This window comes from Carnobacterium maltaromaticum DSM 20342, from assembly GCF_000744945.1.
GTDB lineage: Bacteria > Bacillota > Bacilli > Lactobacillales > Carnobacteriaceae > Carnobacterium > Carnobacterium maltaromaticum.
The window spans coordinates 2,941,244-3,171,929 of record NZ_JQMX01000001.1 but is presented as its reverse complement, the minus strand read 5'-3'; the positions used below and the strand labels follow the sequence as shown (position 1 = coordinate 3,171,929).

General features: G+C 34.8%; 218 protein-coding genes, 2 pseudogenes, 1 riboswitch and 3 other annotated features (2 of these 224 cut by a window edge). Of the genes and pseudogenes, 54 read left to right on the top strand and 166 right to left on the bottom strand.

Going from position 1 to position 230,686, the window contains the following annotated elements; translation table 11 throughout:
* From BR77_RS14770 to BR77_RS14740, 7 genes are all read right to left on the bottom strand, one after another.
* A protein-coding gene (locus BR77_RS14770; protein WP_035065463.1) for a WxLIP family cell surface protein crosses the window boundary here: on the bottom strand, positions 1 to 666 show its 5' portion. 423 nt of this gene lie to the left of the window's left edge; only the first 666 of its 1,089 coding nucleotides appear in the window; the start codon lies at positions 664 to 666; its stop codon lies beyond the left edge, outside the window.
* Between the two features lie 136 nt (positions 667 to 802).
* Positions 803 to 1,540 (bottom strand): WxL domain-containing protein, encoded by a 738-nt coding sequence (locus tag BR77_RS14765; RefSeq protein WP_010051459.1) that lies wholly within the window; start codon positions 1,538 to 1,540, stop codon positions 803 to 805.
* Positions 1,541 to 1,598: 58 nt separating this feature from the next.
* Positions 1,599 to 2,351 carry a WxL domain-containing protein gene (locus BR77_RS14760; protein ID WP_015077257.1) on the bottom strand — a complete coding sequence of 251 codons (753 nt, stop codon included), beginning with the start codon at positions 2,349 to 2,351 and terminating at the stop codon, positions 1,599 to 1,601.
* On the bottom strand, positions 2,348 to 2,707 hold the full coding sequence (locus BR77_RS14755) for an EF2685/EF0750 family sortase-dependent surface protein (protein WP_016356592.1): 360 nt from the start codon (positions 2,705 to 2,707) through the stop codon (positions 2,348 to 2,350). Before BR77_RS14755 ends, BR77_RS14760 begins: the two co-directional genes overlap by 4 nt.
* Positions 2,708 to 2,718: 11 nt before the next feature.
* A complete protein-coding gene (locus BR77_RS14750; RefSeq protein WP_015077259.1) occupies positions 2,719 to 6,822 on the bottom strand; it encodes a pectate lyase-like adhesive domain-containing protein in 4,104 nt (1,367 codons plus the stop codon).
* 393 nt (positions 6,823 to 7,215) lie between these two features.
* Positions 7,216 to 11,148, bottom strand: coding sequence for a pectate lyase-like adhesive domain-containing protein (locus BR77_RS14745; RefSeq protein ID WP_035065460.1), 3,933 nt, complete (start codon positions 11,146 to 11,148; stop codon positions 7,216 to 7,218).
* 431 nt (positions 11,149 to 11,579) lie between these two features.
* Positions 11,580 to 11,906 (bottom strand): PTS sugar transporter subunit IIA, encoded by a 327-nt coding sequence (locus BR77_RS14740; protein WP_015077261.1) that lies wholly within the window; start codon positions 11,904 to 11,906, stop codon positions 11,580 to 11,582.
* Positions 11,907 to 12,313: 407 nt separating this feature from the next.
* Here BR77_RS14740 and BR77_RS14735 point away from each other — a divergent pair, with 407 nt between their 5' ends.
* The gene (locus BR77_RS14735; RefSeq protein WP_015077262.1) at positions 12,314 to 12,685 is read left to right on the top strand and encodes a helix-turn-helix domain-containing protein; all 372 of its coding nucleotides are present in this window, start codon (positions 12,314 to 12,316) and stop codon (positions 12,683 to 12,685) included.
* A 234-nt stretch (positions 12,686 to 12,919) separates the two neighbouring features.
* Here the strand turns inward: BR77_RS14735 and BR77_RS14730 are convergent, their stop codons facing one another.
* The 3 genes from BR77_RS14730 to nox all read right to left on the bottom strand — a co-directional run bounded on the left by BR77_RS14730 (position 12,920) and on the right by nox (position 17,868).
* Positions 12,920 to 15,859, bottom strand: coding sequence for a DEAD/DEAH box helicase (locus BR77_RS14730; RefSeq protein ID WP_035065457.1), 2,940 nt, complete (start codon positions 15,857 to 15,859; stop codon positions 12,920 to 12,922).
* An 11-nt stretch (positions 15,860 to 15,870) separates the two neighbouring features.
* On the bottom strand, positions 15,871 to 16,263 hold the full coding sequence (locus BR77_RS14725) for a (deoxy)nucleoside triphosphate pyrophosphohydrolase (protein WP_015077265.1): 393 nt from the start codon (positions 16,261 to 16,263) through the stop codon (positions 15,871 to 15,873).
* A 273-nt stretch (positions 16,264 to 16,536) separates the two neighbouring features.
* Positions 16,537 to 17,868, bottom strand: coding sequence for a H2O-forming NADH oxidase (gene nox / locus BR77_RS14720; protein ID WP_015077266.1), 1,332 nt, complete (start codon positions 17,866 to 17,868; stop codon positions 16,537 to 16,539).
* A 328-nt stretch (positions 17,869 to 18,196) separates the two neighbouring features.
* Here nox and BR77_RS14715 point away from each other — a divergent pair, with 328 nt between their 5' ends.
* Positions 18,197 to 18,577 (top strand): DUF1761 domain-containing protein, encoded by a 381-nt coding sequence (locus tag BR77_RS14715; protein WP_015077268.1) that lies wholly within the window; start codon positions 18,197 to 18,199, stop codon positions 18,575 to 18,577.
* Between the two features lie 20 nt (positions 18,578 to 18,597).
* Here the strand turns inward: BR77_RS14715 and BR77_RS14710 are convergent, their stop codons facing one another.
* Positions 18,598 to 19,491: an Rgg/GadR/MutR family transcriptional regulator gene (locus BR77_RS14710; RefSeq protein ID WP_015077269.1), complete on the bottom strand. Its 894-nt coding sequence runs from the start codon at positions 19,489 to 19,491 to the stop codon at positions 18,598 to 18,600.
* A gap of 245 nt (positions 19,492 to 19,736) precedes the next feature.
* On the opposite strand from BR77_RS14710, the gene BR77_RS14705 reads away from it, so the two are divergent.
* Positions 19,737 to 20,441, top strand: coding sequence for a CPBP family intramembrane glutamic endopeptidase (locus tag BR77_RS14705; RefSeq protein WP_051926739.1), 705 nt, complete (start codon positions 19,737 to 19,739; stop codon positions 20,439 to 20,441).
* Between the two features lie 69 nt (positions 20,442 to 20,510).
* Here BR77_RS14705 and BR77_RS14700 read toward each other — a convergent pair whose 3' ends face one another.
* The 3 genes from BR77_RS14700 to BR77_RS14690 all read right to left on the bottom strand — a co-directional run bounded on the left by BR77_RS14700 (position 20,511) and on the right by BR77_RS14690 (position 23,235).
* Complete coding sequence (locus tag BR77_RS14700) at positions 20,511 to 21,437, bottom strand: osmoprotectant ABC transporter substrate-binding protein (RefSeq protein WP_035066253.1); 927 nt, start codon at positions 21,435 to 21,437, stop codon at positions 20,511 to 20,513.
* A gap of 199 nt (positions 21,438 to 21,636) precedes the next feature.
* Complete coding sequence (locus BR77_RS14695) at positions 21,637 to 22,101, bottom strand: GNAT family N-acetyltransferase (protein WP_015077272.1); 465 nt, start codon at positions 22,099 to 22,101, stop codon at positions 21,637 to 21,639.
* Positions 22,102 to 22,353: 252 nt separating this feature from the next.
* Entirely contained in the window at positions 22,354 to 23,235 is an 882-nt protein-coding gene (locus BR77_RS14690; RefSeq protein ID WP_015077273.1) for a helix-turn-helix transcriptional regulator, read from the bottom strand.
* 348 nt (positions 23,236 to 23,583) lie between these two features.
* On the opposite strand from BR77_RS14690, the gene BR77_RS14685 reads away from it, so the two are divergent.
* Positions 23,584 to 23,985: a hypothetical protein gene (locus BR77_RS14685; RefSeq protein ID WP_015077274.1), complete on the top strand. Its 402-nt coding sequence runs from the start codon at positions 23,584 to 23,586 to the stop codon at positions 23,983 to 23,985.
* A gap of 111 nt (positions 23,986 to 24,096) precedes the next feature.
* Here the strand turns inward: BR77_RS14685 and BR77_RS14680 are convergent, their stop codons facing one another.
* The gene (locus BR77_RS14680; RefSeq protein ID WP_015077275.1) at positions 24,097 to 24,933 is read right to left on the bottom strand and encodes a YwqG family protein; all 837 of its coding nucleotides are present in this window, start codon (positions 24,931 to 24,933) and stop codon (positions 24,097 to 24,099) included.
* Positions 24,934 to 25,020: 87 nt separating this feature from the next.
* Positions 25,021 to 25,503, bottom strand: coding sequence for a hypothetical protein (locus tag BR77_RS14675; RefSeq protein WP_015077276.1), 483 nt, complete (start codon positions 25,501 to 25,503; stop codon positions 25,021 to 25,023).
* A gap of 435 nt (positions 25,504 to 25,938) precedes the next feature.
* On the opposite strand from BR77_RS14675, the gene BR77_RS14670 reads away from it, so the two are divergent.
* A complete protein-coding gene (locus BR77_RS14670; protein WP_015077277.1) occupies positions 25,939 to 26,556 on the top strand; it encodes an MBL fold metallo-hydrolase in 618 nt (205 codons plus the stop codon).
* A 72-nt stretch (positions 26,557 to 26,628) separates the two neighbouring features.
* Here the strand turns inward: BR77_RS14670 and BR77_RS14665 are convergent, their stop codons facing one another.
* The 16 genes from BR77_RS14665 to BR77_RS14590 all read right to left on the bottom strand — a co-directional run bounded on the left by BR77_RS14665 (position 26,629) and on the right by BR77_RS14590 (position 43,569).
* A complete protein-coding gene (locus BR77_RS14665) occupies positions 26,629 to 27,522 on the bottom strand; it encodes a helix-turn-helix domain-containing protein (RefSeq protein ID WP_015077278.1) in 894 nt (297 codons plus the stop codon).
* A gap of 476 nt (positions 27,523 to 27,998) precedes the next feature.
* Positions 27,999 to 28,817, bottom strand: a complete 819-nt coding sequence (locus BR77_RS14660; protein ID WP_015077279.1) for a purine-nucleoside phosphorylase — start codon at positions 28,815 to 28,817, stop codon at positions 27,999 to 28,001.
* A 24-nt stretch (positions 28,818 to 28,841) separates the two neighbouring features.
* Complete coding sequence (gene deoB / locus BR77_RS14655) at positions 28,842 to 30,005, bottom strand: phosphopentomutase (RefSeq protein ID WP_015077280.1); 1,164 nt, start codon at positions 30,003 to 30,005, stop codon at positions 28,842 to 28,844.
* An 18-nt stretch (positions 30,006 to 30,023) separates the two neighbouring features.
* Positions 30,024 to 30,986 (bottom strand): ABC transporter permease, encoded by a 963-nt coding sequence (locus BR77_RS14650; RefSeq protein WP_010051446.1) that lies wholly within the window; start codon positions 30,984 to 30,986, stop codon positions 30,024 to 30,026.
* A gap of 1 nt (position 30,987) precedes the next feature.
* A complete protein-coding gene (locus BR77_RS14645; RefSeq protein ID WP_010051445.1) occupies positions 30,988 to 32,082 on the bottom strand; it encodes an ABC transporter permease in 1,095 nt (364 codons plus the stop codon).
* Entirely contained in the window at positions 32,072 to 33,655 is a 1,584-nt protein-coding gene (locus tag BR77_RS14640; RefSeq protein ID WP_010051443.1) for an ABC transporter ATP-binding protein, read from the bottom strand. The genes BR77_RS14645 and BR77_RS14640 overlap by 11 nt, the downstream gene beginning before the upstream one ends.
* A 15-nt stretch (positions 33,656 to 33,670) precedes the next feature.
* Positions 33,671 to 34,735 (bottom strand): BMP family lipoprotein, encoded by a 1,065-nt coding sequence (locus BR77_RS14635; RefSeq protein WP_015077281.1) that lies wholly within the window; start codon positions 34,733 to 34,735, stop codon positions 33,671 to 33,673.
* Positions 34,736 to 35,005: 270 nt separating this feature from the next.
* The gene (locus BR77_RS14630; RefSeq protein ID WP_010051438.1) at positions 35,006 to 35,398 is read right to left on the bottom strand and encodes a cytidine deaminase; all 393 of its coding nucleotides are present in this window, start codon (positions 35,396 to 35,398) and stop codon (positions 35,006 to 35,008) included.
* 18 nt (positions 35,399 to 35,416) lie between these two features.
* A complete protein-coding gene (locus tag BR77_RS14625) occupies positions 35,417 to 36,700 on the bottom strand; it encodes an NCS2 family permease (RefSeq protein ID WP_015077282.1) in 1,284 nt (427 codons plus the stop codon).
* Between the two features lie 27 nt (positions 36,701 to 36,727).
* Positions 36,728 to 37,378 (bottom strand): deoxyribose-phosphate aldolase, encoded by a 651-nt coding sequence (deoC, locus tag BR77_RS14620; protein ID WP_015077283.1) that lies wholly within the window; start codon positions 37,376 to 37,378, stop codon positions 36,728 to 36,730.
* A gap of 35 nt (positions 37,379 to 37,413) precedes the next feature.
* Positions 37,414 to 38,715 carry a pyrimidine-nucleoside phosphorylase gene (locus BR77_RS14615; protein ID WP_015077284.1) on the bottom strand — a complete coding sequence of 434 codons (1,302 nt, stop codon included), beginning with the start codon at positions 38,713 to 38,715 and terminating at the stop codon, positions 37,414 to 37,416.
* Positions 38,716 to 38,977: 262 nt separating this feature from the next.
* On the bottom strand, positions 38,978 to 39,985 hold the full coding sequence (locus BR77_RS14610) for a LacI family DNA-binding transcriptional regulator (RefSeq protein ID WP_010051432.1): 1,008 nt from the start codon (positions 39,983 to 39,985) through the stop codon (positions 38,978 to 38,980).
* A gap of 657 nt (positions 39,986 to 40,642) precedes the next feature.
* Positions 40,643 to 41,011: a DUF1304 domain-containing protein gene (locus tag BR77_RS14605; protein WP_010051431.1), complete on the bottom strand. Its 369-nt coding sequence runs from the start codon at positions 41,009 to 41,011 to the stop codon at positions 40,643 to 40,645.
* A gap of 18 nt (positions 41,012 to 41,029) precedes the next feature.
* Positions 41,030 to 41,968: an NADP-dependent oxidoreductase gene (locus BR77_RS14600; protein ID WP_010051429.1), complete on the bottom strand. Its 939-nt coding sequence runs from the start codon at positions 41,966 to 41,968 to the stop codon at positions 41,030 to 41,032.
* Positions 41,969 to 42,007: 39 nt separating this feature from the next.
* Positions 42,008 to 42,439 carry a MarR family winged helix-turn-helix transcriptional regulator gene (locus BR77_RS14595; RefSeq protein ID WP_010051427.1) on the bottom strand — a complete coding sequence of 144 codons (432 nt, stop codon included), beginning with the start codon at positions 42,437 to 42,439 and terminating at the stop codon, positions 42,008 to 42,010.
* A 158-nt stretch (positions 42,440 to 42,597) separates the two neighbouring features.
* Positions 42,598 to 43,569: an NAD-dependent epimerase/dehydratase family protein gene (locus BR77_RS14590; RefSeq protein ID WP_015077288.1), complete on the bottom strand. Its 972-nt coding sequence runs from the start codon at positions 43,567 to 43,569 to the stop codon at positions 42,598 to 42,600.
* Positions 43,570 to 43,697: 128 nt separating this feature from the next.
* Between BR77_RS14590 and BR77_RS14585 the strand changes: the two genes are divergently transcribed.
* Both BR77_RS14585 and BR77_RS14575 read left to right on the top strand, forming a co-directional pair.
* Complete coding sequence (locus tag BR77_RS14585; protein ID WP_010051424.1) at positions 43,698 to 44,870, top strand: AraC family transcriptional regulator; 1,173 nt, start codon at positions 43,698 to 43,700, stop codon at positions 44,868 to 44,870.
* Positions 44,871 to 45,223: 353 nt separating this feature from the next.
* Entirely contained in the window at positions 45,224 to 45,787 is a 564-nt protein-coding gene (locus BR77_RS14575) for an LOG family protein (protein WP_015077290.1), read from the top strand.
* Between the two features lie 65 nt (positions 45,788 to 45,852).
* On the opposite strand, the gene gorA is transcribed toward BR77_RS14575, so the two are convergent.
* From gorA to BR77_RS14550, 5 genes are all read right to left on the bottom strand, one after another.
* Positions 45,853 to 47,205: a glutathione-disulfide reductase gene (gene gorA, locus BR77_RS14570; protein WP_015077291.1), complete on the bottom strand. Its 1,353-nt coding sequence runs from the start codon at positions 47,203 to 47,205 to the stop codon at positions 45,853 to 45,855.
* A gap of 154 nt (positions 47,206 to 47,359) precedes the next feature.
* Complete coding sequence (locus BR77_RS14565) at positions 47,360 to 47,740, bottom strand: VOC family protein (RefSeq protein ID WP_010051418.1); 381 nt, start codon at positions 47,738 to 47,740, stop codon at positions 47,360 to 47,362.
* Positions 47,741 to 47,880: 140 nt separating this feature from the next.
* A complete protein-coding gene (locus tag BR77_RS14560; RefSeq protein WP_015077292.1) occupies positions 47,881 to 48,252 on the bottom strand; it encodes an MmcQ/YjbR family DNA-binding protein in 372 nt (123 codons plus the stop codon).
* 217 nt (positions 48,253 to 48,469) lie between these two features.
* Complete coding sequence (locus BR77_RS14555) at positions 48,470 to 48,856, bottom strand: GyrI-like domain-containing protein (protein WP_015077293.1); 387 nt, start codon at positions 48,854 to 48,856, stop codon at positions 48,470 to 48,472.
* Positions 48,857 to 48,913: 57 nt separating this feature from the next.
* On the bottom strand, positions 48,914 to 49,825 hold the full coding sequence (locus BR77_RS14550) for a helix-turn-helix transcriptional regulator (RefSeq protein ID WP_015077294.1): 912 nt from the start codon (positions 49,823 to 49,825) through the stop codon (positions 48,914 to 48,916).
* A 194-nt stretch (positions 49,826 to 50,019) separates the two neighbouring features.
* On the opposite strand from BR77_RS14550, the gene BR77_RS14545 reads away from it, so the two are divergent.
* Entirely contained in the window at positions 50,020 to 50,502 is a 483-nt protein-coding gene (locus tag BR77_RS14545) for a siphovirus Gp157 family protein (protein ID WP_010051414.1), read from the top strand.
* A 91-nt stretch (positions 50,503 to 50,593) separates the two neighbouring features.
* Here BR77_RS14545 and BR77_RS14540 read toward each other — a convergent pair whose 3' ends face one another.
* Positions 50,594 to 51,076, bottom strand: a complete 483-nt coding sequence (locus BR77_RS14540; protein WP_015077295.1) for a tetratricopeptide repeat protein — start codon at positions 51,074 to 51,076, stop codon at positions 50,594 to 50,596.
* Positions 51,077 to 52,168, bottom strand: coding sequence for a D-alanine--D-alanine ligase family protein (locus tag BR77_RS14535; RefSeq protein WP_016356595.1), 1,092 nt, complete (start codon positions 52,166 to 52,168; stop codon positions 51,077 to 51,079).
* 175 nt (positions 52,169 to 52,343) lie between these two features.
* On the opposite strand from BR77_RS14535, the gene BR77_RS14530 reads away from it, so the two are divergent.
* Both BR77_RS14530 and BR77_RS14525 read left to right on the top strand, forming a co-directional pair.
* A complete protein-coding gene (locus tag BR77_RS14530; RefSeq protein WP_035065447.1) occupies positions 52,344 to 53,750 on the top strand; it encodes a polysaccharide deacetylase family protein in 1,407 nt (468 codons plus the stop codon).
* 120 nt (positions 53,751 to 53,870) lie between these two features.
* Positions 53,871 to 54,188 carry a hypothetical protein gene (locus tag BR77_RS14525; protein WP_016356596.1) on the top strand — a complete coding sequence of 106 codons (318 nt, stop codon included), beginning with the start codon at positions 53,871 to 53,873 and terminating at the stop codon, positions 54,186 to 54,188.
* Positions 54,189 to 54,351: 163 nt separating this feature from the next.
* Here BR77_RS14525 and BR77_RS14520 read toward each other — a convergent pair whose 3' ends face one another.
* Positions 54,352 to 54,651, bottom strand: a complete 300-nt coding sequence (locus BR77_RS14520; protein WP_015077300.1) for a hypothetical protein — start codon at positions 54,649 to 54,651, stop codon at positions 54,352 to 54,354.
* Between the two features lie 155 nt (positions 54,652 to 54,806).
* On the opposite strand from BR77_RS14520, the gene BR77_RS14515 reads away from it, so the two are divergent.
* Positions 54,807 to 55,769, top strand: a complete 963-nt coding sequence (locus BR77_RS14515; protein WP_015077301.1) for an exonuclease domain-containing protein — start codon at positions 54,807 to 54,809, stop codon at positions 55,767 to 55,769.
* Between the two features lie 104 nt (positions 55,770 to 55,873).
* Here BR77_RS14515 and BR77_RS14510 read toward each other — a convergent pair whose 3' ends face one another.
* The 9 genes from BR77_RS14510 to BR77_RS14470 form a co-directional block, all read right to left on the bottom strand.
* Positions 55,874 to 56,137 carry a type B 50S ribosomal protein L31 gene (locus tag BR77_RS14510; RefSeq protein ID WP_010051403.1) on the bottom strand — a complete coding sequence of 88 codons (264 nt, stop codon included), beginning with the start codon at positions 56,135 to 56,137 and terminating at the stop codon, positions 55,874 to 55,876.
* A gap of 138 nt (positions 56,138 to 56,275) precedes the next feature.
* Positions 56,276 to 57,571: a transcription termination factor Rho gene (rho, locus tag BR77_RS14505; RefSeq protein WP_015077302.1), complete on the bottom strand. Its 1,296-nt coding sequence runs from the start codon at positions 57,569 to 57,571 to the stop codon at positions 56,276 to 56,278.
* A 15-nt stretch (positions 57,572 to 57,586) separates the two neighbouring features.
* Complete coding sequence (locus tag BR77_RS14500; protein WP_015077303.1) at positions 57,587 to 58,855, bottom strand: UDP-N-acetylglucosamine 1-carboxyvinyltransferase; 1,269 nt, start codon at positions 58,853 to 58,855, stop codon at positions 57,587 to 57,589.
* 258 nt (positions 58,856 to 59,113) lie between these two features.
* On the bottom strand, positions 59,114 to 60,709 hold the full coding sequence (locus BR77_RS14495; RefSeq protein WP_016356597.1) for a CTP synthase: 1,596 nt from the start codon (positions 60,707 to 60,709) through the stop codon (positions 59,114 to 59,116).
* A 347-nt stretch (positions 60,710 to 61,056) separates the two neighbouring features.
* Positions 61,057 to 61,671 carry a DNA-directed RNA polymerase subunit delta gene (gene rpoE / locus BR77_RS14490; RefSeq protein WP_010051396.1) on the bottom strand — a complete coding sequence of 205 codons (615 nt, stop codon included), beginning with the start codon at positions 61,669 to 61,671 and terminating at the stop codon, positions 61,057 to 61,059.
* Between the two features lie 44 nt (positions 61,672 to 61,715).
* Complete coding sequence (locus BR77_RS14485; RefSeq protein ID WP_010051394.1) at positions 61,716 to 62,147, bottom strand: YwiB family protein; 432 nt, start codon at positions 62,145 to 62,147, stop codon at positions 61,716 to 61,718.
* Positions 62,148 to 63,122: a sugar-binding transcriptional regulator gene (locus BR77_RS14480; protein WP_015077306.1), complete on the bottom strand. Its 975-nt coding sequence runs from the start codon at positions 63,120 to 63,122 to the stop codon at positions 62,148 to 62,150. It lies immediately after the preceding gene.
* A 228-nt stretch (positions 63,123 to 63,350) separates the two neighbouring features.
* Positions 63,351 to 64,349, bottom strand: a complete 999-nt coding sequence (locus tag BR77_RS14475) for an alpha-ketoacid dehydrogenase subunit beta (RefSeq protein ID WP_015077308.1) — start codon at positions 64,347 to 64,349, stop codon at positions 63,351 to 63,353.
* Positions 64,350 to 64,361: 12 nt separating this feature from the next.
* The gene (locus BR77_RS14470) at positions 64,362 to 65,351 is read right to left on the bottom strand and encodes a thiamine pyrophosphate-dependent dehydrogenase E1 component subunit alpha (protein WP_015077309.1); all 990 of its coding nucleotides are present in this window, start codon (positions 65,349 to 65,351) and stop codon (positions 64,362 to 64,364) included.
* Positions 65,352 to 65,615: 264 nt separating this feature from the next.
* On the opposite strand from BR77_RS14470, the gene BR77_RS14465 reads away from it, so the two are divergent.
* The 3 genes from BR77_RS14465 to yidA are packed head-to-tail and all read left to right on the top strand — an operon-like array spanning position 65,616 to position 68,687.
* Positions 65,616 to 66,488, top strand: a complete 873-nt coding sequence (locus tag BR77_RS14465; RefSeq protein ID WP_015077310.1) for a lipoate--protein ligase family protein — start codon at positions 65,616 to 65,618, stop codon at positions 66,486 to 66,488.
* Complete coding sequence (locus BR77_RS14460; RefSeq protein ID WP_015077311.1) at positions 66,485 to 67,870, top strand: HD domain-containing protein; 1,386 nt, start codon at positions 66,485 to 66,487, stop codon at positions 67,868 to 67,870. The genes BR77_RS14465 and BR77_RS14460 overlap by 4 nt, the downstream gene beginning before the upstream one ends.
* Positions 67,871 to 67,877: 7 nt before the next feature.
* A complete protein-coding gene (gene yidA, locus BR77_RS14455) occupies positions 67,878 to 68,687 on the top strand; it encodes a sugar-phosphatase (RefSeq protein ID WP_010051386.1) in 810 nt (269 codons plus the stop codon).
* Between the two features lie 114 nt (positions 68,688 to 68,801).
* Here yidA and BR77_RS14450 read toward each other — a convergent pair whose 3' ends face one another.
* A complete protein-coding gene (locus BR77_RS14450; RefSeq protein ID WP_010051384.1) occupies positions 68,802 to 68,981 on the bottom strand; it encodes a 2-hydroxymuconate tautomerase in 180 nt (59 codons plus the stop codon).
* A 269-nt stretch (positions 68,982 to 69,250) separates the two neighbouring features.
* Between BR77_RS14450 and BR77_RS14445 the strand changes: the two genes are divergently transcribed.
* Entirely contained in the window at positions 69,251 to 69,688 is a 438-nt protein-coding gene (locus tag BR77_RS14445) for an organic hydroperoxide resistance protein (RefSeq protein WP_010051383.1), read from the top strand.
* Positions 69,689 to 69,726: 38 nt separating this feature from the next.
* Here the strand turns inward: BR77_RS14445 and BR77_RS14440 are convergent, their stop codons facing one another.
* Positions 69,727 to 70,173, bottom strand: coding sequence for an NUDIX hydrolase (locus tag BR77_RS14440; protein WP_015077312.1), 447 nt, complete (start codon positions 70,171 to 70,173; stop codon positions 69,727 to 69,729).
* Between the two features lie 157 nt (positions 70,174 to 70,330).
* On the opposite strand from BR77_RS14440, the gene BR77_RS14435 reads away from it, so the two are divergent.
* Positions 70,331 to 71,374, top strand: coding sequence for a YdcF family protein (locus BR77_RS14435; protein ID WP_016356598.1), 1,044 nt, complete (start codon positions 70,331 to 70,333; stop codon positions 71,372 to 71,374).
* 50 nt (positions 71,375 to 71,424) lie between these two features.
* On the opposite strand, the gene BR77_RS14430 is transcribed toward BR77_RS14435, so the two are convergent.
* The 15 genes from BR77_RS14430 to BR77_RS14360 all read right to left on the bottom strand — a co-directional run bounded on the left by BR77_RS14430 (position 71,425) and on the right by BR77_RS14360 (position 87,233).
* A complete protein-coding gene (locus BR77_RS14430; protein WP_015077314.1) occupies positions 71,425 to 72,732 on the bottom strand; it encodes a Sapep family Mn(2+)-dependent dipeptidase in 1,308 nt (435 codons plus the stop codon).
* A gap of 27 nt (positions 72,733 to 72,759) precedes the next feature.
* Positions 72,760 to 73,278 (bottom strand): GrdB-related putative oxidoreductase, encoded by a 519-nt coding sequence (locus BR77_RS14425; protein ID WP_010051379.1) that lies wholly within the window; start codon positions 73,276 to 73,278, stop codon positions 72,760 to 72,762.
* 12 nt (positions 73,279 to 73,290) lie between these two features.
* On the bottom strand, positions 73,291 to 74,649 hold the full coding sequence (celB, locus tag BR77_RS14420) for a PTS cellobiose transporter subunit IIC (RefSeq protein WP_010051377.1): 1,359 nt from the start codon (positions 74,647 to 74,649) through the stop codon (positions 73,291 to 73,293).
* A 22-nt stretch (positions 74,650 to 74,671) separates the two neighbouring features.
* Positions 74,672 to 75,001, bottom strand: a complete 330-nt coding sequence (locus tag BR77_RS14415) for a PTS sugar transporter subunit IIB (protein ID WP_010051373.1) — start codon at positions 74,999 to 75,001, stop codon at positions 74,672 to 74,674.
* Positions 75,002 to 75,086: 85 nt separating this feature from the next.
* Positions 75,087 to 75,812, bottom strand: coding sequence for a GntR family transcriptional regulator, LSA1692 subfamily (locus BR77_RS14410; protein WP_015077316.1), 726 nt, complete (start codon positions 75,810 to 75,812; stop codon positions 75,087 to 75,089).
* Positions 75,813 to 75,850: 38 nt separating this feature from the next.
* A complete protein-coding gene (locus tag BR77_RS14405; protein ID WP_015077317.1) occupies positions 75,851 to 76,804 on the bottom strand; it encodes a glycosylasparaginase in 954 nt (317 codons plus the stop codon).
* A gap of 189 nt (positions 76,805 to 76,993) precedes the next feature.
* Complete coding sequence (locus BR77_RS14400) at positions 76,994 to 77,182, bottom strand: hypothetical protein (protein ID WP_010051370.1); 189 nt, start codon at positions 77,180 to 77,182, stop codon at positions 76,994 to 76,996.
* Between the two features lie 132 nt (positions 77,183 to 77,314).
* Positions 77,315 to 77,893, bottom strand: a complete 579-nt coding sequence (locus BR77_RS14395; protein WP_010051367.1) for a YdeI/OmpD-associated family protein — start codon at positions 77,891 to 77,893, stop codon at positions 77,315 to 77,317.
* A 130-nt stretch (positions 77,894 to 78,023) separates the two neighbouring features.
* The gene (locus BR77_RS14390; RefSeq protein WP_010051364.1) at positions 78,024 to 79,127 is read right to left on the bottom strand and encodes a TcaA second domain-containing protein; all 1,104 of its coding nucleotides are present in this window, start codon (positions 79,125 to 79,127) and stop codon (positions 78,024 to 78,026) included.
* A 74-nt stretch (positions 79,128 to 79,201) separates the two neighbouring features.
* Complete coding sequence (locus BR77_RS14385) at positions 79,202 to 80,266, bottom strand: DUF5105 domain-containing protein (RefSeq protein ID WP_010051363.1); 1,065 nt, start codon at positions 80,264 to 80,266, stop codon at positions 79,202 to 79,204.
* Between the two features lie 264 nt (positions 80,267 to 80,530).
* Complete coding sequence (gene nhaC, locus BR77_RS14380) at positions 80,531 to 81,928, bottom strand: Na+/H+ antiporter NhaC (RefSeq protein WP_015077318.1); 1,398 nt, start codon at positions 81,926 to 81,928, stop codon at positions 80,531 to 80,533.
* Positions 81,929 to 82,015: 87 nt separating this feature from the next.
* The gene (tdc, locus tag BR77_RS14375) at positions 82,016 to 83,872 is read right to left on the bottom strand and encodes a tyrosine decarboxylase (RefSeq protein WP_035065437.1); all 1,857 of its coding nucleotides are present in this window, start codon (positions 83,870 to 83,872) and stop codon (positions 82,016 to 82,018) included.
* A 67-nt stretch (positions 83,873 to 83,939) separates the two neighbouring features.
* Positions 83,940 to 85,361, bottom strand: a complete 1,422-nt coding sequence (gene tyrP, locus BR77_RS14370; protein WP_015077320.1) for a tyrosine-tyramine antiporter — start codon at positions 85,359 to 85,361, stop codon at positions 83,940 to 83,942.
* Between the two features lie 828 nt (positions 85,362 to 86,189).
* Positions 86,190 to 86,510, bottom strand: coding sequence for a YerC/YecD family TrpR-related protein (locus tag BR77_RS14365; protein ID WP_010051357.1), 321 nt, complete (start codon positions 86,508 to 86,510; stop codon positions 86,190 to 86,192).
* Between the two features lie 204 nt (positions 86,511 to 86,714).
* Positions 86,715 to 87,233 (bottom strand): folate family ECF transporter S component, encoded by a 519-nt coding sequence (locus tag BR77_RS14360; protein WP_035065434.1) that lies wholly within the window; start codon positions 87,231 to 87,233, stop codon positions 86,715 to 86,717.
* Between the two features lie 43 nt (positions 87,234 to 87,276).
* A riboswitch (THF riboswitch) is annotated at positions 87,277 to 87,382 on the bottom strand.
* 191 nt (positions 87,383 to 87,573) lie between these two features.
* Positions 87,574 to 87,837: a binding site (T-box leader), on the top strand.
* 78 nt (positions 87,838 to 87,915) lie between these two features.
* Positions 87,916 to 88,177: a binding site (T-box leader), on the top strand.
* Positions 88,178 to 88,245: 68 nt separating this feature from the next.
* Between BR77_RS14360 and BR77_RS14355 the strand changes: the two genes are divergently transcribed.
* The 3 genes from BR77_RS14355 to BR77_RS14345 all read left to right on the top strand — a co-directional run bounded on the left by BR77_RS14355 (position 88,246) and on the right by BR77_RS14345 (position 90,929).
* Positions 88,246 to 89,322: a methionine ABC transporter ATP-binding protein gene (locus BR77_RS14355; RefSeq protein WP_010051353.1), complete on the top strand. Its 1,077-nt coding sequence runs from the start codon at positions 88,246 to 88,248 to the stop codon at positions 89,320 to 89,322.
* A gap of 22 nt (positions 89,323 to 89,344) precedes the next feature.
* On the top strand, positions 89,345 to 90,025 hold the full coding sequence (locus BR77_RS14350) for a methionine ABC transporter permease (RefSeq protein ID WP_010051351.1): 681 nt from the start codon (positions 89,345 to 89,347) through the stop codon (positions 90,023 to 90,025).
* A 61-nt stretch (positions 90,026 to 90,086) separates the two neighbouring features.
* Positions 90,087 to 90,929, top strand: coding sequence for a MetQ/NlpA family ABC transporter substrate-binding protein (locus tag BR77_RS14345; protein WP_010051349.1), 843 nt, complete (start codon positions 90,087 to 90,089; stop codon positions 90,927 to 90,929).
* 48 nt (positions 90,930 to 90,977) lie between these two features.
* On the opposite strand, the gene BR77_RS14340 is transcribed toward BR77_RS14345, so the two are convergent.
* The 6 genes from BR77_RS14340 to BR77_RS14315 all read right to left on the bottom strand — a co-directional run bounded on the left by BR77_RS14340 (position 90,978) and on the right by BR77_RS14315 (position 98,451).
* Positions 90,978 to 91,400 (bottom strand): methylglyoxal synthase, encoded by a 423-nt coding sequence (locus tag BR77_RS14340; protein ID WP_010051348.1) that lies wholly within the window; start codon positions 91,398 to 91,400, stop codon positions 90,978 to 90,980.
* A 635-nt stretch (positions 91,401 to 92,035) separates the two neighbouring features.
* Entirely contained in the window at positions 92,036 to 93,265 is a 1,230-nt protein-coding gene (locus BR77_RS14335; RefSeq protein ID WP_010051347.1) for an MFS transporter, read from the bottom strand.
* Between the two features lie 55 nt (positions 93,266 to 93,320).
* Positions 93,321 to 94,082 (bottom strand): type I 3-dehydroquinate dehydratase, encoded by a 762-nt coding sequence (gene aroD, locus BR77_RS14330; protein WP_015077325.1) that lies wholly within the window; start codon positions 94,080 to 94,082, stop codon positions 93,321 to 93,323.
* 32 nt (positions 94,083 to 94,114) lie between these two features.
* Positions 94,115 to 95,320: an MFS transporter gene (locus tag BR77_RS14325; protein WP_015077326.1), complete on the bottom strand. Its 1,206-nt coding sequence runs from the start codon at positions 95,318 to 95,320 to the stop codon at positions 94,115 to 94,117.
* Between the two features lie 81 nt (positions 95,321 to 95,401).
* A complete protein-coding gene (locus BR77_RS14320; protein ID WP_015077327.1) occupies positions 95,402 to 96,271 on the bottom strand; it encodes a shikimate dehydrogenase in 870 nt (289 codons plus the stop codon).
* Positions 96,272 to 96,414: 143 nt separating this feature from the next.
* Positions 96,415 to 98,451, bottom strand: a complete 2,037-nt coding sequence (locus tag BR77_RS14315) for an oxidoreductase (protein WP_016356602.1) — start codon at positions 98,449 to 98,451, stop codon at positions 96,415 to 96,417.
* Positions 98,452 to 98,616: 165 nt separating this feature from the next.
* Here BR77_RS14315 and BR77_RS14310 point away from each other — a divergent pair, with 165 nt between their 5' ends.
* A complete protein-coding gene (locus BR77_RS14310; protein WP_035065431.1) occupies positions 98,617 to 99,528 on the top strand; it encodes a LysR family transcriptional regulator in 912 nt (303 codons plus the stop codon).
* A gap of 52 nt (positions 99,529 to 99,580) precedes the next feature.
* Here BR77_RS14310 and BR77_RS14305 read toward each other — a convergent pair whose 3' ends face one another.
* Both BR77_RS14305 and BR77_RS14300 read right to left on the bottom strand, forming a co-directional pair.
* Entirely contained in the window at positions 99,581 to 100,027 is a 447-nt protein-coding gene (locus BR77_RS14305) for a GNAT family N-acetyltransferase (protein WP_015077331.1), read from the bottom strand.
* Entirely contained in the window at positions 100,014 to 100,328 is a 315-nt protein-coding gene (locus tag BR77_RS14300) for a MerR family transcriptional regulator (RefSeq protein ID WP_016356603.1), read from the bottom strand. Before BR77_RS14300 ends, BR77_RS14305 begins: the two co-directional genes overlap by 14 nt.
* A 352-nt stretch (positions 100,329 to 100,680) precedes the next feature.
* On the opposite strand from BR77_RS14300, the gene BR77_RS14295 reads away from it, so the two are divergent.
* A complete protein-coding gene (locus BR77_RS14295) occupies positions 100,681 to 101,268 on the top strand; it encodes a hypothetical protein (RefSeq protein WP_015077333.1) in 588 nt (195 codons plus the stop codon).
* An 84-nt stretch (positions 101,269 to 101,352) separates the two neighbouring features.
* Here BR77_RS14295 and BR77_RS14290 read toward each other — a convergent pair whose 3' ends face one another.
* The 9 genes from BR77_RS14290 to BR77_RS14250 all read right to left on the bottom strand — a co-directional run bounded on the left by BR77_RS14290 (position 101,353) and on the right by BR77_RS14250 (position 109,578).
* The gene (locus BR77_RS14290) at positions 101,353 to 102,282 is read right to left on the bottom strand and encodes a D-ribose ABC transporter substrate-binding protein (RefSeq protein WP_010051340.1); all 930 of its coding nucleotides are present in this window, start codon (positions 102,280 to 102,282) and stop codon (positions 101,353 to 101,355) included.
* Between the two features lie 22 nt (positions 102,283 to 102,304).
* A complete protein-coding gene (locus BR77_RS14285) occupies positions 102,305 to 103,273 on the bottom strand; it encodes an ABC transporter permease (RefSeq protein ID WP_015077334.1) in 969 nt (322 codons plus the stop codon).
* A 2-nt stretch (positions 103,274 to 103,275) separates the two neighbouring features.
* Positions 103,276 to 104,757 (bottom strand): sugar ABC transporter ATP-binding protein, encoded by a 1,482-nt coding sequence (locus BR77_RS14280; RefSeq protein WP_015077335.1) that lies wholly within the window; start codon positions 104,755 to 104,757, stop codon positions 103,276 to 103,278.
* 107 nt (positions 104,758 to 104,864) lie between these two features.
* Positions 104,865 to 105,260 (bottom strand): D-ribose pyranase, encoded by a 396-nt coding sequence (rbsD, locus tag BR77_RS14275; RefSeq protein WP_010051336.1) that lies wholly within the window; start codon positions 105,258 to 105,260, stop codon positions 104,865 to 104,867.
* Positions 105,235 to 106,140 carry a ribokinase gene (gene rbsK / locus BR77_RS14270; RefSeq protein ID WP_015077336.1) on the bottom strand — a complete coding sequence of 302 codons (906 nt, stop codon included), beginning with the start codon at positions 106,138 to 106,140 and terminating at the stop codon, positions 105,235 to 105,237. Before rbsK ends, rbsD begins: the two co-directional genes overlap by 26 nt.
* A complete protein-coding gene (locus tag BR77_RS14265; protein ID WP_016356604.1) occupies positions 106,137 to 107,117 on the bottom strand; it encodes a LacI family DNA-binding transcriptional regulator in 981 nt (326 codons plus the stop codon). Before BR77_RS14265 ends, rbsK begins: the two co-directional genes overlap by 4 nt.
* 186 nt (positions 107,118 to 107,303) lie before the next feature.
* The gene (locus BR77_RS14260; protein WP_015077339.1) at positions 107,304 to 107,918 is read right to left on the bottom strand and encodes a hypothetical protein; all 615 of its coding nucleotides are present in this window, start codon (positions 107,916 to 107,918) and stop codon (positions 107,304 to 107,306) included.
* 67 nt (positions 107,919 to 107,985) lie between these two features.
* Positions 107,986 to 108,975 carry an alpha/beta hydrolase gene (locus BR77_RS14255; RefSeq protein ID WP_015077340.1) on the bottom strand — a complete coding sequence of 330 codons (990 nt, stop codon included), beginning with the start codon at positions 108,973 to 108,975 and terminating at the stop codon, positions 107,986 to 107,988.
* A 24-nt stretch (positions 108,976 to 108,999) separates the two neighbouring features.
* Complete coding sequence (locus tag BR77_RS14250) at positions 109,000 to 109,578, bottom strand: alpha/beta hydrolase (protein ID WP_015077341.1); 579 nt, start codon at positions 109,576 to 109,578, stop codon at positions 109,000 to 109,002.
* Between the two features lie 42 nt (positions 109,579 to 109,620).
* Between BR77_RS14250 and BR77_RS14245 the strand changes: the two genes are divergently transcribed.
* The 3 genes and pseudogenes from BR77_RS14245 (at position 109,621) to BR77_RS14235 (ending at position 112,532) form a co-directional block, all read left to right on the top strand.
* The gene (locus BR77_RS14245; RefSeq protein ID WP_015077342.1) at positions 109,621 to 110,595 is read left to right on the top strand and encodes a glyoxalase/bleomycin resistance/extradiol dioxygenase family protein; all 975 of its coding nucleotides are present in this window, start codon (positions 109,621 to 109,623) and stop codon (positions 110,593 to 110,595) included.
* Positions 110,596 to 110,600: 5 nt separating this feature from the next.
* A complete protein-coding gene (locus BR77_RS14240) occupies positions 110,601 to 111,140 on the top strand; it encodes a DUF924 family protein (RefSeq protein ID WP_035065428.1) in 540 nt (179 codons plus the stop codon).
* Positions 111,141 to 111,264: 124 nt separating this feature from the next.
* Positions 111,265 to 112,532: pseudogene (locus BR77_RS14235) on the top strand (MFS transporter).
* 82 nt (positions 112,533 to 112,614) lie between these two features.
* On the opposite strand, the gene BR77_RS19555 reads toward BR77_RS14235, so the two are convergent.
* Entirely contained in the window at positions 112,615 to 112,746 is a 132-nt protein-coding gene (locus tag BR77_RS19555; RefSeq protein ID WP_015077345.1) for a hypothetical protein, read from the bottom strand.
* A gap of 219 nt (positions 112,747 to 112,965) precedes the next feature.
* Here BR77_RS19555 and BR77_RS14230 point away from each other — a divergent pair, with 219 nt between their 5' ends.
* On the top strand, positions 112,966 to 113,703 hold the full coding sequence (locus BR77_RS14230; protein ID WP_010051320.1) for a helix-turn-helix domain-containing protein: 738 nt from the start codon (positions 112,966 to 112,968) through the stop codon (positions 113,701 to 113,703).
* A gap of 464 nt (positions 113,704 to 114,167) precedes the next feature.
* Positions 114,168 to 115,382, top strand: a complete 1,215-nt coding sequence (locus BR77_RS14225; RefSeq protein WP_015077346.1) for a chloride channel protein — start codon at positions 114,168 to 114,170, stop codon at positions 115,380 to 115,382.
* 126 nt (positions 115,383 to 115,508) lie between these two features.
* Here BR77_RS14225 and BR77_RS14220 read toward each other — a convergent pair whose 3' ends face one another.
* The 5 genes and pseudogenes from BR77_RS14220 to bsh form a co-directional block, all read right to left on the bottom strand.
* The gene (locus tag BR77_RS14220) at positions 115,509 to 115,871 is read right to left on the bottom strand and encodes a hypothetical protein (protein WP_016356606.1); all 363 of its coding nucleotides are present in this window, start codon (positions 115,869 to 115,871) and stop codon (positions 115,509 to 115,511) included.
* Between the two features lies 1 nt (position 115,872).
* Positions 115,873 to 116,310, bottom strand: a complete 438-nt coding sequence (locus tag BR77_RS14215; protein ID WP_015077348.1) for a helix-turn-helix domain-containing protein — start codon at positions 116,308 to 116,310, stop codon at positions 115,873 to 115,875.
* A gap of 180 nt (positions 116,311 to 116,490) precedes the next feature.
* Positions 116,491 to 118,095 (bottom strand): IS1634 family transposase, encoded by a 1,605-nt coding sequence (locus tag BR77_RS14210; protein ID WP_034558278.1) that lies wholly within the window; start codon positions 118,093 to 118,095, stop codon positions 116,491 to 116,493.
* 270 nt (positions 118,096 to 118,365) lie between these two features.
* Positions 118,366 to 118,991, bottom strand: a pseudogene (locus tag BR77_RS14205) (DNA alkylation repair protein).
* A gap of 28 nt (positions 118,992 to 119,019) precedes the next feature.
* A complete protein-coding gene (bsh, locus tag BR77_RS14200) occupies positions 119,020 to 119,994 on the bottom strand; it encodes a choloylglycine hydrolase (RefSeq protein ID WP_015077350.1) in 975 nt (324 codons plus the stop codon).
* 322 nt (positions 119,995 to 120,316) lie between these two features.
* Here bsh and asnA point away from each other — a divergent pair, with 322 nt between their 5' ends.
* Positions 120,317 to 121,321 (top strand): aspartate--ammonia ligase, encoded by a 1,005-nt coding sequence (asnA, locus tag BR77_RS14195; protein ID WP_035065425.1) that lies wholly within the window; start codon positions 120,317 to 120,319, stop codon positions 121,319 to 121,321.
* A 175-nt stretch (positions 121,322 to 121,496) separates the two neighbouring features.
* On the opposite strand, the gene BR77_RS14190 is transcribed toward asnA, so the two are convergent.
* The 3 genes from BR77_RS14190 to BR77_RS14180 all read right to left on the bottom strand — a co-directional run bounded on the left by BR77_RS14190 (position 121,497) and on the right by BR77_RS14180 (position 123,291).
* The gene (locus BR77_RS14190) at positions 121,497 to 122,084 is read right to left on the bottom strand and encodes an NAD(P)H-dependent oxidoreductase (protein WP_015077353.1); all 588 of its coding nucleotides are present in this window, start codon (positions 122,082 to 122,084) and stop codon (positions 121,497 to 121,499) included.
* Positions 122,085 to 122,147: 63 nt separating this feature from the next.
* Positions 122,148 to 122,714, bottom strand: a complete 567-nt coding sequence (locus tag BR77_RS14185) for a Crp/Fnr family transcriptional regulator (RefSeq protein WP_015077354.1) — start codon at positions 122,712 to 122,714, stop codon at positions 122,148 to 122,150.
* A 22-nt stretch (positions 122,715 to 122,736) separates the two neighbouring features.
* On the bottom strand, positions 122,737 to 123,291 hold the full coding sequence (locus BR77_RS14180) for a TetR/AcrR family transcriptional regulator (RefSeq protein ID WP_035065422.1): 555 nt from the start codon (positions 123,289 to 123,291) through the stop codon (positions 122,737 to 122,739).
* Positions 123,292 to 123,420: 129 nt separating this feature from the next.
* Here BR77_RS14180 and BR77_RS14175 point away from each other — a divergent pair, with 129 nt between their 5' ends.
* Positions 123,421 to 124,053: a transmembrane-type terpene cyclase gene (locus BR77_RS14175; protein ID WP_035065419.1), complete on the top strand. Its 633-nt coding sequence runs from the start codon at positions 123,421 to 123,423 to the stop codon at positions 124,051 to 124,053.
* A gap of 111 nt (positions 124,054 to 124,164) precedes the next feature.
* On the opposite strand, the gene BR77_RS14170 is transcribed toward BR77_RS14175, so the two are convergent.
* Complete coding sequence (locus tag BR77_RS14170) at positions 124,165 to 124,698, bottom strand: dihydrofolate reductase family protein (RefSeq protein WP_015077358.1); 534 nt, start codon at positions 124,696 to 124,698, stop codon at positions 124,165 to 124,167.
* Positions 124,699 to 124,823: 125 nt separating this feature from the next.
* On the opposite strand from BR77_RS14170, the gene BR77_RS14165 reads away from it, so the two are divergent.
* Positions 124,824 to 125,369, top strand: coding sequence for a helix-turn-helix domain-containing protein (locus BR77_RS14165; protein ID WP_015077359.1), 546 nt, complete (start codon positions 124,824 to 124,826; stop codon positions 125,367 to 125,369).
* Positions 125,370 to 125,508: 139 nt separating this feature from the next.
* Here BR77_RS14165 and BR77_RS14160 read toward each other — a convergent pair whose 3' ends face one another.
* The 5 genes from BR77_RS14160 to coaA form a co-directional block, all read right to left on the bottom strand.
* Entirely contained in the window at positions 125,509 to 125,865 is a 357-nt protein-coding gene (locus BR77_RS14160; RefSeq protein ID WP_016356608.1) for a hypothetical protein, read from the bottom strand.
* A 557-nt stretch (positions 125,866 to 126,422) separates the two neighbouring features.
* Positions 126,423 to 126,779 carry a VOC family protein gene (locus BR77_RS14155; protein WP_015077361.1) on the bottom strand — a complete coding sequence of 119 codons (357 nt, stop codon included), beginning with the start codon at positions 126,777 to 126,779 and terminating at the stop codon, positions 126,423 to 126,425.
* Between the two features lie 64 nt (positions 126,780 to 126,843).
* Positions 126,844 to 127,617 carry a helix-turn-helix domain-containing protein gene (locus tag BR77_RS14150; protein WP_015077362.1) on the bottom strand — a complete coding sequence of 258 codons (774 nt, stop codon included), beginning with the start codon at positions 127,615 to 127,617 and terminating at the stop codon, positions 126,844 to 126,846.
* A 66-nt stretch (positions 127,618 to 127,683) separates the two neighbouring features.
* Positions 127,684 to 129,222 carry a glutamine-hydrolyzing GMP synthase gene (guaA, locus tag BR77_RS14145; protein WP_179206359.1) on the bottom strand — a complete coding sequence of 513 codons (1,539 nt, stop codon included), beginning with the start codon at positions 129,220 to 129,222 and terminating at the stop codon, positions 127,684 to 127,686.
* 132 nt (positions 129,223 to 129,354) lie between these two features.
* A complete protein-coding gene (gene coaA / locus BR77_RS14140) occupies positions 129,355 to 130,278 on the bottom strand; it encodes a type I pantothenate kinase (protein WP_015077363.1) in 924 nt (307 codons plus the stop codon).
* Positions 130,279 to 130,661: 383 nt separating this feature from the next.
* Here coaA and mvk point away from each other — a divergent pair, with 383 nt between their 5' ends.
* From mvk to BR77_RS14115, 5 genes are all read left to right on the top strand, one after another.
* Positions 130,662 to 131,609, top strand: coding sequence for a mevalonate kinase (gene mvk, locus BR77_RS14135; protein ID WP_010051296.1), 948 nt, complete (start codon positions 130,662 to 130,664; stop codon positions 131,607 to 131,609).
* A gap of 1 nt (position 131,610) precedes the next feature.
* On the top strand, positions 131,611 to 132,600 hold the full coding sequence (mvaD, locus tag BR77_RS14130; RefSeq protein ID WP_035065415.1) for a diphosphomevalonate decarboxylase: 990 nt from the start codon (positions 131,611 to 131,613) through the stop codon (positions 132,598 to 132,600).
* Positions 132,600 to 133,688: a phosphomevalonate kinase gene (locus BR77_RS14125; RefSeq protein ID WP_010051294.1), complete on the top strand. Its 1,089-nt coding sequence runs from the start codon at positions 132,600 to 132,602 to the stop codon at positions 133,686 to 133,688. The genes mvaD and BR77_RS14125 overlap by 1 nt, the downstream gene beginning before the upstream one ends.
* A 6-nt stretch (positions 133,689 to 133,694) precedes the next feature.
* Positions 133,695 to 134,759, top strand: a complete 1,065-nt coding sequence (gene fni, locus BR77_RS14120; RefSeq protein WP_015077365.1) for a type 2 isopentenyl-diphosphate Delta-isomerase — start codon at positions 133,695 to 133,697, stop codon at positions 134,757 to 134,759.
* A 263-nt stretch (positions 134,760 to 135,022) separates the two neighbouring features.
* Entirely contained in the window at positions 135,023 to 136,018 is a 996-nt protein-coding gene (locus tag BR77_RS14115) for an oxidoreductase (RefSeq protein WP_015077366.1), read from the top strand.
* Positions 136,019 to 136,041: 23 nt separating this feature from the next.
* Here the strand turns inward: BR77_RS14115 and BR77_RS14110 are convergent, their stop codons facing one another.
* The 3 genes from BR77_RS14110 to BR77_RS14100 are packed head-to-tail and all read right to left on the bottom strand — an operon-like array spanning position 136,042 to position 138,085.
* The gene (locus BR77_RS14110) at positions 136,042 to 136,701 is read right to left on the bottom strand and encodes a Type 1 glutamine amidotransferase-like domain-containing protein (RefSeq protein WP_051926737.1); all 660 of its coding nucleotides are present in this window, start codon (positions 136,699 to 136,701) and stop codon (positions 136,042 to 136,044) included.
* Between the two features lie 21 nt (positions 136,702 to 136,722).
* Positions 136,723 to 137,505 carry a GNAT family N-acetyltransferase gene (locus tag BR77_RS18370; protein WP_015077368.1) on the bottom strand — a complete coding sequence of 261 codons (783 nt, stop codon included), beginning with the start codon at positions 137,503 to 137,505 and terminating at the stop codon, positions 136,723 to 136,725.
* A 19-nt stretch (positions 137,506 to 137,524) separates the two neighbouring features.
* Positions 137,525 to 138,085, bottom strand: coding sequence for an acyl-CoA thioesterase (locus BR77_RS14100; protein ID WP_010051282.1), 561 nt, complete (start codon positions 138,083 to 138,085; stop codon positions 137,525 to 137,527).
* 168 nt (positions 138,086 to 138,253) lie between these two features.
* Between BR77_RS14100 and BR77_RS14095 the strand changes: the two genes are divergently transcribed.
* Positions 138,254 to 138,811, top strand: coding sequence for an SGNH/GDSL hydrolase family protein (locus tag BR77_RS14095; RefSeq protein ID WP_015077369.1), 558 nt, complete (start codon positions 138,254 to 138,256; stop codon positions 138,809 to 138,811).
* A gap of 140 nt (positions 138,812 to 138,951) precedes the next feature.
* Here the strand turns inward: BR77_RS14095 and BR77_RS14090 are convergent, their stop codons facing one another.
* The 11 genes from BR77_RS14090 to gpmA all read right to left on the bottom strand — a co-directional run bounded on the left by BR77_RS14090 (position 138,952) and on the right by gpmA (position 149,237).
* Positions 138,952 to 139,179 (bottom strand): hypothetical protein, encoded by a 228-nt coding sequence (locus BR77_RS14090; protein WP_010051280.1) that lies wholly within the window; start codon positions 139,177 to 139,179, stop codon positions 138,952 to 138,954.
* A 26-nt stretch (positions 139,180 to 139,205) separates the two neighbouring features.
* Complete coding sequence (locus tag BR77_RS14085) at positions 139,206 to 139,673, bottom strand: hypothetical protein (protein ID WP_257613362.1); 468 nt, start codon at positions 139,671 to 139,673, stop codon at positions 139,206 to 139,208.
* Positions 139,657 to 141,126, bottom strand: a complete 1,470-nt coding sequence (locus BR77_RS14080; protein ID WP_015077371.1) for a helix-turn-helix domain-containing protein — start codon at positions 141,124 to 141,126, stop codon at positions 139,657 to 139,659. The genes BR77_RS14085 and BR77_RS14080 overlap by 17 nt, the downstream gene beginning before the upstream one ends.
* 98 nt (positions 141,127 to 141,224) lie before the next feature.
* The gene (locus BR77_RS14075; protein ID WP_015077372.1) at positions 141,225 to 142,325 is read right to left on the bottom strand and encodes a WxLIP family cell surface protein; all 1,101 of its coding nucleotides are present in this window, start codon (positions 142,323 to 142,325) and stop codon (positions 141,225 to 141,227) included.
* A gap of 75 nt (positions 142,326 to 142,400) precedes the next feature.
* Positions 142,401 to 143,141: a WxL domain-containing protein gene (locus BR77_RS14070; RefSeq protein WP_015077373.1), complete on the bottom strand. Its 741-nt coding sequence runs from the start codon at positions 143,139 to 143,141 to the stop codon at positions 142,401 to 142,403.
* A gap of 57 nt (positions 143,142 to 143,198) precedes the next feature.
* Positions 143,199 to 143,978, bottom strand: a complete 780-nt coding sequence (locus tag BR77_RS14065) for a WxL domain-containing protein (protein ID WP_035065411.1) — start codon at positions 143,976 to 143,978, stop codon at positions 143,199 to 143,201.
* Positions 143,975 to 144,334: an EF2685/EF0750 family sortase-dependent surface protein gene (locus tag BR77_RS14060; RefSeq protein ID WP_015077375.1), complete on the bottom strand. Its 360-nt coding sequence runs from the start codon at positions 144,332 to 144,334 to the stop codon at positions 143,975 to 143,977. Before BR77_RS14060 ends, BR77_RS14065 begins: the two co-directional genes overlap by 4 nt.
* Positions 144,335 to 144,616: 282 nt before the next feature.
* Positions 144,617 to 147,013, bottom strand: a complete 2,397-nt coding sequence (locus tag BR77_RS14055; protein WP_035066233.1) for a lectin-like domain-containing protein — start codon at positions 147,011 to 147,013, stop codon at positions 144,617 to 144,619.
* A gap of 334 nt (positions 147,014 to 147,347) precedes the next feature.
* Positions 147,348 to 147,677 (bottom strand): AzlD domain-containing protein, encoded by a 330-nt coding sequence (locus BR77_RS14050; RefSeq protein WP_010051269.1) that lies wholly within the window; start codon positions 147,675 to 147,677, stop codon positions 147,348 to 147,350.
* Positions 147,674 to 148,384: an AzlC family ABC transporter permease gene (locus BR77_RS14045; protein ID WP_010051267.1), complete on the bottom strand. Its 711-nt coding sequence runs from the start codon at positions 148,382 to 148,384 to the stop codon at positions 147,674 to 147,676. Before BR77_RS14045 ends, BR77_RS14050 begins: the two co-directional genes overlap by 4 nt.
* Positions 148,385 to 148,553: 169 nt before the next feature.
* Positions 148,554 to 149,237 carry a 2,3-diphosphoglycerate-dependent phosphoglycerate mutase gene (gpmA, locus tag BR77_RS14040; RefSeq protein WP_015077378.1) on the bottom strand — a complete coding sequence of 228 codons (684 nt, stop codon included), beginning with the start codon at positions 149,235 to 149,237 and terminating at the stop codon, positions 148,554 to 148,556.
* Positions 149,238 to 149,406: 169 nt separating this feature from the next.
* Between gpmA and BR77_RS14035 the strand changes: the two genes are divergently transcribed.
* Positions 149,407 to 149,613 carry a hypothetical protein gene (locus BR77_RS14035; protein WP_010051263.1) on the top strand — a complete coding sequence of 69 codons (207 nt, stop codon included), beginning with the start codon at positions 149,407 to 149,409 and terminating at the stop codon, positions 149,611 to 149,613.
* Between the two features lie 51 nt (positions 149,614 to 149,664).
* Here the strand turns inward: BR77_RS14035 and BR77_RS14030 are convergent, their stop codons facing one another.
* The 6 genes from BR77_RS14030 to BR77_RS14005 form a co-directional block, all read right to left on the bottom strand.
* Positions 149,665 to 150,423: a formate/nitrite transporter family protein gene (locus tag BR77_RS14030; RefSeq protein ID WP_010051262.1), complete on the bottom strand. Its 759-nt coding sequence runs from the start codon at positions 150,421 to 150,423 to the stop codon at positions 149,665 to 149,667.
* A 444-nt stretch (positions 150,424 to 150,867) separates the two neighbouring features.
* Positions 150,868 to 151,287, bottom strand: coding sequence for an acyl-CoA thioesterase (locus BR77_RS14025; RefSeq protein ID WP_010054595.1), 420 nt, complete (start codon positions 151,285 to 151,287; stop codon positions 150,868 to 150,870).
* A gap of 99 nt (positions 151,288 to 151,386) precedes the next feature.
* The gene (locus tag BR77_RS14020; protein ID WP_015077380.1) at positions 151,387 to 151,812 is read right to left on the bottom strand and encodes a DUF3887 domain-containing protein; all 426 of its coding nucleotides are present in this window, start codon (positions 151,810 to 151,812) and stop codon (positions 151,387 to 151,389) included.
* A 94-nt stretch (positions 151,813 to 151,906) separates the two neighbouring features.
* Positions 151,907 to 152,554, bottom strand: a complete 648-nt coding sequence (locus BR77_RS14015) for a permease prefix domain 1-containing protein (protein ID WP_035065405.1) — start codon at positions 152,552 to 152,554, stop codon at positions 151,907 to 151,909.
* A 130-nt stretch (positions 152,555 to 152,684) separates the two neighbouring features.
* Positions 152,685 to 153,008 (bottom strand): PadR family transcriptional regulator, encoded by a 324-nt coding sequence (locus BR77_RS14010; protein ID WP_010054592.1) that lies wholly within the window; start codon positions 153,006 to 153,008, stop codon positions 152,685 to 152,687.
* 110 nt (positions 153,009 to 153,118) lie between these two features.
* Positions 153,119 to 153,943 carry an LssY C-terminal domain-containing protein gene (locus tag BR77_RS14005; protein WP_010054591.1) on the bottom strand — a complete coding sequence of 275 codons (825 nt, stop codon included), beginning with the start codon at positions 153,941 to 153,943 and terminating at the stop codon, positions 153,119 to 153,121.
* 147 nt (positions 153,944 to 154,090) lie between these two features.
* On the opposite strand from BR77_RS14005, the gene BR77_RS14000 reads away from it, so the two are divergent.
* Positions 154,091 to 154,918 carry a helix-turn-helix domain-containing protein gene (locus BR77_RS14000; protein ID WP_010054590.1) on the top strand — a complete coding sequence of 276 codons (828 nt, stop codon included), beginning with the start codon at positions 154,091 to 154,093 and terminating at the stop codon, positions 154,916 to 154,918.
* Between the two features lie 12 nt (positions 154,919 to 154,930).
* The gene (locus tag BR77_RS13995) at positions 154,931 to 155,344 is read left to right on the top strand and encodes a DUF2000 domain-containing protein (RefSeq protein WP_015077387.1); all 414 of its coding nucleotides are present in this window, start codon (positions 154,931 to 154,933) and stop codon (positions 155,342 to 155,344) included.
* A 79-nt stretch (positions 155,345 to 155,423) separates the two neighbouring features.
* Here BR77_RS13995 and BR77_RS13990 read toward each other — a convergent pair whose 3' ends face one another.
* The 4 genes from BR77_RS13990 to BR77_RS13975 form a co-directional block, all read right to left on the bottom strand.
* A complete protein-coding gene (locus tag BR77_RS13990) occupies positions 155,424 to 156,554 on the bottom strand; it encodes a 5-methyltetrahydropteroyltriglutamate--homocysteine S-methyltransferase (RefSeq protein ID WP_015077388.1) in 1,131 nt (376 codons plus the stop codon).
* 74 nt (positions 156,555 to 156,628) lie between these two features.
* Positions 156,629 to 156,898, bottom strand: a binding site (T-box leader).
* An 87-nt stretch (positions 156,899 to 156,985) separates the two neighbouring features.
* Complete coding sequence (locus BR77_RS13985; protein ID WP_015077389.1) at positions 156,986 to 158,104, bottom strand: AI-2E family transporter; 1,119 nt, start codon at positions 158,102 to 158,104, stop codon at positions 156,986 to 156,988.
* Positions 158,105 to 158,373: 269 nt separating this feature from the next.
* Positions 158,374 to 158,616 (bottom strand): hypothetical protein, encoded by a 243-nt coding sequence (locus BR77_RS13980; RefSeq protein ID WP_015077390.1) that lies wholly within the window; start codon positions 158,614 to 158,616, stop codon positions 158,374 to 158,376.
* A 23-nt stretch (positions 158,617 to 158,639) separates the two neighbouring features.
* Complete coding sequence (locus tag BR77_RS13975; RefSeq protein WP_035065402.1) at positions 158,640 to 158,876, bottom strand: hypothetical protein; 237 nt, start codon at positions 158,874 to 158,876, stop codon at positions 158,640 to 158,642.
* A gap of 413 nt (positions 158,877 to 159,289) precedes the next feature.
* On the opposite strand from BR77_RS13975, the gene BR77_RS13970 reads away from it, so the two are divergent.
* Positions 159,290 to 160,750 carry an AcpB/EbpR/MafR family transcriptional regulator gene (locus BR77_RS13970; RefSeq protein ID WP_015077392.1) on the top strand — a complete coding sequence of 487 codons (1,461 nt, stop codon included), beginning with the start codon at positions 159,290 to 159,292 and terminating at the stop codon, positions 160,748 to 160,750.
* Between the two features lie 59 nt (positions 160,751 to 160,809).
* Here BR77_RS13970 and BR77_RS13965 read toward each other — a convergent pair whose 3' ends face one another.
* From BR77_RS13965 to BR77_RS13940, 6 genes are all read right to left on the bottom strand, one after another.
* Positions 160,810 to 163,788 (bottom strand): WxL domain-containing protein, encoded by a 2,979-nt coding sequence (locus BR77_RS13965; RefSeq protein WP_015077393.1) that lies wholly within the window; start codon positions 163,786 to 163,788, stop codon positions 160,810 to 160,812.
* A 36-nt stretch (positions 163,789 to 163,824) separates the two neighbouring features.
* Entirely contained in the window at positions 163,825 to 164,868 is a 1,044-nt protein-coding gene (locus BR77_RS13960; protein WP_035066229.1) for a WxLIP family cell surface protein, read from the bottom strand.
* Positions 164,869 to 164,951: 83 nt separating this feature from the next.
* A complete protein-coding gene (locus tag BR77_RS13955; RefSeq protein ID WP_015077395.1) occupies positions 164,952 to 165,704 on the bottom strand; it encodes a WxL domain-containing protein in 753 nt (250 codons plus the stop codon).
* A 35-nt stretch (positions 165,705 to 165,739) separates the two neighbouring features.
* Complete coding sequence (locus BR77_RS13950) at positions 165,740 to 166,099, bottom strand: EF2685/EF0750 family sortase-dependent surface protein (protein WP_015077396.1); 360 nt, start codon at positions 166,097 to 166,099, stop codon at positions 165,740 to 165,742.
* A gap of 93 nt (positions 166,100 to 166,192) precedes the next feature.
* Complete coding sequence (locus tag BR77_RS13945; protein ID WP_015077397.1) at positions 166,193 to 166,426, bottom strand: hypothetical protein; 234 nt, start codon at positions 166,424 to 166,426, stop codon at positions 166,193 to 166,195.
* A gap of 753 nt (positions 166,427 to 167,179) precedes the next feature.
* Entirely contained in the window at positions 167,180 to 169,846 is a 2,667-nt protein-coding gene (locus BR77_RS13940) for a cation-translocating P-type ATPase (protein ID WP_015077398.1), read from the bottom strand.
* A gap of 434 nt (positions 169,847 to 170,280) precedes the next feature.
* On the opposite strand from BR77_RS13940, the gene BR77_RS19705 reads away from it, so the two are divergent.
* Entirely contained in the window at positions 170,281 to 170,691 is a 411-nt protein-coding gene (locus BR77_RS19705; RefSeq protein ID WP_422678741.1) for a DUF6884 domain-containing protein, read from the top strand.
* Between the two features lie 123 nt (positions 170,692 to 170,814).
* Here the strand turns inward: BR77_RS19705 and BR77_RS13935 are convergent, their stop codons facing one another.
* The gene (locus BR77_RS13935) at positions 170,815 to 171,255 is read right to left on the bottom strand and encodes a DUF3955 domain-containing protein (protein WP_010054581.1); all 441 of its coding nucleotides are present in this window, start codon (positions 171,253 to 171,255) and stop codon (positions 170,815 to 170,817) included.
* A gap of 545 nt (positions 171,256 to 171,800) precedes the next feature.
* On the opposite strand from BR77_RS13935, the gene BR77_RS13930 reads away from it, so the two are divergent.
* Positions 171,801 to 172,742: a binding--dependent transport system inner membrane component family protein gene (locus BR77_RS13930; RefSeq protein WP_015077400.1), complete on the top strand. Its 942-nt coding sequence runs from the start codon at positions 171,801 to 171,803 to the stop codon at positions 172,740 to 172,742.
* Entirely contained in the window at positions 172,729 to 173,577 is an 849-nt protein-coding gene (locus tag BR77_RS13925; protein WP_015077401.1) for an ABC transporter permease subunit, read from the top strand. The genes BR77_RS13930 and BR77_RS13925 overlap by 14 nt, the downstream gene beginning before the upstream one ends.
* 187 nt (positions 173,578 to 173,764) lie before the next feature.
* Here BR77_RS13925 and BR77_RS13920 read toward each other — a convergent pair whose 3' ends face one another.
* The 3 genes from BR77_RS13920 to licT all read right to left on the bottom strand — a co-directional run bounded on the left by BR77_RS13920 (position 173,765) and on the right by licT (position 177,453).
* On the bottom strand, positions 173,765 to 174,451 hold the full coding sequence (locus BR77_RS13920; RefSeq protein WP_015077402.1) for a histidine phosphatase family protein: 687 nt from the start codon (positions 174,449 to 174,451) through the stop codon (positions 173,765 to 173,767).
* Between the two features lie 90 nt (positions 174,452 to 174,541).
* Positions 174,542 to 176,425: a beta-glucoside-specific PTS transporter subunit IIABC gene (locus BR77_RS13915; RefSeq protein WP_010054576.1), complete on the bottom strand. Its 1,884-nt coding sequence runs from the start codon at positions 176,423 to 176,425 to the stop codon at positions 174,542 to 174,544.
* Positions 176,426 to 176,619: 194 nt separating this feature from the next.
* Positions 176,620 to 177,453: a BglG family transcription antiterminator LicT gene (licT, locus tag BR77_RS13910; protein WP_010054573.1), complete on the bottom strand. Its 834-nt coding sequence runs from the start codon at positions 177,451 to 177,453 to the stop codon at positions 176,620 to 176,622.
* A 456-nt stretch (positions 177,454 to 177,909) separates the two neighbouring features.
* Here licT and BR77_RS13905 point away from each other — a divergent pair, with 456 nt between their 5' ends.
* Positions 177,910 to 178,509 (top strand): type 1 glutamine amidotransferase family protein, encoded by a 600-nt coding sequence (locus BR77_RS13905; RefSeq protein ID WP_035065397.1) that lies wholly within the window; start codon positions 177,910 to 177,912, stop codon positions 178,507 to 178,509.
* Between the two features lie 53 nt (positions 178,510 to 178,562).
* Here BR77_RS13905 and abc-f read toward each other — a convergent pair whose 3' ends face one another.
* The 3 genes from abc-f to rlmN form a co-directional block, all read right to left on the bottom strand.
* Entirely contained in the window at positions 178,563 to 180,134 is a 1,572-nt protein-coding gene (gene abc-f / locus BR77_RS13900; protein WP_015077405.1) for a ribosomal protection-like ABC-F family protein, read from the bottom strand.
* 357 nt (positions 180,135 to 180,491) lie between these two features.
* Positions 180,492 to 181,622 carry an alpha/beta hydrolase gene (locus tag BR77_RS13895; protein ID WP_015077406.1) on the bottom strand — a complete coding sequence of 377 codons (1,131 nt, stop codon included), beginning with the start codon at positions 181,620 to 181,622 and terminating at the stop codon, positions 180,492 to 180,494.
* A gap of 117 nt (positions 181,623 to 181,739) precedes the next feature.
* Positions 181,740 to 182,810, bottom strand: a complete 1,071-nt coding sequence (gene rlmN / locus BR77_RS13890; protein ID WP_029452047.1) for a dual-specificity RNA methyltransferase RlmN — start codon at positions 182,808 to 182,810, stop codon at positions 181,740 to 181,742.
* Between the two features lie 292 nt (positions 182,811 to 183,102).
* Between rlmN and BR77_RS13885 the strand changes: the two genes are divergently transcribed.
* Entirely contained in the window at positions 183,103 to 185,736 is a 2,634-nt protein-coding gene (locus tag BR77_RS13885) for a cation-translocating P-type ATPase (RefSeq protein ID WP_016356611.1), read from the top strand.
* Positions 185,737 to 186,354: 618 nt separating this feature from the next.
* Here BR77_RS13885 and BR77_RS13880 read toward each other — a convergent pair.
* The 5 genes from BR77_RS13880 to BR77_RS18365 all read right to left on the bottom strand — a co-directional run bounded on the left by BR77_RS13880 (position 186,355) and on the right by BR77_RS18365 (position 190,897).
* Complete coding sequence (locus BR77_RS13880; protein WP_162261919.1) at positions 186,355 to 187,725, bottom strand: hypothetical protein; 1,371 nt, start codon at positions 187,723 to 187,725, stop codon at positions 186,355 to 186,357.
* Complete coding sequence (locus tag BR77_RS13875) at positions 187,685 to 188,269, bottom strand: FtsX-like permease family protein (protein WP_035065391.1); 585 nt, start codon at positions 188,267 to 188,269, stop codon at positions 187,685 to 187,687. Before BR77_RS13875 ends, BR77_RS13880 begins: the two co-directional genes overlap by 41 nt.
* Positions 188,266 to 189,039: an ABC transporter ATP-binding protein gene (locus tag BR77_RS13870; protein ID WP_015077410.1), complete on the bottom strand. Its 774-nt coding sequence runs from the start codon at positions 189,037 to 189,039 to the stop codon at positions 188,266 to 188,268. The genes BR77_RS13875 and BR77_RS13870 overlap by 4 nt, the downstream gene beginning before the upstream one ends.
* A 130-nt stretch (positions 189,040 to 189,169) precedes the next feature.
* Positions 189,170 to 189,376 carry a hypothetical protein gene (locus BR77_RS13865; protein WP_035065389.1) on the bottom strand — a complete coding sequence of 69 codons (207 nt, stop codon included), beginning with the start codon at positions 189,374 to 189,376 and terminating at the stop codon, positions 189,170 to 189,172.
* 198 nt (positions 189,377 to 189,574) lie between these two features.
* A complete protein-coding gene (locus tag BR77_RS18365; protein ID WP_051926735.1) occupies positions 189,575 to 190,897 on the bottom strand; it encodes a MucBP domain-containing protein in 1,323 nt (440 codons plus the stop codon).
* A 443-nt stretch (positions 190,898 to 191,340) separates the two neighbouring features.
* Between BR77_RS18365 and BR77_RS13855 the strand changes: the two genes are divergently transcribed.
* Entirely contained in the window at positions 191,341 to 192,852 is a 1,512-nt protein-coding gene (locus tag BR77_RS13855) for an AcpB/EbpR/MafR family transcriptional regulator (RefSeq protein ID WP_015077414.1), read from the top strand.
* A gap of 358 nt (positions 192,853 to 193,210) precedes the next feature.
* Here the strand turns inward: BR77_RS13855 and BR77_RS13850 are convergent, their stop codons facing one another.
* Positions 193,211 to 194,161, bottom strand: coding sequence for an EndoS/ChiA family endoglycosidase (locus BR77_RS13850; protein ID WP_015077415.1), 951 nt, complete (start codon positions 194,159 to 194,161; stop codon positions 193,211 to 193,213).
* Positions 194,162 to 194,504: 343 nt separating this feature from the next.
* Here BR77_RS13850 and BR77_RS13845 point away from each other — a divergent pair, with 343 nt between their 5' ends.
* Genes BR77_RS13845 through BR77_RS13835 form a run of 3 tightly spaced genes read left to right on the top strand, consistent with a single transcriptional unit; the run spans position 194,505 to position 197,862 of the window.
* Entirely contained in the window at positions 194,505 to 195,725 is a 1,221-nt protein-coding gene (locus BR77_RS13845; protein ID WP_010054560.1) for a GNAT family N-acetyltransferase, read from the top strand.
* Between the two features lie 26 nt (positions 195,726 to 195,751).
* A complete protein-coding gene (proB, locus tag BR77_RS13840) occupies positions 195,752 to 196,570 on the top strand; it encodes a glutamate 5-kinase (protein WP_010054559.1) in 819 nt (272 codons plus the stop codon).
* A gap of 47 nt (positions 196,571 to 196,617) precedes the next feature.
* Positions 196,618 to 197,862, top strand: coding sequence for a glutamate-5-semialdehyde dehydrogenase (locus tag BR77_RS13835; protein ID WP_015077416.1), 1,245 nt, complete (start codon positions 196,618 to 196,620; stop codon positions 197,860 to 197,862).
* 41 nt (positions 197,863 to 197,903) lie between these two features.
* Here the strand turns inward: BR77_RS13835 and BR77_RS13830 are convergent, their stop codons facing one another.
* The 20 genes from BR77_RS13830 to BR77_RS13740 form a co-directional block, all read right to left on the bottom strand.
* Positions 197,904 to 199,523 carry a hypothetical protein gene (locus BR77_RS13830; protein ID WP_035065386.1) on the bottom strand — a complete coding sequence of 540 codons (1,620 nt, stop codon included), beginning with the start codon at positions 199,521 to 199,523 and terminating at the stop codon, positions 197,904 to 197,906.
* A 174-nt stretch (positions 199,524 to 199,697) separates the two neighbouring features.
* Positions 199,698 to 199,979, bottom strand: a complete 282-nt coding sequence (locus BR77_RS13825; protein WP_015077418.1) for a hypothetical protein — start codon at positions 199,977 to 199,979, stop codon at positions 199,698 to 199,700.
* A 21-nt stretch (positions 199,980 to 200,000) separates the two neighbouring features.
* Positions 200,001 to 200,942, bottom strand: a complete 942-nt coding sequence (locus BR77_RS13820; RefSeq protein WP_016356613.1) for an MBL fold metallo-hydrolase — start codon at positions 200,940 to 200,942, stop codon at positions 200,001 to 200,003.
* A 302-nt stretch (positions 200,943 to 201,244) separates the two neighbouring features.
* The gene (locus BR77_RS13815) at positions 201,245 to 202,540 is read right to left on the bottom strand and encodes a sensor histidine kinase (RefSeq protein WP_015077421.1); all 1,296 of its coding nucleotides are present in this window, start codon (positions 202,538 to 202,540) and stop codon (positions 201,245 to 201,247) included.
* On the bottom strand, positions 202,537 to 203,220 hold the full coding sequence (locus BR77_RS13810) for a response regulator transcription factor (RefSeq protein ID WP_015077422.1): 684 nt from the start codon (positions 203,218 to 203,220) through the stop codon (positions 202,537 to 202,539). The genes BR77_RS13815 and BR77_RS13810 overlap by 4 nt, the downstream gene beginning before the upstream one ends.
* A gap of 158 nt (positions 203,221 to 203,378) precedes the next feature.
* Positions 203,379 to 204,392, bottom strand: a complete 1,014-nt coding sequence (locus tag BR77_RS13805; RefSeq protein WP_015077423.1) for a sugar kinase — start codon at positions 204,390 to 204,392, stop codon at positions 203,379 to 203,381.
* Positions 204,393 to 204,494: 102 nt separating this feature from the next.
* Positions 204,495 to 205,235, bottom strand: coding sequence for a 2-dehydro-3-deoxy-phosphogluconate aldolase (dagF, locus tag BR77_RS13800; protein ID WP_010054550.1), 741 nt, complete (start codon positions 205,233 to 205,235; stop codon positions 204,495 to 204,497).
* Positions 205,236 to 205,303: 68 nt separating this feature from the next.
* The gene (locus BR77_RS13795) at positions 205,304 to 206,401 is read right to left on the bottom strand and encodes a DgaE family pyridoxal phosphate-dependent ammonia lyase (protein WP_015077424.1); all 1,098 of its coding nucleotides are present in this window, start codon (positions 206,399 to 206,401) and stop codon (positions 205,304 to 205,306) included.
* 44 nt (positions 206,402 to 206,445) lie between these two features.
* Positions 206,446 to 207,552 (bottom strand): amidohydrolase/deacetylase family metallohydrolase, encoded by a 1,107-nt coding sequence (locus tag BR77_RS13790; RefSeq protein ID WP_015077425.1) that lies wholly within the window; start codon positions 207,550 to 207,552, stop codon positions 206,446 to 206,448.
* Between the two features lie 10 nt (positions 207,553 to 207,562).
* Positions 207,563 to 208,651: a DUF871 domain-containing protein gene (locus BR77_RS13785; protein WP_015077426.1), complete on the bottom strand. Its 1,089-nt coding sequence runs from the start codon at positions 208,649 to 208,651 to the stop codon at positions 207,563 to 207,565.
* Positions 208,648 to 208,923 (bottom strand): hypothetical protein, encoded by a 276-nt coding sequence (locus BR77_RS19155; protein WP_135027798.1) that lies wholly within the window; start codon positions 208,921 to 208,923, stop codon positions 208,648 to 208,650. Before BR77_RS19155 ends, BR77_RS13785 begins: the two co-directional genes overlap by 4 nt.
* A 78-nt stretch (positions 208,924 to 209,001) precedes the next feature.
* Entirely contained in the window at positions 209,002 to 210,309 is a 1,308-nt protein-coding gene (locus tag BR77_RS13780) for a PTS sugar transporter subunit IIC (RefSeq protein ID WP_016356614.1), read from the bottom strand.
* A gap of 146 nt (positions 210,310 to 210,455) precedes the next feature.
* Complete coding sequence (locus BR77_RS13775) at positions 210,456 to 211,109, bottom strand: DUF4310 family protein (RefSeq protein WP_015077430.1); 654 nt, start codon at positions 211,107 to 211,109, stop codon at positions 210,456 to 210,458.
* A gap of 20 nt (positions 211,110 to 211,129) precedes the next feature.
* Positions 211,130 to 211,912, bottom strand: a complete 783-nt coding sequence (locus BR77_RS13770) for a DUF4311 domain-containing protein (RefSeq protein ID WP_016356615.1) — start codon at positions 211,910 to 211,912, stop codon at positions 211,130 to 211,132.
* Positions 211,913 to 212,287, bottom strand: a complete 375-nt coding sequence (locus BR77_RS13765; RefSeq protein WP_015077433.1) for a DUF4312 family protein — start codon at positions 212,285 to 212,287, stop codon at positions 211,913 to 211,915.
* A 39-nt stretch (positions 212,288 to 212,326) separates the two neighbouring features.
* Positions 212,327 to 212,680 (bottom strand): glycine-rich SFCGS family protein, encoded by a 354-nt coding sequence (locus tag BR77_RS13760; RefSeq protein ID WP_010054539.1) that lies wholly within the window; start codon positions 212,678 to 212,680, stop codon positions 212,327 to 212,329.
* A 19-nt stretch (positions 212,681 to 212,699) separates the two neighbouring features.
* The gene (locus tag BR77_RS13755; protein WP_015077434.1) at positions 212,700 to 213,044 is read right to left on the bottom strand and encodes a hypothetical protein; all 345 of its coding nucleotides are present in this window, start codon (positions 213,042 to 213,044) and stop codon (positions 212,700 to 212,702) included.
* 377 nt (positions 213,045 to 213,421) lie between these two features.
* Complete coding sequence (locus BR77_RS13750; RefSeq protein ID WP_015077436.1) at positions 213,422 to 215,293, bottom strand: BglG family transcription antiterminator; 1,872 nt, start codon at positions 215,291 to 215,293, stop codon at positions 213,422 to 213,424.
* Positions 215,294 to 215,687: 394 nt separating this feature from the next.
* Positions 215,688 to 216,392 (bottom strand): GntR family transcriptional regulator, encoded by a 705-nt coding sequence (locus tag BR77_RS13745; RefSeq protein WP_015077437.1) that lies wholly within the window; start codon positions 216,390 to 216,392, stop codon positions 215,688 to 215,690.
* Positions 216,393 to 216,459: 67 nt separating this feature from the next.
* The gene (locus BR77_RS13740) at positions 216,460 to 217,230 is read right to left on the bottom strand and encodes a MurR/RpiR family transcriptional regulator (protein WP_010054669.1); all 771 of its coding nucleotides are present in this window, start codon (positions 217,228 to 217,230) and stop codon (positions 216,460 to 216,462) included.
* Between the two features lie 205 nt (positions 217,231 to 217,435).
* Between BR77_RS13740 and BR77_RS13735 the strand changes: the two genes are divergently transcribed.
* From BR77_RS13735 to BR77_RS13725, 3 genes are read left to right on the top strand one after another with little or no spacing between them, the layout of a single operon-like run.
* Entirely contained in the window at positions 217,436 to 218,821 is a 1,386-nt protein-coding gene (locus tag BR77_RS13735; protein WP_015077438.1) for a glycoside hydrolase family 1 protein, read from the top strand.
* Between the two features lie 53 nt (positions 218,822 to 218,874).
* Complete coding sequence (locus BR77_RS13730) at positions 218,875 to 220,194, top strand: PTS sugar transporter subunit IIC (protein WP_015077439.1); 1,320 nt, start codon at positions 218,875 to 218,877, stop codon at positions 220,192 to 220,194.
* 6 nt (positions 220,195 to 220,200) lie between these two features.
* Positions 220,201 to 220,461 (top strand): hypothetical protein, encoded by a 261-nt coding sequence (locus BR77_RS13725; RefSeq protein WP_010054666.1) that lies wholly within the window; start codon positions 220,201 to 220,203, stop codon positions 220,459 to 220,461.
* A gap of 153 nt (positions 220,462 to 220,614) precedes the next feature.
* Here the strand turns inward: BR77_RS13725 and BR77_RS13720 are convergent, their stop codons facing one another.
* Complete coding sequence (locus BR77_RS13720) at positions 220,615 to 221,973, bottom strand: FAD-dependent oxidoreductase (protein ID WP_035065379.1); 1,359 nt, start codon at positions 221,971 to 221,973, stop codon at positions 220,615 to 220,617.
* Between the two features lie 490 nt (positions 221,974 to 222,463).
* On the opposite strand from BR77_RS13720, the gene BR77_RS13715 reads away from it, so the two are divergent.
* Together BR77_RS13715 and BR77_RS13710 are read left to right on the top strand one after the other, a co-directional pair.
* Positions 222,464 to 223,783 (top strand): IS1380-like element IS1678 family transposase, encoded by a 1,320-nt coding sequence (locus BR77_RS13715; RefSeq protein ID WP_015075518.1) that lies wholly within the window; start codon positions 222,464 to 222,466, stop codon positions 223,781 to 223,783.
* A 351-nt stretch (positions 223,784 to 224,134) separates the two neighbouring features.
* Positions 224,135 to 225,055, top strand: a complete 921-nt coding sequence (locus BR77_RS13710; protein WP_010054656.1) for an Rgg/GadR/MutR family transcriptional regulator — start codon at positions 224,135 to 224,137, stop codon at positions 225,053 to 225,055.
* A gap of 112 nt (positions 225,056 to 225,167) precedes the next feature.
* Here the strand turns inward: BR77_RS13710 and BR77_RS13705 are convergent, their stop codons facing one another.
* The 4 genes from BR77_RS13705 to BR77_RS13690 all read right to left on the bottom strand — a co-directional run bounded on the left by BR77_RS13705 (position 225,168) and on the right by BR77_RS13690 (position 228,696).
* A complete protein-coding gene (locus tag BR77_RS13705; RefSeq protein ID WP_015077442.1) occupies positions 225,168 to 225,440 on the bottom strand; it encodes a hypothetical protein in 273 nt (90 codons plus the stop codon).
* Between the two features lie 195 nt (positions 225,441 to 225,635).
* Positions 225,636 to 225,881, bottom strand: coding sequence for a hypothetical protein (locus BR77_RS13700; RefSeq protein ID WP_010054654.1), 246 nt, complete (start codon positions 225,879 to 225,881; stop codon positions 225,636 to 225,638).
* 347 nt (positions 225,882 to 226,228) lie between these two features.
* Positions 226,229 to 226,498, bottom strand: coding sequence for a zinc ribbon domain-containing protein (locus BR77_RS13695; protein WP_015077443.1), 270 nt, complete (start codon positions 226,496 to 226,498; stop codon positions 226,229 to 226,231).
* A gap of 188 nt (positions 226,499 to 226,686) precedes the next feature.
* Entirely contained in the window at positions 226,687 to 228,696 is a 2,010-nt protein-coding gene (locus BR77_RS13690; protein WP_010054651.1) for a KUP/HAK/KT family potassium transporter, read from the bottom strand.
* Positions 228,697 to 229,109: 413 nt separating this feature from the next.
* On the opposite strand from BR77_RS13690, the gene BR77_RS13685 reads away from it, so the two are divergent.
* A protein-coding gene (locus tag BR77_RS13685; protein WP_035065376.1) for a GH92 family glycosyl hydrolase crosses the window boundary here: on the top strand, positions 229,110 to 230,686 show its 5' portion. Its footprint extends 613 nt past the window's final position; the window shows 1,577 of its 2,190 coding nt (coding positions 1–1,577); its start codon is at positions 229,110 to 229,112; the stop codon falls past the right edge of the window.

The following is a 230,686-nucleotide window of genomic DNA, read 5'->3' as shown; positions in this document are numbered from 1 at the left end:
TAATTGATTAATAAACATCGCTGTTGGATTTTGAAGATTAGCATTAACCACATTTCGTGCATTAACTTGTGCAGGCGCGACTTTTGTTAACAACATATCTGGTTGAATTTCAGCTGGATCAACACGTAAAACAATCCCTACAATGTATGCATATTTATTTTGGATAGCAATACCTTCGCCATCAGCCTCTTGTTTTTCACCTGTATCTTTTTCTTTAAAACTAATTCCACCTGCTAAAATTCCCGAAAAGCTTTCTTTTGGCATTTTTATTTTTAAAGGTAACGTCACTCCATCTTGTGCTGGAATCGTTACTTCAGAATCAACTTCTACTAAATCAGCTAAATTATATTTTAAGGTACTATCTTGCTTCGCTTTTGTTTTACCATATTCGACTACACCGTTTAAGTTTGTCTTAGCTGAATTTACTTGTGTTTCAACTATTACATCCTTATCCGTATCATTTCGTAATTGGACTTCCACCGTTTGTTCCTTTTCAGGTTCCATTAATAAATCAAAAAACGTTTTGGTTTTATCGACTTGATTCTCTGGAATTGTTGGTGTAACGGCAAAGTTTAATTCTGCAGCATTTGCTGTAATTCCGCCCAGACTAAAAAAGCTCATTGTAACAACTGTCAGAATGGCTACTAGATTTAGATATTTTTTCATAATGACCTCCTATATGGTTATGCTAAAATTAAGAGACTGGGAATTTACCCTTAGTCTCTTAATCTGAATTCTATTTTTTTAACACAGACAGATTGAGAACGAATTCCCAATCTGTTGCTTCGTTCGTTTATTGTTTTTACTCTGCGCCTGGTACGTCAGTTAATGTCCAAGTTAGAGAAGTTGTATAAGTGTCTTGATACTTAATTGTTTTACCTGGTACAGATAAGCTGATACTACTTGCTTTAGTTGCGTCATCTCCAGCACGATAGATTTGAGTACCGGCACCTTCACCAGCTTTAGCTGCCATAACAACTTGTGCAGCACCTGTTCCATCTGGAACTAAGCTAAAACCAGTTGTTAAGATTGATGGAATTGCAGAGGCAGAACCTGTAATAGCTTCACCATTTGCAAAAGTAATTGAAGCACCAACTAATTCGTTGTCATCAGCTGTTGCAAATTGACCATCTTGTTTGACTTGTAAAGTCCATCCTTGTTCACCACCACGTTTATCTGTTACTTGCACGTAGTTAGGACGAGTTGTTGAATCTGATAATGGTTGAGCATCTGCTGTATAAACTTTATCAACAGTTGAGATTTTTTGTTCGCCAAAGTATAACGGTGAAGCAAAATCAATACTTAATGGTCCGGCAGTACCTGGATCAACTGGTTTTTCTGGATCAACTGGGTCAACTGGAGTAACTGGTTTTTCTGGATCTAATGGATCAACTGGATTTGTGATATCTGTATCTGTAATAAATTTAACTGTTCCGTTTGTTGCTTTTGTTCCTGCAGTTGCTGCTGAAACTGTTGCACTTCCTAAAGCGATTACGCTAATTAATACTGCTCCTGATGTTACTAATTTTGTCATTTTCATTTTTAATTTCCTCTTTTCATTTTTTATGTTTTTATTTTTTTGTTGCCTTAACCCTTAATTAAACGTTACCTGGTGTATCTGATAAAGTCCAAGTTAATTCAGTTTTGTATTGGACTGCATCCTTAGGTGTGCTACCTGGTACATCTAAGGTAATAGCTTTATTTTTTTGGACAACTTCGTCTTCAGCAATCGTTTCTTCGGTTACATCACCAAAGTAGTTTAACCATGTTCCCCAACCTGAACCTGCTGTTGCGCTCATTACTGTTGATGATGCTCCTGATGGATCTAATGTAATTGTTGGCGCTGCAACTGCTGCTGGTGAAGTTGAGCTACTAGAAACCGCACCGTTAGCTAATTTAATTACTGAACCTGTTAATACTTTATTAGCAGCTGTAGCATTAGTAAATTGTCCTTCTTGTTGAACCGTTAATGTCCAACCTAAGTTACCTGAACGTGTATCTGTAACTTGAACATAGTTAGGTACAAAACGGCCATCTTTTAATTCTTGAGCATCTGCAAAGTACGTTTGGTTTGCATTTGAAATTTTATTTTTACCAAAAACAACGCTTGAAGCAAAATCAATACTTAGAGGACCAGCTGTTCCTGGGTTTGGACCTTCTGGATCTGTTGGGTCAATTGGGTCAACCGGTACTGTTGGGTCTGTTGGATCAACTGGATTTGTTGGATCAGTGTTTTCAATAAATTCAACAGATCCATTTGATTTGTATTCTGCAGCTAATGCTGCTGATGAGCTTCCTACCAATGTTGCTAAAACAATTGCTGATGTTGTTACTAATTTAGTTAATTTCATGTTATTTTTCCTCCGTGTGCTATGTTATTTTTTTTAGTTAAATAATAAACGACTTGTCCTGCTAATCCTATCAAGCAAATACCCAGAACAAGATTGAAAACTTCAAAGCGATCTCCAGCTTGTGGAAGTGTCTGCTGAGGTGTTTTCCCTGTATCGGGTAGATTGCTAGTTCCATTCCCACTAATTGGTGGTTTTTCTTTATCCGGTTCTGAAGGATAAATATATTCACCATAGAATGAAACTTCTCCATTTGACTTATATTGATTCTCACTTTCAGCTCCAAACACCTGTGTAACAGGTACGAGGGTTAAGAGAAAAACAAGTATCATCCCGAAAGTCATTACTCTTTTTTTCATTTTTTCCCCTCCTACTCGTTTTCTGGTGTGTCTTGTAAAGCCCATTCGATTTGTCCTTGATAATTTTCTGGATAAACTTTACCAACTTGAGTTCGTAAACTTAGCCCTTCTTGTGTATTCCAACTATCTGAAATTGTTAAGGGGTCTTCGTTTGTACTTGTGTGCTGATAAACTAGAATTGAATCTGTTCCTAAAACATTATCCGTTCCTTTATAAGTGTAATAAACCGCATTTGGTAATGTTTTTCCAGATGGACTTTCTAATACAGCAGACATTCTAGCTGTAACTGTCCAACTTGATTTCACTGCCCGTGAGTCTTGAACGGTTAGTCCACCACTCATATCCGCAACTGGATAAATTTCATTTTTTGCTGATACCTTCAAATTTTCTCCAAAAGAAATATCAGTTGGAGCTGAGACTAGTTCTAATACTCCAAAGACGTTTCCGCCTGGATTAGGAATTTCATTTGAAACTGCTTGATACGTTTGTTTTTCAGCTGTTGGATTTTCTGGTCCTAGTTCAAATGGTTCTACTTCTCTTGGTGAATTTCCAATCGCTGTAGCTTTATTTAAAATAGTTCGGTCAATCCCAGCAGAGTTTACTCGTGCATCAAAAGTAAGTCGAGCATCTTCTTGTGTCGTTAAATTTCCAACTTTCACTTTCAATCGTCGTGTTGCTTCATCAAATTGAATGTCACTTGCTGGAATCGACGTGCCATTTAAAGTAAATGAATTTAAATCTGGATCTAATCCTTCATCAAGCTGATCTTCAATCGTAACAGCTGCCCAATTTGTTGAAATTGCTGCAGCTTTATTATTTGCGACATCAATTGTATACGTTAAGATGGAACCAACTTGTGTAACGTTTTTATCATTGTCAACAACGACCGATTTAACGGCAGTATTGGTATCTGGTAAAATATCTGCCACCGTCACACTAGGTGCTGCCAAGAAAATAGTGTCGTGGAAAGGTAAATCAGTCGTTGGATTGATATTTCCCACTTCATTATTGGTACTAGGCGGATTATCTACACCCGCTGCGCTCGCTGAACCTGCATGATCACGTAACTTAACTTGAACAACATCTCCTTTTTCAAGGTAATGAGGCAAGTTGAAAGTAAAGGTTCCATCAGCTGCTACGATTGCTGTTGCGTTTAATGCTACACCGTTGACAGAGATTTCAACTTCACTACCAGGTTCATCTGAGGTTCCCATAATTTGTTTTGTGGCATTATCTACCACTCGACTATTGGTAATCACAGCTGGAGTTGGTGGTGTAATCTTAAAGGTTGTTCGATTTGGTGCAATCAAATCTTCTGGTAAACTGACATGAACTCGATTCGAGTTAGGATCTGCGCTACCACGCCAAGCTTTGACGACTTCTAGCTTATCGCCAGTCTCTAGGAAAACATTATTCGGTACTGGAATTTTGAACATTCCGGCACGAGATTCTTCTCCATAGACACTTAAACCTGGACTATTGTTGTTTTTACCAACTGTACTTCCGGTTAATTCTTGCGAACTTCCATCTGCTTTTGTTAATTTAACGACAACATAAGCTTCATCTGTCCAAGCGTCACGACCATCTTCTCCACCAACTGGAATCGTTACATGGCCAAAGATTGATTTATCCGCATTCGTTGGAACACGAAGTTCATCAACAACGGCACGCGCATTATTCCCACTCATACGAGCATAGGCAGATGCACCTGTTGTACCGTACGAATCAGCACCAGTATTAAACTCTGCTGGTACGTTAGTTGAATCAATACGAACGAAATTGGCTCCACTTAGTTGATAATCAAATAGTGACCAGTTTTTAACAGGATCTCCATCTAAATTATCTCCACGAGCCCAAACACTTAAATCAGATTGAATCGATTTAAAGGTTGATCCATTATTTACATTAAAGACGTATCCACCAGCTGGTCGATCATTTCTAAAATCAAAGAATAATGGACGATCTACGGTAATTGTCGTTACAGCAGTATTAAAAATACCACCAGTTTGACTACTAGTATTGCCGCGCATTTTAAAAATAGTGCCTTCACCAGAAGTAATTTCTGAGCTACCTGTTGAGCGTAAAGCCGGACCAAAATCAGCACGTACATCTACGCTACTGCCAGCATCTTCTAAATTAAAGACCGCACGATTTCCGTTAGTATAAAGTAAACCTTGGTTTCCGTTATCTCCACCACCATCATTTCGCGTACCATCTCCATAGTTGCGGACATTAACGTGTCCACCAGTATTTACATTGATGACGTTGTCGTCTCCATACATCCGTACAGCTGGAGTTCTTCCGCTAAATTTTGTGATGTTAACTTCAGCTTCTCCTGTTACATTGAAGGTTTGAATGCCACGAATTCTAAAACGTAAGGTTGCTCCTAATGAATAACCATTATCACCATCTTGAGTTAGATTCAATTTAGCTTTATTTTTAACATTAAATTGCGAACCTTGGGATTGAATTTGTAAAGCTGAACCGTTTTTAGCATGACCACTAAATTCTGCACCGTCTGAAATATTAAAAATACTTCCATCGCCTTGCACACGCATCGCTGCACCATAATTGGCTCTTTGGGTACTATTTGTCGATACCTTAAAACTGGTTCCGGCTCCACTAATATTAATCGTAGCTGGAACTCCGACTCCATCACCGAAATCTTGGGCTAAAACAACAGTTGAAGACGTATTTCCGATGGCTTCAAATTTAGCTCCACCAGTCATAGTGAAATTATTTTGGATTGTTGTACGATAGCCATAAACATTGGCTGTCGTTAAAACTTCAGAATTGGGTTCCATTGTAAAGTCTGAAATACTACCCGCAATCGCACTTGAGCTTGAAATTGACTGTGCTGCATTTCCAGCAGTATCACCTGATGTTCCAACGTTGTCAATTTTTACTTTCGCATTTTCCTTAACTAAAACTGTTCCATTTGTAATTCCAATGGCACTTGATGAGTTTGTTGCTCTTGAGCGACTTGTAAAAATTGAATTTTCTTCAAAAACAATATTTCGAACGTTAAAATGTGATGCTGATGCGTTTAAGCTTAAATTATTGGTTCCTTGTAGATTAACCGTTGCATTAACTGCTCCAACAAGCCCCGATGCATTGGCATCAGTTGTCGTTGTGTTAGAAACATTAATAACCCAATTGGTACCTAAACCTGTTGCCCCAGTAACCGCATTAAAAATCGGTGTTGTTGGCGTCTGGGTTTTAACAAGCTGAACATTATCTAAAGTTAATTGCGTCCCTACCGGAGCAATTCCTAATAGAATTCCGTTGCTTGTTGTTCCACCACTTCCAAAATTAATTGTGAAATTATTTCCGTGAATGGTTAAGCTTCGGGTTAATGTTCCTGGATTATTCGCCGCAGTAGTTGCTGTCCGAGTAATATCACTGGTTAAGTTAATCTCACTAACACTAGTATCTGCGATAGCTGCGATAAACTCTGCCCAAGTTCCGACATCAGTGCCTGCTGCTCTTGCACTCATTTTTGGAAGAACTGGTTCAACTACATCTGCTTCAGAAGCTGCTGCAATTGGTTTTTCTAGTTCAGCACTCGTTTCTACAACTGGTTTTTCGGACGTTTCTGCTACGTCAAAGCTCAATTGATTAGAAGATAATGGATCTTCTTGATAAACTGTTTTAGCTTCTAATAAAAACTCTCCAGCTTTTTCCACCTGTAGCGCGATCGGAATTGTTAATTGTTCCGTTTCATCGGTTACTTCAGGTTCTATAGCTGAATCACTTTCTGCTAATTTTGCTTCAATTAGAGTCGGCTGAATGGTAATTATGCTACTAGCTGAGTCATAGCTGATTTGATAATCTGGACTCTCAATCTGTTCTGGATTGAATGTAAGGCCAGCAGGCAATGGTAACTCAATTGCTTTAGTCACATTTGGACTAACAAAAACATTCAAGTTAAATTCACTGCCGACTTCTAAATTTTCTGAATCAGTAGCTAATTCAATTAAGCTGTTTTTACTGTTGCTTTCTAAGGCTTTCAATTTTTGATTTGTTGAAATCCCTGATAGTTGCAAAGCAAACACAAACATCCCAATACAAATTAGTGCAAAACTAGTTAACCAAATCCCTTTCTTTTTCTTCACATTTTCATCTCCTTTCTCTCGTACTGTACCTAAATATTATCACGCGAAATTTTTCGATTTATTTTTTTTTTTTTTATTCTGAAGCACAAAAAAAAAATAGAAACCCCTTTATTCCTTATAACACAAAGAATTGGCGCCTATTTTTTTATTTTAAAAATTACTTAATTATCACAATCATTGGATTAAATCCTCTTCTGTATCCTCAGTTTTTACTGCGAATAAAAAAGGTTTTCCTAAATGGTATGGAATTGCATACCTAGGAAAACCTTTTATTTAGATGATAATCTGACTATTTTCTTCTTTAATGAAGCAATTAGTTCATTTGCAAATAAATCGTAGTCATTCTCAGCACCAGTTAACACTTTCCACATCAACTAAGACTGCCTTGGCTCCTTACTTAGTTTCTGGAGTATCTTGTAAAGTCCATTCAATGGTTCCTCGATAACGTCCTGGATAGACTCTTCCAGCTGGGATTTGTAAATTCAATCCTTCTTGCACATTCCAACTATCTGAAATTGATAAAGGGTCCTCATTTGTACTTGTATGCTGATAAACTACTATTGAATCTGTTCCTAAAATTTGATCTATGCCATTGTAAGTATAGTGCATTGCATTAGGTAATTTTTTGCCTTCCGCACTTTCTAATATGCTTGTCATTCTAGCTGTAATACTCCAACTGGCCTTAACCGCTCGTGAATCTTGAACTGTTAACCCACCGCTCATTTCCGTAACTGGATAGCGTTGCTTCGTTGGAGCGATTTTCAAATCCTCTCCAAAAGAAATAGTCGTCGGTGTTGAAACTAATTCTAGAACGCCAAAAACCGGGCCACCTGGATTGGCAATTTTATTTGAGATAGTTTGAATTTTCTGTTTGGCTGCTGTTGGATTTTCTGGACCAACTTTAAAAGGCTCGACTTCTCTTGGTGAATTTCCTATGATAGTTGCTTTATTGAAAATAGTACGATTAATCCCCGTTTTATTTACTCGAGTATTAAATGTTAATTTTACTTTCTTGTTTGAGCCTAAATCTCCGACTTTAACCTTCAATAGTCTGGTTTCTTCATTAAATTCAACCTTAGTTTCTGGAATGAGGATACCATTTAAAGCAAATGAGTTTAAATCTGGATCTAAGGCTTTATCAAGCTGATCTTCAATTGTAACAGCTTTCCAATTTGTTGCAATGGCTGCAGGTTTATTATTTTCTACATCAATAGTATAAGTTAAGATTGAACCAATTTGTGTGGCATTTTTACTATTGTCAACCACCACTGATTTTACTGCCTTGTTTGTATCTGGTAAAACATCCTTTACTATTACGCTTGGAGCGCCCATAAAAACCTGATCATGGAAAGTTAAATTTGTTGTTGGATTACCATTACCAACAGCGTTATTTGTACTAGGTGGGTGATCCACACCAACGGTACTAGCTAATCCCGCATGGTCACGTAGCTTCACTTGAACCAGATCGTCTTTTTCAAGGTAATGAGGCAAGTTAAAAACAAAAGTTCCATTTGGTTGAACCGTTGTAGTTGTTGCTAAGTCGACACCATTTACGCTAATTTCCACTTCACTACCAGGTTCATTGGCTTTTCCGCTAATTTGTTTCGTCGCGTTGTCTACTACTCTACTATTAGTAATAACCGCTGGATTAGGTGGTGTAATATCAAAAGTTGTTCGATTTGGTGCGACTAAATCCTCTGGTAAACTATGATGAACTCTATTTGAGTTTGAATCAGCTCCACCACGCCAAGCCCTGACTACTTCAATTTTATCACCTGTCTCTAAAAAGACATCATTCGGGACTGGAATTTTGAACATTCCACCCCGACTAGCTTCGCCATAAACACTTAATCCTAGATTATTATTATTTTTCCCAATCGTCCGACCTGTTAGCTCTTGTGATTTGCCGTTGACTTTCGTTAACTTCACCACAACAAAAGCTTCATCGGTAAAAGCATCCCGACCATTTTCACCATCTAGCGGAATTGTCACATGACCAAAAATGGATTTATCCGCATTTGTTGGAGCACGAAGCTCATCTACAACCGCACGCACCTTACCTCCAGTCATTCGACTATAAGCTGATGCACCTGTTGAACCAAAAGAATTGGCACCTGTATTAAATTCATTCGGTACGTTGGTTGAATCAATTTTAGTAAAATTAGCTCCACTTAATTTGTAATCAAATAATGACCAGTTTTTAGCTGGACTTGCATTTAAATTAGTCTCATGTGGCCAAACACTTAAGTCCGATTGAATTGAGGTGAACGTTGATCCAGCCGTTGCATTAAAAATAGTTCCTTTTGCACCGTCATATTGATCATTTCTAAAGTCAAAAAACAATGGACGATCAACAGTAATTTCAGATGTAGCGGTATTAAAAAGAGCACCAGCTTTACTCTTTGTCCTACCGCGCATTTTAAAAATAGTCCCTTCTCCAGCTATAATTTTAGAACTCCCAGTTGAAACTAGTGCTGGACCATAGTTAGCTCGTATCTCAGCACTGCTACCAGCATCTTTTAAATTAAAGACCGCTCCATTTCCACCAGTAAAAAGCAATCCTTGATTTCCAGAACTACCAAGTCCATCATTTGGTCCATCACTCCCAGTATTATGTAGAATAAATTTTCCACCAGTATTTATATTGATATGATTATCCTTTCCATCCATCCTGACTACTGGAGCACTTCCTTTTAATTTAGAGTAACTTATTCTTTTAGTAACATTTACTTCTGCATCATCTGTGACATTAAAAACACTTCCATCACCTTGTATACGTATCACTGCCCCATCCTCCGAAGAGCCTATTCTATGTGATGATAGTATAAAACTCGTTCTGGCTCCACTAATATTAATCGTAGCTGGAACTCCGGCTCCCTTGCCAACATTTTCAGCTGAGACAAATATTGAATTAGCAGTTCCGATTGCTTCAAATTTAGCTCCACCAGTCATAGTGAACGTATTTTTAATTGTTGTGCGATAGCTATAAATATTAGCTTCCGTTAAAACTTCTGAATCAGGTTCCATTGTAAAATTTGAAATACTACCAGCAATAGCACTTGAGCTTGACTGAACTGGCTTCCCAGCCTTCTCTTTAGACTTTCCATCGTTGATAATCGAGACTTTAGCATTTTTTTTGACTAAAATTGTGCCATTTGTAATTGCAATGGCACTTAAAGTAGTAGGCTGGATTCCATTAGCCAATCTTGAACGACTTTTGAAAATTGAATTTTCTTCAAAAATAAGCTTTTGAACATTTAATTGGGATGTTGCTGCCCTTAAATGCAAGTTATTTGTTTCTCTTAAAATAACAGTTGCATTAACTGCTCCAATAAGCCCCGATTCATTTTCCTCATCTGTCAGTACATTTGAGATATTAATGACCCAATTAGTACCTGAACCTGATGCTCCAGTAACTGCATTAAAAATTGGAATATGCGCACTTACAGTTTTATTAATCTTAACATTATCTACAGTTAATTGCGTCTCTACAGGAACAATGCCTAACTGAATTCCTTTAGATTCCAAGTCAAGCCTAAAATTATTCCCGTTAATTGTTAGGCTACGAGTTAAAATATTCAACTTAGTCAAGTTCCAGGATTGCTGATAAATATTAGCAGTTAAGTTGATTTCATTAACACTAGGATCATTAATTGCTGCACCAAATTCATCCCATGTCCCAACGTTTGCAACAGCTGACTTTGGACTTCTTAAAAGTGTCGGTGCATTCTCATCAACTGTTGGTGCGTCTATAATTGGTTCTTCTAATTCCTCATCGGTTTCCAACTCTAACTTTTCTTGGGTCTCTGTTACAGAAAAAGTTACTTGGTTAGAGGATAAAGAATTTTCTTGGTAAATGGTTTTCGCTTCTAATGTATATTCCCCGGTATTTTCAACCTTAAATGCTAAGGGAATCACTAATGGTTTCCTTTCAGCTTTATTTTGCACAAGAGCTTCTGTAGCAGAATTATTTTCTGATTCTACCTCTTCAATAGGACTAAGTTCAATCGTCATTAACCGACTAGTAGAGTCATAAGTCACTTGGTAATCTTCGCTTTCCATTTGTTCCGTCATAAAAGTAAGATCTTCAGGTATGGGCAATACAATGTCTTTAGTTACATCTGGACTAACCAAAACAGTCAAATTAAACTCATTATCTTTTAGCAACTCTTCTGAATCCATCACTAACTCAATTAAGGGATTTTTATCCTCGTTGGTTTCAAGCGCTTTAAGCCTTTGATTCGCTGAAAATTGTACTGCTAGAACGAACAATCCTATACAAATAAGTACAAAACTACTAAACCCAATTTTTTTCTTTTTGCTCACGTTATCCTCTCCTTCTTTGGTACTTTCACAAAGCTATCTAGCCGGAAAGATTCAATTTCACATTCCTCTTAATAAGTATATTTTTGGTTTTATTTCTATGTTACTAGCATAAAAGGGCATATGAATGAATAGCCTGATTCTTTATAACAATTACGTTCATTTTCTTCCTGATCGCCTAATTTTCACGAAATAATTCCCTTTACCCTTAATAAGAGTAACATACGTTTTAAAAATATGTCAATATTCCATAAAATCAAATTAAATATAATAATATTGATCAAAACTAGAGAAATTCATTTGATTAACAACCGATTGCTACGAACCTTACTATTTATTTACAACTAACGAATTCAACTCTTCTCTTTAAAAGCCAACAAAAAAAGCTTCAAAAGATTAATAACCTCTTGAATTCTCAAATTTAATCCCATATCCTATGTATCCTCTTTATTAACTAGAACAGCTATGTGGGTTGCCATAGTCCATTCACTAGTTGCCGTCATTAGAATATCTTGGGCATGGGCAAATAAATGTAGATGAGGTACTTTTTGACCGTTAGTTTCCATTTGAATGACATCCATCTGAGTCCCTCTAGCAATTCTCAAACTTTCCTGGGCTTGATCCAACTTTTTTTCGGCCTGCATACTTTCACCATTTTCTAGATGTTTTAATGCTTCTGTGGTTAATAGTTTGCCATCACCTGCGTGTAAAATGATCTTTAATGCTTGTTCTGTTAAATTTAAGGTTCGCTCATCTCTCATCTTATTTTCCACCTTTCAACACTGACTTTTAGTGACTCCTTTCCAAACTAAATTACCTCCATCATAAACAAATTCAAGCGCTACCAATTAGCCCTAGCAAAGCCAATAGCGCTTGAACTATCTAGTAAAAACAAAGCAAGCTTTAGTAATCCGCCGATACTAATCCTTCACTTGTCTATGTTTCCAGCCAAAACTGTCCTTTAACCCGATATCATCAGTTTAAATGATTTAACTAAACAATTAATCGTTTTAAATGATACTAAAGATAATATATCATATTTCCCTATTTTATACAATAAACAATCGCAGTTAATGCTATTATTTATTTGAATAGTATTAGATAGACTTAAGGTAGCCCTATTCTGAGGTTACCCTGTAATAGGATAAATTGAAGGAGTGACCAAACCATGACTCTTGGAGAAAAAATTAAGATGTTACGCCAAAAGAAAGGCTTAACTCAAGCACAGTTGGCAGATTTATTATTTTTAAAGCAGAATGCAATTAGTGCTTATGAAAAAGATGTCAATCAACCGTCCTTAGAGATGATTAAGAAAATGGCTACAATCTTTAACGTTTCTGCAGATTACTTACTTGGTATTGATGAAGCCAATAAAAACTCTTCGTTGGAAAAGACTTTCCAACATATTTTAGAGGAAGTTATCTATGAAGAAAGTTACGCGTATATTAAAGATGGCGATGTGACAGACGAAACCGCTGAAATCTTGAAATTGATGATAAAAAAAGATTTTAAATTACTGGACGATATTTATAAAAATTAGACCCTTTGGGGAAATAAGTGCCTCGCTGATTTTGCGAGGTACTTTTTTGGTTTGGGATTAGGCTGACTAAAATAAAAATAGAAATTAACTAAGAATAAACTAACTATAATTTTGTTATTGAACAAACTACTGTCATTTAATATGGAAATGATTTAGGTATCATAGAAGACATTTTGAGGACGTAAAAAAGAAAGCCTCTCAAACTAAATACTTTGAAAGGCTTTCTCTTAATTCTTATTCTGTCTTTAAATAACTATATATTTTGGCATCTAACGTATTTTCCATAACCATATCCATATGGACTACGCTTAATAATTCGCCTTCTTTTCCCTTCATTTGACCTTCTTCAACCGAGTCATTATTAACTTTAGCTTCACCTAAATAATAGAAGTCAGTTCCTTCATCATTATCTTTTTTCACAAAAATATGAATTTTAACTCTATTTTTTTCTGCATTAATAATTTTTTTAACATCTTTTGACTCTAATGTTCTTCTACTTTTAGTAAACCACCTTAATACATCCGGATTTAAAAATTCATCCCCATAATTAATGCTTGATTCAACCTCATCTGATTTATGATAGGTAATAAAAATAGGGCAAGTATCATGTTTAACGAGATAGCCATACATTGTTGACTGTTCATCTTTCTCCCAATTTAATAATCTACATACATCTTTTCGAGTATATTTTTTATACAATGTCAGAGGACTATTAGCTACATAATCTTCATTTTTCTTAAAACCTACCGATAATATATCTTTGAAAAGATTTCTAAAATAGTTATTATTTTCAAGTGATTTTTCCACTTGATCTGTAAATACTAATGTATTTCCATCAGTTAACCTAATTAGCGGTTGGCTGCCATACTTAGATTTTGTTCCATCTTTAAAAAATGAAAGATTCAAAATATTAACTGCTGACTGAATTGTTGCTTCATCAGAGATATACTCTTTATTATCTAGTAATTCTTTATATTCGAGCATAGAAATTTTCTTATTTTGCTCCAACTTATTTAATAATATGAGTTCATGCACTCTTTTTCCATTTAATATTTCTATTGAAAGCATTGTTAAAACTTGATTCTCATATTCTGTAAGAGTTGACGGATTTTCTTTTAATTTACTTAGAAATAAATGATAATTAGTATGACTGCTATTTATTAATACTAATGGATCAACGGAAAAATTCTTTATATAATCAATTAAATATGGAACTCTACCAATTCTATTTTTTAAAGCTTCATAAGAATCCTTCAATTTTTTTAAATTAGTTAAATTACTATCACTAATAGAATCAAATATGCGTTTTTTAGCAACTGTTTCAAAGTTGATTGTTGAAATTCCTTTAATGTAGTTCATATCAAGCATATCACGTCTAATATTATCTTTATTAAATGAATTATCACCAGATAAAGCAATTGGAATTAAGTAGTTAGTTTTATAATTTCCAATAAAATCTATAATTGTTACAAATTCTTTACTTTCATCTTTACGTAATCCCCGACCAAGCTGTTGAATAAATATAATACTAGATTTAGTTTGTCGCAACATTATAACTTGATTAACGCTTGGTATGTCAATGCCTTCGTTAAAAATATCTACAGTAATAATATAGTCTAATTGACCACTCTCTAATTCTGTAATTTTTTCTTCCCTATGTTCTGGCAAGTCAGCCCCAATTAATGATGTTGTCCTAAAACCACGCTCATTCAACAAACTAGAAAGCTCTACAGCTTCACTTGTCCTACTACAAAAAATTAGTCCGCGAACTTTATCTCCGGAGAAACCATAATAAGCTATTTTTTCAATAATGTGATTTACATGTTCTTCCGGTGCAATTTTAGACAATACACTAGTATCATCATCCTTTTTCCCTTCGTAAACATAATCTGTTACTCCAAAATAATGAAAAGGGCACAGCATATCCTCTTCTAATGCTTCTTGTAATCTAATCTCATAAGCAATATTATAGTTAAACAGATCATAAATATTAAAATTATCTGTTCTTTCTGGCGTTGCGGTCATACCCAATAAAAAATTTGGTGTAAAATAGTCTAAAACTTTCAAATAAGAGTTAGCACCAGCTTTATGCACTTCATCAATCAATATATAATCAAATGTTTCCGCAGAAAATTCTTTTAATGTAGAATCTTTTGAAATAGTATGAATTGTTGCAAATAAATACTTTGCACTGGTATTTTTAGAGTTCCCAGACAATATCCCGAAATCTTCTTCCGATCCACCAATAATTTTCTGAAAGTCTGACTTGGCTTTTCTTAAAATTTGCTCTCTATGAACTATAAAAAGCATGCGCTTTGGCTTAAAATCACGAACATCAAAAGCCGACAAATAAGTTTTTCCAGTACCAGTTGCTGAAATAACTAAGGCTTTATTTTCACCATTATTCCGAACCTCTTCTATTGATTTTAAAGCTTTTTTTTGCATTTTATTTGGTTTTATAAAGTATTCTTTATCTGAAATCGAATATTCACTACACTCTTCTTCTTCCAATTCAGCTAATTCTTTATAAGTTATTTTCTTTGGTTGATAATTTAATTGGTCAACTTTTTTAGTATTTACAATTGGTGTATACATTAATTCATACTTGCTTATCCACTCTTCTGTTAGCTCAATAGACTCTTCCCATAATGTACTTATTTGTTGATTCAAACTTTTTACAATCTCTCCATTTTCATGAGAAGTTAACTTTATATTCCATTCGTAATTTACTTTTAGTGCATTCATGGTCAAATTTGAACTTCCTATGATAACTGAAGAGTACTCTCCATTATCAAAAAGATAGCCTTTTGCGTGGAATCCTGGAGAATCTGTCAGCCGTACTTCGACATTATCAAGTTTCATCAGTTCTTTAAATACTCTAGGATTATTGAAACTTAAATAATAAGAGGTTAAAATGCGTCCTGATATACCTTTACTTTTAAGATTTAATAAATGGGCCTTTAAAGATGCTAATCCACTTTCTGTAATAAAAGCCACAGAAAATATAAATGTGTTACAGTTTTCTAATTCATCTAACAATGTTGCTAAAACCGTTTCATTTTTTTCTCTATTATTTATAAGTAATTCAGGTTTGTATGTTTCTAACATAGTAGCACTACTATCTATAAAACCTTTGTGGAGTGATTCTTTTAACTGTCCAATAAAATTATCCATTATTTTTCTCCTTAAAAGTCCTTCATAATTTTATTTACTGCTGGAATATCAGCAGGTGCCCATTCTAACTTTTCTAACTCATTAGGCTTTAGCCACTCGATAGCAATATGTTCAGTTAAAGTTGGTCGTCCTTTTAACAACTTACAATAAAATGTAGTTAAGTGGACAACTCCAAAATCATACTCATAAACAGTTTCTTCTATCAAGTCACCAATTTCAACTGTACAAAGCATTTCCTCTTCAATTTCTCGCCTTAATGCCCCTTGTGGAGTTTCACCTTCTTCAATTTTCCCGCCTGGAAACTCCCACATATTACCAAGTGATTTAGTCATTCCTCTTTGAGCACAAAGTATTTTTCCATTTTCTAGTATAACTGCACCAACTACATAAATATCTTTCTTCATAAATCCTCCAAGTACTGTATTTTCTTCTTCCTATTATACCCTAAATTGGTGTTTAATAATAAGGAAAAATAAATAGCTTAATTCAACCGTTGTTAAATTAAGCCAATAAGATTCAGATTCTATTCATAAAAAGTAATCCTCTTATAAAGGTGGATTACATGCTATTTCTTATTCATAATTCTTAAACGTAGTCTATTAAATTCTTTTCCTATATATTTTTATATTCAGTTCAATGGCAGTTATTTTTTGATTTTATTTCTTTATCAATTTCAGTTATTTCGCTCCCAAAGCTGCCATCGTAATATAGTTATACGGTTGGTTGAAGTGCGGTAAAAAGAATATATCGGTGAGTTTCAATTTATCAATCGTCACTTTTTCTTCAATTGCTAAGGAAAAGAAATGAATCCCCATGGAAATATCGTGATACGAAGCCAATTGAGCTCCTAAAATACGTCTTGTGTTTTTGTCATAAACAATCCGGACTTTAACGGAATGGTTTTCCTCCATAAAAATAGGTTTCTGTAAGTCTTCAAATTCCGTATATAAAACGTCAAACCGCGCTTTTTTTGCTTCGCTTAAATTTAAACCAGTCGCAACCATATTATAACCAAAAATCGAAATCCCAGTTGTTCCTTGAGTACCTGTTGATTCCAAATCAATACCTGAAATAGTTGAACCGGCGATCATTCCACTTCGAACCGCATTTGTTGCTCGTGGAATGTAAGTATCTTTTTCTAGTGCATTGCTATAAATGGTCGCGCAATCCCCAATTGCATACACGCCTGGTAGATTGGTTTCCTGTTTCAAATTGACTTTAAATGCACCCTGTTCAGATAGTCGAATTTTATTCTTTCCTAATCCAGTATTTGGTTGAAATCCTATCGCAATTAAAACTAAATCGGCTTGATAAACAGCTTTATTCGTGACAACTTGTTCAACAAACTCTTCCCCTTGAAATGCTAAAACCTCTTCCGAATAGTGTAAATGAATGTCATTATCCATTAAGCAAGCATCCATGTCTTCACTAAACCAGGGATCAAAATAATTGCTCATACAAGTCGCTTTTTTCTCAATTAAATCAACGCTTTTCCCTCTGCGCTTAACAGCTTCTGCCATCTCAATTCCAATTGCTCCAGCCCCAATAACCACAATATTTTGAATGGCTTCGTCTTCTAAAAGTTGATCTACAACTTGGCAATCTTGAAATATTTTTACAGTGTGAATATTTTTCAAGTCTCTACCTTCAAGATTTAATTCAATCGGGTTCGCCCCAGTTGCTAAAATTAATTCATCGTATTCAGTTTTAATTTCAACCTTTTCTTGATTTTCAGCGTAAACGACTTTCTCTATAAAATCTATTTTATTTATTTCAGTATTTATGTGAATTTTTGAACTTTTAGTTTCATACGCATCCTTTGAGGTATAGAATAGATTATTAATGGATTCTACTTGTTTTCCAACAAATAATGACGTTCCACAACCTAAATAACTTAAATTTGAGTTTTTATCAAAAACGACTAACTCCGCTTCTATGCCCGAATTCACAATAACATTGATTGCTGCCAGGCCAGCGTGGTTAGACCCTATGATAACTATTTTTTTCATTTATTATTTCCCTCCTAATTTTACCTTTCTTTTATTATATACTAATTACCTCAAAAACTAAATCTAATTTATTCAAATAATTACCAAATAAAATGACCAAACAAGACTTTTAATCATTGAAAAAACAGCATTAACAAGAATAATCAACATAATACAAATATATATCATTTAATTATATAGACAATTAAATAAAATGAAATAATAGTTGTACATTTTATTTTCTTTTCAAATTTAGCTGTTTAAGTGAGCTTTTTTCATAAAAATAACATATACTATCAGCACGGGTCGCTAATTTTTTTACTCAAAAAAAATAAAGGAGAAAAATGTAATGAATTTACTACTAACACTTGGTGCCAGTATTCTTGCCTTTTTTATTGGAGCACTTTGGTACACTGTCTTTTTTGGAAAAAGCTGGATAATTGAATCTGGTATGACCGAGGAAAAAATTAAGGAGCAAGGCGGAGCTGGAATTTCAATGGTTTCTACTTTAGTTATGGAAATTCTAGTTGCTTTCTTAGTAACCTATTTAATTAGACAAACAAATCTGCCAATTATGACCAGTGGACTTTTAATTACGGGTATTGCTATTTTATCTTCTTTAAAGAATTATGTTTTTGAAAAGAAATCGATTAAACTTATTTTGATTAATGAAAGTTATAAGGCTGTTTGCATCTTAATCATGTCTGCTAGCGTCTTCTTTTTTAATTAAAAATAGAATAAAAGCACTCACTAACATTCGTGAGCTGCTTTTATTTTTTCACTAAAATCCGTTGCGATTACTTCAAATAATTTGGCTTGATGATTTTGATCCAGCGCTAAGAGAATTCCAATAGCTTCTTGAGTCATAGCTTGGCCTTTTTCCTTATTTAATTGTCCGATAAAAATTAATCCTTGATAAAATTTAGCTACTATCTTAAAGAAAATTTCAGTAAGTTGTGTACTAAGGGAATGAAGTTCGTTTACTAAATGTTCAGCTAATAAAAGTTCATTGTCTTGGATTAGTTCATAAATGACGTTTGTTAAGAATCCGCATAAAATCTGTTTTCCACGATCATAGTTCCGGTATTTCTCAAATGATGGAGTTAACGCTTTAAAATAGGCGGCTTTTTGTTGATAGTCAATAAAATCTAGGGTATTAGCAAAGAGCTGAATTTCATGCAGTGTCCATGATTCTAAATTTGATAAATACTGCTGAATTATCAACTGATCTTCAGCTAAAATCGCACTTTTTTTATAATGTCTCTCTTGGTTGAATTCATTTAATTGCCTAATACGAGAGCGAATTTCTGCGGATCGTATCTCACTTAACGAATCTTTTCGATGTTCGTATTCTTTAAGTAAAGAGTATAGACCAGTTAGATTATTGGAGTTGCCATACTCTGCATATCGTGCACTAAACCATTCCTTTTCGGACAAAGAGTACCCTCGATAAATAAATAAAAATTCATCTAATGGGACGATTAATTGGTCTAAAATCTGTTCAATCCGTTTTAAAGAAATTTCATGCTTCCCTTTTTCAAATTCAATTGCATATGATTTAGATAAAATTCCAGTATAAAGTGCTTTCTGACTAATCCCTTTATCTAAACGAATCTTACGAATTGTTTCCCCATATGATGACATCCCTTCACTTCCTATCTATGATGATAAACTGTTTTCTGAAACCAATCTAGCTTTAATATTGGTCTTAAATATCAGACTTTCTGAACTATTTTTATCTTTTTATACTATACTAACAAATGAAAAAAGACAATAATTTAGTTATTTAATTCGTATTTCTACCTTATTTCTTTATTTTATTGTATACTTTTTTTAAATAGATTTTTTTATTGGAAGGATGTTAATTATGACAACGAAAAAAAAACTTTTTGGAACGAGGAAACGATGATTTCCCCTTTTACCAAGATGCTTCATCTCCGCTAAATTTTAAAGGTATGTTGATTATTATTCTGTCATCATTAATTGGTTTCATGCTTTTTACAACAACTAACATCCCTTTTATTGCACCATTTTTAAATGTTATTTTTCCGCTAGGTGCATTCATTTTTGTTACTAAAAATCAATGGACGAAAATTTTCCGAAAACTAGTTCCAAATGATGGTTTAGTTATCATTGGAACACTAGTTGCAAATATCGTCATTACTTTTATGATTGGCCTACTTGTGACAACTATAACGGGAACTGGTGATGCTAATCCAGCATCTACACAATTTGATGGGAATTTCTCTCATGCTGTACCTTTTTTCTTGAAAACAATCCCGATGCTCTTCGGTGAAGAATTACTGACAATCCTGCCATTTTTAATTATCTTAAAGTTAGGTGTTCAACAATTTAATCTTAGTCGAAAATCTAGTCTACTTTTAGCTTGGTTATTAACCTCTCTAATATTTGCATCTTTACATTTTCCAACTTATAATTGGAACATTCTTCAAACTGTATTGACTATTGGAACAGCTCGCTTAATTTTAACTTTCTCTTATATCAAAACAAAAAATATTTGGGTTTCGTTTATTGTTCATCTTTTAAATGATTGGGTTCTATTTGGGTTAGCTTTTCTAGCCAGCACTCGTTAATGATTATCGTTTAATTCTAAAAAAGCAAGCCCCACAATTAACTAATAGTTGTGGGGCTTGCTTTTTTTATTACTCTTCAAAATAATTTTGCTCTTCTAAATATTTTTTTGCTACAATGCTTGGTTCTAACAAATTGTTATCGACTTGATAATTTAATTTCTGCATCGTTTCAGTAGTAATTTTGCCATCTAATCGTTCTAATACGGGTGTTAATTTTGGATATTTTTCTAGTATTTCTTTGGTTGCAACTAAGCTCGCATCATAGGGTGGGAAAAATTGACGATCATCTTCTAAGATTTGCAAATTGTAACTTCCAATCCGACCATCTGTTGAATAACCTAGAACTACATCCATTTTCCCAGCAGCTAAGGCATCATATACAAGTCCAATCTGCATTGGATAAACTCGTTTGAAATCAAATCCATAGGCTTTAACAAAGTCTGGATACCCATCGCCTTCTCTTTTGGCCCAAGTTGTATCGACACCAGCTTCAAGTTTATTGGCAACAGCAGCTAGATCACTAATGGTTTTCAACTTGTATTTTTCAGCAGTTTCCTTGGTCACCATGAAAGCAAACGTATTTGCAAAACCGTAAGAGGGAAAATACACATGGTTGTAGCGTTTTGCGAACTCTTTTTTGACGATATCATAAGCTTTTTTAGGATCTTTTTCAGCAGGGAGTTGCAATAATGTTGTCAGATCTGTACCACTATATCGAGCAGCAGCTATATCGGCATCGCCTCCTAATAAAGCTTGGTGATTAATGTTTGCGGAAGCAAGGTTATTAATAATCTCAACAGGTTGATTTAAATCATGTTCGATCATTCCACCAACTAGACTGGCTAAAATTTGCGATTCTGAAGTTACTCCACCTGTGACGCGAATCACTCCCTCACTGCTTTTTCCATTGCCAAGCCCTGGTAATGTACAGGAACTTGTAAGTAACAAAACAAAAAATAGTGACAAAATTAATTTCAATTTTTTATTTACCTTCACTTGTTTATCTACTCCTTTCTTTACGACTTTTTCTATTTTTTCTAACAAAAAATAATCCTTTATCAACTTTTTTCAGCAAGATAAACGATTATAAAATTGCTATTTAATTGTTGCCTCAATCTATTTATTTCTACGACATGAGGATTGCCCTACTTAGTGTACATCATCTACCACGATTAATCTAGCAAACAGCTAAATACTAACGGCTAAACTCTTTTTTCATGCAGACACACACTTCATCATTGACAAATTCGCCATAATTAGGAATTAAACGGTACCCTTGTTTTTCATAAAATTTAATCGTACCTAGCATATCTGCGCCTGTCTCTAAAACAGCTTCATGATATCCTTCATCCGCAATTGATTCTTCCAATTTTTGTAATAAATTAGCCGCTATGCCTAAACCACGAGATTCTTCTTTGACATACATCCGTTTAATTTCACCAGTTAAAGAATCTTCTGTTAATAATTTCCAACAGCCGCATCCAACTGGTTTTCCGTCAACATATGCCACAATCGCTTGCTTCATTTTAGCTAAATTATGATGCTCTTGATAGTTTGCTGCAATGTCTCCCCATTGTTGATCAAAAAAAGCATTTAATTCAGTCACTAATTCTTCAAAATCAGGATTTGTTACTTCCACAATCTTTAATTCTATTTTCATAAAATCCCCCTCTTACACACAATGCCTTTCAGTTAACTAACTAAAACTGGCCCTGTTGCTCTCCATTTAGTCTAACACATTTTTGCTTTTTCAGTAAAATAAAATGTATTGTAGACAAAATTAACGCAACAAGAATTTAGTCTACAGAAACTATTCTTGTTGCGCTCTGGCGAATACAATGACTTTTTTGTTCACCTTATGGATATGAGCTTGCCTGAGTTAGATTAACCCTAACTATAGAAATTTTTTAAGTTAAAAGAATTGAGTTGCCTGAATCCCATAATTCTTTGCATCTTGTTCAATTGTTTCAAGTAAGAGAGCATTAGAATTAATTAAACTGAATGAATAAGCAAGTGTATAAAGTTTTCTGACTTCTTCTGAGACTTTATTTTCTAGTAGATACAAATTAACGCCTTTTTCATATAAAATGAATTCCAGTAAATAATAGTTTGAATAGGTTCTAGATAATTGAATTCCTTTTTCTAAAAACTCAATAGCTGTTGAGTAACGTTGATAATTTTTATAAAATTTAGCCGTATTAAAATATAAAGAAATCAGCTCCACTAAAATCGTATCTACTGGAACTTTAAGTTTGGAAATATCCAGTATCGATTTATCAAAGTAAATACGAGCTTTTTCATATTCTTTTTTGATTTCATAGACCCTTCCAATTCCATTTGTTAGTAATAAATCGATTACCGTTAACTCCTTCGACTGCAATGTCAAACCTAAATTAAAATAAAAAAGAGCCTCATCATCGTTGGCTAAACCAAAAAGATACGTAAGGCCTAAAAAGTAATAATATTTCTTTTTGTTACTATTACTTTTTAATTCGTGAATCTTTATTGATTTAGTTAAACGCTCATGGGCTTCAATAAATTTATATTGTTTACATAGCAGAGAAACTTCTAAAAAAATAGTGTGATTTATTTCAGAATCATCATCAGAAGTAATTTCTGCTTGCGAAATTTCTAATCGTTTACAAATATCAACAAAAATACTCATTGTTGGTACCTTATTATGATTTTCCATCTGACTAATTGTTGCTTGTGTACATATACCTTCAGCTAGTTCTTTTTGTGACAATCCTTTGGCTATCCTTGCATTTTTCAGCTTAGCACCTAAAATTATCATTTTGCAACCACTCCTTGATCTCTTATTCAACTAAATTTTTCAAATGTTAAACTCTGTTATCTGTTACGCTTAACTAATTTTCATTAAAAAAATAAAAACAATTTAATCATTGAGAAAATAATCGTCCTAATCGCCAGTAGTTAAAATTAATCTATCATCAGTACTAATATCACAAGGGTCAAGCTACTGAGTAAAATGTCTCAGTTCTATTATTATATACTCTTTAATAGTAAAAATACATCTATTTCGGGGTAATAGTTGTTTCCTATTCTCCATATTAGTGATATAATGGATTTGCATTACAAATAAAAAATATCATATTACGAAAATTGTATAGGAGTGAGTAATTTGCAACTATCCGCTAAAAAAATTGCAAATCTATTGTATGACAATTGTTCAACATTTTTGATTAATACCATTGACTCTGCCGGATTCCCTTACACTGAAATTATCGATAAGCCAATCTATCGAGATGAAACTATGAATTTCTATCTCTTCACAAAAGCAAACTCCCTAACCCTAGAGAATTTATCCACTAGCTCTAATTCAAATTTTAGTTTTTTTAGTACAAATCTTTATAAAAAAGTTGTCCTGAAAGGTCATTTAAAGACAATTCCTGATAATTTAATTTCTTTGGCATCTGGTGAAACGATCTGTATTCCTAACGAACATCAAGTCCTCTATTTTTCTGGAGTTGAAGGGATTCTATATTCTGACTATCAAACACATTTATTTTATAACTTAGATTAATTTCAACTAGCATAAAATAAAGCTTCATTATGCCAGTAATACATTGCTTTACTTTAACTTATTAAAACAAAAAAAGAACTTGAAAATTTTCAAGTTCTTTTTGTTTAGCGCTTAATAGCAATCCCAATTGTACCAAGTTTTTGAAAAATCTTGATTTACTAAATCAATAGGATGGATAAAGAAATTGCCAATCCCCGAGTCTCCCCAAATTACTTGAACATCATTCCCGTAATCTGTACTACTTAATTGAAATAAGAGCTGATCATCTTTAAATTCTGGCATTCTAATTCGGGGATCCGTTTGTGTAAAACTCGGATAACCTCCAATTGAGTTAGGAGAACTGATATCGATATCAAAAAGTTCCTCCATTTTCGATTCCGCTTCATCTGGGTCTGGGTAAGCTTTTTCAAAAAAGTTATAAAACTCTGATTTATAAGTCGCTTCAAACTCAACAGAGTCACCTGTTACATATTGGTTTTCCAGTGTGCCTATTAGTTGATATTCCTCATTGACAACTGGGTAACGTTCTATTTCCGAAAAACGTCTAAATAAATCTTCCAACTCACCTTTAGAATAAGCGAGTTCTTCATCACATTCAGGAAAATAAAGCACCTTATACCCCACTCGATTTAGCGGGTTTTCAAAATCACATCCAAGCAAGTCATCAAACTCATCTATATAAAAAGCGAGTAATCCTTTGGTTGGATAATCCTTTAATGGTGGCAATTCAGAAAAATTTAATTGAGCTAACAAACGTAGCGGCTGACCATCACTATTCACAGGATAGGTTTCATCCTTTGGAAAATAGCCAAACCCACCAACTTTTGAAATTAGTAATCCCAGCTCACCATTATTTTCTAAACTTAATGCGATAGCCTCTTTTCGACTATTTTCTAACGCTTGATGCTGAGAATTCGGAAAAATAGTTAACAATTCAGAATGAAACATCTAACTCCCTCCTTATATAAAAAGCTCGATTCACACCTACATATTAGGGCAAGTATAGCATACATAACTTATTTTTCCTCTTTTACACTACTTAAAAATTTCACTTCTCTTAAGTTTTTCAACTGCTTCTTGAGAATACATTTTTGCACATTTTACACATTTATAATAGTTTCCTTTTTGACCTAAATTATATTTACCATCATTATAAAGTCGGGTCAATTTACCATCACAATTTTTGCAAAATTGAATTTCTTCTAGTTTAAATAAATATCCTAGGTTTTCTTTGGACCACGTTCCACAACTATAGAATATGTCTCTTTCTTGCAACGTAAAAGTATCCCCAGTTAAAACAAAGTCTTGATTCATACTATGTAGTGCTCTTAGCTGTCTCAAAACCTGACTTAGCAACTCTTTAAATAGAGAGGCATAATGTTCACTAAAATTGACTGCCTTTCTTTTTACAACTAAAGGTTTTACCTGAATACCTTTAATTATTCCAATCAAGTTTGCTAGTTTTTGCTTAATTTTAAAATAGACCAACTCAGTTTTTTTATTTTCCATTCTATCCATCAGCTTCCCCCTTTTCCAACACTGATTTTTAGCTCCTTAACAAGAGAAAACATTCTCTCTTATAATTAATGTTATACTTTATTGGGTAAAAATACAAAATATTTCAGATATTTTTTTTATCAAAAACGAGAATAAAAAAATTTAATCTACAAAAACGAGTTATAAATTAGAACATTGTAAATTATTTGTCTATTTAATTTACAGCATATCCCTATTTTATCAGCATTTATCCTTCATTAAATTCATTTTTTTATTGACTTAAATAAGGGCTACTTTAGTTTAACTACTTGAGATATTTGTTCACATTTAGTTCGAATTTAAAAAAAGAGATCTCTTAAATGATTACTTTTATTTCACTTTCTTCTTTTCCATTCACAATTTATTGAAAATCGGGTATACTTTAGCTATCTTAAATAAAGAAGGTGCTACTATTTTATGCTAGAAATTAAACGTATTTTAACTGGAGCCATTCAAGAAAACTGTTACCTTATCTATAATGAAAAAGAGTGCTTAATTGTTGATCCTGGAGCAGATGCTGATAAAATTATTGCTGCCATCCAAGACTTAGATATCAAACCTATCGCTATTCTGTTGACTCATTGTCATTATGATCATATTGGTGCTTTAGAAGAAGTTCGAAATTATTTTACGATTCCAGTCTATGTTGACCCTCTTGAGCAATCTTGGTTGACCGATCCTGAGCTAAACTTATCAAGTGCACTAGGACAACCTCCTGTTAGTGCACAACCAGCTGAATTTGAATTTTCATACCGAAACTATACTTTGGGTGATTTCAATTTCAAGGTGGTGCCAACACCTGGTCATTCTGTTGGAAGCGTCAGCTTTATCTTTGATGATTTTGTCGTTTCTGGTGATGCTTTATTTAAAGGTAGCATTGGTCGGACAGATTTACCTAATGGGAATTTTGAACAACTCATTGCCAGTATCACTACACAGCTTTTCACATTACCTGATTCCTTAGCTGTGTATGCTGGTCACGGAGAGGTCACTACGATTGGAAATGAAAAAGCCACGAATCCTTTCTTTAATTAAACAAAATTACTTGAGAAAAAGAAGCTAAGACATTTATTGTCTTTAGCTTCTTTTGTATGTTACCCGTTTAATTTAAACCCAATAATTGTAGCCTTCGATTTTAAATTCTGCCATATCTTTTTTTATGGTACCGTATAACTCTGTATTCTTACTTATTTTAGCTAGTGCTGCTGCATAAAAATAATTTTCAGTTGCTTTTTCTTGTTGGCCTAACTTAGATAAATTCAAGCTTTTTTCATAAAATAGATGATCTAAATAAAATACAGCTTTTTCTTCTTCGAGTAAACGAATGCCTAAATCACTTAAATCAATCGCTTGCTGATAGTCTTCAATGCTTGAATAAAATTTGGCTATATTAAAATAAATTTTAACAATCTCAAAACGATTTTGACTAGATTTTACAGTAAATAAAACTTCATCTAGTAATACAAGCGTTTTCTCAAAATAAGTTTGAGCTTTTTCTTTATCTGATATCAGATCATAAGCGATTCCAATTCCATTTGTTGCCATGACATCAAAAAAATCTAAATTTCGACCTGAATCTGAAGATAAGGCTAAATTAAGGTTGTAATGAGCATCAGAAAAACGCTGGTACCCGAGTAAGCTTGTGATTCCTACGTAATAATAGTATTGCTTTAATTCATAGACGCTCTCTAATTTGCTGAAATCAATTTGCTCCTTAAGGATTTTATAGGCTTCTTTATAGTCTTCTGTTTCACAATATTTTTGAACTTGTTTAAAGATATCACTATAACTTGTACTATTTGCAGAGACAAATTCATAAATGTCACTAAAATCTATATTTAAGCGATCTCCGACTGCTAATAAAATTGAGAGCGAAGGCAAACTTGTTTCATTTTCTAAATTGCTAATAGTGGCTTGCGTACAAATATCTTCTGCTAGTTCAATTTGCGTAAGTCCTTTTTTAAGTCTTTGCTCTTTAACTCTTTTACCTAAATGCGACATATTATGTCTTCCCCTTATTTCTATTCACCTTAAAAACCGAAATAATTAAATAGATTCGTTTGAAATCCACTTCTAGCTACGCGTTAATTTCTCGCAAAAAGGCAGTATCAGTTGATACTGCCTTTTTGCAAGAAATTAAACTATTCTAGCTTTTATTTAAGCGTATTAGTTTTTTAACAGTTATATTGTTGTTATTTTTAATACGTATAATTAAATTATGATTAAAGTTTATCTGTAACGAACTAAAGAGTCAAGCTTTGATTCCCTTGAATTTACTAATTTTATAAATTAATGTCACATTTTTTTCATATTTACATTAATTTATTGTGTGTGTATCCGAAAGAAAATGATATTATTTTAATCATTTCCCTACATTTTTATTACTTTTAATAAAAATACGACAAAAAACAGTTAAATTAAGTATCTAACTTACTTAATTTAACTGTTTCTTATTTGGTAGCAATTTACTCTTATTTTTAAATAGAGGCTAAAATATTTTTAACTAATGTTTTAAATGATTCTTTTACTCGTTCAGTTGTTTCTACAACCTCAGCGTGATTTAAGCTCGCTTGCATGCCAGCTGCTAGGTTTGTAATACAAGAGACTCCAATGACTCTTAAACCACTGTGACGCGCTACGATTACCTCTGGGACTGTTGACATCCCAACCGCATCGGCTCCAATGACACGAGCCATTTTAATTTCAGCTGGTGTTTCGTAAGTTGGACCAGTAAAGCCCATATAAACGCCCTCTTTTAAATCTAAATTCATCTCTTTAGCTACGTTACGAACGATTTCCTGATACTCTTTATCGTAGGCTTGACTCATATCTGTGAAACGCACACCCATCTCATTGTCATTCGGTCCAATTAATGGATTCACGCCTGTAAAGTTAATTTGATCAGTAATCAACATCAATTCACCTGGAGTAAAATCAAGATTTAAGCCACCAGCAGCATTGGTTACAATGACTGAGTGGATGCCTAAAGCTTTCATGACTCTAACTGGAAATGTCACCATTTCAAGAGAGTAGCCTTCGTAATAGTGGAAGCGTCCTTGCATCGCCAACACTTTTTTTCCACCTAATGTTCCATAAACAAGTTGACCAGCATGTCCCTCAACTGTTGATGTTGGGAAATTAGGGATTGTTTCATAAGGAATTTGAATCGCATTTTCAACTTCATCGCCTAATTCACCTAGACCTGAGCCTAAAATCAAGCCAATTTCAATTTCGCCAACACCTTTTTCTCTAATAAAACTTGCTGCTTGTTTAATTTTTTCTTGCAATTTTTCCATTTTTTATGAACTCCTCCAATTAATTTACTTTAATTCAGCTAAAAAGCTTGTGCCATTTTCAGTTGCAGGAACAGCAAAGTTTTCAGCAATTGTCGCTGAAATATCTGCGAAATACCCTTGTTTTAGGTTACCATGGTTTTTCATACTTGGTGAATAAGCCAATAATGGAACATATTCTCTCGTATGGTCTGTACCTGGGAAACTTGGATCATTTCCGTGATCTGCAGTAATGAGCAACAAATCATCCTCTTTTAGGTTTGCTAAAATTTCTGGTAAACGTGCATCAAATTCTTCAATTGCTTGCGCATATCCTGGAACATCACGACGATGACCAAATAGTGCATCAAAATCAACTAGATTTAAAAAGCTAATTCCAGTGAATTCTTGCTTCATGACAGTTAGTAGTTGATCAACTCCATCCATATTACTTTTCGTACGGATTGAGTCAGTTACGCCTGCTCCATTAAAAATATCATTGATTTTCCCAATTGCAATCACATCTTTGCCATTTTCTTTTAAGGAATCTAAGACAGTTTTTCCAAATGGACTGAGTGCATAGTCATGACGATTACTTGTGCGTTTAAAGTTCCCTGGTGTACCTAAATAGGGACGAGCAATAATACGCCCAATCATATAAGGATCGTTTAAAGTAATATCACGGACATACTGACAAATTTTATATAGCTCTTCTAACGGAATAATTTCTTCGTGAGCCGCAATTTGTAACACAGGATCTGCTGAAGTATAAACAATTAACGCGCCTGTTTCCATTTGCTCTGGACCAAAGTCATCAATGACAGCCGTACCGCTGTAAGGTTGATTACAAATCACTTTACGACCTGAGAAGGCCTCAATTTTTTCTAATAATTCAGCTGGAAAACCGTTTGGAAAAACACGGAATGGCGTTTTAATATCCAATCCCATAATTTCCCAATGGCCAGTCATCGTATCTTTACCAACCGAAACTTCTTCTAATTTTGTAGCATAGCCACTTGTTGCTTGATCTGAAACACCTTTTAAAGGGCGAATCGTGCCTAAACCTAATTTTTCTAAATTAGGAATAGTTAAGCCGGCTATTTCAGCAATATGTCCCAGTGTATCACTGCCAACATCTCCAAAAGCTGCCGCATCTGGTGCTTCACCGATTCCAACTGAATCCATTACAATTAAATGTACACGTTTAAACATATTTTTTCATCCTTCCTCTTATTTTGATTTGATATACGTTTCACCATTGGCTGCAGGGCCTTGTGATTTTCCAATAAAGGCAACTAACACAATAATCGTTAAGATATAAGGTGAAATCTGTAACGCAACTGGTGGAACGTCTTTAATAATTGGAATGTAACTACCAATTACACTTAAACTTTGGGCAAATCCGAAGAAAATGGCTGCGCCCATTGCGCCTAGTGGATTCCATTTACCGAAAATCATTGCTGCTAAGGCGATAAATCCTTGTCCAGCAATCGTTGAGACTGAAAAGTTTAATGAAATCGATTGAGCTGCAACAGCACCACCAATCCCACCTAAAAATCCTGAAATCATAACACCAGCATAACGCATCAAGTAAACATTAATTCCTAATGTATCTGCTGCTTGTGGATGCTCTCCTACAGAACGTAAGCGTAAACCAAAGCGTGATTTAAATAATATATACCAAGCTAAAACAGCAATTAAAATAGCCACAAAAGCTGCTGCTGAGGTACCTTTGAAGAAGATATCTCCTAAGATTGGAATATGCTCTAGTAAAGGAATATTGCTTTTACCAAAATTGAATTTGATGAAATCTGTTTGACCGCGTCCTTCATATAATACGCGCGTTAAAAAGATTGCCAAAGCTGGCGCTAGCATATTAATTACTGTACCACTAACAATATGATTCGCTCGAAGATTAACGGTTGCAACAGCATGAATTAGGGAGAATATCAGCCCAATTCCGCCACCAACAAGTAATCCTACCCAAGGTGTCCAATTCCCAAACACATCACCCATCGATAAGTTGAAGACAATTGAACTAAAGGCACCCATCACCATGATTCCTTCTAGCCCTACGTTAACAATACCACTTCGCTCTGAAAATGTCCCACCCAATGCTGTAAAAATTAACGGAGCTGCATAAATTAACGCTGAAGAGACAACAATTGATAAAGTTGAGATAAAGTTTTCCACGTTAATTCACCTCTTTCTTAGCTGTAACAGCCGGCGTAATTTTTATTTTAGGTTGATTAAATTTATTCATAAAATAACGAATCAAGTAGTTTGCTCCAACGAAGAAAATAATCGCTGCAATCACAATATCCACTACTTCTGTTGGCACATCTGATCCCATTGGCATGCTGATTCCACCAATTTTCAAAGCACCAAATAATAACGCTGAAACGAGAATACCAAATGGATTTCCTGCTCCTAATAAGGATACGGCCATACCATCAAAACCAATACTTGGCATACTACTCATAACAAAGATATTTTGGAAATTTCCAATCCCTTCCATACTTCCACCTAAACCGGCTAATGCTCCAGAAATAACCATCGCCATCACGATATTTTTCTTGGCACTCATACCTGCGTATTCTGCAGCAAAAGAATTTAAGCCAACTGCTCGTAATTCATATCCTGCAGTTGTTTTATTCATAAAGATCCACATGACAATACACATAATAATCGCAATAAATAATCCGTAATGAAGCGTGGAATTATCCGTTATATTCGCCAAAAAGCCTGAACGTAAGGTTGCATTATCTGAAATACGTGGCGTTGCGTCATCTGCATTCGTTAAGACATTGCGTACCATATGGTTACTAATATACAAAGCTGTATAATTCAGCATAATCGTCACAATAACTTCACTAGTTCCAAAATAAGCTCTTAGATAGCCAGCAATTCCAGCCCAGATAGCACCTGCTACTGCTCCGCCAATTAAACAAAGAGGAATTAAAAGCATACGTGGCAAGTCTGGGAACATAATAGCTAAAGTAACTGAGCCTAACCAACCAAAGAGCGCTTGACCAGCAACCCCAATATTGAAGAAACCTGCTGTATTGGCTACCGCAAAACCTAACGCTGTTAAAATCAAAGGTGTTGCTTGACGTAAGGTTTCACCAATGTAAAAAGAAGAACCTACCGAACCTTCAATCAATGATTTATAACCTAAAATCGGATCATAGCCGAAAATTAACATAATAATGGCACCTAAGATTAATCCTAGTAGAACGGATAAGACAGGTACACTAATATTTCTAAGGGTTTCATTCTTATGATTCAATGAGTTCAGCCTCCTTTTTTTCCTCTTCTTCCGCTTGTAGCGCTGCTCGTGCTTTTTCTAATGATGAACCTGCCATCAAGAGACCTAATTCTTGCTCGGTTGTTTGTTTAGGATCAACAATTGCCGCAATTTTCCCATCGTACATAACTGCAATTCGATCTGAACAGTTTAAGATTTCATCTAATTCAAAACTCATTAACAATACGGCTTTTTTATGATCTCGTTGTTCAATTAAACGTTTATGAATGTATTCAATCGCCCCTACATCTAGCCCACGCGTTGGTTGAGCTGCAATCAATAATGATGGATTTCGATCTAATTCACGGGCAATAATCGCCTTTTGTTGATTCCCACCAGATAAAGCACTAGCTGGAACTAACTCATTTGGTGTACGAACATCAAACTCTTCGATTAGCTTACGCGCATATTCTTTAATCGCTGGGTAATCAAGAAAACCATGATTGCTTAAAGGTTTTTGATAGTACGTTTGTAAGGCAATATTTTCTGCTAAACTCATTTTTAAGACAAGCCCATATTTATGACGATCTTCCGGGATATGTCCTAATCCAGTTTCGGTAATTTTTCTAGGAGGCAGATTGCCAATCGCTTTACCTTCTAGTTCGATTGATCCACTTTCAATTTTACGTAAACCTGTGATGGCTTGGATCAATTCACTTTGTCCATTGCCATCGATCCCAGCAATTCCTAAAATTTCCCCTGCTCTGACTTCTAGACTTAAATTCTTAACAGCCTCTAAACCGCGGCTTTCTTTTACAACTAAGTTCTCAACTTTTAAGACCACATTTTCTGGATGCGATGGACCTTTCTTCGTTTTAAAAGAGACAGAGCGCCCAACCATTAAATCGGCTAATTCTTGTTGTGAAGTTGATTTAACATCCACAGTTTCAATACTTTTACCACGACGAATTACGGTACAACGATCTGCAACAGCTTTAATTTCGTCTAATTTATGGGTAATTAAGATAATTGATTTTCCTTCTTTAACCAGTTCACGCATAATTAAAATCAGCTCATCAATTTCTTGCGGAGTTAGAACCGCTGTTGGCTCATCAAATATTAAAATATCAGCTCCACGGTACAAGGTTTTTAAAATCTCAACCCGCTGTTCCATTCCGACAGAAATATCTTCGACAACTTTTGATGGATTTACTTTTAGTCCATAGCGTTCAGAAAGATCTTTGATTGTTTTTATGGCAACTTTTTTATCAATAAAACCAGCTTTACTAGGTTCATTTCCTAAAATAATATTTTCAGTCACCGTAAACTTTTTAACAAGCATAAAATGCTGATGAACCATTCCAATTCCTAATTTATTGGCCACAGTTGGTCCATTAATGACAACCGGTTTGCCGTGGATTTTAATTTCACCAGAAGTTGGTTCTAGCAATCCTGATAAAATATTCATCAACGTTGACTTTCCTGCACCATTTTCACCTAAAAGAGCATGAATCTCACCTTTTTTAACTTTTAAGTTAATGTTATCATTTGCTTTAAATGTTCCAAATGCTTTTGTGATGTTTAACATCTCAATGACATAATTTTCATCAACCATACTATGCTCACACTCCTATTTTAATTGACTTGGTTTTTCAACAACAACGATTTCTTCTTTAATGATTTTGTCTTTGTAGTCTTTAATAGCTGTTTTCACTTCAGGAGTTAGGTTTCCATCGGTTAAATCAATTGCGCCATCTTTTAAACCATAAGCTAACGTTTCTCCACCAGGAAATTTCCCTTCAATCGATAAATTCGCTATATCTTGCACTGCGGCTCCAACACCTTTTAGAGTCGATGTTAAGGTTAAATTGCCACCTGAATATTCGCCTTCTTCTGTTTGGTCACGATCGACACCAATTACCCAAACTTTACGTTTATCTTCTTCTTTCATGATGTCTTTTGCTTCTGAGAAAACACCGTTACCAGAATCGCCACCAGCGACGTAAATAATATCTGCCTCATTATTATACATAGCTGCAGCTTGTGATTTGGCTTTAGCTGGATCGCCAAATGAACCGACATATTGAACATCGACTTTAATTTCTGGATCAACTTCGGCAACCCCTTGACGGAAACCAGCTTCAAATCGACCAATAACTTCCCCTTCTTGGCCACCGATAAAACCGACATGTTTTGTTTCAGTTGTCATAGCGGCAGCAACACCGGCTAGAAAAGCAGCTTCGTGATCTTTAAATACAACAGAAACAACGTTGTCTTGTCCTTCGATAACTGTATCAATAATTCCAAATTGTGTGTCTGGGTTTTGTTTAGCTACATCTTCTAAAGCTGGTTGGAGCTTATACCCAATGCCAAAAATAGTTTTAAATTTATTGTTAACAGCTGTATTTAAGTTGGTCACGTAATCAGAATCTGAATTCGATTGTAAATAATTATAGCCATCTTTGCCTTTTTTAACCTTGTGTTCTTTGCCCCAAGCTTGCAATCCTTCCCAAGCCGATTGGTTAAAAGATTTATCGTCAATTCCACCAACATCCGTTACTAAAGCAACAGTATTCCCTTTAATATCACCTGCTCCATCTGCGGAACTAGCCTTGTCTTTCCCACCACATGCAGCTAAAGTTAACGTTAGACCTAAACCCACTGTTAAAGTTGCTAATAATTTACGTTTTCTCATCAGATATTCCTCCATACTTTCATTTTGTTTGCTTGCGCTTACATTTTTTTCTAAAGGTTACTTGCTTCTCACTATAAGCAAGTCCTTTCAATAGAATTGATTCAATTTCCCTCCAGTATAAACGGAGCAGAACAGCCTTTTTCGCACTTTATTTAATCTGGCTCAATAGGCTTGCTCCTCGTATACTTCAAAGAATTCCCTCAATCGAAAGTTCACGATTGATTCAATTCTCTTCCAGTATAAACGGAGCAGAGCAGCCTTTTTCGCACTTTATAAATCTTTATTTGTAAAGGCATAGGGTAATAGTTCAGCGACTGTAGTGATTTTGATGTCCCCTTTTAAATTACAAAGAGTGACTGGCATTTCTGGGGAGCAAAATTCAGCAATGACTTGGCGACAGGCTCCACATGGGGCAATAGGTCCGTCTGTGTCTCCTGTGATAACTAAATGTTTAAATGTTCTTTCTCCTGTTGAGACTGCCTTGAAAATCGCTGTTCTCTCAGCGCAATTGGATAATCCATAGGAAGCATTTTCAATATTACAACCTGTATACATTTGATCGTCTGTCGTCACTAAACATGCTCCAACTTTAAATTTGGAATAGGGTACGTAGGCTGTGTCACGAGCTAGTATTGCTTGCTGAATCCATTTTTCATTTTCCATTTCACACAACGTCCTTTCTTATCCCATCACAGTATTCATAATTAGATAGGCTAAAAATAAACCTGAAATTAGATACATCGCGGGGTGCACTGCTTGACGTTTGCCAGCAACTATTTTAACAAGTGGATAAAATACGAAACCGACGGCTAATCCATCTGCAATGCTTGATGTTAAGGGGATAATGACAAAAATCAAGAAAGCTGGAAACCATTCAGTAAAGTCTTCAAATTGAATATGTTGTAAGTTTTTCATCATTAAAGCGCCCGTAATCAAAATGACAGGGGCTATGGCTGCTTGTGGAACATAGGATAGCAAGGGAATAAAGAACAAGCTGACAGCAAATAATGCTCCTGCAACTACAGCTGTTAAGCCAGTTTTCCCGCCTTCTTCAATACCTGATGCACTTTCAGCTGCCGCAATGGTTGGGCTTGTTCCAAAAAATCCTGAGATAAAAGTCGTCACTGCACTAGCCTTAAAGGCTTTCTTGAAGTCTTTTTCTTTAGCATCTGGTAATAATCCTTGCAATAGACCCATGGATTCAAAAACTAAAATCATGGTTAAGGAAAATACTGCCATTAAAAATTTTGCTGAAAAGAGACTTGAAAAATCACCTTGAGCAAAAATACTTGGATAGTCAGCTAAATGACTTAAAGCAAAGCTGGCTTCACTGGCATCTCTAATTTGAAGAATATTTCCAAGAATGGTCGTTACAAGAATTCCAATGAAGAGTCCTCCTTGAACATTCCGAATGAGTAAAATGACCGTTAGAACTAAACCAAATATGGCTAACAATGCATGAGGGCTGGCTAAATCACCTAAAACGATAAACGTATCTTTGCCTGCTTCAATTAAATGTCCTTTCTCTAAGCCAATCACAACTAAAAATAAACCAATCCCGCAAGTAATCCCATGTTTTAATGTTTCAGGTACCGCTCGACTTAACAGTTCGCTTAGTTTTGAAAAAGCAACAAGGCAATACACACCACTTGAAATGATGACGACAGCAACCGCTGCCTGCCAACTCAAACCTAATGTTCCAACTAATGTATAGGTGAAAAAAGCATTCACTCCCATACCTGGTGTTAAGACAATTGGGGCATTAGCGAAAAATCCCATTAGTAAACAGCCGATGATTGAAACAAATATGGTTGCAAAAACACTTAATTCAGGCGGTATACCGGCATCTTTTAAAATGATTGAGTTGACAATAATAATGTAAGATATTGCAAAGAAGGAGGTTAGCCCCGCGATAATTTCGGTTTTAACAGAAGTCCCCTTCTCATTTAATTTAAACACGTCCATGAAACACTCCTTTGCTAGCTTAAATTTTTAGATTGTTTCAGCTAAAATGGCAACACTTGCGCTAGTTCCAATTCTGGATGCGCCACTTTCAATTAAAAGGCGAACTTCTTTAGCAGTTTTGATACCGCCAGAAGCTTTAACACCCATTGTTTCACCGACAACCTTGCGCATTAATCGAACGTCGCTTGGCGTCGCTCCTGTTGCAGCGAAGCCAGTTGAAGTTTTAACAAAGTTGGCGCCAGCTTCTTTTGCTAACTGGCATGCGACTATCTTTTCTTCCTCGGTTAGTAAAGCTGCTTCAATAATAACTTTAACTAACGCTCGATTCTTAGCGACTAAAATAACTGCTTTAAGATCCTCTAGTACAGCTTCATGCTCACCGTTTTTTAGAGCACCAATATTTAAAACAACATCTAATTCATCTGCACCATTTTGGAGTGCATTTTTAGCTTCAAAAACCTTTGTTTCCGTTGTATTGGCACCTAATGGAAAACCAATCACGGTACAAATAGAAACTGGATCTTCTTTCAAAGATTGGCTGGCTAATCCCACCCAAATTGGTTGAACACAAACTGAATAAAAACGCGCTTTTTTAGCTTCAGCAATCAATTGTAAAATATCTGCTTTTGTCGCTTCTGGCTTTAAGCAAGTGTGATCGATACGACGATTTAACTCCATACTAGATGAAACCTCCATTTCTAACAGAAATTAGTTTATTCAGTAATAATTTGATGAATCAAGACAGGTTCGTCTGCGGTTTCAGCTATCGTAATGCTTTCGTAAATCTTCGCTTTTACGTCTTCAACATCAGGACTATTTGCATAAATAGTTACTAATGTTTCTCCTTCAACAACTGAATCAGCTACTTTTTTTCGTAACATTAAACCTACTGAAAAATCAATTTGATCTTCTTTTGTGCGACGGCCTGCACCTAAAATCATAGCTGCTATGCCTAATTGATCCGCAACCATCTCTGAAACAACGCCAGATTTTTTCGCTGGCAAATCAATAACATATTTAGCTAGTGGTAATTTTTCTGGATGATCGATGACAGAAGCATCGCCACCTTGATTGCGAACCATCACTTTAAATTTCTCAATCGCTGCTCCAGATTGAATCGCTTCTTCTAACATTTTACGTGCTTCCTCTAAGGTTTCAGCTTTCTTAGCTAAAACAACCATTTGGCTCCCTAACACATAAACCATTTCCATTAAATCCTCTGGTCCTTGACCATTTAAGGCATCAATTGCTTCTTTAATTTCTAATGAATTTCCAATAGCTAAGCCTAATGGTTGTGACATATCAGAAATGATTGCCATTGTTTGACGATTAGCTAATTTGCCAATTTGAACCATCGTGCGTGCCAAACGTTCTGCATCTTTTTCATTTTTCATAAAGGCACCATCACCTGTAGTCACATCAAGTACAATCGCATCAGCACCTGCGGCAATTTTTTTACTCATAATCGAGCTAGCAATTAAAGGAATCGAATCAACTGTACCTGTTACATCTCGAAGTGCATATAGTTTTTTATCTGCTGGAGCTAAATCACCCGATTGTCCAATAACGGCAACTTGATCGCGGTTGACAAATTCAATGAAATCTTCATTTGATATTTCAACATTGAAACCTGGAATGGCTTCTAATTTATCAATTGTTCCACCTGTATGACCTAAGCCACGTCCAGACATCTTAGCAACTGGAACTCCCACTGCTGCAACTAAAGGCGCTAACACGATTGTTGTTGTATCACCAACACCGCCGGTTGAATGTTTATCAACCTTAATGCCTTTAATTGCCGACAAATCAATCATTTCGCCAGATTCAGCCATTGCCAAGGTTAAGTTTGCTATCTCTTCATTGGTCATGTCGTTAAAGAAAATCGACATTGCTAAAGCACTAACTTGATAATCAGGTATTTCATCCTTTGTATAGCCAGTAACAACAAAGTTAATTTCAGCTTTTGTAAGTTCTTTTCCGTCACGTTTTTTCTCAATAATGTCAACCATTCTCATTTTATATTCTCTCCTTTTTCCTATTTATCTTGCTCTTCTATAGTATACTAGTAAAACGTTTTACTTAAAAATAAAAAGACCTTTTTTACTAGATAATTCCCTTATCTTACAATTTAAGACTTAGTAAAACGCTTTACTAGCTGTGTAAAAAAAATGAATCTTGGGATTTGATTCATCTCTGTTGGGAATTTCTTTACCAGAAGTAAAACGTTTTACATTTATGGAAAACGCTAACAAAGTGATATTAGCATTATTTAGAAAATTAATCAAGCTTTTTGGTACTATTTTTTTTCATCAATTTTGTATCAAAATATTTGTTGGGAATTTTCTCTTTTGGATTATTAATGTTATCTACTAAGAACTTTGCAGCAAAGTAGCCAATTTCAAATATCGGCTGTCTTACTGTTGTTAAGGCAGGTACCATATAATCGGTTAATTCTAGACCATCATAGCCAATCACTGAAATATCCTCAGGAATTTTTTTCCCGACTTCATTAATTGCTCGATAAGCACCAACTGCCATCTGATCATTTCCACAAAATAGCGCTGTTACATCTTGTTTTAAGATTTTTTGTGCGCCTTCATAGCCACCTTTAATGGTTAAAGGTTCATTTGTCACAAATCTTTCTTGGTAGTCTATCCCATGGTTCATTAAGCATTTTTGGTACCCTAGGAAACGATCTGTAATTTCATAAAAACTCGTTTCATTTCCCAACATACCAATTTTAGTGTGACCTTGGTTGATTAACAATTCAACTGCCTCATAGGCTCCTTGAAATTCATTCGTGATTAATTTCCCCTCATCACGTTCATTTAACCCACGATCAATTAAAATATAAGGGATTTTTTTTCGTCCACGATCATCAATTAACTTAGGAACATGAATCGGATTAGGACTGGCTAAAATAATCCCTTCCACAGAACGGTGCAACAACTCATCAATATAGATATTTTCTTTTTCTGAACTATGATTTGAGTTGCACAATAATATCATAAAACCTAGCTCGTTTAAGTAGTTTTCCACACCTTCAATGACCTTAGAAAAAAATAGATCTGTTACATCTGGCACAACCATGCCAATCGTTTTTGTTCGTTTACTAATCATATTTTGGGCAAAATAATCGGCTTTATAATCATATTCGGCGACAACGTCTAAGACTTTTTTTTTCGTTTCTGCACTAAAACGTTCGCCTTTATGATTTAAGATTTGCGAAACTGTTGTAATCGAAACACCTGATAATCTCGCTACATCCTTAATCGTTATTTTCATTAAACTAATTCTCCATTCATCTACTAATTTAACTAAGTTAATCAGAAACAATTTCACCGTAATTATAGCACACTCTTTTTAGATTGACTTTAAATTCTATTTAGACCCTCTAAAAGAATTTAAAGTCAATTTAAAAAGTTTATTGAGCCGTTTAACCCTGGCAAGAAAATAGGGAAATTTGATAGGACGCTTCCTATCCTCTCGAAATTTCAACTTTTTCTCGAAGGACTGGCTCATAAAAACTAATCTAAAAAAAAAGTTTACGAATTAAATTCGTAAACTTTTACAACTGATATTGCTTACCTGAAAAATGACGAATTTCCCCTTAAAAAATACGTAATTTATTGAAATAGGTAAGAGCATGTTAGTTAAGTCATTCTTTGACTAACTAGTATAATTCTATTATACTCTTATTTTCATTTTTTTCTTTTCTATTTTTCTATTAATAAAAGAGAAAATTGAAAAATTAGAAACTATTCAGCGATTAGAGATGTTATTTATAGTACAAAAGGCTTAGTAACAACAACCTTTTAACCAGATCATTCACTAGTTAGATTTAGCTTCAATCATCAGTTTATTTTTTCCTAATTTAATGCAATTTTTAATTCAAACTATTAAGCATAATAATTGACAAGTAAAAAGGAAGACACTCACCTATTAACTAATTAAAACGAAAATAAAAGCTAGAATCGCTGGTAGTCCTTGTTTAATTAAGATTCCTTTATTTGCTGTTAATGAACCGTATACGGCTGCAACAATAACACAGCCTAAGAAAAATAACTGAACACTTAAAGCAAATTCAGCAGGTACAAAGAAAAGTCCCCAAAATAATCCTGCTGCTAAAAAGCCATTATATAACCCTTGATTAGCCATTAAGGTTTTGACATTTTTTTGTTGTAAAAATTCTTTTTTTAAGCCAAATGTTTTTTGGGCATTTTCACTTGTCGAAAAAAACATTTCTAAAGCCATGATATAGACGTGCTCTAAAGCGACAATGAGTACCAAGATAAACGCTACAGTTTCCATATTTTTCTCCACACTCTCTTATTTAAATTCAATGACAATTTTACCAACAGCATGATGTGTTTCACTTAGTGCATGTGCATCATATAGGCCTTCTTGTGAGAACGGGAAGGTTGCTCCAATAATCGATTTGACTTTACCAGCTTCCATTAATTCCGCAATTTTACTTAGCTGTTCGCCATTCGGTTTTAACCAAATGCTATCAAAATAAACATCATATTTTTCAGCTAAACCTTCTTCAGCAGCTCCAACAATTGAAATCATCCGGCCTGTTTTAGGTTTCAAGACTTTAAAACTGTCGATTTGACTAGCACCACCCATTGTATCAAATACAACATCTACATCTTTTAATAGCTCAACAAAGTTTTCAGTTCGATAATCAATCACTTGATCAGCACCTAAAGATTTAACTAAGTCATGATTTTTTTGACTAGCTGTTGTAATTACTTTAGCACCTGCTTGTTTAGCTAATTGAATAGCGTACGTTCCAACACCACCAGCTCCAGCATGAATTAAGACAGTTTCTCCAGCTTTAAGTTTGCCGTGGTCAAATAATGCTTGCCATGCTGTCAAACCAGCCAATGGAACTGCTGCCGCTTCTGAGGAAGTAACATTCTCAGGAATTTTGGCAAGTAAATTTTCGTCAACTGCTGTGTATTCTGCGTATGTTCCAAAACGAGTTGTTTCAGGACGTGCAAAGACACGATCGCCAACTTTCCAGTCCGTTATATTTGCTCCAACTTCACTAATTGTTCCGGCAACATCCCATCCTAAAATAATTGGAAACTCCCAAGGCATCATTTGTTTTAAATACCCTTCACGTAATTTCCAATCAATTGGATTAATCGAGGTTGCTTCTTCTTTTATAATTACTTGGTTTGCTTCAGCTTTTGGTGTTGGCACCTCTGCTAATTTCAACTCTTCTTTTCCACCATAATTTTCAATAATAACTGCTTTCATATACGCTCTTCCTTTCGTCTTTAAATGTTTTTTAATTCTTTAGTTTTTATTCGTTATATTACGAGATATTTGATGAAACGTACCTTCTAAGACTTCGATTTGTTCTAGCGATAGATTTGCAAAAATCTGTTCTTCATATTGATTTTTTTCAGCAATTAACTTTTTTAGTTGATTTTGGCCATCTTGTGTTAAAGCAATTCGTAAAAAGCGTTTATTTTCTTGATCTTTAATGCGCGTAATCAATTTTTCTTCTTCAAGCTTTTTTAAATGTCTAGTAATACTAGCTGCATCAATGCCGAGTTTTTGTTGAATATCTTGTTGACACATATTAGCTGTTTGAGAAATCTGATAAAGAATTTCTAACTTCGTATAACTAATACCTGTTTCTTCTTCAAAGGCACCATTCATTTCTTTATAAAGCAAATTCATTTTATAAAAAAGACGCGAATAGCGACCACATTCAATCGTCATATGCTACTTCCTTTCATCTTGTATAGTTGACCCATCAACTATACTACTCTCATTTATCTTTTTTGGCAAGATAGGTGCTCAAAATAATTTTTTATTCGTTTAATCAAAAAAATTTTAACAAAAAGAACTCGTTCTCTTTGTTAAAATTTTGGATTTATTTAGTCTTCAACACAGCGTTTTAAAGTTTCTTGAATTGAAGCAATGACATCATAGCGTTTAACATTTAAAATTGGAAACGTATCTTCTGGATTTAAATATAAATCGTATTCTTGCATTTTAGCTGATTTTGTTGAATGAATACCGTGTTCAAGTCCAGCTTTATCAGCTTCTAGATCAATGCCTTCATAAATTGCTTTTACGTCTTCATATGACACAACTGGTACTTGAGTATCTTGCCCTAAAGCATCCACCATCATTTGATAAAATTCTTGATACTTCATGTTTGTATCACCGATTGCATAAGTTGTTCTGTGAACACCATTTTCCAGCGCACCAACGGCTGCTTCTGCAACTTGTTCAACTGTTACCATGGCTGTTCCACCTTTTAGTGCTGGGAAAACGGCTTGACCTTTAATTTGATCAGTAAACATTTTCCAAAGTGGCATTCTACCAGGCATAGTTCCGAAAATATAAGGCAATCGTAACGAGGTGACAACCATACTTCCATCTCCTTCAGCGAAAGCAATTTGTTCTTGAAGCAGGCGTGTATTTGGATAAGCTTCAGCTTTTAACTTTTCTTCAGGTAATCGTTCAGCGAATTCAGCAAAATATGAACCAAAAACGACAAACTTTTTGACGCCAGCTTTTTTTGCTAGATTGGCTAATCGTTGTGTTGGTAAGACATTTGCTTCGTAAAAGAATTTTGAAGCTGGTTTTTTTGGAACCATTCTTTCATCTGCTCCGGCACCATATATAAATCCTTCACAACCTTTTAATAATGCTAGAACTTCATCATCTGACATCTCATTTATATTTCCTAATGTGATTTCCACTTCAGCAGGCAATAAGCCTTCTTCTGGTAATGGAGGTAATGCTGCTGTTACAACCTGATAGCCTCTTTTTAATAATTCTTTTGTTGTATAATACCCTAAAAATCCAGTCCCACCTAATACAAAAACTTTTTTACTCATACTACTGACCTCCCATTTATATTTGAACAAACATTCACAATATATTTATAGTATAATCTATTTAGAACTAATTTATCGGACAGATATCCCTTATTACTTATCCTAAATCAACAAAAGGAGTTAGAACCATGAATCAACTACCAGAATTTTCTATGAGTGATTTTATCGTTACTAAAGAAATTTATCGACAACCTACGACTAAAGCGAGCCAAATGTACATCCAATTTATTTTTGTTACCCAAGGTCAAGGTTCTATGCAAGTAAATGACCAGGAATACCCTTTAAAAAAAGGCAGTTTATTGTGGCTCTTTTCTTATCATGTTTACCACTTACAGGAAGTTGAGGAGGAGTTGCATTTTATTACCTTTCAGCTGTCCTTAAATTTAATTTTATTTTCAACATTTACAACTCAAACAACTGAAAAGCACCTGCGCTTTTTTGAATATTGGGATACACCTGCTCTTACTAGCCACGGAGAAGATTTTCTGTACTTAAATCAAGTTTTTTCCCATGCTTTAACTGAATATCAACAGCAACAAAATTTTTATGAGCTCTCCCTTGTTTCTGATTTGTATCAAGTAATTGTTTGGTTTGAGCGAAGCGTTCGTCAGCAAAGAGAAGCCGAAAAAGAATTACGCAAGACAAGTTCTGATATTCTTCTATATTTAAGTCTTCATTTTAGTGAGGAACTGACTTTAACCAAAATTGCCAATCAATTTAAAACAACACCTCAAACAATTAATCGAAGGCTTAAGCTACTAACTGGAAAAACCTTTACTGAAAATCTAGCGAGCATTCGTATGAATAACGCGGTTGCTTTACTAAAATTCGATGAGTTAACGATTGCGTATGTTGCAAACTATGTTGGATACAGCTCGATTCCTAGTTTTAATAAACAATTTAAAGCCTTGATTGGTTGCTCACCTAGTAAGTTAAAACAAAGGGCCTTTACTCATGAATCAAATTCTTTTCGCTTTCAAAATACAATGTCGTATGAGATTTATACATATATTACGACAAATTATATGAAAGATATTTCAGTTAAAAGTGCGGCTAAATATTTTTATGCAAGCCCAACATCTATTAATCAAATCTTATTGAATGAGTTTTCGATGACTTTTAACTCCTTATTAGAATTTACCAGAATGTTATTTGCCCGCTCTCTCTTACTTTGTTCAACGAAAAAAATAGAAGCTATTTCAGAAGCTTGTGGGTATCTTTCAATCCGAACTTTTAATCGCAGTTTTTTAGCTTTTTGGGGCAACTCACCTAAAAAATATAAAGAATCTCTGACTAAATAATTCTACCAAAAAGTACCTATTTTTTTTAAGTGGTATTTGATATACTGGATAGAATGAATTGAGAGTATTGGCTGGTGGCTCAACAAACTTTTTATCAGGCCAGTTCTTATGAACCAGTCCTTCGGAAAAAAGATGAATTCCCAAAAAAGTAAAAAGACACTTTTATTGGAATTCCCTATTTTTCTGACAGGCCTTAACGGCTCAACAAACTTTTTATCAAGGCCAGTTCTTATGAGCCAACTCCTCGAGAAAAAGATAAAAATTCGAGAGGACAAAAAACGTCCTATCAATTTTTCCTATTTTCTTGCCGGAGCTAAACGGCTCAACAAACTTTTTAGTTAGGAAGTGTTTTTATGAAGCGTATTGCTGTGTATTGTGGGTCCAAGCTTGGGAATCAAGCTGTTATTGCTGAGGATGCTAAAAAATTAGGGGTATTGCTTGCAGAAGAAAATATTGAACTCATCTATGGTGGATCAAATGTTGGATTAATGGGTATTGTTGCCGATGCTGTTCTGGAAAATGGAGGCTCTGTTATTGGTGTATTGCCGACCTTTCTTAAGGATAGAGAAATTGCTCATGAACATTTAAGCCAATTAATTATTGTCGATAATATGCACCAACGGAAGGAAAAAATGTTGGAATTAGCCGATGGTTTTATTGCTTTGCCTGGTGGTCCTGGAACTTTGGAAGAACTTTTTGAAGCTTTTACTTGGGGACAAATTGGCTTGCATCAAAAACCTTGTGGTATTCTAAATAGTGCTGGTTTTTATACACATTTGGAAGGACATTTTAAACAAATGGTGGAAACTGGTTTTATGACTGCTGAAAGTCGAAAAGGTATCTCAATTGCTACATCACCTGCCGAATTATTAGAACATTTTACCGCTTATCAAGCTCCTCCTGTTAAAACTTATTAACTAAAATACCCGCTAACTTAGAGAAATTTCTTTCTAAGCTAGCGGGTATTTTTCATTTTTATGGATTAACGCATTGTTACAAATTCTTCTGCTCCGGTTGGGTGGATAGCAACAGTATCATCAAAATCAGCTTTTGTTGCGCCCATTTTAATTGCTACTGCAAAGCCTTGAATCATTTCGTCCACTCCGTACCCAATTCCATGGAGACCGACAACTTTCTCATTCGGTCCAGCGCAAACTAATTTCATACGACATAATTGGCGATGTTCAGTCACAGCTGTATACATCGAAGTAAAGCTTGATTCGTAGACTTTCACTTGGTTTTCACCATATTTTTCAATTGCTGCTGGTTCGGTTAAACCAACTGTTCCAATTGGAGGATGGCTAAACACGACTGTGGCAACATTGCGGTAATCTAGGTGTTCATTGGGTTTATTATTAAATAAACGTTCAGATAATCGACGTCCTGCTGCTACAGCGACAGGGGTTAGTTCTAAATGTCCTGTAATATCACCGACTGCATATATTCCTGCAACAGAGGTATTTTGAAATTTATCAACTTTAATGTAACCTTTTTCAGTTAGGATCACAGCTGTATTTTCTAATTTCAAGGTTTCTGTTACTGGAGTCCGCCCAATTGCCCATATGACTTGGTCAACAACGTAACTTTCACCATTTTTCAAGTGTAACGTCAGGCTTTTATCCTTATTCTTAGTAACTTCTTTAATTAATGAATGAGGATGCAATGTTGGTCCTTCTTTAGCCATGGATTCAACTAAGCCATCCACAACATAGGGATCAAAACTACGCAATGGTTTGTCATGTCTAATAAATAAATGTGTGTCGCTACCTAATCCATGTAACACACCCGCTACTTCAACGGCTATATAACCTGCTCCTACAACAGCTACTCGTTTTGGCAACTCTTCTAAAGCGAAAAATCCATCTGAATCAATTCCCAGTTCAGCACCTGGAATCGTTGGCCAAGTTGGTTTGCCTCCTGTTGCAATTAAAATATGCTCTGCTGTCAATAATTCACCATTGACTTCGATTGTGTGTTCGTCAACAAAGGTCGCATAACCTTTAATGACATCAACTTTATTATTAGCTAAACCACGATCGTAAGATTGATGAATACGGTCAATATAAGCTTCACGACTAGCAATTAATTTTTTAAAATCAAAATTGTCCACAGTAACATCGTAACCGTAGTCTGGTGCATAAAGTTTCATAGCCTCGGCGATTTGTGAGCCATACCACATCACTTTTTTAGGTACACACCCCACATTGACACAGGTGCCGCCTAATTCTTTCGCTTCAATTAATGCACATTTCATTCCGTAACTAGCAGCTCTATTGATTGAAGCGATCCCGCCGCTTCCTCCGCCAATTGCAATATAATCATATTTTTTTGTCATTTGTGACCCTCCAACTTTTATTCTCTTACTTAGTATAAAGAACTTTTTTGAAAAAGTAAATTTTCCAGATTTATCTCTGTCTAAAATCATAAAAAAGCTTCTCTGATAAATTTTAACGCGTAAAATTTTTACAGAAAGCTTTTTTATAGTTTGATTAACTTAATGGGAAAAATAAACTAATTAAATTTCCATCACAATCTTCCAGGATGCAGTAACGTTGTCCCCAAAAGGCATCCCAAGGTGCTTTTACACTTTTATAGCCTTTAGCAATAGCTTTTTCATGGAGTTGATTGAGTTCGTCGCTACTTTCGCATAAAAAGGCCAATTCAACCCGTTGTCCTTTAGGCTCTTCTTGTTCGCCAAAAATTGGTGTCACCATTTTTTCCGTGTTAAAAGAAAGGCGGATGCCTCCTTGATTAATCTCGACGTAGTCTTCTTGATTCGCCGTAACTGGGAATTCAAATCCTAATGTTCGATAAAAATCCAATGATTTCTCCATATCTTTCACAATAATACCAATCATATCTAATTTCATTTTTAGTTCCTCCTTGTTAGTATGTTGAACTCGCAGTTTTAGCCACGCCTGAAAAATAGGAAATTCCAAGAAAAGTGTCTCTTTACTTTTTTGGGAATTTATCTTTTTTCTCTAGTGGCTTGCGAGTGAAACTACCCTCGTTAGTCTTTTTCAGTTTCAAATTGCGCTCTGACTTTCTTTGGTAACTTACCTAAAACTAAAAAATAAGCGGCTTCTAAACTATTCTCTAGCAAAGCTTGGGGTATTTCTGGACTAGCTAACTTCGCTGAAATCCAATGGGTTTTATTGACATGGTAACCTGGAATAATATCTGAATACAGTTCTTTCAATTCTTCATTTCTGGCAGGATCGCCTTTAATTGTTAAAAGATTTTCTCCGGTACTCGTTCCTAAAATAGCAAATATTTTCCCACCAATAAGGAAGGTAAAGGCTTGCCATGCATCTTTATAAACGATTTCTGCTCCTGGTAATGTTGCTATAAGTTTCTCGATCCATTGATATTCAGGTTTCATCTTTTGACCTCCAAATCACTTATTTAGTGTAGTATAACAAATTCATAAGCAAAAGGATTGTAAAAAGGCGACATTTTTTCAAATAGTTGTTGGCGAATAATTTTTTAACTTTACTAGAATGGTTCTTTTGTTGAAAAATAAAAAAGCACTAAAAGTAAATAATAACAAACACATTATTCATTCCTTTCAGTGCTTTAATTCGATAAATGTCTCTCAGCTACATTTTTAACGCAATATAAATTTTAACTTTTCCATCATTTTGATAATGTTCAAAATCAGTTGTATAGGCGCGGTTTATATCCATGCTCCAGATTTTCTCCCACATTTTGGCTACACCTGCTTGGCCTTCTAACACTTCAAATTCCAAGTAGTCTCCTGCAACTAAAACAACTGGTTCTGCTGTTTCAAATTGAACTGGACTAGCTAGGATAAAATCGTAATCGCCTTGGTAGTCACTTGCATAATTCGTATAGATTCCATAACATTCGCCTGCTGGTTTTATTTTCATAAATTTTTGCCATGCGATACCAATTGGCGCTGGATTGCTATTGTTCGCACGACCCGTAATTCCATATACTTTTTTTTCTGTTAATTTTCTTTGCATAGTAACAACCTCCTTGTTGTTCCTTAACTATAACAGCCTTACCTTGACAGCAGTCTGTCAACTTTCAAGCATAGCTTTAATTTCAACTTGGCGTTGCTCTCTGAGCCATTCTGGTTGGATAATTTGAAGATGTTTGCCAAATGTAAGCAGAAAAGGAATATAATTTTGGCTAGGGCTGATTAGGGTCGTGACTTGAATCCGACCGTCAGGTAATTCGGTCAATTCTTCTTCAACATAAAAATCGACTAATTTACCTAGTTGATTCCCAGCAAATATAAATATAGCTTGCTCTTTGGCTGTTTCTTCTTGCCTATTCGTTTCGCGACTTTTAGGCTGAAAACGATCTACTCCACTAACTTCTTCTAATTCCATTATGCGCGTTAATTTAAATTGACGTTCGCCCTCACGTAAGTAACAGTAGGCATCTAAATACCAACTTCCATTAATAAAACGAATTTCTAATGGTTGAATCTTACGTTTTGAGGTCTCGGCTGTTCCTGAAATATAATCAATCATAAGTTCTTTTTCCTCTGTCAAGGCGCGCAATATTTGCTCTAAACGCTCTTTAACAAAAGCATCAATTTCAGGTCGGTGCTGTGTCGCGCTGGCTAATGAAATTGGCGAAGAATCTGCGGCTTTTTCGGTTGTCAATAAAGCTACTTTTTGAATTAAATCTCCTAAGTGTGGGAATTGTAGTAGCTCTTCTTGCATTTTCAAGCCAGCTAGTAGACTTAATTTTTCTGTCTCAGTAAATGTAAAATGCGAAATCTGATAATTCTCCATTAATGTAAAGCCACCATTTTTACCGGGTAATGAAACGACAGGAATTCCTGCAAATGATAAGGAATCCATATCTCGATAAATGGTGCGTTTACTGACGTTAAATTCTAGGGCTAATTCTTCAGCCGGGATTATTTTTTTATGTAATAATCGGATTAAAATAGCAAACATCCGCTCAATTTTTAACATACTCCACCTAACTTTCATATATTCTAAAGGTCTGACTGACACAATTTTCTAATCGTTATTTTATTATAACAGATTTAAATTAAATTCACCTATTCAAATCGATGACTCATTTTCCAACCTACTTATTTCGATTTTTCTGCTCGCTTTATGCCTAAAATAAGCTATACTAAGAAGAAGAAAAGGAGGTGAACATTTTGCGCCTTTACGAATTAACAAGACAGTATGAGCAGCTATTGGGTTTGGCTGAGGAGGAAGAGATTGCTACACAAGTACTGGAAGATACTTTAGAAGCATTAGAGGAAACCATTTATTTAAAAGTTGAAAACACAGCCAAAGTCATCAAAAATTTAGAAGCTGAATTAATTGGTTTTCAAACTGAAATTAGACGGTTAACAAAACGAAAGCAAACACTGGAAAAAATGATTAAACGCTTAAAACTTTATTTACAAGAGGAAATGGAGCGTATGACACTAGATAAAGTCAATGGTGAATTATTTAACGTTCGAATTCAAAACAATCCCCCTAGCGTCGTTGTCATGGATATTGACAAACTATCGGCTTATTATTTACCACAAGAACCAAAGTTAGACAAAGAAACACTTTTAAAAGACTTATCTGCTGGTAAAGAAATTTTAGGTGCTAAGCGCCAACAAACAAGATCCATCCGTATCACTTAATTTGAAAACAACCAATTTGGTTTATATAAAATAGAAAAAGACGGCCCTAGCTATCAGAAAGCTAATGGTACGTCTTTTTTCACTATCTACTCTACCAGATTTGATCTAACTTATCCGCATAAAAAGCAATTGCTTTTTGGTAGGTTTTAATTTCAGAATCTGTTTCTATCTCACTAATAGTTCGCAATAAAAGCTCCATTGCTTGGCTGTATTCTGCTAAATTGTAATAAGTCATCGCTAGAAAAATTGGATAAACTTTATTTTCTGGAAATTTTTTTAAGGCTTCGAGATAGAGTTGTTTTGATTTTTGGTACGCACCAATTGTTCGGTAGGTACTGCCTAATCCTAAATAGGCCTCGCTTAAATCAGACTCTTCTAAGCCCAACTGGATAGCCTTTTCATAATACGGAACAGCCTCGACTTCTAAGCCCGCCGTATCATGACTCCAAGCACATTGATATAAAAGTTCAGCATTATCTGGATTTTGAGCAATTAATTCTTTTAATAGTTGACAAGACGCAGCATAGTCTCCATTTTGTCTAAATTCAATTGCTTGTAGACGTTTTATTTTCATTTAGTTCACCTGATTTAGGTCAATTTTTCGTTGGATTTTTGCTTCTTTAGCAAATTCTTCCAGCGCCAATTGAATTAATCTTTCCACTAAGCCACCATATGAGATGCCGGAAGCTTGCCATAATTGAGGATACATACTAATATTTGTAAATCCTGGTAATGTGTTCACCTCGTTTATATAAATTTCTTCTTGATTCGTCAAAAAGAAATCAATGCGAGCCAAGCCTTTACATTCTAATAATTTATAAGCAGCAAGGGCTAATTTTTTTATTTTAAGTGTACTTTCTTCAGATATTTTAGCTGGGATTTCTAACACAGCTCCACTTTCATCTAAATATTTCTCTTCATAAGAATAGAAATTGGATTCATCAGTTGAAATACTTCCTAGATTAGAAGCTAGTGGATTTTCATTGCCTAGCACGGCACATTCAACTTCCTTACCAATTAGCTCTTCTTCAATGATAATTTTAGAATCATATTTAAAGGCTTCTATCAGCCCATTCTTGAAACTAATTTGATCGACTGCACGGCTAACACCAACTGATGAACCTTGGTTAGCAGGCTTAATAAAAACTGGAAAACCTAGTTCATTTTCTACTTGAGAGACTAGATTTGGAGCTGTTTCACCAGTTTTGACAGTGATACTTTTAGCTGTTTTAAAGCCATTATAGTTTAAAACTTGTTTACTAAAATCTTTATCCATACACAGAGCAGAGCTTAGTACACTACTCCCAACAAACGGTTTGTTTAATAATCTAAAAAAGCCTTGAATGCTTCCATCCTCACCTAAGTTACCATGTAATATAGGGAAATAAACATCAATTTCATTGGCTTGATTGTCAAAAGGTTGACTAATTAAATGGCTTAAAGTCGTTTCATTTCCATGATTTCTAGCCGTTTCGCCGTCTCCAATCAATAATTGCTCTGATTCGTCAAAGTTTAGTAATTTCCCCTCATTTGAAAAAGCAAAAAGATGTACAGAATATTTATCACGGTCCAGCGATTCTAAAATATTTTTAGCAGATTGTAAAGAAACATGATACTCTGTTGACTTTCCACCAAAAACAACACCGACATTTATTTTCTTATTCATTTATCATTCACTCCTCAGCTCTTTATCTGTTTCTATTTTAGCCCAAACTCTAGTTTTTAGCTATTTAAGAAAGAGTTAAAATCTGCCACCAAAATAAATTATCTTGCATAATAGTGTCTACATTGAGATAATAAAAACATAAGAATTACGTTATTTTATATTGGAGGGTTTAATATTGATTAAAGGCCGTACAAAGATTATATCTATTAGCATTTTAGGATTAGTGTTATTTTTAGGAACTAGCTTGCTTTTTAAAAATCATTTAACTACTAAAAAAATACACGCAGAAAAAATAAAAACCTTCAAACAAATAAAACAAGCTGAAAGCAAAACCGGTAACCCCTTCACCTATCAAAAGAAACAAGTAAAAGAAAGCACACTCCATTTCTTTATTCCAACTGATGCAAAACAGCAACCTAATGAATTGATTGAAAAAGAAATGATTAAGCTGAGTCAGCAATTGCTAAAAGAAAGCCGTAAAAAAAATGAGCTTACTGATTCAGAAGTTTATTTAACGTTTCAAACAAAAAAAACACAAGAACCTACGCAAAATTTTACCGTTTCGGGATGTTTATTTGCAAAAAAAGAGGGCTCTTTTCGTAAAATGAACCAGAAAAAAAATGCACCGATTGTGTTAACGAATAAAACCGGTAAACAATTCGTTTTAGGCGATATTTTCAAATCAAATGACTCCTTAGCAGATGAATTGAAACAACGTGGTGAGGAAATAATTATGTCTAATCAGACTATTTCACTTGAAAAAATAGAAGAGATTGGCAACTTAGACTACCCAAATGATTGGACAGATTCTAATTTTACTTACGATGCTGATAATCTAACTATCCCACTTAAAAAAAATTCATTGGGTCTTGAAAAAATTAGTTACCCAATTGAAGCTATTGCCAATTTAGTGAATCCTGAATTTCTACCACTAAACAAAACGTTACCACCCACTACTAATTCACACTTTAGACCCGGTAAAAAAATTGCATTAACTTTTGATGATGGTCCAAAAGCTGAGGTAACACTAGCTATTTTAAATAGTCTAAAAAAATATAATGCTCATGCAACTTTTTTTGTCTTGGGACAAGAAGCTGCTAACCATCCGGATTTATTAAATCAAATTTTAGCTGACGGACATGAACTTGGCAATCATTCTTGGAACCACTCTCTGCTAACTGGACTCAATCCAAACAACCTTGATGAGGAACTATTAAAAACGCAATTTGCTGTTTATCAAGCAACTAAACAATTTCCAAAATACTTTCGTCCCCCGTATGGAGGAATTAACTCATCTGTTGCTAAATCTCTTTATAAACCGATTATTCAATGGTCTGTAGATACGGAGGATTGGAAAATAAAAAATCCAAAACGAATTACGAATCGGGCATTAAGTGGAGCCTATGATGGAGCAATTATTTTGATGCATGATATTTATCCGACTACTCAACAAAGTCTAGATAATACGCTAAAAGGACTGCAACAGAAAGGCTATCAGTTTGTTACAATTAGTGAGTTACTAGAAAATCCTGCTAAGCCTTTGCATCAGTATTTTGGATCAGAAGACGAGCGGAAAATTTAACTATTTTAGTTTTCCGCTTATTTGACTACTAAGCCAAACCATAGTAAGATTTAACGAGATGTATAAACCGCTTTCTTATTGATTTATACAATAGTTTAGTCATGGAGGAGAAGATAAACTATGTTTGAAGTACACAACTCAACGGATTTATTAACAGCTTTTGATAACAAGGAAGAAGAGTTTGTTATTAAGGGTGACTATTGTAAGGATATTCGCGAGTATGCAAAAAGCCAGTTAAGTGAAACTGAGTTATTGGGGATAGAACTTGGTGGTGCTGGTATTACTTCTCTTTTTGGATATCTTATTGAAGCAGTCATGGACTTATTTAGTCATGAGTCTAAAGAAAAATTAAAAATCGAAAAAAAATTAAGATTGTATAAAATAGAATCTATTGATAAAACAGCCATAAAATTGCGTTTAAGACAACTAGATTATTGAGAATAACGAAGAGACCGAGAAAAATTTTCTCAGTCTCTTTTTGAATTCAACTATACCTGACACCTATTATTTCCTGGGAAATAATAGGTGTCAGGTATAGTTTATCGCCAAAGTAATCTAAACTTCTAATTACTCTTTAATTATTTATTTTATCTATTTTTTACTAAAAACCCATATTGGATAATGCATCAATTGCCGTCATTGTCGTTTCACTAGTCTTCCGTGCCGCCGCCGTTTTATCTTTCGTTTCAATGCTTACTAAATGTTGCTTATACACTTTGTAGGTTGTTTCTTTACTCGCAACGTAAATAATAAAGCTTTCCCGATCTTGTTCGCAGGCTTCTTGCCAAGCTTCATTTTGATTTTCAGCTTCCACATCATCTACAACAATTGCTTTCCCATCAATAGTATGAAATGTCACTTTGTAAGTCATTTTCATTCCTTCTTTCTTTTTCTTAATCATACCAAATTCTTAAATTGATTCCTACTAATATGGGTTCCACCAGCTATTTTTTAATTTTGTAAACTATGTTATCATAAAAGTAATATGTTCATCAAAAAAATAATTGGTTGAGTTGGCTAGAGCTAAAAACTCATCTAAATTGAAGGAGCGATACAATGTCCGATTTTATGACAAAAAAATATGATGTGTTAGCAATTGATTTTGAAACTGCCACTAATAATAACTACTCTGCTTGTTCTGTAGCTGTGGCTCTAATTAGAGATCTTGAAATTATTGATTCTCATTATTGGTTAATCCAACCGCCTCATAACCGTTATTCCGCAGCTAATACTGCTATTCATGGGCTAAGCAGCTCTGATACGCGTGACGCCTTGCAATTTCCAGATATTTGGCCTGAATTGCAAACCTTAATTCGTTCGAGTGCTTTTGTCAGTGCTCATAATGCTCAGTTTGATATGTCCGTTCTTCATGAAGTCTTACACTATTATCAACTTCCAATTGACGATTTTTCTTATTTTGATTCCATTAATTATAGTACTAAAGCTTGTGCTGGCGAAAGAATCCCAAGTGGTTTAAAAGAACGTTGCCAACGATTTAATATCATTATTGAGGAACATCACAATGCACTTTCTGATGCGCTTGCTTGTGGAAAATTAATTATTGCTGCAACTAAAGAAAAAAACAAAGCTTCTAGCCTTGAGTATCTTAATGCTTATTCTACCGTTACATCAAAAAAATTCTCTGAATTGAAAGCAAGTAAATTTTTTAAGAAACCTAGTACATCGACTGCTAACTTTAATCGTGTCGATTTAAATCAAATCAATGCTATTCAAGAAAATAGTCAATTAAGCCATCCGGATTTTTCAGAAAAATCCTTTGTTTTTACTGGTGAATTTAAGAATGCCAAAGATGAATTGATGCAAGCTGTCGTTGAAAGAGGTGGCATCATTAAATCCGCAGTTTCTGGTAAGACTGATTATGTAGTTGAAGGAGTCCAAGACTTATCGATTGTAGGTGCAGATGGCTTTAGTAGCAAACAGCGCAAGGCTAGAGAACTGATTGCTAAAGGTTCTAGTTTAACCCTTCTAACTGAAAAACAGCTAGAGGAGCTTTTGTAATTCCCTAGGCTTTCTAATTTATTTTAGAAAGCCTTTTTCAATAAAAAAAAGCCCTTAAATCGTTGTCGAAACAACGTTTTAAGAACTTCTCTAAGCTATCAGAATTACTCTGCAGCGTTTTTGTCTTTGATACCGTATTTTTTGTTGAAACGATCGACACGACCATCTGCTTGGGTGAATTTTTGACGCCCAGTGTAGAATGGATGTGAATCAGATGTAATTTCGACACGGATTAATGGGTATGTTTGACCATCTTCCCATTCAACAGTTTCTTGTGAGTGCTTAGTAGAACCCGACTTGAATTTAAAACCTGTTGTTGTATCCATGAAAACTACTTGATGGTAATCTGGATGAATTCCTTGTTTCATAGTTTGTACGCTCCCTTTGCCCTGATTCATTTGCTGGATCAGAGTTATTTTTGTCTCTACGACAACATTAAAATAATACCACGCTTTGGTGATGATTGCAATGCAATTTCCATATTATCGTGATTTTTATTTCAAGCTTTATTTTCGGATTGTTCGATTGGTTCGCCCTTTACCGAAGGCTTCTTCGCTAAAACTAGCAAAAAAATCAGCATTCGTTTTGGTTTTACGTAAAATCTTAATAAATTTGTCTGTAAACTCTAATGAATCGCCTGTCATTAAACGACGTAACTTCCAAATCTCTTCTAATCGTTCACCTGGCATTAGCAATTCTTCTTTACGTGTACTTGATTTTTTAATATCAATAGCAGGGAAAATACGGCGCTCAGAAAGTTCTCGTGAAAGATGCAACTCGGAGTTCCCAGTCCCCTTAAATTCTTCATAAATAATGTCATCCATACGGCTACCTGTATCGACTAAGGCCGTTGCTAAAATGGTTAAACTACCGCCTTCTTCAATATTACGAGCTGCACCGAAAAAGCGTTTTGGTCGATAAAAGGCTGCTGGATCAATCCCACCACTTAACGTTCGTCCACTTGGCGGAACAACTAAATTATAGGCCCGAGCTAAGCGGGTGATACTGTCCATTAAAATAATAACATCCCGTTTGTCTTCGACTAAGCGCATAGCACGCTCTAAAACAAGTTCTGTTACACGAACATGGTTTTCGGGTTGCTGATCAAAAGTCGATGAAACTACATCGCCTTTGACACTTCGCTCAATATCCGTTACTTCTTCTGGGCGTTCATCAATTAATAAAATAATTAATTCTGCATCTGGATAGTTTTTTGTGATGCCATTCGCAATTTCTTTTAATAAAATTGTTTTCCCAGCTTTTGGTGGAGCCACAATTAAACCACGTTGTCCAAAACCAACTGGTGCTAAAATATCAATCATTCGATTCGAAATTTTAACCTGTTCTGTTTCTAATTTCATTTGACGTTCTGGGTAAAGTGCCGTTAAGGCTGGAAAATGTGAGCGCTCTTTGGCTTCTTCAGGATTTTTCCCGTTGACCTCATTGACATGCATCAACCCGTAATAACGTTCGGAAGGCTTAGGTGGTCTAGCTTTACCGGTAATTTTATCCCCATTTCTTAGACCAAAACGTCTAATTTGTGACACTGAGATATAAATATCTTCCTGACTCGGAGTATAATTAATTGGGCGTAAAAAGCCAAACCCTTCTTGAGAAACAATATCTAATACACCTTCAGCAACAAAGAAACCTTGCTTCTCTTCTTGGGCACGGAGAACGGCTAAAGACAATTCTTTTTTATTCATTTGGCTATAATAAGGAATTTTAAAGTCTTTAGCAAATGTATAAAGTTCTTTTAATGTCTTTTTTTCTAGTTCTGCTAGCGTTAGTAAATCACCCATTCGTGCAACTCCTTCTTATTTGTCTTCTACTTCTATCATTTTAATATCTGCACCAAGGGCAGTTAATTTTTCTACAATATGGTCATAGCCACGTAAAATATTTTCAACACCTGTAATGGTTGTCGTACCTTCTGCCATCAAACCAGCTGTCACTAAACAAGCTCCGGCACGTAAATCACTCGCTTCAACCTCGACGCCTTTTAGCTTAGTTGGACCTTCTAATAGAATCATATCCGTTTCCACTCTGGCTTTAGCACCCATTCTAACAAGTTCTGGGATGTGTTTCACTCGTTTTGGATAGATGGTATCAACAATCATCCCTTCGCCATGAGCCTTTAATAATAGTGGCGTTAATGGTTGTTGTAAATCTGTGGCAAATCCAGGGTAAGGTAAGGTCTTAATGCTAACCATCTTCAGATTTTTCGCTTCTAATACTCGAATACTGTCTTCCCCAATTTCCATGGGTACACCCATTTCTTCCATCTTTGCAATTAAACCTTCTAGATGCTCAAATATAACATTTTTCACAACAACATCGGTTCCCATTGCAGCTGCCATTGATAAATAAGTACCCGCTTCAATTCTATCTGGGATAATGGTATGACGACAGCCTTTTAATTCCGTTACGCCTTCAATACGGATAATATCTGTTCCAGCCCCACGGACTTTAGCTCCCATATTATTCAATAGTGTGGCAACATCAATAATTTCTGGTTCGCGAGCTGCATTTTCAATAATAGTTTTGCCTTTTGCTCGAACTGCTGCCAGCATTAAATTAATTGTTGCACCAATTGAAACAACATCCAAATAAACTCGAGCTCCAGTTAATCCCTCGTCTCCAGAACGTAAGTACATCGCGCCTAGTTCATTGTCTACTGTAGCGCCTAAAGCTTCAAACCCTTTTAAATGTTGGTCAATAGGACGAGGGCCTAAAAAACAGCCACCAGGTAGTCCAACGACACCTTGACCAAATTTACTTAATAAAGCACCCATAAAATAATAGGAAGCTCTCAAACTTTTTATTTTGCCACTAGGCATCGGGATTGAGACTATTTTTGTAGGATCAATCACAAGTGTTGAGCCATCAAAGTCAACTTTAACATTCATTATTTCCAATATCTCAATTAATGAATGGACATCTTGAATATCTGGTACGCCTTCCAATGTTACTGGGGAATCGGCTAGAATCGCTGCTGGAATTAAAGCTACCGTGCTATTTTTAGCACCACTAATAGTTATTTCGCCTGACAATGGACGTCCGCCATTGACGATTAGTTTTTTCATTTAGTTGCCCTCACTTTTAGTTATCGTCTATTTTTTATTCGTTTTATTTTTAATTTAGGTAAATGATTGAACACCTATTACCATAATAGAAAATAAAATCTAAAAATACAATAGGACATCTCTAATCTTATAGAATCTTTCTGGGATTTATGGCAAAATAAGGAACAATTTTGCTGCTACTTTTTTAGCTTTAAACTTATTTAACCACTTAAAAATCCTCCTTAAACCTACAATTGTCAGTTTAAGGAGGAGAAATTTTTATTTTACAGAAGCACCAATGAACGCTTTAAATAGTTTTTGCGGACGAGTTGGTCTAGAGATCAATTCTGGATGGAACTGACACGCAACATAAAATGGGTGATCTGACAATTCAACAATTTCAACTAAACGGCCATCAGGTGATAAACCTGAAAAGACTAATCCGGCTTCTGCCAAGGTTTCACGATAGTCATTATTAAATTCATAGCGATGACGATGGCGCTCTTCAACTACAGCTACATTGTCATAAGCTTTAGCAGCAACTGTTCCTGGTTCCAACGTACAAGGATACAATCCTAAACGCAATGTTCCGCCAAGATTTTCAACATTTTCTTGATCACTCATTAAATCAATAATATTGTTTTCACACGTTGGATTAGTTTCTGCTGAATCAGCATCTTTCAAACCAACTACATTCCGAGCAAACTCAACACAGGCTAGTTGCATACCTAAACAAATACCTAAAAATGGCACTTTATTTTCACGCGCATATTGAATTGCCGCAATTTTACCTTCTAAGCCACGGTCACCAAATCCACCAGGAACAAGAATTCCATCAGCATCTGCCAAGAGACTTGCAACATTTTCAGTCGTAACTTGCTCTGCATAAACCCAATCAATCTCGATATCTGTATCATAATCAAAGCCAGCATGTTTCAAAGCTTCAACAACAGATAAATAAGCATCTGGTAGTTCAACATATTTCCCAACTAACGCAATTTTTGTTTTTTTCTTTAAGTTTAACACTTTTTCTTCTAACTGAATCCATTCTGTCATATCTGCAACAGGAGCATCTATTTTTAAATGGTCACAGACAATTTGATCCATCCCTTGCGCTTGTAACGCTAATGGAATCGAATAAAGAGTTTCAACATCGCGAGACTCAATCACAGCTTCTGGTTCAACATCACAAAATGAAGCTAATTTATCTTTCAAATTTTGTGGAACAGGTTTTTCAGTTCTGACAACTAAAATATTAGGTTGGATGCCTAAACTACGTAATTCTTTGACACTATGTTGCGTTGGTTTTGTTTTCATTTCACCTGCAGCATTTAAATAAGGAATCAAAGTTGTATGAATGTACATGACATTTTCTGATCCAACATCAGCTTTCATTTGACGCAAAGCTTCTAGGAAAGGCAAAGACTCGATATCTCCAACGGTTCCCCCAACTTCTGTAATCACAATATCCGCTTCTGTTGTTTGAGCAGCACGCATAATTTTTTCTTTAATTTCATTGGTAATATGAGGAATAACTTGTACTGTAGCACCTAAGTACTCACCCTTGCGCTCTTTTCTTAGCACTTCTGAATAGACTTTACCTGTTGTTACATTTGAATATTGATTAAGATTAATATCGATAAAACGTTCATAATGACCTAAATCTAAATCCGTTTCTGCTCCATCATCAGTTACAAAAACTTCTCCATGTTGGTAAGGACTCATGGTTCCTGGATCAACGTTGATGTACGGATCGAATTTTTGAATCGTCACTTCTAAGCCACGATTTTTTAGCAATCGGCCTAACGAAGCCGCTACAATCCCTTTTCCTATTGAAGATACAACGCCACCTGTTACAAAAATATACTTGGTCATTAAATCGAACTCCTTCTTTTTTTATTTGAAATTTTGAATTCTTCGTTACTTTAACGAACTAAACTCAATTTTTCTGAATGCACCTATCTAGATGACTAACTTTTTAAAATCAAATAAACGAAAATCGTTATTTAATTTTACTTATTCTAGGGTTCGTTTATAAAAAATAAAAGAAAGCCCCCCATTCATAATGAACAGGGAGCTTGATTATCATTTTATCTCATTGGTCCTGCAAGATTTCTCTTTAGGGAGCCCAATAAAGATAATACAATCTAAAGAGCCAATCGTCAAGAAAATTATGCTTTTTCTCATAATTTTATTCAATAACATATCGTTCTTTATTATTCTTATATTTTATCTTCTTCTTCGTCAGCAAATTCATCTTCGTCTTCATCATCTTCTTCAATTAAAGTCAATGAACCTTCAATACCATCTGGCAACTCGTCTTCTTCGTCTTCATCCGCACCAATCTCAGTTAAATCTGATTTGTAAGCGACTAAATCGTTTTCTGACTCTTCTTCATCATCAATAACGACACCTTCTTCGTCAACTAAAACAACGTCTTCGTCTTCTGGATCATCATCGTTATAATCAATTACATCATCATCATCTGTATTTGGAACAAAAGCACTGACTTTCTTACGTTTTTTACGACGTGGAACTTCATCTTCTTCCTCATTCGAATGAGACACTTCTTCATCAATTGAATCAATCGGGAACCATGAACGTAAGCCCCAACGATTTTCACCTAAAGAAATAAAACTTCCATCAATGTTTAAATCTGTATAAAATTGAGGGGTATTTTTCTTCATTTTACCAACAGTAATGCCTAAATATTTCTGAATAGCCGTTACTAATTCAGAGAATTCTAAGACATCTCCTTTTTCATCTAAAATGGCATGAGCTACTTCAATCATCGACAATTCTTCTTTTTTCATACCGTCAAATTGTTTTAATTCCACATTCGCCACGTCCTTTCAACAGTCTACTCTTTATCATACAATAATTAGGCAGTAAAAAGCAATTGTAATTTGTATTCTCCTAATTTTTCTTCACCTAAATACAAATCATAGTGGATTTCTATTTCACCAGAAAAGGGTTGATCTCTTAAGCTGACTTGCATTTTATTTGTCATAGTCTCTAAAGCTACGACTCCTTGAGGGGTATTATAATTTGTAACATAACGTTCACCTTTACCAAAACGCAATCGTGTTCGCGTCTCACCAGCACGAATTAATGTAATTGTGCCATCGGCTTCAACTTTAATAGTAACTGGAATTTCGATGTCACCTTCTACTTCTATATAACGTAAATAAAGACCAGAACCCATTTGTACCATTTGTCCCATTACATCGAAAACATGTTTTTCTGGTTCTGCATATTGGGTAACTTGTGTCTCCAGATGAATTTTTACATCTGTACCTGCTTTTAAATCCATTTATTCTACTCCTTTATTTTCTATTTCAGTTGACTGACTTAATTCTTCTGCCATTCTTTGATCAATTACTATAGTATCTAATATACCAGCCATTAGCAAAGCTTTAATACTTAAAATTTTATCCAAGCCTGATGCAACAGCGATGACATTCTTAACTTTGCGTAAATCTTCAATTGTCACGCCCATCAAACGCTGAGTTAAATCTGTGCTTAATTCTTTTCCTGTAGCATCAAAAAATGAAGCCACTGCATCACCTACTACACCTAGTTCTTTTAGTTTTTTTAATTCAGCACTATGAATATAAGCAAGTTCTTCCCAGGTACTTGATGTAACTGGGTTTCCAACGCCAATAATTGCCATGTCGACTTGCTTGGCTTTTTTCAACGCCTCCAATGCAAGACTTGATGTTTCTAATATGTGCTTCAACTCTTTACTTTCAGCCAAAGCTGGTGCATAAAAATAGGTACATTTAGCTGAACATTTTTGCGAAAATAAAAAAGCTAAATGATTGGCATCTAAAAACAAATGATGACTAGCAACCCCTCCTACCAAAGGATGAATCGTTACATTTGGATAGCTAAGAAAAGGCATTTCATCAATAACTTCAGCCACAGTTGTTCCCCAACTAACGCCAACACTGCTAACTTGATCTAATTTATTTGCAACATATAAGGCTGCCGCTCTAGCAACATTTTTCTTTAAAGTTGCTGGAGAATTATCTTGTCCATCTGGCACGACAATAACATCCTTAAGTTGAAATTTCTTTTCGATTTCTAAGGCTAAAGAGATTGAATAAGCATTTTCATCCTTGATATAAATTTCCACAATACCAAGATCACGCGCTTCTCGTAACAACTTTGAAATAACTGGACGAGAAATTCCAATTTTTCGGGCAATTTCAGCTTGGGTTAAACCTTCTGAATAATACATCGTTGCTACTTTTAAAATTTTCCGTCGATCCTCAGTGTATTTCATTGTCTGTCTGTTCTCCTTAATAAAAAGTTTGTTGAGCCGGTTAGGCCTGGCAGAAAAATAGGAAATTCCAAGAAAAGTGGCTCTTTACTTTTTTGGGAATTTATCTTTTTTCCGAAGGACTGGCTCAAAAGAACTAGCCTTGAATAAAAAGCTCGTTGAGTCGGGTAGCTCCGGCAAGAAAATAGGAAGAATGGCTATTTTCACCATTTCGCTTTTTAGTCAAACACTCTACTTCTCTTTAACTAAGCTTGCTTCCATCACTTCTAAGGCTGCTTGATAAATATCCTCGACTTGAGGAATCGCATTTTTTTCTAAGTCTTTCTGATAAGGCATAGGTACTGCAGCTCCACCTAGTCGCTTAATTGGGGCTTTTAGTTGGTAAAAAGCCGAGCTTTCTGCCACGACACTAGCTACCTCACCACCAAAACCACTGCGTTTAACCGCTTCATGAACCACTAATAAACGTCCAGTCTTTTTCACAGAATTAATAATCGTTTCAGTATCTAATGGTACCAATGTTCTTGGGTCAATAACTTCCAAAGAAAGGCCTTTTTTAGCCAATTCTTCTGCAACGTCTAATGTTTTGTGTACCATAATCCCTGTTGCAACTACGGTAATATCACTCCCTGCTCGTTTGATATCAGCCACGCCTAAGGGAATAATGTATTTTTCATTTGGAACATCTGAAACTGTTTTGTAGCAAAGTTTATGTTCATAAAACATCACGGGATTATTGTCAGCAATCGCTGCATGCAGCAAACCTTTTGCATCATATGCAGTCGCTGGTTGTACAACTTTTAAGCCAGGGATGTGAGCCGTCCAATTTTCTAGACTTTGGGAATGCTGAGCAGCCGCACCTGTTCCCGAACCGCCTGCTGTGCGCATCACTAAGGGAACTTGAGCTTTTCCCCCATACATATAATGGATTTTTGCCGCCTGATTTACAAGTTGATCCATTGCAATCGTAATAAAGTCGGAGAATTGCAATTCAATAATTGGGCGTAAGCCAGTAATCGCTGCGCCAACTGCTGCTCCAGCAATCGCACTTTCTGATATTGGTGTACAACGAATCCGTTGACTCCCGTATTTTTCGATTAAGCCTTTCGTTGCTCCAAAGCCACCACCATATACACCAATATCTTCGCCTAATAAAAAGACTGTTTGATCTTCAGCCAGCGCTTCATCTAGCGCTTCGTTAATGGCTTCAATATAAGTTAATTCTCTCAAAACTAGTCCCTCCTATTCTGCGTACACATCCGTATATAAATCAGCTAGCGTTGGATTTTCACCCAGTCGAGCTTCTGCTACGGCTTCTGCCACTTTTGCTTGCGCTTTGTGCTTAATTTCAGCTAGTTCTATTTCACTAGCAACTCCTTCTTGTTCAAAGAGTGTCGCCGTCAATTTTAGGGGATCTCGTTCGATCTGCCATTGCTCTTCTTCTTCTTTCGTTCGATAAACACGCTTATCTGACTTAGAATGACCCTTGAAACGATAAGTTAGAGCTTCTATCAAAGTCGGGCCATGCCCGTCCTGCGCCCTTTTAATAGCTGTTTGAGTCGCATCTAAAACAGCAATGATGTCATTCCCATCAATTGTGACTCCTGGGAAACCATAACTATCTGCGCGCATAGCCAGCCTAGGAATGTTAACCATCTGATCAATCTTACTGCTCATACCATACTGATTATTTTCAATGAAGAAAATCACTGGTAAATTCCAAATGGAAGCCATATTTAAGGCTTCATGAAAACTACCTTCGTTTGTTGAACCATCTCCAGCGTAACAAATAGTCACAGCTCCTGTTCCTTGCATTTGAGCACTCAAAGCGGCTCCAACTGCAATTGGATAACCAGCTCCAACAATTCCATTGGATCCGATGTTTCCAGTTGCCAATTCAGCAATATGCATGCTGCCGCCTTTGCCGTGATTCGTGCCATTTTTCTTACCAAATAGTTCCGCCATCATAGCTGTCATACTGGTTCCTTTTGCGATTGTATGTCCGTGACCGCGATGGGTTGAGGTAATCCAATCGCTTGTCTTTAATAAATATCCTGAAGCTGCTGCTGTTGCTTCTTGCCCAATCGATAAATGCGTTGTTCCATGAATTTCTCCAGCACGAAATAGAGCTTCAACTTGTTCGTCAAAAAAACGGATTTCCCACATGACTTGATAGATTTCTTTTAACTGATTATCTGTTAGACCTGCCAAATTTTGAATGTGGCTCGTCATCCTCTCACCTACCTTTACAAATGTTCTCACTTTGATCAATTGTAAACAGTATAGCCTTTTTAGCAAATTCAGGTCAAGAAATCTGCCAAACTCTTAGCATTTTTTTAAAATTCGGCAGAATATCGGCTATCTTGTCTTATTTTTGTTATAATAGCTAGGTAGAAGGAGTTCAGAGCAAAAATAAGTTCGTTTGCTTTGATATCCGATTAGATTAATGAATAAAGAATCCATGCTAATTTTTAGCTTATAAAGGAAGAGGATTACATGTCTGAAGTAAAACAGATTGATTATTTAAAAGAACAAAGCTATACCTTGTACGACTCTGATACTATGCCTTTTTCTAATCGTTTTTTATCTCATTTCGCATTAGGCGATAGTTTAATTAAACGTGTTGGAGAAGCCCAAAAAGAACCAGTTTTGCATTTTTGGACGGCGGACGAGCTTGTTATTTTAGGTATGATGGATACAAAATTGCCCCACTTTTCAACTGGATTAGACAGTTTAGCCCGTTACAATAAAAATTATATCGTTCGCAACGCTGGCGGTTTAGGTGTTGTAGCAGATGCTGGTGTGTTAAATCTTTCAATGATTTTTCCTGACAATCCAACTCATAAAATCAGTATTGATGAAGGCTACCATTATATGTTTCGCTTGATTCACAACACCTTCAAAGCTTATGGGAAATCAATTGAAGCATACGAAATTACGGAATCTTATTGTCCGGGCGATTTTGATTTAAGTATTGATGGCAAGAAATTTGCTGGGATTGCCCAACGTCGCTTACGGAATGGAATTGGTGTTATGATTTATTTGAGTGTCAACGGCAATCAAGAAAAACGTGCTGAAATGTTACATGATTTTTACCATGAAGGGCTGCAAGGTGAAGAAACTAAATGGAAATTTCCACATGTAAACCCTGCGGTTATGGCTACACTAGAAGAACTATTAGATACGTCATTTTCAGTTTCCGATGTCAAAAAAATGATTTTAAAAACCTTGTCTGATAATAATAATACCTTAATTAAAGGACAGTATGATTCTGATTTAGTTGCTGATTACCAAGTAGCATTCGGAAAAATGGTGCAACGCAATGAACAAATGTTGCAAGAAAATTTGAATAAGGAGTTGTTGTTATGAATTTTGTCCCGTATAAAGATCAACTACTGCCTGTTGAAAAAGTTTTTCGTGATCCAGTCCATGACTACATCCATGTCCAATATCAAGTCATTTTAGATTTAATTGATAGCCGTGAGTTTCAAAGATTACGCAGAATCAAGCAACTAGGCACGTCTTCTTATACGTTTCATGGTGCAGAACATACGCGTTTTACTCATTCACTAGGTGTCTATGAAATTGCTAGACGAATCTGTGATAAGTTTTCTAGAAACTTTCCAATGGTTGTCCCTGGCGACGGAGGGTGGGATGATTCAGAACGCTTAGTGGTCCTTTGTGCCGCTTTGTTACATGATATTGGTCACGGCCCTTATTCTCATACTTTTGAACGGATTTTTGAGACGGATCATGAAGCTATTACGGTGGCAATCATTACTTCGGAAGAAACGGAAGTCAATCGAATTTTGAAACAAGTTAGTTTTGATTTTCCTGAAAAAGTTGCGAGTGTCATTCAAAAAACGTATCCAAATCCGCAAGTTGTTCAATTAATTTCTAGTCAAATTGATGCCGATCGTATGGACTATTTATTGCGTGATGCCTATTATACTGGGGTTAATTATGGTACATTTGATTTAACTCGAATTTTGAGAGTCATCCGCCCTTATAACGAGGGAATTTCTTTCCAAATTTCGGGGATGCATGCGGTTGAAGATTACATTGTTAGTCGCTATCAAATGTATATGCAAGTTTATTTTCACCCTGTTTCAAGAAGTATGGAGGTCATCTTAAACCATCTATTGAAACGAGCAAAAGAACTTTATTTGAGCCCTGATTATGAATTCCAATCACCGGTTCAGTTACTTGCTCCTTTTTTTGAAAAGAACTTTTCACTAACGGATTATCTTAATCTTGACGACGGCGTTCTAAACACTTATTTTACCCAATGGCGGACTGAAAAGGATTCGGTTTTAAGTGATTTGGCACATCGTTTTCTTGATCGACATGTATTTAAATCTGTTTCATTTGATTTAGCAACTGATTTAGATATCATCGAAAAAATGAAGATGTTGATTACCGAAGCTGGCTATGATACTGATTACTACACGGCATTAAATAATAGTTTTGATTTGCCGTATGATTTTTATCGTCCTGAAACGGTGAATACACGAACCCAAATTGAGTTAGTCCAAGCAGATGGCAGTTTTATTGAGTTGTCGAAAGCTAGTGATATTGTTGCGGCAATCACAGGAAAAACTCGTGGAGATGAGCGCTTTTATTTTCCAAAAGAACTTTTAACACCTAAAGTGACGACTGAAATCAATCTTTTCGAAGCTATTTTTGAAGAATTTACACACTATATAAAAAATGGTGCTATTGTGCACCCTAAAAATGAATTGGAGGAATGAATAAAAAATGAGTATTGAATTAATTGCAATTGATTTAGATGGAACGTTATTAACCCCAGAGCGTGTTGTCAGTCCTAGAGTAAAAGCAACGATTGCTGAAGCGAAGGAAAAAGGTATTAAAGTGGTTATCTGTACAGGGCGCCCATTACCTGGCGTGACTCATTTATTAAAAGAGCTTAATTTAGAAGAAGAAGGCGATTATGTCATTACTTACAATGGTGCCTTGGTTCAAACAGCCCATGATGGTGAAGCGATTGCTCATCATACTTTGGACTTTGATAACTTTTTAGAAATCGAGGGATTAAGCCAAGAACTTGGTGTTCATTGTCATGCCATTGACCGTGATAGTATTTATACAACAAATAAAGATATTGGCTACTACAGTGTTTATGAAGCGATGTTGACGAATATGTCTTTAAAATATCGTAGTGTTGAAGAGATGGATCCTAACATTGAAATTAGCAAAATGATGATGATTGATCCACCTGAAATTTTAGATCCGGCTATTGCTAAGTTTCCAGCTGGTTTTACAGAAAAATATACGACTTTAAAAAGTGAACCTTTCTATTTAGAAGTGTTGAATAAAGATGCTAGCAAAGGTCAAGCAGTTCGTGATTTAGCAGGAATTTTAAATATTCCTCGTGAAAACATCATGGCTATTGGAGACAACGAAAACGACAGTGACATGCTAGTTTACGCAGGAATAGGCGTAGCGATGGGCAATGCTGTTCCAACTGTTAAAGCGATTAGTGATTATGTAACTGAAACAAACGTAAACGATGGCGTGGCAGTAGCTATTGAAAAATTTGCCTTTTAATACCAAGGTTCCAAATGACTAACAAATAGCAGTATTTAGATAGTAACAAAACTCCCAGCAGATTAGATTTTTTCAATCTAATCTGCTGGGAGTTTATTTGTATTTTCTATCCTACTACCCTTTTAATTGACCATTTTGAGCATAATCAGAAGGTTCCATGTCACGTAAAATAACATGGATATTTTCTCCTGGAGCTCCAGTATTTTTCATTACTGCTTCGGTTACATCTTTAACAAGTTGTGCTTTTTGTTCAGCTGTTCTGCCAGCTAACATTTCAATATGGACAAATGGCATTCCAATCACTCCTATTTTTTCATTTATATTTGATTATTTGATTATTTGATTTAAGAATAGCATTACACTCTACAGTCGTCAATCTAAAAGCTGTCTGCCTCAACTCCTAAAAACCCTGTCTAACTACTTTAACTTTTTTAAGTATGAGTAACTAAAATAAGACCTATATTTGATAGGCAAATAGTCTTTGAGCAGATGATTCGATTTATTTATTTTTAAAGAGTAAAATAAGTAAGTAAGATTAAAAAGATACGAGGGGAGTTTTTATTATGCCAGATTCTAAACAGTTGTACCAAACAAAAGCGATTAATACAGGTGGTCGTAATGGTGAAAGTCATTTACCAGATGGATCTTTCTCAGTTAAAATTTCTACACCTAAAGATATGGGTGGCAAAGGGCAAGGAAGCAATCCTGAGCAATTATTTGCTTTAGGATATAGCGCATGCTTTAATTCTGCCTTAGAGCTTGTTATGGGCCAAGAAAAAGTTAGCGGAAAATCTCAAGTTACAGCTACAGTTGAGCTACTTTCTGATCCAAGTGATAATGGTTTTAAATTAGCTGTTGAATTGGATGTTGCTATTGAAGGTAAAGAGTTAGATCAAGTTCAAGAACTTGCTGATAAAGCACACCACGTTTGTCCATATTCTAAAGCAACTAGCGGTAATATTGATGTGACTGTCAAAGCTGTTGCTTTCCAAGAAATTTAATACTAAAAAAGAGGATGGAATTTTTCCAACCTCTTTTTTTATTTTTCTAATGCTAGATATTGTTCAACTGCCCATTTATGGCTACCGCGTTTTAATTTTTCTATTGCTGTGGGAATATCCATCCACTCTAACCCATTAAAATCTTCTAAAGGCGCACATTTTTTATGCCAACTTTTGGCTACATAAAAATAGCCCGGATTATGATAATACTTTTTTCTGAATGTAGAATAGTAGAAGTCTTCAGCTTCACCTAGATATGTTCCAATTTCAATTTCACAGCCTAATTCTTCCATAACTTCTCGATGAAGCGTTTCTTCATTTGTCTCGTTTCCTTCTATTTCGCCCCCTGGCAATAGATAGGCCCCATTTGGTGGTGAAACTAACAAAAGTTGATCTTTCGCTTGATTCAAGATCAATATATAGACCCCAATTCGGATATGATAGTCTTGTTCGTCAATTTTAGTTCCAAAACGTTTTACGTCCATAGTCTTTCTCCTAATCTCTTTTTATTTATTTTACCAGATTTTTTCTCATTTTACTCTAATATTTCACTTAATTTATTAAAAACAACCTCATTTATTCTATCATTGCTCTTTTTTTGTTATACTGTCCTTAAGTATTATGATTATTTAGGAGGAAATTATGGTTTTATATTATCTAACGTTGTTTTTCTTTATTATTTTTGCTGTCTCTTACATTCAAGATCGACGTAAAATTATCAATGGTTTTTTATTAAATCTGTTCTTATTTTCAGGCTGTATGTTACTTGCCTTTCAAGCTTATGAGACACAAAACCCCATTTTAATGACTATTTTTATTATTCTTGTTGCAATTTTTTCTTTCTTTGCTCTATTCGGAGCGGTCTTATTAATGGGTTTCTCATTTTGGAATGCACGAACTGTAATAAAAAAAGAAGGACGTAACTTTTCGAATCTACTCACACTCTTCTTGGGCTTTGGTATTTTGTTTATGATTATACTTTCTTTTTTCGATTTAAATGCCCTGTTTCCTAGTTACGTTGTTTCGATTATCAGCTTTATTTATCTAGTTATCTTTTATTTCTTTTTTATCTTCGTCAATTTCTTAGTTGCTTCGCTCGTTTATCAACTTTATCGTCCTCGCTTAAATAAACATTTTGTCATTGTTTTAGGAAGTGGCTTAATTGATGGACATATCGTCCCACCTTTATTAGCAAATCGTATCAAAAAAGCCCTGGCATTTTACGATCGGCAAGCAGCTAAAACCTCACCACCAAAAATTATTTTTTCAGGTGGGCGTGGGGATGACGAAAAACTAGCCGAGTCTGTTGCTATGCGAGCCTACGCTATTGAACATGGTTTGCCGGCAGACGATGCTTTAATTGAGGACCGTTCTGTAAATACTTTACAAAATATGCTCTATTCGAAAGAAATTATGGATACTAGAATGAAGGGACAAAAATACAAAGTTATCTTTTCAACAAATAATTTTCATTTGTTCCGTGCTGGAATTTATGCGAAAAAAGCTGGCCTAAATGCTCAAGGTATTGGCGCAAAAACAGCCTTTTACTTTTGGCCAAATGCAATGATTCGTGAGTTTATCGCTATTATCGTGATGCATAAAAAATTCCATCTTTTATTGATTGGCTCGATGGCTTTAGTTGGGATTTTGCTACAATTAGCCCTCTGGTATTCTAATACCCATTAATCCCAAATAGGGAAGAACACATCTCAATATGAGCGTGTTCTTCCCTATTTTTATTTAGCTAATTCAGCCATAGTCACTGCGTAAATCTCCATATTCTTCATTAAATCAGTCAAATCCATATATTCATCCTTATTATGAGCAATCCCTTTTTGACCTGGGAAAGACGGACCAAAAGCAACAATATTTGGCATAGTTCTCGCATACGTTGCACCTGTTGTAGTCACTGGTGTACCATCCATTCCTGTACATTCTTCATAGACTTCCTGCATTATTTTTAACATAGGATGGTCTAACGGAAACGAAGTTGCAGGCATTTTCCGAATAATTTGAAGTTGACTATCCATTGGTAAATGCTGTTTCAATTCCACTAGAATGTTTTCTTCAGTGACAGAGACCGGATAGCGAATTGAAAGTGTTAAATGAACTTTGTTTTTCTCTATTTTAAACGCATAGGGTGTTAGCATTAATTTTCCTGAAGCTTGATCTGAGAAATCAATACCTAAACCAGACCCATCATGTTTAAGGTGGAGTGCTGTTGCCAACCAGCTAAAATAATCAGCTAATTCCCCTGTAAAAAAGTGTTCATTCGTTGCTATTTCAGCAAATTTAGTCAGAACATTCTCTCCCATTTCAGGTGCATTACTTGGAGCTCGTTTGCCCTCAATCAGAATTTCTTCCCCGTTTTTCAAGGTAACTTCTAAATGATCGGGTACGGAACTACGAGTAAAAGTCCCTTTAAAGTTAGAGATCTGTTTTAACTCTTTTTCAGGCATTACTGTTACGATTTCAATCCCAACTAAGCCACGCTCCCCATATACAGCTGGATACTTACAATCTGGCGTAAATCCATAGATTGGCGGTTTTTCGGTGGCTAAATAAAGAGGGATATCGGCTGAACCACTTTCCTCATCTGTACCAAATAAAATCCGAATGGTTTTACTCAAAGGGATATTTAACTCCTTTAACACAGCTAAAGCATATAAGGTACTGATGGCTGGTCCTTTATTATCTAAGACACCACGGCCATATAAAACTCCGTTTTCTAAGGTTAAATCAAATGGCGGATAAGACCAACCACTACCGGCCTCAACAACATCCAAATGCCCAACAACGCCAATATACTCGTCATTATTCGTTCCATATTGAGCATACCCCACAGCATCACTAACTATCTTTGTTTCAAACCCCAGTGCGCTAGCTAAATCTAAAGCTGTTTCTAAAGCCTTTTTCGGACCGTTCCCGAAAGGAGCTCCAGTTTCAGCAAGACCTTTAACACTATCCACTTTCATGACTTTTTTCAATCCAGCCAAAAATTCGGCTTCTTTTCCCTTAACAGCTGCTTTTATTTGTTCATGCATCCGTTTTTCACCTCGCCCTGTTCTTTCTTAAAAACAAAATTCCGCTTCTAAACGCGCTGTATCTTCCAACTTTCCTTTTGCCACAACTAACTGCGCCATATGTTTAAAGGAATCATTTAAACCGATTCCGCCTTTTTTAGGCATTTTTACAATAGGAATATCATGTTGATAGTTTGCAGTAGCTGGATTTTCAGCTGACATGGCAGCAATTGCTGGGATCCCATTTTCATTCATAGCTTTGGCTAGCGAACCACACATTTCTCCAAAGTTTGGATAGTGCATGGCAGGACCACATAAAACAGCATCTGCTTCAAATTTTTTAGAAAAACCAATAAATTTCTTTTTGACCTCAGCTTCATTTTCTAAAAAATAACGATCGCCACAATACAGAGTTGCTACGATAGTACCACCAAAAGATTCAATTAATGGTTCTAAAGTCATCCCAGGTCCAATCGGGCTTTTCTTTCCACCTGGAGCTAATAGTGCATTTTCATCACTCCCCATGCCGGCTTGGACATGATTTAAAATTAAAACTACTTTAATCATTTTTTTCACCTCTTATAAATCTTCAAAATCAAAATCGTCAAAGGAAATATCATCCTCTTCTTCAGCAACCGTAGCTACTTGCTCATCAATTAAATATTGGTCATCTAGCACTTTAATAAATGGATAATAAATAAACATTCCCAAAATAAATAGCAGGCCTTGTAATACAGCCCCTTGCCAACCACTAACTAAAAACCCAGAAATAATAATTGGCATCGTCCAAGGCAACTGAATTCCATTTGTAAAAGGTACCCAGCCCCAAGACATAGCAAAGTAAGCAATCACGATATTAATCGTTGGAACTAATGCAAACGGAATCAATAAAATTGGATTTAAAACAATGGGTAAGCCAAAAATAATTGGTTCATTAATTCCAAAAATTCCAGGAACAAGGGACAGTTGTGATAATTTTTTAATTCGTTGGCTTTTACAAACAAAAATCATGACGACAATTAAAGAAAGAGTTGAACCTGCCCCACCAAACGTCGCAAACATATCTTGAAATTGACCTGTGATAATATTCGGAATTGGCAAGCCATTTTTATAGGCATCTAGATTTTCAACTGATAAAGCTCTCAGCACCGGATTAAAAACAGCTCCAACAACACTTGAACCATTGATTCCAAAAAACCAGAAGAAATGTAAGAATAAATAGGCAATCACCATTGCACCTAGTGTATTTCCTAAGCTTAATAACGGTGTTTGTAAAAATTGGAAAATAAATAATTGCAAGCTACCATAGGATGTTAACGTAAATACCCAACTGATAACAAAGAAAATAAAGATAACAATAAATCCTGGAATTAGCGCTTCAAATGATTTCACAACTGTTGGTGGAACACCCGGTGGCATTTTAATCACCCACCCTTTTTTAATCACAGCCGCAAAGATTCTGGTCCCCAATAAGGCAACAATAATGCCTAGGAATAAACCTTTTGAACCCATCCACTCTAATGGTAAACTTGTAACTTGAACAACCTCTTCGGTCCCTTCAAGGGTATAATTTGTAAAAAATGGGGTTACCATAAAAAAAGTGACCAGTGATAAAACTGCTGCTGCAATGGCATCAATATCAAATTGCTTCCCTAAACTGTACCCAATACCTACGACTGCTAAAATCGCCATGACATCAAAGCTAGCTGAAGCTGGAACAGACATTTTAGAAGCCCAATCGGCTCCTAAAAAACTAGCCATAAAATCACCAAATGGCGTCCAAGGAAAGTTGGCAATTAAAAGAAATAATGAACCAATAATTAGCATCGGTGTCGAAATCAAAAAGCCATCTCGAATCGCAATCAAATACTTATTCTCTCCAATAATCTTCGCAAGTGGCATCAATACACGTTCCATACCGTCTAAAACTTTTTTCATTTCTTATGCTCCTCTCCAATTTTTATTTTTTCTGACTTTTAATCAACTTCAAGGCTTCCTTTAACGCTTTTTCGCCATCCATCATGCCATAAATTTCGGGATCAATCCCTCCAACAGGAATCCCTAATGGTTCAAATTTATCTTTTGTTTTTTGTAATAAAAAGCGAACTTGTGGACCTAGCAGAATACAAATCGGTTTTTCAGTTTCTACTACTTCAGCGGCCCTAGCAACTGGATAGGCTGAAATTTCTAAAGGCATCCCATGTTCATTTGCTACCGCTTGCATTTTATTAACCATAATACTTGTTGACATCCCTGCATCACAAAATAAATAAATCTTTTTCTTACTCATCATTTTTCCTCCTATCTAATCTAATACTATTTTTTAACTCGCAGTTCCAATGAATGTAAAACTGCGAGGAAATACTTTGACTAACTTACTTAAAACGATGCAATGTATTTTTAAATGTGTATTTATCCGCTCGGTAATAGGATGTATCATGTAATAATGGTTTACCTGTTACGGAATAGGTCACCGAATGAACTAGCAGCATCGGATCTCCAATTGAAACATCTAACAGCTGACTCATTTCTTCATTAACTAAAACGGCTTCTACTTCTTGATGAGAATAGGCAATATCGGCTTCTTTTTCAATTAAGCCAAATAAAGACTGACTAGCTAACTCCTGATTAATAGTTGGCAAATATTTTTCATCAATATACATATCTTCCACTGTCATTGGCTCATCATTGGCTAATCTTAAACGTTTGACATGGTACAATTTATCTCCTTCTGATAATTCTAACGCTTTTAAAATTGAATCTGGTGCTGATTCAACCAACTCAAATTCAATGACATGAGTCTTCGAACTTAACCCATAAGCTTCTGCAGCTTCAGTAAATCCTTGCAACCCACCACGACCACTTTGAATTTTTTGCTGTTGGGTCATAATGTAGGTACCCTTACCTTTATACTTAATTAAAATATCCTTTTTAATTAACTCATCTACTGCTTTACGGATTGTTAACCGACTAACCTTAAATTCCTTGGCTAGTTCATATTCGGAAGGCAATTTTTGCGCTGCACTGTACGTTTCATTTTGAATTCGTTCATGTAATTGTTCTGCTACCTCTATATAAATACCTTGCTTGTTGGTTTCCATTTTGTTGCACCATTCCTTTGCTTAATCCTTACTTTACTTTAGTCTACAGGCTTTTTAATTCGCGCTTCATAGGCATCTAACCAGGCTTTATCTGCAACTTCGATTCTCGTCGTTTTATTTTCGGCAGGATATGCTAAATAAATTTCTGCAGCTTCCTTTTCAGTTGCGACTGCAAAAGAAAATTCAACATTCGTTGCGACTCCCCATTCACCGTTCTTATTCATACAGACTAATGAAAATGCTCCGGCTTTCCCTTTCCGCTTTTCTAGTAAATCAGAAAAACCATAAACCACTTGATCTGCAGCAGCTTGAGGATGCATACCAGTTCCCATTAAGCGGACAATTTCGTAGCTTAAACACCCTTTCATTAAATCTTCTCCTAAACCTGTAGCCGTTGCACCACCAATTTCACTATCGACATAAAAGCCAGAACCAGATAATGGTGAATCCCCAACACGTCCACTTTTTTTCATAAATAGACCACTACTAGAAGTTCCTGCTACCATTTTTTTATTTAAATCTAAGGCAACTGCACCAACTGTATCGTGACCATCATAAGGACTTAAATTATGCTTTTGGATTTCTTCCAAACGCAATTCCCATAAACGCTTAGCACGTGCTGTTACCATATTTCGACAATCGAAACCTGCTTGCTTAGCAAATTTTGTTGCCCCTGCACCTACTAAAAAGGAATTGAATCGTTCATGACTCAAAGCTTCAGCTACTGCAATTGGATTCTTCACATCTTGAATACCAGCAACTGCTCCAATATCAAATGTATCTCCATCCATATAAGCAGCATCCATCTCAAGAATACATTCTTCATTAGGGAAGCCTCCATACCCCACCGATTTATAAAACGGGTAATCTTCAACTTTTTTAATCGCCTCAACCAAAGCAGTGCCTGCGCCTTCACCGTTTTTTAACGCTTCTGTCATTGATGCAACACCATCATAAGCCATACGCCATGTAGCAATCATTCCATATGTCATTTTATTGTCACTCCTTAAGATAAGTTTTTCTATCTATTCTCCATTGGATAAAACGCTTTCTTTTCTTTTTATTATATACTAGTATATACCATTTTGTATATACTGTTTTTTATTTTTATTGAAATAATAAAAAAGCAACTAGAAGACTTCTCCCAGTTGCTACAATTTTACCCGTATTTAATTTATTCTTTATCTAGCTTTTAAAATTTCTGCTTCGTTACTGCCTTTATCCATTTGTAAAATATCTAGCCCACAATCCTCATATGGACACTCGCGATACTCCAATTCAGCTGCGGTTCGATCTGGAATAAAGACAACCTCTACTGGTCTTTCACAGTAAGGACATTCTTGTTTACCTTGGATATTTTTAGTTAACATACATCAACTTCCTTTCTTGCGTACTTTTAGTATCAAGCCGTTTAATAGTGGAAGTTTTATTTTAACATAATCTAATTGAGCAAGGGGTATCTAGTTGATAAATTTGAAATTTCTTAATGATTTCACGTATTATTATTCAATAGAATCTTCAATCAATCGGCCATTATCATGCCATGCCCCGTATTGTTTGTTGGCTTTTGTCTGTTCAATTAATTTGGCTAAGCGGCTTTCAAATAATACAGCATCTTTCTTATTCGTTTGTATTGTATCGATACGAATTCTTCTATACAAGTCTGGAAACGCCATAAAATTCTCATAAATTTGCTGATCTTCTTTTAACTTTTCTTCTATGACTGAATCAATTTTAAAAGGTTGATAAATATCGCTTGGTAGAATTTTCCGACCTTCGTCTGTCATTAAACCTAACTTCTCCAAACGACGAACACGCTCCTTATTTAGCTCTGTCCAAGGACTTTTTTTAGCTCTTGGGGATAAACGTTGCGCTGTTTGTGTTTCAGATAATTTCTTTTTCACGCCATCAATCCAACCAAAACATAAGGCTTCTTCAACTACATCCAGATAGAGCAATGTATCTAATTTTGGCTTAATAGTCACAATGACCCAGCAATATTTTTCAGTTGTACTATTAGCTAGTAGCCACTCTCGTAACTCTTCTCTTTTTTTAAAAGTGAGTAACTTGTCTATTTCCATTTTTAGCGGCCTCTTTTCATAGGAATTCTTATTCTTAAAATTTAACTTCCTCTATTTTAGCATTAGTTTATTCTCCTAGTAAAGTTGGCCAATTGAAGCAACATATTCATTAAACACATTTCATTTTTTCTTAAAGCGAATTCAGCTGTTCTCCTTCACCTTTCCAGGTATAGACTTTAGGTTTTGGTGATGCTATTTCGGTACTATTTTTCCATTCTGTACTCTTTCCAAAACCTTCATCACGGCTATCAACTTCCCATTTTCTACCTTTTTTATTATAAATTAAGTGGTATTCGTAGACTTTACTCTCTTCTAATTCCATTTTATTTCCTGGGAGTAAAGATGACTCAATGTATGAATTTGAATCTAAAAATACCATTACGTTTAACGTCCATTGATTATTTTTCTGACTCAGTTTAATTGAGTCATTATTTACTGTTATGCCCTTATATTCATAGTAAAGTGATTCAATCAAAGGGCGTATCTCCATTAGATCCGCTGATAAATCTTTTAAGGCCTTATTCTCAGCATCTACGAAACCACCACCCATAAAAGCTGCATATTCGTCTGAAAATAGATCAATCACCGTTGCTAAGTTTTCAGTAAACTGTTTATCCTTTTCAGCTGATTTTGCTAAATAAGTTTCTAAATTTTTATTTTTATCCCAAACAACCACTTTGTCGTAATTCGTTTCTATTTTTGGCATATCCGATAGCAACTCTATTTTAAAGTCATACATTCCTGGAAAAATCGGACCGTATTGTTTTTTTTGTTTATTGTATGGAATTGTTTTATTTTCTTGATTCTTAATTATAACATTAGTCGCATCCGTACTTACAGTAAGATAGTTAGGTCTGACTTTTAATCGGTAGTTGGGGAAAATTAACCATTTTCTTCCCTTAGAAATAATCTCAAAAGTTTTCGCTGTCTGTTCTTCCTGTTGCTTTTCTACAGCTTGTTCTTTTAAATCGGCAAAAAAAGACTCTTTAATTTTATTATCTGATTTCAAATAGCTATTTAATGACTTTATTTCATCTTTGCTAACTTTTACTTCCTCTGTTCCGACTACTATTGATTTTTGTAAACTTGAGATATTTTTTTCATGAACCATTTTTTCTAAATTTGTAACAAATTTTTCCTTATTCGTTAAAGAAAACCCAATTCCAATGCTTATACCAATAATTACGACACCAACAAATGCAGCAATTCTTTTATTTCTAACTGTTAATTTCATTTGGTTAAACTCCTTTTAATTCTTAATACTCAAAAATAGCTCCCTACTTTAGCAGTAAGGAGCTATCATTATTTCTATTCTACTCCCCCAATGAAGGCTCTTAACAGGTATTCGTTTGATCCATCCATATTGGATTTCAAATTCACGTCCCACTTGTCATCTTTTTTAGTTAAAACGACTTTCAACTCATTTCTTGGCTCGCCAAGATCTGCCTTTTCAAGAACTTCAGTGTATTTTGTCAAAGCATATTGTTCTGCTTTTTCAGAATCATACTCATCTGATTGATCAAGGTATTCTTCTTTATACTCACTGAAAATGTCGCTAATTTCTTCATTAGATAAACCTTTCATTGTTACTTCTACCATTGCTTTCTTACCAACATTTCCGATAACTTTCGTTTCATAGGTTGCTCTTTTTGCTTCTATTTCTTGGAAATTTTTAAAGAAAGTTGTTAATTCTTCATCAGTTGGTTTGTAATTATAGACAAGGTAGTCTTTAAAGTTTTTCGTAAAAGCTTTTTTCACAGCTTCTTTAGCTACTTCACTATCTGTAGAAATATACTTATCATAATCAGGATTTTCTTTACTCAACAAAACAACATCAATATAAGCGTCTAATGCTTTCTTTGGTTCATCAAGATTTTTCTTTGTTTTTTCATATTTACTTAAATCAACTGCTACTTCAACATCGTTTTTACTATCTTCAGAAATTGAAGACGGTGCATAGCTTAACGTATATTCTTTGTCTGAGTCAATATTAAATAAAACTGTTCCAGTTAAACTTTTTCCGGAAGAAAGTTTTCCACCTTCAAAATCTTCGATCCCTGTTCGATAACTTGTATCAGGAGATATTTTTCCATCTTCACCTTTTTCAAATAATGAAAAACTATCAGGTGTTACATACATTTGCTCTTTTCCGGTATTTTTAACTTTTACATCAAACGCAATATAAGTATCTGATCCACCTTCCCCATCTTCAGAAAAAGGGATAACATATTCTCCATTTTCAATACTCATTTCTGCAATTTTACTTTTAGAAACTTCTGCTTTTTTCTCTTTATTACTAGATGTATCTCCACCGCATCCAGCAACAACGATTGCTAACAACGCTACCAAAACTAATAACACATTTTTTTTCATTTGACATCTCCTAAAAATTATTTATTAAATTGCTTACATAATTACTTTAGCATACGACAGTTATCATATCAAGCGTTTTATAACTTGTTATATATTAAAAAACTAAAATTTGATTTTTTAAAATTCAAAAAAATAAGTAAAAAAATAATTTAAATTAAGAATTTTTGAATTCTATCCAAACTTTCCCAACTAATTATTAACTAAAAAAGCTTGTCTGTAGCTACTTTTTGAAACTAGTAGCTACAGACAAGCATATAAACATTATTAATTTTCTTTCGTTTTCATAAATCCTGCACCAATCGTAATCAACGGAACTAAATAACAAAAGAAGGCAAATGGCAAATAACTGAGTGTTGATATACCCAATGTTCCAGCAATAAAGACACCACTAACACCCCAAGGTATTAAGGGGTTAAATGTTGCACCTGCATCTGATAATGTTCTAGATAAATAGTTATCTGGTAAAGAAATTTTACGATAATTTTCTTTGTAGGCTTTACCAGGTAATATAATTGAGAGATACTGCTCTCCAATCAATAAATTTATTCCAATAGAACTTAGTGCTGTCATTAAAATCAAACGACTTTTAGTCTTCATTAGCTCTTCAACTTGGGATAAAATAGTTTCAATAATGTTTAATTTCACTAATAAACCACCTAGAGATAAGGCTAATAGAATTAATGAAACGGACCACATCATGCTTTGCATGCCACCACGAGTCAATAATAAATCAACGTTAGCAACACCTGTTTTAGAAATATACCCATCTTGAATCCAACTTCCAATAGATGCTAAAGATGTCGTTGGATGGTAAAGATAACGAACTAGAATTGAAAGTACAATACTCGTCAAAAGTGTAGGTATAGCTGGAATTTTGCGCCAGGCAGCAAAAAATAATACGACTACCGGTAATAGTGTCACAGGTGAAATCGTATAAAATTCATGAAGTGTTTGGCTGATTGTTTCTATGCCATCCCCCGCTACAGTTTGTGTAGCGCGAAAACTCAGAAATGTATAGCCCAGCAAGGAAAGAAATGCCGCTGGTATGACTGTCCAAAATTCATGTTTAATGTGCTGAAATAAATCAACTTCGGCAATTGCGGCTGAAAGATTGGCCGTATCAGAAAGTGGTGAAATACTATTTCCTAAAAATGCTCCTGATACAATTGCCCCTGTTGTAATGGCTGGATTGAGGCCCATGATTTGCCCCATTCCCAAAAAAGCAATTCCAACAGTAGAGATGGTTGTAAAGGAACTACCAACTGTTGCTCCAACGATTCCACAAATTAAAAATACTGTAGGCAAAAAAAACTGGACTGATAGCACACTGAATCCATAAACCATAATGGTTGGGATCGTTCCGGCAGCAATCCACACACTAATCAAAGCACCAATTAAAATGAAAATAATAATTGGCACTAAACCTGGTGTGATTCCTTCCTGGATACCTTCTTGAATCGTTTTCCAAGAAACTTTTTTATAGCCAGCAAATAAAAATACAACAGCTAAGGCAAATAACAATGCTACATGGGCTGGTAATTTGAATCCAATAATCAAAGTCCCAATCATAGCTAATAATACAACTAAAAGAAATAAAGCCTCTTTTATCGTTACATCTTTCTTCATTTTTGCGCGCCCTTTCTGCCCTTCTCGTTTTAGCATTTTTTAACTCTTAAAAACCAGAAACTGGCTAAATTTTAGTTAAAAATTTAGCCAGCAATAGTTATTCTTCAATTCAATTAACTTTTATTACTCAGCATAAATTGCTTCTAATTTTTTTTGAATAGCTGATTCAATTTTAACTGCATAGTCATCAAAAACTTCTTTATCATTCATATATGGTGACATGCCTGATGCACGTAAAATAGTCACTTTAGTCGCACGATCCCATTCAGATCTTGAAAAACCTAAATTATTTACGAATTCAAATGGGCTATGGCCATATTCTTCAATAGCAAAATCAGTATGTGAAGTGATAAATTCATTGTTGTATAGACCACCTTTTGCGTAAGAAGCATAATCATAAAAGTCATGATTTAGTTTATTCATTTTCACTAAATCAGTATTGCCTTTTTCATTAAATACATAATCAACCATATTGAAATCAGGTTTTGTTAATGCATGTATTTCAATTGTTTTGTCGCCTACTTTAAATTCTTTTCCATCAATAAAGTGATAGAAATGGTACGCTCCTTCAATACTTGCTCCCATTAATTTTCCGTAGCCAGTCACATTTAATGGTAAGACTTTATGAGCAGTCCAGACAGCAGCCGCTGTTGCACCCGCTTTAGAGCCTTCTAGGATATAAGCACCTAATAATGCTGGGATATCCGCACCTTTTTCAAATACATAGGTTGCAAAATAAGAGATAACATCACGCATGCGAATATCTTTAATCACAACTCCACCTGCTGAATAAGGGATATAGCCCATTTTATGTGGATCGATTGTAACAGATTCAGCAAAACTAATGGCTTTGAAAGATTCGTATACTTCCCTTGTTAACCAATCATTTTTTTCCATAAAAATATTATTTTTAGCATAGACAGCTTCAATTTGATCCCATTCAATAAATTCATTATTTTCGTCCAAGAAGATTGAACGTCCGTATCCTCCATAGGCAGCATCAACGTGAACATAGAAGTAAATACCTTCTTTAGCTAATTTTTCACGCAAGGCAATCATTTGATCAATACGATCTATTTGTCCTTCTTCTGTTGAACCAACAACACCTACAACACCTAAAATAGGAATTTCTTGTGCCGCTAAATCACGAATTTGTGCTTCTAGTTTATCAATATCCATTCGATATTCACTGTTTTCTTCACCAGCAATGACTTGATCCAAGCCAATCCCAATAATATCAGCCGCTTTTAACCATGAGTAATGTTTGGTTTGCGGTACAATCCATTTTCCTAATTTTTCTAAGTTTTTCCCACTGCGAGCTGAGCGAGCTTTTATTTCATCAAATTGATCTTGAAGTTGATCTAACATGTTTAAAACTTCTTCGGTAGACATATTTAATAGTTCCCAATCAGATTTACCAGCAACCATTTCTGGTGCTACTTCTTGGATAGCGAATGGCACTGATTTCATATTACGGGCATACCAAAGGCCTTCTAAATTGGCAATTGATCCATCTGCGGCAATATGTCCCCACCCGTTTTTATAACTCATTAATGTTGCAAATTCCATTCCTACTTCTTCTTCCATTTGTGAAGTGGCTGGCGAAGATTCGTATGCTACGTTATTCCCATTCCAAAGCATAGCAGTTGAATATGCAATAATGGCAGGCATTAATGTTTCAGAATTCATGTGGCCCCAGAAACGTCCTGCAGAGTGCCATGGCAATGATTCTGTCCGTAAGCGTGATGACAAAACGTTAAAAACACTTCTCATATTATCTGCTGTTGCTTGAAATTCTTTTGAACTGCGATCTTGTGGAGTAATTACTGGTAAATCTTGCGGCATATAGTTTTGTCTCCAGCCAACATGTTCATCCACCATTTTATTTAAGATTTCTTTGAATAAATCAACATTTTCACCTTTATCACCAAGAAATAAAGCTTTTAAATTTGTATCGTCTGTATTGAATGTATTTTTCATCATATGTTCCTCCTATATAAAAACTGGCTTTGATAAAACTAATTTAATTTGCTACTTATTTTTATAACTAATCGTCTAATGTATCTTGTTTTTTCCATTCTGGTTTTTTAAATTTGAAAATCAAGAGTGCAATCCCAATCATAATAACTGTTGCTCCAACTTGATAAATAATGTATCCGACATGACCGCTTTGAGAAATTGAAGATGGCGGAATCAAACTAACTAAGATAGTCACAATTACACTTAAAATAGATAGACCGGAAATAAACCACATCAAACCATTGCCTTTACTGCCTAATCTAAATGGACGTTCTACTTCAGGCATTTTATAACGCAATTTAATTGCTGAAATTGCAATTAATAGATACACAACACAATAAAGAATTGTTGTTGTAATGGTAATGATTAAGAAAGCTGCACTGATATCGGGAATAACTACATAGAGAAATGAAACAAGTGAGATAACTACTGCTTGGATAATCACGAAGCTAATTGGAATCCCTTTTGCAGTACGTTTTTGGAAAAATGGAGGTAAATTGCCTTCATCTGCCACTTTAATCATTGATTTACTTGGTCCTAAAACCCAAGCACTTAATTGAACCAAAACTCCAATCAATATCATTAATGAAATAATGTTATTGAATATTGCTGGAATCCCTAAATCTTGCGTCATAATCACAAAAGGTTGCGTAATGTTTGCTAATTCCATTTTTCCTGCTGGGACACTATCTGCTACACTTAAACCTGCGACTAAATTAAAGACAACCAATAAAAGGACAGAGGCAATCACTGCGATTGGATAGTTCCGTTTTGGATTATCAATATTATTTGCGTGAACAGAAGATATTTCAACACCTGCAAAGATGAATATAATTCCGGTTAAAGTTGGCAAGCTACCTAAATCGCTTAAATCAGGTAATAACTTACTTGCTTCAAAATGACCTAAATAACTATCTGCATTAATACCATGTTTGGCCATATAAAGAACACCTAAAATAACCAAGGCTAAGAATGGAATATAAACTCCGATAATTGCGCCCCAATCACCTGCGATTTTAACCATATCAAATTTCAAATTTAAGAATGTAATTCCCCAATAAGAAATTAAAATCATCGCAAAGATAAAGATATTATTTGTGCCAAGTTCTGGTTTATTGATCACATACCCAATTAAGACACCGACTGTTGAAGCGACCATAACCATTCCAAAGAACATTTGCACCCACAGTAACCATGAAGTAACAAATCCCCATTTTTCACCAAGTGCATTGCGAACCCAAACTTGTGGGCCACCTTCTTCAGGCCAACCTGTAGATAACTCAGCTGACATTAAAGCAATTGGTAAAGCAAAGACACACGCTGCTAGTACCATATAGAAGATTTGTGCCCATCCGGTTGAGGCTAATGTTGGAACACTACGAACGGTTCCAAAGAAAGCCATCGTAATTCCAATTAAACCAAATAATGATAATTTTTTAGATTGTTTCATACTATTTTTCTCACTCCTTTTTATTGTTAGGAGTTTTCTGAGGTAATGGACTAATCGATAGCGCTAATGAAAATTCAATTAATCTCTTAATTCAAAAAACTTCTATAGAAAACTTTTCTTTTTTATTCACAAATAAAAAATAATGAAAACTACTTATTTATATATATTTAAATAGGTTTTTTATGCAAAATTATAGCTATTTAAATTCATGAATAAAATGGCTTTTAAAAACTTGAATCGTGAATACATGCGTTAGTTTAGTCCTCTAACCAAAAATTGTCAACAGCGTTAAAAGCCTTTAAATTAGAACTAAATTAGTTTTTACAGCTTTCTTTATCAGGGAGTTCCGTTAAAGCTTTAACTCGTTAACGCGAGAAAGCGTAGACGCGTAAAACAAAAATATTCAACTTATTTTTTTGTATGTTTCGAATTTTTATACATTATATTTTCGTATATTATCCATCATCATTCTTTATAATAGTTACTTAATTCACAATAAAAAAGCTTCATTAAAGACTTGTTAAGTCTTTAATGAAGCTTGGTAGCTACTCTACTAGTTCCTATATCACTATAAGAATTGCCTGACTAACAATTTTTATACATTTTTGTTCTTGTTAGTATTGATAAAGATTATGTAAAAAAAAAGAGTAGTCTTCTTTAATCTTTTTTTTAATGAGTTTTTAAACTAATAAAAATGAGAATTCACGTCTATTTTCTCATCTAAAATCTCATCATTTTTTTATTCTTTTTAATTAAAAAACACGCTTCATTGTTAAATAAAATAACAAAAAGCTGTAACTAGCTTACTCACCAGTTACAGCTTACTATTTATTCTTCTTCATTTTCTGTCAATTTATTAGCTTGTTCAATTCGTTTAAACAACATATCATATGAGTTATTTCCATCAAATAAGGAGCGCTTTACACGAGCAATCGTAGCAGTGCTAGCATGAGTTTCCTTTTCGATTGTTTGATATGTTTTCTTTTCATAAAGCATTTTGGCAACTTGGTAACGTTGGATGATGGTCTTATTTTCATTTAAGGTGAGTAAATCATCAAAAAAAGCAAAACATTCTTCCTTTGATTCCAATGCTAAGATCCCATCAAAAAATTCATCAATCATTTTAGCCTCTATTTTATCTATTTGCAAAATCAAAGCTCCTTCCAAAAACCTATCTAGACTTCTTTCTACTAGCTAACGTCTTGGATGATTATATCAAATTAAGCTATAAAAGTCATGGTTTTGAGTGAATGAAGATAAAGTTAATTTATTAAAAAAAGCTAAAACAAGTTCGAAATCAACTCATTTTAGCTTTATTTTGGATGTTTATTTTAGTTTGATTTTTCTTTTTTATTAAAGTACAGGTTGTAAGAAACGCTCTAATACACGACTTTTTACAACTAGATAAATTAAAGCAACACGTAATGGAACTCCGATAATGTTGGAAATTACTCGCCAAGGGAAAATAGCAATAAAGGCTTTATCGTACATCATTGATAACCAGAGGCTATTTAAACCTAAATTGACAATAATTGAAACCAGTAACACAGCTACAATAATGCGCGTCAATGTTTTTGGTTTTTTATAAAGTACAAAACCGTAAATTAAAGCTGTTAAAAAAGTTGATAAAGTAAAGCCTGGGAAAAACATCGCTTTAGGTAATAAAACCATGCCAATAATGTCTGTTGAAACAGCTGTGACTCCAGCAATCCACGGACCGTACATCATTGCAATCATTACACCTGGTAAGAACCCTATTCCGATTCTAAAAAATGGGACTTCAAATGAAAAGACCCTCGTTAAAATAATTTCTAGTGCCATTAATAGCCCTATGATGGTGATTGCACGTGCGTCTAGCTTTGTTTTGTTCATTTTGAAAATCTCCCTTTAAGAGCTTCCAACATAAATAATATTATGCAGCGAATGCAAGAATAAAACCGCAAACTATCCAAAGATAGCTTTTCGTCCAAAAGGCAACATCCCATCCTTCTAGCACTTAACGCTTTATTCCCTACTCTGTTTATTTTTAGATCGCCTTAACGACCTAAAGCCTACTATAGCATATCTTATTTGCTTTTGACTAGCACTATGTTTGCACGACAAGAAGAAACTGCTTACATTTTTTCTTCTGATTTTTTTATTTTTTTGTGTTGACAAACAAGCTAAACCCCTGTATATTTAGTGATAAGTTAGAAACACATGAGAATACAATTAAAACACATTGAAGAGAAGAGTACGTTTTTATAAAACTTATAGAGAGCCCTGTCTGGTGGAAATGGGTAGTCACATGAAAGCGGAAGATGGTCTTGGAGTGGAATAATCGAACGGCTTCGGCTTTTAAATTATTACGGTTGCGCCCGATACAGCGCCACAGTTTAATGGAATCAATTTTCCACGAACTGTTTAAGGTAGAATTAGTGATGATTCTATAAAAAAAGGTGGTAACACGAAGCATTTAACAGCTCTCGTCCTTTTATCAAATCAAGCATTTGATAGTGGGAGGGCTTTTTATTTTACCTTTAAATCCCCTCTCAATTGAAAATAAAATGAAGACTGAAACGCTATGAAGAGAAAAGTATTGCTAGTAAACGTAATAACAGAGAGCCTGATTGCTGAAAACAGGTTTACGACTACTAACAAGAAAATGGCCTCTGAGCGGGGTACCGAATTGGATTTTTCCATTAGGCTACCATGGGTGCACCCATTAACGTGCTAGGGTATCAGAACTTGGCGGTTCTTGTACTTAATGAGGGATTTCTTGCAAGGGAAATCTAAACAAAGGTGGTAACACGTACGTTCAAACGTTCGTCCTTCTAGTCAAAAGACTAGTTGGCGGACGTTTTTTTGTTGCCTAAAAACAAACTTTTTATATAGGAGGAAAAATATGATTACTTTAAAAGACATTGAGGTTACATTTGAAAATAAAGGCCAGAAAGTCGTTGCTGTTGATCAAGTTGATTTACAAGTTGAAAAAGGCGATGTTTTTGGAATTGTTGGTTATAGTGGGGCGGGGAAAAGTACCTTGGTTCGAACCATTAACTTATTGCAACGTCCTACTGCTGGTTCTGTCACTGTTGCGGGACAACATTTGTTGAACTTGAAACCGAAAGAATTAAGAGCTGCCCGCAAAAAAATAGGGATGATTTTTCAACATTTTAACTTAATGGCTTCCCGTACAATTGCCGAAAATGTAGCTTATCCTTTAAAAAATTCTGGGTTATCTAAGAAAGCCATTCGAGATAAGGTTAATCAATTGCTTGAACTAGTTGGTTTAACCGATAAACATCAGGCTTATCCTTCCCAATTATCTGGTGGGCAAAAACAGCGTGTCGCAATTGCCCGTTCATTGGCAAATGACCCTGAAGTTTTATTATGTGATGAAGCTACGAGTGCCTTAGATCCCAAAACAACTCTTTCCATTTTGAAATTACTTAAAGACTTAAATAAAAAATTGGATTTGACGATTGTAATCATCACTCATGAAATGCAAGTCGTTAAAGAAATTTGCAATAAGGTTGCCGTAATGGAAGATGGAAAAGTCATTGAAGCTGGCAGTATCGTTTCTATTTTCACTCAACCTAAAAAAGTCTTAACAAAAGATTTTATTAATACTGCAACTCACGTGGATCAAGGTTTAGAAACTATTTTGTCTCACCCAACGATTCTTGATTTGAAAAAGAATGATATCCTAGCAAAAATTTCGTATGTGGGCGCTACAACTAGTGAACCATTAATTGCCCATTTATACAGCCAATTTAGTGTTTCTACGAATATACTTTTCGGAAATGTCGAAATTCTACAAGAAGTACCGATTGGTAATCTAATTGTTGTTTTATCTGGTGAACCTGCCAAGCGCGAGAAAGCCCTAGCTTACTTGGCGTCAAAAGATGTTAAGGTTGATTTGATTCAACACAAACAAAATGTGGTTCCCTACCAAAAAAAAGAAAGCCAAATTAGCTAGCTAAACGGAAAGGATTGATTTTATGTCAAATTTTATTGAAACCTATTTTAAAAATGTTCCACCTTTGCGGGATGAATTTATTGAAAGTACTCTTCAAACTTTATATATGGCTGGTGTTACAGCTTTGATTGCAGGTGTTCTAGGAATTATCCTCGGTGTAATTTTAGTTGTCACAGATCAAGGCGGTATTTTAGAAAACAAGTACCTCTATAGTGTACTTGATAAAATTATCAATATCTTCCGCTCTATCCCCTTTATTATTATGTTAGCAGCGATTGTGCCTTTCACACGCTGGATTGCCCATACTTCAATCGGAACAACTGCAGCAATTGTTCCACTAGTAGTTGGAACAACACCGTTTTTTGCCAGACAAATTCAAAATGCTTTAGTTGAAGTTGACGCTGGGATTATTGAAGCGGCTCAATCAATGGGTTCTAGTCCACTTGGCATCATTTTCCGCGTTTATTTAAAAGAAGGCTTAAACGGCATTATTCGTGCTTCATCCTTAACAATTATCAATTTAATTGGTTTAACTGCCATGGCAGGAGCTGTTGGTGGCGGTGGTTTAGGTAACTTAGCTATTTCTAGAGGATATAATCGTTTTAATGATGATGTCACTTTTGTGGCAACATTGATTATCTTAGCAATTGTTTTTATTACACAGGCTATTGGAAATTATTTAATTCGCAAAACCAGTCATTAACATTTATCCAAAGTTACTAAATGATTTGATTAAAAACTAACAAACAAAAGGAGCAATAAAAATGAAAAAAACAAAAAAGGTAATTTTTAGTATTCTATTCGTTCTAAGTATTTTCATTCTGACAGCTTGTGGCGGTAATGCAGCAAAATCTGATGAGAAAAAAGTGGAAGTTGTTAAATTAGGTGTGGTTGGAGATGATACCCGTGTCTGGGATTCAGTTAAAGATCGTCTTAAAAAGGACAATATTGATTTACAAATTGTGAAATTTACTGATTATACTCAACCTAATTCAGCGTTAAATGAAGGCGAGCTTGATTTAAATTCTTTCCAACATCAAATTTTCTTAGATTCTTACAATAAAGATAGTGGGACTGATTTGGTTTCGATTGGCGAGACTGTGATTGCGCCACTAGGCATTTATTCTGAAAAAATTAAGGATGTCAAAGAATTAAAAGAAAATGATATCGTGGCAATTCCAAATGATGTCACTAATGGTGGTCGGGCACTCTTGCTTTTACAAACAGCTGGTTTAATTAAAGTTGATCCTGCTGCTAAACAAACACCCACTGTTAAAGACATTACAGAGAACAAATTAAAGTTAGAAATTAAAGAATTGGATGCAGCCCAAACTGCACGAGCTCTTGCTGACACTACTATTTCCTTAATCAATAGCGGTATGGCTGTGGATGCGGGTCTTATTCCAAATAAAGATGCTATCTTTTTAGAGCCGATTGATGGTACTTCTAAGCCTTATATCAATATCATTGTGGCTAATGCAAAAGATAAAGACAATAAAACGTACAAAAAAGTTGTCGAAGCGTATCAATCACCTGAGACCATTAAAGTGATTGAAGAAACATCGAAAGGTTCGTCAATTCCTGTTTGGGAGACGGATTCAAAATAAACATATAAGCCAGTGACTGAAAAACTATTCAGTCACTGGCTTTATTGTTTAGATATCTAAAATTTCACCTTCACTCTTATTTTTCAGATTACGCCAATCGGCAAAACCGGATTTTAGTCCTCTTAGCAATATTTCAGCTGTTCCAATATTCGTTGCCAATGGAATCTCATAGACATCACTTAAACGAATTAGTGCTGTAACATCAGGCTCATGGGGCTGCGCTGCTAATGGATCTCTTAAAAATATAACCATATCCATCTTATCTTCAGAAATAAGTGCACCAATTTGCTGATCACCACCTAATGGACCAGATTTAAACCGATGCACAGGTAAACCCGTTGCTTCTATCACACGTTTACCGGTTGTTCCTGTGGCATATAAAGTATGCTCTTTTAATATTTCACGATAAGCAATTGCAAGCTCAATCATTAATTCTTTTTTTCGATCGTGGGCAATTAATGCGATATTCATTAATTTTCATCTCCTTATTGAAAGCATTTTCTTAATCATACCATATTCTCTCCTAAAAGATGTAGTCTAAATGCTGCTTGATTAAATAGTTATTTTTAAGCATTTAAAGGTTGATAAGACAATCATTATACTCCTACATTAGAATAATGTTAAAGTAAAGAAGCTCACTTATCATTAAATTATCACCAAATTTAGTGAAAAAGATTATGCTGTTTTCATTCTCTTATCAGTAAAAGACGCTATACTACATAAGTAGTCCAAACTAAATCTTTTTTATTTTTATACTCTTTTCTGCCCCTATTGAAAAGAGTCACTCCCCCTAGCTACCTCTTTTGAGGTAGCTTTTTTTATTGAGATGTATTCTTAAGAATTTCGCTACTTTTTCATCACACTTTCTTCATATTTATTGAGTATAGTATACATATACCAACAACAACCAACTTTTTCATTTTTCATTAACCGTCAATCTCCTCCAAAGTTTAACGGTTAACCAATCAAAATAGCTTAGTCTATTTTGACTTCACGTTTTAAGTAACGTGACCAACTCCTTTTAGCCACTGTTTACGCAGTGGCTTTTTTTGTTGCTAAAAAAGAAACTCGCTAAAACCAATAATGATTTTAGCGAGCTTCTTTTCTTAAATTTCTTGAAAAACTGATGGAACTTCTACTGCTTTTTTTAGATTGGTTAACTTGCGGTATCGAATAGCAACTAGTACTGCAACAATCACACTTGCTAAAGTAATACCACAGTTAAAAATGAAGACATAAAGAATATTTCTTTCACTTAAATTCCCTGTAATTAACGGAATCAACATCACTGAAAATGAGGTCATTAACGTATAATAGCTAGTCATTCTGCCTTTATTTTCTGGGAAAAACTCCAACAGAATCGCCAAGGCAAGCTGCCAAATACCACCTGATGAAAAGATACCAATACCAAAAGCTGCGATACTACAACCTAATGGTGTTGGAAAAAGGATTACTAGGATTAAAACGATTAAAGAAGCAATAGAACAACTCAGAATCATCGTAATAGGTTGCATCCATTTTTTAATCAAAAAGGCCGTAATAAAAACAGAAATCATGGATCCTACACTGTATAAACTCACCAACATTAGTGAGCTAGATTTTGCCATTCCGGCTAACTCTTCTGCGTAACGTGGCAGCCACAATACAATAATATTAAATGTAGAAACTGAAGTAAATCCAAATATAGTTAGGGCTAATCCTTCAACTAAAAAGACTGGTTTTTGGTTAAATTTAGTAGCTTTTTGTTCTTTTTCAACTGCTAAACTAGTCTGGGATAGTTTTGGAAACCGCCTTTTTTGCATAAAAAAGATATTCGCAAAAAGTGCAACTAAACAGAGGATAAAGCTATACCCAAAATAAAGATTATTTGCGATCAAAAAACCAACGACTATCGGTAAAATTAATTGACCTAATGAAATAAAAGCCTTATTTAAGACACTCATAAAACCATTTGCTTCAGGATATGCTTCCATTAAAGCTGGGTATGTACCGGTATCCAAAAGAGCATTGGCAAAACCAGCAAACAGTGTGAAAAAGGTTGCCATCCACATATTTTGGCTAATTAGAATTCCACCAAAAAAAATAACATAGCTAAACATACCTAACCAAACAATCTTTTTTCGTCCATAACGATCAGACATTCGACCGGCAAAATATAAAATTAGAATTCGACCAAAGCCAATCCCAGAGATGACGATTGAAATGCCCGCTGCATTTGTATTTAATTGCCCCATTAATGGCACCATATTTTGGGCCAATATGATCGCCGCCATTCCTTGTAGTATATAATTAATATACAGTGCCATCACTGTTGAAAAATAGGAATTTTCAGACATTTTTCTTCATCCTCTCTGGTAACTTTAGTTTCATTAAGCCTACGAATAAAACGGATTATTTACTTTTATGCAATAAATCTAATACTGAACGTAATTCTGCTATCGGAACTTGCCCTGGTGCTGAAGCTTTTTTAGCTGCCCCAAAAGTCATCGCTGAACCGAAAGTTTCACCTGCTAAACGACTAACAACACCTAAACCACCCATCGACATCGTCACAATTGGGCGATCCGTAAATTCAGCTTGCATGGTTGCTGTAGCATCTAACAAAACCACCACATCTTGAGATGAGTTAGGCATAACAGCAATTTTACAAATATCTGCATTCAACGTTTGCATTTTCTTCAAGCGTGAAATAATTTCTTCTTTATCTGGTGTTTTATCAAAATCATGGTTACACATCACCACTTTTACATCATGTTGGTGCGCCCAATCTACTGCGGCTAAAATAGCTGTATCTCCCATAAATAATTCAATATCGGTTAAATCAACTAATCCACTAGCCATCATTTTTTGATTTAACTCAAAATAATAAGTTTCCGAAATTTCACGTTCGCCACCTTCTTTTAAAGTACGGAAGGTAAATAAAATCGGTTTTTGCTTTAAAATAGTTCGGATTTCTGTTGCTGCTTCGATTACTTTTTCTATCTCTTCAACATCGTTAAAAAAATCGACACGCCACTCAACAATATCTAAATCAAGTCCAACTAACTCCGTTGCTTCTTCTTTTAATTCGGTCAGCGTCTTGCCAACCATTGGTACACATATTTTAGGTGCACCCTCGCCTAAAATGACATCTTTAACAGTCACGGTCTTCATTATATCGCCCCCATAGTCTCATACTTATCTATTTAATTTAGTTCATTTGATTTTGTGAATACTTTATTATATCTTACGTAAATCACTAGTGCTAGTAAAAATCCAATAAAAGCAATTCCAACATCAAAAAGAATAATGTTCGCAATATTTGTTTTTGATAATTGTCCTGTAATTAATGGAATCGTAAATGACGCAATACTTCCAGCTGTATAAAATATTCCCGTAACTTTTCCTTTTCCAGCCGGGAACATTTCGGCCATGACTGTTAAGCCTAACTGTAACACTCCTCCTGCTGCTGAAAAACCAATCACAAATGCGGCAATAATACAGACTAATGGTGTTGGGAATAACCAAAGAATTAGTAATGCTACAAAGGAAATAAAGGTATAAATAACTAAAAATTGAACAGGTTTGTATTTCTTTTTAACTAACGCTGATGTAAAGAATACGCAAACTAAAGAGCCAACACTATAGTAACTAATTAGTGCTCTAGACGCCGCATCTCCCATACCTGCAATCTCATTTCCATATTTAGTCAACCATTGGCTAACTAAATAAAAAGTTGCTTGAGCGATGTACCCATATAAAATAAAACACACGCCTTCAACAGCAAATTTTACTTTACGAACTGGTTGAGCTAGATTGGCTGATTCTTCTGGTTTATCTGAGATACTCGCCTCTTTATCTGGAAAAGGCTTGTTAAATAGATAGATACCATTTACAACAAAAATTATAATAGCTAAAATAAAGGTCCATCCGTACCACATATTTGTCGACACAATCAATCCAACCATTAATGGCAAAGCAAATTGACCCGCAGAAATAAAGGCCTTAATAATAATATTGGCTGTTCCTGGTGATTCTGGGAAAGATTCCATCAAGGCTGGATAAGTTCCCGAATCTAAAAATGAGTTTGCAATTCCTGCTAAAATACCAAAAATGTAGGCAACAGCAATACTGGGACTAAACAAAATTCCCGCAAAAAACAACGCATAGGTGAACATACCTAGATAAACAAACGGTCGTCGACCAAATTTGTCTGATAATGCTCCTGAAGCCATTAAAACAATCAAACGTCCAATTCCTAAAGATGAAATAACAATTGCAACACCTGCACTGTCCGTTCCCCATTGTTTCCCTAATGCATCCATATTTTGAGCTAAAATAATAACTCCCATTCCATGAACAAAGTAATTAATATACAAACCAATTGCCGTGGGCATATACTTATTTTTCATTATTACTCTCCTTTTCAATTGCGTATTTATTCACAAATAAGTTTCTTACTAGAGAATCGATATTCTCTAGTAAGAACATTTTTATTTTTCAAAAAGCAACTCTCGAATATATTCAACAGGCATTTCTTGTCCCGTCCACATTTCAAAGGCAGCCGCACCTTGCCATAACATCATTCCTAAACCATTTACCGTTTTACAACCTTGCTCTTTCGCTAATTTCAGTAATTTAGTTTCACTTGGTACATAAACAACATCTGCTACAACTAACTCTTTACGTAACATAGTTGGATCTGTAATTAAACTTTCATCTTGTAAAGGTTTCATGCCTACACCCGTTGCATTTGTAAAAATAACACTTTCAGCAATTTGCTGACGTAAGCTCTCTTGATCTTTTAAATCATATAATGTCGCTTTACAATCCGTTTTCTCATTAATTAAGGCAACTGTTCGTTCTGCATTTTTAAAGAACTCATCTTGTCGATTAAAAATAGACAACTCTTTCACGCCATCTAAAGCTGCTTGGATACAGATTGCTGTTGCTGCTCCACCGGCTCCACAAATCGTCATTTTTTCGCCAATGATACTGACGTCAGACTGTTTTAAACCACGCATAAAGCCTGTACCATCTGTAATGTGTCCAGTTAAAATACCATTATCATTCACAATTGTATTAACGGCACCGACCATTTCAGCAGCTGGGGATAATTTATCCAAATACTTAGTAACGACTTGCTTATTTGGCATTGAAATATTCGAACCACGCATACCTAACGCACGAATCGCTTGAATTCCATTTTCTAGTTGATCCGTTCCAACCTCAAAAGCTAAATACGCATAGTCTAAACCTAATTTTGCAAAAGCTTCATTGTGCATTGTTGGAGATAAACTATGTCGAATCGGTGTTGCCATTAAACCAATCAATTCTGTGTGTCCTGATAATCTTTCTGTCATTTTTTCCAACTTCCTCTCATTTATCGTTTACTCATTCATTCTAATTGCTTGTGTTTAAGATGATAATTCAATTCTAGCTATATTATTCCCTAAGAGGTGAGATAAGGTGGTTGTGTACCCCTTAGAGAAGAATAATAAATTAGTTAAAAATTTCCAGAAAATAGTTTTAATTGACTTAGCGGTTTGCTTCGATCCACCTGATGAATTGTTGTTAAAATGTCACGAGCTTCCCTAGTCCCTTCAATAATTCTGCGAGCCACTTTACTATCGCCAATATTAACAACAGCAGTGTCTGTTGCTTTTCCGTATTCAAGTAAGGCTTCCATCATAGGACTATCCCCACGCATACCTAAACAAACAAACCCAATATCAAATGGAATTTCACTCTCTTTTCCAGCTTGTTTTACTTTGAAATGATCTTGGCAAACTTCGGTTAAAGCTGTTTCAGTATATTCTTGGACACCATGACGTTTGATCATATCCATCATCGAAATACGAGTAATTAAATCTAAATCTTTGCCAAGTTTTTCTTGCATTTCAACAATAGATACTTCAGCAGCCCCACGTTCTGCATAATACTCCACAACATCCAAACCAACTGCTCCACCACCAATAACGGCGATGCGTTTGCCTTCAAACTCTTCAAAATTCTCCATGTTGTTTAGTAAATCAAAAATAGAGAATACTTGACGATTTGGATTTTCTAATTGTTCTTTTAGCCCCTTGATTGGTGGCAGTAAAGGTTTTGCTCCAGTAGCATTCACAATAATATCTGGTGCTAACATTTCAATAGTCTTTAGATCTGCTCGTGTATTTAAATGAATGGTTAGATTAGGTAATTGCTTAGCTCTTTCTTCCAAGTATACGACATAATCGTCAATCCGTTTTTTATCTGGTAAACGAGCAATTTCACGTGCCAACCCACCTAGATAGCTTTTCTCTTCAAATAAGGTCACTTGAACGCCAACTTCTGCTGCTGTTGTAGCAGCTTCAAGAGCAGCTGTTCCACCACCAATAACCACCATACTCAGATTATTTTTGACTTGGTTTTGCTTAAAGGCATCTTCATGAATCACATCTGGATTTACAGTACATCGTAATGGTCGAGATTTCGCAATTCGATGATCTGCACACCCTATATTACAGGAAATACATTTACGCAATAAATTTTCTTGTCCGTTAGCGACTTTATTGACCCAATTCGGTTCAGCGATTAAGCCACGTCCCATTGCTAATAAATCTGCATCGCCACGAACTAAAATATCATTGGCTACTTGAGGGCTCCGAATATTGCCTGATGTAATTGTGACTTTACCAAATTTTTCTTTAACTGCTCGAGCCATGTAAGAGCGCCAACCATCAGCCAGATTCATTTGATCAATTTGATACTGAATACTATCATTTAAAGCAGCTGATACATTTAGAATATCGACTTCCTCTGAAAAATAAGTTAATAATTCTAACGTATCTTCTAAACTATTTCCGCCTTCTAAAAATTCATCTGCACTGATTCGAATACAGATTGGGAAAAAGGGGCCAACTGCTTGCCGAACTTCAGCAACAACTAATTGAGCAAAACGAGCACGATTTTCTGGACTTCCACCAAATTCATCTTGGCGCTTATTATAAAGTGGCGATAAGAATTGACTAATTAAATAAGAATGCCCTGCATGAATTTCAACACAATCAAATCCCGCTCTTTGGGCTCTATTGGCAGCCTCACCGTATTTTTTTACAATCTCCATGATTTCGTCTTTTTCTAATGGTCGTGGAATTGCATTTCCTGTTTTAGAAGGAATATTTGATGCTGATACTGGCTGTTGTCCATTTAAACGCAAGCCATAAGCTGAAGCACCTGCATGGTTAATTTGAACCGATGTACAGGCTCCATATGCATGCATCACTTCATTAAAGCGCCATAAACCTGGCAAATATTGGTCATTATCAATGCGTAATTGAGTCGTTCCATTCGTTCCCATTGGAAAATCAAGACACGCATTTTCTAAGGTAATTAACCCAGTCCCACCTTTAGCACGTTGTTCATAATAAGTAATATGCTCATTGTTAAACGAGCCATCCAAATTAGCAAAGTTCGTTCCCATTGGAGGCATCATCACACGATTTTTCAACGTCATTCGTTTAATTACTAAGGGTTCAAATAAAGCTGCATATTGTTCCATTTTATCTCCTCCACTTTTTTTAATTCGATTTACTATATACATTCGACACATTGCTCTTTATTTCACAATTTCAGTATAAACGGAAAAATCATATAATTCTAATGCATATTTTTGTATTTATTGATAGAATAAAACTATGAATCGAAATAGACTGGAGGAATTCCTATGAATTTAAAACAGCTTTATTATTTTAAAATGCTAGCAAAAACAGAACATATGACGCAAGCCGCTGAACAATTATCCATCACCCAGCCTAGTTTAAGCAATTCCATGACTGAACTTGAAAAAGAATTAGGCACATTTTTATTTGAAAAAAATGGAAGAAATATTCGCTTAACAAAGTATGGGCATTTCTTCTTAAGTTATGTAGAACGTTCTTTAAATGAACTGGAACATGGGGAAAAAGCATTAAAAGAATTAGTTAGTCCTGATCGGGGACATATTGACTTAGCTTTTATTTATACCTTAGGGCCTTATTTTGCGCCACTTTTGTTAAAAGAGTTTCAAATAATTGATGCCCATCAAAATATTTCTTTTTCTTTTTATCAAGGGAATACTAAAAATATTATCAAAAGTTTGAAAGCTGAACAATCCGATATCGCCATTTGTTCGATGATTACACCTGATGACCAACTCCATTTTGAACCGATTGCAGAAGAGGAAATTGTTTTAATCGTGCCTTTGGATCATCCATTAGCCTACTTTGATGAAATTGATTTAAAAAATACGGCTGGCTATCCCTTTATTTCATTTAACAAAAAAAGTGGGATTCGTCCGATGATTGATGCGATGCTAGCCGAAGTTAATGTTGTTCCATCAATTGTTTGCGAGGTGGAAGAAGACCATACGATGGCGGGCTTTGTTGCCTTTGGTCATGGCATTGGTATTGTACCAAGAATTGCAGCTTTAGACTATTACAAAGTTAAAATTCTCCACATTACCAACCCTACTTACCAACGTACTATCTATGCAACAACCTTGAAAAATCATTATCTTTCACCAGCCACTCGGTTATTTAGAGACTTTATTGTTGACTATGGGCAACAACACTTTTTAGCTTCTGGTAAAAAGATTTAAAAAAAAATAAAAGCACAGTAAGTCAGAGTTAAAAAAACTGACTTACTGTGCTTTATTTAGTTAATTCTAAATGTAAAATTGGATAGGCTCTACCTTCACTATCTAATTCGTCTCTAGTAGCTATCTGAAAACCATTTTTTAAATAAAATGTCACCGCTGCTTCGTTTTGCTCATTCACGTCAACTTTAGTAACCTCGAAAGCTGATAATAATTCTTTTAAGATTTGTTTGCCATAACCTTTTCCAATTTGATTTGGATCAATAAATAGCATTTCCAGCGTGTCTTCACTAACAGCTGAAAAACCAATCATTTTTTCCGACTGGCTCCAAACTTGAACGTTCATTTTAGGTAACCAATAACGAATTTCAGCCTCAATACTAGACATATCTTCTGGTTTTAAAAAATGATGCGTCGCTAAAACTGAACGTTTCCAAACTTGAATGATTTGAGCATAATCCTTGGGTGTCGCTTGTTGATAATTAATTTCATTTTTCTTCATTTTCTATTCTCGCTTTTTCTAATTTTTCAAAAGCTTCTGCTAGATTTTTCATTCGGACTTCAACTTTTTCAGTCGCTTTTTCTAACGTGTACCCCTCATCCAGTAGTTCTTTAATTAAAATTATTTTTTTTATTTCATAATAGTCAAATTTTCTGGTTTTATTTACGCCTTCATCAACACTTTTAATGATATTTTTACTCTCCCAATACCGTAGTTTTCTAATTGGAATTCCCGTAATATTTGCTGCCTCACCTATATTAACAGACATTTTTTTTAATAATTCAATATCAATGATATCCATGTCGTCCTCCCTATTTTCTGTCTATATTAGTATAACTCAAATTTAAACTATTGACAATTTTTGTATATGATATATACTAATTGTAGATTATCTACAAAAAAGAGGTGGTTTTTATGTGCTAGTAATGAGTACTTTTACATTTTTACGATTATCTAAGTTCATTTTTTTTGAAACTAGAAATATTAGGTATCGGATGTGATTTATTATTAAAAAGAAACTAAAAATTAGTTTAATTATTGTTGCTTTACTTTTTATGTCCTTCACTATTTATGCTGTTACTAGTAACTCGATAGGTATGAATCAAAAAAACAGACTTCCTCTCAAGGGAGAAAGTAAAAAAGGAGAAAAAAATATGAACACTCAAACGAATTCCTTAGATTTAAAAAAGCAATACTCGGATATTTTTAAACTTGTAGAACAAACGTTGGAAATACCAGAGGGATATAAATTAGCCTCTATCAAAGATACAATTCAACAAAATGGCAAGCCTGTATTATTAATTAGATACACGCCAGAAAGTAATAAGACTGATTTATACGGTGAACATTTTTCTGTAACCGTTGAAAAAGAAACCAATTATATTCTAGGTTTTACCAACATGAATAGAAAATTCAACTTAATAGATAACAAACTATTATTAACTCATGAAGAAACAGAACAAATAGCTAAAGATTTTTTAACTAGATTAGAACCAGGTTATTTTGAAAAGTTAGAAAATTTGTGGATTGATCAACATGATGAGGAAATTATAATCAACGATAAAAAAATGACAATCTCTGGCATGAAGTATAAATGCTATCTACCAGAAACAGAAAATTATACTTGGGTTATCGTTGGAAGCGATGGAGATATAGTTACTTTTGAACGTGGAATTATTTGGGTAAATAGTCGGGTAACTGAAAAGTGGTTACATGATTCTTATTTAGATGAGCAATTCTAATTTAATCTAGCACTGCGTTTAATTAAAAAAATAGAAATGCAGTTAAATTAAGGCTTTATTCCTTAATCCAACTGCATTTTTAGTTTATTTTTTTATTAATTCTAAAGGCGAATCAATCTTAGACTCAACTTTTTTCCCTGCAAAATGATCAAAAGCTGCTTGTAGAGCTAATTTGCCCATTTCTTCAGGTTGTTGAGCAACAGTAGCACTCATTTTTCCTGCTTTAATAGCCTTCAATCCATCTTCTGTACCATCAAATCCAACAACAGTAATCGCATCCGTTTTACCTGCTGCACCAATGGCTTCAACTGCTCCCAATGCCATTTCATCATTCTGAGCAAAGACCGCTTGGACTTCTGGATTCGATTGCAACATATTTTCCATAACTGTTAACCCTTTAGCACGGTCAAAGTTAGCCGCTTGTTGAGCGATAATATCTAATTTACCTTTGGCATACTCATCGAAACCTTTTCCACGTTCTCGTGTTGCTGAAGCTCCTGGAACACCTTGTAATTCCACAACTTTCGCTTCCGAACCGACAACTTCTTCAATATATTTAGCTGCCATTTTTCCGCCTTCGATATTGTTAGAAGCAACTAAACTCAACAATTTTCCGCCTTCACTATCACGATCAATCGCAATAACTGGAATATTGGCTGCATTTGCCGATTCCACTGCTGGAGTAATTGCAGATGAGTCAACTGGATTGATTAACAAAATATCAACCCCTTGTTGAATTAAATCATCAACATCATTGCTTTGTTTAGCTGTATCATCTTGTGCGTCAACAATTTTTAATTTTGTCCCTTTTTCATCCGCTAACTTTTGAATTCCATTTTCTAATGATACAAAAAACGGGTTATTCAATGTCGATAAAGATACTCCTACAACTAATTCTTTTTCTTCTTTCTTGACAACCTTATCGCTACTTGAATTTTCTCCATCTAATGTTGCTGCTCCACAACCTGCCATTAATAATAATGATGCTCCTAATAAAAGTACCAGTTTTTTCATTTTATTTCTCCCTCTTATTAATTTATTTTTTCTTGCGATCTAATAAAACAGCGATGATAATAACGATTCCTTTGACAATTTGTTGATAAAAACTTGAAACACCTAATAAATTCAGACCATTATTTAAGGTTCCAATAATTAGTGCCCCAATCAAGGTTCCAAAAATACGACCACGTCCACCGGATAAACTTGTTCCTCCTAAAACAACCGCAGCAATTGCATCCATTTCATAGGCTTGACCTGCATTTGGTTGGGCTGAATTCAAACGTGAGGTAATAATAATCCCACTAATTGAAGCCATCATGCCTGACAAAGCATAAATCATAGTTTTCACACGATCAATTTTGATTCCTGCAACAAAAGCAGCTTTTTCATTGCCACCAATTGCATATGTTTTACGACCGAATGTCATTTTATGCAAGACTAAGAATAAAATAGCAAAAGCCACAACCATTAAAATAACTGGAAACGGAATCCCAAATAGGTAGCCACGCCCGACAAATTTGAAAATAAAGCTATCGCCAATTCCTGTAATTGGATTGCCATCTGTATAAACTAAGGTAGCTCCCCGAAAAATAGTCATTGTTGCCAATGTCGCAATAAACGGAGCCATTTTACCTTTTGTAATTAATAATCCGTTAATAGCACCAAGAATTCCTCCAATCATGACGCCAATAATCATTGCTAATAAAGGATCAATTCCAGACGTAATCATGCCTGCAACCAAAGCCCCACTTAAAGCTAAGGTTGAACCAACTGACAAATCTATCCCACCAGTCAAAATGACAAAGGTCATTCCAAAGGCAATTAACGCATTGACTGAAACTTGACGAAGTAAGTTCAATAAGTTAATTGGGGCAATAAAACTCGGATTCATAGCTGTCACAATAATAATTAAAACCAGTAAAGCTAATAATGGACCTAGTTTTCCAATCAATTCTTTACCAGTATATTTCTTTTTAGGTAACTCCACTTTCAATTCATCCTTCATAACTATTTCCCTCCTGTAGCAAGATTCATTATTTTTTCTTGCGTCGCTTCTGTCCGATTAAGTTCTCCAGCAATTTTGCCTTCATGAACGACTAAAATCCGATCACTAACACCTAATACTTCTGGTAAATCACTCGACACCATCACGATTGCCACGCCTCTTTCAGCTAGCTCATTCATCAACTGATAAATTTCACGTTTAGCCCCAACATCAACACCACGAGTCGGTTCATCTAAGATTAATACTTTAGGTCCAATCCCAATCCATTTTGCTAGTACAACTTTTTGCTGATTCCCACCAGAAAGGCTGCCAGCTGAGATATCTTCGTTTTGCGCTTTAACTGTTAGCCGTTTCATTAACAACTGAACAAATTCATCTTCTGTTTTAGTATCAATTAACCCTCTAACTCTAAACTCATCAATACTTGGCAAACTAATATTGTCTTTAATTGAAAAATCTAAAACTAAGCCCTCTTCTTTTCTATTTTCTGTTAAAAAACCAACACCAGCTTTAATAGCGGTACTCGGATTTTTCAATTGAACTTTTTTTCCTTCAAGAATTATTTCGCCTTGACTGATTGGATCTATTCCAAAAATCCCTCGCATTATTTCAGTTCTGCCAGCACCCATTAAGCCAGAAAAACCGACAATTTCACCTGATTTAACCGAAAATGAAATATTCTCAAAACCACTAGTGCCAGATAGATTTTTGACTTCAAAAACTGTTTCGCCAATTTCAGCATTCTTCTTAGGGTAATAATCGCTAATTTCTCGACCAACCATCTTACGAACGACATCATCCACATTGGTTTCTTTCGTCAACGTTGTATCCACCGTCATTCCGTCTCGCATCACTGTGATTCGATCACTAATTTCAAAAATCTCTTCCATTCGATGAGAAATATAAATAATGGCAACTTCCTTCGTTTTCAAATGCTGAATAATTTTAAATAGCATCCGGATTTCACGATCCGTTAAAGCAGCTGTTGGCTCATCCATAATCAGTACTTGGCAATCAGTCATCAGAGCTTTCGCAATCTCAATCATCTGCTGTTGCCCGACAGAAAGTGTTTGAACATCTGCATCTAAATCCATTGTAATGCCTAATTCTTTAAACGTTTTTAATGCTAACGTTTTCATTTCTTTCGAACGAATAAATCCGATTTTATTTTTCATTTCTTTGCCGATAAATAAGTTCTCTAAAACCGTCATCTGCGGCCAAGTATTCATTTCTTGATGAATAAAACTAACGCCATGCTCTTCAGCTTCTTTTGGATTTGTGTAACTATGCTCTTTTCCATTAATTAAAATTGTTCCCTGATCTTTTTTATGCATACCCGTTAAAATATTCATCATGGTTGATTTACCAGCACCATTTTCGCCCATCAAGGCATGAATTTCACCACCATGAGTATCAAAATTCACACCTTCTAAAACAGCATTTGTTCCAAAGGCTTTATAGATATTCTTCATTATGACTTCCATATTTTGGACCTCCCTAGTGTAGTATGCTCATTGAGCCGTTTAACTCTGCTGAAAAATGATGAAATCTTCTGCCAGAGTTGGCTCATAAGAGCTAGTCTAAGAAACTATTAAAAAATAACTCCAGCTTGTAAAATAACATTTGAATAAGGAGTGGCTTCACCTGTACGGATAATAACTTTAGATTTCTTCGTTTGTTCCTTAAACTCTTCATGACTAAGGTAATGAATTGGAATCATTGGGGCTAGCTCTTTTATTTGCTTAAGTTGCTTTTGATTACTAACTCCAATTTCTTTGGCTAACACCATCTCTTCAACAACCATATCTTCTAGTACTAAGCCGAAAACTTTTATAAATTCGGGATCTGATAAAGCTAAGGCTAAATCAATTTTTAAAACTCCCTCTGGAACAGGCAAACCTGCATCGCCAATTGTAATTTGATCTGTATGTCCTAAGTCGCTTAATACTTTTGAAATATCACTATTTAAAATTCCATGTTTTTTCATATCCAGGTTGCTCCTTCAATTCCTCTAGTTTTGGCATACCACCTTGTGCCCCAAATTTTTGAATGGAAAGAGACGCCGCTAAATTTCCAAATCGGATACTTTCTGCAACACTTAGTTGATTCGTTAAGGCTACGGAAAAAGCTCCATTAAATGTATCCCCGGCACCAGTTGTATCAACAGGTGTCACTTGGTAAGAAGGCACTAAAATTTCTTCTTGTCCATTATTAAAGAGCACACCTTTTGATCCTACTGTAATAATCAACTTATTTGGGTATTTCGCTAAGCCTTCCGACACCGTTAATTGCGGAAATAACTCTTCAAATTCATGCTCATTTGGTGTTAAATAGGTCACTTTATCAATTACATTTTGACTAATTGAACGTGCTGGCGCTGGATTTAAGACAGTTGGAATCTTATGTTGATAACAAAAATCAACAATCGCTTCGACTGTTTCGCTAGGAATTTCTTGTTGCAGTAACACTAAATCACTAGTTTTTATTCGTTCTTGGTTTTTAGTTAGTTGTTGGATATCAACAGCATTATTGGCTCCAGATATCACAACAATACTATTATCGCCATCTGCTAAAGTAATATGTGCCGAACCACTAGGTAAATGTGTAACGGGTTCCACACCGCTGACAGAGATCTGATTTTCTTTTAAATTCGCTATGATTTCTGTTCCAAATGAATCTGCTCCAACTTTCCCTATCATGGCAACATGACTGCCTAATCGTGCAGCAGCAACTGCTTGATTCGCTCCTTTTCCACCAAAAGTTGTTTTAAAATCATTCCCAATAATTGTTTCACCAACTACGGGGCGTTTATCTACACTTACAACAAAATCTTTTGCTAAACTTCCAATAACAGTTATTTTACTCATTCTAAAACCTTCTTCCTTAAAGACTCTCTAATTTTTATTTTTACTGGTAACTGAATCGTTTTTTCTTTCACCAGTTTATTTTCAATTCGATCACATAATAATTCTGCTCCACGGAAGCCAATTTCGTATGCTGGTTGGGCAATCGTCGCTAAACTAGGAAAAAGCATCTGGCTAAACGGAATATCATCATACCCAATGATTTGAAGCACTTCTGGCACTTTAATGCCACGGCGCAAAGCTTCTTGTAAAATCGATAACGCATGAACATCATTAGATGCAATGATGCTATCCACTTTTGGAAATTGTTTAAATAATTCATCTGTTGTCGCTTGGGTAGCATCAAACTGGAAAGAACTCGTTTCCAATAAATGATAGTTTAACTTGAAATTATTTAAAACTTTTTCCGTTCCTCTTAAACGTTCCAATGAGCCATGAATACTTCTTGGACCAACCATCACGACGATTTCTTTTGGATTGCGTTCTGCAATTGCTTGAGCTGCTAGTTGACCGCCTTCGAAATCATTTGAATGCACGCCATACTCTTTATCTGTATCCACACGATCAAGCATCACTAAAGGAATATTTTTCAATTCTTTCGTGCCACCATTAATCGCTGATAATACACCAGCAACGTTATTTTGAGCAAAGGCTTTTAAGTATTCTTTTTCTTTGTCCATATCTTCTTGCACATTACCTAAAATAAGTTGATACCCCATTTGGTTCATCTTATCTTCGACACCTTTAGCAAGTAAAGGAAAGAATGGGTTTGATATATCTGGCAACAACAATCCAACAAACTTAGACTTTTTTTGGAATAATGATCTAGCAACTTCATTCGGATAAAAATTAAGTTCTTTAATTGCCAGCTCAATTTTCTTTCTTGATTCTACACCAACATATCCACTATTGTTGATTGTTCGTGAAACAGTCGCTACTGAAACACCTGCATGCTTTGCTACATCTTTAATTGTTGTCATTATCTCACCACTTTTCTTTTGTGTAACCGATTACACATTTATAATAGCACGGCTACTTTTGAATTGCAAGAAGAATTATTTCGTGAAAAAAAGGAGCAAACCCAATTTTATATCCTCTGGTTTACTCCTTAGTATTCATTTTTAAACGTTAGGTGATTGAATTCAGGCTTAGTTATCAACTACGTTTTACAGGCTATTGATTTTTAAGTCTTTAAAAAAGCCTTCTGTTCCAATATCAACCCAAAGACCTATGCCGCCTTTTTGCATTGCTCCAAGTTTAAGATCATTAACAATCAAGACTGGTTGTTCTGCATTATTTAGAAATAGTTTTGCTTTATTGTTTTCTACTTCAATTTTCATATCTATCCATTCATTCAGACCGATATCAGCATATGATTCATACATACCTGGATTTTCCTCTCGAAAACGGTCATACTTAAAATCAGGGTATGAAAAATATTGGACAGAGCGATTTCTTCTAACTTGATCCTCTGAACGACCATTGGTAGGTCTTATATATATCCCTTCAAAATGACTATTATTCTCATCAATCCGAAAAGACACTCCGATAAAACCTCTGGCGTGATCAGGTGCATCTGGCAAAAGACGACTTAGAACTTTAACTTCAATCGTTCCGTTATAAAATTCAAAATTTTGAAGCCTAGCATATGTAGCTTCATCATCCGCCAGAATAACAGGATCTTTAATGACGCGTAACACATCTTCGCCATCTAGAGTAGTATCTGCGCTAAATACATTATTGTCTTGGAAATATTCTTTTCTAACTGTTATTTTTTTCATATTCAGAACTCCCTTACTATTATTTTTTTAAATAATCTATACTTTAGTACCCATTTAAATTGAAGCCTTACTTTTGATATGCCTTTAAAAAATTCAAGGTATCTTCAAATGCTATTTTTCCAGGGGGCGTCGTTAATTTAAATTGGTATTCATGCCGCGTTTCGACCTCTTTTGAATCAAAAAATCTTGTTTTTATAGGTACTCCGACTTCTTCTAATTTACTTGCAAACTCTCTTCCCTGTTGCTCAAAAGAAGACGTATTGCCATCCGTTATAAAGGTAGGTGGAAAGTCTTTGTTAACGTAATTTGGCACAACTGAAAGCTTCGCTTTTTCTGAATTTTCCCAGTTACGTTCATCAAAATAGCTCCAGCCAATTTTATCAAAGGAAAAACTAACAATCTGTGAAGTCGAGTCCTCAACAATATCGATTAAGTTATATGGACCACAATACAGCAATGCTCCTTTAATTTCCTTAAGCGTTGGAACAGCCTCTACCTGAATTTGTTTCCCATAAGCTGGATTTGTTTGAGCAGCTATAAATTGACTGGCTATTTGAGCACCTGCCGAATCACCAGCAATAAATAAATTAACCATACTGAGTCCATATACCTCTTGATTAGCCTCGAGATGCTTAATAAATTCACCTACTTGTCTAACTGGTATTGGGTAAGTAGTTTCAGGAACAAGTTCATAGTTCATAACTGCAACAGAATAGCCATTATCAGCTAATTTTGTAGCATATTCTTTTTCTTCCAGTTTATCTCCGCCAATATATCCACCACCGTGAACCCAAGCAATCGTTGGTTCATTAGGTAATGGAATGTCGGGAAGATATAAATCAAATGTACTTTGTTTGTATTTTCCAGTATAAGACTTGTTCGTTAAAACCGTTACACTGCCTTCTGTATATTCTGGTTTTCGCGTATCAGTTGGCACAGAAAATAAAACCTGGCGTGCGAGACTGATCATAGGTAGTGGTGTTAGATTAAACACAATTGTCAGTCCAATTGATAGGAGAATTATCAGTCCAGCTAACCATAAAAAAAACTTCTTCATCTTTCCTCTCCTTTAACAATCTATTTAGTGCTGATTCAAAAAATTCTTAATTGTTTTTACTTCAAGATCGGTTACTTCATGACCTGAATCTAATAATTTCGCTTCTAATTTTGGGAAAAATGGCTTCATTTGATTCGCTAATGCTAGCACATCACCTGGTGGAACCATGTAATCATTTGCTCCATAGGTTAGTAAAATAGGTGTGTTCGTTTGTTCTTTAAATATGTACCCTAAATTAGCGGGATGCATCAATATAATCTTATCAGCTATTTCAGGAGCTTTTTCAAGGATGCCTAGTAAAAAATTAGCACCATTAGAATAGCCAATAAATGTTAATTTAGCATTTTGAGGCTTGATTTCTGTCCAGGTATCTAAAAAGGTCGCCACATTTTGATTAAAATCAGCTCGATCTAGCGTACCTTCAATCAACGGATTAAAGAAACGACGCGTTGTTCCTGTTCCAGAATTTCCTAAAAAACTAATGACTCCAGCTTCGGGATTAAGGTCCCCACTAACAAAAAGTAATGAATATTCATTTCCTCCTGTACCATGAAACAACACAAAAAATTCCTTATTATTCTTATCTGTGATAAAATAATTCATATAATTATTCTCCTAAAAATTGTATTTGAAAGGAATCAAACTATGAAAAACACACTTATTCATCATGTTTCAGTTATTAATCGTGATATTCAGCAATCCTTCCATTTTTATCATAATACACTCGGTTTAAATTTACTACTAAAAACAGTCAATCAAGATGATAATGAAATGTATCATACTTTCTTCGGAGATACTGCTGGTCGTCCAGGAACTGAATTTACCGTTTTTGAAATGAAAAATGGCGTCGATCATAAATTTGGTACCAACGCTATTGATCGAACTGTTTTTTTAGTCCCATCTGAAGAGTCTTTGCTTTTTTGGGAAAAACGCTTAAACAGCCTTGGTATCTTTAATTGTGAGATTGAAAGTTACAATAACAGTAAAATTTTGCGCTTTGAAGATTTTGACGGCGTTCAATTAGGTTTTATGCCCTTAACTGAAAAACAAACAACCCATTATTTACCACGTATTACTGACGAAATCAGTGGAGAGAATGCTATTTTAGGCATTCACTCGATTCATTTAAGAGTTCGTTACTTAGAAGCTACGAAACAGCTTTTCAAGAAATTCTTTGACTGGACACTTCTAACAAAATTAACGACAGAACCTACTCCAATTGCCATTTTAGGGAATCATAATGAGCTTTTTTATCAAGAGGTTCATTTAATTGAAGACAAAAAAAGTCCTTTAGAGGTGATGGGGATTGGAGGGACTCACCATGTTGCCTTTTCAGCTAAAGATGAGCATGAGTTACAAGAAATTCAAGAAGAAATTAGTCTAAAAAACTTTTTAAATTCTGGCATCAAAAATCGTGAGTTCTTTAAATCCCTCTATTTTAGAGAAGCTAACGGTATTCTAATTGAAGTCGCTACTTTAGATACGCATTTTGTTAAAGAAAACTATGAAGGCCTGGATTTAGATCAAGTACCTTTGTATTTACCTACTTTTTTAGCTCCTAAACGTAGTGCAATTGAAGCAAGTTTAGCCAGTAGTCATCCACAAACAGAAAGTAGGTAACTAAAATGACTTATCAAGATATTTTAAACTTTTGGTTTAATGAGATTGATCAAGAGTTATGGTTTAAAAAAGATGATGCTTTTGACCAAGAACTTTTACGACGTTTTGGCACCGTTCATACGCAAGCAAAAAATGGCGAATTAAGTCAGTGGCGTGATTGTTTAGAAGGATGTTTAGCTGAAATTATTGTATTAGATCAGTTTTCAAGAAACTTATTTCGCGATAAGCCTGAAGCTTTTGCCTATGATGGAATGGCTTTAGTTTTGGCTCAAGAAGCCATACGTCATTTTAATGTTTCGGACTTACCTGTTGAACAACAAGCCTTTCTTTATATGCCTTTTATGCACTCTGAATCTTTAGTCATTCACGAAGAGGCTCTGACGCTTTTTGCTGGTGAAGGCTTGGAAAATAATTATGCTTTTGAATTAAAACATAAAGTTATTATCGAACGGTTTGGTCGTTATCCGCACCGTAATCAAGTTTTAGGTAGAGAATCTACTCCCGAAGAGCTTAAATTTTTAGCGGGACCAGATTCATCCTTTTAAATAAAATAGGCAGCCCTTTTAGTTTACTTATGTGTGGTTGCCTGTTTTTTTATATCAGCTAAAATCAACTTATCTAATAATCTTATAACAGCTAACCCACCACTAACTATTAGGAGTGCTGATTATGTCTAAAACTGAAAATTCATTTGATCTGACTCATTGGCGAAAAAATTTTTACCTCTTTCTTTCTGGCCAATTTTTATCTGGTATTACGAGTATGGTTGTCCAATATTCAATTATTTGGTATTTAACTAAAACAACTGGTTCAGCAACCGTATTAAGTTTCGCAACCATACTTGGCATGCTTCCAATGGTTATTTTAAGCCCATTTGTCGGCTCATTTGTTGATAAATGGAACAAAAAAACATTGTTAATTGTGACTGATATCATTGTGGCAATTTTTGCCCTGATTTTAGCGATTACAGGTACAATTGCCTCAGATTTCCCTTTGTGGCTCGTTTTCGTCTCCTTATTTATCCGTTCAGTTGCCCAAACTTTTCAAATGCCCACTATTCAATCAATTTTGCCAACGATGGTTCCAGAAGAAGAGCTAACTAAGGTAAACGGACAGTTAGGCATGGTCCAATCCGCTAATTTTATTATTGCACCTGCATTAGGAGCCTTACTTTTCTCCATTGTTCCAATGAATCATTTAATTTTACTAGATGTCTTAGGAGCCGTTTTTGGAGTGGGCTTATTACTATTTGTGACAATTCCTCGAATTCTTTCAGAGGGAGAAACAATCCATTTATTAGCTGATAGTAAATTCGGTTTAAAAAAATTAACTGAAAATAAAGGTCTTTGGTACATTACAATTGTAGGAGCCATTTTCACGTAATTTTTATGCCTGCAGCTAGTCTTTACCCTTTAATGACGATTGGCTATTTTAATGGAACTGTCGGAGAAGCCGGACTTATTGAAGTCGTATACTCGATTGGTATGCTACTAGGTGGAGCTGTTATCGGAATTTTTGGCAAATGGAAAGATCGAATGAAACTAGTCTTTATGGCCTATTTCGTCATCGGAATCACTATCGGATTGAGTGGTATATTACCCCCAACAAGAACAGGATTTTTCTACTTTATTATTCTAAACTCATTTGCTGGATTTGCTACACCCTACTTCAATACTCTTCTGATGGCAATGATTCAACAAAGCTACGAGCCTAACGTTCTAGGACGAGTACTAGGGGTATTAAATTCCCTAATGAGTATTACTGGTCCTGTTGGTTTAATCTTTGCAGGTCCTTTAGCGGATAAGTTTGGTGTCGAAAAAATATTTCTCTTTGCAGGAATCGGAACGATCATTTGTGGAATCATTAATTTCATGATTCCAGTAGCGAGAAATTATGATAAACAATTACAAAAAAAATTAGAAAAACCTTCAAAATAAGAAAGTAACCTTCTACAAAAAACGCAAACAACTTACACGTCCTCTCTTGTAGGTTATTTGTGTTTTCTATTTATTTCTTTTTTTAATGCCTTGCTTTAATTTGTTGCAGGCTTTCTTCATCTTGATCACTGTGGACTCCCCAGCAATAGCTTTTCGTGTAATCTTCTGCAACTGCAATAAATGTGTTACTATAATTCGTGGTATGTCGCTTCATATTTTTACCTCCCTTAGCTTTATTAAATTTAATTTTGTTAACTATATGCACTACCTTCAAACAAATTTTAAAGCACTTATTTTTTAGTTTTACAGTCTAGAAACACTGATAAATCAAGATGATACAGATTGTATCACTAGAAAAATCAATAGTGATACGAATAATGGCTACCCTTAAGAACCGCTTATCGAGATAATGAAAAGGAAGGAGATGATACTCATGAACATTGGAGATAAAATTAAAGAGCAACGATTAAGAAAGGAGCTTACACAAGAACAATTAAGTGCCTTATTAAATGTCTCTCGTTCAACTGTTTCTAGTTGGGAAGTTGGCAGAAATTATCCTGATTTGGAAACGATTGTAGCGATTAGTGATTTATTTGGTATCTCTCTCGATAACTTATTGCGGGAGGACACAACAATGACAAAAAATTTATCAAACAAACTAAGATGGAATGGACGTTATAAAAAAATTCTTTTAGTGATAGGCATACTTTTCTTGATTTATGCTGGCTTTAATCTTAAATTAAGACTGGATGAAAAACGATATTTAACAAATATATCGGCTCATTCTTGGAAAAATGATGACATTCGCTATTTAGGAGGATATGTTCTCAAAGAAAAAGATATTACCTATTCGACTTACATTATGGAAAATGGCTTTAATCCGATTCCCTTAAAAGAAAATAGCCCTTGGGTTATTGCTAGAAAAGACCCACTTGTGGTTAAAGTTAAACAAGGAAATAAACTCTATATCGTCATTTCAAAAGCCAATGATCCAAAGGTAACGTATGATGCGACTGTGGAAGTTGATGCGCAGGTAAATTTAGTCAAAATTGACCCAAAATGGTCTGCTGAAAACCAAAAATCTCTTGAAGATTACCTAACAGAGCATCAAAAAGAGTATAAAGATTTATTAGACGGCGCCATAACTAAACGGCTCGATATTATTAATTAAACAGCTTGTAGCCATTTATATAAGAAATACAATCAAGAAGATTGTCCGCTTTTTAATTCTGGGATTGAGCACCCTATCTTTTTAATAGAACCTACTCATTAAAACAAAAAAGAAGCAAGTAACAATGTCATCTCGTTACTTGCTTCTTTTGGTTTTAAAATTAGCCTTTCCTTTCTTTTGGAATGACAAATATAATTGAAATAATGGATAAGATACAAAATATTGACAATCCAGTTACAGAAGTGTCGTATATTAATTGTGAAACCAAAGTATATCTTCATCAAAAAAAGCAGTTACAACTTAAGAGTGATTGGATGAACAGCCTAGCAGATTTACATTAGATAAAAAATGCATTCTTATTTTTTTATGGTAAACTAATAGAAGTGTAATAAAAAAAGAGGCTTATTTATTATCAAAAGTTACTTTAGAAATTATTTAGAACAGATACAGAGGAGATACAGCACATGAACAAATTAGCTTTAAGCATTCGGATTATTCTTTATGGAGCGTTATTAAGTACATTTATTGGGGCCATTTCATTTGCTTTTATCTATTTAGAAAGTAACATTTCACATTATTTATGGCACATTCTCTTAACCAATAATACCTTTAAAACGCTGACCATCTTATTATTTTGCTTACTGGGTGGTTTAATTGTGGGGAGTTTACGTGGAAAATGGGGAGACTATCCACAAACAGCTCATCATACAATCCAACAATTAAAAGAGCATAAAACGGTGAATTATCGACCAGTCTTTAAAAGCTTACTGACTGCCTTGCTGATCTTAATTTTCGGTGCGGGTGTTGGACCTGAAGCAGCCTTGCTGGGGGCTATCGTTATGTTATCGGTTTGGCAAGCAGACAAAATTAGGTATCTTTTTTTCAACCGAGAAAGTTTTGCGGCGCTAAAGCCACTGGAACGATTAGGCCATATGTTCCATCCGACACGCTATTTATTAACTTATAACCCTAAAAATACCAATGAAAAATTAGCTGCAACTAAAAAATATGTCATTATTTTCTATATTCTGAATGGCCTATTTGCTTTTATCGTATTGATGAAGTACACGAATCAACCCTCTTTTATCAGTAAAATGGGGATGACCTATTGGGAGTTAAAAGATTTCTGGTTATTTGTTCCCCTAGTTATTTTTGGAGTGCTAGCTGGCAAATTATATAATTTGTTCAAAAGAAAAATGGCAGATTGGATGAATTTTTGGTCTGACCAACCTATAAAAAAAGCACTAATTGGATCTTTTGCAATCTTCATCGTTGGAATGTTTACACCAAACTTACTTTTTTCAGGTCAAGTAACTCTTGGAGCTGTTCCTAAAGAATATCTGCATTTTTCCACCTTACTGTTAGTATGTGTTGTTATTATCAAGCTTGTTTTTTTACAAGTTTGTCTAAACACTGGTTGGATTGGTGGCGATATTTTTCCAATTGTCTTTTCAGCGATTCTACTTGGTTTTGGTCTATCACAACTACTTCCTAACTTTGATACAGTTTTTATTGTGGCAACAGTCGCTACTGCTATGACGATTTCAATTTTACAATCTCCACTTGGCCTAGCCATTTTTATAGCATTATTTTTCCCAGTTCAAATTTTACCAATCATTTTATTGACTGCATTATTACTAAAAGTAATTCAGACAAAAAGAGGAAAACAAGTCGTATGATTTACCATACGACTTGTTTTCCTTTTTATTTTATTTCAAGTTCTTGAAAATTGGTAGACTAGTCAATCTAAAACTATCATCTAATAAGTATCCCACTCATCATCAATTACTGATTTTTAATAAAAATTATTCTTCTGCAACTATCTTCGACAAGCTATTAATACTTTCAATCTTAATATATACTTTTAGGTACTTTTTTTTCCTTAGCGTTAAAACTTCAACCCAATCATCATCAACCTGACTAATTTTTGCTTTTATTTCACTAGACCCATTTGACATATAAATCAAATCAGAACTTTTTATTCGACATTCTGATCCAATCAGTGCTCTTAATTGTTGCGTAATTTCTTTTCGCTCCTGCTGATTCTCGTATTGTCGTTGTTCCACTTCTTTTTGATAATCTGGACTTTTGCTTTTAGAAAGTTCAATTATGTCATCTAATCTTGAGAAAAGCATATAGGCAATAATTAGTAAAACAATCCACCACATCCTAATTGACCTCCTTTTCGAAACCTAAAATATCCTTAATAAAAATCAAATTTTCGACTTGTTGATTTTTATCTTCCATCCTAATTCGAATACTAGTTGGATTGACTTCAATAATTTTGCAGTTTTTGATTTCTGTTCTTCCAATAGACAAGAGGACATCCGTAACTGGCGTTAAATATAATGTGACGACTTGATTTAATAAACTAAGTAAAATTCCGCTTGCTTTTTTAGTCTTATTTTTAGAACGTCCAATTAGTTCATCCATGGATACATCAAATACATTCGCCAACTCAATAACCTTATCAATTGTTGGTTGGGCTGTACCTGTTTCCCAATTAGAAATTGTTTGCCTAGATACTTTTAATTCTTGTGCAATTTCTTCTTGCGTAAAGTTATTCGCTTTTCTCAGCGCATAAATTCTTTCATTAAATTTTGTCATTTTGATTCCTCCTATTCATTTAAAGATATACGAAAACCTCCTTCTATTCTATCAAATGTAATTATCAATTGCGCAAATGATTGTAACATTTCGAATCTAATTGCTTTTATGTAGCCTTTTCCGTTCATTTTAAGAATATTGCGAACAAAAAAAGAAACATATAACCTGAATTCCCGGAATTTATAACGAGGGAAGGGCAACGCCTAACGCCTCGTATAATTCCTTCTGCTTCGTCGTAACCTCTCCCAACACGCGACCGTGCCCGGGGGCCTCAAATAATTCAATCATGTCCAGTTCGTCCAGTACACCTTGAAGGGTCCATTGGTTAAATAGCTCGGCATCCTGCATCTTCTTTTTCACGTAGGATAAGTAGATTAAGGCGATGAATTCCACAAAAAGCTTCCCATTCAGGGACAATTCGGATGAAACTTGCATTCTTCTGAAGTTGAGGCGCTCTTTTAAATTGCCGAAGGCTTTTTCAACAACATCCTTGCTGCGATAAAGAGACAACGCTTCAAACGGATCATTGACCTCATTAGAAAGCAAGGCGAAGTAACCATAATTTCTAACCGCATTGCGCATCGCCTCTTCTTTAGGCGTGATTTTCTTCCCTCGTTTAGGTGTCTCAGTAACTTCGAAGTACTTATCATAATCTTTCATACGATAATCTTTTAGTGTATTTTCCTTCAGATCTTGGTGAAGGGCTGTCAGATAGTCGTTCATGTCTACCTGATCTTTAATCGCTTTTTCAGGATTGTAGAACAGATGCAGATACGCGCGCTTTTCCAATTTTATCACATCACCTTTATACGGACGTTCCTGTTCGTATTCCCAGTTTATTGTGCGACATACACCGTAGGTGGTGAACTGTGTTTCGAAGTTTGACCAAAGTTTCAAGTTCTCACGTTCCGCTTCCAACACACCCTTGACATATTTGAGTTTGAGTTGCACTCCTATCACGAATTTCTGGTGGTGTTTATACAAGGCGTTGATATTATCCTTGCTGTAAAAACCTCGATCAAATATCACGTTGACCTTTTTGTAGCCCATTACATCAAATTCCTTCATGAGTTGCCGAACCGTTTTAACATCGGTGATATTTCCGGAGAGCTTGCGGTAATAAAAGGGCAGTCCGGATTGCGCCCCAAACAAGAGTGCCAAGTTGATTTGTGGCAAGCGGTCGTGTTCCTTGTTTCGTCCCTTCTTCACTTGCGATAAGACCTCTGAGTAACTCGATATCGACGTAGTGTCAAATGCCCAATACTCCTTTTCCATCCGGCGGTTGCCTTGTTTCTGAAAGAAGGCCATCCGGCCTTCCTCATCGATTGCTTGGAATAGGTCGCTGCTTCGTTGTGAAGGAATATCCTGGCAATACGGGTGATGATGCAGTTTTTGCCAATGGGAAAAACGACTCAAGGCGTTATTCTCTTCGAGAATCAAGTAATAGGCGATCGACAGAATTTGCTTATAATGCTCCGGGAAGATGGCCTTAAGGTCCGCGTATACGCCTGTCTGCTTGCCAATTTGATCGAGCAGATAACCTGCCCCATAGAAGATTCTTCGGACTTGTGTCATTGGAATCGGCCCTGGCTTAACTTCCGATGAAGTCGGGGCCGGTTTCTTTTTGTACGAACGTGTTGGGACGATTTCACCTGTAACCGGATCGACTTTTCCAATCAGTGTCCTCTTAGCGCGTGATTGTTGCTTTTCCTTATCCCAGTAGGGTTCATTCTGATAGGCATAAGTAATGCCCGTTTTCTTGTTTGTCTGAAAAATAACTGCCATATCAACACTCCTCGTTATACATTATATTATATAACGAGTTATAAGTCTACAAAAAAACCGCTATATATCAATCGTTATAGCGGTTTTTCGAGTGATTATCGTTACACAATTCGGGAATGCAGGATATAAGCTTTCCAAATTGAAGTCAGTCAAATCAACTTACTCAAAAGGGAGAAACTTATATATTTCATTTTTAGTAAACCTTACTATAGAATGGAAGTGACCTTCCGATTGAAAATCAATCTAACATTCTTGCCATGAATACAAAATCTAATCCAAAGTTAGTAGTTTTTTATTTTTTAAAATAAGCTTTTTCACCTGTGATTCATTCTTACTAGTTCCCCATTTCGAGATCTCATGAAGAACCTTTTCAGGGAATTTTTACTAATATCTCTTAAGGCATTGCCACAAGATTTTCTGACATATTCACTGTAATCATTTTTCAATAAAGCTAGCAAGTGAATAGCCACCTCTGGATTTTCTTTAAAATACAGTCGACTTGTCCAAATTCTTAGTCCCTCAGATGCAGCCCTACGTGTGTGTAAATCTTCAGCTGTGAGCCAACTTTTAATCGTGGCTAAAGATTCTTCATACCCAGTATCTTTACAAAAATTGTCAAATGCCATCGCTAGTATTTCTTGAACTCGCCAATTTTCATCTTTGGCAACTATCTCTTGCAAAAAGCTTAAACTATTCGCATCTTTTGCTGCTAGCTTGCCAAATAAAAAGACTGCCACCATTCTGATTTGATAGTCTGTTGATTCAAACAACTTATGAGCCAACACTGGAAGCTCTTTATCTGTATGTTGATTGACTAAATGGTCAGCTAATTCCTTCATAGGTTTAAAACCATTTGATACTTTCACAACTTCTGCTAATTGTTCCGATATATCCATTTTATTTTTCTCCATTCACCTAGTTGAGCTAATTCACAAAATTAATTTGCTGACCAGAAACTAATGAATAGTTGACGAGTTTAGTACCATCTAAATTCTCTTTGTGCATATCAACCCCAGTAATTTGACTGTTTTCATAAGTTGTATAATAGTAAATTCCTTTATCCATATTGCAACAAGATGAATAAATCGTATATTCATACTTGCCATCACCAACTTCGCATAAGCCTCTTTGTTGAGTAACTGAACCTAATATTTGGAAAAACTGGCTAATACTTTCTGATTCGGATGTCCCTGAAACTGAATTTAATTTTGTAAAAGCAACTTTAACAAAACGTGAGGCAGATGAAAGATCTCCAGGTAAACCAATTCCCCCCATCCCTCGACTGTAAATATCTAAATCAATTTCCTTGGAAAACAAATTATTTGGTGTGATTGGTGATACATGTCGATAATTATTTAAGTTGAAAAGTTGATAATCAAACGTTGGATTGTTTGTCATGACTCCAACAGGATTTTCATAAATCGCTAAGCCATTTTTTGTTTGTTCCACTACAATTGACTCCTGCTGATCTGTAATCATCCAGTGAAGCGGCGATAATGGAAGTTCGTCACTAAAATTAGTATTGACTAAGTTTATTTTTTCTAAGAGTTCTCTAACTTCTTTTATAGTCCCACATTGCCCTAACAACCAAGGAATAAATTCAAACGGAGCAATGTTATCTTTTCCTGTAGCTTCTGGGAAATAGACAGCATTTTCAGGAAAATTCAAACCAGCCATACTCAACCCTTTTTCATTGGTTGCATCATAATATAAAGGGTAGTTATTCACTACCGTTGCCATCCCAATTATGGCATAGTGCTGGGATATATCAGATACATGGCGGTAAGGAAACACGAAGTTTCTTGGGGTAATTGTCACCGTTTCGTTATAAGAAAAATCTAAATCTAAATTCCGGCCAAAATAATGATCATTTGTTACATAGGTAACTGCTGTACACATTTTATAACCTCCATCTTGAATTTTTTTTATTCTTACAAATTTATTATACTCTTCCTAACTATAATATGCACATGATACAAATATTGATATCAGTTATTTAATTCTAACAATAACAGAATTTAGGAATTGATTTAAGGTCCAAATTAGAGTTCCAACTTATGTTCTATAATTTATGTATGCCTATCTTTTTATAGATAAAGTTAAACCATTGACTGGTACAGCAAGATATAGTTATTTTAACCCCATCTAAAAAAATATCCTCCTCTACTCTTTTTTATGGTAGAATAATGAGAATACAATTAAAAAAAGAGGTGCATGTCCTATCAAAAAAACAATTATTCCAACAAACTATGAATCTGTCTTAAATGTGTATGACACACAAACTGCAATTGGCTTTATCAAACGTTGCTTTGAAGAAGCTTTAACAGGTAGCTTAAAACTAAAACGAGTTTCAGCTCCACTTTTTGTTCATCAACAATCTGGCTTAAATGATAATCTAAGCGGCGTTGAACGCCCTGTTCAATTTGATGTGCCTTCCTTAAAAAATAATGGTGAAGTTGTACATTCCCTTGCTAAATGGAAACGCGTGGCACTAAAGCAATATGATTTTCACGCTGGAAACGGATTGTATGCCGATATGAATGCGATTCGTCGCGATGAAGTCTTAGATAATCTACACTCAATCTACGTGGATCAATGGGATTGGGAACGAGTGATTTCAAAAGAACAACGCACAATTGATTACTTAAAAGAAGTTGTCCAAGGGCTAGTTAATGCGATGGCTGAAACAGCTAGCCGCTTGCATACTAAATACCCTAGTGTGAACATACCGATTCAAACAAAGGTTTCATTTATTACAAGTCAGGAATTGGCTGACCTGTATCCGGGACTAAGTTCAAAAGACCGAGAACATGCTTATGTAAAAGAGCATCCAACAACCTTTATTATGCAAATTGGGGCGGCGTTAAACGATGGTGAGTCTCACGATCATCGAGCGCCTGATTATGACGATTGGTCACTTAATGGCGATTTACTATTTTGGCATGAACCTTTAAAATGTGCGATGGAGCTTTCTAGCATGGGAATTCGGGTTGATGACAAATCGCTTTTGGAACAGCTGGAAAAAGCCAATGCAACAGATCGATTAGCTTTTGATTTTCATAAACAAGTAGCAAACAACGAGTTGCCTTTAACTATTGGTGGCGGGATTGGCCAAAGTCGGATGTGCATGCTTTTACTAGGCAAAGCACATATTGGTGAGGTTCAAGTTTCCTTGTGGGATGATGAAACAATTGAAGCCTGTGATGGGAAGATTTTCTTACTATAGAGTAAGCCTTAATTCAAATAAAAAAGCGTAAAGACAGTCAAAATGACCTGTCTTTATGCTTTTTATTTTCATCCATGACGTTTGTAATTCTTTTTATGACAATAAAATAATATCAAGAGTTTTAATAGTTAAATGATAAGATTTCAATTTTAATACTTAGTTTCATCTGTGTATCTTATTTATGAGAAAATTTTTTCTCAATAAGTTTAAGCCATTTTTTTCTAGTAGTATCTGAACTTGCTTTAACCATATTAAAACTATGCCATTTCACATTTTTCAGACCCGATTTTTTTAAAGTTCCTTTAATTAGAGCTTTTTGGAGTGCATTACCAAAAATAAATCTATAGATTATTTTCGGTGTATTCATCGTTGTAATGATAGTTGTAGATTTAAGTTTGGTTAAAGTGCTAATCATTCCATACCCAGATTTTGTGTAGTTGTAAGTTGATCCAGGGAAAATTACTTTGTCAATAAACCCTTTCATCATTGCCGGCATCAGTTCCCACCAAATTGGGAAAATAAGAACAAGATGATCCGCTTTCTTAATTCGGTTAATATAATCAATTGCTTGAGGATCAGAAGCCTCATGATTTCTAAAGGCCAGTAAATCTTGTCCAGACATCACTGGATTAAATTTATCACTATCTAAATCAATTATATCAACCGTATGACCAGCTAATTTTGCACCTTTTATTGTTGATTCCAATAATGCATGACAAAAACTTCCTTTATATGGGTGGTTATAGACGATTACAATATTCATTATTCATTCCTCCAATTAGTTTGTCTCTGTAGTTTAAAGGATGAACAAGAATAACGCATTATCTTATGTTAATTTGATTCGATTTCTAATCCGGCTTAGGGAAACAGGCGTAATACCCAAGTAAGAAGCAATATAATGCTGAGGAACACGTTCCACTATTTCTGGCTCGTTATCAACTAAATCTTGATACCTTTTTTCAGGAGAGTCTTTGATACGTGTTAAAAAATAGTTTGTATAACTGACAAAACGTTCACTTATTAATTTAGTTAGATACATATTGATTTCTGGAAATTGTTTGATTATTTGATTAAATGAATCCGAGCTTAAAGCAATTACAGTCGTATTTTCAATACTCTCAATAGTAAAAATACTTGGCTTTTTCTGATACCAACTTTCAAAAGAGGCTACAATTTGATTTTCAAAGAAAAATTGAACAGTGATATCTCGTCCATCATCATTGTTCCATAGTCTTAGTGCCCCACTATCAATAAAATAGATATGACTAGCAATTTCACCTTCTGATAATAGAACAGTTTTAGCAGATATTTCTTTTGGAATAAATAAATGCTCAATTTTAGACCAATTTTCTTTTAGTATAGGAATTTCTTTTAAAAAGTATTGATTCATCATAAACTACCACCTATTCGTTATGTTAGTCATCATTTTTAGAACTATTCACTAAATATCTCAAATCAATTAATGTCAAAATAGACTCAGTTATCTCAGTAGATGATTTAGTGCTTTTAGTTGAAATCCAATCAAGCATGGTACGGGTCACCCCGCCTAAAACAAATATTTTTTGAGTATTGTCTAAATTATCTAAATCAGGAATTTCCTCAATAATTTTTTCTAAAAAAGTATAAAAAGGTTGTTCTATTAAATAGATAAGATCATTTTTTATTAGTAACTCCATTACTTGCGAATCCCGTTGCCAATTATTAAAGCATTGCAATAGCGCTTGTTGAATGCTAGTTATTTTTCCATTTTGTCTTATTTCATCAAGGTATTCTTGAAAAAGGTAGTTGGATCTGGTAATTAGGATTTGATCTTTGCTTTCAAAATTTCTATAAAAAGTTAGGCGAGCAACACCCGCTTTCTTTGTAATTTCCGTAATAGTTATCTCCGAGTAGGGTTTCGTTTTTAATAAATAAAGTAAGCTGTCTATAATCCATTTTTTACTAAGTAGCGACTGATTATTTTCTTTCATTAAGTTTCTCCTATCCCTTTTAAATGTAACAAATTAGACTATTTTGTATCTTGTAACCTTTTATTTTTAAGAATACAATTAAAGTGTAACATATGTAACATCTCAAAATAAAGCATTTGGAGGGAAAACATGGAATTATTTTTAACACTATTAAGTGGTGTTTCTTGGACAATTGTCTATATAGAGCTAATTCGTAATGGATTTAAGTATCAGACTTATGCAATGCCACTATTTGCGCTAGGTTTAAACTTTGCTTGGGAGGTCTTATATTCACTAAATGATTTGGTGATTCATCCAACTACTGGTGGGGTACAGGGAATTGTAAATTTAGTATGGGCGTGTTTTGACTTAATCATCGTCTACACTTATTTCAAATATGGGAAAAAGTTTTTCCCAGAAAAAGCTAAAAAATACTTTGTAGTTTTTAGCTTGCTAGCCTTTATCAGCTGTTTTGCAATTCAATTGGCTTTCTTTTTTAACTTTCCAGCAATTCCAGCAGCACAATACTCAGCATTTTTACAAAATGCAGCCATGTCAATTTTATTTTTAACTATGTTATTTCAACGAAAAACAACCGAGGGGCAAACATTATTGATGGCTGTTGCAAAATGGGTTGGAACATTAGCTCCGACTGTCCTAATGGGTCTTATTCAAGGTTTCAATAGTTATATTTTAATATGTGGTGCTATTTGTACTATTTTTGATCTTCTTTATATTTTCTTCTTAAAGAAAATGAAAAAAGAAGAACATTATGTTTCTTAATTTTAATATAGAAAGCAATCAAGTTTATTTTTGATTACGTAAACATATAATTCAAGCAATATACTTTGTTGAAAAGTCCTAGTGGAAATCCCCACTAAGACTTTTCATAATTTATTTTGTAAATGTGTGATAACAAATACTATTAATACTATGTGACTCTTTCAGTTTTAAAAAAAGTGATTTATTAAATGTATTAAATAATGGAATTCCTTTTCCAAGTATAACTGGAACTGTAGCAATACGGTATTCATCAATTAAATTATTTTCCACTAGCGGCATTATTACACTATTTCCGCCAACAATCCAGATAGCCTTGCCATTTTCATTTTTTACTCTCTCTACAAGATCAATTATATTCTCACTTGAGAAATTCACGTTAGCCCGATCGTCACCCTCTCGATTCGTTAGCACGTAATTAACTTTATTCTCGTATGGATAAAAGTCTGGAGATAACTCATTTACTACTTGATCATAAGTTGTTCTTCCCATGATAACAGTATCTATCTTCTTGTAAAATTCATTATAGGTTTCATCTTTTTCTAATTCCAAAGTTTCAGCTATTGATAACCACTCAATTCCCCCTGCAGAATCCGCGATAAATCCATCAATACTTGTAGCAATGTAAAGTATTACTTTTCTCGTCATTTTATTCTCCTCCTTTTATTAAGCATACTTTTATATTATACTGTTAAGCGAAGAAGAAAAAGAGACAAAAACCGATTTTGTCTCAAAATAAAACATTTATTAATTATGACTCTTGGAGGATTATGATGAAAGCAGTTAATCAAAAGAAATATATATGGGAGCAATTCTATTCACTTCTTACAAATGAAGAATGGCTATTTTCTAAAATTCCTATCAATACAATATGCGAACAATCAGGGATTCATCGTTCAACTTTTTATAGACTTTTTCATGATAAATACAATCTATTAGAATTTGGAATTTCAATTTTATGGGGGCAATTTACTGAAATTAATATTCATGATAGAATACATCAACCTTTTCAAACAGCAGACGCTTTTTATAAATTTTCTGAAGCAAGAAAGCTTATCAGCCACCATGTAAATGATGAACCTTTCAATCTTTTTTTAACTGAATACCTATCAAATTTATTTGAAATAGAAATGGAGCATTACTTCGAAAAAATGCCATCTACTAGTTTTGAACCTTCTTTTGTTAGTAAATATATTCTGTCTAACATCAATTTTTTAGACAACTGGAATAAATCATTAACTAAGAAATTAACGCCCAAAGAATTAGATTCTTTGTATCACAAGTTAATCTTAAAAGATTTATTTCAATCAAATACGTAACATTTTTGATAAGTTAAATAGATTAATGAGAAATTTCAAAAGTTAGATTTACTGCTATTGCTTAATTTAGTTTATATCTTGCCTCATTCGAAGATTTTAATATAGAAATAATTTTTAACATTTCCTCACCAAAAAAATATTAGGAGCATTCCATTGTAATCATCATTTTTCCATCATTAAAAAAATATTCTCCGTTGGCTATCTCGCTGATTAATTTTCCTGAGGTTATCCCATTAGTAAAATCTCCTTGTTCTTCAAAGAGAATATTTTCCATTATTTTATTATCCGCACTTTCGAAAAAGCTGTATCCCTTGAATTCCGATGTTGACTTATGGATATCTTCCTTGTTATATTTTGAATAGAAGATAGTATAATTTGAATGTAAAATTCCATTAACCTCTCCTTCAATAGAGTATTCAGCTGTTGCTTGTGCAATAGAGTGAACGGGTTTTGTTTCTGTCCAATTTAAAAGGTTTAATCTACTTTCTAGTTTCATATTGAGTTCCTCTTCCTTCGTTTAAATTTATAGAGTTTGTAGTAACTCTTAAAGTCAGTATACGATTACAAACCTGACAACAGGTTGTCAGGTTTGTAATCGTATACTTGCTAAATCTCGTTTTATTTACATATACCTTTACTTTTAGCAATTGTTGCTTTAAAAAAGCCAAATACATATTGAGTACTGAGCAATGGATATCTTGTAATATGCTTTGAGTTCATGGACAAAGTAGATAAAATTTAGGATTTTTTTCATTTCCAAAACATCTATACAGGTATCATCAAGTTCAATAAAAAAACTCTTTCTATAAGTGTAATAAAAATAAAAAAGAGTTAATAACATTTGAGGCGAACTCCCAAAGTTACTAGCTTATCAATTTTAAAAATAAACTCATTTACAGATATTAGCGATACTTGCTTCCATTTGAGACAGCAGAGAGACTATTATCAAAATTAGATTTCACTCCACTTAAACCTTATTTCCAAAATAAAAAAACGACGAATCATATACCCGTCGTTTTAGAGTGATATTCAATATATAAGCACTGTTTCAATCTATTCTTGAGCGTATAACCAATAGAACGATAACTTATTGCCATCTGGATCAGAGAAATCAAAGTATCGAATGATACCTGGTACATCCTCTATCACCTCGTCAACTATTACGCCAAGTGTTTTTAAACGTTCAAATTCTGTTTCTAAATCTTCTACCTCTAAACGTAAAACGTTCTCTGAAACATTTATTTTTTCTTCGAAAAGTTGAATCCAAACAGAACCAATTAGATATTCAATAACACCTTCAACAGGAATAAGTTTCTCATCACTCATAAGAATTTTTTCATACCAACTAGCAGATTTCTCCAAATTACTTACTGGCAGACCTACAGTGATACTCTTTACATTTAAACTCATAAACATCTCCTCCATTTCATTAACTTACAATTATTTTATCATTTCAAGTTTAAATAATCTTATTCTAGATTGTGTTCTTTAAACGAGAGATTAAAAGTTTTCCAACATTCACTAATATTGGTGGATCTTCTGGTATTGCTTCCCTCAGCTTAATCGTGTAACTATTGCCAGAACATTTTGGAAAAGACAACTTTCCATCTTCTTTCCCCCTTAAACTATTGTTTAAGTTAAAGTAAGATAGAATGTTATTAGAACGGTCTATAGCACAAGATAATAAATAATAGTCTCCATTTGGAATATTCTTCAGTTTATTTCCTATTAAATTTTTAGTGGCTAATCCAGATATAGGCATATGATTCGGTATCAGTGTACGGAAAAGTCCAATAAATATGATTCCCTTTTCAAATCCATCAGGTACTTCAATAGTTACTGTACAAAAAGAATGACTCTTTTCTTCAAAATGTGCTATCGACTTGTCTTTATCATTATTTTCAAAACTTTTAATATCATAAAAAAGTTCGTTCATTTCAGTTTTGTACGCTCTAGGAGAACTACCTGTATATTTTTTGAACGTATTCGTAAAACTACCGCTGCTTTCAAAACCTGAACGTTCTTGTAGGTCGATTACTCTCTTTTCTTCATCAAGCCCAATAATCGCCTTTTCAACTTTTAAACTAGAGAGGAATTCAACAACACTGAATCCATTTATTTCTTTAAATTTCCGACTAAAATGATGTTTATCATAGCCAAAGTGAACTGCAATTTCCTCACTTGTCATTTTTCTACTAACCGCTTCTTCTGAAATAAAAGAAAGAATTTCAGACATCTTAGTTTTCATTTTCACCCCTCCTTCAAAAAAAGCCTTGTAAATCCCTATAATAAGGATTTCCAAGGCTCTTTGTTTCTATTCCCACTCAATCGTAGCTGGTGGTTTACTTGTAATATCATAAACAATACGGTTTACATGACTGACTTCATTCACAATACGAACTGAAATCTTTTGCAGAACATCCCATGGAATGCGGGCAAAATCTGAAGTCATACCATCAATTGAGGTTACAGCACGGATACCAACTGTATAATCATAGGTTCTGCCGTCACCCATTACTCCAACACTGCGGATGCCTGGTAAAACGGTAAAGTATTGCCATACGTCACGATCAAGACCTGCACTTGCAATCTCTTCACGTAAAATAGCGTCACTTTCACGAACAATTTCAAGTTTTTCTTCGGTTAATTCACCAAGGACACGAATACCTAAACCTGGTCCTGGGAATGGTTGGCGCCATACAAGTGCGTCTGGCATGCCTAATTCTGTCCCTAAAGCACGAACTTCATCTTTAAATAATGTATTTAAAGGTTCGATTAATTTAAATTGCATGTCCTCAGGAAGGCCACCTACATTATGATGTGATTTGATTGTTTGAGCAGTATCTGTTCCACTTTCAATCACGTCTGTATATAGAGTTCCTTGAGCTAAGAAATCAATACCTTTTAATTTAGTTGCTTCGTCATCGAAAACATATACAAATTCGTTTCCAATGATTTTACGTTTTTGTTCTGGATCGCTAACACCAGCTAATTTGTCCATGAAACGTTTCTTCGCATCAACACGAATAATGTTTAGACCAAATTTGCCTGATAGGCTTTCCATTACTTGATCGCCTTCGTTTTTACGTAGCAAACCATGATCAACAAAGATACATGTTAATTGATCGCCAATAGCTTTTTGTAAAAGCACGCCGACAACACTTGAATCCACTCCACCTGATAAAGCTAATAAAACTTTTTTATCGCCAACTGTGTTGCGGATTTTTGCAATTTCTAAGTCAATAAAGTTCGCGATTGACCAGTTACCTGCAGCGCCACAAACGTTGAATGCAAAGTTTTTCAAGATTTCATTGCCATGAACAGAATGACGTACTTCTGGATGGAACTGAACAGCGTGGAAATTTAATTCGTTATTATACATAGAAGCGATTGGACAATGTGCACTCGTTGCTGAAATCGTAAATCCTGCTGGAACTTCAGTAACTAAGTCACCATGACTCATCCAAACCGTTTCTTCTTTTTCTAAGCCAGCAAATAATGGTGCGGAAGCATCTTCGATAACGATTTCGGCTTTACCGTACTCGCGGTTATTGGCAGGTTCAACTTTCCCACCTAATACGTCAGTCATTAATTGCATGCCGTAACAGATTCCTAGAATTGGAACGCCTAATTCGAAAATTGCGGGATCAACGCGGAATGCTCCTTCGTCGTAGACACTGTTTGGTCCACCAGAAAAAATAATTCCTTTCACGTTCATGCCTTTAATTTCTTCAGCTGTAATCTTGTGAGATAATAGCTCAGAATAAATTCCGAATTCACGGATGCGTCTTGTAATTAACTGGTTGTATTGACTTCCAAAATCAAGCACAATAATTTTTTCAATCGTTGTCATATCAGTAGCATTTGCCACTCAGCTCACCCCATCTTATTTATTTAGACACGTCTTTTCGTGCCTACTTATTGGTATATTGTAGCGATTCTTTTGCCATTGGTCAATATCTGACCCTCATTTTACAAGCATTTTCTAATATTTTCTTAAAAATAACCGGTCAATTCGATGATTATCGGTTTTATGAATGATTAAATCTGCTCGATTGCGAGTTGGTAAGATAAATTCTTCTAAGTTCGTGAGATTGACTGTACGCCAGACGTTTTTAGCCATCGAAAAGGCTTCTTCACGATCTCCAATCGCAAATGAATAATAGTAGTTCGTCGGATCTTTAAAGGCGGTCTTTAATAAGACACCAAAACGATCTAAATACCATTGCTCAATCAGCTCTGGATCAGCATCAACGAAAATCGAAAAATCAAAAAAGTCGCTGACATAAATTTGTTCGTTTTGTGGCAGTTGTAAGACGTTGATTCCTTCGACAATTAAAATATCAGGCTGATCTAAAACTTCGTATTCACCTTCCACAATGTCATAAACTTCATGGGAATACACTGGCGCTTTAACTGCGGAAGCACCATTTTTAACATCACCAAGGAACGTAATCAAACGGGCCATATCGTAACTTTCTGGAAAACCTTTTTTATCCATAATCCCACGTTCTTCTAAGATTGCATTAGGATAGAGGAAACCATCTGTCGTAATCAGCTCCACTTGCTTGTCTTTATAAACACGAGACAGCATCATTTGCAGCAAACGAGCCGTTGTACTTTTCCCAACTGCTACACTTCCAGCAATCCCGATGATAAAGGGTTTCTTTTGGACTTCTTTTTTTAAAAAGCGCAATTTTTTTTCTTGTAAAGCTTCATATTGTGTTAAGTATATATCAAATAAATGAGCAATTGGAATATAGACATCTTCCACATCTCGCAAAGAAATCTGGTCGTTTAACCCTTTAAGCTGCTCCAATTCTTCCTTTGTTAAAGGAGCCACGCTATTTTGGTAAAACTCCATCCATTCTTCCCGCTCAATAATATGATAGGTAGCCGATTCTTTCATAAATGGCAGATCCTCCTAGGATTTCAACTTCCTAACTATTGTACCAAAAAAAACTCACATTACCTAGCTTTCATGTGAGTTTTTTCATCTTTTAAATGGATTAGAAAATGCACAAACACATCCATATCCTTCTACTTAAAAAGGCTTTTTTGATAATTTAAATGAATATCTTATGACAAATTCTCAAGAAAGTGTTAAATTTAAAGGAATTAGATTTACTATTTGGTCATAATTCGCTAAAATAGTTCTTTGGGAAACAATTATTATCATTGTGCTTACCAATTTTTTACTTATTTAGCAAAATTTGTTACAACTTACCTACTCACATAGATGTGTTACTTTTGTTGGTGCACACCCTTATTCCAAAGAAACGAAGTGAAAAAATGACAAAGTTAGATTCAGTTGGTTATGGAGTTGCCACTGGTAAAATTATTTTAATGGGCGAACATGCCGTGGTTTATGGAGAACCGGCAATTGCACTCCCTTTTCCTGCCGTACGAATTAACGCCAAGGTAGAGAAAATTGCTCAATCTATCGTAGAGCTAGATTGTTATTTTTATCAAGGTCCACTGACAGAAGCACCACAGCAATTAACTAATTTAATAACAGCAATCAAAGAATCTTTGGCTGTTTTGCAACAACCTCAGCAAGGATTTAAACTGTCGATTACTAGTACGGTTCCGGCTGAACGCGGTATGGGATCCAGCGCTGCTGTGGCAGTGGCTACTATTCGAGCTTTATTTTCTTACTTTAAACAGCCTCTAGCAGATTCAGTTTTGTTAGAGTTAACCAATCAAGCTGAAAAAATTGCTCATGGCAATCCAAGTGGGCTAGACGCTGCAATGACCAGTGGTTCGGTTCCTCTTTATTATGTGAAAAATCAACCTTTTGCGCCTATTTCTTTGAATTTAAAAGCCTACTTAATTGTGGCTGATACAGGCATTACTGGACAAACAAAAAAGGCTGTTGCCGATGTGGCTGCTTTGTTAGAGAGTCATCCGCAAGAAATAGGTGACAAAATTGTCACTTTAGGCAACTTAGTTAAACAAAGTAAACATGCTATTGAAGAAAATAATCCGGTTTTACTAGGTGGCTACATGAATCAAGCTCAGCAAATTTTAGTTGATTTAACTGTCAGCAGTCCTGAAATTGATTTACTTGTTGCTGCTGCTAATCAAGCGGGTGCTCTTGGAGCAAAATTAACCGGTGGTGGACGTGGCGGTTGTCTTGTAGCCTTAGCTACAACTAAAAGTGCTGCAGAACAAATTGAAGCGGCTTTAATTGAAGCTGGTGCAACTATTACATGGATTTATCAGATTGGAGAGAAATAATTTGGCAAACACAGGAAAAGCTCGTGCTTATACCAATATTGCATTAATTAAATACTGGGGAAAAAAAGATGACGATTTAATTTTACCTATGAACAGCAGCCTTTCTTTAACGCTTGATGCTTTTTACACTGAAACAACTGTGCATTTTGATGAAACGTTAAAAGAAGATCAATTTTATTTAAACCAAACTTTACAAAATCCTACTCAAACAAAAAAAACAACACGCTTTTTAGATTTAGTCCGACATGAAGCAGGGATTACAACGCCAGCTATAATTGAAAGTACCAATTATGTACCGACAGCTGCTGGTTTAGCTTCTTCAGCTTCTGGCTTTGCGGCATTAGCAGGCGCAGCTAGTTTGGCAAGTGGCTTAGAACTTGATTTACAGGCGCTCTCACGCTTGGCAAGACGTGGCTCTGGTTCTGCTACTAGAAGTATCTACGGAGGCTTCGTCGAGTGGCAAATGGGCTCTAATGACCTTGATTCTTATGGGGTACCGATTGATGATGCTAGTTCTTGGGATTTAGCGATGCTTTTTGTGGTCGTGAATCAAAAAGAAAAAGTTATTTCTAGCCGTGATGGCATGAAACAAACGGTTGCAACCTCGCCTTTCTATTCAGGATGGTTAGAAAGTACAGCCAAAGATTTAATTACGATTAAAGAAGCGATTAAAGAACATGATTTTCAAAAACTTGGGGAAACCATGGAAAGTAATGGCTTAAAAATGCACGCAACGATGCTTGGTGCAACCCCACCTTTTACTTATTGGGAACCAGATTCCATTCAAGCCATGCAATTTGTCGCTGAACTTCGGCAAGAAGGAATTCCTTGTTATTTCACAATGGATGCTGGACCGAATGTTAAAGTACTTTGCCACAAATCTGATTTACCAAAAATTAAAGCAAAATTTGCAACTATTTTTCAAGAAACTCAGTTGATTACTGCCTACCCTGGTCCTGGAATTCAGCTATCTAAAGGAGATTTTTACTAATGATTGAAGCTTCAGCACCTGGAAAACTGTACATCGCTGGTGAGTATGCCGTCGTTGAGGCGGGTCATCCAGCGATTATTGTCGCCGTTGATCAATTTATTACGGTCAGCTTGGAACAAAATGAAGAATATGGTAGCATTCGCTCGTTTCAATATGGTGAATTGCCTATTCTTTGGACCAGACAAGACGGTCAACTGGTTCTCGATAAACGAGAGAATCCTTTTCATTATATTTTAGCTGCGATGGAATTAACTGAACAGTACGCGCAGGAACAAGGGAAAGAACTATCTTTCTATGAACTTTCTGTCACAAGTGAATTAGATAATTCCACCGGTAAAAAATATGGTCTTGGCTCTAGTGGCGCAGTAACTGTCGCAACCGTTAAGGCTTTATGTAAATATTACCAACTAGATGTTACGAAGAAACAAGTCTTCAAATTAGCAGCTTTAGCGCATTTATCTGTCCAAGGAAATGGTTCTTGTGGAGATATTGCGGCTAGTGTGTATGGCGGCTGGATTGCCTTTACAACCTTTGAACGTCAATGGGTTGCGGATAAGTTTAAAAACGAAACCTTGACGACTTTACTCGCTTTAGTTTGGCCGGAGTTATCGATTCAACCTTTAACACCACCACGTGATTTGCGTTTGGTCATCGGTTGGACTGGCTCACCTGCTTCAACTTCTAGCTTAGTTGATAAAGTCACTAAACAACGCGAGATGGATCAAGCTTCTTATCAACGCTTTTTACAGGATAGTAAAGAGTGTGTCGAAGCACTAATTCAAGCGTTTGAAGAGAACGATATTCCTGAAATCCAAGAAAAAATCCGTTTAAATCGTCAATTATTGCTAGGTATGAGCAAGAAAACCGGTGTCGTGATTGAAACCCCAGCCTTAAAAAAACTGTGTGATTTAGCTGAAACTTATCACGGAGCAGCGAAATCTTCTGGTGCCGGTGGTGGTGATTGTGGTATTGTCCTTTTCCGTCAAAAAGAAGGAATGTTGCCGCTAATTACAGCTTGGGAAAAAGAAGAAATTACCAATTTACCTTTACATGTTTATTTTGATAAGGAAACCGAACTAGGAGGTTAACGTGTTATGACTATTGAAAATCGTAAGAATCAACATGTCGACTTGGCTGAATCCATGTTTCACAAACCTAAGCCTTCTGACTATGATGCTTTACGTTTTGTGCATCATTCATTTCCAGAAATGGCTGTTTCAGATACTAGTCTGGCTACTAGTTTTCTAGGTTTAAACTTAACCTCTCCCTTTTATATTAATGGGATGACTGGTGGCAGTGAGCGAACAAAAATTATTAATGGCGATTTAGCTTTGATAGCTAAGGAAACTGGCTTAGCTATGGCAACTGGTTCGCAAAGTGCCGCAATTAAGCAGCCCGAATTAACAGATACCTTTCAAATTATTCGTCACAACAATCCAAATGGCTTAATTTTTGCTAATTTAGGCACTGGAAACTCTGTTGAAGCTGGTAAAAAAGCTGTTGCAATGTTAGATGCTAACGCCTTACAAATTCACGTCAATGCTCCACAAGAATTAATTATGCCTGAAGGAGATCGCGACTTTTCTAACTGGTTGACTGAAATTGAAAAAATGGTGCAGGAAATCGATGTCCCTATTATCGTCAAAGAAGTTGGCTTTGGAATGAGTCGTGAAACCATTGAACTCTTAATTGAGCGTGGTGTTCAAGCTGTGGATGTTAGTGGTCGAGGTGGAACAAACTTTGCGGCGATTGAGAATATGCGTCGTAAAACAAGAGAATTAGATTACTTAGAAACTTGGGGACAATCGAGTATCATTTCGCTTCTTGAGGCTCAACCTTTAAGTCAATCCATTGAACTTCTAGCTTCTGGGGGAATTCGTAATCCTCTTGATGTGATTAAAGCATTATCATTAGGTGCCAAAGCGGTTGGAATTTCTGGCCTATTTCTGCATTTACTTTTGGAAAATGGCGTTTCAGCAACTATTACAGAAATTCAACGTTGGCAAGAACAAATGCAAACGATTTTGACATTACTTGGTAAGACTACTATCGCTGATTTGCAAAAAACTGATTTAATTATTGGTGGAGAAGTTAGAGAATGGTGTCTTGCTCGTGAGATTCCTTACCAAACATTTGCAAAACGTTCTACAAATGGATAGAAAAATAGAATTCAACTAGAAAAACAGGCCAAGTTTATCATTACTTAGCCTGTTTTTCATTTAAATTTCTATACTATTTTTTTAATCTGTTGTAGATAGTCAAGCAGAAAAATTCTCAGTGATTCAATATTTAGAAGAAAATGATCCTCGATTTTTTTTAAAATATAGTGAAAGCTGGCCTCCTGATTGCTAGCTTTTTTTAGTGTTTAAGCTTATGATAGATAATGACAAATAAATTTCAACTTACGATTGGAGTCCTAACAATGACAGAATTTTTTAATGCTCTACAAGTGGATTTAGTTGATTCTAAAGCAACTGCAACAGTAGAAAAATTAACTTTCGCTGATTTACCTGAAGGCGATATCTTAATTGAAGTCCATTATTCTAGTGTAAACTACAAAGATGCTCTAGCTTTTCAAACAGGTGGAGTCGTTCGTACGTACCCAATGGTTCCTGGTATTGATCTAAGTGGAATTGTGAAAGAATCCACGAACCCAAAGTTTAAAGCAGGAGACCCCGTTCTTGTGACTGGCTATAAATTAGGTATTCAGCATTTTGGTGGCTATAGTCAGTTTGCTCGTGTCCCTAGCGAATGGGTTGTTCCTTTACCTGCTGGACTTAGTTTAAGAGAAGCGATGATTATTGGTACAGCTGGATTTACTGCAGCTTTATCTATTCATCAATTGGAATTAAATGGTTTGACCCCTAGTGGTGGAGATATTTTGGTGGTAGGAGCAACTGGCGGAGTTGGAAGCATGGCGATTGCCCAACTAAAAGCATTAGGCTATTCCTCTATTACGGCTGGCACAAGAAAACAAACTGAATCTGACTTTTTATTCTCAATTGGAGCATCACAAGTTTCTCCACTTTCAGAAATTCAATTGGATCCTAAGAAACCCTTAGCAAAACAACGTTGGCAAGGTGTTGTTGATCCTGTCGGCGGAGACTTATTGCCTGACTTATTTGCTCAAATTAATTACAACGGAGCCTTAGCTTTAAGTGGAAATGCTGGTGGAATTAACTTTTCAGCTTCTGTTTTTCCATTTATTTTACGTGGAGTCAAACTTTTAGGAATTGATTCAGTTGATTGCCCTCTCCAATTAAGACAAGAGCTTTGGTCCAAATTAGCTACTACTATGAAACCTGCTAACTTGGAAGGCATGCTTGATAATGAAATTAGTTTAACAGAATTGCCATTGGCTTTAGAAAAAATTCTAGCAGGAAAAATGCGCGGTCGAACTCTCGTTAAATTAAACTAATCAAAAAAGATGGAAGCTAGTTCTCAAGCTTCCATCTTTTTGATTTCATGATTATGTTCAATATAAATTGTGCCAAAATAACGTGGTTGGTTGTCTTCAAAGACTAAATAGCTATCATCATCAATTCCATACCCTACTGAAACACCAGCTTTTTTTAGTCCTGAGCGTAGCATCCGATGTTCCCGCCATTTTGAGTAATGAGCACTAATAACAGTATCTTTCAATAGTCCTAATCCTTTTTTCACTCGAATACCAAAAGGATTATCTTTATAAGAAATCAGCATCGTTTCGGGCATAATCAAACTGCCGGCTGAAAATCCCATCAAAGGAACCCCTTGATGATAAGCTTTTATCAAGGCCTCCTTAACACGACCTTTAACAAATATTCGCGCATATTTCAATGTAATTCCAGAACCAATTAAAATTAAATCCGCTGATTTAATCCCTTTCAGCAGTTCTTTCTTACTAATTCGATTGCCTATAATTGTCTGAACATGAAAAAATCCAGCTGCATAAAATTGTTCCCGAATCTGTTTTTCATACTTTAGTGCCCCACCATGGCGAATCGTTAAATAAACAATCTTACTTGTAGGCTTTAACCCTTCAGTTGCATAGGCGACAATTTCTGAGCTAGGTGGTGGCGACCCGCCACCTAAGATAATTTTTTTCTTTTTTTTCATCATTTTAGTCGCCCACCTTCTTTATTATTTCGCTTGCATTAAAACCCAGCGGTCCAAATCAACAAAACCTAAACGATGATAAATACTACCCGCTGCTGGATTTGTAAAAAAGAGACAGGCTGATTTTTTCTGATTATGGCAATGTTCTACAAGACTGGTCACTACTGCCGACCCATATCCGTTTCCTCGAGCTGATTCTAGTGTTGCTATCCCAACAATCATACCTGACGATTGACTTTCAACTGCAATTTTACCACCAGAAACAAGTTCTCCTTGTTGATTTTTTATGACTTTAATAACAGCACTGCCACTAGCAATTTCTTTTTCTAAGTCATCAATTGTTACAACAGAATGATTAAAAGCTGCTTCTTGCAACGCAATATATTTCGGGATATCGGCTACTTCTAAATCTGTCACGTAATCGGTTTGCAAAGATTTCATTCTTAACTTTTGGCATTCAGCAAAATAAGATAAGTCTTTTTTGAACTCTGGAAAAGCAGTTGCATACTGATCCAGCGCCTCTTTCCGACCAGAGATAAATCGACTATTTTTTTGTTCTTTAATACAGGCAATAAACGCTTCTAAACCTGAAAAATTAGCTTCATGAGCTGGAATGATATTATTTTTATAGCGTAATAGCACGCCACTAATTTTATGATCATCCTCGCGGTAGCACCAAATGTCTTGGTCCTCTGAATCAAATCCATACGTTTCAATATCCCCAATGATAAATAAATTTAAAGCTGGTCTTGAACTTAAATAAGCTAAAATTTCTTCTTCATCTTTTGCGGTACATTTGACAAACATCTAATCACCTACTTTCATTTTAATCAGCAAATGCACTCCAATCTTTGGTCATCCATGGAACAGCTAATGTCACTGTTTCAGCAAATTCTTCATTAAATGCCCGAGTTTGAACTCTCTTTCCTCGGCGTTTTTCGTAGCCAGCACACACCATGCGTTCTTCTAGTGTTTCCGGCTCTACTAAAGGCACTAAAATAACAGGTTTTTCTTCCGTTGGTAAAGCGACAAATGTCATAAAACTCGTTGCAGCTAAGTAACGTTCTCCTGTTAATAATTCTTCTCCCATTACTTTAGCAAAAACTTCAATTGATGTTTTCCCAACACCAGTTACATAAGTTTCCACACAAACAGAATGATCTTCATGAATCGGGTGTAAAAAATCTAATGAGTCGGTTGAAGCTGTCACACAAACTTCTCGACTATGACGTGTGACTGAGATAGATGCTGTATCATCAATTAAACTCATTAACTTCCCACCAAATAAGGTCTTATGTTGATTTAAATCATAAGGGAATACGCGATGTGTTTGAACAACCCGTGACTCACGACATTTTTTAACTTTACGCTTTTCTTTATTCTCCATTTGCTTTCCTCCATTGTATCTACTAGGTTCTTATATCCTTATTATATCATAGCTTCTTTATAATCGTACTTCACAATGATTCATTTATTTTAGGATAGAATTAGTAGTGATAAATGGAGTATACTAGAAGATAGATAAGTCCACAGATTGAATAGATTCGGAGGAATTATGTTGAAAAAAATTATATTATTTGGTGATAGCATCACTGCCGGCTATCTAGATGGTTATGTATCTAAAGCTTTAACAGACAGACTCGCTGCCTTCTTACCTGAAGATAAAATCATAAATGTTGGGATTCCTGGGGATACAACGAACGGTGGATTGGAACGTTTTGAGCAACATGTTTTAAAAAGAGATCCTGATTTAGTCACAATTTTATTCGGATCTAATGACGTTACACTGGCTGAAAATATTTCACTCACTATGTATAAAAATAATATTTTAACGATGATTGAACAAGTTGGAGCTGAAAAAGTCTTATTAATTACACCCAGCTTTTCGAATCCACTTGTGCAGCATGACGAGCGACCAAATAGTCGCATTCTAGCATATGGAAATGCGATTCGTGAGTTAGCTAAAGAACATCAGACTTTATTAGCTGATTTACAAATTGCTTTTTTAGATAGTCCTAATTATGTCGATTTTTTACAAAAAGATGGATTTCATTTAAATGAAAAAGGCTATGATTTATTAGCTGAGTTGATTGCCCATACACTTCAATCTTAACAGAGTCGATGAGGTTAAGGTTTCTTTTATAATTTTTAAGGAACCTTAGCCCCATGTCCAACTCGGTTCTCCCCTACTGTTACACTCGCACTCATTCTATTTACCACCTCACTATAAGTCTTAGCTCTCTTCTCAATGACCTATCCAGCTATAGTTTTTCCATGTAAATACAAGCCTTCATCAATTTCATCTAATCTGGTTATTTCTAAAACATGATTAAATCTATTCTTAATGTTTGCTTTGATTTCATCAAGCGTTAATTCCGCCGAAAAAACCAATAATTTATGAAGTGTTCGAACTTCTTTATGTCCGACTTTAATTTCAACTTGGTATACAACAACGTCTGTCCAATGGTCCTCAATTTGCATCTACTTCACTCTTCCTTCTCTATTTATTAACATTCATTATACCTTGTTCCGAATAAAACTGTGCCTGATAATTGAAAACACAATTCAGCTAAATAACTCGTTTCCTTTGGGCCTTTGCCAGAACCACCACTATCATTTCCAACGACTATCACATCTGGCTGATTTAGTGGTTGATTTCCTTGCTTCTCTTTTCTTCTTTCAGAAGAAACTAAGTACTCTTCAGTTCCATCTGGAATGTTTTCTAACTCTTCAGGCTCATCTGAATCCTCAAACGAAATTGTTAAATTTAGATCATCGTCTTCCTCAATCAAAACTGGTTCAATTAGGATAGCGGGATCTAAAGGGTCATAAGATTGACTAATCGTTTCATTTGGCTGCTTGGGTTCATCGGCTTGGACTATTTCAGTGTAAAATAGATAAAAAGTAACTAAACAACTGATTAGCAACAATTTATTGGTTAATTTATACGTTTCTTTTTTATCCAATCGTGTCACTCTCATTTCTAATTTTGATTAATATATTGGCAACATTTGCCCAATCTTTTGGCGACGGTGGCGCATTCCAAACTAAATAGTTGAGGCTATCGCTCTTTTTTTTAATAAAATAGTCCGTTAAAAGTAAATCTGTTTTTTTAGTCAGATGGTGCTCAATTTTCAAGTTGAGATTGGATAAATTTTTTAAATTTTGAGATATTAGTCGATTATAATGAAGACCGTTTGAAAAATCAATACAGACAGTAATTTCATCCATAAAAAAAGAAACAGGTAGAAATGTTACAATTAAAAATAAATATTGATTAAACAAATACTTTTTATTTGCTTGAATTAGCTGCCTTTTTTGAACATTCTTTGAGTTTTCAATAAATTTTTCGCAAAAAATAACAATTTCTGGATAGTTTTCTTGAATAAAAACCACGTTTACAATCTCATCAAAAATAGAATCCACTTTTTCAAAATAATCTGCCTTAAAATGAATGATATCTAGTTCATTCTGAAATTTAACCTGATCCTCTAGCGTCAATTTCCTAGGAAAATGTTGCTGAAACTCATCTATAAACTTTGTCGTTAAATAGTTCGTTCTAGGCTGTGAACTAAAATCAGGCAGAACATCAGACAGGATATTTTCACAAATAATAAACGCCATGATAAAAGTGACTTCATTGTCAATACTCTCAAGAGGTTTGATACTCTTACTCGTGAAAAAGGACTTGATAGCATCAGCCATTTTATTCGCTCTTTGACTTTTACTAGCTAATGCTAAAGGCTTTAAATCATTATCACACATTTTATTTTTTTGCTTCTGTCTAAAAAGAACAATACTAAAAAAATAGAATAACTTTGTTTTCATCGTTTCAGCTATCGGGGATGGTGTATTTTCCATGACAATTCTCACCAATTTTCTGGCATCTTTATATAAAAATTTAGAGAATGGATAATCCATTTGATTAAATAAACAATAATACATATTGAAGAAATAACCTCTAATTTTCGGCTCGCTCCCGACTAGCTGAAACTTCGATGATAAATGAATTCCATGAGAGCGCAATTCTTCTTTTAACTTTTTGATCCATTTATAAACACCTGCACGACTTAAAAAATTCGCTTCAGCAAAATCCATCACATTCACAAATGTTCCGTGAAAAATCTGATCCAATATTTTAAAAGCAGGAGATTCCATAATATAAATATGCATTAATAGTTTTGAATTTGCTTCACCATTCGTTATTAATTGAATTTCAGTGTCGCTTTTTTTTATCTGAAAATAAGAAGTTACATCATATGTTTCAAAATCCAAAGCTAAAGATTCTACAACACTCGCCAATACAAATGATGAGATATTCAGTTCTTTTTCAATTCTTAAAATTGAAACCTTTTGTTGATAGCTATCCTCGATGTACTTTAGAACAGCTAACTTCCTACTCTCTAATTTATCTATAAAATGTTCCAAAAATTCTCCCTCCACTTGCAGCCGTTATCCTGATTACTATTGAATTTTATTGAGGTCCTAAATTCATGGATAACGAAAAATAAACTACATTTTCTCATTTAAGTCTTTTTGAGGTTTTCTTTTTGTGCTTTATTTCTATTTTGTCTTTTCTTACGAAGTCTCGCTTTTTGGCGTCTAATTTCTTCTTCTTTTTTCTTTTTTCGTAAAATTAAAACTAAAGTAATAATTGCCAAAAGTAAAATAAGCAATACACAACCTACTAATAGATATAACCATGTATAACTACTTTCAATTGAAACATCTTTATCATTTAATTCCTTGGCCGTTTTCGAATCAATGGTAAATTCTTTCTCAAAGTCCCACTTATCATCCTTGGAAGTCGCTGTTGCTTTAAATACGTAAGTACCTGCTTCTAATTTTTTCCCGTTCAACGCGACTGGAAAATTAAAGTTCGAATTTGGAGCCATTTGCATGCCTTCCTTATCTTCCTTAAATAAAACCTCTGAATTGCCTTTGCGAGTAATTTGAGCTTTTACACCCAACTTATTAATAAAACGTGCAGTTGGATTTTGCAAATTTGCTGTTATGACATTTCTAGCATTAACTTGGTCTGGTTTGACATTTTGTAGAGTCATTTGAGGGGCAATTTTATCCTCTGATAAACGCAAGACTAAACCAATAACATAAGCATAACGATTTTCAATCGCTAATCCCTCACCATTTTTAGCATCTTTTTTTCCATCGCTTTCTTTTTCCTGCAATGTAATTCCGCCGGCTAAAATTCCTTTAAAACTCTCTTTAGGCATTGTAATCGTTAACGGAACCGTCACTTCACTTTTAGCTGGAATCGCGACTTCTTTCGCTACACTGACCATATCTTTTAGATTATAAAGTAAGGTGCTATCTGCTTTACCTTTTACTTTTCCGTACTCGACAACACCATTAATGTTTGTCGTTGCTGAGTTTACGCTAGGTTCAACAATGACTTCTTTATCTGTATCGTTACGTAATTTTACCTCAATAGTTTGGCTTGTATTTTCTTTCATGACTAAATCAAAATAAGTTTTTTCTTTATTTAATTGATTTTCTGGAATCGTAGGGATAGCTGCAAAATTCAATTCCGATGCCTGAACTGTTTTACACTCTACTAGTATACTTAAAAATAATATTAAAGTGATAATTATGTTATATTTTCTCATTTTAGGCTCCTAACTAATAGAAAATTGAAAGCATTGATTATTCACCAATGCTTTCAACTTCATATTTAACGTATTTTATGCTTCTGGATCTGGGTCAACTTCATTTGTTGGTACATCTGATAATGTCCAAGTTAAGTTGGTTTCATAGGTACCTTTGTATTTAGTTGTTTTACCTGGAACAGCTAATTTCACACTATTTGCTTTCGTTGTATCATCTCCAGCACGGTATAATTGAGTACCCGCACCTTCACCTTCAGCAGCTGTCATAACGACTTGGTCTGCACCTGGAACTAAAGAGAATGTTTTAGTCACAATACTTGGGATTAGAGATTCTGAATCTGTTACTGCTGTTCCATTTTCAAATGAAATAGCTGCACCTGTTAAGATATTTTTTTCAGCCGTTTCAAATTGAGCATTTTGTTTTACTTGTAATGACCAACCTAATTCACCACCACGTTTATCCGTTACTTGAACATAGTTTGGACGAGTTTCACCACCAACAATTGGTTGTGCGTTAGCAGGATAAACTTGATCTTTAGGAGATACTTTTTGTTCGCCAAAGTATAAAGGTGAAGCAAAATCAATACTTAAAGGTCCAGGAGTACCTGGTTTAATTGGTTTTTCTGGATCAGTTGGATCAACTGGAGTCACTTCTTCGCCTGGATCTAATGGATCTACTGGAGTTGTGATGTCTGTATCCGTTACAAATTTAACTGTTCCACCTGTTGAATAAGTTGCAGCTGATGCAATCGCTCCACCTAATACCAAAGTACTTACTGCTACCGTTGCTGTTGTTACTAATTTTGTCATTTTCATTTTTCATTCTCCTCTGATTGTTTAATTTAGTTGTACGATTTGGCTAATTCATTCGTCTTACTCTTCTTCTGTTGGAATGTCAGACAAGATCCAAGTTAATTTTGTACTATATTTAACAGCATCTTTAGGAGTCGCACCTGGAACACTTAATGTGACAGCTTTATTCACTGCTACAGTTTCATTTTCTTCTGGTGTTTCCCCTGCGATTTCCATATTTTCTACCGTTCCATAATAAGAAGCCCAAGTTCCCCAACCACTACCTTTTTCAGCACTCATAACCACTGAAGTAGCACCTGCTGGATCTAATGTTACAACACTTTCAGCAATTGCTGCTGGTGAAGTTGAAGCACTATTTGCTGTTCCAGAAGCTAATTGTAAAGTTGTTCCTGTTAATGTTTTATTTGTTGCTGTAGCATTTGAAAATTGGCCTTCTTGTTTAACAGATAAGTTCCAACCTAAGTTCCCAGTATGAGTATCCGTTACTTGAACATAGTTAGGTCGGTAGCTACCATCTTTAATTTTTTGTGCATTGGCAAAGTACGTTTCATTTTTGTTTGAAATCTTATTTTTACCAAAAGTTAAGCTTGAAGCATAGTCAATACTTAAAGGACCTGGAGTTCCTGGATTTGGACCTTCTGGATCAGTTGGATCGATTGGGTCAACTTCTTCACCTGGATCAGTTGGGTCAATTGGTTTTGTAATATCATTACTTTCTGTAAATTCTACAATCCCGTTGCTTTCATAACTAGCTTTTTCTGCAGCAAGTACACTGCTACCGTTCAAGGCTAAAGCACCTAAGATAATTGCTGATGTTGTCATTTTTGTTGTTAATTTCATTGTGTAATTCCTCCATTTTTTTGTTTTTTATTATTAGAATTGTATAGCAATGTTGCCAATACAATTGTGAATAAACCAGTTAATAAGGTCGTTAGATAAGCTTTTTCTCCTGTTTGCGGAAAATATTTTTGCCCATTAGTTAGTGGCAGTTTTACAGTCCCAGTACCGGTATTTGGATGTGTCTCAGTCCCAGGGAGTTCATTTTCTGGTTCGGTAATTTTTTCATAAACGCCATAAAACGAAACTTCTCCATTAGATTGATACTGAGCCTCACTTCTTGCTTCAGAAGCCTCACCCGTTCCACTAAAACCTACTAGAAAAAATACAGCCATAAACAGGAAAATCCATTTCTTCATAATTTTCCTCCTTTATATAAAAAGCTCGTTGAGCCGGTTAGCTCTGACAAGAAAATAGGAAAAATTGATAGGACGCTTTTTGTCCTCTCGAATTTTTATCTTTTTCTAGAAGAGTTGGCTCATAAGAGCTGGCCTAATAAAAAGCTCGTTGAGCCGATTAGCTCTGGCCGAAAAATAGGGAATGGGAGGAATGACGCTTTTTGTCATTTTTACCATTCATCTTTTTTCCGAAGAGTTGGCTCATAAGAGCTGGCCTAATAAAAAGCTCATTGAGCCCCATCCCTACTCATTCGCCGGAGTATCTAATAAAGTCCAGCTAATTTCTCCACTGTAAGCCTCTGGAAACGCAGCACCCGTTTTTATTTGCAAACTCAGACCTTCTTCGCCAGTCCATTCATCTGAAATAGCTAAGACATCATCATTTTGACTAAGGCCGTCATAAACGGATATCGCTTCTGCACCTAGTAATTGATTCTGACTACCATGCCTATAATAAATCGCATTTTTCAACGTATGACCAGAACTGCTTTCTAGGAACTTACTCATTTTTGCCGTAATGCTCCATTTTGATTTAACTGTTCTTGTATCTTGAACAGCTAAAGAACCGGTCATTTCTGAAATTGGATAAACTTCAGATTTTGTTGAAATTTTCAGGGATTCACCAAAACTAATTTGCGATGGAGCCGAAATAAATTTAAGTTGCCTTAATTCATAACGATACGTTACACTAATCGGTGCTTCAGTAAATGTTCCATTTTCATTACTAGGTATTTCCACTAATAAATAATCTGGGAACTCTTTTCTTTCAGCCGAGTAAGACTCTCCTAGATATCCAGTTTTACTGATACTTTCAGCAATTGGTTGATTCGATTCATCTACATAATTAAAGGTAACTTGACCAGCTTTCTTTTCTGCCAAATTGGCAATTGTCTGCTTGTCCTGAATCGTAGCATTGTCTCCAATAGCTTCAAAATTAGTCGTCAACTTTTTGGGACCATCTGCTCCAGTAACTTTCCCACGAAAAACAAGTTTCTGGGTTAATTTATCAAAAGATAAGGTTGCTTTCGGGAAAATCATTGCGGTACCGTCAGTAGTAATTTCTTGATCTGAAATCGCTACTCCATCAATAATCGCTGAATTCACTTCATAATCAATACCTGCTGGCAAAGTAGCATGCGTTGCAACATTATCCCAATCTGAAGCTCCAAAAACTTCTGATAGATATTTATTTATAACCTGATACTCTACAATATCGCCAGTATTGACATTAATTTCAGAAGAATATTCTCCATTTTGTGTTACATTTTTCATTAGGACTTCTTGATCTGCCTCTAATTCTTGTGGCAATTCAGAAATAGCAATTGCATTTTGAGCCCAGTTTCCGCCTGTTGAAGAGGTAAATCCCCAATATGCTTCTTGCCCTTTAAATTCAGTTTGCGGATCAATTGGTGCACTAATTTGGTCAAAACCTTCTAACTGATAATTTAATGTCTTTGTTTCTGCATTCCAGGACACAGTAAACGAACGCCATTTTCCATTAGATAGATAACCTGGAGAATATTGAACATATGAATGCTCGCCGGTATAGTTATTATTATTTGCTTTAGGACGCACCATCGCAATATGTCCATAATCACTATTTCTATTTAACTCTCGGTCAACTCTATTGCTCGAACCATTATTATAGTAGGTATCAAATTCAATTGATAAGGCGTTATGCACGTAGTTGGCTCCACTTTTAGAAATATAAGCCCCCATAGCAAAACCGCTACTCCCAATAACAGATTCAGGATTAGTAGCCATCCGCTCATCATTTTGGAGCGTAAAAGTAACACCATCACCAGCGCTTTTCCCTGAATCTCCCAGATAAATGTAAGATTTCAAAGAAAAATCTTGTGTTAAGTCAAGCTTATTTTTTGACCAAATACTTCCAGTTTGACTTTTAGTTTTACTTAACTCTAAAATAGTTGGCTCAATAAAATTCGCACCAGTTCCAATTGGATTTCTGAATTTTTCATTAATGATCAACCTTTTTTGAGGCATATTATCGTTGATTCCTCTAGTTACAGCGCTGCGACTTTGAATCTTACCAATATTTTTTATTTCTTCAACTGCTTCTATAGAAGGTGTGTCCGTTTTTTCATCCGCTTCAGAAGTAGTATCTTGTTCTAACTCTACTTCATCACTCTCTTCCACAATTGTGACAGTTTCACTATTCGACGTGCTTTTAACGCCATCTTGGAATGTTTCAGCCACATATTCAACTGTTCCAGAGTGTTGAATACTTACATTTAGAGTCACAATATTGCTACTTAGAGGTTGTTCTGACTCTTCGTTAATCATTTCATCAGTAGGAATCTCTGGCTGAATGATTAATTCTGTAGCAGTACTCGTAATTGAAAATTCATTTTGATTGCTTTCGTTTAATGAATAATCAATTAACTGACTATTATCTGTAATCGGAATTTTAATTTCAGAAGTAAAAGTACTTGGAATCTCTAAGTCTAGCTGAATACTATTTTTTTCTGAACCAACTTTTGACGAGAGCACTAGTTTCGCTTCGTTATCAAAAGCCTTAATTGTTTGATCTTTTTTTAAACTTGTATTCAGCATTGTACTAAACAAAAATAAAGCACAGAATAGTATAGTTAGCTTTAACCCTTTTTTCCTTTTAGCCATTTTTTCTCCTTTCATAACTAATTTTTGAAGTCCTCACTCTCCCTCCGTCAATTAGAATAACAAATTCAGCATTTGGTTATGTCTCTACAATTTTATTCTAGAATACATTTTTCAAAAAAAACGGGTTTTATGGCTAGTTATACCTAGCTTTTTTTCAAGATAGCTATTCGTTATTTTTCTTATTAAAATGAATGAATTAGGTATGGGGAAACTAATACTGACTTAAATAAAAGCAAAAAAAAGAACCAAAACTATGACTACTTAGTTTTGGTTCTTGAAATTCTATAAAATTTATAAATCGTTATTCAATTCCTCTTACTTTATCTTTAACCTTTTAAAACCACCAAACCATCAACGAAATTCCAACAACACCAAACACAATCGACCACATAATATTTTTCGTTTTATACGCTATAAAAAAGACTACAATAGCAGGAATAAGTTTTAAATTTTCAAGTGGATTTATCGAAAATTGGTTCTCCCAAAAAAAGATATCTGAAAAAATTAATGCTGCAAAAATGGATACTGGAATAAAAGACATCCACCTCACAATTTTTTCAGGGATTTCTCGATTATTTAAAAGTAACATCGGTAGCATCCTTGGCAAATATGTGACAACTGCCATTCCAAGAATTAAATACAATTGTTGACTCGTTAAACTCATAGAGAATCAACCTCCTTCTTATCTGGCTTAGACAGAATATATTCGTCTACCAAAAATCCAATAATTGACGCGATTAATGCCCCTAACACTAAAGCAATATTATGCTTTAAAAGAATCATCAAAATAACAGATAAAATACCTGATAAACAACCTACAAAGATAAATAATGGCGAGACAAACTGCATAACTAGTAAACAAATAAACATAGCAACTAAGACATAATTCATAATCGTTGTATTTACAGTCAATTGGCTTCCTACTATTCCACCAACAATTGTGCTAAGTCCCCAAGTAACATAGGGAATAAAGGTAGTTGCCATTGCATGTTTTTGATCCCATTTATGATTTAGAAATTGATTGTAATTAACAGCATAACTTTCATCTGCTAATGAATGGGTAAAAATTAATAAAAATGGCACTGAACTTTTCTTAAAATAAGTAGACATACTTGAACTCATTAACACATGCCGTAAATTTAAAAAGAACGTCATGATAATCATAGCTGGCACGGTCGCACCCATAACCAACATTGAAGCCACCATAAACTGCGAAGCTCCTGCGTAAACTAAAAAACTCATTAGTCCAATCCCCAAAGGACTAAACCCTGCATCGTAGAGCACCATTCCACAAGCAATACCTAATGGAATAAAACCTAAAGTAACAGGATATACAACCTTAAAACTATCTAACCAAACTTCTTTTTTCACACTTTCATCCCCTTAACTTTAGCCTATGTAGAATAACTAAATAGTAAGAGTTATTATAGCATACTCTCATCAAATTGTAAGATTTTTTCAGAAAAATAATAAGCTAAGAACCTAGTAAAACCAGGTGCTCAGCTTATTATTGATTTAAAACTACATTGAGTCGTTTATTTTATAGATAATACTTAGTTTTAACAGTTAAATCTTCATCTAATTCGTAAACTAATGGTTGCCCAGTTGGAATTTCTAAGCCCATAATATCTTCATCTGAAATACCTTCGATATATTTAGCTAGCGCACGCAATGAATTGCCATGCGCTGCAACTAAAACTGTTTTATTATCTAAAATAGCAGGGGCAATTTGATCTTCCCAAAAAGGAATCACGCGTTCTAAAGTAACTTTTAGATTCTCGCCCATTGGAACACGACTCTTTTGTAAGTTCGCATAGCGACGATCATGAGAAGCCGATTGTGGATCAGTTGGATCCAATAATGGAGGCAATGTATCATACGAACGACGCCATAATTGAACTTGATCTACACCATATTTTTCTGCTGTTTCTTGTTTATTTAACCCCTGTAGAGCACCGTAATGACGCTCATTTAAACGCCAAGATTTTACTTCTGGCACCCATAGTTGATCCGAGCCTTCTAGGACAATATGACAAGTTTTAATTGCTCTTTTTAAAACAGAAGTAAAGGCAAGATCAAATTCAATACCCGCTTCTTTTATTTTACGGCCCGCTTCTTCGGCCTCGGCTAAACCAGCTTCACTTAAATCAACATCCACCCAACCAGTAAATTGGTTCAAGGCATTCCAGTCACTTAATCCATGACGTACAAATACTAATTTCATTAAAATCCCCACTTTCCTATATCCTTATACATTTATTGTACACCTAATTAAAAAAATTGCACACTAAAACCCATCGCTTTTAAAGAAAATTTAGTTTATACTAATGAGGAAGATAGTTGTTTATTTTTAGTAAAACCAATTGATATAATGAAGGGTCTGACTATTTAATATGTTAAAGAGAATTGTATATGGTAGCTGGTTTGTCAGTTTAGTTTATTTTATTGTTTATCTAACCATGCCTTTTTTAGAAAAAGCCGTGCGTAGTGGTGGCATTATGGTTTATATTCACGTCTTTATGGATTTAATCTTTATTGGCGGTTTATTCTTCATTATTGTTTCGATTATTCGGTATTTTTTTGTAGATCCAAATAAATAAAAAAGAGAGAAATGAGCTAAACGATAGCCCATTTCTCTCTTTTTTAACGTTTTAGTGTTTTAACGCTTTATAATATAGACCAGAAACAAAAACAGCTCCGCCGACAATATTGCCTAAGTAGACCGGTACAAAATTTTGTAAAAGTTCTAACCAAGTTGCTTGACCTTCAAAAATAGCAGCTGGGATAACAAATAGATTCGCCACACTATGTTGGAAACCAATCGCTACAAATACCATAACTGGGAACCAAATACCTAAAATTTTGCCACTACTTTCCTTCGCTCCATAACAAAGCCATAATGCAATTCCTACAAACCAATTACAACCAATGCCTGAAACAAAAGCCTGAAGCGGTGTTGCCGCTATTTTGCCTTGAGCTAAAGTAATTGTTTCATGTAAATAAACACCTGAGCTAGTTAATCCAACAATATGACCAAAGAAATAAGCCACAAAAATTGCTCCAACAGCATTGGCTAAGGTAATCGTTACCCAATTTAGTAATAGGTCTTTTGTGTTAACTTTCTTATCAAACCAAGCTGCGGCAACAGCCATCATATTACCTGTAATGAGTTCACCACCACCTAATAATATAACAATTAGGCCCACAGGAAAGACACATGCACCAATAAAACTAGCAATACTGCCCCAATCTTCAATCATGGAAGAAGCTACACGAATATAGGCTAAGTAGCCTAATGAAATCATAGCTCCACCAACAAATCCTAATAATAGCTTAGAAACGAATGGTTTAGCAATTTTCTTTGTTCCCATGTCAATCGTGATATCTAAAATCTCGTCCGGTGTATACATTGTTTCACTCCTAAATAAAAAGTTTGTTGAGCCGTTTAGCTCCGGCAAGAAAATAGGAAAAATTGATATGGCGTTTTTTGCCATCTCGAATTTTTATCTTTTTCTCGAGGAGTTGGCTCATAAGAACTAGCCTTGATAAAAAGTTTGTTGAGTCGTTTAGCTCCGGCAAGAAAATAGGAAAAATTGATATGGCGCTTTTTGCCATCTCGAATTTTTATCTTTTTCTCGAGGAGTTGACTCATAAGAACTGGATAGGATAGTATGTGCCTTATTTTTCACAATCAAAAAACAGCCTATCTACTATACTCGAATTCTATTTTACTTCATTTTGTGAAAAAATTCACCTATTTTTTTGTAATTTAACTAAATATATCAACTTTTTTAGATTTTTCTCATTCCAATAGTAAAAAAAGAAAGCTGAAAAATTATCAGCTTTCTTTTTATTTACTTATTTTCCTCTTTTAATTGTTCTAAAGTTTGATACAACACAGGATATTGGCGTTTCAAGGAAATTATTTTCCCAGCTTTATTAATAAAACAATGGGTAGTTTCACCACTTGCTGCTATCTTATCGCCATGCAAAACTAGATAGTTAAATGTTAAACGAGCACTAGAATTTGATTTAACACCAATACGAATCGTTAATTCATCATTAAATCGCACCATCGTTTTATACTGGCAAGCAACATCTAACACAGGACTTCCTAACCCTTCTTCCTCTAAGAAGCCACTGCCGTAACCAAGCTGGTCTAATAAATCAAATCGAGCTTCTTCAAACCAACGAATGACATTTGAATGGTGAACAATTCCCATCTGGTCCGTTTCATAAAAAAATACTTTGCGGTAATAAGGTTCAAGCTTCATTTATACGCCCTCTTTTCTACTCATTTTTAAAATTTATAAAAAAACCAGAAGAAACTTCACCACCTTATTTGATGAAATAACTTCTGATTGCTTCTTGAATTATTTAACTAAAAAATTAGTTAGCTCACCTTGTTCATTGATACTAATCATATAATTCAAACTGCCTTTTTGATACTCAACTGGAAGAATAGTCGTTGCCACTTCACCATCGCCAGTAGTATTCTTTTCATTTCGCATCGTTGTTTTACCAAATTCTTTTAATTCACCTTTGTCTGCTACAAATTTTTCAAAGGCTTTTTTAAAGCTATCTTGGCTCATTTCCTTTTGTAAATCCTCGGGAAATAATTGGATTAAAGCTTGGTAGTCTTGATTATTGAACAGTTCTATTGCTGTTTCTGCTTGCTTTTGAACTTCTTTTTGATCAAATTTATCTGATAGCACGTCACTACTTGTACTTGTGCAACCAACTAATAATAACATAACCAAAGAAATCACTAAAGCCAATCCATTTCTCTTTTTTAACATGAAACAGTCTCCTTATCTTAAACTAAAATTAGGTTTACATTTCTCACTACCTATTATAAAGTATACGCTTTTTAGAGATAGACGGCAATTTAATTTAAGCTTCTTCTTCCCCAGCAAGATAGTGCAGATAACTATTAATGCCGGTCGCAACTAGGAATATTAACCAACCAGGATGCCACAAATTAAACAGAAAACCCAATACGAGGTAAATAAGCGTTGCAGTAGTCCAAATGATACTTTGTAGAGCTTCCGATTTTTTCTGTTTAGGACTTTTTTGTCCATCTTCTCGAAACTCATCTTCATGTTGAGCTTTCTTTGCTTTGCTCCCTCTAACACCCCAATAAATCAAATTAGCAGTTGCCAGTGCAACAATAAATAGACAACCAATAATAGCCATTGTTTCACTAATATTCTGCCAAATCAAGTAAACTATCGGAGAACTAATATAGAGAAAGATTGAAAAAGCAATCCCAAATCCTCTATTTTTAGTATCAACTAATTCTGCCTCTTTCTCTTCAAGCTCAGTTGGTTCCATTAACTCTAATTCTTTTTTTAAATCCTCGGCCGAACCGATTGAACGGATAACGGTCCCGATTGCTTCATTTTCGCCGACACCATCAGCTAGCAATTCTTCGTACTTTTCCGTCATGTTCTCCAGCATTGTTAAACGCATATCCACAATCTCTTTAGTTCTTGGCAACTCACTAAAAATGGCTTCTATATAACTTCTAATCTGGTCCATTTTAAACACTCCCTTTGTATAAAAATTTTGTTGAGCCGGTTAGCTCCAGCAAGAAAATAGGAAAAATTGATAGGACGTTTTTTGTCCTCTCGAATTTTTATCTTTTTCTCGAGGAGTTGGCTCATAAGAATTAGCCTTTTACAAATTGGTCAATAATTTGCTTAATGGTTTCCCACTCTTTACATTTTTCATGATAGTACTTCAATCCTGAATTTGTGATTTGATAATACGTACGCCGGCGCCCATTAGTTTCATCTCCATGATAAGAAGCAATATAGCCATTCTTCTCTAATCGATTAAAGCTAGAGTATAAAGTGGTTTCTTTAATTTGATACATATTTTCTGATCTCAAGGCAATCTCTTTTGAAATTTGATATCCATAGGAATCTCCTTTAACTAATATAGCTAAAATAATGGTATCGTTATGTCCACGGATAACATCACTACTAATCATACTAATGCCTCCAATCTTTCACCATATTACTACGACTGGTGTAGTAAAAGTATAACATGATTACCACGACAGGTAAAGTAATTAATTCTAAAAAAAGAGAGCATGAATGTTCATTCACTCTCTCCCTTCATTATTTGATGTGATTGGATAGTGATAAAAGGTAACGCTCCATCTGTATGAATTCGATCCCCACCCCCATTACGACTATGGTAGCTCGTAGTAAAATGTTCCGCAAGATAAATATCTTTAATACAACCACTAGTTTGAAGTGTTTCAATTAAGAAATCACGTTCTTTGTCTACATTTGCATCGATTTTATGCGTGATTTGACCCGTAAATAAGGACAGCCCAATATTTTTATCAAATGTGGCACCGCCAATCCAATCCGCCTGTTTCCCACCTGGTAAATGCCAATCTTCTGGTGTTTTCCATAAACGGACATGGTGTCTTTTACGAGGGTTTCCATCAATTTCCCGCTCAAAAGCCAAATCTTGTTGCTGAGCGCCAAATAAATAAAGAGAACTTACAGGTGCTTTTTTATAAGATTTTCCAAAAACACTTGATGTGACAATTTTTATTGAAGATTGAAGAGTAAGTGGATCTGCTTGATGCCAGCCAGCTTTTTCAAAGGCTACGAGTAAGTCTTCTTCACTGCCATAAAAAGCTAAATTAATTGGATCACCTAACAGGCCATCACTAGTTTTAGCACGACCAATAAAATAATCTGGTACATAAAATCGAGCAAGAAGTCTATTTAACCTTGGTAAGACAACATACGCACTAAAAAACCAAAATAAAATATACGTAACAATATGGATTTCTTTCGTTAAAATTGTAGCAAATAGGGCTTGATAAACAACAATTGCTAAAAAAATCGTTAGACAAAATTTTACTACATAAAAAACAACATGCAACCAATTTTGATACCACAACATATCCTCACACTCCACCTTGAATTTACCTCTACTATAACAAATCTAAGGCTGAGTGAATAGAAATAACCTTTAGAAAAAGATCATTCGCAATATTTTACAATCTTTCTTAAACATAGTACGCTATCATTAAAAACAAGGAGGTATTAGATGGATATTGAGAATCGAAAGATTATCTATGATGATGACTTAGATATTGAAGCGTATCATTTTGAAGGCATTATTCAAGCATTCCCAGCCCATTTTCATGACTATTACGTCACCGGTTATACTGAATCTGGTAAACGCCAGCTTTCAGTTAATCAACAAGATTATCGTTTAGAGACTGGCGATACTTTATTATTAAACCCACTAGATACTCATGCTTGTGAAACGCTTGAAAATTATCAACTGAATTATCGGGCGCTGAATCTAAAAACTGAGGTCTTGCAAAAAGCTGTTTATGAGATTACAGGCAGCTATGAATTGCCAATTTTTCAACATTCAATTGTAAAAAATGAACAACTAGGTGAACTACTTAGAGATGTTCATATCGCTATTTTCCAAAAAAAGAGCAGCTTTGAAAAAGAAGAGTGTTTTTATTTTTTTATTAAACAACTTCTTTCAGCATCAAACCTAACTCTTTCACCAAATCAAGCTAATGAAGCACCTACAAGTCTAGAAAAAATGAAGCATGTTCTCGCTTTTATCAAAGAGCATTACGCTGAAACCATCCATCTCGAAGATTTAAGCACCATTGCAGACTTGAGTAAGTATCATTTTTTACGTAATTTTACAAAGAGTCAAAACTTAACTCCTTTTCAATATATACAGACTGTTCGAATTCAGGCTGCTATTCATTTACTTAAAAAAGGGATTCCTTTGGTTGAAGTTGCAGGATTAACTGGTTTTCATGATCAAAGTCATTTTTCTAATACCTTTAAAAAGTGTATCGGATTAACACCTAAACAGTATCAAAATATCTTTAAACTTAGCTAAGGATGTGTTTATTTGGAAAATAAAAAATGTGTTTTATTAATTGATGAGACGTTACCTATCGGATTAATTGCCAATACTGCAACGGTTTTAGGTGTCTCATTGGGAAAAGAGCTCCCTTCAGTGGTAGGAGTAGATACACTAGACGCTGTTGGTGAAAAACATGCTGGAATTACAGCATTGCCCTTTCCAATTTTAAAAAGTACCAGTGAAGATATCAAAAAACTTCGTCAGAAAGCAACTGAAATGAGTCCGAATTTACTCATTATTGATTTTACAGATGTTGCTCAAACGGCATTACACTATCAATATTACATCGAAAAATCAAAAAAAACTTCTACCGATGATTTTAATTATTTAGGGTTAGCCTTGTATGGCGATAAGAAGCAAATAAATAAATTAACTGGTAGCTTGGGGTTACTTCGTTAATGCTATAACTAGTAAAAAGTATGGAGGAACAAAATCTCCATACTTTTTATTTGAATCCATGATAACCGCATCATACTTTTTATTTTCCCCATACCTCTTCTGAAATTTCAACAACATGACGTAATTTAGCCCATTGATCTTCTTCACTAATCTTATTTCCTTCTTCAGTTGAAGCAAAACCGCACTGTGGGCTTAGACACAGATTTTCAAGCGGCACATATTCTGTGGCTTCTTTAATTCTATCTTTAATCTGGGATTTATCCTCTAAAGTCGCTTCTTTTGAAGTAACTAATCCCAAGACAATTTGTAAATCAGGACGCGTAATGTGGCGCAATGGAGCAAAATCTCCTGACCGTTCATTATCATACTCTAAAAAGAAGCCATCAACAGTAACACTGAATAAGGATTCAGCAATTTTTTCATAACCACCAGAATAGACCCAAGATGACGCAAAATTCCCACGACAGACATGCATTGTCACTACCAAGTCAGCAGGTTTATTGGCTAATGCACTATTTAATGTCGCTGCACATCTTTTGGCTAATTCAATTGGATCAACCCCATTTTTTTCAAATAGCTCTTTTTTATTTTCAGCAGCTAAGAGAGCCCAATGAGTATCATCAATTTGCAAGTAACGGCAACCAACATCGTAAAATGCTTGAATGGCTTTTTGATACGTTTTTGCCAAATCAGAAAAATAATCGTCGATATTAGGATAAATGGATTCATTACGAATTCCATCATGGATCAACATATTTGGACTAGGAATGGTTTGTTTCGCTGTCCCCTCTGATCCAACAGCTTCTTTTAAAAATTTAAAATCTTCTAAAAATGAATGATTTGGATTAAAATCAACTTTCCCAACTACTCGAATGTTATAAGGACGGACTTTGACGCCATTAAAATCATAGCTTGTCTCTGATTCGTATCCTTCAATCCCGGTTAGCTGCTCTAAAAAGTCAATATGCCACCAACTTCTTCTAAGCTCACCATCAGTAATCGATTGAATTCCCGTGGCTTTCTGTTGCTCTACTAACTGAATAATCTCAGCATTTTCAATTGCTCGTAGTTCTGTTTGGGTGATTTCTTGATTGCTAAAAGCTTTACGAGCTTCTTTTAAACGTTGTGGACGTAAAAAGCTTCCAACGTGGTCGGCTCTAAAAGGTGGAATAGTTCGAACTAAATTTTTTTCTTCGGTTAAATTGGTCATTCTTATCTCCTACTTTCTCTTTTATGCTTATTTAATCAAAAAAACTTCCGCCCTTAAGACAGAATTAGATTCTGCTTAAGGACGGAAGTTAAATTTTCCCGTGTTACCACCTTGCTTTATAAAAGCATCACTGCCTTTACCTCTATCAGTACTTGGAAATTGCCATCCGTCATACTGTGGCACGCTAACGGGTGCTCCCGTAATAACCTAAAGTAGTTCACTACAGTTCAGTTATTCTCTGCTCGAAGGCCATTTTCAAACTTAATCCCCTTACTCACTTTCAGCATGCATGAGTTCTCTAATGAAGGTTTATTAAATTATACTTTCCTTGTCTTTGCATTTTAAATTTAATTATTTTCATTTAGTATAACTGCTTAAATTAAAATAATCAACCATTTTATCATTTATTTATCATCTAAAACTCATTTAACTTATATTTCTTCAATTTCAGAGCGATTTAATTGCGGGATGCCTTTTTTATCATCCACAGCTCGATAAAGATGATGTAAAATAATTTTTATCACAGCATAAGCTGGTATTCCAATAATCATTCCAACTAAACCAGCTAAATTACCTGCCACTAGCAAGATAAAAATAATCGTTAACGGATGCATGTCTAATGATTTCCCCATCACTAGTGGATAAACTAAATTAGATTCACCGATTTGAATGACAATAATAATCACAGCCACCAAAAGAGCCTCTAAAGGAGAACGAGTTAACGCAATCAAAATAGCTGGTGCAACACCTAACCAAGGCCCTAGATAAGGGATAATATCCATCACCCCAGCAATCACACCTAAAAGTAGTGCATAAGGCATGCCAATCACTAAATAACCAATAAAAGCGCAGGTTCCTACATATAAACAGACAAGTGCTTGACCACTAATAAAAGAAGCTAGAGTCGAATTAATATCAGAAATCAAATCCAAGACTCTTTGTTTATAACTTTTTGGAACAAAACGGACAATCGCATTTGGTAATTTATCGCCATCTTTAAACATATAAAACAAAACAATCGGAACCGTAACAATCACTAAGGTTACACTTGAGATAACCCCTATGATTGAAAATACGCTACTAGTAAAGCCATTCACTACTCCAGTAACTAATTTTGAGGTCGATAAATTTAAATCATTAATGTACTCTTGCATATCAAGGTTTTGTAATTCTGGACGTTTAGCGAGTAAATCCAATTGATTTTGCCCTTCTTTTAACATACTAGGAAAATTTTGAGCAAATTGTGAGACTTGATCAATTAAACTAGGAATAATTGTGACGACCAAAAATGACAGCAAAACAATCAACACAATAAAGATAAGTATAATCGCTAATGAGCGTTTAATTTTAAACCTTTCTAGTAAATGAACCAGTGGATTCATCATATAATATAAAAATCCAGCAACTAAAATTGGCGCAAATAACGTTGAAATTAAAATCCCAAATGGTTGAAAAAGAAAACCAATTTTGGTGCATACATATAACAGAGTTGCCAAGGTTAACAACTCAATTGACCAGAAAAAGAGCCTTGATTCTTTTAGTTTTCCCATAAACATTCCCCTTACTACTTAATAAAAAGCTCGTTGAGACGGTTAACTCCGGCAAGAAAATAGGAAAAATTGATAGGACGTTTTTTGTCCTCTCAAATTTTTATCTTTTTCTCGAAGAGTTGGCTCATAAGAGCTAGTTTAATAATCGATTTTGTTGTCTAAAGTGTACCAAATCTATGAAGCTTCTACAACTGATACGAATAAAAAAAGAGCTATTTTCCCTCTTGGAAAAATAACTCTTTTAAAATGAACTCGTCCCTATAAACGACTTATTTCATTTGATCTAAAACCTTGAGTAACATGCTTTTAGAAACAACTAGTTCGCATATTTCATGATCTATTTCACCTGAAATACTCCTGTCTTTCATCACTTTAATGACGATATCTCCTTCAAAACTGTTCTTTTTTAGATTTAAATACTTCTCTGAAATTTCACAAGGAACAAAACCTTTCCCTACTGTATTTTGTTTCTTTTGACTATCTGTAATTGGAAACCTAACTATTTTATGCATGTTTTGATGCCCCTTTTATTTTTCTATAATGAACTATCAGAATACTTTTCTTTTAAAAAAAGACCATCTGCTATTTCTTCTATAAAGGTTACTTCAACGCAATTTGTTAGATGATTTTTTATTTTATTTTCTAACTCTTTTTCTATTATTAGACTATTACAAGCCAACGTTTTATGTTGTACTTGTAGGGTGTTATCATTCATCAATATCTTGTACTCTACCGAATAAACCACAATATCATCCCAAAATTTTTCAATCATATTTATTCACATCCTTTTCTTTTTATACTATTCACTAATTTCTTAAGGTTTACATTTTGTGATTTGGTACTTTTTTGTATATATTAACTATTACAAGAGAATAAATAGGTTATTTTCTTATCTATCACTTATAAAGCTTCTTAATGGCTACACTTAGATTAACCTTTCCAGATACTAACAACAAATCACTTTTTTCACGATATGTTTTTTATTGACCTGATTTTAACTACTTCTATTTTCCCACTACTATCGTAAAAAATAATTGTTTAAATTTAATATATTTCCCACTCTTATGGTATACTTTGAGAACTAATAACAATAGATATCCGTTTAAAATCTTGGAAGTCTTTCTATTTTGTAATTTTTTTAACTTACTGCTACTTAACCGATAAATAAAGGAGTTGACTGCTACTATGTATGATTTAACCTACAATCTTTTAGTTGATAGGGTGTCAAAAAGAAAAGCCCAGATATTTTCAATACTAGCCACTAGTCCAATCCCACTTGATGTTAAATTTTTAATCCATCAGACAAATTTTTCTAAACGAACTATTTCAGACTATATTACGGAATTCAATAAAGAACGCCCCTATAATATGGAGCTATCTCAAAATTCAAAAAATGAATTTACTTTGAAGACAAAAGACCCTTCGTCTATTTCATTGTATCTAAATGCCATTACAGAGAATAATCCACTTTTTTCTATTATTGAACGCATCTATGACAATACCTTCGACACTATTGAGAGCTTATCTGACCACTTATACTTGTCTGATTCTTCCGTTAAAAGGTATTTAGCGCATTTAAAAAAAGAATTAAATCAATATGATTTGAACTTAACATTGACACCGCATATCAATATAGTCGGAGATGAAATCACGATTCGTTACTTTTTCTTTCGCTACTTTAGATATGTATTTGATAATTCCTTACTCCCAATTGAAGCGCATCAAACGAATTCAGTTTATCAAACCATTGCTAAATTAATCAGTGAATCTGGTTTTGCACTAAGCATTGATTACACTCGAGTTTCCAACTTAATTTCTATTTTTGAACAACGAATAAAAAATGGCCATGATGTGCTTTTATCAGAAAACATCAAAAAGCTCCACAGAGATTCGGATAGCTTTGCACGATTCAAACGTGCTTTTCTTCCTAATTTCGAAAATAATCCAGATATCGGATTGTTGTCTGAAAATGAGTTGATGTATGCCTATATCCTTAGATTAGATGCTTTAACTTATGAAAACCAATCTACCTTTTTTTATGCTGATTATGGATCTCAACTAGCCCAATTTGAGCCAATTGTTTCTAACTTTCTGACTCAATACCATCTCCATCCAGGCTTATATATAAATTTAAAAATTACGTTACAAGCATTTTTAATGAACACAACATTTCTAACTGATCTAGCACCTTATTATCAAGAATTAGATAAAGAATTGCATAAGCAAATTCAACTTAGTTATCCTGATATGCTCAAGGACTGGCTTAAGATTCTTGATACGCACAAAATAACATTCAAATTTGTGAACGATGTAGCAGTTAGCCTAACTCTTATTACGACATCTTTTTTACAAATGTCCTCAAAAAAAGACTTAAAAGTTCTTTTTTCTTTTTCTGGTGATCCTGCCAGCATTGGATATTATAAATCAACCGCTCTTAAAGTCGTTCCACGAGATGCAGAAGTCATCTTCTTATTCAATAAAGAATTAAATAATGAACTTTTAACGCTCCTTTCTATTGATATTTGTATTGTAAATTTTCGAATTCAAGCACCTATTTCCGTTTGTAAAGTGGTGAAACTATCACCCATTCCCCTTGAAGTTGAATGGTTTTCGCTTTTATCGACCTTATATAACAATGAAAAATAAAAAAAACAGAGAATCACGAACTAGATTCTCTGTTTTTTTTCTATCGTATTTTATCTTATTTAATTTCCAGGGATCGCACTTAATTCCCAATTTAAAGTTGTACTGTAAGATTCAGCATTTGGATTTGAACCTTTTGGAACTTGAAGTTTTACACTTTCACTTCCTGTAGTGCTGTCTCCAAAGCGATAAACCCATGTTCCTTGACCTTCATCACCTTCAGCTATAATTAACGGCTGACGCACACCAGGTATAAGATTTTGAAGCGTTTCAACAAAACTAGGTTTACTATTTTCCTGTGGAGAAATCAATTCAGCGTTTGCCAATTGAAGTTGTGCTCCAACTAGTTCTTTTCCACCAGACGTGCTAAATTGAGATTCCTGGCTAAGAGATAACTCCCATCCACCACGTTGATTACTTGGTCGACGATCACTAACTTGAACAAAATTAGGTCGCTCTTCTGTGTTATTTACTGTCCCATCCTCATTCAATAATCGTTGAGAATTGACATAGTATGTCTTATCTTGTGTCGAAATAGACTGCGTCCCAAAATTAAATTGTGAGATAAAGTCAATACTAAGTTGACCCTGTTCTTCTGGCAAATTAGGCTTATTCTCTGGATCTACTTCCAAATCTGGGTTAAGTGGATCTAAAGGATTAGGCGGAGCTAACCTTTCTTGAACAACGGTGCTATCAGTATCTGATTTCCCTTCCAAAAATGCATAAGCTGTAACTGTATTTCCAACAGTAAAATAACTATCCGCAGGTAATTCATAACGGTACTCTCCATTTACATCTGCTTGAACATGATACGTTTCTATTGAATTCATGTCCGGTGATGGAATGGTTCCAGTAGGTATCGCTGCATCACCAGTAAAACGAATCACACTACCTGGATTCGCTATTCCTGTGATGACATGTGAGATTTCTAATGTTTTATCCTCAGATAATTCATTAATCGTTACATTTACATCAGGAATTTTCTCGAAAAGAATTCGTTGTACATTTTGAGTTGTAAAATTTGCTCTGAAAGAATCAACTGTTTCTTGTGAAATACTTGATACTGAATCTAATCTCATTACCGTACCTGTAAACCCAACATGTAGATTAAAAATAGGGGTCCAGTTATAATCTGCCTCTTCACTCAAATTGCCATTGCTCCATTGTTTTACCGATTGGACGTCCACATCTAATACTCCTGTAGAGCCGCCCATACTAATCAGTCCACTGTTTGATCCTGTCCCACCTATTCCAGTTCTTTGTAAATTAATTTTCTTTGCATCTGAAAATTGAAAGGTTCCACTAGCCAAGGCAAACTTAATTAAGTGTTGATTTTGAGAGATGCTATCACTTTTTATGTCTAAAACACTATCTTTACCAACTATTAGTGTCGCTGCTGATCCAGAAGCATGAATAACATTTGAAACTGTACTCCCTTGATTTATAGCATCTATTGCCAATCTTCCACCTTCATCTATTTGTACTAAACTTCCAGCTCCTAACCATATTATATTTGTATTATTGTTATTGATATTTGTTGATCTACCATTTGATTGTATTTCTACATTAGCATTTTTTCCAATATTGAGGCTAGCGCCTATAGCTAACAAAGAAATAGCCGAGGAATTTAGTTGCGGAACAAGGGAAATTTTAGAGTTTTCACCAGCCGTTACTGAACCAGATCTAATCAGTATGTTCACTCCATTTGCTTCTCCTGAAGTTCCATTTGCAGTGGCTGTTATTTTTGAGCCATCTTCAAGTAATAGTTCTCCATTCGAATCATATCCCAAATCAATATTTCCAGCGCCAATTGTAGCTAAGACTAATTCACTATCTTTTAGCATTGTCATTTTAGAAACAAAAATATTCGTTTGGTTGGTTCCATAAATTCTCCAAGCACCAAAATTAGAGGTATAATTTTCTTGTTGAATACTACTAGTAACGCCTTTGATTTGTACATGACTCATTGGTGAATGAATCAATTGATTTCCAATATTTGTAATATTATTATACGTAATTGTTGATAAACGTTGGTTGTTGGTACTTAAGTTAAAAAATGTTACTGGACCATAATAGTTTCCATGATATATTTCTAAGTCCTTTAATTCTACATCCCATGGTGAATTAACATTTGCTGTGGTATCAAGGAAACAAAGAGCTACAGCTTTAAAATCAATCTGGTGATTATTTCCTTCTATAACAAGACTACGGGAAATATTTGGGACACTTAAATACACTCCTGATAATCCACCAGTGAAATTTCCGGTATCCCCAGTCGTGACAGTTGTCAAATCTAAACGAGGATTACTAGGTGTTGCAAAATCATCTATAACATTAATAATAGTAACGGTTGGATCAACAAAAGCTCGAATGAATTCTACCCAAGTTGCAACATCTTGTACACCATTTTCATCAGCTCTGCTAATTTCCTCGTTATTTAAAGGTGTCTCTGTTTCAGGAATACTTGCATTTTCAATACCTACTTCAACTTCCAATATTTCTGAAGAAGCATCTGTTTCACTTTCTAACGGTTCTTCTGTCACAATTGAAGTTTCACCTGCTGTTATATTAATTGTAGCAGATACTGTGCTCTCATCATTAGATACGATTGATACTTGATATTCACCAGCCGTGTCAAATACTACTGGTAACTCAAGACTTTTGGTTTCCATCGTTTGACTAAGGATTGTTTGTCCCTCTTCGTTTGCTTGATAGGATTGTCCTTCAAGTAATAAAGCATCTTGAACCTTTGCTTCGCTTGGTAATTGTACTGCAACTTCAGTAACAGGCATATCGCTTTCTATCTGGATTTTCACAACTCTATGAATTTCTTCATTAATTTGAGTTTCTATGAAATGAAAATTCGGTTGCTTAGCAATTTCAGTTTCACTTTCTTCTACTGCTTCTATAGCAACTTCAGTAGGATTTCCTGTTGCCGATGCAGTTTTTTGTTCTCTAGAAAAGTCAATGACTGAAGGTATCAATACTGAACAAATCAAAACTGTTACTCCAATTAAATGAGCTAATTTTCTTTTATTCATTTATCTTTTTCTCCTTTCTCCATTTATTTCTTCTTTCTAGTCGGCAGTCGTTGTTTTTTTATTTTTGTCTTTTTTTCTTTTTATTAAAAGGTAAATGAGTACAATTAAAAGTAGAATAAATAATCCACTTGCTGCAATCATCCACCAATTCATACTTGTATCTACTGTAACATCTGCCCGATTTAAACGACTAGCTGTTTCTTGGTTAATCGTAAATTTCTGAGCCCAAGTCCATTCATGTTCACCAGACCGTGCTGTTATCGTAGCAACATAATCCCCATTTCGAAAAGCGTCCCCGTTTAATGGTATTGGATAATTAAAATGCGAGTTAGGTGCCATTTGCATTTTCTCAGTTTCTGATTGATACAAAATTTCATCTTGACCTTCGGCTCGAATCACTGCATCAACTTCTAACTGATTGACAAATGTTGCCGTAGTATTTTGAATAGTTGCACTAAAAACATTGCGATAATTTAGCTGGTCTGGAAAAACATCAAGAAGCTCTAACTCAGGAACAATTGTTGAACGATTATTACTTGCTAGAACACCTATCACAAAAGAAAATTTATTTTTAATGGCTAATCCTTGATTATCATCTTCACTCTCTGTTTCTTCACGAACTTCCTCAATTCGTAGCCCTCCTGCTAATAAACCTTCAAAAGATTTTTTAGGCATCTGAAATGGAATATCAATTGTACGGTTTTCACCAGCAGCTAAAGTCAGCGGTTTTGGAACCTCAATTAAATCTTCCATTGCATAAGTTAATGTTGGATTTTTTTCTGAGGCTGTTTTACCATATTCTACAATCCCATTTACATTTGTATAAGCGGTATGCGCAGTTATTTTAATTGTCACTTCTTCATCTGAAGAGTTCGTTAAAGTTAAGCCAAGCACATCTTTTGCATTTGCGGGTAAATTTAAATCAAAATAACTTGTACTATCTTCTAGCTGACTTGCTGGAAAATGTGGCGTAACATTGAAGTTTAGCTCCGCTTCTTCTGCTAGACTAATCGTTGGAAATAGAGTGAATATAAAGAAGGACAGGACAATAAGAATCGATATCTTTTTTTGCTTTGACATTGGATAGGTGTTCATTTAAGTTCCCCTTTCAAAAGAGCAACGTCACACTAAAATCATGCAACGCTGCTCATTAAGAATTTATTTTATATTTCGTTAGCTGGTGTTGCTGTTAATTCCCAGCTTAAATCAGCAGTGTATGTTGTAGCATCTTTAGCTGTCGTACCAGGTACAAATAATTGAATGGCATCATTAAGAACTTCAGCATCTGTTGAATCATTTAATGCAACTTGGTCTCCCCATACTACTGAGGAACTACCGGCTCCTTGTCCTTCTGCCGCTTCCATAATTGTAGTTGCAGCTCCTGGAACTAAACTCAATGTGCTTACATGTGCAGTTGGTGCGTTTAATGCATTGTTTCCATCATAATCAATTGTTGGATCTAACAAGCTAATTTGAGCGCCTGTTAATTCTGCATTTTGTGTACCAGAAGTAAATTCACTAGCAGTTACAGATAACGTCCAACCTTCATTGTTTCCGCGAGTATCTTGTACTTGAGCAAAACTGACATATGGTGTATCACCAGTTCCATCTGCTAGTTCTTGCATTTCAGCAAGCATACTATACGTTTGATCTTGATTTGAAATTGGTTGTACTCCAAAGTTCATTGATGGTGCATAAGCAATTGTCAAAGGACCTGTACTTGGTACTACAGGAGGAATAACAACTTCTGGTTCACTTTCTGGTGGTGTAACGACAGTTTCTTCATCTGAGTTAGGAGTAAATGTCACTTCACCTTGTGTTTGTACTTCTCTTGCTTCTTCAGCAAACGCTGTTGCGCCTCCTACTAAAATTGTTGCTGATAATGCTGCTACTGTTGCTAAGTTTAATAATTTCATGTTGTAATTTCCTCTTTTCATTTTTTTGTTTTTTATTAATGATTCATTTCTACTCTTAAATGTTTACGGTATGTTCTATACCGTTCAAATAAGACAATTACTAGTAAAACAATAATTAACCAAATCCAATTTTGAGTAATTAATTCTCCCATTTTAGGCAATTTTCCTTGAATAGGTTTTTTATTTACTTCGCTAGGTATTGCTGGTTTTGACCCGTTAGGAGGTCCTGGTTGTGGTTCAATTTCTGATTCATATGTTCCATAGAAGCTCAATGACCCTCCTGTTTCAACTGATTGTACTGATTCAGCTTCAACAACAAATGTCTGGTTCATTAAAAAGATAATCATAAAGATTCCTATGGAACGTATCAAAAAGAAAACCTTTTTCATCTTCATTATATCCTCCCTTCCGCTATTTCAATCAAAACATATATTTTTTGTTAATGCACTGACAGTGATCAGCAAAGCTTTCAACCTACTATAGAAGAATCATGTTTTGTTATTTATAAATGAACCTTCTAAAAACTTACGCACCGTAGTTATTTCAATAATATTCGCAAGATACGTTTTAACCAATTCTGCAACTTCTTCTTCATAAATGAAACTTCGGAAAGCAAATAATTTACGATGTTTACGGATCGTTTTTTCTTTATCTTGATTTTGAGAAGTAAACTCTACATAATAAATGATTGTGTCATTCATGTGCTGTTCAATTTTTCCCATGCTTATTCCCCTATCCAGCATTATTATTTTTAGTTTTATAGAAGTAAGTTCTAGCTCAAAAATGTTTTATTCACTTCGAACTGCTTTAACCTATACGTTTATCTTAACGGCTTTTCAACCGTTCAACAAATCACTTTTTTCATTTCATGCTTGTTTTTGATTCTACTTACAAAAAGTGCGCTTCACTGATAAAATTTCTTTTATAAATAGCTATTTCCTCTTGAATTATTAACACTTTTAGTCATCTTTTTCATAATTTTTCTTTTTTTGACCTAACGAGTAAAAAACTTTACACACAAACAAAGACAACGCTTTCCAAAAAGCTGTTTTAACCAAAAAAAGAACTAAATCATGATAATTTTGTTTGTTTTATTCTTCTTTTTTTATTTTTTTATCCGCTTTTAAAGTAAATAGTGCTTTTCGTCCAACTTATTATGTAAAAAAATGAATGAAATCGGCTTAATAGTTGACTATATTTCCTTTCATTTAGAAAAATATACAAAAAAATAAACCTACTAGTTCATAAAAATAGCACGTTTATTTTTTCCTTCTATATTAAGTTACCTTTTCAATAATGTTGATAGTTTCAAATATCAGTAGAGAACTTACTTTTACTTGTTTACCATTCAATAATGTCTCTAATTATTCGTTTGACTAGGTGATATGAATTAAAAATCAAAAATACGCTAGCCTTAAACCACTAAATACTGGTCTAAGACTAACGTTTAATAAAATAGACTATTTATTACTTACTTAAGCAGTTTTGTATTTTGTTTTTCTCAAAACAAATTTAACACATTCTACAATTGGAATAATTGAGAATGCTGCAGCTACAACAACACCCCATTGGTGGCTATCTAAATGAGCAACACCAAACACATCATTTAAACCAGGTACAACAATGGTTGCTGCCAATAAGACAAACGACAACACAATCGCATAATTGAAGGTTTTATTTTTAAAGATTCCAACCGTAAAGATTGATTGATGAATCGACTTCACATTAAATGCATGGAATAATTGAATCAAACCTAAAGTTGCAAAAGCCATTGTTTTAGCATCTAAATGCATTGCTACATCGTTGGCATGAACTGGATACGTAACGGCCCACCAATAAACAAACAAGGTAATTCCACCTTCTAATATCCCTTGGTAAATCACGCTACCTAAAACTCCATTAGAAAAGAAATTGGAATTTCGACCACGTGGTTTGCGCTTCATCACATCTTTTTCAGCAGGTTCTAAACCTAACGCAATCGCTGGGAACGTGTCTGTAACCAAGTTAATCCAAAGAATATGAACAGGAGCTAAGATAGACCAACCTAAAATAGTTGCGATAAATAACGTTAATACTTCTCCTAAGTTAGCCGCAAGTAAATATTGAATGGCTTTTTGAATATTTGAGAAAACTTTACGTCCCTCTTCAACTGCCACGACAATCGTTGAAAAGTTATCGTCCGCCAAGACCATATCACTGGCGCCTTTTGATACTTCTGTTCCAGTAATTCCCATCCCAATTCCAATATCGGCTGTTTTAAGTGCTGGAGCATCATTAACTCCATCCCCTGTCATCGCAACAATCTTACCAGCTTTTTGCCATGCTTTAACAATCCGAACCTTGTGCTCTGGCGAAACTCGAGCATAAACGGAATAATCCTTAACTTGTTTGGCAAAATCTTCATCTGAAATTTTATTTAAATCGGATCCTGTAATTACAGCAGCATCATCACCCTCAGCGATGATTCCTAAACGAACTGCAATAGCTTCTGCCGTATCACGGTGATCACCAGTAATCATAATTGGACGAATACCAGCTTCTTTCGCTACTCGAACAGCCTCAGCTGCTTCTTTACGCTCTGGATCAATCATACCAATCATCCCTGCATAAATTAAATCTGTTTCAACTGTCTCTGTCGTTAATTTTTCTGGAACAGCATCAATAAATTTATATGCCATCGCCAAGACACGTAAAGCTTGTTTAGCTAAAGAATGATTCGTTGCTAAAATCGCTGCTCTTTCAGCTTCCGTCATCTCGATTACTTGGCCCGCTTTATCAATTTTCAGACAACGTTTTAATAGTTCATCAGGCGCGCCCTTAGTTGTCACTAAAAAGCGACCATCTGCTAATTTCTGAATCGTTGACATTAATTTACGTTCTGAATCAAAAGGAACTTCACCAACACGCGGTTCTTTCGCCAACTCAGCCTTCACATCTAACCCTTTATCTAAAGCATATTGAATCATAGCCGTTTCCGTTGGATCGCCAATTAAACTGCCATCGCTGGAAATTTGCGTATCATTACTAAACGTCATAATGCGCAACACTGGTTCAGTTAAATCTAATTGCTCCTTCGCATCTCTAACTTCACCATTATAATAAATTTTTTCAACTGTCATCTGATTTAATGTTAACGTACCCGTTTTATCTGAACAGATAATTTCTGTACTCCCTAATGTTTCAACAGCAGGTAATTTACGTACCAACGCCTTACGTTTCGCCATTTTTTGCGTTCCTAAAGCTAGGATAATTGTGACAATCGCTGGCAAACCTTCTGGAATGGCTGCAACTGCTAGTGAGATTGAAACCAATAGCATATCAAGCCATTCGCGTCCATTTGCCATACCAATCCCAAACATTACGACAGCAATCACTAAAATAGCAATCGTTAAATACTTTCCTAGTTGATTCAAGTTCTCTTGTAACGGCGTGATATTTTCATCCGTTGCTTGCAACATTCCAGCAATCTTTCCAACTTCTGTGTTCATACCGGTTCCAACAACAACACCAATACCACGTCCATAGGTCACATTACTGTTCATATAAGCCATATTTCTGCGATCGCCAATTCCAGCTTCCCCATCAGGTAAACTTAAACTTTTTTCAACAGGAACAGATTCACCAGTCAAAGCCGCTTCTTCAATTTTTAACGAAGCTACTTCAATTAAACGTAAATCAGCTGGAATCACATCTCCGGCTTCTAGTAACACAATATCCCCAGGTACTAATTCATCACTCTTTAATGAAACAACATGATCATCACGTCTCACACGAGCTTCTGGCGAAGCCATTTCTTTTAAGGCATTAATCGCTTGTTCCGCCTTAGCTTCTTGAGCCACACCTAATATAGCATTAATAATAACAACAACAAGAATAATAACGGCATCAGCAATATCACCAAATGCGCCAGAAATTAAGGCTGCTGCCAGCAAAACAATAATCATAAAATCTTTAAATTGCTCAAGAAATTTAACAAATAGACTTTTCGTTTTTCCTTCATCTAATTGATTTTCACCATATTCAGATAACCTTTTTTCTGCTTCAGAGCTAGTTAACCCTTTTAACGAGCTACCTAATTTCTCTAAAACCTGATCTGTTTCTTGCGTGTAAAAAGTTTCCTTTAGCTGTGCTTTTTTATCCACTATCCCGTCATCTCCACTTCATTATAATAGTAATCGATATTCCCATAAAAAAAGAGACTTATGCATACTCGTTTACTAAAAACGGCATGCATAAGTCTCACTATTTAAGACAACACCAGTAGAATGGATTTAAAAACTACTTGTTGGTGACGTTGCCACAGCAATCTGCTGCCAGTTACTCCCCTATGAGAATATTCGATTTGTTCCTTGTAAATGATTATATCCGTTTAAGTAAAATAAAGCAAGTATAAGGTGTGAGAGGCATTGGGGCTGCTCCTACTATATTGGAGACATTTTAACGACAGATTCTGTGGTATACTATAAATTTACTCTAGTATATAAATAAAAAACTATTCAAAATTCAACAGGAGGTTATATAATTTATGATCATTATACCTAGTGGGAAACCTAAAATTTAGGATAAATCACCAGATATTGGTTCAATTTCAGCAAATCAAGCCTACACTGGTACCTTCCACAAACTTTGTCAGGCCTACGCTAAAGAATTTGACTCTGATTACTTAATTTTATCGCCCTATTATGGTTTTTTAAAGCCCGATGACTTCATTTCTGAGACTTATGATGTTCGTTTTACATTAAAAGGCGTTAATCAAAACACAATCCAATTAGCCGAATTAAAAAAACAATGGCAGCAACTAAATCGCCCCGAGACTACTCTAACTATTTTAGGTGGAAAAAAGTTTCAAGCTTTACTTAGAGAAATAGTTGGGCCTACTCTACTATTAAATTTCCCTCTAGCTGAAGCTGGCGGAATCGGCATCATGCAAAAATTCTTAAAAGATGCAGTTGCAACTAAAACAGAGCTACCTATAATTGAGAAATGAGCATAATTCAACTGATTCTATAACTAAATACTTTAAAAATAAAACAACACGATAGAATCAAAAAAATGACCACTCCTTTTTGGAATGGTCATTTTCAATAGCAAGAATTAGCCTAAATAAAATTTATTTTTTTCTATTTTTTATTAGAGTTACAACAAAAATAATGATGCCAACTGCCACAAGTAAGTATCCCAAAGGCAATAAGACAAATGGTTCGTGTAAGACTCCATCTTTACCGACTTTTGCTCCAATAATAGATTTAGCAGTCAGGCTGAGTACCCCTAATAAAAAAAGAATAACGCTGACCATATTTATTTTAGCCTTTTTCACTTCACTAGAATCTTTTACTAATTTTTCCCTCATAATATCGTCTCCTAAAATAAGTTGATCAAGGGAAATATTAAATAATTTAGCAATACTGACAACCATTTCCAAATCAGGAATATTTCTATTGTTTTCCCAACTTGAAATAGTTTGTCTGGAAACATTTAATTGCTGAGCTAACTGTTCTTGAGTGAGCTGATTATCTGTTCGTATTTTTTTTATTTGTGCACTAAATTCCATATGATTCCCCTTGTCCTCTTATTTATAACTCCTATTTGATAGGAATGAAAGATTGTATCACTAGCAACCCTAAATCTTTAGGACTAGAGTACAAGCATTGAAAAATAATTAAGCTCGTTGTGCAAGCAATGCTGTTTTATCAAGGTTTTCATTTTGATTCAATGAATAAATCACAAAAAATAGAATGACTATTTAGTGTCTTATATTTTTAGAAAAAAACTGCACTTCACTATACCTATATTATTTTTTCTGCCATTAAGCCATCCCTTTAATCAAATATAATTTTAGCATTTAAAAAATTTTTAATCAAATGGGTATTTTAAAAGATCAAATAGGTATTCTTCAACTACTATTTTAGATAATAAAAAGCTAGTTGAATCTCTGAAAAATAAAAATAGAACTGACTATTTTTAACGCTGAAATCAGCTCTATTTTTTATACTGAATGATTGACTATTACGACTCTTTCAACTATTGTAAGTTTAGATATAAAAAAGCTCATCAAACATTAGGTAGCTCGCAAAAATTAATTTAATGGAGGTTCAAATGAAAAAACATAAACTGAACTTAATCCTTTTACTTAGCTTCTTAGCCATCTGTTTACTCATAAGTTTTTTGTATGAACCCGTACTATCTAACTGGATGACAGTTAGAGTTCCAAGCTTAAAAAGTCAGGATGGAATTAGTTTCCCTCCTTATTCGCCAAATACGGTTAAGCCATTTGGAACAGATTTAGTTGGATTTACTCTGCTTTCTAAATTAATTCAGGGCTTTAAGTATACTTTTATCATTGTTTTTTTCTTAAGCCTCGCTCAACTAACTATCAGCTTTATCATTAGTTCTTTCACTTTTAAGTATCAAAAAAAACGTTGGGTTGGCTATGTACTTACTTATTTGGATAAACTATTAACTTTATTTCCGAAGCCCTTTTTATTATTGCTCTTAATTATACCTATTTACTTCACTACTATTTTTAATACAGAACCTAACCCTAGTTCCAATCAAGTACTATTAATCAAACAATTAATCGTTCTACTGCTTATCAGCCTCCCTAATTTAATTCAATTATTTCATAATGAACTTATTTATTTATTTCAGACAGACTATGCAAAAGCAAGTCTCGTTTTAGGCAGTACTCCTCGTCGAATGATGTTAGTTGCTTTACGCCCGCAACTCACTATTCTAAGCTTTGCTTTATTTTTTAAAACTGTTACTCAAAATCTAGCTCTATTTGTTTATCTTGCCTATTTCAACTATTTTTTAGGTGGAACATTATTAATCGAACTGGACTTAGGTACCCAATATTACCTACCATTATCTAATGAATGGAGTGGGATTATTGGTCAAAATATTCAATATTTAGCTGTAACACCTTGGACACTTTTAATTCCCATGGCTGCATACTGCCTATTTATTTTTATTGTTTCTCAGATTAATCAGAACTTAAAATCTATTCTAATAGGAGTTGAAGCCAATGAAATTATCTAAATCGTTGATTAAACAGTCCTTATACTCACTTTTGCTTATTCTTGGAGTAATTGCTTTGGTTTGTTATTTTTTAAATGCTAATCAACTTGATTCAAACTTTACTGTCTCTTTTCAACAAACGATTCAGCACCTACTCTCTTTTAGCTTTTGGCAACTATTCTTTCAAAATTATCAAACGGCTGGACAAAATTATACCTTACTATTAATCAGCAGTAGCTTGCTTTTTGTTGCACTATTTTTTATTAGTTATGCTTATTTCTATCGCTTTTTAAAACCAAAGCATCTTCATTTTTTACAGAAATTTTTCGCTAACTTAGAAACATTGCCAGTTGTTACTTTGGTCTTATTTTTACAGTGGAGCTTTATTAGTTTACATAAAGCTACTGGACTTCGCCTATTAACAACTATTGGTACACCAAGACAACCTATCTTTCTTGTTCCTTTTTTTATTCTCACTATTTTTCCCTGTATTTTTTTAATCAACTATCTGACACCTTATATTAAAGACGCTTATCATTCTGATTACTTTCTATTTGCTCGTTCATTAGGTTTTTCACATAGTCGACTCTTTGTTACTTATCTTCTACCCAATCTAATCCGCCCATTAAAATCAGTTATTGGTATTGTCTATCTGGAAATGGTTTCTGTCATGATTTTTATAGAACTACAATTTAATACTGGTGGTCTAATAACCAGTCTTTATAGGACTTTACTAGATTTTTCGAGACCACCAAACGCCTATGTTTTTATTTCGGCTTATTTACTCGTTCTTTTACTACCTTATGTAGTGCTAAAAACCGGGTTTAACTTCTTAACCCTTAGAAGAAGCACCTAAATATGATATAAAATAGATAGATTTGTTCTTATTATAAAAATCAATTCTAAAAAATTTTTCTTTTCCAAAAATAAAGTTTCTTTATCATGAAGTTGGGACACAAATCAAGCCAATCCCAAATAAAAAAGCATAAAATCAGCATTTGTAAAAATGGATTTCATGCTTTCTTACAGCTTTTGTCTCAGTCTTATTTCCAATAATCCATCGAGCCCATTTCTTTGACACTAAATTCTCCAGCCTCATAATAAAGCTTCGTAATACTAGCATTTTCAACACCAAAAATAGGAGTATCTTGCGTTAAACCTGCTGTTAAAGCAACAATTGACATACCATGGCTAACAACAAAAACATTGCCGCCCCCATTTTGGTCAGCTTCTTCTGCTATTTCACTAAAGGCTTTTTTTAAGCGATTTTGTAATGTTGGAAAATCTTCAGCAATCCCTAAAGGATCAATTTCTGATACAGCATTCATCGTTTTCTTAAACCCTTCAACATTCATTTCAGCCATCATCTCTTCTGGCGTTTCTAAACCCACATGTTGAGCCATTGCCGTCCACATATTCTCATCTGTATCACCTTCAAAATTACCAAAGCAAGCTTCCCTAATATCTTTTCGTTCTTTTAAGCGTAAATCTTTTCCCTTTTTATTTGCAGCTAAAACAATTTGGGCAGTTTCTCTAGCACGTCCTGAATCACTTGAATAAGCTGAAACAAAGTGATGGTCCGCTAATCCTCGACCTAATTGCTCTACTCCTTCGATACCTGCCGGTGTTAAAGGCGTATCACTCCAGCCTTGCACACGTCCCATCGTGTTAAACCAAGTTTGTCCATGTCTAGCTAAATAAATAATTGTTGGTTGCTTTTCTCCACTCATATTAAAAACCCACCTTTTTATTTTTTGTAAGAAAAAGCACTTGCAAGTTGCAAGTGCTTTCTTGATACTTCTATCATAAACTTTTTGACATTAGATTACAACTGTCATTAGATAATCTTTTGGCTCAACATCTTCTTTTTCAGTTGTTAAAACATCTAAGAAATCTTTCGAATTTGTAATAACAATTGGCGTCACAGTTGGAAAGCCTGCTGCTTGAATTTTTTCAATATCAAAGCTGACTAAGGATTCACCAATTTTCACATGTTGCCCTTGTTTTACATGGGTAGTAAATCCTTCACCATCTAATTGAACAGTATCCATACCGATGTGCATTAGAATTTCTGTTCCATCATCTGAAATAATTCCGATTGCATGTCCTGTTGGAAAAACAATAGTCACAATTCCATTAACTGGTGAAGTTAATTCACCAACACTTGGCTGAATCGCTAAGCCTTTACCTAATGCTCCTGATGCAAATGCTTCATCTTTGACTTCAGAAAGAGGAATAATTTGACCTTTTAATGGACTTTCAATTACTTCTTTTTCAATATACGTTCCTGCGTCTCCAGCTTGTGGTTCATCTTTTTTAGCAACAGGAATACTTGTATTGTCTTCAGGGACATCTTCAAAACCTAAAATATAAGTTAAGACAAAACCAATTACAAAGGCAATAATTGTACCAATAATAGCCATTGTAATACTTGACGATACATTTGGATCTGTACTAATAAAGCCTGGTAAACTTAACAAACTAACCAGTCCAAAAGTGAAGTTTTTAACCCCAGCAAATGCCACTACAGCACCACCGATTGCCCCACCAATACAACCAGCAATAAATGGTTTTTTCAATTTCAAAGTAACCCCGTAAACAGTTGGTTCAGTAATTCCGAATAAAGCTGTAATGGTTGAAGAACCTGCTAAAGCTTTCATTTTTGTATTTCTAGTTTTAAAGAAGACTGCAGCTGCTGCTCCACCTTGAGCTAGCACTGCTGGTAATAACATTGGAACCATTGTATCAAAACCAAATTCAGTTAAATTGGTCATCATAATTGGAACAAAGCCCCAATGCATTCCAAAGATAACTAACACTTGCCAGAAACCACCCATAAATGCACCTGCGATAATTGGGCTAAAGTTGTAAATTCCGCTATAAACCATACCTAACCATGTTCCAAACAATCCGCCTAAAGGTCCAATTGCTAAAAATGTTACTGGAACCATAACTAGTAATACACATAGTGGAACTAAAATAATTTTAACAAATTCTGGTATGAAAGAAGTAAAGAATCGCTCTACATAACTTTGCAACCAAATTGCTAAGATAATTGGAATAACCGTTGATGCGTATGATGCTGCTGTAAACGGAATACCAAAGAATGTTAGTCGTGCACCTTCTGCAATTGCGGCATTAAAGACTGGATGCATCAATGCTGCAGCAATCGCTACTGCGACATACGGATTTGTCTTAAATTTCTTAGCTGCTGTAAAGGCTAAGAAAATTGGTAGATAATTAAACACTCCATCTGCTGCTGCAAATAAAACCATATACGTACCTGATTCAGGTGTTAACCACTCCATCACAATTGCTAGCGCTAAGAACCCTTTTAGAACCCCCGCTCCTGCCATTGCACCTAGAAACGGCGTGAAAATTCCTGAAATAACATCAATTAAGGTACTAACTACGGAACCTTTTTCTTTAGACTCTTCTTTTCCACCAGTGTTTGTATCTAAACTAGTGATTGCCATTAATTCTTTATAGACTTCATTTACATGGCTTCCAATTACAACTTGATATTGTCCGCCACTTTCAACAACTGTAATCACTTCATCATGCGCTTCTAAACCTGCACGATTCGCTACACTTGAGTCTTTTAATTTAAATCGTAACCGCGTTGCGCAGTGAACGACTGAGTTAATATTTTTTTCGCCACCTACTAATTCTAAGACATCTTGAGCAATTTGCTTGTTATCCATAATTCTCTCTCCCTGTTTGCTTATTATTTGTTTTTATTTTTATAGTGATACAACCAAATCAAGCCAACAGACTTAACATTTAAAATAAAAAACCTAAATTGATAGTATAAATCTAGTGCCTGATAGGTCTAGACTTTTACGATCAACTTAGGTTTTGCCTGCATCACCAGTAACAATCCAATTTTGTGATAGTATTAATTTTCTGTAACACGATGAATATGAATGGTTAAATAAACTTGTTCATCGATTGATAATTCTTTATGATGCGCTTTTTCCAAATACTCGTTAATTTTAATTGAACATTCAAACGCTTTTTTATACTTTAGTTGAACTTGCTCGAACAAAAAATCATCCCCGGTATTAGGAATTTCTTCATTTAACATTCGTTGTGCAAAATATTGTAAATGAGTGACAAACCGCGTATAGTTTAAAGAATTTTCATCATAGACTAAACCGAAATGCAACCGGACAATATTTAATATGTCCTGCACGATATGAGTGATTTGGTAGGTTTTATTTAAATTATATCCCCCTTGTGAGGCGTTTACAATATGTAACGCAATCACAGCTGCCTCATCAATACTCAACTCAATGCCGAGTTTTTCCTTAACAATCTGAATCGCTTGAACGCCAATTTGATACTCTTTTTGGTAAAATTTCTTAATTTCCCAAATTAGCGGGTTCTTTATTTCTAGCCCCTCTTTTGTGCGAGTAATGGCAAAATGAATATGATCCGTTAAGGTTAAATAAATATTATTGCTTAGTTTATTGTCAATTTTTTCTTGGGCTATCTTGATAATTTCATTTGTAACTTCAATTTCTTCAGGCGGGATTTCACCAAACAGCTCTGCTAATTGATTGGTTATTTCCTTCCCTTCCATTACAAAAGTCTTCTCAATATAAGTTGGATCAATCTCATCCCCCACCTTTTTCTTAAAGGCGAGACCACGTCCCATAACAACCATTTCTTCTTGATGTTCGGTCAAGGTTAAAACGACATTATTATTCAATATTTTTTCAATTATCAAACTTAACTCCCCCCGATTCATCTAAAAAAGAAAAACCTAAACTCATTCCAAACTCACGTATACAAATACTAGCGTGATTTCGAATCAATTTAGGTTTTGCCTGCTGTTGCAGTAACAATCCTTCTCAATTACAAACTAACTATATCATGGAAGTTTATTTTTCGCAACCGGTTTCTTATTAATTTTTTTACTGCTATTTAAGAGTTTGAACAAGATAAGACAAATCATAAGTTGTTTACTGGTTTTTCCTTTTTATAGAAGAAGTACGAACAGACCGCTATAATTTAAGTCCGTAGATTTTAACTGATTTAGTCACACGAGCCTTCATTTGTTTGCTTTTAAAAATTAATTAAAATCCAATCGTCATTATTTTAAATTCCGACTAGAATACTGACATACTGCTGTCACCATTCTACTGCTAAACTAGTTTTAAATAAGAAAGAAGGTTGAATTGTAATGAACAAAATTATTTATGTTTATCTTTTAGATACTATGGCTGACTGGGAGCTCTCATATGTTCTTTCTGCTGTTAACATGCGAGAAATACAAAATAAAATCTCACACAAATATACGATTAAAACAGTTGGATATACCAAAGATACTATTCAAACAATGGGCGGTTTGACGGTAACGCCAGATTGTTCTATTGCTGAAATTGATTCAAACCAAATGGCGGCACTTTTACTTCCTGGAGCAAACACTTGGGATGCCCCTCAGCACCAAGCGCTTCTAAAAGAGGTTCCTGATTATTTAGAACAAGGAATCTTAGTTGCAGCTATCTGTGGGGCAACGCTAGCACTAGCTAATTTAGCTGTTTTAGATACTCGTAAACATACGAGTTCCGCCCTTGAATTTTTGACTGGCTTTTCACCAACTTATAAAGGACAAGCTTTGTATCAACAAGCACTTTCTATGACGGATAATAATCTGATTACAGCTAGCCCTGCTGGTGCTTTACTTTTCGCTAAACAAATTTTAACTGCTCTCGCTGTTTTCCCAATTCCAATGATTGAAGCTTGGTACAACTACTATCTAACTGGTGAGGTAGATTATTAGTTATAACTAGATTTTCTTACATATTCACTACAAGTCTATGATCCTCAATTCTATTACTTTAATTTTTGAGTTAACTCTTGGTATTCTTTTTCTAGTTCAAGTACATTATCTTTCTTACTTGGCATAGAAATTCTTCCTAATAAAGCAGATAAGCGGTTTTCAATAAGCATTTTTTCTTCCGAAGTTAATAAAGTTGCTCCTGCATCCTGCACTAATTCTGGACTAACTTCCAACGTTTCTGGTTCCCACATTTTTATTTTTTTATCACTTATCTGCCAATAATGTGTCGCTATATTTTCAACAAATTGCGTATCATGGGAAACAAATAAAATGGTTCCTTCATAAGATTTCAAAGCCGATTCAACTGCCTCGATTGAAGCCAAATCTAAATAATTTGTTGGTTCATCAAAGATTAATACATTAGCGGAACTAACCAATAATTTAGCCATAGAAACTTTATTTTTCTCACCACCGCTAATTACCGCAACCTTCTTGTAAACATCTTGCCCTTTGAACAACAACCGAGCCAATAGCATCCTAACAAAATCCTCTTCATGAATACTCTCTTTCATGACATTTCCTAAAATACTCTGTGATTCATCTAAGCCATCTAGCTTTTGGCTAAAATAACCTATCTCAACATTTTTAGCTTGCTGGATGTGTTTATCTTGCTCAATAATCATTTTGATTAATGTTGTTTTCCCAACTCCATTTGCTCCAATCAGAGCCGTTCTAGAATGGTTATATAAAGTAAATTCAGTATTTTCTAGTAGTTGTTTCGTGCTAAAACCTTTCGATACTTTGGAGCCAGATAACACGATTTTTTGGTGAATCTCACGTCCCTTATCCAGCTTAATTTTAATCGGTGCCAGTTCAATAGGTTTTGTTTTCACATCAAGGTGCTGGAGTCTTTGCTCCACATTCTTTACATTTTCACCAAGTTTCTTTTTAGCACGTTGATCGCCCATCTTATGAAGTCTTGCTTCAGAGTTTCCCATACGACTTGGCGCTTTTTTCACTTTGGCCGCACGTTTTTCTGTTGCCTCGGCCACTTTCTTTAGTCGACGTTTTTCTTTTTCATAAGTTATATATTCACTTTCTGCAGTCATTTTTTCAATTTCTTTTTGTTCACGATACGCATCGTAATTCCCAGAATAAAAATGAACGACGCCATTTTCAAGTTCGACTATTTTTGTACAAACAGCATTCAGAAACGCACGATCATGAGAAACAATTAAGGCTCCACCTGCAAAATGTTTCAATCTTTTTTCTAAATAAGCTCGCCCATCTTGATCTAAATGGCTGGTAGGTTCATCAGCGAAAAGTAAACCTGTCTCCATTTGAAAAGCTTCTTGAATTCGTTGCTTCGTTTCTTCACCACCACTTAAGGATGTTGTTTCTTGATTTTCTGGTAGTTGTTCAATAAATCCAATCGGGCTATTAATTACAACACTACCAGTATCAGCTTCTTCTTTACCTGCTAAAATAGTTAGTAATGTTGTTTTCCCGGTTCCATTTAAACCGACAATTCCAATGCGCTCTCCAGGATAAATAATCCACTTAGGAATTTCAAATAGGACTTTCTCACCAATTGCTTTTTTTATATTTGTTGCTTCGATTAGCATAAAAAAACCTCCTTCAATATCTGAAGAAGATTGAATTTCAGTATGTAAAAATAGACCTATCCCTAAATTAGGAATTGGGTATTATGACATTCTTGAAATAGAATCCACTTTCAGATTAGTTTTACGCAATTCTAAAGAAACCGCCCCTATAATAGGTTCGTCGTTATTTTTAGAATTCAGTTAACTAAAATCGTGAATACTTATTTCATGTCCTTAATACCTGTACCTCTCTTAGAATGGTCTTACAAGAACTATAATAAATCATCCTGCTGAAAATTTCAAGGAAAAGATATTTTTCAGCTAATAGCCGACGTAGAAAAAATCATAAGCTAGTTAAGGCTTATGATTAAATCTTTCTTATTCATTTCTTCCCATAGATTCTTTAAACGTTTTGACAATTTCATTAGCACAATCTTCTGCTTGTGGATAAAGACCAATTTTATCGATAAACGCGTGGAACATTCCTTCATAACAAATTGTTTTCACTTCGACTCCTGCTGTTTCCAACTTTCTACCATAGTCCAAAGCAAAAGGACGAAGATAATCATAGCTTGCAACAACAATCAGAGTTGGTGGCATCTTTTCTAGCTCTGCTTTTGAAGCATGTCCCGGTGAAAGTAAGGGTGAATGAACATCTAGTTCGCCTGCATAAACGGTACGAATCATTTCATGGGACGCTGCCATTCCAACAAAACCGGGAGCTAATTTGGCGCTTAATGCTGGATTCGCCCCAAACTTCTCAATCGGCCATTGTTTAGCAGCTAACGTTTCTTCATCCAAATATATGGCTGGATAGAGCAAAGCCTGAAAGGCAATCAAATTATTTTCTTGTTGGCGATCCAAATAAGAACAGACTGCAGCTAAATTCCCGCCGGCACTATCCCCAGCCACTGCGATTTGATTTGGATTTATGCCTAATTCACTGGCACACTCATGGGCCCATTTTACTACAGCGTAACACTCATCACTAGCAACTGGAGCTTGAAATTCTGGAGCAAGTCGATACTCGACATTTAGAACAATACCTTCTAATTGTTCAGCCATCACCTTACAAAAATTTTCAGTTACTTGGCTAGTTCCGCCCACAAAACCTCCGCCATGGAAAAATATAATAGCAGGTTTGGTTTTATTTATAGCGCCTGATTGGTAAATACGAATGGGGATTTCACCGTGTGTTCCATTAATTTTTTGAACTTTCGTTTCAATCCCTTCACTTATATCTACATTGGAAGAACCCATTGTTTGACGCATAATTAATGCAAATTGGCGTGCAACTTCGCTATCTGAAAAATCAGGCATGATTGCAGTTGCTTGATCAATAGTTTCATTCGTTCCTGTTTTAGATTCTTTCATTTGGTCCTGAATCACAATCGGGTCAATTTCTCCGGGAATAAAATCAGGATTGTGTTTATTTATAACTTGAATACCATCTTCTACTGACACTGCTTGTTGTGTCTTTAATGCCTTAACAATTTCATTTAATTCCATTAAATTCAACTCCCAAACTTGTAGTTAGTTTAGTTTATCACCTTTTCACTATATTTGTAAGCGGGAACAAAACTATGCAAAAAAAGACCTAGGAAATTTATCCTAAGTCCTTGATCATTATGCTTCTGTTGATTCTTTCTTCATTTGCTTGCTACGTAATTGACCACAAGCTGCATCAATATCGCTGCCTTGTTCTTTACGAACTACTGAATTGATTCCTTTTTTCTTAAGTGTATCGTGAAATGCCAACACATCCGCTTTTTTACTACGGCTATATTGATCATGTTCTGAGACAGCATTATAAGGAATTAGATTCACGTAAGCTAAATGGCGCTTATCAGCTAGCAATTTTGCTAACTCCAAAGCTTGTTCTTTTTGATCATTTACGCCACGTAACATAATGTATTCAAAAGTAATTCGACGATTGGTTTTCTCTAAATAATAATCCACAGCATCCATTAATTTCTCAATTGGGAAATTGCGATTAATGCGCATAATGCTTGTGCGAATTTCATTGTTAGGCGCATGTAATGAGATTGCTAAATTAACTTGCAAGCCATTTTCAGCAAATTCTTTAATTTTAGGTGCTAAACCACTTGTTGAAACGGTAATATGACGTGCCCCGATTGATAACCCTTTTTCATTGTTCACGATTCGTAAGAAACTCATGACATTGTCGTAATTATCAAATGGTTCACCGATTCCCATTACCACAATATGACTCACTCGATCGCCAGTCTCTTTCTCATCGAGATACTGTTGCACTTGCATAATCTGAGCGACAATTTCGCCAGCTGTTAAATCACGTTGTTTTTTGAGTAAACCACTAGCACAGAATGTACAGCCAATATTACAGCCAACTTGAGTTGTAACGCAGACAGATAAACCATACTCATGGCGCATTAAAACTGTCTCAATCAGTAACCCATCGTGCAATTCAAATAAATACTTAATCGTTCCATCATTTGATTCTTGCACAACCTTCTGAATTAAAGGTTGAACAATAAAGTTTTCTTCTAATAATTGAATCAATTCTTTTGATAAGTTCGTCATTTTTGCGAAAGAAGTAACACGTTTTACATAAAGCCAGTCCCATACTTGAGTAGCGCGAAAAGCTTTTTGGCCATTTTCTACGAACCATTCAGTTAACTCATCATTTTTCAAACCATAAATAGATGGTTTCATTATATTTTACCCTCACTTTTTTGTTTAAGCTTCGTTACACATATCACAATGGATAGTCTTTAATAATATATACTAAAAAGCGGCTGAGAGCAATCATTACTACTAGATTCTAATCACTAATTTAAACTTTGTTCATATTTTGCTAACTTTATATGCAAAAAAAACTTCTATAGTGTAGGGAAAATTTCTTGTAAATTAGTTATTTTTTTGTTACACTTAAAAAAGCAAGCAATCACTTGCTCGCAAAAAAAGCGAGCTTAAATAGAACAAAAATCATATTAAAGGAGAGTAATGCATGGATTTCAAAACAAAAAAAAGAAACGACTTACTTGAGCTGTTGAAAACTAATGAGAATAGCGGTTTAACAGATAATCAGGTTGAAAAAGCTAGAGAAACATATGGCTATAACCAGTTTAACGAAGAGGAAAAAGAATCTCTTTTCACCAAAATTATGCATCAACTAAAAGAAATAACAACAATAATACTCTTGTTCGCTGCTGCTATTTCCCTATATTTAACGATTACCATCCACCCAGATGATTTTGCAGAGCCTCTTGTCATCATTTCTATCGTTATTTTAAACATCTTTTTAAGTATCAAACAAGAAAGCAATGCTGAAAAAGCTCTGGATTCATTAAAAAGTTTAAATGCACCTCGGGCAAATGTTATTCGTGAAGGTCAAACTGAAGAAATCGATGCACATGAACTCGTACCTGGCGATATTATTTTACTTGAAACTGGAGAAATGATTCCAGCTGATGCCCGCATTTTAACAAGTAGTGGCTTAAAAGTTGAAGAATCAGCTTTAACTGGAGAAAGTGTTCCTGTTGATAAAGATCCCGAAATGGATATTCCTGCTGATGCGCCACTGGGGGATCAATTTAATATGGTCTTCTCAGGCTGTTTAATTACAAATGGTCGAGCAAAAGCTGTTGTTGTTGCAACTGGTATGGAAACTGAAATGGGTAAAATTGCTGGTTTGTTAAATAGTACGAAAAAAGCAACGACACCACTTCAAATGCGTTTACATGAACTAGGTAAAAAATTAAGTCTAATTGCTTTGTTAGCTGGTGCTTTAATTTTTGTAATCGGCTATTTACAAGGCGAAACAATGGCAGAAATATTAATGACAGCCGTATCGTTATCTGTTGCTGCAGTACCTGAAACACTTCCGGTTATCGTGACAATCACGCTAGCTTATGGCGTCCAAAATATGGTGAAGCGCAATGCCATCATTCGAAATATCCCATCGGTTGAAACACTTGGTAGTGCCTCGGTTATTTGTTCAGATAAAACTGGAACCTTAACACAAAATAAAATGACGATTAAAGAATTATGGGCAGTCAATCACCAACCAATTAAAGCTAAGGATGACTATAATGAAGACGAAGAACAATTACTAAGACTTCTAAGTTTAGCTAACAATGCCACAATTGAAGATCGTGATGGTTCTGAAAAACAATCAGGTGATCCAACAGAAACAGCGATTATCCGCCTTTTACAAGAACGTGGTCAAGAAAAAACTGAGTTGGAACAAAAATATCCTCGGGTTCATGAAATTCCTTTTGACTCAGAACGAAAACTGATGACGACGGTTCACGAATTGGATGATGGGTTTATTTCAATTACAAAGGGAGCATTTGATCGTATCCCTGTTGATTTTAGCAGTCAGATTGGCGAAGAAGCTATTAAGGTTCATGACGAATTTGCTGAAAAAGCCCTACGTGTTATTGCTGTTGGATATAAAAAATACGACACCTTACCAGAAGATTTAACACCTGAAGAATTAGAAAGTGGTATTACTTTCGCTGGTATTATCGGTATGATTGATCCTCCTCGTGAAGAGAGTCAAGAAGCCGTTCGAGCGGCTAAGTCAGCGGGAATTAAAACCGTAATGATTACTGGGGATCATATTGTGACCGCCAGTGCTATTGCTAAAGAAATTGGGATTTTAGAAGAGGGAGACAAAGCCATTACAGGTGCCGAACTTGCTAAGCTTTCTGATGATGAACTACAAGCTACTGTTCGCGATTACGCTGTTTATGCTCGTGTCTCTCCTGAAGATAAAATTAAAATTGTCAAAGCATGGCAAGCAAATGGTGAAGTCGTTGCCATGACTGGTGATGGGGTTAACGATGCTCCTGCATTGAAAGCTGCTGATGTTGGAACAGCGATGGGAATTGCTGGTACAGACGTTTCAAAAAATGCGGCTGATATGGTCTTAACCGATGATAATTTTGCGACGATTGTTCATGCTGTTGAAGAAGGTCGACGCGTCTATGAAAATATTCGTAAAGCAGTCTACTTCTTATTAAGCTGTAATGTATCCGAGATTTTCATCATGCTAATTGCTGTTAGTATGGGTTGGGGTGTTCCAGTTATCTCTGTTCAATTGCTTTTAATTAACGTTGTTGCAGATGGAATTCCAGGATTTAGTTTAAGTAAAGAAAAAGCCGATGCTGATATTATGGAACAAAAACCGACACCTAAAAATGCAAGTATCTTTAGTGGTGGGTTGTTACAAAAAATTGGGGTTCAAGCTGTAATTTTCACGATTATTACCCTAATTGGTTTCTATGTCGGATCATTTATTGATATTAACGGAACGATTACCGCTAGTCATGATGTCGGTCAAACAATGGCCTTTATCATTCTTGGTTGGTCATCTGTTATTCATATTTTCAATGCTCGTAGCAAAGAATCTATTTTCAAAATTGGCTTTATGTCAAATCCATTGTTATTCTGGTCTGCGCTTTTCTCAATTGCAATTGTTTTATTCGTTGCGATTGTACCACCAGTAGCAAGTATTTTTTCACTAGTTCAACTAAGTGGAGCTCACTGGTTATTAGCAACTGGATTGTCAATCATTCCATTGGTTGTTATTGAAATCCAAAAAGCTGTCTTACGCAAAATGGGACGTAGCTTCTAATTAAATAAGCATATAACTAAGCCTTGTTGAACGAATTCTATTAAAAGAATTCGTTACTATAACGAGGTACATTCTCCTATTGATTGCATATAATCATACTACTAATAGAATTGAAATTGAAAACAAGAGACAAATTCCATTTAAATATTTTTACTAGCAATCAAAACCTTGAATTAATAGTGGTCAAAAGAAGTCAGCAATTTATAAGTTGCTGACTTCTTTTTTTTTAGTACTTTTTATTATGACGCACTTTAATCTCCAGTTGATACTCCGAAGTGATTACATCAAATTTATCGCGTATATTCTCAGAAAACAATTAGTTCTGTTCATTAGTAGCTACAAATACTATGTTACTCTGAAAAAAATAGTTATAAATAAAATAAAAAACATCCCTATTAAAGCTTTTTTCAACATATTAAAATCCTCATTCTCTTTTTTCTACATTACCTGGACATTTTTCATCAGCCAATTATCTAATAAAAGAGTTACTAAAAAACAATCTGAATAACTACGTATTTAGTTAGAATCCAAAAATTTTGATGATCCTGCTAGTAAAACATAGTAAAGATATCAGCATTAATAAAGTACTTTAAAAAATTTCTTTTATTATATTACGACCTATCTTTCAAGAGGTTTGATAATGGCTATTTTTTTGTAACGATTTACGGTAACTACAAAGTAGAAATAAAAAATCAAAATATAGGCAAGAATTACAATTATGAGCGGCCAATAATGACGGATATTTGTTCCTGAAGACAAATAATTAGCTAAAATCATTAAGACACAATGTAATATTCCAATAAATAACGGGATAAAAAAGATAATTCTCAGTTGTTTTGAAATAATAATTTTTATTTTAGCTTCGTCCATACCTAGTTTATTCATTAGATTAAACTGATTTATTTGGCTATAGGCCTCGTTTGATTGTTTAAAATATAAGATTGATCCTGTTGCAAAAACAAATACAAAACTAACAAAAAAACTGACAAATAAAAATAATCCCCCTGAAGTTGCTGCTTCATATCTCACTAAAGTTGATGACGTTAAATGGATTGATACTAAACTGCCATTCTTATCTTCGTTAGCCAATGAAATCAGTTGTTTTGCAAGACTAACAGAGTCTGTGTTTGCTTTCAAATCGATCATAGTATATTTATTTACATTGAAATTGGTTAACTTTTTTACAACATCATCACGAACTATGAATAAGTTTTTCTTTGGATTGAATGGTTTTAAAGTTGAAAACTCTTTAATTTGATTTAGTCCTAATTGTTTTCTACTAGAGGATTGTTCAAAGTCTTGAGTCAACTCTTTTTTTGAGGTTTGTTCATTCGAAATAATGGCATAGGTTTCGCCTTCACCAAGCTTTATATCGGAACTAGGTTGTCCCTCTTTTTCTAATAATTGTTCGTATTCTCCTATTGATAAATATTCACTATCATCTTGCCAAAAAGTTCGAACTGTTTTGCTAAAATAAAGATTTCCTTTTGGAATTGCTTCTATTATTTTTGTATCTAATTCTTGAGTTGAATTTGTTAATTGATAGGATGCTGGTATAAGATTTACTGAATTTTTATTAATAGATAAATATAAAGTGCTCGAAAAAGCAACTGCCAACAATGTTCCAGTAATCAATAATGACACCAATGACATTAGATTAATTTGTGATTTTAGATTAAAACGTAAATTTGATAAAGCTATCATATTATTGTTGTTGTAGTATATTTCTTTATTTTCTGATAACTTTCTAATAATAAAAGGTAAGAACATTTTTATTACTAAATAAGTACCTAAAACCAATAAAGTTGCAATGAGAACTGAGCCCAATGGTGTTGAGGCTTTTATTCCCAAATAATTAAAAAGATTAATTTTAGAATTAGGAAGCAAAAGCTGAATATAAGTAATGACAATTAAGACAAGTCCTACTATACCAAGAATTCCACTTTCTTTACCTAAATGCTGTATTTTTTTCTTCCTTAAGTAGTGCAATAAGAGAATGACGATAAACTATTTTATAGTTACTAATGACATTAAAAACCATTACAATAAGAAATAATAAACTAGTTAAAATCATCCCTGTCCAACTTATTGAAAAACTATTTTCCAAATTTATTTGTGTAATTTTTAAAAATAGATCAATAATAAATTTTGAAAAAAATGCACTAATTAAAAGTCCACTTATTAATGAGATCGCTCCTAGAATAATGGTTTCTAAGGCTAATAGATTTCCCATTTGAAACTTTTTTATTCCAATTAGTGTGTAAATGCCAATTTCTTTCTTTCTTTTTTTGTTCATTAAAGCTGACATGTAACCATTAAAAATAACCACAAAAAGGATTAATATGATACCAGCAATTGATAAGGAAACATAAAAAATAAGTCCATTTTCAATAGCATCTTGCACATTTCGATTCAAAATCAATGAAATAAAAGTATATACAATTACCGTGGTTACAATTTGAGATAATATAAAAAGGAGGTAGTCCTTTAAATTTTTACGAACATTATTTAAAGCTAATCCAAAAAAACTCACGAAACCTCACCACCTACTCGTTCAATTTCTTCCAAGATTTCCTTTAGAAACTCTCCTTTTGTTAAATTTGAACGGCTTAATTCTCGAATTATTATTCCATCACTAATAAAGAGAATACGTTGGCAATAGCTAGCTGCAACAGCATCATGAGTAACCATTACAATAGTCGCCTCTTCATTTTTGTTTAAGCCATCAAGCAATTGAAGTAACTTGCTAGCTGACTTTGAATCTAACGCTCCTGTCGGCTCATCTGCAAATATTAAGGCTGGATTTGTTATAACAGCTCGAGCTGCAGCAACTCTTTGTCTTTGTCCTCCTGATAAATCTAATGGATACATGCTTTCTAATTCAAAAATATCAAATATTTGAGTAATTTTTTTGAATCGCTCTTCTATTTTCATTGTTTTGCTCAAACTTTTTTTCATTCCTAATGTTAAAGGTAAAATAATATTCTCCTTAACAGTTAATGTATCTAATAAATTGTAATCTTGAAATATGAATCCTAATTCGTTACGTCTAAAATCCGCAAGCTCTTTCTCATTAAATGAAGCCAATAGTTTATTATTAATTTCTACAGAACCTTTAGTGGGAGTATCAATTGTTGACAGGATATTTAAGAATGTTGACTTTCCAGCTCCAGATGCTCCCATTATTCCAACAAACTCGCCTTTAAGTATTTCAATATCAATTCCATTAATTGCTTTAATGATGTTATTTCCCGACTCGAATGATTTAATTAATCCTTTTGCTCTTAAAATAGAATCCCTCACAAAAAATCCCCCATATTTTCACACATTTCTATCTGTCTCCACATTCTTATTTGTATTCAACTATATTCCTTCTATCTATTAAAAAATCTCAGAAATATATTCAATTATAAGCAGTAAAACCTCTCCATTTTTATCCTTTAGCGCATAGTACTTCTGACATATATTCAACTAATTTCACTTCTTTTACTTGTGCAAAACTAGATTTAACAAAATCTCTTACCCATTCCTCTGGTAATCCCATTGGAAAAATTAATTCTTTTTTTATAACTCTGTCATCTAGTGTTATAAATTCTACATAATATAAAGTACTGTCTACCCAATAATCTTCAATTAACATTTCTTTATCCTCCTGTCTATAATATATCCATACTAAAAAAGAAATGATGGCAACTATATTACCGACTTCTATTCTAGCAAATTATAAATCTTTCAACTTCATTATCCTAGGTCGGAACTTTGGTTAAACGGAAAAATATAACACTTAAAAAATTGGAAATATATATTTTAAAGCAATTCATGTAGGCAATATATCCTTTTAATTAGATACATTTTTATTTTTTGAAATACCAATCATCAAACCAAATAAGCTTAAAATAATGAGACCAAATATAGCATAAGATGAATTTTTTCTTTCCCCTGTTTTAGGTAGCAAATCCCGGCTGCTTATTAATGTTATTTTTTTATTATCCTGGTCATCAAATGATTTTTCCATTGGTTGATCGACTACTCCACTTGTAATTTCTATTTCTTTATACACATAGGTTATAGTTTGACCCGTTTCACCCAAAGTACCAAAGGCGTTTTTTGGCAATTGTGACTCGTCTAAGGTATACCCTTCGATTTTTATCTTGTATTCTTCTGTACTGACATTATAAGCATCCCCTATATTTCCACTAATAAATTGAGGAGCATGAATTTCTAATCCCTCACTATTCAAATAAATCACTCTAATATCCTGTGCTTTGACAGGTATTTTATGGTATATATACCTTACAGTTTGAGGATTTTCGCTCAATATCCCTGTAGAGTTATTGGGTAATTGAGATTGATCTAATTCGTATCCCTCAATCAGTAATTTATAATCATCTGTTCGGCTGTCATAAGCATCCCCTATATTTCCACTAATAAGTTTTGGAGTATGAATCTCCAATCCATCAGGATCCAAATACACAATCTTAACATCCTCAGCTTTGGTTGGTATTTTGTCATACACATACGTCACAGTCTGCGCATCTTCACTTAGTACACCTAAAGCATTTGATGGTAATTGTGACTCATTCAGTACATACCCTTCAATTCTTAACTTATACTCATCCGTACTACTATCATAATTATCACCTACATTTCCGCTAATAAGTTTTGGAGAATTTATTTCTAATCCTCCTGCATCTATATAACGTATTGTTACTGGTGAGGCTGGCAAAAAATTGGCTTGTAGTGGTAAAACATAGCTTGCCTGATTACCTGCCCCATCCTCGTAGGTTAAGTAAACATTAACTTCTCCTTCAACAGTTGGCATTCCTTCAATATCAACATAGCCATATCTAGAATGATCTCCTACTTTTTCTTCGCTGTATCTAACATTAGTGAAAAACATTGTTGCAAGAGAGCCCTCCAAAGATACTTTAACGTTATTTTTTATACCCGATCCACCATTAGGATTATCTTGAAGAGTGAGTGTTTTTTTATATAATTTATTAACAGTAAGCTTTTGAATTGGTAACAATTCTGGTTCTTGATACATATCTTCCATTACATAACCCTTGCTTTCTGATGCTGATATACTTGAAACTGAACAAAAAAATAGCGAACTAATTATTATAACCTCTGCCGTACTTTTCCAAAATTTAATTTTCATAACTAATCTCCTAACACATATAGTTTCACCTTTTGTATCTTTGTTTAAAACAGAATATTCTTTGCTCCTTTAATTTTATTTATTACAAAAAGAATAACAAAAAAAGAGTATTAAAAATGCTCAATTTATGCACTTAAAATTAACACTACTTGACAGTTTTTCAAATAGATTAACTACTAATATAAAGATTAAACTAAAAGATAGTCTCTTTTAGTTCAACCTTTTTACCAATCTTTAATCGAAGAATATTATGATAATTTCTATATCTTTTATATTTACTCCCATACTCTTGATTAACACTAAAATTCACTATACGCCTCCAACGTAATCGCAACTCCGTAACTAACGGTGTTTAAATAAAAAGTTATAAAGGATAACAAAATAAGAGACATATCTCTATTGCTAAGCTATAATGATAGAAAAAAAGACTCAAGGAGATAAACATGGAACTTACAAAAGAAGCACGTCGAATTTTAGAGCAAGAAACACTTATTCTCTTAACACTGCTTTTATTGATTAATAAACAAAGAGATTGGATTAGTATCGACGATCTTGCAAAAAAGACTTCTTACGAGCGTCGAACTATCATGAAATACTTATTAAAACTCAAGGAACAAGCTGAAATATTTGATAGTAGTCAAGAATTAATCCAAGTAATCAAAAATAACAAAGTTTACTGCTCATTTAAAGATGAAATTCAGTTAGTTATGTTTATCACGTTTATTGTTGAGCAAAGTATTTCTGTGCAATTATTAAAAAGTATATTTTTTGATGAAGAATTAAATCGTATCAAGTTTTCAACTGAGCATTACATTAGTGAATCTACATTTAGAAGAACCATTCATTTATTTAGGGAACAAATTATTCCATTTAATATACAATTAAAAAGCAAAAAGCGTTACTACTATTTAATTGGTGATGAGTTACAAATTCGTTTTTATGCTTATCTTGCTTTTTGGGCAACTTATCAAGGAGTTTCTTGGCCTTTTCCAATTTCTGAGCAAAAAGTACGAACCACTCTTACGCAATTACTTGGCGATAGCTTTCTTTCCTTGGATCATCCTTATCAAAAAAAATTAAGCTATTTATTCGCTGTTAACTATCATCGATGGAAACTAGGTCACAATCCGGTAATAGAAAATGAGACTCAGAGTGTCTGTAATACTATTTCAAAAAAATACCTTGAAACTATAGATAACACATCTTTTTTGCGCCCTATAAATTGGACTGAAAATGAGGCTATTTTCTTTTTAAGCCAACTTCAGGCAGAGGCATTTATTTATACAACTACTTTAGGCGATTTTTTTATTAAAAACCACCAGTCAATAGCTTCTAATCCTTATTACTCATTAGTCATTCACAAAGAAGAACTATTAAATTATTACTCACTTCGCCTACTTAAAGAAAATGTCAGATTATTTGATACTTATTCTTTAGCTAGTCATATTCATGCTAGCTTTTACAATGGTTTTGTTGGTACTTTGGGAGGCTATGATTCGGATATTATTAGTGCCAATGATTACCCTTGCTTATACCATGAGATGACTAGTTTTATCAGACACCTACAAACCAAGTATCCTGAACAAAATTTTGAGAACGGAAAATATCTTCTTTATCGATATACCTTATTATTTAGTATAGTGGAAAAACAAGTTTTTTTTGAACCACCAATTTACCTAAAGTTCATTACAGATCAATCCATGGTTGTCCAAAATTTAGTATGTTCGAAAATAAATTCAATCTTTTCTCATGAATTTAATCTTATTTTTTTATCCTCTTCAGACACTACTCAGGCAGATATCAGTATTTCAACCTCCGTTATTCCTGACCTATTTAACTATTTGGATCGTTTTGAAGCTACTTACATTAGTAATGAGCTATCTTCTAGTGATATTCAAATTCTTCGTACAAAGTTCAACGGGATAGTCTCATCAAAAATGAGTCCGAATAACTAATTTACGTATTAAAACTTATTATATTAGAACACTCTAACCAACTTCGATATTATTCTTTTGGAGACAAAATCAATATAACCACTTATTTAAAAATTAATACTTATTCGATCAAAAAATGAGTTGATTAAACTGCTCTTTTTGACTCACTATGGTTTACTAAGTATGACTTTTTGGGAATTTTACTGTGATATCAAATGGACAAGGAGATCAAACCTACGGGTATTTTCTTTTTTATGAATTATAAAAGCCTACCATAATGTTTTATGGTAGGCTTTTCTCTATATCTGGAGTCAATAGTTCTTAATAATAGATTGTGCAAAAATAAAATCCTTATCACAATTTAAATTGATTTTCATTGTTATTCTTTCATTGTATCCGTCAAACGTTTCGTCCAACTAAAATCGGTCTTCGTGATTGTATCGTCACCAAATTTCTTACCATCTCGATCAATAGCATAAACAAACATGCCACCTTTTGGTCCCTCTTTTGGATTCCATTTTGCATAAGAATAGGCTCTGCTTGTTTCGTAAGGTTCGATTGTATCATCCCAACGATTCTTATCTTGCTCTTCTGGGAATGAAACTCCTGGTAAAAATTGTTGCGGGCTAATAGTATTTTTATAGGTATCCCAGGTTTTATCTAATAAACTAGGATTTCTGCCATAAGCTTGTAAGAATAGATAATCAGTGTATTGGGCAACTTTTTTATATAAGGAATGGTTGTCTTTATTTGTATCATAAATCAATAATTTTCCTGTGCCAGAGGTTGGTCCTAATTTCTTGCCTAGCGCTTTAAAGACGCCAGCAGCCATTTCTTCTTGGCTACTCGTTAAAGTCGATTCCATATCAACATCAAGTCCATCTAAATTCCAAGGTGTTAAATTAGTGGCAATCAATTCATCTGCATAACGATCATATTCAGCTTCCGTTGGTTTGGCTCCCACATGTGGGACTTTCAACAGTTCGCTAATATCAATAGTTCGCACGACTTGCGTTCCTCTTTGATGCAATGTTGGCACATAGGTGTCTCTTAGTGTGTTCCAAAATTTCATTTGATCCGTACCTGGTTTTACGTAATGAAAGACTGAGACAATATCAAGATTTTCTGGAATATCTGTCATTGCCGTAACATTTGCATCTGGGAGATTAGAATTGGCATCATGTGGCATTGTTACATCGCGCCATGTCCGATAATAGGCCATCATGATTGGTTCTTGTTGGTTGCTTTCGGCTTTTGCACCAATAGGAAAAATAAGGCAACTGAATAAAAGTAGACTTGCTAATAATAAAACGTTTGCTTTTTTCGTCATATAAAAGCTCCTTTTTAATTATATTTGTTCGTCTTACAGTTAAAGATAACGCTTTCTAAAAAATTACCACGTTTCACCTTATATAGAACCACCTCCGACTATTTGCCTATGTCTTACTTCAATTTCATTTAAACAAAATTAACTTTAAATGTAAAGAAATATCACAAAAAATCTCATTGTTTTATAATATTTATTTTTAAAAATGTAAAGAACAAACTTGATTGTGAATCTAGCGTAAAGGATAGTTTTTTCGGATAGAAACTGCTAAAATAGGTATAATAAACTTAGGTATGAAAAAACTGGGAAACTTCCAGGTTTTAACTAAAAAGAGCGAGGGATTTTTATGTCATTAGAGGACCAGACAAAACAATTTAAAATGAAGTCAGTCGATATGCAGCATTTAGAACAATTTAATGAACTTTTGCGTTACGTATTTCAAGTGACGAACCAAGATTTACAGGAAGTTGGCTATGAAGATGATGATTTAGTCAAAGCTAAACGACCCGTATTAAGAAAAGCCGATGTCATTGGCTGGTTTGATGATGAAAAATTAATTTCACAACTAGCTATTTATCCTTGCGAAGTAAATATTCGTGGAAAAATTTTTAAAATGGGCGGACTTACTGGTGTGGGAACATATCCTGAATATGCCAATTTGGGTTTAATGCATCATTTAATGAAAGAAAGCTTAGAAATGATGCGCAAAAATGGACAATGGATTTCTTATCTATTCCCCTACTCTATCCCTTATTATCGTCGTAAGGGTTGGGAAATCATTTCAGATAAAATGACCTTTACTTTTAAAGATACGCAACTTCCCAAAACGGTTCCTGTCACAGGTTATGTTGAGAGACTGGAATTAGATCATCCAGATGTGATTGCGGTTTATGATGCTTTCGCGCGTATTACTCATGGTGCTCTTATTCGTGATGAGTTGGCTTGGGAAGAATATTGGCGTTGGGAGAATGAAGGCGAACGAATTGCTGCTGTTTACTATGATGAAAACGACGAGCCGACAGGTTGCCTTTTTTACTGGATTGCAGAAGATGTCTTCCATATGAAAGAAATGTTTTATATTAATCAAGAAGCGCGTAAAGGTCTTTGGAATTTTATCACGGCTCACTTTTCGATGATTGATAAAATTGAAGGACATCTGTACAAGAATGAACCGATTGCTTTTATTTTAGAAGATAGTGAGATTGTAGAGACGATTCAACCTAATTTTATGGCACGAATTGTCGATGTCGCTGAATTTATTAAAGAATATCCATTTGAAATGGTTTATGTTCCTGATTTTCATTTTGTAGTCGAAGATCCGATGCTCGAATGGAATCAAGGAGTATTTGGGCTTTCCTTTAATGAAGAAGGTTCCTTAACCTTAACAAGTGAGCCAATTGGCAGTCCGGTTAAACTTGATATTCAAACTTTAACGACAATGTTAATGGGTTATCGTCGTCCTTCTTATTTAGCTCGTTTGGAGCGAATAGATACAGATAGTCGCACGTTACGAAGTTTGGAGCAAGTGATTCCACAAGGCGAGCCTTATTTTTCAGATTATTTCTGATCATCAATTACTGGAGGAAACAAATCATGGTTGAACTGAGCCGAGCTCATTTAAATACACTAAAAAGAATTGTGATTAAGGTTGGAACCAGTACGTTAATGTACCCGACTGGCGCGATTAATTTACAACGCATTGAAAAATTAGCTTTTGTTTTAACTGATTTAAAAAATCAAGGAAAAGAAGTTATTTTAGTTTCTTCTGGAGCAATTGGGGTTGGTTGCCACCGTTTAAAATTAACGGAGCGGCCAACTACTATTCCCCAACAACAAGCTGTTGCTGCCGTTGGGCAAAGTGAATTAATGAGTCTCTATAGTAACTTTTTTAATAATTACAGCCAAGTTGTCGGGCAAGTATTGCTGACGCGAGATGTCATTGAATTTCCAGAAAGTCGTACCAATGTTACCAATACCTTTAATCAATTACTAGCAATGGATATTATTCCGATTGTTAATGAGAATGATACGGTTGCAGTAGATGAGTTAGAGCATCAAACAAAATTTGGTGACAATGATAGCCTTTCAGCATTAGTAACCGAGTTAACACAAGCTGATTTATTGATTATGTTATCCGATATAGATGGTTTTTACGATAAGAACCCGACTGTCCATCAAGATGCCTGCTTGTTTTCTGAGATTAACGAAATCACAGCTGACTTGCTGTCACTTGCTGGTGGAAACGGATCAAAATTCGGAACAGGCGGAATGATTACAAAATTAAATGCTGCAGAACACGTCTTAAACCAAGATAGCCAAATGATTTTAGCAAACGGTGCTGAACCGACTATTATTTTTGAGATTATGCATGGTGAAAACATTGGAACACATTTTTTGAAAAAGAAAAGCTAAGAAATCCTGATTAACTTTGAATGAAAAATAGGAAAAGGAGTGATTGAATGGACACATTAATTCAGCTTGGAGAGCAAGCTAAAAAAGCTTCTCGTTATCAAGCACAAGCCAGTACACAAGAAAAAAATGCAGCTTTAAGAACAATGAGCGCAGCTTTACTGGCGCATAGCGCTGAAATTATTGCAGCAAACCATTGGGATATCGAACAAGCTCAGGCAAATGGGATTCCTGAACCGATGATTGATCGTCTCCTTTTAACTAAAGAACGCATTCAAGACATGGCAGACGGTATTTTAGAAATTGCTGAATTACCTGATCCAATCGGTGAAGTTAATGGCATGTGGAAAAATGAAGCTGGTTTAATGATTGGCCAACAAAGAGTGCCTTTAGGAGTGATTGGGATTATTTATGAATCTCGTCCTAATGTGACAACGGATGCTGGTGCACTTTGCTTTAAATCTGGCAATGCTGTTATTTTGCGAGGTGGTAAAGAAGCGATTCACTCCAACCAAATCTTAGTAACAATCTTACAAGATGCTTTAGCAACTACTGCTTTCCCACCAGCAGCAATTCAATTAGTGACAGATACCTCTAGGGAAACTGCTCGTGAATTGATGCGCCTAAATCGATATCTAGATGTCTTAATTCCACGCGGCGGTGCTCGTCTAATTCAAACGGTTTTAGAAACAGCAACCGTTCCTGTGATTGAAACAGGAACCGGAAACTGCCATGTATATGTAGATTCTGCTGCTCAGTTAAAAATGGCAACGGATATTATTGTGAATGGAAAATGCACTCGCCCTTCTGTTTGTAACGCTTTGGAAACTTTGGTGATTCATGAAGCTGTAGCGGCTGAATTTTTACCAGTGATTGAAAAAGCTTTAGTCGAATATAATGTCGAATTACGTGCCGATGAACGAGCATTAGCTCTTTTAGAAACAGCTATTCCTGCTACTGAAAGTGATTGGGAAACTGAATTTTCTGATTTTATTTTAGCTGTTAAGGTAGTTGATTCTCTTGATGAAGCGATTCAACATATTAATCATTATAGTACGGGTCATTCAGAAGCGATTGTCACAGATAACTATTTCCATGGTCAACAATTTCATCGTGAAATTGATTCGGCTGCTGTTTATATCAATGCTTCGACACGCTTTACAGACGGTTTTGAGTTTGGTTTTGGTGCCGAAATTGGCATCAGTACACAAAAACTTCATGCCAGAGGACCAATGGGACTAACAGAACTTACTTCAACAAAATATATTATTTTTGGTGAAGGTCAAATTAGATAATGAAAAACGACTTGACTAAAAATAGCCAAGTCGTTTTTTAGTTATGATTGATTTTTATAAAAATTGGGTGCATTTTGTTTATAGTACTCATGCATTCTTCTAACATAACGATTGCGGATAGGGTATGAGAACATACTTATACCTAGTAAACAGAGAATACAATACAGAAAGAAGCTAGCTAATGTTCCTGTTAAAACGACTGCTCCAATCAGATAGAAATATAAAAACACGCACACTAATTTTACTAATGGCTTTCTTTTTAAATAAAGAGGCAGAAAAGAAATGAGCGAGTAAAAACGTAATTCTTGTTTATATCTATTCTTTTTTGTTTTGCTCTGTTCTTGTTTTTTCAATTTTCTAATCGCTTTTGTTATTCTTTTTCGACTATATGCTTCTCGGTAATCATCCAGATTTAGCAACCAATCATATGCTTCTTGATAAGAATGTCTTTCAACTGCTAACCAACCTAAAATATAATTTTTTTCAAAAAAGTCACATTCTTCTGCTACGTTTAGATAAGTAAGATCTTCTTTATTCACGGTAAATTTAAGAGAAGTTTTGAAATAAGCACGATAAATTCGGGCTACTGGATTCGTTGGATCTAGTTTAATAATTTTATTTAAAATTAAAATAGTTGGTAAATAAGCCATAAATTTTATTAACCACACATATCCATTTTTACTATCTTTAATCTGAAAATAAGTTTTCATTAAAAGAAGTTCAGGATCGGAATCAAAGTAACGTTGTGCTTCTGAAATCTTTCTCTCTCCTAATACAAATTGCCCCTTTTCTATATAGAAATAAGCAACTAATCTTGCTTCTAGAAATTTTTGTCGAACTTTTTCTTCTAAATCAATAAGAAGGTCAAATGAAAAGTTCGGCAATTTTTTTATTTGCTCTATTCTATCAGTTATTTCCCCATGACTGTAACTTTTCATGGAAATACTTGTATATTCTTCTAAGTAAAAAGTCTTCCATAAAAAACTAACAACGGGTTGAGGTAAATAATAATAGTTCGTTAGTAAAAAATCAGTAAAAAATGCTTGTTGCTCTTCATAGTCTTTAGTCAATCGAATAATTTTATTTTCAAAAAGTTTTTCCCAGTTTTCTAGTTTAATACGACGTTTAAAATCACCATATAATTTATTAACCTCATAGTAGACTAATTCTAGTTGCACTTCATCCACTACTTCTTCTGATTGAAAAATTAGCTTCTCCAATTGCTTTGAAAGAAGAATTTCTTTTTGATCCCCACTCATAAATAGCCATTTAGTTAAGCCTTTCATCAATATGAATTCACTTAATTGAGTAACTAAATTATTTTTGATTACGTTATTTTGACTAGAATTTAAATTAAAATCAAACCAATAAGCTTTTTTACTATCAATCCACTCAGATAATTCTTTTTGGTTTTCAGCTGATAATTTATATTCCATACTATCAGCATCATTATTGTATAAAGCTTCTTTTTTTATATAGTTAGTGTTCTCTTCTTTTTGATTTTTTGTCCAATTAATCGCTCGATCAAATGCTTCTTTTAGTTCTTGAAAGCTAGCAACATCTTCTTCTCTATTCATTTTTTTCAACTTTTTTGCATATGCTTTTTTTATTGCTTTTTTGTCATTTGTTTGTTCAATTTCTAATATTTCCCAGCTAGTCATTTAAACATATACCTTTCTTGAAACTAGTTTGTCTGAATTTTAACTAAATTGATTTTTGATGTATTTCTTATCTTTATTATTACAAGAACTCAATTTAAATACAAGAGATATTTAAAAGTATAAACATTGAGCCTTGATTAAAGAAATAAAAAAGGTTAAGAACAAGAAATGTCCTTAACCTCTAGCATCTGCTTTTTCTAAATGTATCTCTTCTAACCATTGATTTAATCTTTTTTTGGAAAATATTTTTTCTGTTAAGGCAAAGAACGTTCCTTGAATGCCTTGTTCCGTTCCATCTTTTAAAAAGCTAGCTTTTTCTGTTATCAAATGACTATAGGCAGCTACCAATGTTACTTCTCGTGTGTTTGAATCCATTCCCCAATTGACAAAAATCACCATTTCCGGCCAATTTTTGGTTTTCTCTATTAAATAATTTAGAGCTTCACTTCCATCCATTATAGCACCAACTTTCTTTTATTAATCTACTTTTCGCCACCATTTATTCGTGACATTTTCTGCATGAATTTTATATTGTTGTCCAATCATTGGTGTATCCATTTGAATACCTTGTTTAACTGCTTCTTGGCTCGCTTTTTCAACGGGTTCTTGCCAAGGATGGAAAGATAGTGCAAAACCTGCCCAGTGAATTGGTATAAATTTCTTAGCTTGGCTATCGATTACTGCTGAAACTGTTTCATCAGGAAACATATGGGACTCTTTCCATTTTGGATTATATTGACCGCACTCCATTAAAGCTAAATCAAAAGGTCCATACTGGTTCCCGATTTCCTTAAAATGGTCTGCATAAGAACTATCTCCAGAAAGAAATAAGCTGGTTTTTGGACTTTTCAAAACCCAAGAGTTAGCTTGGCTTTTATTTTGATCAAATAAGCCGCGACCTGTAGAATGTTGCGTTGGAGTTGCTGTAATGGTTAATTCATCAAGTAAAACGTCTTGATTCCAAGAAATCTCTTTGACTCTTTTAGGAGCTATTCCCCAACGAACTAGGGTATTTTTCATTCCTACAGGGACTAAAAATAATTCAACTTTATTTTTTATTTTTAAAATACTCGATTTGTCTAAATGATCATAATGATTGTGAGTGAATAAAACCAAATCAATCCATTCAAATTCTGCTAAATCTAATGGTCGCTGTCCCTCAAAACGTGGGTAAGCAATAGGTAATGGAGAGGCATGTTTGCCTAACATCGGATCTAACAAAATGACTTTTTGATTTAAAATAAGGAGCGCTGCCGAGTGCCCTAACCAAAAAACTTGGTCTGTTGCTAAATCCAGTTTTTTTACATCAATTGTTTCAGCTGGAAGTGGGTTTCTAGGCTTTAATTTATTTTCTCCTTTGATTTTCTTTTTGAGTATATAGATTCCTGTATCAACTAACGATATTTTTTCTTGACTCAAAATGGTTCATCCCTTTCATTAAACTACTACCATTATACTCCTTTATTTTAGTCCAAGCATAAGCTTGTCCACAGACTTATCTATTCTTTAATAATTTTACCTGTTTTTTAAGTCTTTTTCATAGTTACCCACAACTTGTGGATAAAAACACTTTATATCCACAGGGTTATCCACCGCTATTGTGCATAACCTGTTAAAAAAAATGAATAACACCTTTTTCTAATTCATATTTAAAAGGATATACACCGATTTCAAAAGTTATCCCCAAAAACTAGTGGATAACTTTTTAAGTTTTACACATTTTACTTAATTGGTATTTTCACTCTGAAGATCGTTCCTTTAGGTAGATTGTCCAAAATCTCAATTTTTCCTTTGTGTAAATCAACAATCCATTTAGCAATGGCTAATCCTAATCCAGTTCCACCAGTCTCTCGATTTCTTGATTTTTCTTCACGATAAAATCGTTCAAAAACTTTTTCTCGATTTTCTTCTGCAATTCCTTGGCCAGTATCACGAACTTCAACAATCCAATAATGGTCTTTAACTTCTGTCGTAATTCCGATACTATCACCTGCTTGACTATACTTTAAACTATTATCTAACAGGATAACCAACAATTGTTGAATTCTGATTGGGTCGATTTTACTGACACGATTGCTATCTAATTGAGTCCAAATTGTCATTTCTTTGCTCTCTGCAATTTCTTTATAGGGGGCTATCACTTCTGTCACAAAGCGATTTAAATCCACCATTTCTTCTGATAATACAGTCGCATTAGAATCTGCACGAGACAACAATAATAAGTCACTTGTCATTTTACTTAAATGCCTAATCTCACTAAGAGATAGAGCAATGGGCTCCATTTGATCAATAATCCGATCGTTTGGTTTGGTTAATAAAAGTTCTAGCTTATTTTGAATGATGGTTAATGGCGTTCGTAGTTCATGGGAAGCATTGGCAACAAATTCTGTCTGCTTGCGCCAAGAGGCTAAAACTGGACTCATGGCTTTTTGTGAAAGGTAATAACTAGCAAAAATAGACAGTATCCAAGATCCGATGGAACAAATAATTAGAATGCGTCCAAAATTTTCAGCTAATTGTTTTTCAGCATCTACACGACTAATAAACTGTAGATACGTTACGTCACTACTATTTGAACTGGGAGCTTTATAAACGACATAACGAAAAGAACTTCCACTATCCAGAGTAACAGAGTGAACTGTCTCTAACTTCGATGTAGCTAGCTTAAAACCAGTGCTTAACTCATCATAAAGTTGAGTCCCAATCGCTTCTTTATTTAAAATATTCCCTTCGCTGTCCCATTCAATCGGGACAAAACGCCCTTGACCTTTTAGTGTTACATCTTTATCTGGTAGCCGTGATAACTCCCCTGGTGGTGCTCCGCTAAATGCACCATTTGGTTCAAATGAACCACGTAGTTCAGCCTGCTTTAATAAATCTTCATCCACTCTAGAATAGAGTGACGTTTGCACTTGAAAAAAGATAATAAAACCAAAAGCGATAAAGATTAAAGCAAAGGCAACCATATTGTATATAAAAAAGCGACGTTGTTGTTTTTTCTCAATTTTATTTTTCATACGCTCGTCACAGCTGTTAGCATATAGCCAACATTTCTCAAGGTTTTAATCCCTTCGTCATATCCATAAGGTTTTAGCTTTTTGCGTAAATTACTCATATAGACTTCTACAACACTTAAGGATGTTTCAGAATCAAAGCCCCAGATACGATCAAAAATTTGTTCTTTCGTCACAATCATTTCTGGATTTTGAATAAAGTATTCTAATAAATCAAATTCTTTGCCGTTTAACACAAGAATTTGTTCGCCAATCTTCGCTGTTTTATTTTGTAGATTTAAAACTAATTCCTGATGGTTAATTTGATTTTCCATAAACCCACTATGATTGCGTTTTAGCAATGCTTTCAGACGCATAATTAATTCTTCACGATGAAATGGCTTTACTAAATAATCATCTGCGCCGACTTCAAATCCTTGAATCTTATCATCTAAGCCATCTTTGGCTGTTAAAATTAACACAGGTGTTTCAACTTTACGCCTCCGCAGCTCTTTTAATACTTCATACCCATTCATCTCAGGCATCATTAAATCTAATATAATCACATCATAGATATTTTGTTCTGCCTGATAAAGACCGTCTGCTCCATCATATGCTTGATCCCCTTTTAAAAAGTCTTCCGTCATTTCAATAATATTTGCAGACAATCGTTCGTCATCTTCCACTACTAATAAGCGTAACAAAATAGTCCCCCCATTTCAGTTCCTGATTTCTCACTTTAAATTCATCATACCTGATAAATTTGAATAAATAAATTAGGAACTATGAAGATTTAAAGAAATCTAAAAAAATTTACCTAATAAGAATATATGCTAACTTCTTAGGTAAATTTTTTTATTTTTTAGCGAATGACATCGCCTAATATTCCCTGGCTAAAACCTTCCACAATTTCTTTACGTACAAGCGGACTATCACCAAATGTTGTATGGGTTAATACGGCATTACTCGTCGCAAAGGTGACCGTTTTTTGACTATCCCACTCTTCAATTAAACCAGTAATAATCCCAGCACCATAGGCATCTCCTGTGCCAATTCGATCGTAAATTGCTAAATCAAAAACTGAACTAACGGAAAATTGCTCATTTCGGCGTAAGAAACCTCGAATACCAAGATTCTTGCCCTCTTTTTCACGGATTGTACCAGCAAAATCTCGAATCTCATACTTTTTAATAAACCTGAGACTGACTTCTTCCAGTCGTTCAATTTCAGTCGCTGTTGCCAACGCATCAGGTAGATCTAACAGCTCGACTAAATCACGAATTCCACCAATAACTAGGTCACAATGTGGCAATATTCGTTCAAATTGCGCTTTAACCCACTCATGGCCATTGGCTTCGTTTAAGCTTGGGCGATAATTGAAATCAAAACAAACTTTTTTCCCCAACTGATGCGCTTTTTCTGCTAAGGCGAAAGCTACTTCCCTTGTACCCTCAGAAAGCATTAAAGCAATACCACAAATATGGACAATTTTAGCATGGTTAAGGGCTTTATCTAAATCATAATCCACTATCGTACTTTCTCCAAAAGAGCTAGCTAAGCGATTTAAATACGTCACCTCAGCGGGGCGATTGCCATAGCCCATTTCTAAAAAGTAAAGGCCTATATGATTGCCTTGATAACCAATTAGATAATCTCGAATGCCTAGTTTCCGTAAACTACCCGCCGCTGCGCGTCCAACTTGATTCGCTGGCAAAGTTGTTAGTAAAGTTGTCTCATACCCAAAATGAGCCAAGCTGCTAAGTAAATTGACTCCACTTCCAGTGAAAGATAAATCAACTGTATCAGTTTGTTCAATTAATTTATAGTGTGGCGGTGTTAAACGCATCATCACTTCACCAAAGGCTAAAATATTCATTTTCGACTTAAACTCCCTTTCATCTAAAAAAGCACCAAACCCCGTTTAATCTGCTTCAAAAAAACAGACTAAACAGGGATGAACTTTTATGATTTGTACGAATTAAGCTAACGTTTTTTTGATTAAACTTAACAATGTTTTGACATCCTCTGGACGCGTATCGCCAGTTTCAGGATCAATAATAGAGCTATATACATGAGGAATAATTTTTTTAACGCCTGCGTCAACTGCGATTTGAACGATTTCTTCAAAGTTTTCTAAATCGATTCCACCTGTTGGCTCAAGATAGAAATCATTTTCTGCACAAGCTTTAGCAACAGCTTTATACTCTTCAATATGAGCTAAACCTTTCATATTGAAGAATTTAATTGAACTTCCACCCATATCTTTTAATAGTGCAATGGCTGTCTCAATCGAAACTTCACCAGCTGGTTCTTGACTACTTAAAGGACCAGTAGCAATATTAACCAATCCAACTTTACCCGTTGGAGATACAAGTCCATTCACAATCGTATCATCTTGTCCAACCAAAGCACGGCTCGCGCCAACACCAGTAAAAACTTGATTAATATGTTGTGGTTGCAATTTAGCTGAAATACGACTAACCATTTGACTTTGATTTGGATCTCCAGCACCTAAACCAACAGATAACGCATTTTCTGTAGCGGCTTGATACAATTCCATATCACGAATAGCTTCTTCGTCTGTTGGATAATTTTTTGATAAAACGCCTAAAACGACATGTTTGTCAGCAGCTTTATAACAATCAATTGCGTTTTGAACTGAATTTGCTAAAACATTTAGACAAATTCTATCTTCTAAATAATTGGGTGTTTTTTTCATTGGAAATTCCTCTTCTCTTTTTAATTAATGAAGCTATGCTATCGCTTTTCACTCTTATGTCTATGTCGTTACCCTAGTAACGTTTGAAGTGCTGAGACTATTTTTTCCATCTCTGCTTTATTTACAGCACGAATATCAAATTCAATAATTCCATTATTCGCACGATAATCACGCGTATAAATCGCTGGATTGCCTTGCTTTAATCCAACAACTACTTCTTTAGCCGTTAATGGTGCTGAATCCGCAATTGTTATTTTAGCACGATAGATTTCTCTTCCAGCGGCATCTTGTTCACAGCTAGCAACTATGTGTGGCACTTGATTTAAATCCGTTAAAAACGGAGCTAGACGTGTTTTCATAGCCTCACCAGACTCACTGCCTTCAGCAACATACTGTTCAATTGCGGCTGTTAAGCCTAGAATATTTTCTTTGCCAACTTTCATTGCACGTCCAATCCCTTTGCCTTGTAGACGAACCCAGTCAATAAATTGACGATTCCCAATCACTAAACCTGAACTTGGTCCTTCTAAAGCTTTTGCCCCACTGTAAATGACAAGGTCAGCACCTTCGTCTAGATACTTCACTAAATCTTCTTCAGCTGCGGCATCAACAATTAATGGCAATTGGTGCTCTGCTGCTACTTTTGCTGCTTCGCTAACTGTTAACATACTTTTTTGAACCGTATGATGACTCTTAATATACAAAATTGCGGCAGTATTTTCAGTTACCATCATTGCTAGATGCTCTGGCGTACACATATTGGCATATCCAGCCTCAATAACCTCACCACCACCTAATTCTACCATCACTTCAACTGGTGTTCCATAATCAACATTATGGCCTTTAGGTAAGATAATCTCACGTTTTTTAATCCTATTTGTAAAAGGATGATAGGCATGGTAGTTGTCACCAGCGCCGATAAAAGCGGCGACTGATTGAGCAATTCCAGCGGAAGCGGAAGAAACGACAATCGCGTCTTCTGCACCAATTAACTGTGCAATTGCTTTCCCAGTTTTCAAGGTAAGTTCTGACATTTCAAAAAAATGTTGTCCACCAAACTTTTGCGCAGCTAAAACTTCTTCTGACACTTTAGATACTCCTAAAATAGTCATTTTCCCACTAGCATTGATAACTTCTTTTAAGTCATATTTTTTATATAAATCCAAATTTTTCCCTCCTTCTAGGCTTTTGCCAAAAAAGTTCCTCAGACTTAAGCTAATTCATGAACTTTTCCACCAACAATTGCATAGGTTGGATGAATTTGTTCTCTAATTTCCCGAGTAAAACCATTAGAATCGGTTAATTCCTTAACGCCATTCTGCATTTTAAATATCGTCACATCGCCATCAAACCCAATTTCTAATTGACCTTTACCTGTCAATTTAAAAGCTGCCGCTGGATTTTTAGTAATCATCGGAATGATCTCTTCTAAAGAATAACCTAAGACTAACATTTTTTCTAGCGTGGTTGCTAAATCATAGACGGGCCCAGCTTCGCGGTTACGATGATAAATATCTGTACTAATCGTTTCACAGATCAATCCGGCTGCTTTCGCTGTTTCTGCTACCTTAAAATTAAAACTATCTGTGCCGTGACCAATATCAAAAATTACACCACGACGATAGGCATCCCAAACAAAGTCTTTAATCTTGCCTGAAGAATCTAAAATGCCATTATGTTTGCCATTATAACAATGAGTGACAATATCCCCCTGTTCCAACTGATCCAAGACTTGATCTAGCCTGGGTGGGGCAGAACCGATATGCACCATTAAAGGTAGCTGGTTCGCTCGTTGCATTTTTTTCGCCAGTTCTAACGGAATGATATCATTATCGCCAACGACCGTTTTACTCATCCGAGCTTTCATTCCAACAATAAAATCTGGATATTTATCAATAGCAGCAGCAATCAAGTCTTCTTTGATTTTCTTTAAATCGGCCAATTCATCTTGCTCAACAATTCCCCATTTGGAAATATTAACTAAAGCAAAAACATTGGTTTCAGCTTTTTCTGCTAGTGAATAAAAATCGCCAATATTTTCAGCACCCGTTGTGCCTGCATCAATCACCGTTGTGACACCTTTTTTAACGCCAATTTCATCAGGATAATCATAGTACAATGTCATCTTTTCGAAACAATGAACATGGTCATCAATCCAACCTGCTGAAACGTAAGATTCGCCCATCAAATCAATTGTTTTTGCTGCATTTGAGATGTTTAAGGTTTCAGCAACCTCCACAATTTTTCCATCGTTAATTGCAATGTCAATTTTAGTTCCGGCGACGGTTTTGCCATTTTTAATATATAGATCTATCATTGGAGATTCCTCACTTTTCTTCGAATTTAAATTTACTCCATGGATAGATAAAGTCTAATAAGATTTTTTCAGCTTCAGTGACTGTTCCAACTAAATTTTTCCGCTCATCTGTATGAGACTCTAGCACCACTTGTAATTCATTTTTATATTTTCCAAAGCCGTCATTTCCAATAACAATATCACCACGTTTGAATTCGTGAATATTATCATGAGCTGGATTGGCTTCTGCTTTAAATCGTTTACGAACTTCGGTAGAGCGTACTACTTGTGAAGTGATATCGCCACGTCTAAAATGTTGTACTGTTGTAACAATTTCTTTTTCAACTGGATTAGCATCTGAAACAAACTCAACTGCTAATTCTACTTGGTAACGATTGACTTTAGATAAAGCCATTAATTCAGCATCTGATGCATATGCATTTCCAATAATCACATCATCAATCTGATTAGTTGCAAATAAATGCTTCGCTTGAACCTCAATAGGTAAATTGCGGTGCATTTCTAATGTTGGTAAGCCGTCATTAATATCCCACGGTCCAATTTCCCCAACTTGGGAATTGATAAATGCTGCTGTTCTTAACCCTTGCTTTTTAAAACGCTCATTGCATTTCATAAAGAAATCAAAAGGTAAGGCCGTTCCATTTTGTGGATAAAAATTATGACACCCATATAAAAATGGACGATTGGCTTGGTAGGTTAAAATATTATCTAAATAAGCGACATCATTACTCATGTTTAACTCAATAATCATATTGTAAGGGTTAAAAGAAATCATCGCTTCTTTATTCCCATCAAAACCGACATCTAAACGAATCCCATCCGCACCTAATTGATGGAAAAAGGCTAGATCATCATAAGATATCCCTAAATCATCAAAAATAGTCGGTGCAATATCTAACATGACTTCAAAGCCTAAGTTCTTACCAAATTGGATAATGTGAGTAAATTTTTCTGCAACAGCTTCTTTGCCTTCTGTCACTTCTAGCATACTCATAAATATTCTTGAAAAACCATATTTAGCTGCTTTAGTTAAATACTCTTCATCTGTTTTCACATCACTATGATCTGGATAAATTGAAACGCCTAATCTTCTCATCATACTTTTTTCCCCGCTTCCATTTTTGTAAATACCTTACGAAATTTAGCTGCAATGACGCTAGCTACAAATAACGTTACTGTCGTTACTAATAATACTGCAATATGCAACAGAAGACCAATCACGACACTGGCTAAGATTGCCAAAATGCCATATAACATGATTTTAAAGGCTCCTAATTGTAACAGTTTTTTAGGCAGTTTTTCTTTTTCAACCACGTATTGACAGAATATAAAATAGAGAATGAATCCCACGAAATAACTGATATTTAACATTTTATGGCACCAAAGAGGTTAGCTAAATTGCTCTAACCTCTCTTATCCTTTCTAGTAGTTGTTTAACTTTTCTACTTGCTATTCTGTAGCTTCAGCCGCTTTTGCTTCTAATTCACGATCAATTTGTTGTTTTTCAAAAACTTTAAAGAACGGATAGTAGATAGCTAAAGCGATAAAGAAGTTAATCACAACTAAAACTCCAGCCATAATACTCCAATTGGTACTCATCCAAGCAGCAATTGGCGAAATAACGGTAAAGGGTAAACGTGCCATCATCATGGGTACAACTCCTGTAACGGTTAAGAAATAGGAAAGTGTGGTGGTAACTAATGGAGCTACGATAAATGGAATCCCTAAAATTGGGTTCATTACAATCGGTGCTCCAAAAATAATCGGTTCATTGATATTGAATAAACCCGGTAAGAAGGATAAACGACCTAAACTCTTCAAGTATTCTGATTTAGAAAAAAGGAATAAAACAACTAACGCTAACGTTGTTCCAGCTCCACCAATCCAAACAAACCATTGTAAAAATTGTTCTGTAAAAATATTTGGTAAATGGTTCGCATCAACACCTGCCACAAAAGCATCTGTATTTTCAGCAATTGAAATATCCCAAAATGGACGGATAACAGGTCCCATAATTGCTGGACCATGAATTCCTAAAACCCAGAAAAAAGTAATTAAGAAGACTGTAAGCAATCCACCAAACAAACTATTACCAGCTAATGTATTTTTTAATGGCATTAAGACTGTACTTAGTGCACTACTAATATCAAATCCAAGCATATGACGAATCACCCAGAAAAGAATCAAGATAACTGCTGCTGGCAACAAAGCGATAAAGGAATTCGATACTTCTGGCGGCACGCCATCTGGCATTTTGACTGTTATATTTTTTTCTTTCATAAAACGATAAATTTCAACCGAGATAATGGATGTGACAATTGCACCGAATAAAGAAGCAGAGCTTAGTGAAGCGATATTAATATAACGGCCAGCTGTAATCACACCATCAATAGGATCTACAACTTGAACGGGAACCACCGTTGCAACCAAAAAGGCTAATACTGCCAATATTCCACTCGTTAAGCTGTCTAACTTATAGCTTTTAGCTAAAGAAGAGGCAATCCCAAATGTAGCATATAAAGATAAAATACCAACAGTAAAGCGAAACGGAACATCTAAAATAGCTTTGTACGGTTCAATCATAAGTGCAAGTGATTCAATTGGTAGATTTAATAAAATAGTAAAAAACGATCCAACAATAGTTAGTGGCATAGTAGCAATGATTCCTTTTCTAATCGCCGTCATATGGCGCTGAGAACCGATTTTCGTTGCTACTGGTAAAACTTTTGACTCCAAAATATCAACAAATTTATCCAACTTTTTTCCCCCTAAAAATATAATGTTTTTAAATACAAGTTCAATATAACATTATAATCTTTAGTTGTAAACGGATTCTTGGTTTTTTTTGCACTTATTACTAATTTAATCTGCACTATCTACAGTTTATCACCCTTCTATATATGTTAGGTTAATGCAATTGGGAAAATAGCTCCTAAAATCATTGCCCCTAAAATAGCTCCACCTGCAATTGGTTTTTTCCATAAATAAAAGATAACTGCGCCGATTGTTGCTCCAATCCCAATTGGAATAGAAGCGCCACAAGCACTTAAAATAATTAAAGGTCCTAAGAAACGCCCAGAAGCATTTCCAGCTCCCATCATAACATCCGCACCAAAAGTTGAGTTTGATTGATTGATTGTGAATTTACGGATTAAGATAATCACTCCACCAACCAATAAACCTAAGATTAGTCCAGTTACAATTGCTAATGCAAAGTTTTCAACAGGAGCAACCATTCCCATGCTCAAGAAAATAGCTGGAATTCCAATTCCTATCCCTGTTAAAATTGCTCCACCTAAATCTAAAATCCCAACTAATGAGCCTTCTAAAATACGAGCAAATAAGAAACTTGCTCCAAAGGCTGCAGCTGCTCCATAAGAACCGCCATCCATTCCCGCTTTTAACATGGCAACTATGGCAACTTCGTTAAAGGCACCGACTCCATAAACATAATACATGTGTGTTCCAGCAAATACTCCTGCTGCTAGCAATCCAACAAAAATTGGAAATGACCAATCAGCATACCAAAAATTTGGTTTTTCTAATTTTTCAGACATAATTTCCCCTCTTCCCTTGTTTATGCGCCTAGATTAAAGACACCATGAATGCTTTCTAACCATTGTGGAATTTGTAAACGGAAGCTTTCAAGCATCTCTAAATCAAAGCCTCGGAAAAAGGCACTAAAGATAAATAATAAAGCAATAGCTACCATCATACTTTTCGTTACACGATTCCAACCAATTTCATCGACACCTTTACCAATTAAAATACCTAGGACAACACCTGGTGTCGCATTTCCCATAATCATTGCTGAAAGTCCACCAAAAATCGTGCCCCATAAACCTGAACGTTTTCCTGCATCAATTGCTGCTAACCAAAATAGAACGGGCATAACAGTATTAATTAACAAATTCGCTGCTGGTACTAAGACTGCTACAGCCGTAACTTGTAAAGCAGGTGGAATAGCAGATGCAGTTGTATTTAAGAAAGCAACTAAGACCATCCCAATTGCAGCGCCAGCAATCCCCATTTTTTTAGGGTTATGCATCGTTTCTTCAACGTTTTTATTTTTAATCATCAATGCTGCAGTTGCCCAATTTGGAATTACTCGATGGGTAATATCTTGCGTAAATGCTCCTGCTCCCACAGTTGATGCCCATGCATTGAAGAAAAAACCTAAACCGAATGAAAAATGAGAAGCTGCATCCCCTTCACAGGCGTTCATCTCACCTAAGGTTCTAAAAGCTCCTAAACCTTGTGTTGTTGGAGCATGAAACATACGAGCTGCTCCAGCGCCTGCTGCAAATCCAACCAGTCCTCCAATCAGTAAAGATTTTAACAAAATAATCATAATTGTCATTTATATTTCCTCCTTTTGAAGCCATTTTTTCTTAAATAGCGGAGTCGGAACATGATCAGGGCCTTGTGTGTGCGTAGTGACAAACTGGACGCTTTCTACTGGGATCCACGAAATTTCTACTTCAACATCCATGATCACTTTGTAAGTAATACGTGTACGTTTCAAAAAGAAAAATAAAAATTTTTCTACATAACTTTCTTCTTCCGCCAAGACTATTGCTGTATGCAAAGGCTCGATACGTAAAATTACATCATCTGACTCTTTTAGCACTTTCCCATGAATTTGATTTAAAGCATTGGAGAAGGCTTGGTTCTTCTTTTCAGCTTTGCCTTCTACGCGGACAATTTGTCGTTTCTTCTGTTTCACATCCGTCACTTGAACCACTCCTTTTCTCTTAACATTATAGAGCTTTAATTACGCATTTTTCTTTACGTAAGCTTCTACTAAACGTTTTCCTAATTCTTCTTGATCCATAAACCCAAAACCTAAAACTGTTTTTCCATCATTAATAGCTGTAATACCTTCTTCAACTGAACGCATGCCATGGCGCTCTGGGTAACCATATTTTGTTGCCGCAGTTAAAGCACCTGCTCCACCACTGCCACAAAAGGAAATACCTAAATCCGCGTTTTCTTGTTGCATCACATCACCAAGACGCATATCTGCACCCATTCCTGGAACAACAACGGCTCTACCACCTGCTGCTTCAACTCCTTTGGCAACATTTTGCCCTTTACCTAAACGATCTGCAATGACTACTGTTAACATAATTTTTTCCTCCAATAAGTTAGTTATTTTGTTTTGCTGTCTCAAAATGAATCGATAAAACATATTTTTCATCATCGGCTAAATTGCCAATTTCTTGTGTAATCGCTTCTGAAATCGCTAATGCTTCAATTGAAACTTCATTAAACATATCTGGATCTATTTTCATAATCGCTTCGCCTTCTTTAGAACGACGGACCATCTCACCTAAGTGATTTGTCAAAACGACTAATTGAACTTCTGTTGGATAAATTGCTTTTTCTTCCATTTTTGCTAAAGCAGAATACAAAATTTTTTCTGTTGCAACTGGATTTTGAGACTCTGCTAGAATTCCTTTAACAGCCTCTGTTATCAGTTTATGTTCCAACCTATTTCCTCCTAAATAAAAAGTTTGTTGAGCCGGTTAGACCTGGCAGAAAAATAGGAAATTCCAAGAAAAGTGTCCCTTTACTTTTTTGGGAATTTATCTTTTTTCCGAAGGACTGGCTCATAAGAACTAGCCTAAATAAAAAGTTTGTTGAGTTCACTTAGACTCGATTGAAGAATAGGGAAATTTGATGTGACGTTTTTTGTCGCCTCGAAATTTCCTCTTTCTTCCGAGAGGCTAACTCATAAAAACTAGCCTAAATTAAAAGTTTGTTGAGCCGCTTAACTCTGGTAAGAAAATAGGAAAAATTGATATGGCGCTTTTTGCCATCTCGAATTTTTATCTTTTTCTCGAGGAGTTGGCTCATAAAAACTAGCCTAACTACTGATGTATTGTACTAATGCTGTAATTTCAGCTTTATTAATACTTAATTCGTTTTTAGCAAAAATTTCTTTAATTAAACGAACGTCTTCTTTAAAGTCATCTAACGTATCTAAAGCGACGTTGCCTTCATTTTCATACTGAGAATCATAAAAAATACGATGAACCATCATGAATACATGTAATAAAAAGGCTTCTTCGTATCCTATTTGTAGTTTTAAGCCTAGCTGTTTTTTTAATTCTTCGTAGACAACAAAGCCTTTTAAAATTAGCTCACGACTTTGTTCTTCATCATTATTTTTCATTGGTGTTTGGCGTCTTGCAACTAATTTAGGAAATTTAGTTGAACCCGTTAGCTGGTTACTTACAATCTCGGCTACAACTTTTTTTATGGCTTGAATATCCGATTTTGTGGGAATTGGGTTAACTTTAATAAAAGGAACTTCTAATTCCTCAATCGGAAAAATGCTCACCACTAAATCTGGGTTTTCTAGCTGAATAATTTCTTTTGCTTTTAAGACTGAAGCAAAACTAGCAATTTCAACATTGGCTACTTCTTCCATAATTCGTTGCTGAATCAAACTTGTAACACCAAGCCCTGTTGAACAAACATAAACGATTCGTGCTACACTTCTGTTCATACTTAATTTTTCATACGATACTAAAAAGTGCAACGCGATGTAGGCAATAAATGAATCATTTGTAATTGAAATGGATTTAGAAATTTCATTAGCAGATGCCTCTTCAATGCTCCTAAAAAGAACTGGATAACGCGACTTAATATCTTCAATAAACGGATTATACTCATTTACAAATAAATACTTTTTGTGCAACTTTAAAGACAGATGGGCAAATAAATTGGTGAAAAGTTGCTTGTCTTCATTAAAAGCAATTTTTTCTTTTTCACTAACAAATTCAATGATATTGCGAGTAAGCTCGGCAATATTTTTTTCTTCATAAACCATCAGAATATCACTAAAAATATAGATATATTCATCTTCTAGGATTGGAAAATGATAGGATTCAAAAACTTGTTTCATCAATAAGTAAGGAAGTTCTTGGCTTTTAGTTAATAAGTCTTGATTTGAAAGAATTTTATAGCTATTAATTGTGCGATTAATGCTCATGCGCGCTGTCGCTATCGTCACTCGCAAGATAATTGCTAAGATTTCACTGTAATTAAATTGTTCCATCATTTTCTGATTCATAATTTTTGATACCGTATAGACTGTCTTTTGATAAATCTGCAACATTTCTGGCTGCATCGCTAATTTTAAACTACGATAATCTCCAGCACTTTTATCTGTAATGTAGTTCATAATGCTATAAATATCATAGTCTGTAATTTCTTTTTGGATAATTGCTTCCAATAATAATCGAATTTGATGTTCCGATCCTTCAATCGTATAACCAAAATAGTTTTTACGAATTAAGTTTAATTGATAAGCACCCACAAATTGCTCCACTTTTTCTAAATCCGCCACAATTGTATTTTTACTGACATGTAAGCTTTCAGCCAATTCAATTGTTGTACTAAATTCAGTGCGTAAACAAAGTAAAGTAATAATTTGATGAATTCGAATTTCTTGATCAGGATACAGTTCATATCGTTCTACCTGAAGGACTTCGTTTTTCAATTCAATGCGCATTGAGTCGGTTAATTCTAACCAAAAGCCTTTGTTCCGTTGAGCTAGTAATGGCGTCCCATGTTGCTCGAACCAAATTTTAACGTTGTCTAAATCATATTTAATCGTGCGTACACTTACTTGAAATTCTGCGGCTAATTCTTTTGTCGTTGTCGTAGAGGCTTCATTATTCAATAATGTTAGAATTAATTTAATTTCACGTTTTGATAATTGCACTTGCATGATGTTTCATCCTTTCTATCCATTCTTTCAAGATTGCATTGTTTGAAACCTCTTACAACCCTAATATAGCTAGTTTTCAGAGTTATTACAATACTATCTTCTTGCACTTTAATAAGTGCAGTTGTTTAATAAATGCTTTGTTTTACTTGCATGAACTCGCTGATTTTTTAGTGACCTTTCTATTATCATATAAAGAAAACAAATACGCATTACTAATTGATAGTGTTTATCTTCTATTCGTTTTCTATATTTCCTTAGTTGCCAAAAAAAGGAAACAAAAAAGCTATGAATCCAAGAGAGACCTTGGATTCATAGCTTTTTAAATGACTGTTTAATTCTTTAGAATATGAACAGAATATGACAACTTTTAAACTCTAGCCCTTGCTTTAGTTGGCTAAATTTCATATTCAATCAAATAAGGGAATTTGTCTGTATCATATTGCGCATGAGAAATCTCAATAATCTCTTCTGATTGGCTATAAGATGTCCGGATACGTTTTAATAAATAAGGGCTTTGTGTATTTAATAGCTTTTGAATAGCTGCTTCAGCTGGCGCAACCGCAAAAGTATCTTGGAATTTCCCAACTACTTTTTGATAGCTAGCTAACCATTTATAGAGCGAGAGTTTTTCCATTTGTTCTAAGGAAGATTCATCCCCTAAAACAGGTAAATAATGTTCAAAATAAATATATGGTTCATAGTCCAAACGATATAGACGCGTTAATTTATACGCTTCTTTGCCAAAGGCAGCCGCAATTTCTGGTGTAGTCGAGTTTGTTTTTATTTTTTCAATGGCTAAGATTTCTTTTGATAGGTGATGGCCTCGCTCTTCGATCATAGCTGAAAAAGAGGCTGCCTTAGATAACTTATTAAATAGACGATCACTAAGCACAGTTGTTCCTTTGCCACTTTTCTTTTCTAAATAACCTTCATTTGCTAGAATTTCAATTGCTTTTCGAACAGTTATTTTACTCACAGAAAATTTTACTTCTAATTCATTTTCAGTTGGTATTTGCGTCCCAACAGGATAAATACCTTCTAAAATATCTTTTTTTAAGGTTTCAGCGATTTCAATATACAATAGTCCTTTTGGTTTCATGGCGGATCCTTTCATTGTTCATTTTATTAAGCATATGAAACTATCTATAAATAGTCAATCGAAAAGATTAACTTTCTGCAACTAAAGTTTTCCGAACAGCTTTTGCAATGGCTTCAATTGTATATACCGCTGGTAATTGTGAGGTTAATTCTAAGGTTTTTTCAGGGTGGTTATGGTCTTTTTTTACGGTTTCACGATTGATGTAATACGGAATATTCACATCTGACAACTGGGCAATCGTTGAATTTTCACTATTTGTAATGGAAATGACTTGGCAGTGGCTTGTATTTAGATGCTTTAAATAATTAATTACTTCTTGCGTTTCTCCTGAAACTGATAGTGCAATTAGACAGATTTTATTTGAAAATTTCTTTGCTAAAAATTCAATTGGATAATTAGAAGGGTCCTCAATTCTCAAAGCCAAAGTAAATAAATTTGAAAAATAAGTTGATCCATACTGAGCGATACTTTCGGAAGAACCCGAACCTAGAAAAACGACTAACTCTTTATCCTTTAATAAATCTACTGCTTCTTGAATTTTTTTCTTAAATGAACTCTGTCTAGCTCTAGTTAAAAAGTCCATATAACTCATTTCATCAACATCTGCTACAGGTTCTATCGGTTTTTCTGCTAGTGATAGTTGCAACTTCACTTTAAATTCTGAAAATCCACTACACTTCATTTTTTTACAAAAGCGCAAAATACTAGCGGTGCTTGTATGAGTCGCTGCAGCTAAATCACGGATACGCATGTAAATAACCTGATCGCTATGGTCCAAGATATATTTATAAATGTGTAAATCAAAAGAACTAAGCTCAGCTGTATTGTCTAAAAACATAGTGAAATCTTCCTCTCTTTTTTAGTTACAGGGTGTAACTGAATTGGTACAAATATCTTTTTTTCAAACATATGTCCCATTTGTTGAAAACCCTTTTTTATTTAGGAGCTAACGTTATAATCATAATAGCTAAGAAAACGCTTTTATGCAAGGCGTATTCTTAGTCAATAGCATTTATAATCTAACAGAGAAAGTAGGAAATCATATGACAAAAAATTATTCATTTCCCCCACACTTTTTTTGGGGCGCTTCAACTAGTGCAACACAATCTGAAGGACGAGTAGCAGATGACGGAAAAGGCGAAAATATTTGGGACTTCGCTTCAAATGAGTACAATCATCGTTTTTATGAAGGGGTTACTACCGAAAAGACTTCACGATTCTATGAAGATTACCAAACAGACATCGGCCTAATGGCAGAGCTTAATTTTAATTCTTTTCGAACCTCAATTTCCTGGTCGCGATTGATTCCAAATGGCGTTGGTCCCGTGAATGAGCAAGCTGTTACTTTTTATAATCAGGTGATTGATGAATTAATTGCTAAAGGCATTGAACCTTTTATTAATCTGTATCACTTTGATATGCCCTTAGAATTACAAAAAATCGGAGGATTTGAAAATAAAATCGTTGTTCAGTACTTTAAACAGTATGCAGAAACTTGTTTTGATTTGTTTGGGGATCGTGTGAAGTATTGGTTTACCTTTAATGAACCGATGATTCCTGCTGAAGCTGGTTACTTACATGATCGACATTATCCTTACGTGGTTGATTTTAAACGAGCGGCAACAGTTTTACACCATATTGCCTTAGCACATTGTGAAGCAATAAAATCCTTTAGAGAACGAAATCTGGCTAGTAAAATCGGGATTATTATGGATATTATTCCAGTCTATCCTCGTAGTCAACATCCAGCTGATTTAAAAGCCGCAGAAATGGCCGATTTATTTTATACGCGTAGTATCAATGAGCCCCTTTTATTAGGTCGTTATCCGGCAGAATTAGTTGGAATTTTGACTGAATATGGGCAAATGCCTGTCGTTACTAATGCTGATTTGGCATTGATTGCTGAAACTAAAGTCGATATTTTAGGGATTAACTATTATAAGCCACGACGGGTCAAAGCCTTAGATTACGAACCAAATAGAAGTGGAGTTTTCAGTCCTGAATGGTTCTTTGCCAACTATGAAATGCCTGGACGCCGCATGAACACTTCGCGCGGAATAGAAATTTATCCGCAAGGCATCTACGATATTGCGAAAATGATTCAAGCTAAGTACGGCAATATTGATTGGTTTGTTTCTGAAAATGGAATTGGCATCCAAGGCGAAGAGCAATTTATGGAAAACGGGATGGTAATGGACGACTATCGTATAGATTTTCTTAAAGAGCATTTGATTTGGCTCCACAAAGCCATGGCAGAAGGCAGTAATTGTCTCGGCTATCATATGTGGACTTTTGTTGATTGTTGGTCATGGATTAATGCTTACAAAAATCGTTATGGCTTTTACCGTTTAGATTTAGCAACTGGAGAAAAAACAGTTAAGAAATCTGGTTTATGGTTTAAAGATGTGATTAAAGAGCATGGATTTTAATTTTGACCTTCACTACTTGCTTAAACTCTTTTAGATAGAAAGGAATGAATTACATGGAAAAATTATTAGAACGGTTTGCTTTGAAAATACTCCCAATTGCCAATGCCATCGGTCAACAACGTCATTTACAAGCTGTCAGAAATGGACTTATCTCAATTTTACCCCTGACAATTATTGGTTCATTTTTTGTCATCCTTTTAAATGTGCCGATTGCAGGCTACGCAGAAATGATTGCGCCCTTTAGCGCTGCATTAGATATTCCATTTCGTTATACAGTTGGAATTATGGCCCTCTATTCCGCTTTTACAATTGGGTCTTTTTTAGGGAAATCATATAAGTTAGATGGCGTTACTAGCGGATTTCTTTCGATGCTTGCTACAATTTTAATGGTCGTTCCAATTAACTTGAAGGAAGGTATTGATACTGCTGGAAATGCCGTTAACGCTGGGCGCTACATTCCTATCGCTCCACTAAGCTCTCAAGGACTTTTTGGCGCAATTGTCGCCTCTTTACTGGCAGTTGAAATTTATCGTTTTACAAAGGAACGAAAATTGGAAATAAAAATGCCTGATGGCGTTCCACCTGTCGTTTCAAGCTCTTTCGCAGCTTTACTTCCAACGCTTTTTATTGTCTTAGTTTTTTGGATTCCACGTCACTTTTTTGATTTCGATTTAAATGGTGTTTTAACCGTTCTCATTTCACCATTAAAAACTTTTTTAACAGGAAATAATTTATTGGGCGGTCTCTTAACTCAGTTTATGATTTGCTTATTCTGGGCAATGGGTATTCATGGTCATGCCGTTCTTGGACCCATTATCCGTCCATTTTGGGATCAAGCCATTATTGAAAACGCCGATCTATTTCAAGGAGGTATGAGCGCTTTCCAATTGCCAAATATCTTCACAGAACAATTTTATCAATGGTACGCTCAAATGGGTGGAACAGGGGCAACCTTAGCGTTATGTTTCTTATTCCTTTTTTCAAAATCTAGTTACTTAAAACAGTTAGGTAAACTATCTATTTTACCAGGAATTTTCAACATCAATGAGCCTCTGATTTTCGGTGCACCGATTGTGATGAATCCATTATTAGCTGTTCCATTTATTTTAGTACCCATTGTAAATACTATTTTGATTTATATTGTCACGATTCTGGGTTGGATGCCACGCATGATGGTCAAACCGCCTTTCACACTCCCTGCTCCGTTTGGTGCTCTAGTTACATCTAACTGGAACATTGTAGCATTCATTATGGTTTTCGTTTGCTTTATCGCTTCACTCGCAATTTACTATCCGTTCTTTAAATTATTTGAAAAAAATCAATTAAAACAAGAAGCAGATACTGTAGCACAAGCTAACATGATGGAGGTGTAAAATAAGATGGAAATTTTATTATTAGGTTTAGTTGTTGGAACAATTTTCATGACCCATTTAACCTTGAAGAATAATCAATGGATTGCAACTAGCTCTTTACTAAAATTAATTTGTTTAGGTATTTTAACAATTGGATTTAGTATTGTTTTAGCAAGTCTTCTGGGGAATTTTTATCTGTTAGTTATTCTGACAACACTCGTGTGGGCTTCTATTTTACAGATTCGCTTTCAGCAAAGGGTTACTCATTATAATGAACAAGGAAACTAAGGTATGTTAATGCATATCTAGTTGAATGCATTCGTTTCATTTAATTCTTAGTGAATTTGGTAGAATATAACTACTTAATATTCATTTTTTTAGAATTTAATCACAAAAAAGGTATGTAGAAAATAAACATTTTCTACATACCTTTACCTTTTTTTAAAATTTAGTTTCGCCTAAAGCCGATTGAGCTGCTAAATTTAACAAACTCCATTGACGGTCAAAACCTGGTTGGAAGAAGAAGTCAGCTTCAGCTAAATCTTCTAATGTTAAGCCCGTTTTAATGGCAAGCGCAAGTGTATTGATGTGGGCAGTAATATCATATGTTGATAAGACTTGTCCACCAAGTATTTTATGGGATTTTTCATCAAAATTAAGTTTCACATAAACTTCAGTATTCCCATCATTTTTAACAAATGTTGGGCGCAACGTATCTTTGTAAAAGTTCCCTTTGATTTGTACTTCTGAGCGACTAGCTGAAAATTCATTTAAACCAGTCATAGCTAAATTGTATCCAAATACAGCTAAAGCACTTGTTCCAAGTACACCTTGGAATTTTTCAGTAGGTTGATCTTTTGTTAGATTACGAACGACATATCTAGCTTCACGACGAGCCGTTGTCGCCAATGCTACAGGCGCGTGTTTTTGGCTTGCTACATTTAATGGCAAGATTGCGTCTCCAACAGCATAAACATCTTTGGCCGATGTACGTAAATACTCATCAACTTTAATTTGTCCACGCTCTTCTAAATCAACTAAACCTTCAAGCCAGCTAGTATTTGGTGTTAACCCAGCCGCTACAATGACTAAATCAGCATCCACAACACCATTTTGATGTTCAACACCTGTAACTTGTTTTTCACCAACAAAGCCTTTTATTTGTGCCCCAAGTTCAAGGTTCACACCATTTTCTTTAAAAACTGGTGCTAAAATATCTGTCATCTCTTGATCTAAATAGTTTCCTAGGACATTATCAATCATATCAATGATTGTGACATTTTTGCCAGCTTTAGCAAAAACTTCTGCTGCCTCAACACCAATATAGCCGCTACCAATCACGACAACATTTTTAACTTTATCATCAGAAAGCTTGTCTTTGATTTGAAGAGCCCAAGCACGACCACGCATAAAGAAAATATTCTCTAAATCAGCATTTGGAACTGGTAATGCTGCCGGAGTAACTCCAGAAGCTAAAATAAGTTTGTCATATGTGTCAACCAACAGTTCACCTGTTGCTAAATTTTTAATGGTCACTTCTTTTTTGTCTGCATCAAAAGTTAAAACTTCGTGCTGACTCTTAACTTTCCCACCACGTTTTTCAATATCTTCAGGCTTGAAATTTCGTACATCATCAACTTGAGTAACCTTATCTTCCAGATACAACTGCATTCCGCATGATAAAAATGAGACAAAATCGCCTTTCTCATAAATCGTTACATCGGCACCTTCATATCTGTCTAAAATTTCTAACGCCGATTGATGTCCACCGTGACTTGCTCCTACAATTATTACTTTCATATAATCCCCCTTAGTTTTAGCTATTGTCAGCCTACTATGTACATAAGCTCACAATATACTTTAATAGTTAGTACTTTTTGGTACTATAACCATGATAGCACACTAAAGTTTATGATTGTATTATTTTGCTTTGCTAAAAAAGAGTTTAGTTTGCTATAGCGTTATTTTATGCTAGAACTTTTTTTGTAGGATACTAGGTTATCTATAACACGAGCCGCTATCTGTTTAGTACCTTTGCTCTTCAACTATAACCATTCTTCTAGAAATAGATTCTTTTAAAAAGTGGCTTGTTTTGAAAGTTCTTAAATGAATCCATGCTATTTCCATAAGTTAAGCCTGAATAATTCATACTTTTAATTAAAACCATGTGAAACTGCCTCACGGCAGCTTACAATTACTTTTTCATCTTCACCCGTTAAGTGATGAAAAAAGAACCCCTTTCTGCTATGGTTAAAGTGACTAAACCAACCAAAAGAAAGGAGTTCTTCTAATGACTAGCTTACACAAAAACCAAGTAAAATTCAATTCAAATATCACTATTTCTCATACAGGTGGTCAATTATCGAGTGATTCGGGTCTCGTCCTAGTGAAAGAGCTGATGAACACCTTCGGTTTTTCTGAACTGGCTAAGCAACACATTCACATTGAAGACGAACGAGCATATTTTACTCATGACAACTTATCCATACTTGAGCAGTTCATTATGCAATTAATTGCTGGTTACTCAGCTGATTCTGCAGCTAATCTCCTGAGACAAGATCCTGTGTTTAAAGCTGTTTTAGATAGGAAAGAACTCGCTTCTCAATCTTCACTTTCTCGATTTTTAGATCGACTATCTGAGGAGAATATCCATGAACTTCAAGCTTTGAACCAAGAACTTATTGATAAAGCACGCCTCATCCGTAATGATACGGAATTAATCATTGATTTAGATTCGACCCATTCAGATACATTTGGTCACCAAGAACAAACGGATTATAATACCCACTACCAAACCTATGGTTATCATCCATTGGTAGCTTTTGACGGATTGACTGGTGACTTCTTAAAAGCTGAACTACGTTCAGGAAATCAATATACATCAAAAGGCGTAAAGGAGTTTCTCACACCTTTATTAGAGCACTATAATCACTCTCTACCAAACACTGACATCTTGGTTCGTGGAGACAGCGGGTTCGCTACACCTGGTGTGTATGATTCGTGTGAATCAAAAAAGAGTCATTATGTTATTCGACTGAAGAATAATCGTAGACTAGGTCAAATAGCTGAGAAATCAGTACTTTATGGCGATAATCAAAAGTGGGAAGAACGAGAAGTTCAGTACTTCTCCACCACTTATCAAGCACAATCCTGGTCACAAAGTCGTCGCGTGTGTATACGCTCAACACGTGAAGCGGGCGAACTACTCTTTCGACATGAGTTTATCGTGACGAATCTATCAGAAAATGTTTCTCCTGATACCATCTTTTCTCTCTATGCCAAACGTGGCACAATGGAGAACTTCATTAAAGAAGCGAAAGCTGGCTTTTACTTTGACAAGACAGACAGTCCTCGCTTTTTGGAGAATCATGTCCGAATGATGCTCAGCTTGATAGCTTACAACTTAGTCAACTTCTTAAGAACGATTGGCTTTGAGGAAGTCCAAAAGGGAATGACCATTCATTCTATTCGATTGAAGTTTCTGAAAGTTGCTGGGAAATTAGTCCAAACGGGTAGACGAGTCTATCTCAAATTATCTAGTTATCATGTGTATCAGAATGAATTCTACAGGGTCTTTGCTCGCCTGAGGCGAGCCAGTCAATGGATCTAATCCAACAATCTAACGATTTTTTTACTGGGAAGTTATCCAGGGAGAAGTATGCTCAAAATGCCTTACACCCAAAATTTATTCCTCAATATTTTTGAACAGTGAATGTTTGAAGTAACTTTTTAGTCAAAATCAGTTGATAGGGATATTAGTGATACATATTTCAATAAAATGTACCAAAGAATTAAAGCTATGAATTATTCAGGGTTAAGATTTATTTTAACTTAATTTATTTCATATATTTTTAATAGAAAAGCATGTATAATAAATCGATAAATAAGCAATCTGCCAAAAATTAAAGTTACTTTGTAATAGGTTTTCTTATATATATTTATCTATAGAGGAGGCATTTATGTGAGAAAATACGGTGAAACAATTAGAAAAATCAGAGTGGGAAAAGGAATTAAACAAAGTGAGCTTTATAAAGACTTAATCTCCAAAAGCTATGCTATTAATTTTGAACAAGGCAAGCATGATATTTCCTTTAGTTTGTTAGAGGAGATATTAGATCGACTTTTAGTTTCTGTTGATGAATTTCAATATATTGACCGAGACTATAACCCAAATCATATTAACCACTTTTTTTCGTTATTTTCAAATTATGCAAATTCAAATAATATTGAAAAATTAGAAGAACTTTTGCTTGAAAGTGAACCTTACGAAGACAAACTCTCTTTAATAAAAACAGCTTTGGTAAAATCTAGGATTAGCCAAATGAAGGTATTCAATGAAACTGGAAGTCTAGTTAAAGCTCAAATAAGTCGGCACAATCAAGAAGTCATCCTTAACTATTTATCCTCTATTCAAACATGGACATATTTTGAAATAATCCTATTTACGAATACAGTAGAATATATGAACTCTAAAGAAAAAAATACTTATTTTGAGTTAATTTCTCGCTTTGTAAGCAAATATAAACACTATGAGTCTGCACATTCTTGTCTATGTACTCTCTATGTAAACTCGATTTATGATTTATTAACAGAATCTTCTATTACTCAGTCTAGATCTGTTTTAGATCTTTTAATGCGTGAGCTTAAAGAGTTATCCCAGAATCCAACCTATGGTTTTCATAGAATTATTTATAACTATTATGAAGGAATAATCCTAATGAATGATTCGAAAAATGATCCTCCTAATTTCGACAAAGGTGAACATAAATCACGCTTTGCTATTCAAATGTTGCAAGAACTTGAACAAACATTTATAGCTAGTATTTTTGAAACTACTTTAACTAATTTTTTAGATTCTCATCATCTAAATCATTCAAACTAACTATTTGGAATAAATACTAGAAAAAAAGTAAGAGAGAAAACTGTAAAGGTATAAAACTAATCAGTATATGACTGATTAGCCTTATATCTTTAACAATCTATATTTTCTGTTTCTATTTTAAAACGTGACTAATCATATTGAAAAGGTACAATAACAGAAACGAGACAAACCACATAATAAAAACAATAAGTAGTAACCATTCTCCGCCAGTTTTAGGTACTAAATTATTCTTATACTCTTTCTCTTTTACCCTCTTCTTTGAATCTACTTCACTGAGTGAGTTATTTACATTTAATTGCACATCTTCAGTTTTTGCTGGAATTGACTCCATCATAAATATCCCAAACAAAAATATGTTAAAAAAAATAGTGAATTTTAATTTCATTTTTCTACCCTCCTTCCCTAATTTAATCACTATTCTAACTAAAATTAACTTCAACTAAATGTATACGTATAGTGTTGCAGATATTTAATTTCTGGGAATCATGAAACATTCTTCTGAATTTATATGGTATTCATGCTTTATATTACTATGTCCATTTTCTGAGCCCTATTTACTGTTTACGCAAGACTATACTTTTTAAAATATAATTTGATTGCTACCATTTTTCATATCAAAATAATCATTCATGAGTAACACTTCATTCACTTCTTCAATGCAAATAATTTTTTTAACACGAGTAAATCTTTGGACTACCATGGCTTTCACTTGCTCTATCTCAAAAGTAGCTGGTACAATAATTACTTTCCTAACAATCATTCCAGTTGTAGCTTCAAATTCGATATAATATTCTAAACCGTCATTCCAATGTTCTTCAATCAACATATACTTATCCTCATTTCTGTATTTCCTTCATTTATAAAATTACAATGGCCAGCATTTATTCATATTCTTTATACTCACTCGCCTTATGTGTATTTATTAACAAATATTTACAAGTTTTTTCTCGCTAAACTTTAGTGTTAACTAGCCCTTAAAAACACTATACTCCTCCATTTTTCTTTTTGTAAAAAAGTAGTATATATAATACCCATTGCATTTCCCATTAAAGGATTATTTCAAAAAGTTATCATTATAAACGTTACTTTTTTAATCAATAAAATAGCCACCAACATGTACGTTGGTGACTACTCAAACTACTAATCATTATTTTATTTTTTTAAATGCCTACTTTAATTCCATCTTTCTAGTTTTTTCATGAATTTTTTTGTATACATCTTATTCAAAAAGAACTTTTCAATTTTATTCATATCGGATTCTTGGAATTTCTTTAAATTATAAGCATACATGCCATCAAAATCTAAATCTGTTTTTGTCCATTCGCCATCTTGGTAACACTTCTCACAATACTTAGTTGATAATGTTCCATCTTTTTCAGTTCCAAAATCCGCCTCATCTTTTAAAGGCATGCCACAGCTTTGACATAGATTTGTTTTTGCCACTCTTCTTCCAACTTTCTATTTTTATTTACTTCATATTTTATGGGTACTACACTGGTACGTATAGCCTCACTCTATTATACCGCATATCTGAATGAATCACTTAATCTCAGCATTTTTAAATGATAAAAAAAGCTGCTAACTAAGAATCTGACTTCTTAAGCTAACAGCTTTTACTATTTATTCTCTATTTATTTATCGACACGTTTTAGAACTCGTGCTCGTTTCTTACCTAAGAACAGCGGTACATTTTCAATTTCCACATCACTAGCATTAAGACCAAACCATTTTTCTGGTGAAACCGTATGACGTTTCAAGAAAAGTTTTGCCTGCATAATAAAGGTTTCATAACCACTTAGTTCCATTTCCATTGAAAGTTGTTCTTGGATAATGATAAAGCGGAAATCGCCAACTTTACGATCTGGCATCGTGGTGTAGTTTCGTGATTGAATATCTACTTCACCATTTTCAACAAGTTCAGTAACAATCTGGCGCAAGAAAACATTCAATTTTTGGCTGACACGGAAACCTAATTTCAATTGGACTTTAATCATATAGTCTGTTCCACCGATATTATCAACGGTGTACTCCGCTGTATAAGGTTCATCGGTTACCACGACGTTAACGAACCAATAAACATCGGCACGTTTTGGACGCTTATCTAAAATAGAATACATAATTTTAGACTCGACTTCGCCTTTTTCTCGACTATTTGTTAAATATACTAAATTTGTTGCATATTTTTGACGGTCACCATCTTCACACAATTGCCCTAATTGATCGCGATAATCTGCCAATGGTACATATTCCAAAAGGCGCATCTTAATCGAATGACTCTTATTACAAATATACATGACAAACAGAATCGCAACAGCAATCAAGACGGTAATATATCCGCCGTGCATAAATTTAACGGCACTTGAGATAAAGAAGGACATTTCAAACGCTCCAAAGAAGAGTAACATGGTTACTGCCAACCACATCGGCGTTTTACGTTTGATTAAATAGTTAAACAACAAAATCGTTGTCATTAACATTGTTACAGTAATCGCTAAACCATAAGCGGCTTCCATTCGATCTGAACTTCTAAAATGTAGCACAACTCCGATACAGACTGCCCATAAAATTGTATTAACCGCAGGAATATACACTTGTCCTTTTGACGTTGAGGGATACAAACTGTGTAGTCTCGGCATTAAGTTTAATTTAATTGCTTCTGAAACTAATGTGTAAGATCCTGAAATCAATGACTGGGAAGCTATAATTGCAGCTAAAGTGGCAATGATGACACCGTAGATTAGAAACGGTTTCGGCATCATTTGAAAAAAAGGATTCATATCTTGCATGGCTACCATTTTAGGATCATTTTTTGCTTCTAAAATCCAAGCGGCTTGCCCAAAATAATTTAAAATCAAGCTGAATTTAACAAATCCCCAAGTCGCATAAATATTTTTACGACCGGCATGTCCTAAGTCAGAATATAACGCTTCTGCCCCTGTTGTTGCTAGGAATACGCCTCCTAATATAAAGAAGCCCATTTTATTTTCATCACTGAATAAAACAGCAATTGCATAATGTGGCGATAGTGCACGAATCAAGGTGACATCTTTGACAATATTAACTAGGCCAAAAATTCCTAATGTTGTAAACCATAGTAGCATTACTGGACCAAATATTCGTCCAACGGCTTCCGTTCCAAAACGTTGAATTAAAAAAAGTGCACTAATAATCGTAATAACAATAATAATGATGACATGTTGATTTGCACCAAAAAATTCTCTGAAGACAGGAATTTCTCTTAATCCTTCAACTGCTGATGTTACGGTTACTGCTGGGGTTAACATCCCATCTGCTAGTAAAGTCGCACCACCAATCATGGCCGGTATTATTAACCATTTAGATTGCTTCCTTACCAAAGTATAAAGTGAAAAAATTCCACCTTCACCATGGTTATCTGCTTTTAAGGTAATCATGACATACTTGATGGTTGTCAAAATGGTAATTGTCCAAAAAACTAAAGATACGGCTCCTAAAATAAAATCTTCTGAAACGCCAGCTAAACCGCCATTCCCTTTTACAATTGCCTTCATTACATAAAGTGGTGATGTTCCGATATCCCCGTATACAACACCTAAGGCAACTAAAATCCCACCCATCGTAACTTTATTAAGATGATTTTGTCTATTATGATTTGCTTCCATACTCATTCCCTCTTGTAATTTAGTCTTTTTATTTTCATTATTTTTTGCCTATTATATCGTAGGAATAAAGACTTTTTTATCCGTTATACCCATGTCGATACTAAGAATGATTATACCAAATTTAAAAATAATAACAATGATATAAACGAAGATAATTTAAGATTTAATAAATGACTTATTTTCCAATAGAAATGTTTCATTTACTTCTATCATAAAGTCTTGATGACCAATCGTTACAATCCTTATACACCAAAATAATGATATATCATTATTTTAGTACAATCAATACTATTTACACTAAAACCTTAAATATCTAACTATACACGGCAACTCATTATGTTAAAATATACATATTGATATATCATTAAAAAATCACTACTAAAAGTGAAATCCATTAAAAGCGAGGACTAATTATGTTACAGTATGTTGACACACGTCAAGGAACAAACAATGTTCACTCTTATTCTAACGGAAATACGCTCCCTTATACAACTGTTCCCTTCGGTATGAACCACTATGTTGTTCAAACAAATCATGAAGGCAGCTGGTTTTTCAATCCCAATCATCGTGTTTTTCAAGGTATTCGGGTTTCTCACCAACCGAGTCCGTGGATGGGAGACTTTGCTTCTTTCTTAATGACACCGATTGCAGGTTTCCATATGAAAGGTGATATCTTTAGTTACCAAAGTTCATATCGACCTGAAGAAGCTATTTATCAACCCCATTATTTAAAAATCAAACAAGCTCGCTACAATATTACAACTGAATTAACAGCAACTGAACGTGGTGGTCAGATGCGAATGACTTATGCAACAAAGGAACAACCAGGCTTTATTTTAAATGCTAAAGGTAATAGTTGGTATAAGTTGGATTCAGAAACATCGACTTTAACTGGTTTTATTAATAATTTTTCAGGCTGTTTAGATGAAAAATTCGGCATTTATTTCACACTAACTTTTGATCATAAAATTGATCTAAGTCAAACTGGCTATTTTTCTGAAAATGAATTTTTAACAGCTTCTGAAATGACTGGTGCAGATCAACACTTTATTATTCGTTTTCTAGATGCTACTGAGAAAACAGTTATCGCGAATTTTTCAACTTCTTATATTAGTATTGAACAAGCAGAACTTAATTTTAGTCGTGAAAATCAGCTAGGATTTAACGAGATGAAAGAGCAAGCAGCCAATCGTTGGAATCACTATTTAACGAAAATTATCGTGACGGACTCCGATACAGAAAAGGTTAAAACTTTTTATACTTGCCTGTATCGAATGTTTCTTTTTCCACAAAAATTTTATGAATTAGATGAAAATAACGACCCAATTCATTACAATACAACTGCTAAAAAGGTTGATAAAGGGATTCTTTATACCAATAACGGTTTCTGGGATACTTATCGAACTGTTTATCCATTATATTCCTTAATTGCACCTGATGAATACAGAGAAATGTTAGAAGGTTTCTTAACCTCTTATCATGAAGCTGGGTATTTACCAAAATGGTTATCTCCAGATGAACGAGGTATGATGCCAGGAACATTGATTGATGCTGTAATTGCTGATGCAGCTGTTAAAGGTGTTATTTCCCGGGAAATGACAGAGTCTTTATTAGAGGCGATGTTAAAAGCTGCTACGAAACAAAGCACCTCTTCCATCTATGGTCGACAAGGAACCGCAGATTACTTGAAATACGGGTATGTTCCAACAACCCATCATGAAAGTGTTAATCATACACAAGATTATGCTTACAGTGATTACTGTATTAGCCAAGTTGCAGATGTTTTAGGTAAAAGAGAATTGGCTAATACTTATCGGAAAAGCGCCTTGAATTATCGGAATATTTTTGATGCTAAAACAGGATTTATGCGTGGAAAAGATGTGGATGGAAACTTCCGCAGTGAATTTAATTTATTGGATTGGGGTTTAGATAATACTGAAGGAAGTGCATGGCAGAACAGTTTTGCTGTTTACCAAGATTTCCAAGGGTT

Bases quoted from the DNA above. Each gene is read 5' to 3' on its own strand.
- BR77_RS13740 (WP_010054669.1), bottom strand. From the start codon at position 217,230: ATGTTTTTAGACAATACAGCTGAGCTTAGTTCTTTTGATTTACACATT.
- rho (WP_015077302.1), bottom strand. From the start codon at position 57,571: ATGGGTGATTTACTAACGCTAGCAGAACTAGAAAAAAAGACATTAAAA.
- BR77_RS14450 (WP_010051384.1), bottom strand. From the start codon at position 68,981: ATGCCATTTGTCCATATTGAAATGTTAGCTGGCAGAACAGCTGAACAA.
- BR77_RS14060 (WP_015077375.1), bottom strand. From the start codon at position 144,334: ATGAAGAAATGGATTTTCCTGTTTATGGCTGTATTTTTTCTAGTAGGT.
- BR77_RS13955 (WP_015077395.1), bottom strand. From the start codon at position 165,704: ATGAAATTATTAAACTTAGCAACAGTAGCAGCATTATCAGCAACAATT.
- BR77_RS13770 (WP_016356615.1), bottom strand. From the start codon at position 211,912: ATGACAATTATGATTATTTTGTTAAAATCTTTACTGATTGGAGGACTG.
- BR77_RS14260 (WP_015077339.1), bottom strand. From the start codon at position 107,918: ATGAAAAAAATAACAGTTAGAAAAGAATATTTCCAAGACAATAATGTA.
- BR77_RS14090 (WP_010051280.1), bottom strand. From the start codon at position 139,179: ATGCAAATTGAGGACCATTGGACAGACGTTGTTGTATACCAAGTTGAA.
- BR77_RS13925 (WP_015077401.1), top strand. From the start codon at position 172,729: ATGAAATTATCTAAATCGTTGATTAAACAGTCCTTATACTCACTTTTG.
- BR77_RS14295 (WP_015077333.1), top strand. From the start codon at position 100,681: ATGAACACTCAAACGAATTCCTTAGATTTAAAAAAGCAATACTCGGAT.
- BR77_RS13865 (WP_035065389.1), bottom strand. From the start codon at position 189,376: ATGTTAATTGAAGATTATTGGGTAGACAGTACTTTATATTATGTAGAA.
- BR77_RS13720 (WP_035065379.1), bottom strand. From the start codon at position 221,973: ATGAAAGTAATAATTGTAGGAGCAAGTCACGGTGGACATCAATCGGCG.
- BR77_RS14740 (WP_015077261.1), bottom strand. From the start codon at position 11,906: ATGAGAGATGAGCGAACCTTAAATTTAACAGAACAAGCATTAAAGATC.
- BR77_RS14155 (WP_015077361.1), bottom strand. From the start codon at position 126,779: ATGAGTTTAAATGTAAAGAGTATCACTGTAGGTCTGCCAGTAAGTAAT.
- BR77_RS14585 (WP_010051424.1), top strand. From the start codon at position 43,698: ATGAATCAACTACCAGAATTTTCTATGAGTGATTTTATCGTTACTAAA.
- BR77_RS14065 (WP_035065411.1), bottom strand. From the start codon at position 143,978: ATGAAATTAACAACAAAAATGACAACATCAGCAATTATCTTAGGTGCT.
- BR77_RS14500 (WP_015077303.1), bottom strand. From the start codon at position 58,855: ATGAAAAAACTAATCGTCAATGGCGGACGTCCATTGTCAGGCGAAATA.
- BR77_RS14665 (WP_015077278.1), bottom strand. From the start codon at position 27,522: ATGTCGCATTTAGGTAAAAGAGTTAAAGAGCAAAGACTTAAAAAAGGA.
- BR77_RS13980 (WP_015077390.1), bottom strand. From the start codon at position 158,616: ATGCATAAAATAGTTAGGTTTCCAATTACAGATAGTCAAAAGAAACAA.
- BR77_RS14230 (WP_010051320.1), top strand. From the start codon at position 112,966: ATGAACATTGGAGATAAAATTAAAGAGCAACGATTAAGAAAGGAGCTT.
- BR77_RS14320 (WP_015077327.1), bottom strand. From the start codon at position 96,271: ATGACAGAAAGATTATCAGGACACACAGAATTGATTGGTTTAATGGCA.
- BR77_RS14400 (WP_010051370.1), bottom strand. From the start codon at position 77,182: ATGTTAACTAAAAATATCCAAGGTAAACAAGAATGTCCTTACTGTGAA.
- fni (WP_015077365.1), top strand. From the start codon at position 133,695: ATGACTATTGAAAATCGTAAGAATCAACATGTCGACTTGGCTGAATCC.
- BR77_RS14640 (WP_010051443.1), bottom strand. From the start codon at position 33,655: ATGGTTGATGAAAATTATGTCATTGAGATGTTAAACATCACAAAAGCA.
- BR77_RS14165 (WP_015077359.1), top strand. From the start codon at position 124,824: ATGAAAGCAGTTAATCAAAAGAAATATATATGGGAGCAATTCTATTCA.
- BR77_RS14555 (WP_015077293.1), bottom strand. From the start codon at position 48,856: ATGCAAAGAAAATTAACAGAAAAAAAAGTATATGGAATTACGGGTCGT.
- BR77_RS14510 (WP_010051403.1), bottom strand. From the start codon at position 56,137: ATGAAACAAGGAATTCATCCAGATTACCATCAAGTAGTTTTCATGGAT.
- BR77_RS14480 (WP_015077306.1), bottom strand. From the start codon at position 63,122: ATGAAATACACTGAGGATCGACGGAAAATTTTAAAAGTAGCAACGATG.
- BR77_RS14635 (WP_015077281.1), bottom strand. From the start codon at position 34,735: ATGAGAAAACGTAAATTATTAGCAACTTTAACAGTGGGTTTAGGTCTA.
- BR77_RS14550 (WP_015077294.1), bottom strand. From the start codon at position 49,825: ATGTTAAAAATTGAGCGGATGTTTGCTATTTTAATCCGATTATTACAT.
- BR77_RS14025 (WP_010054595.1), bottom strand. From the start codon at position 151,287: ATGAAGCTTGAACCTTATTACCGCAAAGTATTTTTTTATGAAACGGAC.
- BR77_RS13735 (WP_015077438.1), top strand. From the start codon at position 217,436: ATGACAAAAAATTATTCATTTCCCCCACACTTTTTTTGGGGCGCTTCA.
- BR77_RS14035 (WP_010051263.1), top strand. From the start codon at position 149,407: ATGTTAAAGAGAATTGTATATGGTAGCTGGTTTGTCAGTTTAGTTTAT.
- BR77_RS14350 (WP_010051351.1), top strand. From the start codon at position 89,345: ATGTCAAATTTTATTGAAACCTATTTTAAAAATGTTCCACCTTTGCGG.
- BR77_RS14615 (WP_015077284.1), bottom strand. From the start codon at position 38,715: ATGAGAATGGTTGACATTATTGAGAAAAAACGTGACGGAAAAGAACTT.
- BR77_RS14385 (WP_010051363.1), bottom strand. From the start codon at position 80,266: ATGAAAAAAAATGTGTTATTAGTTTTGGTAGCGTTGTTAGCAATCGTT.
- BR77_RS14115 (WP_015077366.1), top strand. From the start codon at position 135,023: ATGACAGAATTTTTTAATGCTCTACAAGTGGATTTAGTTGATTCTAAA.
- BR77_RS13805 (WP_015077423.1), bottom strand. From the start codon at position 204,392: ATGAATATTTTAGCCTTTGGTGAAGTGATGATGCGTTTAACACCGCCA.
- BR77_RS14535 (WP_016356595.1), bottom strand. From the start codon at position 52,168: ATGAATAAGAAAATAAATGTCGGTGTTGTTTTTGGTGGAAAGTCAACA.
- BR77_RS14575 (WP_015077290.1), top strand. From the start codon at position 45,224: ATGAAGCGTATTGCTGTGTATTGTGGGTCCAAGCTTGGGAATCAAGCT.
- BR77_RS13690 (WP_010054651.1), bottom strand. From the start codon at position 228,696: ATGGAAGCAAATCATAATAGACAAAATCATCTTAATAAAGTTACGATG.
- BR77_RS14185 (WP_015077354.1), bottom strand. From the start codon at position 122,714: ATGATGAATCAATACTTTTTAAAAGAAATTCCTATACTAAAAGAAAAT.
- BR77_RS13705 (WP_015077442.1), bottom strand. From the start codon at position 225,440: ATGAAATTAAAATTCACTATTTTTTTTAACATATTTTTGTTTGGGATA.
- nhaC (WP_015077318.1), bottom strand. From the start codon at position 81,928: ATGCTAAAACGAGAAGGGCAGAAAGGGCGCGCAAAAATGAAGAAAGAT.
- BR77_RS14675 (WP_015077276.1), bottom strand. From the start codon at position 25,503: ATGGATAGAATGGAAAATAAAAAAACTGAGTTGGTCTATTTTAAAATT.
- BR77_RS14125 (WP_010051294.1), top strand. From the start codon at position 132,600: ATGATTGAAGCTTCAGCACCTGGAAAACTGTACATCGCTGGTGAGTAT.
- BR77_RS14290 (WP_010051340.1), bottom strand. From the start codon at position 102,282: ATGAAAAAACTGGTACTTTTATTAGGAGCATCATTATTATTAATGGCA.
- BR77_RS14355 (WP_010051353.1), top strand. From the start codon at position 88,246: ATGATTACTTTAAAAGACATTGAGGTTACATTTGAAAATAAAGGCCAG.
- BR77_RS14595 (WP_010051427.1), bottom strand. From the start codon at position 42,439: ATGACGATTGAATGTGGTCGCTATTCGCGTCTTTTTTATAAAATGAAT.
- BR77_RS13895 (WP_015077406.1), bottom strand. From the start codon at position 181,622: ATGGAATTAAATGAAATTGTTAAGGCATTAAAGACACAACAAGCAGTG.
- BR77_RS13715 (WP_015075518.1), top strand. From the start codon at position 222,464: ATGACTAGCTTACACAAAAACCAAGTAAAATTCAATTCAAATATCACT.
- BR77_RS14515 (WP_015077301.1), top strand. From the start codon at position 54,807: ATGTCCGATTTTATGACAAAAAAATATGATGTGTTAGCAATTGATTTT.
- tyrP (WP_015077320.1), bottom strand. From the start codon at position 85,361: ATGAAACAATCTAAAAAATTATCATTATTTGGTTTAATTGGAATTACG.
- BR77_RS13915 (WP_010054576.1), bottom strand. From the start codon at position 176,425: ATGGATAACAAGCAAATTGCTCAAGATGTCTTAGAATTAGTAGGTGGC.
- BR77_RS13730 (WP_015077439.1), top strand. From the start codon at position 218,875: ATGGAAAAATTATTAGAACGGTTTGCTTTGAAAATACTCCCAATTGCC.
- aroD (WP_015077325.1), bottom strand. From the start codon at position 94,082: ATGAAGACCGTGACTGTTAAAGATGTCATTTTAGGCGAGGGTGCACCT.
- BR77_RS14215 (WP_015077348.1), bottom strand. From the start codon at position 116,310: ATGACAAAATTTAATGAAAGAATTTATGCGCTGAGAAAAGCGAATAAC.
- BR77_RS14690 (WP_015077273.1), bottom strand. From the start codon at position 23,235: ATGATAATTTTAGGTGCTAAGCTGAAAAATGCAAGGATAGCCAAAGGA.
- BR77_RS14390 (WP_010051364.1), bottom strand. From the start codon at position 79,127: ATGAAATTAACAGTTAGAAATAAAAGAATTGCTGCATTTGTTGGTGTC.
- BR77_RS14310 (WP_035065431.1), top strand. From the start codon at position 98,617: ATGAATTTAAAACAGCTTTATTATTTTAAAATGCTAGCAAAAACAGAA.
- celB (WP_010051377.1), bottom strand. From the start codon at position 74,649: ATGAAAAAAGTTTTAGACGGTATGGAACGTGTATTGATGCCACTTGCG.
- BR77_RS13920 (WP_015077402.1), bottom strand. From the start codon at position 174,451: ATGAGTGGAGAAAAGCAACCAACAATTATTTATTTAGCTAGACATGGA.
- BR77_RS13935 (WP_010054581.1), bottom strand. From the start codon at position 171,255: ATGGAATTTAGTGCACAAATAAAAAAAATACGAACAGATAATCAGCTC.
- gorA (WP_015077291.1), bottom strand. From the start codon at position 47,205: ATGACAAAAAAATATGATTATATTGCAATTGGCGGAGGAAGCGGCGGG.
- BR77_RS14170 (WP_015077358.1), bottom strand. From the start codon at position 124,698: ATGACGAGAAAAGTAATACTTTACATTGCTACAAGTATTGATGGATTT.
- BR77_RS13790 (WP_015077425.1), bottom strand. From the start codon at position 207,552: ATGATAGATCTATATATTAAAAATGGCAAAACCGTCGCCGGAACTAAA.
- BR77_RS14280 (WP_015077335.1), bottom strand. From the start codon at position 104,757: ATGGAAGTCATAATGAAGAATATCTATAAAGCCTTTGGAACAAATGCT.
- BR77_RS14395 (WP_010051367.1), bottom strand. From the start codon at position 77,893: ATGGAAATAGACAAGTTACTCACTTTTAAAAAAAGAGAAGAGTTACGA.
- BR77_RS14460 (WP_015077311.1), top strand. From the start codon at position 66,485: ATGAATTTTGTCCCGTATAAAGATCAACTACTGCCTGTTGAAAAAGTT.
- BR77_RS14020 (WP_015077380.1), bottom strand. From the start codon at position 151,812: ATGTTAAAAAAGAGAAATGGATTGGCTTTAGTGATTTCTTTGGTTATG.
- rbsD (WP_010051336.1), bottom strand. From the start codon at position 105,260: ATGAAAAAACATGGAATTTTAAATAGTGATATTTCAAAAGTATTAAGC.
- coaA (WP_015077363.1), bottom strand. From the start codon at position 130,278: ATGAAAGAATCGGCTACCTATCATATTATTGAGCGGGAAGAATGGATG.
- BR77_RS13815 (WP_015077421.1), bottom strand. From the start codon at position 202,540: ATGAAAAATAAAATTGAGAAAAAACAACAACGTCGCTTTTTTATATAC.
- BR77_RS13855 (WP_015077414.1), top strand. From the start codon at position 191,341: ATGGAACTTACAAAAGAAGCACGTCGAATTTTAGAGCAAGAAACACTT.
- BR77_RS14725 (WP_015077265.1), bottom strand. From the start codon at position 16,263: ATGAAGAAAGATATTTATGTAGTTGGTGCAGTTATACTAGAAAATGGA.
- BR77_RS14680 (WP_015077275.1), bottom strand. From the start codon at position 24,933: ATGTTTCATTCTGAATTGTTAACTATTTTTCCGAATTCTCAGCATCAA.
- BR77_RS14075 (WP_015077372.1), bottom strand. From the start codon at position 142,325: ATGAGAAAATATAACATAATTATCACTTTAATATTATTTTTAAGTATA.
- BR77_RS14055 (WP_035066233.1), bottom strand. From the start codon at position 147,013: ATGGCTAAAAGGAAAAAAGGGTTAAAGCTAACTATACTATTCTGTGCT.
- BR77_RS13945 (WP_015077397.1), bottom strand. From the start codon at position 166,426: ATGGGAAAAATTGAACAGCACATGAATGACACAATCATTTATTATGTA.
- BR77_RS13830 (WP_035065386.1), bottom strand. From the start codon at position 199,523: ATGACTAGCTGGGAAATATTAGAAATTGAACAAACAAATGACAAAAAA.
- BR77_RS13835 (WP_015077416.1), top strand. From the start codon at position 196,618: ATGGACACATTAATTCAGCTTGGAGAGCAAGCTAAAAAAGCTTCTCGT.
- BR77_RS14425 (WP_010051379.1), bottom strand. From the start codon at position 73,278: ATGATTAAAGTAGTTTTAATTTTAAATCATGTCCAAGCCGGCATGGGG.
- BR77_RS14340 (WP_010051348.1), bottom strand. From the start codon at position 91,400: ATGAATATCGCATTAATTGCCCACGATCGAAAAAAAGAATTAATGATT.
- BR77_RS14265 (WP_016356604.1), bottom strand. From the start codon at position 107,117: ATGACAACAATTAAAGATGTAGCAAAGCATGCAGGTGTTTCAGTAGCG.
- deoC (WP_015077283.1), bottom strand. From the start codon at position 37,378: ATGGAGTTAAATCGTCGTATCGATCACACTTGCTTAAAGCCAGAAGCG.
- BR77_RS14000 (WP_010054590.1), top strand. From the start codon at position 154,091: ATGGATATTGAGAATCGAAAGATTATCTATGATGATGACTTAGATATT.
- BR77_RS14225 (WP_015077346.1), top strand. From the start codon at position 114,168: ATGAACAAATTAGCTTTAAGCATTCGGATTATTCTTTATGGAGCGTTA.
- BR77_RS14180 (WP_035065422.1), bottom strand. From the start codon at position 123,291: ATGAAAGAAAATAATCAGTCGCTACTTAGTAAAAAATGGATTATAGAC.
- BR77_RS14160 (WP_016356608.1), bottom strand. From the start codon at position 125,865: ATGAAACTAGAAAGTAGATTAAACCTTTTAAATTGGACAGAAACAAAA.
- BR77_RS13905 (WP_035065397.1), top strand. From the start codon at position 177,910: ATGAACAAAATTATTTATGTTTATCTTTTAGATACTATGGCTGACTGG.
- BR77_RS13960 (WP_035066229.1), bottom strand. From the start codon at position 164,868: ATGTCAAAGCAAAAAAAGATATCGATTCTTATTGTCCTGTCCTTCTTT.
- BR77_RS13750 (WP_015077436.1), bottom strand. From the start codon at position 215,293: ATGCAAGTGCAATTATCAAAACGTGAAATTAAATTAATTCTAACATTA.
- BR77_RS14345 (WP_010051349.1), top strand. From the start codon at position 90,087: ATGAAAAAAACAAAAAAGGTAATTTTTAGTATTCTATTCGTTCTAAGT.
- BR77_RS14110 (WP_051926737.1), bottom strand. From the start codon at position 136,701: ATGATGAAAAAAAAGAAAAAAATTATCTTAGGTGGCGGGTCGCCACCA.
- nox (WP_015077266.1), bottom strand. From the start codon at position 17,868: ATGAAAAAAATAGTTATCATAGGGTCTAACCACGCTGGCCTGGCAGCA.
- BR77_RS14300 (WP_016356603.1), bottom strand. From the start codon at position 100,328: ATGGATATCATTGATATTGAATTATTAAAAAAAATGTCTGTTAATATA.
- BR77_RS14315 (WP_016356602.1), bottom strand. From the start codon at position 98,451: ATGGAACAATATGCAGCTTTATTTGAACCCTTAGTAATTAAACGAATG.
- BR77_RS14410 (WP_015077316.1), bottom strand. From the start codon at position 75,812: ATGGAAACCAACAAGCAAGGTATTTATATAGAGGTAGCAGAACAATTA.
- BR77_RS14100 (WP_010051282.1), bottom strand. From the start codon at position 138,085: ATGGAGAATAAAGAAAAGCGTAAAGTTAAAAAATGTCGTGAGTCACGG.
- BR77_RS14250 (WP_015077341.1), bottom strand. From the start codon at position 109,578: ATGAATTATTTTATCACAGATAAGAATAATAAGGAATTTTTTGTGTTG.
- BR77_RS13775 (WP_015077430.1), bottom strand. From the start codon at position 211,109: ATGTCTGAAAAATTAGAAAAACCAAATTTTTGGTATGCTGATTGGTCA.
- BR77_RS13930 (WP_015077400.1), top strand. From the start codon at position 171,801: ATGAAAAAACATAAACTGAACTTAATCCTTTTACTTAGCTTCTTAGCC.
- gpmA (WP_015077378.1), bottom strand. From the start codon at position 149,237: ATGAAATTAGTATTTGTACGTCATGGATTAAGTGACTGGAATGCCTTG.
- BR77_RS14255 (WP_015077340.1), bottom strand. From the start codon at position 108,975: ATGAAGAAGTTTTTTTTATGGTTAGCTGGACTGATAATTCTCCTATCA.
- BR77_RS14715 (WP_015077268.1), top strand. From the start codon at position 18,197: ATGAATTTACTACTAACACTTGGTGCCAGTATTCTTGCCTTTTTTATT.
- BR77_RS14220 (WP_016356606.1), bottom strand. From the start codon at position 115,871: ATGTGGTGGATTGTTTTACTAATTATTGCCTATATGCTTTTCTCAAGA.
- BR77_RS14735 (WP_015077262.1), top strand. From the start codon at position 12,314: ATGACTCTTGGAGAAAAAATTAAGATGTTACGCCAAAAGAAAGGCTTA.
- BR77_RS14485 (WP_010051394.1), bottom strand. From the start codon at position 62,147: ATGGATTTAAAAGCAGGTACAGATGTAAAAATTCATCTGGAGACACAA.
- BR77_RS14240 (WP_035065428.1), top strand. From the start codon at position 110,601: ATGACTTATCAAGATATTTTAAACTTTTGGTTTAATGAGATTGATCAA.
- BR77_RS14560 (WP_015077292.1), bottom strand. From the start codon at position 48,252: ATGAAACCTGAATATCAATGGATCGAGAAACTTATAGCAACATTACCA.
- BR77_RS13975 (WP_035065402.1), bottom strand. From the start codon at position 158,876: ATGATTGAAAAATTTTGGGATGATATTGTGGTTTATTCGGTAGAGTAC.
- BR77_RS14245 (WP_015077342.1), top strand. From the start codon at position 109,621: ATGAAAAACACACTTATTCATCATGTTTCAGTTATTAATCGTGATATT.
- BR77_RS14190 (WP_015077353.1), bottom strand. From the start codon at position 122,084: ATGAATATTGTAATCGTCTATAACCACCCATATAAAGGAAGTTTTTGT.
- BR77_RS13985 (WP_015077389.1), bottom strand. From the start codon at position 158,104: ATGGGAAAACTAAAAGAATCAAGGCTCTTTTTCTGGTCAATTGAGTTG.
- rbsK (WP_015077336.1), bottom strand. From the start codon at position 106,140: ATGAGTAAAATAACTGTTATTGGAAGTTTAGCAAAAGATTTTGTTGTA.
- BR77_RS14210 (WP_034558278.1), bottom strand. From the start codon at position 118,095: ATGGCAGTTATTTTTCAGACAAACAAGAAAACGGGCATTACTTATGCC.
- BR77_RS19555 (WP_015077345.1), bottom strand. From the start codon at position 112,746: ATGAAGCGACATACCACGAATTATAGTAACACATTTATTGCAGTTGCA.
- BR77_RS14150 (WP_015077362.1), bottom strand. From the start codon at position 127,617: ATGAAAACTAAGATGTCTGAAATTCTTTCTTTTATTTCAGAAGAAGCG.
- BR77_RS14285 (WP_015077334.1), bottom strand. From the start codon at position 103,273: ATGAAGGATGAATTGAAAGTGGAGTTACCTAAAAAGAAATATACTGGT.
- BR77_RS13785 (WP_015077426.1), bottom strand. From the start codon at position 208,651: ATGATGAGAAGATTAGGCGTTTCAATTTATCCAGATCATAGTGATGTG.
- BR77_RS13990 (WP_015077388.1), bottom strand. From the start codon at position 156,554: ATGACCAATTTAACCGAAGAAAAAAATTTAGTTCGAACTATTCCACCT.
- BR77_RS14050 (WP_010051269.1), bottom strand. From the start codon at position 147,677: ATGAGTTTAACGAGTCAACAATTGTATTTAATTCTTGGAATGGCAGTT.
- mvk (WP_010051296.1), top strand. From the start codon at position 130,662: ATGACAAAGTTAGATTCAGTTGGTTATGGAGTTGCCACTGGTAAAATT.
- BR77_RS14440 (WP_015077312.1), bottom strand. From the start codon at position 70,173: ATGGACGTAAAACGTTTTGGAACTAAAATTGACGAACAAGACTATCAT.
- BR77_RS14625 (WP_015077282.1), bottom strand. From the start codon at position 36,700: ATGGACGTGTTTAAATTAAATGAGAAGGGGACTTCTGTTAAAACCGAA.
- BR77_RS18370 (WP_015077368.1), bottom strand. From the start codon at position 137,505: ATGTTTGTCAAATGTACCGCAAAAGATGAAGAAGAAATTTTAGCTTAT.
- BR77_RS14175 (WP_035065419.1), top strand. From the start codon at position 123,421: ATGGAATTATTTTTAACACTATTAAGTGGTGTTTCTTGGACAATTGTC.
- BR77_RS13850 (WP_015077415.1), bottom strand. From the start codon at position 194,161: ATGACGAAAAAAGCAAACGTTTTATTATTAGCAAGTCTACTTTTATTC.
- BR77_RS14095 (WP_015077369.1), top strand. From the start codon at position 138,254: ATGTTGAAAAAAATTATATTATTTGGTGATAGCATCACTGCCGGCTAT.
- BR77_RS14415 (WP_010051373.1), bottom strand. From the start codon at position 75,001: ATGAGTAAGAAAAAGATTTATTTATTTTGTGATGCAGGGATGTCAACA.
- BR77_RS14760 (WP_015077257.1), bottom strand. From the start codon at position 2,351: ATGAAATTAACTAAATTAGTAACAACATCAGCAATTGTTTTAGCAACA.
- BR77_RS14325 (WP_015077326.1), bottom strand. From the start codon at position 95,320: ATGAAAAATAAGTATATGCCCACGGCAATTGGTTTGTATATTAATTAC.
- BR77_RS14590 (WP_015077288.1), bottom strand. From the start codon at position 43,569: ATGAGTAAAAAAGTTTTTGTATTAGGTGGGACTGGATTTTTAGGGTAT.
- BR77_RS13950 (WP_015077396.1), bottom strand. From the start codon at position 166,099: ATGAAGATGAAAAAGGTTTTCTTTTTGATACGTTCCATAGGAATCTTT.
- BR77_RS14730 (WP_035065457.1), bottom strand. From the start codon at position 15,859: ATGGATAATTTTATTGGACAGTTAAAAGAATCACTCCACAAAGGTTTT.
- BR77_RS13845 (WP_010054560.1), top strand. From the start codon at position 194,505: ATGTCATTAGAGGACCAGACAAAACAATTTAAAATGAAGTCAGTCGAT.
- BR77_RS14465 (WP_015077310.1), top strand. From the start codon at position 65,616: ATGTCTGAAGTAAAACAGATTGATTATTTAAAAGAACAAAGCTATACC.
- BR77_RS13760 (WP_010054539.1), bottom strand. From the start codon at position 212,680: ATGTTAACAGTAGTCATTGCAGATCGTTTAGGTAAAGGGCAAAATGTT.
- guaA (WP_179206359.1), bottom strand. From the start codon at position 129,222: ATGACAACGATTGAAAAAATTATTGTGCTTGATTTTGGAAGTCAATAC.
- BR77_RS19155 (WP_135027798.1), bottom strand. From the start codon at position 208,923: ATGTTAAATATCAGTTATTTCGTGGGATTCATTCTCTATTTTATATTC.
- BR77_RS14710 (WP_015077269.1), bottom strand. From the start codon at position 19,491: ATGTCATCATATGGGGAAACAATTCGTAAGATTCGTTTAGATAAAGGG.
- abc-f (WP_015077405.1), bottom strand. From the start codon at position 180,134: ATGCTAATCGAAGCAACAAATATAAAAAAAGCAATTGGTGAGAAAGTC.
- BR77_RS13700 (WP_010054654.1), bottom strand. From the start codon at position 225,881: ATGTTGATTGAAGAACATTGGAATGACGGTTTAGAATATTATATCGAA.
- BR77_RS14695 (WP_015077272.1), bottom strand. From the start codon at position 22,101: ATGAAAATAGAATTAAAGATTGTGGAAGTAACAAATCCTGATTTTGAA.
- BR77_RS14755 (WP_016356592.1), bottom strand. From the start codon at position 2,707: ATGAAAAAAAGAGTAATGACTTTCGGGATGATACTTGTTTTTCTCTTA.
- tdc (WP_035065437.1), bottom strand. From the start codon at position 83,872: ATGAAAAATACATTCAATACAGACGATACAAATTTAAAAGCTTTATTT.
- yidA (WP_010051386.1), top strand. From the start codon at position 67,878: ATGAGTATTGAATTAATTGCAATTGATTTAGATGGAACGTTATTAACC.
- BR77_RS14430 (WP_015077314.1), bottom strand. From the start codon at position 72,732: ATGCATGAACAAATAAAAGCAGCTGTTAAGGGAAAAGAAGCCGAATTT.
- BR77_RS14660 (WP_015077279.1), bottom strand. From the start codon at position 28,817: ATGGAAAAATTGCAAGAAAAAATTAAACAAGCAGCAAGTTTTATTAGA.
- BR77_RS14405 (WP_015077317.1), bottom strand. From the start codon at position 76,804: ATGACATATGGAATGATTGCTACATGGCGTATGGCTTATGATGGTGTT.
- BR77_RS14435 (WP_016356598.1), top strand. From the start codon at position 70,331: ATGGTTTTATATTATCTAACGTTGTTTTTCTTTATTATTTTTGCTGTC.
- BR77_RS14600 (WP_010051429.1), bottom strand. From the start codon at position 41,968: ATGAAAGCAGTTATTATTGAAAATTATGGTGGAAAAGAAGAGTTGAAA.
- BR77_RS14470 (WP_015077309.1), bottom strand. From the start codon at position 65,351: ATGACGAGCCACATTCAAAATTTGGCAGGTCTAACAGATAATCAGTTA.
- proB (WP_010054559.1), top strand. From the start codon at position 195,752: ATGGTTGAACTGAGCCGAGCTCATTTAAATACACTAAAAAGAATTGTG.
- BR77_RS14565 (WP_010051418.1), bottom strand. From the start codon at position 47,740: ATGAAATTAGATATGATTGGTATTATTGTGAAAGATATGGAGAAATCA.
- BR77_RS18365 (WP_051926735.1), bottom strand. From the start codon at position 190,897: ATGAAAATTAAATTTTGGAAAAGTACGGCAGAGGTTATAATAATTAGT.
- deoB (WP_015077280.1), bottom strand. From the start codon at position 30,005: ATGTTTAAACGTGTACATTTAATTGTAATGGATTCAGTTGGAATCGGT.
- BR77_RS13885 (WP_016356611.1), top strand. From the start codon at position 183,103: ATGGATTTCAAAACAAAAAAAAGAAACGACTTACTTGAGCTGTTGAAA.
- BR77_RS14445 (WP_010051383.1), top strand. From the start codon at position 69,251: ATGCCAGATTCTAAACAGTTGTACCAAACAAAAGCGATTAATACAGGT.
- BR77_RS14070 (WP_015077373.1), bottom strand. From the start codon at position 143,141: ATGAAAATGACAAAATTAGTAACAACAGCAACGGTAGCAGTAAGTACT.
- BR77_RS14525 (WP_016356596.1), top strand. From the start codon at position 53,871: ATGTTTGAAGTACACAACTCAACGGATTTATTAACAGCTTTTGATAAC.
- BR77_RS14335 (WP_010051347.1), bottom strand. From the start codon at position 93,265: ATGTCTGAAAATTCCTATTTTTCAACAGTGATGGCACTGTATATTAAT.
- BR77_RS13965 (WP_015077393.1), bottom strand. From the start codon at position 163,788: ATGAATAAAAGAAAATTAGCTCATTTAATTGGAGTAACAGTTTTGATT.
- BR77_RS14605 (WP_010051431.1), bottom strand. From the start codon at position 41,011: ATGGAAACTGTAGCGTTTATCTTGGTACTCATTGTCGCTTTAGAGCAC.
- BR77_RS14360 (WP_035065434.1), bottom strand. From the start codon at position 87,233: ATGAACAAAACAAAGCTAGACGCACGTGCAATCACCATCATAGGGCTA.
- BR77_RS14495 (WP_016356597.1), bottom strand. From the start codon at position 60,709: ATGACCAAGTATATTTTTGTAACAGGTGGCGTTGTATCTTCAATAGGA.
- BR77_RS13745 (WP_015077437.1), bottom strand. From the start codon at position 216,392: ATGAAACCAAAAGGACTATTGTATATTGAAATCGCTGAAACCTTAAAA.
- BR77_RS14030 (WP_010051262.1), bottom strand. From the start codon at position 150,423: ATGTATACACCGGACGAGATTTTAGATATCACGATTGACATGGGAACA.
- BR77_RS14540 (WP_015077295.1), bottom strand. From the start codon at position 51,076: ATGAAAATAAAACGTCTACAAGCAATTGAATTTAGACAAAATGGAGAC.
- BR77_RS13825 (WP_015077418.1), bottom strand. From the start codon at position 199,979: ATGGATGGAAGTGAAGCTCTAAATTATTTAATAGAGAAAACCAAAAAT.
- BR77_RS14015 (WP_035065405.1), bottom strand. From the start codon at position 152,554: ATGGACCAGATTAGAAGTTATATAGAAGCCATTTTTAGTGAGTTGCCA.
- bsh (WP_015077350.1), bottom strand. From the start codon at position 119,994: ATGTGTACAGCAGTTACCTATGTAACAAATGATCATTATTTTGGCCGG.
- BR77_RS14005 (WP_010054591.1), bottom strand. From the start codon at position 153,943: ATGTTGTGGTATCAAAATTGGTTGCATGTTGTTTTTTATGTAGTAAAA.
- BR77_RS14630 (WP_010051438.1), bottom strand. From the start codon at position 35,398: ATGGAAAATGAAAAATGGATTCAGCAAGCAATACTAGCTCGTGACACA.
- dagF (WP_010054550.1), bottom strand. From the start codon at position 205,235: ATGAAAAAAACACCCAATTATTTAGAAGATAGAATTTGTCTAAATGTT.
- BR77_RS14010 (WP_010054592.1), bottom strand. From the start codon at position 153,008: ATGATTAGTAGTGATGTTATCCGTGGACATAACGATACCATTATTTTA.
- BR77_RS14765 (WP_010051459.1), bottom strand. From the start codon at position 1,540: ATGAAAATGACAAAATTAGTAACATCAGGAGCAGTATTAATTAGCGTA.
- BR77_RS13725 (WP_010054666.1), top strand. From the start codon at position 220,201: ATGGAAATTTTATTATTAGGTTTAGTTGTTGGAACAATTTTCATGACC.
- BR77_RS14520 (WP_015077300.1), bottom strand. From the start codon at position 54,651: ATGATTAAGAAAAAGAAAGAAGGAATGAAAATGACTTACAAAGTGACA.
- BR77_RS14610 (WP_010051432.1), bottom strand. From the start codon at position 39,985: ATGAAAATAACGATTAAGGATGTAGCGAGATTATCAGGTGTTTCGATT.
- BR77_RS13970 (WP_015077392.1), top strand. From the start codon at position 159,290: ATGTATGATTTAACCTACAATCTTTTAGTTGATAGGGTGTCAAAAAGA.
- BR77_RS14670 (WP_015077277.1), top strand. From the start codon at position 25,939: ATGCTAGAAATTAAACGTATTTTAACTGGAGCCATTCAAGAAAACTGT.
- BR77_RS14305 (WP_015077331.1), bottom strand. From the start codon at position 100,027: ATGAAGAAAAATGAAATTAATTATCAACAAGCGACACCCAAGGATTAT.